This is a genomic window from Streptomyces diacarni, assembly GCF_003323715.1.
Lineage (GTDB): Bacteria > Actinomycetota > Actinomycetes > Streptomycetales > Streptomycetaceae > Streptomyces > Streptomyces diacarni.
On record NZ_QOIN01000028.1, the window covers coordinates 57672 to 288357 of the forward strand.

201 protein-coding genes, 2 tRNA genes and 2 pseudogenes (2 of these 205 only partly in view) are annotated in these 230686 nt (G+C 72.6%); 126 read left to right on the top strand and 79 right to left on the bottom strand.

Going from position 1 to position 230686, the window contains the following annotated elements; translation table 11 throughout:
- On the bottom strand, window positions 1-144 hold the 5' portion of the coding sequence (locus DTL70_RS03595) for a TetR family transcriptional regulator (protein ID WP_114020359.1). Its footprint begins 513 nt before the window's first position; 144 of the gene's 657 nt are visible here — the first part of the coding sequence; its start codon is at window positions 142-144; its stop codon lies beyond the left edge, outside the window.
- Between the two features lie 138 nt (window positions 145-282).
- Between DTL70_RS03595 and DTL70_RS03600 the strand changes: the two genes are divergently transcribed.
- The 4 genes from DTL70_RS03600 (at window position 283) to DTL70_RS03615 (ending at window position 6273) form a co-directional block, all read left to right on the top strand.
- Entirely contained in the window at window positions 283-1047 is a 765-nt protein-coding gene (locus DTL70_RS03600) for an SDR family NAD(P)-dependent oxidoreductase (RefSeq protein ID WP_114020360.1), read from the top strand.
- A 32-nt stretch (window positions 1048-1079) separates the two neighbouring features.
- A complete protein-coding gene (locus DTL70_RS03605; RefSeq protein WP_114020361.1) occupies window positions 1080-1541 on the top strand; it encodes a GNAT family N-acetyltransferase in 462 nt (153 codons plus the stop codon).
- 149 nt (window positions 1542-1690) lie between these two features.
- Window positions 1691-5233, top strand: a complete 3543-nt coding sequence (locus tag DTL70_RS03610) for a DNA polymerase III subunit alpha (protein ID WP_114020362.1) — start codon at window positions 1691-1693, stop codon at window positions 5231-5233.
- Window positions 5230-6273, top strand: a complete 1044-nt coding sequence (locus DTL70_RS03615) for a DNA polymerase Y family protein (protein WP_114020664.1) — start codon at window positions 5230-5232, stop codon at window positions 6271-6273. Before DTL70_RS03610 ends, DTL70_RS03615 begins: the two co-directional genes overlap by 4 nt.
- A 119-nt stretch (window positions 6274-6392) precedes the next feature.
- On the opposite strand, the gene DTL70_RS03620 is transcribed toward DTL70_RS03615, so the two are convergent.
- Window positions 6393-8711 carry a heavy metal translocating P-type ATPase gene (locus tag DTL70_RS03620; protein ID WP_114020363.1) on the bottom strand — a complete coding sequence of 773 codons (2319 nt, stop codon included), beginning with the start codon at window positions 8709-8711 and terminating at the stop codon, window positions 6393-6395.
- Between the two features lie 340 nt (window positions 8712-9051).
- Here DTL70_RS03620 and DTL70_RS03625 point away from each other — a divergent pair, with 340 nt between their 5' ends.
- Window positions 9052-9936 carry an esterase/lipase family protein gene (locus tag DTL70_RS03625; protein ID WP_114020364.1) on the top strand — a complete coding sequence of 295 codons (885 nt, stop codon included), beginning with the start codon at window positions 9052-9054 and terminating at the stop codon, window positions 9934-9936.
- 37 nt (window positions 9937-9973) lie between these two features.
- Here the strand turns inward: DTL70_RS03625 and DTL70_RS03630 are convergent, their stop codons facing one another.
- From DTL70_RS03630 to DTL70_RS03640, 3 genes are all read right to left on the bottom strand, one after another.
- Window positions 9974-10609: a pyridoxamine 5'-phosphate oxidase family protein gene (locus tag DTL70_RS03630; RefSeq protein ID WP_114020365.1), complete on the bottom strand. Its 636-nt coding sequence runs from the start codon at window positions 10607-10609 to the stop codon at window positions 9974-9976.
- Window positions 10610-10724: 115 nt separating this feature from the next.
- Window positions 10725-11720 (bottom strand): lytic polysaccharide monooxygenase auxiliary activity family 9 protein, encoded by a 996-nt coding sequence (locus DTL70_RS03635; RefSeq protein WP_114020366.1) that lies wholly within the window; start codon window positions 11718-11720, stop codon window positions 10725-10727.
- Between the two features lie 295 nt (window positions 11721-12015).
- Window positions 12016-12603, bottom strand: coding sequence for a DoxX family protein (locus DTL70_RS03640; RefSeq protein ID WP_114020367.1), 588 nt, complete (start codon window positions 12601-12603; stop codon window positions 12016-12018).
- Between the two features lie 303 nt (window positions 12604-12906).
- On the opposite strand from DTL70_RS03640, the gene DTL70_RS03645 reads away from it, so the two are divergent.
- Window positions 12907-14103 carry a MarP family serine protease gene (locus DTL70_RS03645; RefSeq protein WP_114020368.1) on the top strand — a complete coding sequence of 399 codons (1197 nt, stop codon included), beginning with the start codon at window positions 12907-12909 and terminating at the stop codon, window positions 14101-14103.
- A 67-nt stretch (window positions 14104-14170) separates the two neighbouring features.
- On the opposite strand, the gene DTL70_RS03650 is transcribed toward DTL70_RS03645, so the two are convergent.
- Window positions 14171-15103 carry a GNAT family N-acetyltransferase gene (locus DTL70_RS03650; RefSeq protein WP_114020369.1) on the bottom strand — a complete coding sequence of 311 codons (933 nt, stop codon included), beginning with the start codon at window positions 15101-15103 and terminating at the stop codon, window positions 14171-14173.
- A gap of 95 nt (window positions 15104-15198) precedes the next feature.
- On the opposite strand from DTL70_RS03650, the gene DTL70_RS03655 reads away from it, so the two are divergent.
- Window positions 15199-15591, top strand: a complete 393-nt coding sequence (locus tag DTL70_RS03655) for a GntR family transcriptional regulator (RefSeq protein WP_114020370.1) — start codon at window positions 15199-15201, stop codon at window positions 15589-15591.
- Window positions 15592-15659: 68 nt separating this feature from the next.
- Here the strand turns inward: DTL70_RS03655 and DTL70_RS03660 are convergent, their stop codons facing one another.
- Both DTL70_RS03660 and DTL70_RS03665 read right to left on the bottom strand, forming a co-directional pair.
- Window positions 15660-16268 (bottom strand): hypothetical protein, encoded by a 609-nt coding sequence (locus tag DTL70_RS03660; RefSeq protein ID WP_114020371.1) that lies wholly within the window; start codon window positions 16266-16268, stop codon window positions 15660-15662.
- Between the two features lie 153 nt (window positions 16269-16421).
- Window positions 16422-17549: a DUF5925 domain-containing protein gene (locus DTL70_RS03665; protein WP_114020665.1), complete on the bottom strand. Its 1128-nt coding sequence runs from the start codon at window positions 17547-17549 to the stop codon at window positions 16422-16424.
- A 296-nt stretch (window positions 17550-17845) separates the two neighbouring features.
- On the opposite strand from DTL70_RS03665, the gene DTL70_RS03670 reads away from it, so the two are divergent.
- A complete protein-coding gene (locus tag DTL70_RS03670; RefSeq protein ID WP_114013541.1) occupies window positions 17846-18112 on the top strand; it encodes a hypothetical protein in 267 nt (88 codons plus the stop codon).
- 207 nt (window positions 18113-18319) lie between these two features.
- On the opposite strand, the gene DTL70_RS03675 is transcribed toward DTL70_RS03670, so the two are convergent.
- The gene (locus DTL70_RS03675; RefSeq protein WP_114020372.1) at window positions 18320-19081 is read right to left on the bottom strand and encodes a GntR family transcriptional regulator; all 762 of its coding nucleotides are present in this window, start codon (window positions 19079-19081) and stop codon (window positions 18320-18322) included.
- Window positions 19082-19154: 73 nt separating this feature from the next.
- Window positions 19155-20507 (bottom strand): homogentisate 1,2-dioxygenase, encoded by a 1353-nt coding sequence (gene hmgA / locus DTL70_RS03680; protein ID WP_114020373.1) that lies wholly within the window; start codon window positions 20505-20507, stop codon window positions 19155-19157.
- 158 nt (window positions 20508-20665) lie between these two features.
- On the opposite strand from hmgA, the gene DTL70_RS03685 reads away from it, so the two are divergent.
- Both DTL70_RS03685 and DTL70_RS03690 read left to right on the top strand, forming a co-directional pair.
- Entirely contained in the window at window positions 20666-22084 is a 1419-nt protein-coding gene (locus tag DTL70_RS03685) for an aldehyde dehydrogenase family protein (RefSeq protein ID WP_114020374.1), read from the top strand.
- A gap of 35 nt (window positions 22085-22119) precedes the next feature.
- Window positions 22120-23205, top strand: a complete 1086-nt coding sequence (locus tag DTL70_RS03690; RefSeq protein ID WP_114020375.1) for a Zn-dependent alcohol dehydrogenase — start codon at window positions 22120-22122, stop codon at window positions 23203-23205.
- A gap of 86 nt (window positions 23206-23291) precedes the next feature.
- Here the strand turns inward: DTL70_RS03690 and DTL70_RS03695 are convergent, their stop codons facing one another.
- On the bottom strand, window positions 23292-23939 hold the full coding sequence (locus tag DTL70_RS03695; RefSeq protein WP_114020376.1) for a hypothetical protein: 648 nt from the start codon (window positions 23937-23939) through the stop codon (window positions 23292-23294).
- Window positions 23940-24056: 117 nt separating this feature from the next.
- On the opposite strand from DTL70_RS03695, the gene DTL70_RS03700 reads away from it, so the two are divergent.
- Entirely contained in the window at window positions 24057-24734 is a 678-nt protein-coding gene (locus DTL70_RS03700) for a TetR/AcrR family transcriptional regulator (RefSeq protein WP_114020377.1), read from the top strand.
- A gap of 55 nt (window positions 24735-24789) precedes the next feature.
- Here DTL70_RS03700 and DTL70_RS03705 read toward each other — a convergent pair whose 3' ends face one another.
- Both DTL70_RS03705 and DTL70_RS03710 read right to left on the bottom strand, forming a co-directional pair.
- Window positions 24790-25254 (bottom strand): MaoC family dehydratase, encoded by a 465-nt coding sequence (locus tag DTL70_RS03705; protein ID WP_114020378.1) that lies wholly within the window; start codon window positions 25252-25254, stop codon window positions 24790-24792.
- A gap of 149 nt (window positions 25255-25403) precedes the next feature.
- Complete coding sequence (locus DTL70_RS03710) at window positions 25404-25985, bottom strand: hypothetical protein (RefSeq protein ID WP_114020379.1); 582 nt, start codon at window positions 25983-25985, stop codon at window positions 25404-25406.
- A 435-nt stretch (window positions 25986-26420) separates the two neighbouring features.
- Between DTL70_RS03710 and DTL70_RS03715 the strand changes: the two genes are divergently transcribed.
- From DTL70_RS03715 to DTL70_RS03730, 4 genes are all read left to right on the top strand, one after another.
- Complete coding sequence (locus DTL70_RS03715) at window positions 26421-27320, top strand: SDR family oxidoreductase (RefSeq protein WP_114020380.1); 900 nt, start codon at window positions 26421-26423, stop codon at window positions 27318-27320.
- Window positions 27317-28987, top strand: coding sequence for an AMP-binding protein (locus tag DTL70_RS03720; RefSeq protein WP_114020381.1), 1671 nt, complete (start codon window positions 27317-27319; stop codon window positions 28985-28987). Before DTL70_RS03715 ends, DTL70_RS03720 begins: the two co-directional genes overlap by 4 nt.
- A 160-nt stretch (window positions 28988-29147) precedes the next feature.
- Window positions 29148-29693, top strand: a complete 546-nt coding sequence (locus tag DTL70_RS03725; RefSeq protein ID WP_114020666.1) for a TetR/AcrR family transcriptional regulator — start codon at window positions 29148-29150, stop codon at window positions 29691-29693.
- 44 nt (window positions 29694-29737) lie between these two features.
- Window positions 29738-30706 (top strand): NADPH:quinone oxidoreductase family protein, encoded by a 969-nt coding sequence (locus tag DTL70_RS03730; protein WP_114020382.1) that lies wholly within the window; start codon window positions 29738-29740, stop codon window positions 30704-30706.
- Between the two features lie 74 nt (window positions 30707-30780).
- Here DTL70_RS03730 and DTL70_RS03735 read toward each other — a convergent pair whose 3' ends face one another.
- Complete coding sequence (locus DTL70_RS03735) at window positions 30781-32436, bottom strand: FAD-binding dehydrogenase (protein WP_114020383.1); 1656 nt, start codon at window positions 32434-32436, stop codon at window positions 30781-30783.
- Between the two features lie 119 nt (window positions 32437-32555).
- Here DTL70_RS03735 and DTL70_RS03740 point away from each other — a divergent pair, with 119 nt between their 5' ends.
- The 10 genes and pseudogenes from DTL70_RS03740 to DTL70_RS03775 all read left to right on the top strand — a co-directional run bounded on the left by DTL70_RS03740 (window position 32556) and on the right by DTL70_RS03775 (window position 40045).
- Window positions 32556-33080 (top strand): NUDIX domain-containing protein, encoded by a 525-nt coding sequence (locus DTL70_RS03740; RefSeq protein ID WP_114020384.1) that lies wholly within the window; start codon window positions 32556-32558, stop codon window positions 33078-33080.
- Window positions 33081-33164: 84 nt separating this feature from the next.
- Window positions 33165-33563: a YidH family protein gene (locus DTL70_RS03745; RefSeq protein ID WP_114020385.1), complete on the top strand. Its 399-nt coding sequence runs from the start codon at window positions 33165-33167 to the stop codon at window positions 33561-33563.
- Window positions 33560-33904, top strand: coding sequence for a DUF202 domain-containing protein (locus tag DTL70_RS03750; protein ID WP_245978975.1), 345 nt, complete (start codon window positions 33560-33562; stop codon window positions 33902-33904). Before DTL70_RS03745 ends, DTL70_RS03750 begins: the two co-directional genes overlap by 4 nt.
- Before the next feature lie 38 nt (window positions 33905-33942).
- Window positions 33943-34428, top strand: coding sequence for a gluconokinase (locus tag DTL70_RS03755; protein ID WP_114020668.1), 486 nt, complete (start codon window positions 33943-33945; stop codon window positions 34426-34428).
- A 213-nt stretch (window positions 34429-34641) separates the two neighbouring features.
- Complete coding sequence (locus tag DTL70_RS33400) at window positions 34642-34791, top strand: hypothetical protein (protein ID WP_181860766.1); 150 nt, start codon at window positions 34642-34644, stop codon at window positions 34789-34791.
- A 167-nt stretch (window positions 34792-34958) separates the two neighbouring features.
- Window positions 34959-35981: a phosphotransferase family protein gene (locus DTL70_RS03760; RefSeq protein WP_114020669.1), complete on the top strand. Its 1023-nt coding sequence runs from the start codon at window positions 34959-34961 to the stop codon at window positions 35979-35981.
- Window positions 35982-35989: 8 nt separating this feature from the next.
- Window positions 35990-36190, top strand: a pseudogene (locus DTL70_RS35065) (acyl-CoA dehydrogenase); the annotation flags it as partial.
- Between the two features lie 78 nt (window positions 36191-36268).
- Window positions 36269-37279 (top strand): annotated as a pseudogene (locus DTL70_RS03765) (acyl-CoA dehydrogenase family protein); the annotation flags it as partial.
- A 222-nt stretch (window positions 37280-37501) separates the two neighbouring features.
- Window positions 37502-38431: a hypothetical protein gene (locus DTL70_RS03770; RefSeq protein WP_114020387.1), complete on the top strand. Its 930-nt coding sequence runs from the start codon at window positions 37502-37504 to the stop codon at window positions 38429-38431.
- A 69-nt stretch (window positions 38432-38500) separates the two neighbouring features.
- Window positions 38501-40045: an APC family permease gene (locus tag DTL70_RS03775; RefSeq protein WP_114020388.1), complete on the top strand. Its 1545-nt coding sequence runs from the start codon at window positions 38501-38503 to the stop codon at window positions 40043-40045.
- A 59-nt stretch (window positions 40046-40104) separates the two neighbouring features.
- Here DTL70_RS03775 and DTL70_RS03780 read toward each other — a convergent pair whose 3' ends face one another.
- The 4 genes from DTL70_RS03780 to DTL70_RS03795 form a co-directional block, all read right to left on the bottom strand.
- A complete protein-coding gene (locus DTL70_RS03780; RefSeq protein WP_114020389.1) occupies window positions 40105-42453 on the bottom strand; it encodes a glycoside hydrolase family 65 protein in 2349 nt (782 codons plus the stop codon).
- Window positions 42450-43265: an HAD family hydrolase gene (locus tag DTL70_RS03785; RefSeq protein ID WP_114020390.1), complete on the bottom strand. Its 816-nt coding sequence runs from the start codon at window positions 43263-43265 to the stop codon at window positions 42450-42452. The genes DTL70_RS03780 and DTL70_RS03785 overlap by 4 nt, the downstream gene beginning before the upstream one ends.
- A 110-nt stretch (window positions 43266-43375) precedes the next feature.
- Window positions 43376-45148 (bottom strand): sensor histidine kinase, encoded by a 1773-nt coding sequence (locus DTL70_RS03790; RefSeq protein ID WP_114020391.1) that lies wholly within the window; start codon window positions 45146-45148, stop codon window positions 43376-43378.
- Window positions 45149-45231: 83 nt separating this feature from the next.
- The gene (locus DTL70_RS03795; RefSeq protein ID WP_181860767.1) at window positions 45232-46692 is read right to left on the bottom strand and encodes an MFS transporter; all 1461 of its coding nucleotides are present in this window, start codon (window positions 46690-46692) and stop codon (window positions 45232-45234) included.
- A gap of 139 nt (window positions 46693-46831) precedes the next feature.
- Here DTL70_RS03795 and DTL70_RS03800 point away from each other — a divergent pair, with 139 nt between their 5' ends.
- The gene (locus tag DTL70_RS03800) at window positions 46832-47677 is read left to right on the top strand and encodes a response regulator (RefSeq protein WP_114020392.1); all 846 of its coding nucleotides are present in this window, start codon (window positions 46832-46834) and stop codon (window positions 47675-47677) included.
- A 55-nt stretch (window positions 47678-47732) separates the two neighbouring features.
- Here the strand turns inward: DTL70_RS03800 and DTL70_RS03805 are convergent, their stop codons facing one another.
- A complete protein-coding gene (locus DTL70_RS03805) occupies window positions 47733-48110 on the bottom strand; it encodes an RNA-binding S4 domain-containing protein (protein WP_114020393.1) in 378 nt (125 codons plus the stop codon).
- A gap of 265 nt (window positions 48111-48375) precedes the next feature.
- Here DTL70_RS03805 and DTL70_RS03810 point away from each other — a divergent pair, with 265 nt between their 5' ends.
- Entirely contained in the window at window positions 48376-50166 is a 1791-nt protein-coding gene (locus DTL70_RS03810) for a PP2C family protein-serine/threonine phosphatase (protein WP_114020394.1), read from the top strand.
- Window positions 50167-50172: 6 nt separating this feature from the next.
- Here the strand turns inward: DTL70_RS03810 and DTL70_RS34920 are convergent, their stop codons facing one another.
- On the bottom strand, window positions 50173-50658 hold the full coding sequence (locus DTL70_RS34920; RefSeq protein ID WP_114020395.1) for a gas vesicle protein GvpO: 486 nt from the start codon (window positions 50656-50658) through the stop codon (window positions 50173-50175).
- A gap of 116 nt (window positions 50659-50774) precedes the next feature.
- On the bottom strand, window positions 50775-50948 hold the full coding sequence (locus DTL70_RS33405) for a hypothetical protein (protein ID WP_181860768.1): 174 nt from the start codon (window positions 50946-50948) through the stop codon (window positions 50775-50777).
- 90 nt (window positions 50949-51038) lie between these two features.
- Here DTL70_RS33405 and DTL70_RS03825 point away from each other — a divergent pair, with 90 nt between their 5' ends.
- From DTL70_RS03825 to DTL70_RS03880, 12 genes are all read left to right on the top strand, one after another.
- Window positions 51039-51497, top strand: coding sequence for a hypothetical protein (locus DTL70_RS03825; protein WP_114020397.1), 459 nt, complete (start codon window positions 51039-51041; stop codon window positions 51495-51497).
- A 149-nt stretch (window positions 51498-51646) separates the two neighbouring features.
- The gene (locus tag DTL70_RS03830; RefSeq protein ID WP_114020398.1) at window positions 51647-52066 is read left to right on the top strand and encodes a gas vesicle structural protein GvpA; all 420 of its coding nucleotides are present in this window, start codon (window positions 51647-51649) and stop codon (window positions 52064-52066) included.
- The gene (locus tag DTL70_RS03835; RefSeq protein WP_114020399.1) at window positions 52063-52845 is read left to right on the top strand and encodes a GvpL/GvpF family gas vesicle protein; all 783 of its coding nucleotides are present in this window, start codon (window positions 52063-52065) and stop codon (window positions 52843-52845) included. The genes DTL70_RS03830 and DTL70_RS03835 overlap by 4 nt, the downstream gene beginning before the upstream one ends.
- A gap of 12 nt (window positions 52846-52857) precedes the next feature.
- Window positions 52858-53094 carry a gas vesicle protein GvpG gene (locus DTL70_RS03840; protein ID WP_027737327.1) on the top strand — a complete coding sequence of 79 codons (237 nt, stop codon included), beginning with the start codon at window positions 52858-52860 and terminating at the stop codon, window positions 53092-53094.
- Window positions 53091-53918: a DNA primase gene (locus tag DTL70_RS03845; RefSeq protein WP_114020400.1), complete on the top strand. Its 828-nt coding sequence runs from the start codon at window positions 53091-53093 to the stop codon at window positions 53916-53918. Before DTL70_RS03840 ends, DTL70_RS03845 begins: the two co-directional genes overlap by 4 nt.
- The gene (locus DTL70_RS03850; protein ID WP_425470309.1) at window positions 53890-55131 is read left to right on the top strand and encodes an SRPBCC family protein; all 1242 of its coding nucleotides are present in this window, start codon (window positions 53890-53892) and stop codon (window positions 55129-55131) included. Before DTL70_RS03845 ends, DTL70_RS03850 begins: the two co-directional genes overlap by 29 nt.
- An 8-nt stretch (window positions 55132-55139) precedes the next feature.
- Window positions 55140-55538 (top strand): gas vesicle protein, encoded by a 399-nt coding sequence (locus DTL70_RS03855; protein ID WP_245978976.1) that lies wholly within the window; start codon window positions 55140-55142, stop codon window positions 55536-55538.
- Complete coding sequence (locus tag DTL70_RS03860) at window positions 55528-56331, top strand: GvpL/GvpF family gas vesicle protein (RefSeq protein ID WP_114020401.1); 804 nt, start codon at window positions 55528-55530, stop codon at window positions 56329-56331. The genes DTL70_RS03855 and DTL70_RS03860 overlap by 11 nt, the downstream gene beginning before the upstream one ends.
- A gap of 52 nt (window positions 56332-56383) precedes the next feature.
- Window positions 56384-56569, top strand: a complete 186-nt coding sequence (locus DTL70_RS03865; RefSeq protein WP_242757304.1) for a gas vesicle protein — start codon at window positions 56384-56386, stop codon at window positions 56567-56569.
- Window positions 56566-56844 carry a gas vesicle protein K gene (locus DTL70_RS03870; protein ID WP_114020403.1) on the top strand — a complete coding sequence of 93 codons (279 nt, stop codon included), beginning with the start codon at window positions 56566-56568 and terminating at the stop codon, window positions 56842-56844. Before DTL70_RS03865 ends, DTL70_RS03870 begins: the two co-directional genes overlap by 4 nt.
- Before the next feature lie 19 nt (window positions 56845-56863).
- Complete coding sequence (locus tag DTL70_RS03875; RefSeq protein WP_114020404.1) at window positions 56864-57616, top strand: MgtC/SapB family protein; 753 nt, start codon at window positions 56864-56866, stop codon at window positions 57614-57616.
- Between the two features lie 120 nt (window positions 57617-57736).
- Window positions 57737-58111, top strand: coding sequence for a DUF6479 family protein (locus tag DTL70_RS03880; protein WP_114020405.1), 375 nt, complete (start codon window positions 57737-57739; stop codon window positions 58109-58111).
- Between the two features lie 135 nt (window positions 58112-58246).
- On the opposite strand, the gene DTL70_RS03885 is transcribed toward DTL70_RS03880, so the two are convergent.
- Window positions 58247-58801 (bottom strand): TetR/AcrR family transcriptional regulator, encoded by a 555-nt coding sequence (locus DTL70_RS03885; protein WP_114020406.1) that lies wholly within the window; start codon window positions 58799-58801, stop codon window positions 58247-58249.
- Between the two features lie 111 nt (window positions 58802-58912).
- Here DTL70_RS03885 and DTL70_RS03890 point away from each other — a divergent pair, with 111 nt between their 5' ends.
- Window positions 58913-60520, top strand: a complete 1608-nt coding sequence (locus tag DTL70_RS03890) for an MFS transporter (RefSeq protein WP_114020407.1) — start codon at window positions 58913-58915, stop codon at window positions 60518-60520.
- A gap of 144 nt (window positions 60521-60664) precedes the next feature.
- Here DTL70_RS03890 and DTL70_RS03895 read toward each other — a convergent pair whose 3' ends face one another.
- Window positions 60665-62389, bottom strand: a complete 1725-nt coding sequence (locus DTL70_RS03895) for an MFS transporter (RefSeq protein ID WP_114020408.1) — start codon at window positions 62387-62389, stop codon at window positions 60665-60667.
- Window positions 62390-62464: 75 nt separating this feature from the next.
- On the bottom strand, window positions 62465-62923 hold the full coding sequence (locus DTL70_RS03900; RefSeq protein ID WP_114020409.1) for a MarR family winged helix-turn-helix transcriptional regulator: 459 nt from the start codon (window positions 62921-62923) through the stop codon (window positions 62465-62467).
- Between the two features lie 226 nt (window positions 62924-63149).
- Here DTL70_RS03900 and DTL70_RS03905 point away from each other — a divergent pair, with 226 nt between their 5' ends.
- Both DTL70_RS03905 and DTL70_RS03910 read left to right on the top strand, forming a co-directional pair.
- The gene (locus tag DTL70_RS03905) at window positions 63150-64268 is read left to right on the top strand and encodes a M23 family metallopeptidase (RefSeq protein ID WP_245978977.1); all 1119 of its coding nucleotides are present in this window, start codon (window positions 63150-63152) and stop codon (window positions 64266-64268) included.
- Window positions 64269-64648: 380 nt separating this feature from the next.
- Window positions 64649-67219 carry a PA14 domain-containing protein gene (locus tag DTL70_RS03910; protein WP_114020672.1) on the top strand — a complete coding sequence of 857 codons (2571 nt, stop codon included), beginning with the start codon at window positions 64649-64651 and terminating at the stop codon, window positions 67217-67219.
- A 97-nt stretch (window positions 67220-67316) separates the two neighbouring features.
- Here DTL70_RS03910 and DTL70_RS03915 read toward each other — a convergent pair whose 3' ends face one another.
- From DTL70_RS03915 to DTL70_RS03955, 9 genes are all read right to left on the bottom strand, one after another.
- A complete protein-coding gene (locus tag DTL70_RS03915; RefSeq protein ID WP_114020410.1) occupies window positions 67317-67766 on the bottom strand; it encodes a GNAT family N-acetyltransferase in 450 nt (149 codons plus the stop codon).
- Window positions 67767-67924: 158 nt separating this feature from the next.
- Window positions 67925-69190, bottom strand: coding sequence for a glycosyltransferase (locus tag DTL70_RS03920; protein ID WP_245978978.1), 1266 nt, complete (start codon window positions 69188-69190; stop codon window positions 67925-67927).
- Window positions 69191-69296: 106 nt separating this feature from the next.
- Complete coding sequence (locus tag DTL70_RS03925) at window positions 69297-70079, bottom strand: SDR family NAD(P)-dependent oxidoreductase (protein ID WP_114020411.1); 783 nt, start codon at window positions 70077-70079, stop codon at window positions 69297-69299.
- The gene (locus DTL70_RS03930) at window positions 70076-71614 is read right to left on the bottom strand and encodes a SulP family inorganic anion transporter (protein WP_245978980.1); all 1539 of its coding nucleotides are present in this window, start codon (window positions 71612-71614) and stop codon (window positions 70076-70078) included. The genes DTL70_RS03925 and DTL70_RS03930 overlap by 4 nt, the downstream gene beginning before the upstream one ends.
- Window positions 71615-71625: 11 nt before the next feature.
- A complete protein-coding gene (locus DTL70_RS03935; protein ID WP_114020412.1) occupies window positions 71626-71946 on the bottom strand; it encodes a carbonic anhydrase in 321 nt (106 codons plus the stop codon).
- Window positions 71947-72081: 135 nt separating this feature from the next.
- Window positions 72082-72456 carry a hypothetical protein gene (locus tag DTL70_RS03940; RefSeq protein ID WP_147266723.1) on the bottom strand — a complete coding sequence of 125 codons (375 nt, stop codon included), beginning with the start codon at window positions 72454-72456 and terminating at the stop codon, window positions 72082-72084.
- 225 nt (window positions 72457-72681) lie between these two features.
- A complete protein-coding gene (locus tag DTL70_RS03945; protein ID WP_245978982.1) occupies window positions 72682-73539 on the bottom strand; it encodes a carbohydrate ABC transporter permease in 858 nt (285 codons plus the stop codon).
- On the bottom strand, window positions 73536-74477 hold the full coding sequence (locus DTL70_RS03950; RefSeq protein ID WP_114020415.1) for a carbohydrate ABC transporter permease: 942 nt from the start codon (window positions 74475-74477) through the stop codon (window positions 73536-73538). The genes DTL70_RS03945 and DTL70_RS03950 overlap by 4 nt, the downstream gene beginning before the upstream one ends.
- A complete protein-coding gene (locus DTL70_RS03955; RefSeq protein WP_114020416.1) occupies window positions 74474-75817 on the bottom strand; it encodes an ABC transporter substrate-binding protein in 1344 nt (447 codons plus the stop codon). The genes DTL70_RS03950 and DTL70_RS03955 overlap by 4 nt, the downstream gene beginning before the upstream one ends.
- Before the next feature lie 138 nt (window positions 75818-75955).
- Here DTL70_RS03955 and DTL70_RS03960 point away from each other — a divergent pair, with 138 nt between their 5' ends.
- Together DTL70_RS03960 and DTL70_RS33410 are read left to right on the top strand one after the other, a co-directional pair.
- Window positions 75956-76312 carry a PRC-barrel domain-containing protein gene (locus DTL70_RS03960; protein WP_114020417.1) on the top strand — a complete coding sequence of 119 codons (357 nt, stop codon included), beginning with the start codon at window positions 75956-75958 and terminating at the stop codon, window positions 76310-76312.
- 15 nt (window positions 76313-76327) lie between these two features.
- Complete coding sequence (locus DTL70_RS33410) at window positions 76328-76498, top strand: hypothetical protein (RefSeq protein WP_181856226.1); 171 nt, start codon at window positions 76328-76330, stop codon at window positions 76496-76498.
- 459 nt (window positions 76499-76957) lie between these two features.
- On the opposite strand, the gene DTL70_RS34735 is transcribed toward DTL70_RS33410, so the two are convergent.
- The gene (locus tag DTL70_RS34735) at window positions 76958-77086 is read right to left on the bottom strand and encodes a hypothetical protein (RefSeq protein ID WP_281278648.1); all 129 of its coding nucleotides are present in this window, start codon (window positions 77084-77086) and stop codon (window positions 76958-76960) included.
- Between the two features lie 208 nt (window positions 77087-77294).
- Between DTL70_RS34735 and DTL70_RS03965 the strand changes: the two genes are divergently transcribed.
- The 18 genes from DTL70_RS03965 (at window position 77295) to mmsB (ending at window position 98192) form a co-directional block, all read left to right on the top strand.
- Window positions 77295-78179, top strand: coding sequence for an SAM-dependent methyltransferase (locus tag DTL70_RS03965; RefSeq protein WP_425470310.1), 885 nt, complete (start codon window positions 77295-77297; stop codon window positions 78177-78179).
- Between the two features lie 268 nt (window positions 78180-78447).
- The gene (locus DTL70_RS03970) at window positions 78448-79845 is read left to right on the top strand and encodes an extracellular solute-binding protein (RefSeq protein ID WP_114020418.1); all 1398 of its coding nucleotides are present in this window, start codon (window positions 78448-78450) and stop codon (window positions 79843-79845) included.
- Window positions 79820-80887 carry a carbohydrate ABC transporter permease gene (locus tag DTL70_RS03975; protein ID WP_114020419.1) on the top strand — a complete coding sequence of 356 codons (1068 nt, stop codon included), beginning with the start codon at window positions 79820-79822 and terminating at the stop codon, window positions 80885-80887. Before DTL70_RS03970 ends, DTL70_RS03975 begins: the two co-directional genes overlap by 26 nt.
- Complete coding sequence (locus tag DTL70_RS03980; protein WP_114020420.1) at window positions 80884-81744, top strand: carbohydrate ABC transporter permease; 861 nt, start codon at window positions 80884-80886, stop codon at window positions 81742-81744. Before DTL70_RS03975 ends, DTL70_RS03980 begins: the two co-directional genes overlap by 4 nt.
- A complete protein-coding gene (locus DTL70_RS03985) occupies window positions 81744-82844 on the top strand; it encodes an ABC transporter ATP-binding protein (protein WP_114020421.1) in 1101 nt (366 codons plus the stop codon). Before DTL70_RS03980 ends, DTL70_RS03985 begins: the two co-directional genes overlap by 1 nt.
- Window positions 82841-84067 (top strand): CehA/McbA family metallohydrolase, encoded by a 1227-nt coding sequence (locus DTL70_RS03990; protein ID WP_245978984.1) that lies wholly within the window; start codon window positions 82841-82843, stop codon window positions 84065-84067. The genes DTL70_RS03985 and DTL70_RS03990 overlap by 4 nt, the downstream gene beginning before the upstream one ends.
- 93 nt (window positions 84068-84160) lie before the next feature.
- Window positions 84161-85069 (top strand): sugar phosphate isomerase/epimerase family protein, encoded by a 909-nt coding sequence (locus tag DTL70_RS03995; RefSeq protein ID WP_114020422.1) that lies wholly within the window; start codon window positions 84161-84163, stop codon window positions 85067-85069.
- Window positions 85066-86241, top strand: coding sequence for a Gfo/Idh/MocA family protein (locus tag DTL70_RS04000; RefSeq protein ID WP_114020677.1), 1176 nt, complete (start codon window positions 85066-85068; stop codon window positions 86239-86241). Before DTL70_RS03995 ends, DTL70_RS04000 begins: the two co-directional genes overlap by 4 nt.
- Window positions 86238-88988, top strand: coding sequence for a glycoside hydrolase family 38 N-terminal domain-containing protein (locus DTL70_RS04005; protein ID WP_114020423.1), 2751 nt, complete (start codon window positions 86238-86240; stop codon window positions 88986-88988). Before DTL70_RS04000 ends, DTL70_RS04005 begins: the two co-directional genes overlap by 4 nt.
- Window positions 88989-89121: 133 nt before the next feature.
- Complete coding sequence (locus tag DTL70_RS04010) at window positions 89122-89886, top strand: VOC family protein (protein ID WP_114020424.1); 765 nt, start codon at window positions 89122-89124, stop codon at window positions 89884-89886.
- 10 nt (window positions 89887-89896) lie between these two features.
- Window positions 89897-90292, top strand: coding sequence for a DUF2795 domain-containing protein (locus DTL70_RS04015; protein ID WP_114020425.1), 396 nt, complete (start codon window positions 89897-89899; stop codon window positions 90290-90292).
- Between the two features lie 132 nt (window positions 90293-90424).
- Window positions 90425-90808, top strand: a complete 384-nt coding sequence (locus DTL70_RS04020; protein WP_114020426.1) for a DUF3662 domain-containing protein — start codon at window positions 90425-90427, stop codon at window positions 90806-90808.
- A gap of 173 nt (window positions 90809-90981) precedes the next feature.
- Window positions 90982-92148, top strand: coding sequence for a mandelate racemase/muconate lactonizing enzyme family protein (locus DTL70_RS04025; protein WP_114020427.1), 1167 nt, complete (start codon window positions 90982-90984; stop codon window positions 92146-92148).
- Window positions 92145-93158 (top strand): zinc-dependent alcohol dehydrogenase, encoded by a 1014-nt coding sequence (locus DTL70_RS04030; protein ID WP_114020428.1) that lies wholly within the window; start codon window positions 92145-92147, stop codon window positions 93156-93158. Before DTL70_RS04025 ends, DTL70_RS04030 begins: the two co-directional genes overlap by 4 nt.
- A 69-nt stretch (window positions 93159-93227) precedes the next feature.
- On the top strand, window positions 93228-94238 hold the full coding sequence (locus DTL70_RS04035) for a hypothetical protein (RefSeq protein ID WP_114020429.1): 1011 nt from the start codon (window positions 93228-93230) through the stop codon (window positions 94236-94238).
- A gap of 2 nt (window positions 94239-94240) precedes the next feature.
- Window positions 94241-95359 (top strand): multiple monosaccharide ABC transporter substrate-binding protein, encoded by a 1119-nt coding sequence (gene chvE, locus DTL70_RS04040; RefSeq protein ID WP_114020430.1) that lies wholly within the window; start codon window positions 94241-94243, stop codon window positions 95357-95359.
- Entirely contained in the window at window positions 95356-96948 is a 1593-nt protein-coding gene (gene mmsA, locus DTL70_RS04045; protein WP_425470311.1) for a multiple monosaccharide ABC transporter ATP-binding protein, read from the top strand. Before chvE ends, mmsA begins: the two co-directional genes overlap by 4 nt.
- Window positions 96949-96956: 8 nt before the next feature.
- Entirely contained in the window at window positions 96957-98192 is a 1236-nt protein-coding gene (gene mmsB, locus DTL70_RS04050; protein WP_181860770.1) for a multiple monosaccharide ABC transporter permease, read from the top strand.
- Between the two features lie 181 nt (window positions 98193-98373).
- On the opposite strand, the gene DTL70_RS04055 is transcribed toward mmsB, so the two are convergent.
- Together DTL70_RS04055 and DTL70_RS04060 are read right to left on the bottom strand one after the other, a co-directional pair.
- The gene (locus tag DTL70_RS04055; protein ID WP_114020431.1) at window positions 98374-99219 is read right to left on the bottom strand and encodes an SMP-30/gluconolactonase/LRE family protein; all 846 of its coding nucleotides are present in this window, start codon (window positions 99217-99219) and stop codon (window positions 98374-98376) included.
- Complete coding sequence (locus tag DTL70_RS04060; RefSeq protein WP_114020432.1) at window positions 99219-99989, bottom strand: IclR family transcriptional regulator; 771 nt, start codon at window positions 99987-99989, stop codon at window positions 99219-99221. Before DTL70_RS04060 ends, DTL70_RS04055 begins: the two co-directional genes overlap by 1 nt.
- A gap of 199 nt (window positions 99990-100188) precedes the next feature.
- Here DTL70_RS04060 and DTL70_RS04065 point away from each other — a divergent pair, with 199 nt between their 5' ends.
- The gene (locus tag DTL70_RS04065) at window positions 100189-100422 is read left to right on the top strand and encodes a DUF6480 family protein (RefSeq protein WP_114020433.1); all 234 of its coding nucleotides are present in this window, start codon (window positions 100189-100191) and stop codon (window positions 100420-100422) included.
- A 92-nt stretch (window positions 100423-100514) separates the two neighbouring features.
- Here the strand turns inward: DTL70_RS04065 and DTL70_RS04070 are convergent, their stop codons facing one another.
- Entirely contained in the window at window positions 100515-101195 is a 681-nt protein-coding gene (locus tag DTL70_RS04070) for a VOC family protein (RefSeq protein WP_245978988.1), read from the bottom strand.
- Between the two features lie 344 nt (window positions 101196-101539).
- Here DTL70_RS04070 and DTL70_RS04075 point away from each other — a divergent pair, with 344 nt between their 5' ends.
- The 4 genes from DTL70_RS04075 to DTL70_RS04090 all read left to right on the top strand — a co-directional run bounded on the left by DTL70_RS04075 (window position 101540) and on the right by DTL70_RS04090 (window position 104964).
- Window positions 101540-102505: a SigB/SigF/SigG family RNA polymerase sigma factor gene (locus DTL70_RS04075; protein ID WP_114020435.1), complete on the top strand. Its 966-nt coding sequence runs from the start codon at window positions 101540-101542 to the stop codon at window positions 102503-102505.
- 73 nt (window positions 102506-102578) lie between these two features.
- Window positions 102579-103280 (top strand): haloacid dehalogenase type II, encoded by a 702-nt coding sequence (locus DTL70_RS04080; protein WP_114020436.1) that lies wholly within the window; start codon window positions 102579-102581, stop codon window positions 103278-103280.
- Between the two features lie 162 nt (window positions 103281-103442).
- Window positions 103443-104432 carry a LysR family transcriptional regulator gene (locus tag DTL70_RS04085; RefSeq protein WP_114020437.1) on the top strand — a complete coding sequence of 330 codons (990 nt, stop codon included), beginning with the start codon at window positions 103443-103445 and terminating at the stop codon, window positions 104430-104432.
- Window positions 104422-104964: a DapH/DapD/GlmU-related protein gene (locus tag DTL70_RS04090; RefSeq protein ID WP_114020438.1), complete on the top strand. Its 543-nt coding sequence runs from the start codon at window positions 104422-104424 to the stop codon at window positions 104962-104964. Before DTL70_RS04085 ends, DTL70_RS04090 begins: the two co-directional genes overlap by 11 nt.
- Before the next feature lie 65 nt (window positions 104965-105029).
- Here the strand turns inward: DTL70_RS04090 and DTL70_RS04095 are convergent, their stop codons facing one another.
- The gene (locus DTL70_RS04095; RefSeq protein WP_114020439.1) at window positions 105030-105452 is read right to left on the bottom strand and encodes a MarR family winged helix-turn-helix transcriptional regulator; all 423 of its coding nucleotides are present in this window, start codon (window positions 105450-105452) and stop codon (window positions 105030-105032) included.
- 179 nt (window positions 105453-105631) lie between these two features.
- On the opposite strand from DTL70_RS04095, the gene eno reads away from it, so the two are divergent.
- Window positions 105632-106933 carry a phosphopyruvate hydratase gene (eno, locus tag DTL70_RS04100; RefSeq protein WP_114020440.1) on the top strand — a complete coding sequence of 434 codons (1302 nt, stop codon included), beginning with the start codon at window positions 105632-105634 and terminating at the stop codon, window positions 106931-106933.
- A gap of 37 nt (window positions 106934-106970) precedes the next feature.
- Here the strand turns inward: eno and DTL70_RS04105 are convergent, their stop codons facing one another.
- Entirely contained in the window at window positions 106971-107711 is a 741-nt protein-coding gene (locus DTL70_RS04105) for a FadR/GntR family transcriptional regulator (protein ID WP_114020441.1), read from the bottom strand.
- A 209-nt stretch (window positions 107712-107920) separates the two neighbouring features.
- Here DTL70_RS04105 and DTL70_RS04110 point away from each other — a divergent pair, with 209 nt between their 5' ends.
- From DTL70_RS04110 to DTL70_RS04140, 7 genes are all read left to right on the top strand, one after another.
- Window positions 107921-109948: a beta-galactosidase gene (locus DTL70_RS04110; RefSeq protein ID WP_114020442.1), complete on the top strand. Its 2028-nt coding sequence runs from the start codon at window positions 107921-107923 to the stop codon at window positions 109946-109948.
- 80 nt (window positions 109949-110028) lie between these two features.
- Window positions 110029-111360: an ABC transporter substrate-binding protein gene (locus tag DTL70_RS04115; protein ID WP_114020443.1), complete on the top strand. Its 1332-nt coding sequence runs from the start codon at window positions 110029-110031 to the stop codon at window positions 111358-111360.
- Window positions 111357-112316 carry a carbohydrate ABC transporter permease gene (locus tag DTL70_RS04120; protein ID WP_114020444.1) on the top strand — a complete coding sequence of 320 codons (960 nt, stop codon included), beginning with the start codon at window positions 111357-111359 and terminating at the stop codon, window positions 112314-112316. Before DTL70_RS04115 ends, DTL70_RS04120 begins: the two co-directional genes overlap by 4 nt.
- Window positions 112313-113170, top strand: coding sequence for a carbohydrate ABC transporter permease (locus DTL70_RS04125; protein ID WP_114020445.1), 858 nt, complete (start codon window positions 112313-112315; stop codon window positions 113168-113170). Before DTL70_RS04120 ends, DTL70_RS04125 begins: the two co-directional genes overlap by 4 nt.
- A gap of 12 nt (window positions 113171-113182) precedes the next feature.
- Window positions 113183-114331 (top strand): galactonate dehydratase, encoded by a 1149-nt coding sequence (gene dgoD, locus DTL70_RS04130; RefSeq protein ID WP_114020446.1) that lies wholly within the window; start codon window positions 113183-113185, stop codon window positions 114329-114331.
- 274 nt (window positions 114332-114605) lie between these two features.
- Window positions 114606-115391 (top strand): serine/threonine protein kinase, encoded by a 786-nt coding sequence (locus DTL70_RS04135; protein ID WP_114020447.1) that lies wholly within the window; start codon window positions 114606-114608, stop codon window positions 115389-115391.
- A complete protein-coding gene (locus DTL70_RS04140) occupies window positions 115388-116989 on the top strand; it encodes a serine/threonine-protein kinase (protein ID WP_114020448.1) in 1602 nt (533 codons plus the stop codon). The genes DTL70_RS04135 and DTL70_RS04140 overlap by 4 nt, the downstream gene beginning before the upstream one ends.
- Window positions 116990-117025: 36 nt before the next feature.
- Here DTL70_RS04140 and DTL70_RS04145 read toward each other — a convergent pair whose 3' ends face one another.
- On the bottom strand, window positions 117026-118093 hold the full coding sequence (locus tag DTL70_RS04145; protein WP_114020449.1) for a beta-ketoacyl-ACP synthase III: 1068 nt from the start codon (window positions 118091-118093) through the stop codon (window positions 117026-117028).
- Between the two features lie 395 nt (window positions 118094-118488).
- On the opposite strand from DTL70_RS04145, the gene DTL70_RS04150 reads away from it, so the two are divergent.
- Complete coding sequence (locus DTL70_RS04150) at window positions 118489-119241, top strand: uracil-DNA glycosylase (RefSeq protein WP_114020450.1); 753 nt, start codon at window positions 118489-118491, stop codon at window positions 119239-119241.
- A 113-nt stretch (window positions 119242-119354) separates the two neighbouring features.
- Here DTL70_RS04150 and DTL70_RS04155 read toward each other — a convergent pair whose 3' ends face one another.
- The 5 genes from DTL70_RS04155 to tdh all read right to left on the bottom strand — a co-directional run bounded on the left by DTL70_RS04155 (window position 119355) and on the right by tdh (window position 124616).
- A complete protein-coding gene (locus tag DTL70_RS04155; protein ID WP_114020451.1) occupies window positions 119355-119579 on the bottom strand; it encodes a hypothetical protein in 225 nt (74 codons plus the stop codon).
- Window positions 119580-119672: 93 nt separating this feature from the next.
- Window positions 119673-121115 (bottom strand): sugar porter family MFS transporter, encoded by a 1443-nt coding sequence (locus DTL70_RS04160; RefSeq protein ID WP_181860771.1) that lies wholly within the window; start codon window positions 121113-121115, stop codon window positions 119673-119675.
- A 236-nt stretch (window positions 121116-121351) separates the two neighbouring features.
- On the bottom strand, window positions 121352-122281 hold the full coding sequence (locus tag DTL70_RS04165; protein WP_114020453.1) for a LysR family transcriptional regulator: 930 nt from the start codon (window positions 122279-122281) through the stop codon (window positions 121352-121354).
- 19 nt (window positions 122282-122300) lie between these two features.
- Complete coding sequence (locus DTL70_RS04170; protein WP_114020454.1) at window positions 122301-123494, bottom strand: glycine C-acetyltransferase; 1194 nt, start codon at window positions 123492-123494, stop codon at window positions 122301-122303.
- Window positions 123495-123587: 93 nt separating this feature from the next.
- Complete coding sequence (gene tdh / locus DTL70_RS04175; protein WP_114020455.1) at window positions 123588-124616, bottom strand: L-threonine 3-dehydrogenase; 1029 nt, start codon at window positions 124614-124616, stop codon at window positions 123588-123590.
- A 307-nt stretch (window positions 124617-124923) separates the two neighbouring features.
- Between tdh and DTL70_RS04180 the strand changes: the two genes are divergently transcribed.
- Together DTL70_RS04180 and DTL70_RS04185 are read left to right on the top strand one after the other, a co-directional pair.
- Window positions 124924-125919 carry an ATP-dependent DNA ligase gene (locus DTL70_RS04180; protein ID WP_245978990.1) on the top strand — a complete coding sequence of 332 codons (996 nt, stop codon included), beginning with the start codon at window positions 124924-124926 and terminating at the stop codon, window positions 125917-125919.
- Window positions 125920-126191: 272 nt separating this feature from the next.
- The gene (locus DTL70_RS04185) at window positions 126192-126434 is read left to right on the top strand and encodes a hypothetical protein (RefSeq protein WP_114020457.1); all 243 of its coding nucleotides are present in this window, start codon (window positions 126192-126194) and stop codon (window positions 126432-126434) included.
- A 78-nt stretch (window positions 126435-126512) separates the two neighbouring features.
- On the opposite strand, the gene bla is transcribed toward DTL70_RS04185, so the two are convergent.
- A complete protein-coding gene (gene bla / locus DTL70_RS04190) occupies window positions 126513-127451 on the bottom strand; it encodes a class A beta-lactamase (RefSeq protein WP_114020458.1) in 939 nt (312 codons plus the stop codon).
- Between the two features lie 139 nt (window positions 127452-127590).
- Between bla and DTL70_RS04195 the strand changes: the two genes are divergently transcribed.
- Both DTL70_RS04195 and DTL70_RS04200 read left to right on the top strand, forming a co-directional pair.
- Window positions 127591-128556, top strand: a complete 966-nt coding sequence (locus DTL70_RS04195; protein WP_114020680.1) for a helix-turn-helix domain-containing protein — start codon at window positions 127591-127593, stop codon at window positions 128554-128556.
- Between the two features lie 154 nt (window positions 128557-128710).
- The gene (locus tag DTL70_RS04200) at window positions 128711-129613 is read left to right on the top strand and encodes a serine hydrolase (protein WP_114020459.1); all 903 of its coding nucleotides are present in this window, start codon (window positions 128711-128713) and stop codon (window positions 129611-129613) included.
- Window positions 129614-129641: 28 nt separating this feature from the next.
- Here the strand turns inward: DTL70_RS04200 and DTL70_RS04205 are convergent, their stop codons facing one another.
- A complete protein-coding gene (locus tag DTL70_RS04205; protein WP_181860787.1) occupies window positions 129642-130391 on the bottom strand; it encodes a sulfite exporter TauE/SafE family protein in 750 nt (249 codons plus the stop codon).
- A gap of 411 nt (window positions 130392-130802) precedes the next feature.
- Between DTL70_RS04205 and crtI the strand changes: the two genes are divergently transcribed.
- From crtI to DTL70_RS04220, 3 genes are read left to right on the top strand one after another with little or no spacing between them, the layout of a single operon-like run.
- A complete protein-coding gene (gene crtI / locus DTL70_RS04210; RefSeq protein ID WP_114020461.1) occupies window positions 130803-132362 on the top strand; it encodes a phytoene desaturase family protein in 1560 nt (519 codons plus the stop codon).
- Complete coding sequence (locus tag DTL70_RS04215) at window positions 132349-133434, top strand: phytoene/squalene synthase family protein (protein WP_114020462.1); 1086 nt, start codon at window positions 132349-132351, stop codon at window positions 133432-133434. Before crtI ends, DTL70_RS04215 begins: the two co-directional genes overlap by 14 nt.
- Window positions 133431-134474 (top strand): Rieske (2Fe-2S) protein, encoded by a 1044-nt coding sequence (locus DTL70_RS04220; protein ID WP_114020463.1) that lies wholly within the window; start codon window positions 133431-133433, stop codon window positions 134472-134474. The genes DTL70_RS04215 and DTL70_RS04220 overlap by 4 nt, the downstream gene beginning before the upstream one ends.
- A 34-nt stretch (window positions 134475-134508) precedes the next feature.
- Here DTL70_RS04220 and DTL70_RS04225 read toward each other — a convergent pair whose 3' ends face one another.
- From DTL70_RS04225 to DTL70_RS04250, 6 genes are all read right to left on the bottom strand, one after another.
- Window positions 134509-136059, bottom strand: coding sequence for an FAD-dependent oxidoreductase (locus tag DTL70_RS04225; RefSeq protein WP_245978991.1), 1551 nt, complete (start codon window positions 136057-136059; stop codon window positions 134509-134511).
- Window positions 136056-136787, bottom strand: a complete 732-nt coding sequence (locus tag DTL70_RS04230) for a class I SAM-dependent methyltransferase (protein WP_114020465.1) — start codon at window positions 136785-136787, stop codon at window positions 136056-136058. The genes DTL70_RS04225 and DTL70_RS04230 overlap by 4 nt, the downstream gene beginning before the upstream one ends.
- A gap of 20 nt (window positions 136788-136807) precedes the next feature.
- Window positions 136808-138019 carry a lycopene cyclase family protein gene (locus tag DTL70_RS04235; RefSeq protein ID WP_114020466.1) on the bottom strand — a complete coding sequence of 404 codons (1212 nt, stop codon included), beginning with the start codon at window positions 138017-138019 and terminating at the stop codon, window positions 136808-136810.
- Window positions 138020-138146: 127 nt separating this feature from the next.
- A complete protein-coding gene (locus tag DTL70_RS04240) occupies window positions 138147-139400 on the bottom strand; it encodes an NAD(P)/FAD-dependent oxidoreductase (protein WP_114020467.1) in 1254 nt (417 codons plus the stop codon).
- Window positions 139397-139744, bottom strand: coding sequence for a DUF3140 domain-containing protein (locus DTL70_RS04245; RefSeq protein WP_281278649.1), 348 nt, complete (start codon window positions 139742-139744; stop codon window positions 139397-139399). The genes DTL70_RS04240 and DTL70_RS04245 overlap by 4 nt, the downstream gene beginning before the upstream one ends.
- 2 nt (window positions 139745-139746) lie before the next feature.
- The gene (locus tag DTL70_RS04250; protein ID WP_114020468.1) at window positions 139747-139971 is read right to left on the bottom strand and encodes a hypervirulence associated TUDOR domain-containing protein; all 225 of its coding nucleotides are present in this window, start codon (window positions 139969-139971) and stop codon (window positions 139747-139749) included.
- Window positions 139972-140233: 262 nt separating this feature from the next.
- Here DTL70_RS04250 and DTL70_RS04255 point away from each other — a divergent pair, with 262 nt between their 5' ends.
- From DTL70_RS04255 to DTL70_RS04265, 3 genes are all read left to right on the top strand, one after another.
- On the top strand, window positions 140234-143197 hold the full coding sequence (locus DTL70_RS04255; protein ID WP_114020469.1) for an ATP-binding protein: 2964 nt from the start codon (window positions 140234-140236) through the stop codon (window positions 143195-143197).
- Between the two features lie 170 nt (window positions 143198-143367).
- A complete protein-coding gene (locus DTL70_RS04260; protein WP_181860772.1) occupies window positions 143368-144588 on the top strand; it encodes a S8 family peptidase in 1221 nt (406 codons plus the stop codon).
- Between the two features lie 575 nt (window positions 144589-145163).
- Window positions 145164-146462 (top strand): amidohydrolase family protein, encoded by a 1299-nt coding sequence (locus DTL70_RS04265; protein ID WP_114020683.1) that lies wholly within the window; start codon window positions 145164-145166, stop codon window positions 146460-146462.
- A 257-nt stretch (window positions 146463-146719) separates the two neighbouring features.
- Here the strand turns inward: DTL70_RS04265 and DTL70_RS04270 are convergent, their stop codons facing one another.
- On the bottom strand, window positions 146720-147091 hold the full coding sequence (locus tag DTL70_RS04270; protein ID WP_114020470.1) for a winged helix-turn-helix transcriptional regulator: 372 nt from the start codon (window positions 147089-147091) through the stop codon (window positions 146720-146722).
- Window positions 147092-147188: 97 nt separating this feature from the next.
- Between DTL70_RS04270 and DTL70_RS04275 the strand changes: the two genes are divergently transcribed.
- The 3 genes from DTL70_RS04275 (at window position 147189) to DTL70_RS04285 (ending at window position 149297) form a co-directional block, all read left to right on the top strand.
- The gene (locus tag DTL70_RS04275; protein ID WP_114020471.1) at window positions 147189-148070 is read left to right on the top strand and encodes an NAD(P)-dependent oxidoreductase; all 882 of its coding nucleotides are present in this window, start codon (window positions 147189-147191) and stop codon (window positions 148068-148070) included.
- A gap of 121 nt (window positions 148071-148191) precedes the next feature.
- The gene (locus tag DTL70_RS04280) at window positions 148192-148476 is read left to right on the top strand and encodes a hypothetical protein (protein ID WP_114020472.1); all 285 of its coding nucleotides are present in this window, start codon (window positions 148192-148194) and stop codon (window positions 148474-148476) included.
- A gap of 272 nt (window positions 148477-148748) precedes the next feature.
- The gene (locus tag DTL70_RS04285; protein ID WP_245978993.1) at window positions 148749-149297 is read left to right on the top strand and encodes a DUF488 domain-containing protein; all 549 of its coding nucleotides are present in this window, start codon (window positions 148749-148751) and stop codon (window positions 149295-149297) included.
- Between the two features lie 104 nt (window positions 149298-149401).
- Here DTL70_RS04285 and DTL70_RS04290 read toward each other — a convergent pair whose 3' ends face one another.
- Both DTL70_RS04290 and DTL70_RS04300 read right to left on the bottom strand, forming a co-directional pair.
- On the bottom strand, window positions 149402-149851 hold the full coding sequence (locus tag DTL70_RS04290; protein WP_114020473.1) for an NUDIX hydrolase: 450 nt from the start codon (window positions 149849-149851) through the stop codon (window positions 149402-149404).
- A 407-nt stretch (window positions 149852-150258) separates the two neighbouring features.
- Complete coding sequence (locus DTL70_RS04300) at window positions 150259-151959, bottom strand: MDR family MFS transporter (protein WP_114020475.1); 1701 nt, start codon at window positions 151957-151959, stop codon at window positions 150259-150261.
- 273 nt (window positions 151960-152232) lie between these two features.
- Here DTL70_RS04300 and DTL70_RS04305 point away from each other — a divergent pair, with 273 nt between their 5' ends.
- On the top strand, window positions 152233-152757 hold the full coding sequence (locus DTL70_RS04305; protein WP_425470312.1) for a MarR family winged helix-turn-helix transcriptional regulator: 525 nt from the start codon (window positions 152233-152235) through the stop codon (window positions 152755-152757).
- A gap of 493 nt (window positions 152758-153250) precedes the next feature.
- Here the strand turns inward: DTL70_RS04305 and DTL70_RS04310 are convergent, their stop codons facing one another.
- From DTL70_RS04310 to DTL70_RS35070, 3 genes are read right to left on the bottom strand one after another with little or no spacing between them, the layout of a single operon-like run.
- On the bottom strand, window positions 153251-153634 hold the full coding sequence (locus DTL70_RS04310) for a rhodanese-like domain-containing protein (protein WP_114020476.1): 384 nt from the start codon (window positions 153632-153634) through the stop codon (window positions 153251-153253).
- On the bottom strand, window positions 153634-154242 hold the full coding sequence (locus DTL70_RS04315) for a cysteine dioxygenase (RefSeq protein ID WP_114020477.1): 609 nt from the start codon (window positions 154240-154242) through the stop codon (window positions 153634-153636). The genes DTL70_RS04310 and DTL70_RS04315 overlap by 1 nt, the downstream gene beginning before the upstream one ends.
- A gap of 39 nt (window positions 154243-154281) precedes the next feature.
- Window positions 154282-154695 (bottom strand): putative leader peptide, encoded by a 414-nt coding sequence (locus DTL70_RS35070; protein ID WP_425470313.1) that lies wholly within the window; start codon window positions 154693-154695, stop codon window positions 154282-154284.
- Here DTL70_RS35070 and DTL70_RS04320 point away from each other — a divergent pair.
- On the top strand, window positions 154621-155268 hold the full coding sequence (locus DTL70_RS04320) for a GNAT family N-acetyltransferase (RefSeq protein ID WP_342776451.1): 648 nt from the start codon (window positions 154621-154623) through the stop codon (window positions 155266-155268). The two genes, DTL70_RS35070 and DTL70_RS04320, sit on opposite strands and share 75 nt — an antisense overlap.
- Window positions 155269-155635: 367 nt before the next feature.
- Window positions 155636-155712 (top strand) — tRNA-Met (locus DTL70_RS04325).
- A 246-nt stretch (window positions 155713-155958) separates the two neighbouring features.
- Here DTL70_RS04325 and DTL70_RS04330 read toward each other — a convergent pair.
- Entirely contained in the window at window positions 155959-156903 is a 945-nt protein-coding gene (locus tag DTL70_RS04330; RefSeq protein WP_114020478.1) for a hypothetical protein, read from the bottom strand.
- A 109-nt stretch (window positions 156904-157012) separates the two neighbouring features.
- Window positions 157013-158485 (bottom strand): FG-GAP repeat domain-containing protein, encoded by a 1473-nt coding sequence (locus DTL70_RS04335; protein ID WP_147266724.1) that lies wholly within the window; start codon window positions 158483-158485, stop codon window positions 157013-157015.
- Between the two features lie 882 nt (window positions 158486-159367).
- On the opposite strand from DTL70_RS04335, the gene DTL70_RS33175 reads away from it, so the two are divergent.
- The 3 genes from DTL70_RS33175 to DTL70_RS33415 all read left to right on the top strand — a co-directional run bounded on the left by DTL70_RS33175 (window position 159368) and on the right by DTL70_RS33415 (window position 162289).
- The gene (locus DTL70_RS33175) at window positions 159368-159664 is read left to right on the top strand and encodes a hypothetical protein (RefSeq protein ID WP_147266725.1); all 297 of its coding nucleotides are present in this window, start codon (window positions 159368-159370) and stop codon (window positions 159662-159664) included.
- Window positions 159665-159981: 317 nt separating this feature from the next.
- The gene (locus DTL70_RS33180; RefSeq protein ID WP_147266726.1) at window positions 159982-161433 is read left to right on the top strand and encodes a hypothetical protein; all 1452 of its coding nucleotides are present in this window, start codon (window positions 159982-159984) and stop codon (window positions 161431-161433) included.
- 22 nt (window positions 161434-161455) lie between these two features.
- On the top strand, window positions 161456-162289 hold the full coding sequence (locus DTL70_RS33415) for a hypothetical protein (protein ID WP_181860773.1): 834 nt from the start codon (window positions 161456-161458) through the stop codon (window positions 162287-162289).
- Between the two features lie 206 nt (window positions 162290-162495).
- Here DTL70_RS33415 and DTL70_RS04350 read toward each other — a convergent pair whose 3' ends face one another.
- On the bottom strand, window positions 162496-164079 hold the full coding sequence (locus DTL70_RS04350) for a CBS domain-containing anti-phage protein (protein WP_114020481.1): 1584 nt from the start codon (window positions 164077-164079) through the stop codon (window positions 162496-162498).
- 219 nt (window positions 164080-164298) lie between these two features.
- Between DTL70_RS04350 and DTL70_RS04355 the strand changes: the two genes are divergently transcribed.
- From DTL70_RS04355 to DTL70_RS04365, 3 genes are all read left to right on the top strand, one after another.
- Window positions 164299-165708, top strand: a complete 1410-nt coding sequence (locus DTL70_RS04355) for a serine/threonine-protein kinase (protein ID WP_181860774.1) — start codon at window positions 164299-164301, stop codon at window positions 165706-165708.
- 172 nt (window positions 165709-165880) lie between these two features.
- Window positions 165881-169024, top strand: a complete 3144-nt coding sequence (locus tag DTL70_RS04360) for a DEAD/DEAH box helicase (protein WP_181860775.1) — start codon at window positions 165881-165883, stop codon at window positions 169022-169024.
- Between the two features lie 89 nt (window positions 169025-169113).
- Window positions 169114-174717 (top strand): Eco57I restriction-modification methylase domain-containing protein, encoded by a 5604-nt coding sequence (locus DTL70_RS04365; protein ID WP_114020484.1) that lies wholly within the window; start codon window positions 169114-169116, stop codon window positions 174715-174717.
- 69 nt (window positions 174718-174786) lie between these two features.
- On the opposite strand, the gene DTL70_RS04370 is transcribed toward DTL70_RS04365, so the two are convergent.
- On the bottom strand, window positions 174787-175002 hold the full coding sequence (locus tag DTL70_RS04370) for a DUF397 domain-containing protein (protein WP_114020485.1): 216 nt from the start codon (window positions 175000-175002) through the stop codon (window positions 174787-174789).
- Window positions 174999-175934, bottom strand: a complete 936-nt coding sequence (locus DTL70_RS04375) for a helix-turn-helix domain-containing protein (protein ID WP_114020486.1) — start codon at window positions 175932-175934, stop codon at window positions 174999-175001. The genes DTL70_RS04370 and DTL70_RS04375 overlap by 4 nt, the downstream gene beginning before the upstream one ends.
- A gap of 147 nt (window positions 175935-176081) precedes the next feature.
- Here DTL70_RS04375 and DTL70_RS04380 point away from each other — a divergent pair, with 147 nt between their 5' ends.
- The 6 genes from DTL70_RS04380 (at window position 176082) to DTL70_RS33185 (ending at window position 187911) form a co-directional block, all read left to right on the top strand.
- Window positions 176082-176690: an ATP-binding protein gene (locus tag DTL70_RS04380; protein WP_181860776.1), complete on the top strand. Its 609-nt coding sequence runs from the start codon at window positions 176082-176084 to the stop codon at window positions 176688-176690.
- A 122-nt stretch (window positions 176691-176812) separates the two neighbouring features.
- Entirely contained in the window at window positions 176813-183838 is a 7026-nt protein-coding gene (locus tag DTL70_RS04385; protein WP_147266727.1) for a DEAD/DEAH box helicase, read from the top strand.
- A 104-nt stretch (window positions 183839-183942) separates the two neighbouring features.
- Window positions 183943-186240 carry a UvrD-helicase domain-containing protein gene (locus DTL70_RS04390; RefSeq protein ID WP_181860777.1) on the top strand — a complete coding sequence of 766 codons (2298 nt, stop codon included), beginning with the start codon at window positions 183943-183945 and terminating at the stop codon, window positions 186238-186240.
- Between the two features lie 356 nt (window positions 186241-186596).
- Window positions 186597-186941 (top strand): hypothetical protein, encoded by a 345-nt coding sequence (locus DTL70_RS34085; protein WP_245978995.1) that lies wholly within the window; start codon window positions 186597-186599, stop codon window positions 186939-186941.
- A gap of 15 nt (window positions 186942-186956) precedes the next feature.
- Complete coding sequence (locus tag DTL70_RS34090) at window positions 186957-187334, top strand: nuclease-related domain-containing protein (RefSeq protein ID WP_281278653.1); 378 nt, start codon at window positions 186957-186959, stop codon at window positions 187332-187334.
- Between the two features lie 127 nt (window positions 187335-187461).
- Window positions 187462-187911 carry a hypothetical protein gene (locus DTL70_RS33185; RefSeq protein WP_147266728.1) on the top strand — a complete coding sequence of 150 codons (450 nt, stop codon included), beginning with the start codon at window positions 187462-187464 and terminating at the stop codon, window positions 187909-187911.
- Here the strand turns inward: DTL70_RS33185 and DTL70_RS04400 are convergent.
- Window positions 187893-187977 (bottom strand) — tRNA-Leu (locus DTL70_RS04400). The genes DTL70_RS33185 and DTL70_RS04400 overlap by 19 nt on opposite strands.
- Before the next feature lie 139 nt (window positions 187978-188116).
- Between DTL70_RS04400 and DTL70_RS04405 the strand changes: the two genes are divergently transcribed.
- The 3 genes from DTL70_RS04405 to DTL70_RS04415 all read left to right on the top strand — a co-directional run bounded on the left by DTL70_RS04405 (window position 188117) and on the right by DTL70_RS04415 (window position 191112).
- Window positions 188117-189424, top strand: coding sequence for a M20/M25/M40 family metallo-hydrolase (locus tag DTL70_RS04405; RefSeq protein ID WP_114020490.1), 1308 nt, complete (start codon window positions 188117-188119; stop codon window positions 189422-189424).
- A 241-nt stretch (window positions 189425-189665) separates the two neighbouring features.
- A complete protein-coding gene (gene chpH / locus DTL70_RS04410; RefSeq protein WP_114019289.1) occupies window positions 189666-189899 on the top strand; it encodes a chaplin ChpH in 234 nt (77 codons plus the stop codon).
- 232 nt (window positions 189900-190131) lie between these two features.
- Window positions 190132-191112: a chaplin gene (locus tag DTL70_RS04415; protein WP_114020491.1), complete on the top strand. Its 981-nt coding sequence runs from the start codon at window positions 190132-190134 to the stop codon at window positions 191110-191112.
- Window positions 191113-191534: 422 nt separating this feature from the next.
- Here the strand turns inward: DTL70_RS04415 and DTL70_RS04420 are convergent, their stop codons facing one another.
- A complete protein-coding gene (locus DTL70_RS04420) occupies window positions 191535-191723 on the bottom strand; it encodes a DUF5703 family protein (protein WP_114019287.1) in 189 nt (62 codons plus the stop codon).
- A 47-nt stretch (window positions 191724-191770) separates the two neighbouring features.
- On the opposite strand from DTL70_RS04420, the gene DTL70_RS04425 reads away from it, so the two are divergent.
- On the top strand, window positions 191771-192547 hold the full coding sequence (locus DTL70_RS04425; RefSeq protein ID WP_114020492.1) for a hypothetical protein: 777 nt from the start codon (window positions 191771-191773) through the stop codon (window positions 192545-192547).
- 602 nt (window positions 192548-193149) lie between these two features.
- Here DTL70_RS04425 and DTL70_RS04430 read toward each other — a convergent pair.
- Both DTL70_RS04430 and DTL70_RS04435 read right to left on the bottom strand, forming a co-directional pair.
- Complete coding sequence (locus tag DTL70_RS04430; RefSeq protein ID WP_114020493.1) at window positions 193150-195345, bottom strand: helix-hairpin-helix domain-containing protein; 2196 nt, start codon at window positions 195343-195345, stop codon at window positions 193150-193152.
- Window positions 195342-196397, bottom strand: coding sequence for an aldo/keto reductase (locus DTL70_RS04435; protein WP_114020494.1), 1056 nt, complete (start codon window positions 196395-196397; stop codon window positions 195342-195344). Before DTL70_RS04435 ends, DTL70_RS04430 begins: the two co-directional genes overlap by 4 nt.
- Before the next feature lie 85 nt (window positions 196398-196482).
- On the opposite strand from DTL70_RS04435, the gene DTL70_RS04440 reads away from it, so the two are divergent.
- Window positions 196483-197535 carry an LLM class F420-dependent oxidoreductase gene (locus DTL70_RS04440; protein ID WP_114020687.1) on the top strand — a complete coding sequence of 351 codons (1053 nt, stop codon included), beginning with the start codon at window positions 196483-196485 and terminating at the stop codon, window positions 197533-197535.
- Between the two features lie 398 nt (window positions 197536-197933).
- On the top strand, window positions 197934-198803 hold the full coding sequence (locus tag DTL70_RS04445; protein ID WP_245978997.1) for a ferritin-like domain-containing protein: 870 nt from the start codon (window positions 197934-197936) through the stop codon (window positions 198801-198803).
- A 64-nt stretch (window positions 198804-198867) separates the two neighbouring features.
- Here DTL70_RS04445 and corA read toward each other — a convergent pair whose 3' ends face one another.
- Window positions 198868-199860, bottom strand: coding sequence for a magnesium/cobalt transporter CorA (gene corA, locus DTL70_RS04450; protein ID WP_114020495.1), 993 nt, complete (start codon window positions 199858-199860; stop codon window positions 198868-198870).
- 67 nt (window positions 199861-199927) lie between these two features.
- On the opposite strand from corA, the gene DTL70_RS04455 reads away from it, so the two are divergent.
- The 4 genes from DTL70_RS04455 to mshC all read left to right on the top strand — a co-directional run bounded on the left by DTL70_RS04455 (window position 199928) and on the right by mshC (window position 203531).
- Complete coding sequence (locus DTL70_RS04455) at window positions 199928-200632, top strand: histidine phosphatase family protein (protein WP_114020496.1); 705 nt, start codon at window positions 199928-199930, stop codon at window positions 200630-200632.
- A 74-nt stretch (window positions 200633-200706) separates the two neighbouring features.
- Entirely contained in the window at window positions 200707-201297 is a 591-nt protein-coding gene (locus tag DTL70_RS04460; protein ID WP_114015799.1) for a DUF3090 domain-containing protein, read from the top strand.
- A complete protein-coding gene (locus tag DTL70_RS04465) occupies window positions 201261-202235 on the top strand; it encodes an SCO1664 family protein (RefSeq protein ID WP_425470314.1) in 975 nt (324 codons plus the stop codon). The genes DTL70_RS04460 and DTL70_RS04465 overlap by 37 nt, the downstream gene beginning before the upstream one ends.
- A 66-nt stretch (window positions 202236-202301) precedes the next feature.
- Window positions 202302-203531: a cysteine--1-D-myo-inosityl 2-amino-2-deoxy-alpha-D-glucopyranoside ligase gene (mshC, locus tag DTL70_RS04470; RefSeq protein WP_114020498.1), complete on the top strand. Its 1230-nt coding sequence runs from the start codon at window positions 202302-202304 to the stop codon at window positions 203529-203531.
- A gap of 109 nt (window positions 203532-203640) precedes the next feature.
- Here mshC and DTL70_RS04475 read toward each other — a convergent pair whose 3' ends face one another.
- The 7 genes from DTL70_RS04475 to DTL70_RS04505 form a co-directional block, all read right to left on the bottom strand.
- Window positions 203641-204621: a PAC2 family protein gene (locus tag DTL70_RS04475; RefSeq protein ID WP_114020499.1), complete on the bottom strand. Its 981-nt coding sequence runs from the start codon at window positions 204619-204621 to the stop codon at window positions 203641-203643.
- Window positions 204622-204851: 230 nt separating this feature from the next.
- Entirely contained in the window at window positions 204852-205523 is a 672-nt protein-coding gene (locus DTL70_RS04480) for a FadR/GntR family transcriptional regulator (RefSeq protein ID WP_114020688.1), read from the bottom strand.
- A gap of 36 nt (window positions 205524-205559) precedes the next feature.
- Entirely contained in the window at window positions 205560-206693 is a 1134-nt protein-coding gene (locus DTL70_RS04485; protein WP_114020500.1) for a glycoside hydrolase family 18 protein, read from the bottom strand.
- Window positions 206694-206774: 81 nt separating this feature from the next.
- Window positions 206775-208388, bottom strand: a complete 1614-nt coding sequence (locus tag DTL70_RS04490) for a glycerol-3-phosphate dehydrogenase/oxidase (protein ID WP_114020501.1) — start codon at window positions 208386-208388, stop codon at window positions 206775-206777.
- Between the two features lie 5 nt (window positions 208389-208393).
- On the bottom strand, window positions 208394-209938 hold the full coding sequence (gene glpK, locus DTL70_RS04495) for a glycerol kinase GlpK (protein WP_114020502.1): 1545 nt from the start codon (window positions 209936-209938) through the stop codon (window positions 208394-208396).
- 85 nt (window positions 209939-210023) lie between these two features.
- Window positions 210024-210788 carry an MIP/aquaporin family protein gene (locus DTL70_RS04500; RefSeq protein WP_114020503.1) on the bottom strand — a complete coding sequence of 255 codons (765 nt, stop codon included), beginning with the start codon at window positions 210786-210788 and terminating at the stop codon, window positions 210024-210026.
- A gap of 312 nt (window positions 210789-211100) precedes the next feature.
- On the bottom strand, window positions 211101-211865 hold the full coding sequence (locus DTL70_RS04505) for an IclR family transcriptional regulator (RefSeq protein WP_114020504.1): 765 nt from the start codon (window positions 211863-211865) through the stop codon (window positions 211101-211103).
- A gap of 219 nt (window positions 211866-212084) precedes the next feature.
- Here DTL70_RS04505 and metH point away from each other — a divergent pair, with 219 nt between their 5' ends.
- The 3 genes from metH (at window position 212085) to DTL70_RS04520 (ending at window position 218420) form a co-directional block, all read left to right on the top strand.
- Window positions 212085-215615, top strand: a complete 3531-nt coding sequence (metH, locus tag DTL70_RS04510; protein WP_114020505.1) for a methionine synthase — start codon at window positions 212085-212087, stop codon at window positions 215613-215615.
- 103 nt (window positions 215616-215718) lie between these two features.
- Entirely contained in the window at window positions 215719-216420 is a 702-nt protein-coding gene (locus DTL70_RS04515; RefSeq protein WP_114020506.1) for an HAD family hydrolase, read from the top strand.
- Between the two features lie 407 nt (window positions 216421-216827).
- Entirely contained in the window at window positions 216828-218420 is a 1593-nt protein-coding gene (locus tag DTL70_RS04520; RefSeq protein ID WP_181860778.1) for an ABC transporter substrate-binding protein, read from the top strand.
- 278 nt (window positions 218421-218698) lie between these two features.
- Here DTL70_RS04520 and DTL70_RS04525 read toward each other — a convergent pair whose 3' ends face one another.
- Both DTL70_RS04525 and DTL70_RS04530 read right to left on the bottom strand, forming a co-directional pair.
- Window positions 218699-219370 (bottom strand): response regulator, encoded by a 672-nt coding sequence (locus tag DTL70_RS04525; protein WP_114020508.1) that lies wholly within the window; start codon window positions 219368-219370, stop codon window positions 218699-218701.
- A gap of 64 nt (window positions 219371-219434) precedes the next feature.
- Window positions 219435-220307 (bottom strand): RecB family exonuclease, encoded by an 873-nt coding sequence (locus tag DTL70_RS04530; RefSeq protein ID WP_114020509.1) that lies wholly within the window; start codon window positions 220305-220307, stop codon window positions 219435-219437.
- Window positions 220308-220441: 134 nt separating this feature from the next.
- On the opposite strand from DTL70_RS04530, the gene DTL70_RS04535 reads away from it, so the two are divergent.
- From DTL70_RS04535 to prcA, 9 genes are all read left to right on the top strand, one after another.
- The gene (locus DTL70_RS04535; RefSeq protein ID WP_114020510.1) at window positions 220442-221722 is read left to right on the top strand and encodes a site-2 protease family protein; all 1281 of its coding nucleotides are present in this window, start codon (window positions 220442-220444) and stop codon (window positions 221720-221722) included.
- 166 nt (window positions 221723-221888) lie between these two features.
- Window positions 221889-222797, top strand: coding sequence for a tRNA (adenine-N1)-methyltransferase (locus DTL70_RS04540; protein ID WP_114020511.1), 909 nt, complete (start codon window positions 221889-221891; stop codon window positions 222795-222797).
- A 236-nt stretch (window positions 222798-223033) separates the two neighbouring features.
- Window positions 223034-223603, top strand: a complete 570-nt coding sequence (locus DTL70_RS04545) for a hypothetical protein (protein ID WP_114020512.1) — start codon at window positions 223034-223036, stop codon at window positions 223601-223603.
- A gap of 285 nt (window positions 223604-223888) precedes the next feature.
- A complete protein-coding gene (gene arc / locus DTL70_RS04550) occupies window positions 223889-225652 on the top strand; it encodes a proteasome ATPase (RefSeq protein ID WP_114020513.1) in 1764 nt (587 codons plus the stop codon).
- A 229-nt stretch (window positions 225653-225881) separates the two neighbouring features.
- A complete protein-coding gene (gene dop / locus DTL70_RS04555; protein WP_114020514.1) occupies window positions 225882-227393 on the top strand; it encodes a depupylase/deamidase Dop in 1512 nt (503 codons plus the stop codon).
- Between the two features lie 157 nt (window positions 227394-227550).
- Entirely contained in the window at window positions 227551-227769 is a 219-nt protein-coding gene (locus tag DTL70_RS04560; protein WP_114020515.1) for a ubiquitin-like protein Pup, read from the top strand.
- A gap of 174 nt (window positions 227770-227943) precedes the next feature.
- A complete protein-coding gene (locus DTL70_RS34095) occupies window positions 227944-228120 on the top strand; it encodes an endonuclease domain-containing protein (RefSeq protein WP_342776458.1) in 177 nt (58 codons plus the stop codon).
- Entirely contained in the window at window positions 228072-228917 is an 846-nt protein-coding gene (gene prcB / locus DTL70_RS04570) for a proteasome subunit beta (protein ID WP_114020516.1), read from the top strand. The genes DTL70_RS34095 and prcB overlap by 49 nt, the downstream gene beginning before the upstream one ends.
- Window positions 228918-228970: 53 nt before the next feature.
- Complete coding sequence (gene prcA, locus DTL70_RS04575) at window positions 228971-229708, top strand: proteasome subunit alpha (RefSeq protein ID WP_114020517.1); 738 nt, start codon at window positions 228971-228973, stop codon at window positions 229706-229708.
- A gap of 138 nt (window positions 229709-229846) precedes the next feature.
- Here the strand turns inward: prcA and DTL70_RS04580 are convergent, their stop codons facing one another.
- Window positions 229847-230686 carry the 3' portion of a LacI family DNA-binding transcriptional regulator gene (locus DTL70_RS04580; protein ID WP_114020518.1) on the bottom strand. Its footprint extends 219 nt past the window's final position, so 840 of the gene's 1059 nt are visible here — the last part of the coding sequence; the start codon falls outside the window, past its right edge; the stop codon is at window positions 229847-229849.

Below are 230686 nucleotides of genomic sequence, written 5' to 3' on the forward strand. Positions count from 1 at the left end.
CTGGGCGATGCCCTCCGCCGTGACCCTCGCCGCGCCGTGCGCGGAGAACAGTTCGGCGGCGTGCCGGGCGATCTCCCGCTCCGTCTCGGCTTTGCGGCGCTCGGTGAGGGAAGGGCGGGCGGCGCCCTCGGGGCGGGTGGTCATGGCGCGCAGCGTACGGCAGCGCGCGAGACGGGATACACGATGCGCCTGTGTGGCACGTTGTGCCACACAGGCGTACCGTGGCAGGCGGTGGGCGGAGAAGCCACTCACAACAGAAGAGCAGCGGAAGAAGGAGCAGCCATGAACCGCTTCGACGGGCGCAAGATCCTCATCACCGGCGCGGGCTCCGGCATCGGCCAGGCCACCGTGGTGCGCCTGCTGCGGGAGGGCGGCGACGTCGTCGCCGCCGACATCTCCGAGAAGGGGCTGGAGAAGACCCGCGCCCTGGCCGGGGAGGACGGCACGGACGCCCGCCTGACCCCCGTCACCGTCGACATCTCCGACGAGGAGTCCGTGCGGCAGCGGATCGGCGGCGCCATCGAGGGCCTGGGCGGGCTGGACGTGCTGGTCAACGCCGCCGGCATCCTGGACTCCCGGCACACCGAGACGATGACGCTCGAATTCTGGAACCGGATCATCGGCGTCAACCTCACCGGCACCTTCCTGATGACCCGGCAGGCGCTGCCCGCGCTGCTGGCCGGCGGCAAGGGCGTCGTCGTCAACTTCAGCTCGACCTCGGCGAGCTTCGCGCACCCCTACATGGCGGCCTACGCCGCGACCAAGGGCGGCATCCAGTCCTTCACGCACGCCATCGCCTCCGAGTACAGCAAGCGGGGGCTGCGTGCCGTCTGCGTCGCACCGGGATCCATCGCCTCCGGCATGACCCACAACCCCGGGCTGCCCGAGGACACCGACTACAGCCTGCTGGCCAAGCTGTCGCCCGCGCTCGGTGAGGGCTTCGCGGGCCCGGAGACCGTCGCCGGCGCCATCGCCATGCTGGCCTGCGACGACGGCGCCTTCATCACCGGCACCGAACTGCGCATCGACGGCGGCACCCACATGTGACCGACCGCCGGCGGGCGGGTAGGGAGGCCGGTATGAACGCCGGCCTTCCCCACACAGTCCGCACCGCACGCCCCGAGGACTACGACACCGTCATCGCCGTCGTCGACGCCTGGTGGGGCCGTCCCGCCGCGCGCGACCTCACCCGGGTGTTCGTGGACCACTTCTACGAGACGAGCCTGATCGCCGAAGAGCCCGGCGGCGCGCTCGCCGGGTTCCTGATCGGGTTCCTCTCGCCGTCGGAATCCAGCCAGGCCTACGTCCACTTCGCGGGTGTCGCTCCGCACCTGCGGCGCTCCGGGCTCGCCCGTGAGCTGTACGAGCGCTTCTTCGCCCGGGCCCGGGAGGAAGGGCGCACCGTGGTGAAGGCCCTCACCTCGCCGGTGAACGAGCGGTCGATCGCCTTCCATGCGGCGCTGGGGTTCGAGGTCTCGGAGCCGCTGCCCGACTACGACGGGCCGTCGCTGGACCGGGTGACCTTCCGCAAGCGGTTGTGAGCCGTCCCTGGGCCCCTTGTGCGGGGGTCCGCCCCTGCGGTTCCTCCAGGAGGGGGAGAGGTGCGGGACGGTATTCGAATAAAGGTTCGATGGCTGGTTTATTGTGGTAGCCGGAACCGAGGGGGTGCTGAAGCAAGGAGGTGCGCGCGATGCCGGCCTTCACGCATCTCCACACCGCCTCCGGCTTCTCCATGCGCTACGGCGCCTCCCACCCCGAGACCCTCGCCGAGCGCGCCGCCGAGCGGGGCATGGAAGCGGTCGCCCTGACCGACCGCGACACCCTCGCGGGCGCCGTCCGCTTCGCACGGGCGTGCGCACGTGCCGGGGTACGGCCCGTGTACGGCGTCGATCTGGCGGTCGCGGACGAGGCGGCGGACGGCACCGGGCAGACGACCGCGCACGCGAGGGGCCGCGCGGACGGCACGCCGGAGGACCGCGGCGCCCGCCGCACACCGGTCAGAGGCGGCCGCTTCGTCGACGAGTCGGCACGGCGAGCGGTCTTCCTCGCCCGGGACGGCGCCCACGGCTGGGCCGAGCTGTGCCGGCTGGTCACCGAGGCGCACGCCGCCGGCCACGAGCAGCCCCTGCTGCCCCGCGCGGCACTCGGGGGCGAAGCGGTCACCGTGCTGCTGGGCGCCGACTCGGACGTCGGCCACGCGCTCGGCGCCGGGCGCCCCGACCTGGCCGCCGCCCTCCTCGCCCGCTGGCGCGAGATCCACGGCGACGCGCTCCGCCTGGCCGTCACCGCCGCGGGCCCCCTCCGCCAGGCCGCCAGGACGCTGGGCCTGGCGGCGCGGGAAGGGGTCAAGCCCGTGCTGACCAACGCCGTGCGCTACGCCGACCCGGCCTCGGGCGCCGAGGTGAACGTCGCCGACGTCCTCGACGCCGCCCGCCGCCTCGTCCCCGTCGACCCGCGCCGCGGACTCGACAGCGGCGAGCGCTGGCTGAAGGGGCCCGACCTGATGGCCGAGGCGGCCGGGCGGATCGCCGAGGCCGCCGGATACGGGCCCGCCACCGCGCACCGCCTCCTCGACCTCACCGCCGAGACCGCGGCGGCCTGCCGGGTCGATCCCGAGGAGGACCTGGGCATCGGCCGGGTGCACTTTCCCGAGCCCCACCTGGCCGGCACCGGCGGGCACACCGCGGCCCGCGCCCTGCGCTCCCGCTGCGCCGCCGCGATGGTCACCCGCCGCTACGACCGGGAGCCGGAGCGCTGGCGGCGGCTGGACGAGGAGCTGGCCGTCATCGAGTCCCTCGGCTACTCCTCGTACTTCCTGACGGTCGCGCGCATCGTCGAGGACGTCCGCGAGCTGGGGGTCCGGGTCGCCGCGCGGGGTTCGGGCGCGGGGTCGTTCGTCAACCACCTGCTGGGGATCGCGCACGCCGACCCCGTCGCGCACGGGCTGCTGATGGAGCGGTTCCTCTCGCCGCGCCGGGCCGAGCTGCCCGACATCGACATCGACGTGGAGTCCGCCCGCAGGCTGGAGGTCTACCGCGCCATCTTCGAACGCTTCGGCGAGGAGCGGGTGGCCACCGTCGCCATGCCCGAGACCTACCGGGTGCGGCACGCCATCCGCGACGTGGGCGCGGCCCTGGCCATGGAACCGGCCGAGGTCGACCGGCTCGCCAAGGCGTTCCCGCACATCAGGGCGCGGGACGCGCGCTCCGCGCTGGCCGAGCTGCCGGAGCTGGGCCAGGTGGCGCGAGAGGACCACGGCGAGCACTTCTGGGACCTGGTGGAGGCGTTGGACGGGCTGCCGCGCGGCGTGGCCATGCACCCGTGCGGGGTGCTGCTCTCGGACTCCTCGCTGCGCTCCCGCACGCCCGTGGTGCCCACCAGCGGGGAGGGCTTCGCGATGGCGCAGTTCGACAAGGACGACGTGGAGGACCTGGGGCTGCTCAAGCTGGACGTGCTGGGCGTGCGCCTCCAGTCGGCGATGGCGCACGCGGTCGCCGAGGTCGAGCGCGCGGCGGGGGAGCGGATCGACCTGGACGCGCTCGGAGAGGGCGACCAGCCGACGTACGAGCTGATCCGGGCCTCCGAGACGCTGGGCTGTTTCCAGATCGAGTCGCCGGGCCAGCGCGACCTGATCGGGCGGCTCCAGCCGGAGACCTTCCACGACCTGGTCGTGGACATCTCCCTCTTCCGTCCGGGGCCGGTCGGCGCCGACATGGTCCACCCCTTCATCGAGGCCAGGCACGGGCGGCGCCGCATCGACCATCCGGACCCCGCGCTGGCCGAGCCGCTGGCCGAGACGTACGGGGTGGCGATCTTCCACGAGCAGGTCATCCGCATCCTGGCCCGGCTGACGGGCTGCGACCACGGGCGTGCGGACGAGGTCAGGCGGGTGCTCAAGGACGACGAGCAGCGGCCGGGCGCGCAGGCCTGGTTCGCGCGCGCGGCCGCGGGGCAGGGGTTCACACCCGAGGTGATCGCACACGCCTGGAAGCTGGTGGAGTCCTTCGGCTCGTACGGTTTCTGCAAGGCGCACGCGGTGGCGTTCGCCGTGCCGACGTACCAGTCGGCGTGGCTCAAGGCGCACCGGCCCGCCGCGTTCTACGCCGGGATCCTGGAGCACGACCCGGGCATGTACCCCAAGCGGCTGCTGCTGGCGGACGCGAGGCGGCGCGGGGTGCCGGTGCTGCCGCTGGACGTGAACCGGTCCTCCGTGTCCTATCGAGTCGAACTGGAGTCCGAATCTGGGCTGTGGGGGCTGCGCCTCGCCCTCGCCGAGGTGCAGGGCATCAGCGAGGCCGACGCCGCCCGCATCGAGGCCGGCGCGCCCTACGCCTCGCTCAGCGACTTCTGGCGCCGCGCCCGCCCCTCACGCCCGGTCGCCGAACGCCTCGCCCAGATCGGCGCGCTGGACGCCTTCGCGCCCGGCGGCAACCGCCGCGACCTGCTGCTGCACCTCGCCGAACTGCACCGCGCCCAGCGCGCGGCCGGAGCACGCGAGGGCCAACTCGCCCTGGGCGAGACCCCGGGACCCGGCGGCGCAGACGACACGACGCGCCAGGCCGAACCCGTCCACCTGCCCGACCTGGACAGTGGGGAGCGCCTCGGCGCCGAACTCGACGTCCTCGGCATGGACACCTCCCGCCACCTGATGGCCGACCACCTCGCCTTCCTGCGCGAACTCGGCGCCCACTCGGCCCGCACCCTGCGCACGGCACGGCACGGCGAGACCGTGCTGATCGCGGGCGCCAAGGCCGCGACCCAGACCCCGCCGCTCTCCTCCGGCAAACGCGTCATCTTCACCACCCTCGACGACGGCACAGGCCTGTCCGACCTCGCCTTCTTCGAGGACTCGCACGCCGCCTGCGCGCACACCGTCTTCCACTCCTGGCTGCTGCTGGTGCGCGGCACGGTCCAGCGGCGCGGCCCGCGCAGCTTCAGCGTCGTCGGCTCCGCCGCCTGGGACCTGGCCGAACTGGTCGAACTGCGCCGCGAGGGCGGCCTGGAGGCCGTCACCGCCCGGCTCGCGGAGCCTCCCCGCACCCCCTCCTCGGACCCGGAAGAGGTCCCCAAGACGCAAGAGGAGCAAGAGGCGTACGGCCCCGGCCGCACCGTCGAGGTCGCCCCCGGCTACCGGATGCACCCCTGGGCCGACCTCCGTCCCGCCGGAGAGACGGCGAACTCACCCAAGGCGCTGCGCAAACTGTGGCACTCCAGCCCCGGGAGCGCGGGATGACCGACGCCGTCCGGGCCGCGGAGACGACCGGCGAACCCCACATCCTCTACGTCCACTTCGGGGCAGCGCCGCACCCGGGAGCCGCACACCGCGCACCCCACGAGGGCCGCTACGAGGAACTCCTCGCGCTGCTCACCGACATCACCCCGCTCGTCCAGGCACTCCCGCCCGACGCCGCACTCGCCGACGTACGGGGCGCGCTGCGCTACTTCGGGCGGAGCGCGGCCGAACTGGCGCAGCTCGTGCGGCTGCGGGCGCTCGCCCGGCACGGAACCGACTGCACCGTCGGCGTCGCCGCGAGCCCGCTGCTGGCCAGGATGGCGGCGCAGGCGGGCGAGCCGGGACGGATCCGCCAGGTGCGCCCCGAGGAGGCCGCCGGCTTCCTCGACCGCAGGCCGGTCGCCGCCCTGCACGGAGTGGGCCCCGCGACGGCCCGCACACTGTGCGCGTACGGGCTCGACAGCGTCGGGCGGGTGGCGGCCGCACCCCCCGCCACCCTCCAGCGCATCCTCGGCGCGGCCCAGGGCAGGCGGCTGCACGAGCGGGCGCGGGGCATCGACCCCACCCCCGTCACCCCCACCGCACCCGCGCGCTCGGCCGGCGCGGAACACCGTTTCGAGCGGGACGAGCTCGATCCGGTACGGCGCCGGAGCGCCCTGCTCACCCTCGCCGACGACCTGGGGTTCAGGCTGCGCGCCGAGGAGCAGGTGGCACGCGCGCTGTCCCTGACCGTCCGCTACGCCGACCGCTCCGCCACCACCCGCACCCGCGCCCTGGCCGAACCCACCGCGCACACCCCGGCCCTGGCCGCGGCGGCCTACGCCCTGCACGACGCGCTCGGCCTGCAGCGCGCCCGCGTACGCGGGATCGCCCTGCGCGCCGAGGAGCTGACCGCCGCCGAACGCGCCTCGCGGCAGCTCTCCTTCGACGTACGCGACGAGAAGGCCCGCCGGGCGGAGGCGGCGGGCGATCGCGCCCGCCGCCGGTTCGGTACGGCCGCGGCCCGTCCGGCGGGTTCGGCTCCGCCGCGTGCCGCCTAGAGATTTCCCGCGGACCTTGCTCCGGTACGGGGGTGCCCCTTGCCGTTTCGTCGCAGGATGCGGATGGGGCGTGGCTTGTCGCGCCGTTCCCCGCGCCCCTTCCGGGGCGCGGGGGTCTTTTACCGGTCGGTGGGGCGGAAGCGGCGTAGGCGCAGGCTGTTGCCGACCACGAAGACCGAGGAGAAGGCCATCGCCGCGCCCGCGATCATCGGGTTGAGCAGGCCCGCCGCGGCCAGCGGCAGCGCCGCCACGTTGTAGGCGAAGGCCCAGAAGAGGTTGGACCTGATGGTGCCCAGCGTGCGGCGCGAGAGCCGGATGGCGTCGGCCGCCGACCGCAGGTCACCGCGGACCAGCGTGAGGTCGCCCGCCTCGATCGCCGCGTCGGTGCCGGTGCCCATCGCCAGTCCCAGGTCCGCCTGGGCGAGCGCCGCCGCGTCGTTGACACCGTCGCCGACCATGGCGACGGAACGGCCCTCGTCCTGCAGCCGCTTGACGACGCCCACCTTGTCCTCGGGCATCACCTCGGCGCTCACGTCCTCGGCGGCGATGCCGACCTCGGCGGCCACCGACTCGGCGACGGCCCGGTTGTCGCCCGTCAGCAGTACAGGGCGCAGCCCCAGGCCGCGCAGCCGCCCGATGGCCTCGGCGCTGGTGGGCTTGACCGCGTCGGCCACCTCCAGCACGGCGCGCGCCTCGCCGTCCCAGGCCACCGCGATGGCGGTGCGCCCCGCCCGCTCGGCCTCCTCCCGGGCCGCCGCCAGCTCGGCGGGCAGCTCCATCGCCCAGTCGGCGAGCAGCCGCACCCGGCCGACGAGCACCGCGTGCCCCTCGACGACGCCCTGGACGCCGAGCCCGGGGACGTTGGCGAAGTCCTCGGGCACCGGCAGCGCGCCCGTCTCGCGCTCCGCGCCCCTGGCGACGGCCTGCGCGAGGGGGTGCTCGGAGGCGTTCTCCAGGGCGCCCGCCAGGCGCAGGGTCTCCTTCTCGTCGGTCCCCTCGGCCACGTGCACCGCCAGCAGGGTCATCTCACCCGTGGTGACCGTGCCGGTCTTGTCCAGGACGACGGTGTCGGCGCGGCGGGTGGTCTCCAGCACCTCCGGGCCCTTGATCAGGATGCCGAGCTGCGCGCCGCGCCCCGTCCCCACCATCAGCGCGGTCGGGGTGGCGAGCCCCAGCGCGCAGGGGCAGGCGATGATCAGTACGGCGACGGCCGCGGTGAAGGCCGCGGTCAGTCCGGCGCCGACGGCCAGCCAGAAGCCGAGGGTGGCCAGCGCGAGGACGAGGACGACGGGCACGAAGACGGCGGAGATGCGGTCGGCGAGCCGCTGGGCCGCGGCCTTCCCGTTCTGGGCGTCTTCCACCAGCTTCGCCATCCGCGCCAGCTGGGTGTCCCCGCCGACGCGGGTGGCCTCCACCACCAGCCGCCCGCCCGCGTTGAGGGTGGCGCCTGTGACGGTGTCGCCCGCACCGACCTCCACGGGGACGGACTCGCCGGTGAGCATGGAGGCGTCCACGGCGGAGCTGCCCTCGGTCACGGTGCCGTCGGTGGCGATCTTCTCGCCGGGCCGGACGACGAACCGGTCGCCGACGGCCAGTTCCTCGGTGCGGACGCGGACCTCGCGCCCGTTCCGCAGGACGGTGACCTCCTTGGCGCCCAGCTCCAGCAGCGTGCGCAGGGCCGCACCCGCCTTCCGCTTGGAGCGGGCCTCGAACCAGCGCCCGGCGAGGATGAAGGCGGTGACCCCGGCTGCGGCCTCCAGGTAGATGTTTCCTGCGCCGTCGCTCCTGCCGATCGACAGCTCGAACGGGTGCGTCATCCCCGGTTCGCCCGCGGTGCCGAAGAACAGCGCCCACAGCGACCAGAGCATCGCGGCCGAGGTGCCGACCGAGATCAGGGTGTCCATGGTGGCCGCGCCGTGCCGCAGGTTGACCCAGGCGGCCCGGTGGAAGGGCCAGGCCCCCCACACGACGACCGGCGCGGCGAGGGTGAGGGAGAGCCACTGCCAGTACTCGAACTGCAGGGCGGGCACCATCGCCATGGCGATCACCGGTACGGCCAGCACCACCGAGCCGGTCAGCCGCTGGCGCAGGGTCCGCAGCTCGTCGTCGGCAGCGGCGTCGGGGCCGCCCGTCGCCCCTTCGCCCTGGGGTGCGCTGCCCGGTGCGGGGCGCTCCGGCTGGGGCGGGGCGGCCGTGTAGCCGGTGGCCTCGACGGTGGCGATCAGGTCGGCGACCTGGACGCCGTCGTCCATGCTGACCTTGGCCTTCTCCGTGGCGTAGTTGACGCTGGCGGTGACGCCCTCCATGCGGTTGAGCTTCTTCTCGACCCGGGCGGCGCAGGAGGCGCAGGTCATGCCGCCGATCGCGAGTTCGACACCGGTGGCCTCCTTCGGCGCCGAACCGGTGTCTCCTGCGGTGGTCTCACGGGTGGTGGTCATCGTGTCTCCTCGGCGACCCGGCCTGTGTCAGTGCGTGTCCGGCGGCGTCGAGCGCCGCCCCCTACTCTGTCATACCCGGCTGGGGTATCGGTAGCGCTGAGGTCATGTATACCCCCCGCCCGTATGCATCGCAAGTGCTTCTCCGGAGCGGCGACTACCCCTGCGGGGTATGGCGGACTGCGGGTTTCCCCGCCAGGGCGTGGGGTGAGCAGGCCCGCGGGCTCGCGCGCCGGAATTCGTCCGGTGCGGGTACTGGTCAGTTTCCTTACTCGCGCGTAAGTTATCGGCCGCTCAGCAGCTCCGCTCCCACCCTCATCCCTCACAGCACGAGGAGCAGGACATGAAGCGCAAGCCGACCGCCCCCACCGCGCGGCGCGTCCGCAGATCCACCGTCACCGCCGTGGCCACCGCGTGCGCGGTGGTGGCCCTCCCCGCCACCGCGAGCGCGGCCGCACCGGCCGACGGCGGGGCGCACAGCAGCGGCTGGAACGACTACTCCTGCAAGCCGTCCGAACGGCACCCCCGCCCCGTCGTCCTGGTCCACGGCACCTTCGGCAACTCCGTGGACAACTGGCTGGGGCTGGCCCCCTACCTGGTGAAGCGCGGCTACTGCGTCTTCTCCCTGGACTACGGACAGCTGCCGGGCAAGCCGCTCTTCCACGGGCTCGGCCCCATCGAGGACTCCGCCAAACAGCTGTCCGCCTACGTCGACAAGGTCCTCGCCGCCACCGGCACCAACGAGGTCGACCTCGTCGGCCACTCGCAGGGCGGCATGATGCCCCGCCAGTACCTCAAGTTCGGCGGCGGCGCCGAGAAGGTCAACGCCCTCGTCGGCATCGCCCCCAGCAACCACGGCACCACCCTGAGCGGGCTCGCACAGCTCGCCGACCAGTTCCCGCCGGTCGGCGACGTGGTCGAGGAGATCGGCCCCTCCCTGCTCCAGCAGAAGAAGGGGTCCGCGTTCCTGAAGAAGCTCAACGAGGGCGGCGACACGGTGCCGGGCGTCGACTACACCGTGATCGCCAGCAGGTACGACGAGGTCGTCACGCCCTACGAGACGCAGTTCCTCGACGGCCCTGACGTGCACAACGTGACGGTCCAGGACCTGTGCCCCCTCGACCTGGCCGAGCACCTGGCCATCGGACTGACCGACCGGGTGGCCTGGCACGAGACGGCGAACGCCCTCGACCCCGCGCACGCCACCCCCACCACGTGCCTGTCGTGATCCGGTAGGGGGGTGCTTGTCGCCACCCGGTAGGGGATCAGCCCTCGGCGCGGACCTTCTCGGCGTACCGCGGCCCGTAGTACGCCTCAAGGAACTCCAGGGAGTCCCCGGAACGGTCGAGGGCCTTGGCGAGCCGGGCGCGGTGCGGCAGCGCGTCCGGCCGCCAGGTCTCCGGCTCCCAGAGGCTGGAGCGCAGAGACGCCTTGGCGCAGTGGTGGAAGACCTCCCGCACCTCCACCACGAGCGCCAGCTGTGGGCGGTCGCGCCTGGCCACCATCTCCTCGAGGAACGGCGCCTCGCGCACGATCCGCGCCCGGCCGTTGACCCGGAGCGTGTCGCCGCGGCCCGGCAGGAAGAAGACCAGGCCGACGTGCGGATTGGACAGCACGTTGAGCAGCCCGTCGACGCGCTTGTTGCCCGGCCGGTCGGGGATCGCGAGCGTGCGGTCGTCGAGCACCTTGACGAAGCCGGGCGGATCGCCCTTGGGCGAGACGTCGCAACTGCCGTCCGCCGCCGAGGTGGCGACGAGGCAGAACGGTGAGTGCGCCAGCCACTCGCGGTCGAGTGCGTGCAGCGTGGTGCGCACCTTGTCCCGGGTGTGCTGTGCCGGCTCACCGACGAGGGCGCGCAACTCCTCCTCGCTGGTGACCTCCACCACGGTTCCTTGCTCCATGAGCGCTCCGCTTCGTCGCCGTCAGGGGGCCGTCGAGGCCGTGAAGGGTTAAGAGCGTACGGCGCCGCCTTCCCCGCCGGGAGGGGAAGGCGGCGCCGGTAGGGAGGGGCGTCGCTCAGCCGCGCGACCTCGCGGCGCGGCGGCGGGCGGTGGCCAGGAACACCCCCGCGCCGGCCGCCACCACGGCGGCGCCGCCGAGGGCGAGCGGGACGGCGCTCTCGTCACCGCCGGTCTGTGCGAGGTCCGCCTTCTCGGTCCCTCCGGCGGGCGCGGGCGCGTTCGCCTCGGCGGAGCCCTGCCCCTGACCGGCCTTCCCGTGGCCCGCGTCGCTGTGGGACGCGTGGCCCTGGGGGCTTGCCCCCTGGGCGTGTCCGTCGCTGCCGTGTCCGCCGTGGTCCACGGTCGACTTCTCGCCGCCCGCCTCGATCTGCTGCTCGTCGGGCGCCGCGGGGGCGTTCTCCGAGGCGGTGGCCGACCCGCCGCCGAAGGTCACATCGGAGCAGGAGTAGAACGCCTCGGGGCTGTCGGACCGCTGCCAGATGGCGTAGATCAGGTGCCGTCCCGAACGCTTGGGCACGGTGCCGTCGATCACGTAATCGCCGTCCTCCAGCGTCGGATCCGTCGCCTTGGCGAACGGCTCGGACTCCAGGTCGGACCACTTCAGCGGCTCGGCCGGGTCGTAGCCCTCTTTGGTGAGGTAGAGCTCGAAGGTGCCCTTGTGCGGGGCCGTCGCCTTGTACCGGAAGGTGTGCTCGCCGGACGTCATCGCGCCGGCCGGCCAGTCGGCGCGGGCCAGGTCCAGGCCCTTGTACTTGTCCCGGCCGGCACTGCACAGCTCGCCGTCGGGGATGATGCGGCGGTGCTCGCCCGCCGCGTCGGGGATGTTCACCTCGTTCCAGTCGTAGAACGCCTGCGGGCCGCCGGCCTCGACGGCGGCCTTGCACGCCGCCGACGTCGGACTCTCGGGCCCCTCGGCGAAGCAGGTCGCCACCCGGCTGACGGGGTCGGCCATGGAGCCGTGCGCGGCGGCGGGGCCCGCCGCCACCACGGTGAGCACCAGCGGGGCGAAACCCAGCGCGACGATTCCTGCGGTCCTGCGGCGAACGGTCATGGTGAGTGGCTCCTTGTGGGGGCGCACGAAGGACGCACGCGGAACGTGCGCAGCTGTGCGGGGACGTGGCTGCCGGGGCGGGCCACTCGCCCGCCGCCTCCCCAGCGACGGACGCGAACCCGCCCCGGCGACCAGCACGTTAGCCACTCGGGAAGTCCGAAACGCCTGCTCGAAGCCTTTACGGGCGATCTTTAGGACTCGCTTAAGGACGCGCTAAGCACGCCGACAGGCAGCGGCCCGGAGACCGCGGCGCCCGTACCGCGCCCAGGCGGCGGGGCGCGGTACGGGCGAGCGGTCAGGAGCGGACGAGCAGGACGGCGGCGGCCGCGGCCAGACCCAGGAGCAGGGCCAGGACGCCGTGGACGAGCCGGTGCTCCCGCAGGACGGGCAGCAGGCTGTCGGCGGCATACCGGCCGGGGCCGGTCAGGGCGAGCCCTCCCGCGCCCGCCGCCAGCACCACCGCGTACTCCACGCCACCTGGGGCGAAGAAGCCGTCGCCCCACGTCACGGCCGAAGCGTTGATCATTGTGCCGAGTACGGCGGCACCGGCGAGCGGGGTGCACAGGCCCAGGGCGAGACCGAGACCGCCGAACGTCTCGGTGGCCCCCGCGACCAGGGCCATCGTGTGGCCCGCCGGATAGCCGACGGAGGTGAAGAACTGCGCCGTGCCGTCGAGTCCGTTGCCGCCGAACCAGCCGAAGAGTTTCTGGCTGCCGTGCGCGGCCATCGCGAGGCCGAGGACGAGGCGCAGGACCAGCAGCCCGGTGTCGTACCCGCGCTGCCCCGAGGGGGAGGGGTGCCGCGCGCCGGGGGTTTCCGGGGCGCCGGAGGAGGTGGGGGAGAGGGGGGCGGGCCCGTCGAGTGTGCGCTGGGGGGTGGGCATGAGGTCGACTCCCTACGTCGGTTCGGACCCCCGTGGTGAGAGATGCGTCAGACGTTCGAGCTGTTCTCGACCGTAGCCATTGGTCTGGACCTGCACAACGGTCCGCGTGCGATCTGTCACACACGGAACCGGACGTCGGAGTTGTGCGTTTTTTTGGGGAACGAAGCGAGTTTGGGGAACGAAGCGAGTTTGGGGAACGAAGCGAGTGCGGAGTACGAAGCGAGTGCGGAGTAGGACGTGCTCGGGGTACATCCGTAGCCGGCCCGAGCGCCGGGGAACGAGAAGGAGAAAGGGGGCGCGGCCGTGAATCTGCTGGACCTGCTCCTGACCGTCGCCGCGCTCGCCTACGCCGGGTCGGGGTTCCGCAGGGGGCTGGTCGCCGGGGTCGTCTCCCTGGCCGGCTTCGTCGGCGGCGCCGTGGTCGGCGTCTGGCTGCTGCCGTACGTGCTCGACCTCGTCGACCGGGGGACGACCACCGCCACGGTGCTCGCCTTGCTGACCGTGCTGGCCCCCGCCCTCGGCGGGCAGGCCCTCGCCGCCCCGGTCGGCTGGCGGCTGCGCCAGGCGCTCAGCCGCACCCCGGCGCGCTGGGTGGACGGCGCGGGCGGTGCCGTCGTCAACGTGGTCGCCGTGCTCGTCGTCGGTTGGATGGCGGGCAGCGCGCTCGCCGCCTCGCCCTCGCCCGCGCTCAACCAGGCCATACGCGGCTCCGCCGTGCTGGAGGGCGTGCACGAGCGGATGCCGTCCGGTGCGGCCACCTGGTTCAACCGGGCGACCGGAGCGCTCACCACGGCCGGCTTCCCGCCGGTGTTCAACCCCTTCGAGCAGGAGCCGGGCGCCTCGGTGCCCCAGCCGTCCGGCGACTCGGTCACCAAGGCGGCGACGGCCGCGGCCCAGCGCAGCACCGTCAAGGTCGAGGGCGTCGCCGACGTGGGCGGCGGCCGGCAGGGCCAGGAGGGCAGCGGCTTCGTCTACGCGCGCGAGCACGTGATGACCAACGCCCACGTCGTCGCCGGGGTCGACGGGCCGACCGTTCGCGTCGGCGGCACCTCACGCCCGTACGCGGCGAAGGTCGTCCTCTTCGACCCGGACAAGGACATCGCCGTTCTCGACGTGCCGGGTCTCACCGCGCCCGCTCTCCGCTTCGCCGGTGACGCCACCCGCGGAGACCAGGCCGTGGTCGCCGGTTATCCCGAGAACGGCGGGCTGGACCTGCGCGCCGCGGCCGTGGCGGCCCGCACCCCCGCGCGGGGCCAGGACATCTACGGGGAGGCGGTGACCACCCGCGACATCTACGCCCTGCGCTCCCAGGTGCGGCCGGGGAACTCAGGCGGCCCCCTGCTGACGACCGGCGGACGGGTCTACGGCGTGGTCTTCGCCCGCTCCACCACCGACGCGGGCACCGGCTACGCCTTGACCGCCGACCAGGTGCGGGACGCCGCGCGGGCGGCCGCGCACGCGAGCCGCCCGGTCGACACCGGGGACCGCTCGGCCCTGTGACCTCCCCGCGGCGCGGGGACGGGCCCTCGCCGGCGACGTGGACCTCCCCGCGGCGCGGGAACGCGGCTCACAGCGCCTTGAGGTGACGCCACTCCGAGGCCACCACGCGGTAGCCGAGGCGCCGGTTGACGGCCAGCATCGGGGCGTTCGTCGCGTCGTTGCCGGTGTAGGCGTGGGCGTAACCGGCCGCGCGGGCCCGCCGCAGCGCCGCCAGCTTGGCCAGCGCGGCCAGCCCCCGTCCGCGGTAGGCGCGGCGGGTGCCCGTCATGCCCGACCAGTAGCGGTCCACGCCGTCGGTCTGGGCGACGCTGTACGCCGCGACGCGCCCGTCCACCAGCACCACGCCGCTCAGGCCCGGGTCCCAGTCGGGGCGCCCCCAGTTGAGGCGGAGCCACACCTCGTACGGTGTCGCACCGACGTCGACGTCGCCCGGCTCGTCCGCCGCGCACTCCACGTCCGCCTCGTACAGCGGGCGCAGGTCGTCGGCGAAGTCGGCCACCGAGGCGAGAGCCACCCCGGCGGGCAGCGGCGCGGGCAGTTCGGGCAGCGGTGTGCGGCGCAGGTCGAGCCCGAGGAACCGGGCCTGCCGGGAGCGCCGGTAGCCCAGCCGTTCGGCGAAGCGCCGCGCGCCGTCCTCGTCGGCCACCCAGCTGTGCACCCGCCGGACCCCCAGCCCCGCCAGATACGCCTCGCCCGCCGCCACCAGCGCGGCTCCCGCGCCGCGCCCCTCCTGCCCGGGTGGTACGGCCGTGTGCAGGAACCCGTGCCCCGGCGCCGTGCTCCCCGCCAGGAGTCCGGTGTCGGCGCAGCCCGCGACCGTGCCGTCGGAACGGGTGGCCAGCAGCCGGCGCAGCCGCTGGCTCGCCGGTGCGTGCGCCGCTTCCCAGGCCAGGGCCTCGGCCGTGCAGACGAGGTAGGGGATGGTCGCCCGGCGTGTGCGGGCGAAGGCCTCGGCGTCCGCGGGGACCCCCGCGCGCAGGGCGCGGACTGTCAGCGTCATGGCGCGGAGGGTACGGCGGTGGGCGGGTGCGGCGCCTCCCGTTTTCCCCGGTGGGGGAGAATCGCGGGGAACGACCGCTCGCCTCCGGAGGTCTCGTGCCGCACACACCGTCGAACGCCCTGAACCTGGCCGTCGACACCGAGGCGCCCGAGGCGCCCTACGAACAGGTGCGCGCACGCGTCGCCGAACTGGTCCGCGGCGGCGACCTGCCGACCGGCTACAAGCTGCCCACCGTGCGGGGGCTCGCCGAGGAGCTGGGCCTGGCGGCGAACACGGTCGCCAAGGCGTACCGGGCGCTGGAGGCCGACGGTGTCATCGAGACGCGCGGCCGCAACGGCACCTTCGTCGCGGCCTCCGGCGGCGCCTCCGCACGGGAGTTGGCCGACGCCGCCCAGACCTTCGCGGCCCGCGCCCGCCGTCTGGGCAGCACGCGGGAGACGGCGCTGGCCGCCGCCCACGAGGCCCTGCGGGCCGCATACGGCTCCTAGAGATTCCCCGGGCCTGCTGGACCAGGCAACGACCCGCCCCCCGTTCACAGGCGAGCCGCCGCCTTGGTTCACAGGCGGGCCGCCGCCTTGGTGGTCGTCATGCGGAAGGCGTCCACCGGGGCGTTTTCCAGCGTGCCCATCTCGGCCCAGCGCACGACGGTGACCTTCTTCCCCTTGCTGACCACCGCGAACAGGTTGACGCCGTGCTCCGACTCCGGCGGCGCGGTGTGCACGCCGAAGACGTGGGCGCTCTCGCCCGCTTCCACCGTGCCGTAGTCGTCCCACGACGCCGAAGCGCCCGGGTTCTCGCGCAGCCAGTCGGCCGCGCAGTTCGCCGCGCTCGCCTCCAGCCTGGAGGCGAGCGCGGCCGCCGCCTTCGGGGAGGCGGTGGTGACGGCGACCTGGACGGCGTGGGTGTCGCGGTCGGTGCCGAAGGAGCGGTGGTAGGTCGCGCCCTTGTCCGGGACGGCGCCCTCCACGCAGAAGGGCTCAGGGTCGGGCAGGCCGCGGGTGACCTCACCCGCCTGCCACGGGGACGAGGCGTGCGGGGGCAGGTCGTCCGCCTCCAGGAAGCCGGGCGCTTGGGCCGCCGTGGCGGTCGCGGTCGCCGTGGCGGTGGCCAGCAGGGCGAGGGTGGCGGCGGCGGTGGCCGCGCGGGTGAGTGTGCGGGTGCGCATGGGTGGGTCCTCCCCCGGGTGCGAGCGGTCGTGTGGTGACAGACAGCCGGGGAGGGCGGAAGGTTGTCCTCTGCGGCCCCGGTCCCCCTCCGGCACGAACTCCGGGGGGAGGGGGGCCGCTTTCGTCTCCGCGCGGGCCCGTACCCCGGGACGTCACAGGTACAGACCGGCTCCCGCCCGCTCCTGGCCGGGGACGTGGGCGGTCGGCCTGCCCTTCTTGAGGGCGTAGAGCTCGGCGAGGGTGGCGCCGTCGCGGCCGATGCCCTCGTCGGTGCCGAGCCAGGAGACGGCCTCCTCTCGGCTGAGGGAGCCGACCTCGATGCGGCTCAGGCACCGTCCGGGGCGCACCACGGCGGGGTGCAGCCGCTCCAGGTCCTCGTTGGTGGTGACGCCGACCAGGACGTTGCGCCCCTGCCCGAGCAGCCCGTCGGTGAGGTTGAGCAGCCGGGAGAGCGCCTGCCCGGCGGCGTACTTGGCCTCTCCGCGGATCAGTTCGTCGCAGTCCTCCAGCAGGAGCAGCCGCCATCGCCCGGTCTCGGGGTCGGAGTCGTCGGCGCCGATGGCGATGTCCATCAGGTAGCCGATGTTGTTGAAGAGGTGCTCGGGGTCGAGGACGCAGTCGACCTGGCACCAGTCGCTCCAGGAGCGTGCCAGTGTCCGCAGCGCCGAGGTCTTCCCTGTGCCGGGCGGTCCGTGCAGCAGCAGGAGGCGTCCCGAGATGTCCTCGGGGGTGACCTTCATCAGGTCGTCCATGGCGGTGGCGACCCGCGCGGTGTAGTTCTGCCGTACGTCGGACCACGGGCCCGCGCTGATGGTGCGCGAGGTGCGGCGCGGGCCGCGCATGGGGGAGTGGTACCAAAAGCCCATGGAGACCTGGTCCTCCTGGGGTTCGGGCTCGTCCTCCGCGCCCTCGACGGCCTGCTTCAGCTGCGCTTCGGCGAGTTCGTCGGTGACCGCGGTGACGGTGACCTCCGCGCCCCGCTGCCAGCGCGAGACGCGGACCGTCCAGCCGTCCCCCTCGGCGAGCACCGATCCCGAGTTGTCGTCCTTGGCCTCGCGCAGCACATGGGCGCCCGACGGCAGCAGGGTGCTCCCCTTCCTGACGCGGTCGACGGTGTGGCTGCGCGAGAACGGCTGCTCCCCGAGGGTGAAGCGGCCCAGGAAGAGGGCGTCGATGACGTCGCCGGTCGAGTCGCTGTCGTCGATCTGGAGCCGGGAGACCAGCGCCGCTTCGGGGGCGGTCGGTGGCGGGGCCGCGGTCTGGTTCCGGTCGGTACTCATGACGACCATGATCCGGCATGGTGGCCCGCCCCGCACATGGGTTTCGCGGCGCGCCACCCGCGCGCCGGCCCTGTGCCGTGAGCCTCCTGGGTGCGCCCGGCGCTTCCCGAACTCCGGTGCTGTGTCCGGGTTTGCGCCGTTTCGCGGGGTGTCCGCGCGAGCGGAAAACGGCGTACCGTGTTCGTCAACCGCCTTGTGGGGCAGGTGAATGCTGTGACCGGGATGCACGCATGTCGTAGTCGGGAGATAGGGTTACTCTGCCCGGGCCGGGTGCCCTCGTACGGGTGGGGAGTGACATGGAACAGATAACAGTCGGCAGCAGGGCGCGAGTGCCCGCGATCACATGCGGCACTGGCGCGACGAGTTCGCGTCTCGACCGGCACCTCTCCGTGCTCGCAGGACCCGCCGTCCCCCAGGTCGAGGCGGAGGACGCGACGACGCTGATGCGGGAGATCACGCAGCGCGACGCCGTGCGGAGCCGGGCGAGGAACCGCAGCGCGCGGGTCTCGCTCTTCGCGCCGCTGCGCAAGCTGCGCCGCTCGCTCTTCGGCGGGCGCGGCTGACGACGGCCGCCGGGCTGTTTCTCGACGACAGCGCCGGCGGCTGCTCTTTCGGCACCGACCGCCACCTTCGGGCCCGCCCGGCCCCGGCCCGATGTTCCCGGTCCCGCCCGCGCGAGCGACGCCCGCGTCGCTCGCCACGTCACGCGCTCGCCGCGCTTACCGCGTGCACCGCGTCAGGAGACACGGCGCGGTGGCTCCGCGTCCGGCTCAGTCCGCCACGTTCTCCAGCGTGACGGAGAAGGCGAAGCGGTCCCCCCTGTAGTGGATCCGCACGACGTCCACCACGCGTCCCTCCCCGTCGTAGGTCACCCCCGTGTAGTGCAGGATCGGGCTCAGCAGCGGTACGTCGAGCAGCCGTGCCGTCTGCGGGTCCGCCAGCCGGGCCTCGACCGTGTCCGTGATCCGGCTGATGCGGACCCCGACGCCGTCCCGCAGCACCTTGGTCATCGGCCGGCCGCGGCGCAGGTCCTCGGCGTCGACGCGCTCGGCCACGTCGGCACGGATCAGGTTCACCGCCCAGTTGGTGGGCTCGCCGCTCTCCCGGTCGCGGCGCAGCCTGCGGTAGGCGACCGCCTCGCGCTGCCCGGGGAAGTACTCGGCCAGCTCGACGGGCACCGGCTCGGGCCCGTGGCCGAGCAGGGTGGTGGGCTCGCCGGACTGCTGCGCGACGATGGTGTCGACGGAGCCGAGCAGCCGCACGGGGCGGGCGCGGCGTGCGTCGGGTTCGATGAAGGTGCCGCGCCTGCGGTGCCTGCTGATCAGGCCCTCCGTCTCCAGTTCCTTGAGCGCCTGGCGCATGGTCAGCACGCTGACGCCGTAGTGGCCGGCCAACTGGTCCTCGGGGGGCAGCCGGTCGGGGGCCTGGGGAGGGCGGCCCAGTATGGAGGCGCGGAGCGACTGCGTGACCTGGTACCAGAGGGGCAGTTTCCGGTTCAGCTCGACGGGTTCTGGGGTGAACAGTGGCGTCATGGGCGTGCCTCGAACGGGTGTGGGCGGCTGTCCCCCTGCCGGGCGGCGACGGCAGGGGGCGGGCCAAGCGCCGTCAGGGGGCCGGGAAGTGGCGCTCCAGACCCTGCCACACCGCGTCGTAGTCCCTCTGCAGGTGTGCGGCCTCGGCTGCCTGGCGGGTGAGGGAGAGGGGCCAGCGGGTCTCGAACATGAAGGCGAGCCCGTCGTCGATCTTCTGCGGCGCCAGCTCGGCCGCCGAGGCCCGCTCGAAGGTCTCCCGGTCAGGGCCGTGCGCCGACATCATGGTGTGCAGCGAGCCGCCGCCGGGCACGAACCCCTCGGCCTTCGCGTCGTAGGCGCCCTCGATCAGGCCCATGTACTCGCTCATCACGTTCCGGTGGAAGTACGGCGGCCTGAACGTGTCCTCGCCCACCAGCCAGCGGGGCGCGAAGACGACGAAGTCCACGCCCGCGAGCCCCGGGGTGTCCGAGGGCGAGGTGAGCACGGTGAAGAGGGAGGGGTCCGGGTGGTCGTAGCTGATGCTGCCCAGGACGTTGAAACGGTGCAGGTCGTAGACGTACGGCACGTGGGTGCCGTGCCAGGCGACCACGTCGAGCGGCGAGTGGTCGTAGACGGCGTGCCACAGGTTGCCGCAGAACTTGGTGACGACCTCGACGGGGCCCTCCGCCTCCTCGTACGCGGCCGAGGGCGCGAGGAAGTCGCGGGGGTTGGCGAGGCCGTTGGCACCGATCGGGCCCAGGTCGGGCAGGGCGAAGGGGCGGCCGTGGTTCTCGCACACGTAGCCGCGTGCGGTCTCCTCCAGCAGCTCCACCCGGAACCGCACCCCGCGCGGGATCAGCGCCACGTGCCCGGGCTCGGCGTGCAGCAGGCCGAACTCGGTACGCAGCAGCAGCCCGCCGCGCTCGGGCACGAGCAGGAGCTCCCCGTCGGCGTCGCTGAAGACCCGGTCGGTCATCGAGGCGTTGGCGGCGTACAGGTGGACGGCCATGCCGCTGCGCTCCCGCGCGTCGCCGTTGCCGCCCAGCGTCCACAGCCCTGCCAGGAAGTCGGTGCCGGGCGCTGGGTCGGGCATCGGGCCCCAGCGCAGCCTGTTGGGGTCGGGGACCGTCTCGTCGAACGGGGTGCCGCGCAGCCCGCCGTTGTCCGTGCGCACGAACCGGGGATGGGCGGCGGAGGGGCGGATGCGGTAGAGCCACGAGCGGCGGTTGTGGGCGCGCGGCTCGGTGAAGGCGGTGCCGCTCACCTGCTCCGCGTACAGGCCGAACGGGGCGCGCTGGGGCGAGTTGCGCCCCGTGGGCAGCGCGCCGGCCACGGCCTCGCTGCTGTGTTCGTTGCCGAACCCCGACAGGTAGGTGAGGGCGGCGGCCTCCTCGCGTGCCCGCTGTCGTGACCGGACTGCCGTCGTGCTGGTCGTGCCCTGGCCCATCGCCAACTCCCGCCGCAGAGAGGAATCCTGTAGGAGACCATAGGAATGCCGCCGGGTCCCGTCAACGCTCTGCCTCCGCCCGTCGCGCCGGGCCCCGGTGACCCACCGCACCCCGACGGCCTGCTGACACCGAGGTGACCCGACAGTAGGTTTGGCCCATGAAGGCACACGACGGCATGTTCATCGACGGCTCGTGGCGGCCCGCGGCAGGATCCGGCACGATCGAGGTCACCAACCCCGCCGACGGCACGCTGCTGGCCACCGTGCCCGCCGGCGGGCACGCGGACGTCGACGCGGCCGTCCGCGCGGCCCGCGCCGCGCTCCCCGGCTGGTCGGCCACGCCGCCGGCCGAGCGCGCGGCGCGGCTCGCGGCGCTCCAGCAGGTCCTCCTCGCCCGGCGCGACGAGATCGCCGAGACGGTCACGGCCGAGCTCGGCTCGCCGCTCACGCTCTCCCGGAAGGTGCACGCCGCGGCCCCGATCGCGGTCAGCGGCAGCTACGCCCAGCTCGCCGCCGAGTACCCGTTCGAGGAGCGGGTGGGCAACTCGCGGGTGCTGCGCGAGCCCGTCGGTGTGGTCGGTGCCATCACCCCGTGGAACTACCCGCTCCACCAGATCGTCGCCAAGGCCGCCCCCGCCCTCGCCGCCGGCTGCACCATGGTGCTCAAACCGGCCGAGGACACCCCGCTGGTCGCCCAGCTGTTCGCCGAGGCGGTGGACGAGGCGGGCGTCCCGGCGGGTGTCTTCAACCTCGTCACGGGGCTCGGCCAGGAAGCGGGCCAGGCGCTGGCCGAGCACGACGGCATCGATCTGCTCTCCTTCACCGGCTCCACCGCCGTCGGCCGCCAGGTGGGCGCGGCGGCGGCGCGCGGTGTCAAGCGGGTCGCCCTCGAACTCGGCGGCAAGTCCGCCAACGTGATCCTGCCCGGCGCCGACCTGGCCAAGGCCGTCAAGGTCGGCGTCGCCAACGTGATGTCCAACTCGGGGCAGACGTGCAGCGCCTGGACCCGGATGCTGGTGGACGCCGAGCGCTACGACGAGGCCGTACGGCTTGCCGCCGACGCGGTGGCCGCCTACGTCACCGGCGACCCGCTGGACGAGGCCACCCGGGTGGGCCCCGTCGTCAACGCCAAGCAGTACGAGCGCGTCACCGGCTACATCAGGCGCGGCCAGGAGGAGGGCGCCCGCATCGTCGCGGGCGGCGCGGAGCGCCCCGAGGGGCGAGAGCGCGGCCACTACGTGCGGCCCACCGTCTTCGCCGACGTCACCCCCGAGATGACCCTCGCGCAAGAGGAGATCTTCGGCCCGGTCCTGTCCGTCCTCAGCTACCAGGACACCGAGGACGCGCTGCGCATCGCCAACGGCACCGTCTACGGGCTGGCCGGCGCCGTGTGGTCAGAGGACGAGGACGAGGCCGTCGCCTTCGCCCGCCGTATGGAGACGGGCCAGGTGGACATCAACGGCGGCCGGTTCAACCCGCTCGCCCCGTTCGGCGGCTACAAGCAGTCGGGTGTCGGGCGGGAGCTGGGCCGGCACGGTCTCGAGGAGTACCTGCAGACCAAGTCCCTCCAGTTCTGACCGGTCCCGCCCCACTCACCCCCTTGGGAGCCACCATGGTCCGCGCCGCCGTCCTGCCCGCCGTCTCGGCCCCGCTGGAGATCACCTCGATCGACCTGCCTGACCCGGGACCCGGGCAGGTGCGCGTGCGGCTCGCCGCCGCGGGGGTCTGCCACTCCGACCTGTCCCTCGCGGGCGGCACGCTGCGCCAGCCCGTACCCGCCGTGCTCGGTCACGAGGGCGCGGGCACCGTCGTCGCCGTGGGCGAGGGCGTGGCCGGGCTCGCGCCGGGCGAGCGCGTGGTGTTCAACTGGGCGCCCAACTGCGGCGCGTGCCACTTCTGCGCCCGCCTGGGCGAGCCGTGGCTGTGCGTGCGGGCCAACGAGGCCACCACCGCCCCCTACGCGCGGACGGCGGGCGGCGAGCCGCTCTACCCCGGGCTGTCCGTCGCCGCTTTCGCCGAGGAGACGGTCGTCCCGCACCGGGCCGTCCTCCCGCTGCCCGACGGCGTGCCGCTCCAGGACGCGGCGCTGCTGGGCTGCGCGATGCTCACCGGGTACGGCGCGGTCCTGCACAGCGCGCGGGTGCGCCCCGGGGAGTCGGTGGCCGTGTACGGCGTGGGCGGCGTCGGGCTCGCCACCCTCCAGGCGGCACGGCTGGCGGGCGCCGGGCGGATCGTCGCGGTGGACGTCTCCGGCGAGAAGGAGGGGCTGGCGCGTGCCGCCGGGGCGACGGACTTCGTACCCGCCACGGACAGGACCGCCAAGGAGGTGCGCGCGCTGACCGAGGGCGGGTACGGCGTGGACGTCGCGCTGGAGTGCGTGGGGCGCGCCGAGACGATCCGCGCGGCCTGGGACTCCACTCGCAGGGGCGGGCGCACCACCGTCGTCGGTATCGGAGGCAAGGACGAGCGGGTGTCCTTCTCCGCGCTGGAGATCTTCCACTTCGCGCGCGCGTTGCGCGGCTGCGTCTACGGCGACTCCGATCCGGCGCGGGACGTACCGCTGCTGGCCGAGCACGTGCGGGAGGGGCGGCTGGACCTCGGGGCGCTGGTGACCGAGCGGATCGCTCTGGAGGAGGTGGGCGCCGCCTTCGACGCCCTGCGCGCCGGGCGCGGCGGGCGCACGCTGGTGGTCTTCTGAGCGGGGGCGGCCCGTGAGGCGGGGCTCTGGAAGACGAGCCCCGGAAGAGGGGCCGTGAGGCGGCGGTGGCGGCCCGGGTGGGCCGCTCACTCCTCCCGCTTCTCGCGGACGACCTTGCCCGTCTCGGTGTCGATCAGGGTGCGCACCTCTTCCGCTTCGGCGCTCGTGCCCGTCGCCGTGCTGACCTCCCACAGGTCGGTGCCCTGCGTGTTCTTCTCGGTGGCGACTTCGGTGAGCTCCTGCTCCGGCAGGCGGCGGGCCGTCTTGCGGACGGCCTGCGGCAGGGAGACGGCGAAGCCGGACAGCCTGCCGGTGGCATCGTCCGGGCGGGTGTCCTCGTGCTTGTCGGTCACCGTGCCGCCGTCGTCGGAGACCGCCACCGTCCACTCGCTGCCGCGCGCCGCGGACAGCTTGATCTCCCACTCGGGTGTGCCCTCGTGGTCGCGTACGAGGTGGTAGGGGGTGCTGTCGGGAACGGCGTCGCGCGCTGTCCGCAGGGCGGTCAGCGCGTGGCGTGCGGAGGGCGGCAGAGCCGAGGGGGACGGGGAGAAGCTCGGGCCCTTCTCGGGGGAGAAGGTGGGGGAGGCGGTCGAGGACTCCTCGCCGGGACCCGCGTACAGCGACGAGTCGGAGGCCTCGCAGGCGGTCAGGCCGCACAGTGCGGCGGCGGCGAGGACGGCGCCCGCCGCCCGCGGTCTCGGACGAACGGCGGCGCCTGTGCGCGAATGTGGCATACGGCTCTCTTTACCGCACGCCGCCGTCCGGGTCCCGCAGCCTCGCCCCCGCCGCTGGGGCGGGTCGCGGCGGCGGAAGCGCTAAGCGGCCGCTCACTGCCGGGGTAGGCTGGCCGGATGACGACGGTCGAGACCGATGAATCGTTCGGTGGCGTCACCCCGGACGCCGCCCGCAGGCTGCTGCTGGGTGCCGTGCAGGCCTTCGCCGAACGCGGGTTCCACGCCACGACGACCCGCGACATCGCCGGCCGCGCGGGCATGAGCCCGGCGGCGCTCTACATCCACTACAAGACCAAGGAAGAGCTGCTCTTCCACATCAGCAGGGTCGGCCACGAGCGCTCCGTCGCGGTGCTGACGGACGCGGCCCAGGGCGCCGAGGCCACGGAGGCCACGGAGGGGGCGGGCGGCGCCGCGCGGGGACCCGCGCCGGAAGAGGGCGCGGGTGGCAGCGCCCCGCGCCTCGCCCGCGCCGTACGGGCCTTCGTGCGCTGGCACGCCGAGCACCACACCACCGCGCGGGTGGTGCAGTACGAGCTCGCGGCGCTCGACGCGGAGCACTACGAGCACATCGTGGCGCTCCGGCGTCGCAGCGAGGAGATCCTGCGCGGCGTGCTCGAAGACGGGGTCGCGACAGGGGAGTTCGACATCCCGGACATCCGCGGTACGGCGCTGGCGGTGATGTCGCTGTGCATCGACGTCGCGCGCTGGTTCAGCCCCGGAGGCCGCCGGACACCGGACGAGATCGGCGCGCTGTACGCCGACCTGGCCCTGCGCATGGCGGGCCACACGGCCTGACCGCGGGAACCGCCCGCCGCCCCGACCGCCGTCCCCACGCCGGGCGGCCCGGCGCTCACCAGTAGTAGCGGCTGAGGCTCTCCGCGACGCACACCGGCTTGTCGGCGTCCTCGCGCTCGACCGTCACCTGCGCGGCGACCTGCACGCCGCCGTCGGACGCCTCGCTCACGTCCGTCAGCGTCACGCGGGCCCGCACGCGGGTTCCGGAGGGCACGGGCGAGGGGAAACGCACCTTGTTGACGCCGTAGTTGACGCCCATCTTCATGCCTTCGACGCGCATGATCTGCGGCACCAGGGCGGGCAGCAGGGAGAGGGTCAGGTAGCCGTGCGCGATCGTGCCGCCGAACGGGCCGCCGGCGGCGCGCTCCGGGTCCACATGGATCCACTGGTGGTCGCCCGTCGCGTCGGCGAACAGATCGATCCGCTTCTGGTCGACCTCGATCCAGTCGCTGCTGCCCAGTTCCTCGCCGACCGCTGCCCGCAGCTCGTCGGCCGAGGTGAAGACCCGTGGTTCCGCCATGGATATGTCCTCCCACGCGCGCTGTGTCATCAAGCGGGATGTGGCTAAGCGGTTGCTCAGCACTCGCGGGTCAGCATGCCAGCCCGTCCCACCGGTACGCCAGCCCCGTCCCGCGGAGCGGGTGGGACCTCGGCGCTGCAAGGGAGACCTCATCCCTGGGAGGGGAGCGGGGAACTGAAACCGAGCCGGGCGGCGGCGCTCGGGCGGTGGGCCCTGCGCGGCTCGCGCCGGCCCGTGCCCTCCGTACGGATCTCCGTGCGCGCACCGCCGGGGTCGAGGCGCAGACCGCGGCGCTGCGGCGGGATCTCGCACACGTCCATCACGGAGATCAGACGGCGCAGTACGTCGGCGAGGCGCGGCGTCGGCGGCTGCGACGGATCGCACCGCAGCAGCGATCTGCCGCCCCAGGTGAGGCGGTGCCACTCGTCCAGCGCCGTCGGTTGTCTGATCCCGTCCCGCTTCTCCCGCTTGCGGCGGGCGGCGACTTCGGACTCGTAACCGAGCCAGACCGCGCGGGCCTCCTCGAGCTCCTCCAGCGCCGCGACGAGCAGCGCGGGATCCGGCTCCCGGTCGTCGGGGTGGAACCCGGCGTTGGCGCACAGGTGCTGCCACGTGGCGCGGTGGCCGTACGGCGCGAACCGCTCCAGGCACTTGCGCAGGGCCTGCCGCCGTTGCGACGGGTCTCTGTCAGGGTCACGGACTTGTCGAGCGAGCGCTCTGAAACCGGCCAATCATCCCACCTCCGGCGGAGAGGACCCGTGTCGTCGAGGATGTGACGTACGACCCCGCGTCGCGGATCCGTCTCCGGCGATGCTTTTTTCGCGCGGGCAGCGCGCAGTTGCTTCGGCGTGGCGGATTACCCCGGAAACGGGCCGCTATTCCTGTAAGGGACGGTTTCCCGCCTCACCGGACGCAGCCGCTTCCGTGCTCTCCACCCGTCACGCGCACGCGCCGCCGCGCGCCGCGCACATCCGGGAGAACGAGCCCTGGCCCACTGTCGTTCCCGAACCTGTGTGGGACCGTCGCCCGGATTGCCGAAGCACCCCTTCCGCAACAACATACCGACTGGTTAGTCTGCCGGGCGGGCACTCCGCCGGCACGACCCGCCGCGCGGCCCGCAACGGGGCCCGAGGAGCACGAGCCCGCACAACTGGGAGGCGCAGCCGATGAAGTCTTTGCGCGACAGTGCCGTCGTCGTCACCGGGGCGGGTGGCGGCATCGGAGCGGCCCTCGCCCGCAGATTCGCCGCCGAGGGCGCCTCGGTCGCCGTGAACGACCTCGACCCCGCGGCCGCCGCGGCCGTCGCCGAGGAGACCGGCGGCACCGCGGTCCCCGGTGACGCCGCCACCGTCGCCTCGCGCGCCCGCGAAGCGCTCGGCGGAACGGTCGACATCTTCTGCGCCAACGCGGGGGTGGGACCCGAGGGCGGTCCCGACTCGCCCGACGCCCTGTGGGACGCCACCTGGGACCTCAACGTCATGGCGCACGTGCGGGCGGCGCGTGAGCTGCTGCCGGGCTGGCTGGAGCGCGGGCAGGGCCGCTTCGTCTCCACCGTCTCGGCGGCCGGCCTGCTGACGATGGTGGGCTCGGCCCCCTACAGCGTCACCAAGCACGCGGCGCTCGCGTTCGCCGAGTGGCTCTCGGTCACCTACCGGCACCGCGGGGTGGACGTCCACGCCATCTGCCCCGAGGGGGTACGCACGGACATGCTCACGACCACAGGAACGGCCGGTGACCTCGTGCTCCGGCCCGGTGCCATCGCCCCGGAAGCCGTCGCCGACGCGCTGTTCGCGGCGTTCGACGACGGCCGGTTCCTCGTCCTGCCGCACCCCACCACACACAGCCTCTACACCGCGCGCGCCGGTGACACGGACACCTGGCTGAGCGGGATGAACCGCTTGCAGCAGAAGGTCGAGCGCGCGCAGGAGCGCGTCCGAGGCGGCGCGGAGACCGAGGCCCGGCCGGCAGCCCGGCCCGAAGCCGAACCGGCAACCGGACAAGCAGCAGCCCAGCCGGCAGCCGAACCCGCAGCCGAACCGGAAGTCGCAGAGGGGGAGCGAGCATGACACCGTCCGGCCTCACCTACGAGGACAAGCCCTGGCTCGCCCAGCTCACCGCCGCACAGCGAACCCCCGTCAGCCCGCCCGAGACGCTGCTGCACGCCTTCCGCGCGGCGGTCGGCGAGGTGCCCGAACGCACCGCGCTCGCCTACTTCGACGGGCGGCTCACCTACGCCGAGACCGACACGCTTTCCGACGGTGTGGCCGCCCACCTGGCCGGGCGCGGGCTGCGGCACGGCGACAGGGTCGCCGTGATGCTGCAGAACACCCCGCACTACGTGCTCGCGCTGCTCGGCGCCTGGAAGGCCGGCGGCACCGTCGTGCCCGTCAACCCGATGTACAAGGAGCGCGAGGTCGCCCACGTGCTCGCCGACGCGGAGGTCGCCGCGCTGGTGTGCTCCGACCGGGCCTGGGAGAGCCGGCTGCGCGCCACCGCCGCGGGCACCGGCGTGCACACCGTCCTGACCGCGTGCGAACGGGACCTGCAGACCCGCGACGACGCCCGCGTACTCGACTTCGCGCGGTGCGCGCCCGCGCACGACGCCACCGACCTGCTCGCCGCCGCGCGCTCCGGCGCGCCCGCACCCGCCGCACGGGAGCTGTCCGGCGCCGACACCGCCCTCATCAGCTACACCTCCGGCACCAGCGGCGCCCCCAAGGGCGCCATGAACACGCACGCGAACATCTCCTTCAACGCGGAACGGCAGCGGGTCGGCTCGGATCTGCCCGAGGGCTCCACCGTCTTCGCGCTGGCGCCCCTGTTCCACATCACCGGCATGGTCGCCCAGCTGTCGGGCTGCCTCGCCAACAGGGGCACGCTGGCGCTCGCCTACCGGTTCGACGCGGGCGTCGTCCTCGACGCCTTCCTGGAGCACCGGCCCGCCTTCACCGTCGGCCCCTCCACCGCGTTCATGGCACTGGCCGCGCACCCGGACGTGACCCGCGCACACTTCAGCTCCTTCCGGCACATCTCCTCGGGCGGCGCACCCCTGCCGCCGGCGCTGGTGGAGAAGTTCCGCGCCGCGTTCGGCCCCTACATCGGCAACGGCTACGGGCTGACCGAGTGCACGGCCCCCTGCGCCTCGGTGCCGCCGGGCAGGGAGGCACCGGTCGACCCCGCCTCCGGCACCCTCGCGGTGGGCGTGCCGGGGCCCGACACCCTCGTACGCATCCTGGACGAGGCGGGCGCGCCGGTTCCCCTCGGAGAGCAGGGCGAGATCGCCGTGCGCGGCCCGCAGGTCGTCCCGGGCTACTGGCGGCGGCCCGAGGCGAGCGCCGCGGCCATCCCGGACGGCGAACTGCGCACCGGCGACATCGGGTTCATGGACCAGGACGGCTGGCTGTACGTCGTCGACCGCAAGAAGGACATGATCAACGCCTCCGGGTTCAAGATCTGGCCCCGTGAGGTCGAGGACGTGCTGTACGCGCACCCCGCCGTCCGCGAGGCCGCCGTCGTCGGCGTCCCGCACGCCTACCGCGGCGAGACCGTCAAGGCGTACGTCAGCCTCCGCGACGGCGGCCAGGCGGCGCCCGAGGAGCTGAGCGCCTACTGCAAGGAGCGGCTGGCCGCCTACAAGTACCCCCGCGAGGTGGAGATCCTGGCCGAGCTTCCCAAGACCACCAGTGGGAAGATCCTGCGGCGGGAGCTGCGTTCCCGTCCGGGGGACGCGTGAGCGTGCGACCGTGCCGGGCCGCGGCGGCCCCGCTCGGTGAACGACGAAGGAGAGGCAGGTGACGGCCATGGCGGCCAGGGCCGGTTCGGCAGGTCGGGACGGTGCGGCGGCGGGCGCGGACGGTTCGGGCGGCACGCCGGCGCCCGTGCCGCAGCGCCTGATGGAGGCCGCCACCCGCCTGTTCGCCCAGCAGGGCTACGACCGCACCTCCGTGCAGGAGATCGTGGAGGCGGCGGGCGTCACCAAGGGCGCCCTCTACCACTACTTCGGTTCCAAGGACGACCTGCTCCACGAGATCTACAGCCGCCTGCTCCGCCTCCAGCAGGAGCGGCTCGACCTGTTCGCCGGGCGGCAGGCCCCCGTCGAGGACCGGCTGCGGCAGGCCGCCGCCGACGTCGTGGTCACCACCATCGACAACCTCGACGACGCCATGATCTTCTTCCGCTCCATGCACCAGCTCTCGCCCGAGAAGCAGAAGCAGGTGCGCGCCGAGCGGCGGCGCTACCACGAGAGGTTCCGCGCGCTGATCGAAGAGGGCCGGCGCGGCGGGGTGTTCAGCGACGTCACCCCCGCCGACCTCGTCGTGGACTACCACTTCGGATCCGTGCACCACCTCAGCAGCTGGTACCGGCCCGGCGGCCGGCTGACCCCCCAGGAGGTGGCAGACCACCTGGCCGACCTGCTGTTGCGCTCCCTGCGTCCCTGACCCGCGGGCACTGTGCGCCCGCCCCGTCAACGAGAGGAAAGTCCGTGCGAGCCTGGCGCGTCCACACCAACGGCGAACCCCGCGACGTGATGCGGCTGGAGGAGATACCCGACCCGGATCCCGGCGAGGGCCAGTTGCTGGTACGGGTGCGGGCCGCCAACGTCAACTATCCGGACGCCCTGCTGTGCCGCGGCGAGTACCAGGTCCGTCCCCCCTTGCCGTTCACGCCCGGCGTCGAGCTGTGCGGCGAGATCGTCGGCGGGCCCCGCGCGGGCGAACGCGTACTCGGGGCGCCCGAGTTGCCCTGCGGCGCCCTCGGTGAGCTGGCCGTCATCGGCGAGGAGAGCGCCAGGCCCGCGCCCGAGGCGCTGGACGACGCGGAGGCCGCCGCCTTGCACGTCGGCTACCAGACGGGATGGTTCGGTCTGCACCGCCGTGCCCGCCTGAGCGAGGGCGAGACCCTGCTCGTGCACGCCGCCGCCGGTGGCGTCGGCAGTGCCGCCGTGCAGCTGGGCAAGGCCGCGGGGGCGCGGGTGGTGGGCGTCGTCGGCGGCGAGGCGAAGGCCGAGGTGGCCCGCGAGCTGGGCTGCGACGTCGTCGTCGACCGGCGCCGCGACGACGTCGTGCGCGCGGTCAAGGAGGCCACCGGCGGCGCGGGTGCCGACGTGGTCTACGACCCGGTGGGCGGTGACGCCTACGCCGCCTCCGCCAAGTGCGTCGCCTTCGAGGGCCGCATCGTGGTCGTCGGCTTCGCGAGCGGTGCCGTGCCCACGCCGGGGCTCAACCACGCGCTGGTCAAGAACTACTCCATCCTGGGTCTCCACTGGGGCCTGTACGCGCAGCGGGACCCCGCCGCGGTCGACAGCTGCCACCGGGAGCTGACCGCTCTCGCGGCCGAGGGCCTGATCAAGCCCCTGGTGAGCGAGCGCGTCGCTCTGGAGGGCGCCGCCGACGCGGTGCAGCGCGTCTTCGACGGCGTCACCACGGGCCGCGTCGTGGTCCTGCCGGGCTGACCGCCCGGGCGGCGTCGCGCACGCCCGCCCACGGGAGCGTCGGCCCCGTGAGCGGGCAGGCGGGATGAGCCGGATCAGCCGACGGCCCGCGCCGCGGCCCTGCCGGCTGTGCGGCCCGAGAAGAGGCAGCCGCCGAGGAAGGTGCCCTCCAGGGAGCGGTAGCCGTGGACGCCGCCGCCGCCGAAGCCCGCGGCCTCCCCGGCGGCGTAGACGCCGGGGAGGGGGTCGCCGCTCTCGGTGAGGACACGGGAGGACAGGTCGGTCTCCAGCCCGCCGAGTGTCTTGCGGGTGAGGATGTTCAGCCGGACGGCGATCAGCGGCCCGGCCGCGGGGTCGAGCAGCCGGTGCGGGGACGCGACGCGGATGAGGCGGTCGCCGAGGTAGCGGCGGGCGCCGTGGACGGCGGTGACCTGCGCGTCCTTGGCGAAGGGGTTGCGGATCTCACGGTCGCGGGCGGTGATCGTACGGCGCAGCGTGTCGGCGTCGATCAGTCCCTCGCCCGTCAGTTCGTTCATGCGGCGTGCCAGTGCGGTCACGTCGCTCTCGATGACGAAGTCGGCGCCGTGTTCCATGAACGCGCGCACGGGCCCTGGCGCGCCGTGCCGGGCCCGCCCGAGGACGTCGCGCACGGACCGCCCGGTCAGGTCGGGGTTCTGCTCGGATCCGGAGAGGGTGAACTCCTTCTCGATGATCTTCTGGCTGAGCACGAACCAGGTGTAGCCGTGCCCGGTGCGCATGATGTGGTCGAGTGTGCCGAGGGTGTCGAAGCCGGGGAAGAGCGGGACGGGCAGCCTCTCGCCCGTGGCGTCCAGCCACAGCGAGGAGGGCCCCGGCAGGATGCGGATGCCGTGCAGGGCCCAGATGGGGTTCCAGTTCTCGATGCCCTCGGTGTAGTGCCACATCCGGTCGCGGTTGATGATCCGCCCGCCCGCCTGTTCGGTGACGCCGAGCATGAGGCCGTCCACGTGCGCCGGCACCCCGGAGAGCATCTTTTCCGGCGGCGTACCCAGCCTCTCGGGCCAGTTGGCGCGCACCAGTTCGTGGTTGCCGCCGATGCCGCCGGAGGTCACGACGACGGCCTGGGCGCGGAGGGAGAAGGTGTCGGCGGTCTCGCGGCTGCTGGCGGTGCCGCGCGGCGCGGCGCTGGGCACCAGCACCTCGCCGGTGACGGTGTCGACCGCGCCGCCGGTCCGCTCCAGGCCGGTCACCCGGTGCCGGAAGCGCAGCTCGACCAGGCCGCGCGCGACACCGGCCCGCACCCGCCGTTCGAACGGTTCGACGAGCCCTGGGCCCGTGCCCCAGGTGATGTGGAAGCGGGGGACCGAGTTGCCGTGCCCGCCCGCGTCGTAGCCGCCGCGCTCGGCCCAGCCGACGACGGGGAAGATCTTCAGGCCCTGGGAGCGGAGCCAGGCGCGCTTCTCGCCGGAGGCGAAGTCGACGTAGGCCTCGGCCCAGCGGCGCGGCCAGTGGTCCTCGGGCCGGTCGAACCCCGCGGTGCCGAGCCAGTCCTGCCAGGCGAGCTCGCGGCTGTCCTTGACGCGCATCCTGCGCTGTTCGGGGGAGTCGACGAAGAAGAGGCCGCCGAAGGACCAGTGCGCCTGGCCGCCGAGCGCCTGTTCGGGTTCCTGGTCGAGCAGGATGACGCGGCGTCCCGCCTCGGCGAGTTCGGCGGTCGCGGCGAGCCCCGCGAGCCCGGCTCCGATCACGATCACATCGGCGTCGTACGCCATGCTCCCACCTCTTTGTCGACGCGTGTCCCGCACTGGTGACCGGAGAGTAACCTCCGGGTCCGCCCGCGCACACCCCTCCTGCCCCGCGCGGTACGGGGGGGCGGTGCTTGGATGGGCGTATGACGGAGCGGGCGCGCGCGGCGGACGAGCTGCTGGACATCGTGGACGAACGAGACCGGGTCGTCGGGCAGCGGCCGCGCGGTGAGGTCTACGCCGAGCGGTTGCGGCACCGCAGCACCTCCATCCGGGTGCGCGACGCGCACGGCCGGCTCTTCGTGCACCGCCGCACCCCCACCAAACTGATCTTCCCGGGGATGTACGACGTGGTGGTGGGCGGCGTCGTCGGCGCGGGCGAGGACTACGACACGGCTGCGCTGCGCGAGGCGGAGGAGGAGCTGGGCGTCGAGGGGCTGCCGATGCCCGAGCGGCGCACCACGTTCCTGTTCGAGACGCCCGAGCACTCCTGGTTCCTCGCGGTCTACGAGGTCGTGTGCACGCTGCCCGTCCGGCCGCAGGCGGAAGAGGTCGCGTGGTGGGACTTCCTCGCGGAGGAGGAGCTGGAGCGGCGGCTTGCGGGGTGGGAGCGGGACGGTCTGGTCGTGCCCGACGGGCTGGAGTGCCATCGCCGGCTCTCGGCGCTCTGAGGCGAGCCAGGCAGGATCCGCGCGCAAGGCGCGGGCAGGTGTCCCGGCGCGAGATTGCCGCAGGTCACCGCGTACGGTTGAGCCATGCGCGACCGGTTTTCGGCGTCCGTCAGGCTGTGGTTCGCCCCCCAGCGGCTCAGGGAGGAGGGCACCACGCCCGACTACCGCTTCTCGCTCGCCAACGAGCGCACCTTCCTCGCCTGGATCCGCACTTCGCTGGCCCTGGTCGCGGGCGGGATCGCGGTGGACCAGTTCCTGACGGGGCTGCGGTGGGGCGTGCGCACGACGGTGGCGATCGTGCTGCTGGCGGGCGCGGTGCTGTGCGCCTTCCGCGCCGTGAACCACTGGGTGCGCTGCGAGCGCGCCATGCGGCGCGGTGAGGACCTGCCCGCCTCCCGCTTCCCCGTGCTGCTCGCGGCGGCCACGGCCGCGGCGGCGGTGCTGGTGATCGCCGTCGTCGTGCTGGGGCTGGGGGGCCGGTGACGCCCACGCCCGGCGGGGTGCCCGCGGACGAGCGCGACGAGCCGGCGCCGCGTGACCCCGGCGCACAACCCGAGCGCACCTGGTTCGCCTGGCGCCGTACGACGCTCACGTTCGCCGTCTCCGTCGCGCTGGCGGCCCGGGTGGCCGCCGAGCAGCGGACGGGTACCGCCGTGGCGGCGGCCGCTGTCGGGGTACTCGCCTGGCTCGGCCTGCTGCTGACGGCACACCGCAGGATCGGCGCGCTCTCCGGTGCCCGCCCGTCCCCCATGGGCGCCGTCCAGGTCGTGGGGACACTGGTCTGTGTGCTGGTGCTGGTCGTGGTGGGAGGAGTGCTGCTGTGAACCGTGGAGTGAACCCGTGCGAGCCGCTCGTCGTGGTGATGGGCGTGTCAGGGTCCGGCAAGAGCACCGTGGGGGAGTGGCTGGCGGACGCGCTCGGCGTGCCGTTCGCCGACGCGGACGCCTTCCACCCCCGCCACAACATCGAGAAGATGTCCGCCGGCGTTCCGCTGGACGACGCCGACCGGGCTCCGTGGCTGGACGCGATGGCCGGCTGGCTCGCCCGGCACGGCGAGGGCGGGGCCGTGCTGGTGTGCTCCGCACTCAAGCACCGCTACCGCGACCGGCTGCGGCAGGCCTCCGCGCGGCTCTTCTTCCTCCACATGGAGGGTCCCTTCGAGTTGATCGCCGAGCGGGTGGCTCGGCGCGAGGGCCACTTCATGCCGCCGAGCCTGCTGCGCTCCCAGTTCGAGGCGCTGGAGCCGCTGGGGGACGACGAGCGGGGCGCGGCGGTCTCGGTGGCGGGTACGCCGGAGGAGACCAGGGCCGAGGCGCTGGCGGAGCTGGAGCGCGCCGGGGTCTGCTGAGGCGCGGGTCTCCGGCGCGCCCTGCGGGGTTCCGCGGCGCCGCCCCTCGTTTCCCCTCAGCCTCACCCGCCACCTCCGTCTCACCCATCCCCTCTGTCCCTCCCATCCCCTCTGTCTCTTTCGTCCCGTTCGTGTGCGGAACGGTGTGCGTTACACCGCTTTCCGCCCGAAGTCCGATGACAGGCACACGGGTGGCGCTCTAGCCTTCGTGCCATGCCCATGGGTGACAACGAGCCGCTGTTCGTACGCGACGAGCGTTCCAGGAACGGCTACGTCCTCAACCACCGCAACCCCTCGGGGCTCGCCCTGATCGTGGTGCTCACGGTCGGCGTGCTGATCCTGGCCGTGGTCGCGCTCGGCTGACGGCGGCCGCCGCCGGCGCCCCTGTGTGACGCGGCCGCGCCGCGGCGAAGAATTTCGGGACACCGGGGACGTATGGGGCGGCAGGCCGGTGCTCCGCGCCGTCCCCTCTGGACGCCATACCGACTAGTCGGCATGATCGGAGGCGACCGATGCCGAAGGAGCGCACGATGAGCGAACAGAACCCGCCCGGCCTCGATCTGGCGCGGCTGGCCGCGCACCTGGAGCGGGAGCGGCCCGGCCTCGTACGGGGCCCGCTGAGCGCCGAGGTGGTCCAGGGCGGTCGCTCGAACCTGACGTACCGGGTCACCGACGGGGTCGGCCGCTGGATCGTGCGCCGCCCCCCGCTCGGCCACGTCCTGGCCACGGCACACGACATGGCCCGCGAACACCGCGTCATCAGCGCGCTGCGCGACACCCCCGTACCCGTGCCGGGGACCGTGCTGCTGTGCGAGGACCCGGACGTGCTCGGGGCGCCCTTCTACGTCATGGAGCACGTCGAGGGCACCCCCTACCGCACGGCCGGGCAGCTCGCCCCGCTCGGCCCCGAGCGCACCCGCGAGGTCGTCCTCGCCCTGCCCGAGACGCTGGTGGCCCTGCACTCCGTGGACCCCGAAGCGGTCGGGCTCGGCGACTTCGGGCGCCCCGAGGGGTTCTTGGAGCGGCAGCTGCGCAGGTGGGGCAAGCAGCTGGAGGCGTCCCGCAGCCGGGAGCTGGCGGGCATGGACGAGCTGCGCGGCGCGCTGGGCGAGGCGCAGCCCGTCTCACCCGCGCCCACGGTCGTGCACGGCGACTTCCGCCTCGACAACGTGCTGGTGGACGCCGGCGACCAGGTGGCCGCGGTGCTCGACTGGGAGATGTCCACCCTCGGCGACCCGCTGACCGACCTGGGCCTGCTGGCCATGTACAGCGAGCGCCAGGACGTCCCCGACTCGCCCGTCAGCACGACCGGCACCGCGCCGGGGCACCCCTCGGCCGCCGAGCTGATCGAGCGCTATGCCCGGCTCTCGGGACGGGATGTGACCCGCGTCAACTGGTACACGGCGTTCGCCTACTTCAAGCTCGCCGTGATCCTGGAGGGCATCCACTACCGCTTCACGCTCGGCCAGACCGTCGGCGCCGGCTTCGACCGGATCGGGGAACTCGTCCCGGTCTTCATCGACAACGGACTCACCACACTGCGGAAGGGCTGAGCAGGCGCATGGACTTCGCATACGACGCGCGGACCGAGGAGCTTCGCGAGCGGCTGCTCGCCTTCATGGACGAACACGTGCTCCCGGCCGAAGAGGTGGCCGGCGAGCAGCGCGCCTCACTGGACTCGCCCTGGCAGACCCCGCCCGTCGTCGAGGAGCTCAAGGCCACGGCGCGACAGCTGGGCCTGTGGAACCTCTTCTTCGTAGACGAGCACAGCTTCGTAGACGAGCACAGCTTCGTAGACGAGCACAGCTTCGTGGACGAGCACAGCGCGTCGGGCGAGAAGCACGGCGCGGGCCTCACCAACCTCCAGTACGCGCCGCTGGCCGAGATCACGGGGCGCAGCCCGCAGCTCGCGCCGACCGCGCTCAACTGCGCCGCGCCCGACACCGGCAACATGGAGCTGCTGGCCCAGTTCGGCTCGGCCGAGCAGCGCGAGCGGTGGCTGGAGCCGCTGCTGGCGGGCGAGATCCGCTCCGCGTTCGCGATGACAGAACCGGAGGTGGCCTCCTCGGACGCCACCAACATCGCCACCCGTATCCGGCGGGACGGCGAGGGGGGTTACGTCATCTCCGGACGCAAGTGGTACATCTCGGGTGCCATGAACCCGGACTGCAAGGTCTTCATCGTCATGGGAAAGACCGATCCGGACGGCGAGGACGTGCGCCGCCAGCAGTCCATGGTGCTCGTCCCGCGCGACACCCCGGGCGTCGAGGTGCGCCGCGCCATGTCGGTCTACGGCTACGAGGACCACTACCACGGGGGCCACGCGGAGGTCCTCTTCCACGACGTACGGGTGCCGGCGGCCAACCTGATCGGCGAGGAGGGCGGCGGCTTCGCCATCGCGCAGGCCCGCCTGGGCCCGGGCCGCATCCACCACTGCATGCGGCTGATCGGCATGGCCGAGCGGGCGATCGAGCTGATGTGCCGGCGGGCCGTGGAGCGCTCCGCGTTCGGCAAGCCGCTGGCCCGCCAGGGCGTGGTCCACGAGTGGATCGCCGACGCGCGGGTGCAGGTCGAGCAGTTGCGGCTGCTCGTGCTCAAAACGGCCTGGCTGATGGACACGGTCGGCAACCGCGGTGCCCACACCGAGATCCAGGCCATCAAGATCGCCACCCCGCGGGCCGTGGTGCGCATCATCGACGACGCCGTACAGCTGCACGGCGCGGGCGGGGTCTCGCAGGACTTCCCCCTCGCCGAGCTGTGGGCGGCGGCGCGCACCCTGCGGCTGGCCGACGGCCCCGACGAGGTGCACCAGCGTTCGCTGGCCCGGCGGGAGCTGAAGCGCTACCTGTGACGGGCCCGGCCCGGCCCCTCGGGGGCCGGGCCGCAAGGGCTGCCTCCGGTCGGGGGAACGCCGCGTCGCCTCAACTCCCCTGCGAGTGAGCGGAGTCGACCGTATCGAACGAAGTCGACCGATGTCGCTCACCGAGGACCGGCGACTGCCCGGGCTGCGAACTCCGGTGATCACACGCTGACTTGACGTGATCGCCTGCGTCGGGTTGGGTGATCGGCGACCATGACTCCTCCACCACCGCCGCTCACTTTCCGACGTTCCCCGGACGGCAGGCGGCCCGACCCCGCACTGGACGACGCCCCGTTACGCACGGCCCGCGACGCCTTCGTCCAGGGCCACTGGGCCGAGGCCAGGACCCTCCTGCAGGAGACCGGCCACGACTGGGACCTGCGCGGCCACCGCGTCATCTGCCTGGCCCGGACACCCGCGGGCGAGGCGTGGACCCGCGAGTGGCAGCTGGCCGAGCCCGACAGCCAGGACGCCGCCCTGCTCCTCGCTTGCGCCATGGCGACGCGCGCCGCCGGGGGCAGGGGCGACGCCAACGCCGCCCGCGTGGCCCTCGACGCCGCCGCCCGCGCGGCCCCCCACGACCCCACCCCCTGGCTCGCGCTACTCCTGCTGTTCCGCGAGACCGCCACCCCGCCCGACTGCCGCCACCCCTTCGGCGAGCTGCACGCGCGCCACCCCGAGCACCACCACGGGCACCATCTGATGGCCGCCGCGCTGGCCGAGGAGGGCCGCGGCGTCTACGACTTCGCCGCCCAGGCCGCCGAACGCGCCCCCGCCGACTCGCCGCTCGCCCTGCTGCCCGTCACCGCCCACGCCCAGCGCTTCCGCGTCCTGGCCGCCCGGGGCGAGGTCCCGCCCGATCCGACCGCGGCAGGGCACTGGCACGGACGCCATCCGCGGCGCATCGTCGAGACCGCCTTCAACTGGTGGCTGGAGTGGGGCGCCGAGGACCGCAACCCGCGCCGCCTCATCGACCTCAACCACCTGGCTTACGCCAAGTTCCACGAGGGGAGGATGGCCGAGGCGGCCGCCCTCTTCCAGCGGATCGGTCCCCATCCGACGCGCGAACCGTGGGCGTTCTCGGGCCGCGAGCCCCACAAGGCGTTCCGCGCCGCGCACCGGACGGCCCTGGGAGCCGCCTGAGCGGACCGCACCACCCCCGCACGCACCCCCCACCCGAGCACCACAGGACGTCCCGGAAGGAATCCCGCCATGCTCACGGGCAGCCGGCCGAGTGGCAGCAGTCAGGAGATCAGCACCTACCGGGGCCAGGACCAGGCGTCCTTGCGGGCGGGACGGCTGGGCACGACGGGGCTGCTGCTGTCCGTCCTGGCCGCGACCGCGCCCCTGATGACCGTCGCGGGGGTGATGGCCACGACCTACGCCGTCATGGGCGTCGTGGGTCTGCCGCTGCTCTTCGTGATCCTCGGCGTCCTCATGGCGCTGTTCGGCATCGGGTACGCCGAGATGAGCCGCCACGTGCACAACGCGGGCGCCTTCTACGCCTACATCGCCCGGGGCCTTGGCGGGCTCGCCGGAGCCTGCGCCTCCTACGTGGCGCTCGTCGCCTACAGCGCGCTCCAGGTCGGGGTCTACGGCATCTTCGGCTTCGAGGTCGCCGGGCTGCTGGAGAAGTTCTTCGCGGTGAGCGTCGCCTGGTGGATCCCGTCGCTGGCCGCTCTCGTGATGACCGGGGTGCTGGGCGCGCGCAAGATCGACCTGAACGCGAAGGTCGTGGGGGTCGTACTGATCTGCGAGGTGCTGCTCGTCCTGGTCATCGACGTCGCCTACGCCGCCGACCCCGGGCCGCAGGGCCTCTCGCTGCACGCCTTCGACCCGGACACGCTCACCGGGGCCGGACTGGGCACGGCCCTGTGCTTCACCGTCGCCGCGTTCCTCGGCTTCGAACAGGCGCCCGTCTACGCGGAGGAGACCGACCGGCCGCAGACCGTCGTGCGCCGAGTGATGTTCCTGGCCGTCGGCATCATCGCCGTCTTCTACGCGGTGACGGCCTGGCTCATCAGCGTCGCCACGGGGCCCGACGGGGTGGTGGCCGCCGCGCGCCAGGAGAGCTCGGGGCTCATCTTCACCCTCGCCGAGCCCCGCCTGGGGACCGTCTTCACCGACGTGCTGCACGTCTTCTTCGTCACCGGCGCCTTCGGCTGCATGCTCGCCTTCCACAACGTGGTGGCGCGCTACGCCTTCGCCATGGGACGCGAGGGGCTGCTGCCGCGCGCGGTGGGCCGGGCCTCCGCGGGCACGGGGGCGCCCGCGCTCGGCTCGCTGCTCCAGACGCTGGTGTCCGCCGTGGTCGTCGCCGCCTTCGTCGCCGTCGACGACAAGCCGCACGGCGACCCGAGCGCACCGGTCCTCCACCTGTTCACCTGGATGGGCAACGTCGGCGCGCTCGGTGTCATCCTGCTGATGACCGTCACCTCGATCGCCGTCATCGTCTTCTTCGCCCGGCGCGGCTCCGCCGGGGCGCAGGCCGGACGGCTGGTCTGCTCGGCGCTGGCCGCCGTCGGACTCGGCTTCGTCTTCGGCTACGCCGTCAAGGACTTCGACGTACTGGTCGGTGCCGCGTCGGGTTCGGCGCTCGGCTGGGTGCTGCCCGGCATCATCGGCGCCGCGGCCGTCGTCGGCCTGACCGTCGGCCTGGTGCTGCGGGCCCGCGCCCCGCACACCTTCGCCCGCATCGGGCAGGGCAACGAGGCCTTCCGCCTGGACCAGGCCGCGGGCCGGCAGCAGGACCGGTGAACCGCGCCCGGGCAGCCGGCCGGCGGCGGGTCAGCGGCGTCGCCGGCCGGCGGCGGGGGTCAGTGGCGTCGCGCGGGCCGGCGCCCCGCCGGCTGTTCGGGGCGGGTGCGCGGCGGATGGCTGCGCAGCCGGTGGGTGCGGGGTGAGCCGGCCTTCGCGGTGAACGGTTCGCCGCAGTGCAGCAGCCGCAGCGGCTCGCCTTCCAGCAGCGTGTAGGTCACCGACGTGCTCTCGATCTCCACCCGGAGCCTGCGGCCGAGGATCTGGACCGCGAAGGTCAGCCGGCGCAGCTGGTCCGGCAGCGTGGGGGAGAAGTCGAGCGTGCCGTCGCTGTGCCGCATCCCGCCGAAGCCGGCCACCAGCGCGATCCAGGTGCCGGCGAGCGAGGCGATGTGCAGCCCGTCGCGGGTGTTGTTCTCCAGGTCCTCCAGGTCCATCAGCGCCGCCTCGCCCGTGTAGTCGTAGGCGAGTTGGAGGTGCCCGACCTCGGCGGCCATCACCGCCTGGCAGCAGGCGGACAGCGACGAGTCGCGGACCGTCATCTGCTCGTAGTAGGCGAAGTTGCGCTCCTTCTGCTCCTCGGAGAAGGCGTCACCGCGCTTGTACATGGCCAGTACCAGGTCGGCCTGTTTGATGACCTGCTTGCGGTACAGGTCGAAGTAGGGGAAGTGCAGCAGCAGCGGGTACTGCTCGGGGCGGGTGGCGCCGAAGTCCCACAGCTGGTGCCCGGTGAAGCCCGCCGACTGCTCGTGCACGCCCAGCGCCTCGTTGAACGGTATGGCCACGGCGTCGGCCGCGTCCCGCCACGCGGCGGCCTCCTCGTCGCCGACGCCGAGGGCCGCCGCCTGTGCGCCGTACCGCTCCACGGCGTCGGCCGCCGCCCGCAGGTTCGACTGGGCCATCAGGTTGGTGTAGAGGTTGTCGTCCGTGACGGCGCTGTACTCGTCGGGCCCCGTCACCCCGTCGAAGTGGAAGGTGCCGTGGTGGTCGTGGTGGCCCAGCGAGTGCCACAACCGGGCCGTCTCGACCAAGATCTCCACCCCCGTCTCCCGCTCGAAGTCGGTGTCGCCGCTGGCGGCGACGTACCGCACCACGGCCTCCGCGATGTCGGCGTTGACGTGGAAGGCCGCCGTGCCGGCCGGCCAGTACGCCGAGCACTCCGAGCCGTCGATCGTGCGCCAGGGGAACGTGGCGCCGCGCAGGCCCAGTTGCCGCGCCCGGGCGCGGGCCGCCGGCAGCGTCTCCTGGCGCCAGCGCAGGGCCTCGGCCACGGCGGACGGCGAGGTGTAGGTGAGGACGGGCAGCACGAACGACTCGCCGTCCCAGAAGGTGTGCCCGTCGTACCCCGAGCCGGTCAGCCCCTTGGAGGGGATGGCGCGCTTCTCGGCCCGCGCCCCGGCCTGGAGCACGTGGAAGAGCGCGAAGCGCACCGCCTGCTGGATCTCGGCGTCGCCGTCGACCTCCACGTCCGCGCGCGACCAGAAGGCGTCCAGGTAGGAGCGCTGCGCATCCACCAGACCCTGCCAGCCCGCGGTGCGGGCGCCGGCGAGGGCCGCGTCCACCTGGTCGCGGACGGCGGGCAGCGAACGCACCCCCGACCAGCCGTAGGAGACCAGCTTCTCGACGCGCAGCGGCTGTCCCGGGGACAGCTGCGAGGTGACGGTCAGCCGGGCGACGTTCTCACCGCTCTCGGCACCGGTGACGGTGGACTCGGGCCCGTGCACCACGTGGTCCGCCGCCGAGCCCACCCGCAGCCCGCTGGTCTGTGTACGGTGCACCAGGCGCAGCCGCATGTCGGAGGCGAAGTCCTCCTCGGGCGTGAGGACGTCCTCCAGCGCGGCCGCCACCCGCGGGTCGCCGCCGCTCTTGTGGGGGAGCTGCTCGTTGGCCACCAGCTCCGACTGGACGACGACGCGCACGTCCGACTCCAGCGGCTCCACCTCGTAGGCGACGGCCGCGATGGCGCGCTGGGTGAAGGAGACCAGCCGGGTCGAGGTCACCCGCACGGTGCACCCTGCGGGCGAGGTCCACTCGCAGACCCGGCGCAGCAGGCCGGAGCGCAGGTCGAGGGTCCGCTCGTGGGAGCGGAGCCTGCCGTAGCGCACGTCGAACGGCTCGTCGTTGACGAGCAGCCGCATCACCTTGCCGTTGGTGACGTTGATGACGGTCTGGCCCGACTCGGGATAGCCGAAGCCGGATTCCGCGTACGGCAGCGGGTGCAGCTCGTGCACCCCGTTGAGGTAGGTGCCCGGCAGCCCGTGCGGTTCGCCCTCGTCGAGGTTGCCGCGCCATCCGATGTGCCCGTTGGAGAGGGCGAAGACGGATTCGCTCTGCGGCAGGATGTCCAGGCGGAGCTCGTTCTCGTGCAGCGTCCAGGGCTGTACCGCGAAGCAGGAGTGGCTGATCACCTGGCGTCCTCCTGGTCGTCGGGGGCATCGGGGGCATCGGGGGCATCGGGGGCATCGGGGCGCGCGTTGTCCTCGGCCGCGTCCGTCAGCGCGCTCAGGTCCGGCACGACGGTGTCGGCGCCGTGGGCGCGCAGCGCGTCGGCCTGGCCCGTGCGGTCGACGCCGACGACGTACCCGAAGTGGCCCGCGCGGCCGGCGTCCATACCCGCCAGCGCGTCCTCGAAGACGGCCGAGGCGCCCGGTTCCACGGCCAGGTCGTGCGCGGCGGCGAGGAAGGTGTCGGGGCGGGGTTTGCCGGGCAGCCCGCGCTCCCTCGCCACCACGCCGTCGATCCGTACGTCGAATCGGTCCTCGATGCCGACGGAGGCGAGGACGTCCCGGCAGTTGGCGCTGGAGGAGACGACGGCGGTCGCCAGCCCCGCCGCGCGCACCGCGTGCAGATAGCGCACGGAGCCGTCGTACGCCTCCACGCCGTCCTCGCGGATCTTCTCCAGCAGCAGCGCGTTCTTTCGGTTGCCCAGTCCGGCCACGGTCTCGCGCTCGGGCGCGTCGTCGGGCGTGCCCTCGGGCAGGTCGATCCCGCGCGAGGCGAGGAAGGTGCGGACGCCGTCGGCCCTGGGGCGTCCGTCCACGTAGGCGTCGTAGTCCGCGACCGGGTCGAAGGCTGCGAAGCCGGGCCCGTCGCGCCCGCGCAGATAGGCGTCGAACATCTCCTTCCACGCGGCGGCGTGCACGACGGCGGTCTTGGTGAGGACACCGTCGAGGTCGAACAGGCATGCGCGGATGCCGTCGGGCAGACCGAGCTTCGTCATGCGTGCCGGGTCCCCTGGCCACGGGGGCGGCATGCGTGCTGGTGGGCATTGCCGCCCGGGTGGGCGCCCGCGGGCCCCGGCCATCCGGCCCCGCGCGCCCGAGGCCCCGGCTACCCGTCCTCGCGCGGCAGGGGAACCTCCCACACCAGGCGGGTGCCGGGCCCGGCTGCGGAGGCCGCACCGTCCGAGACCGTCAGAGTGCCGCCCAAAAGTGCGGCCCGTGAGCGCATGTTGTCCAGTCCTCCGGTGCGGGGCGCGTCACCGAGGCCCACACCGTCGTCGGTGACGGTCAGCGCGATCGCGGCGCCCACGGACAGCGCCACGTCCACGCGACGGGCCCGCGCGTGGCGGACGATGTTGCTCAGTGCCTCGCCCAGCACCGCGCTCACCTGCTCCGCCGCCTCGGCCGGCACGTTCGTGTCGACCGGGCCCTCCATGCGCAGCGCGGGCAGGAAACCGAGTCGGTCCGCCGCGTCGCTGACGGCCTTCGCCAGGGTGCGGCGCAGGCTGCTGGGGGCGTCCTGCGGGCCCTCGCCCGAGGTACGCAGCGCGAAGATGGTCGAGCGGATGATCTTGATCGTCTCGTCGAGGTCGTCCACGGCGCGGCTCACCCGCTCGGCCGCCTGCGGGCGGTCGATGAGCCGGCCCGCGCTCTGCAGCGTCATACCGGTCGCGAACAGCCGCTGGATGGCCAGGTCGTGCAGGTCGCGGGCGATCCGGTCGCGGTCGTGCAGCAGCGCCAGCTGCTCGGACTCGGCGCGGTGCTGCGCCATCTCCAGCGCGAGCGCCGCCTGCGCCGCGAAGTCCGACAGCAGCTCCACCTCCGTCTCCTCGAACGGCTCCCGCCCCTTCAGCCGGCTCAGCCGCAGCGCGCCCGGCGCGTGCTTCTGCGCCAGCAGCGGTACGGCCACGACGGGACCGTGCGCGCCGCGCCCGGTGGGGAAGGCGCGGGTGCGCGAGTCGGCGTCCACGTCAGCCGACACGGCCGACTCGCCGGTGCGCGCCGCCAGCCCCGAGAGCGTCTCGTCGTAGGGCACCACCACCCCGGTCTGCTCCTCGGCGAGCGCCCCGACCGCCACCACCACCCGCAGCCCGACCGCACCGTCCGCCGACCCCGCCGCGTCCGGCAGCAGCACGCACGCCGAGTCCGACTGGGCGACATCCAGCGCACGCCAGGCGATCAGCCGCAGCACCTCGCTGGAGGGGGCGCCGCTCAGCAGCAGCCGGGTGATCTCCCCGAGCGCCTCAAGACACTGTTCGCGGCGCCGGCTCTCCGCGTACAGCCGCGCGTTGTCGACGGCCACCCCCGCGGCGACGGCCAGGGTGGTGACGACGGCCTCGTCGTCGGCGTCGAACTGAGCGCCGCCCCGCTTCTCGGTCAGGTACAGGTTGCCGAAGACCTCGTCGCGCACCCGCACCGGCACCCCCAGGAACGTGCGCATCGGCGGATGGTGCGCGGGGAAGCCGTGGCTGGCCGGGTGCGCGGTCAGATCGGACAGCCGCAGCGGCTCGGGAGTGCGGATCAGCTCGCCCAGCACCCCGAGCCCCGAGGGCAGCGGCCCGATCCGCGCCGCCTCCTCCTCGCCGATGCCCACCGGCAGGAACGTCGCAAGGCGCTGCCCCTCGCCGATGACGCCCAGCGCCCCGTACCGCGCGTTCGTCAGGGCCAGCGCCGCCTCGACGATGCGGCGCAGCACCTGCGCCAGGTCCAGCTCACGGCCCACGCTCAGGACGGCTTCCAGGAGACTGTGCGTCCGGTCCTGGGTGATGCGGGCGGCATCCAGCCGGGCCTGGAGCTCGTCCAGCAACTCGTCCAGCCTCAGATGGGGCAGCCGGCCCCGGTCCGGATGGTGCTGCCCGCCGTCTTCGGCAGCCTCCGCCATGCGCGCCTCCGTGCGACGGTACGACAGCCGGGCCCCCGTGCGGCCGCGAGCCCCGAGAGGGGCAGTCTACGGGCCAACTGACCTCAGGTCGCCTGTCGTTCAGCGCCCCGGGCATCCGGCGAGGAGCGCTCACCACCGCCCCCGGGAGGGCGCTCCTCGCCGCCCGGGGACGAGTGCTCCTCCTCGCCACGGGAGGGGCGCCGCGGCGTGCCCGCCGGGACGGTCCGCTCGCCTGCGGCCTGGTCCGCCGGGGTGTGCTGTGGCGGGACGGGCGGCCCCGGGGCCCTGCGCTGCTCGTCCATCCGGCGCCACTCGGGCCGCAGCCCGGTCAGGTTGGTCGTCAGGAAGTAGGCGGCGCCGCCCGCGCACAGCACAGGGGCCAGCCCGAAGGACGCCACGGCCGCGCCGGCGAGCAGTCCGCCCAGCGGGATGCCGGCCCAGGCCAGCGAGTCGCCCAGCGCGTTGACCCGGCCCCGCAGCCCGTCGGGGACCCGCTCGAAGTTGACGGCCCCCAGTATCGGGTTGATGAAGCCCGCGCCGAACCCGCTGAGCGCGAAGACCACGGGCACCACCCACAGCGGGACGTCCACCGCCAGGATCACAAACCGTGGCGCGCCCGCGAGCAGGAACCCGGCGAAGAACACCACGCGGCGCGGCATGCGGTGCCCGATGGCCGCCGCGACGAGGCTCCCGGCGACCGCCGCGAGCCCCAGCGAGCTGTTGGCCAGTCCCATCGCCTCAGGGCCGTGGCCCGACTCGCGCGCCCAGACCGGGACCAGCAGCGAGTTGAACGCCGCGTCCAGCAGATTGGTCACGCCCACCATGACGATGACGGTGAGCAGCAGCCCGTCACCGCGCAGGAAGCGGAACCCCTCGCCCATGCGCTGCCAGTAGCCGGGCTGGGGGCCGCCCGCAACGGCGGGCGGGGCTTCCTCGTCCGCCGCCTGGCGCCGCCGGTGCGGCAGCGCCAGGACGACGACGAGGGAGCCCGACGCGAAACAGACCGCGATGGCGATGAGCGCGGTGGGCGCACCGAGCAGCGCCACCACCGTGCCGCCTGCCGCGGGGCCGACCGTGGAGGCCAGCCGTTCGGTCACCCCGGCGAGGCCCGCCGCGCGCTCCAGCGGCACCAGGCCGCGCGCCGCGGCCTGCGGGACCATGATCTCCTTGGACAGGTCGCCGGGGCCCCGTGCCGCGCCGATCACCGCGACCAGGAGCAGCAGCAGCCAGAACGAGAGCACGTCCACCAGGTGCAGCACCGCGACCGCGGTGATCGCCGCCGCGCTGACCACATCGGTGATCCACGAGACCGTGCGCGGCCCCACCAGGTCCACGAGAGGCCCGGTGAAGGCCTTGACGAGGACGTAGGGCGCCAGCTCGCAGAGCGAGACCAGACCGGTCTGCGCCGTGCTGCCCGTCGTCACGAGCACGAACCAGGGGAGCGCGATGGCCGATATCCGGGTGCCGGTCAAGGAGACCGCCATCGCCGTCAGGACACCCGCCAGCGGGCGGATGCTCCTGCTCCGCCGGGGGTGCTCCGTCATAGCCCGCACTCTAAGGGGTGCGGGCCCGCGGTCGCCGAGCCGCCCCGGGACCGCGGGAGTCCCCGCGCCCCGGGTGCCGAACGGCCCCTACTCACCGGGCGGGCCATGCCCCAGGCTGGGGGCGTTCCGAGGAGGTCAAGTGCCGGGTTCCGACAGCCGGGGCGCGAGGTCAGCGCGTCCCGCCGCCCCTGTCCGGGTGTTTCTGCTCGACGACCACGAGGTGGTGCGGCGCGGGCTGCGCGACCTCCTGGAAGCGGAGGACGACCTCAGCGTCGTCGGCGAGGCCTGCGACGCGGCGCAGGCGCTGGCCAGGGTCCCCGCGCTGAGACCCGACGTGGCCGTGCTCGACGTGCGGCTCGGCAGCGGCACGGGACCGGGCGAGAACGGCGGGACGGGACCGGGCGGGAACGGCGGCGCGGGGCCGAGGGCGGACAGCGGCGAGAGGACCGGGGAGGGCGGCGGCGACCACGGGGGCGTCGAGGTCTGCCGCGAGCTGCGGGCGCTGAGCCCCGACCTGGTCTGCCTCATGCTGACCTCGTTCGACGACGACGAGGCGCTGTTCGACGCGGTCATGGCGGGCGCCGCCGGGTACGTGCTCAAGCAGATCAGGGGCGCCGACCTGGTGAGCGCGATCCGGACGGTGGCGTCCGGCGGCTCGCTGATCGACCCGGGCACGCGGGCGCGGGTCACGGCGCGCGCCGCGGCGCCGGGGACGGGCCGTGAGGGCCGGGCCGTACCGGCCGAGCTGGCGCGGCTCACCCCGCGCGAACGCGAGGTGCTGACCCTGGTGGGGGAGGGGCTGACCAACCGGCAGATCGGTGAGCGGCTCTTCCTCGCGGAGAAGACCGTCAAGAACCGGATCTCGGCGATCCTGGGCAAGCTCGGCGTGGGGCGGCGGGTGCAGGCCGCGGTGCTCGCCGAGCGGCTCGGTCGGGAGAGCCCCGCCCCCGGTGGCGGCCCCCTGCCGGGAGACCTCACACCGTAGGGGCCCGGGCGCCGCGCGGAGCCCCCGCGCGGGCATGCCGTGCCGGCCCACCGCGTCAGCGGGTCTCGCGGAGGCGGTCGAGTTCGCGCCGGTCGCGTTTGGTGGGGCGTCCGGCGCCGCGCTCGCGGCGGGCGACGACGGGGACCTCGGTGACGGGCGGCGGAGGAGGAGAGTTGTCCACGTAGGCCTCCGCGGCCACGGGAGCCCCGACCCGCTTCCTGAGCAGGCGCTTGACGACGACGATGCGTTCCCGCCCGGCGTGCCGCACCCGCACCTCGTCCCCGGCCTTGACCGAGTGCGCCGCCTTCACCCGCTCACCGTTGACCTTGACGTGTCCGCCGCGCGCCGCGGTCGCCGCCTGGGAGCGGGTCTTCGTCAGCCGCACGGACCAGATCCAGCTGTCGACCCGCACCGGTCCTTCGTCTGCCGTCATGCTGTCCGACTCTAGGGGCTTTCGTTTGGATCTGGCTGGGTCAGGGAGCGGGTTCCGGTGCGTGCTCTCGCAAGGCGGAGGAGGGAGTCCCTGCGGAGCAGCGGCGACTGACGACAACGCCGCGAGAGTGCGTGCCGGGGCCCGCGAGCCCAGCAAGATCCAAACGAGAGGCCCTGGGGCAGTGCAGGCCGGGCGGGACCCGCTCGGCGGTACCGGCCCTCTTCCACCCGGCAGGGCGCCGCGAGCGAGCGCACAATGCCGACATATGGACGTCTCGTCTGACCGCACCACCGAGGACGCTCTCACCGAGCTGCACCGGCTCGCGCTGCGCACGGTCGCGCGGGCACGGCACCGGGCGCGCGCCCGGATCGCCGCCGAGCTGACCGACGGCCGCGCGGAAGGGCAGACGGGTCCGCGGAGCCCGTGCGTGTCCGACGGCGCCGGGCAGGCGCCGCCCAGCGACGTGGCGGTGCTGCCGGGCCTGCCGTCCTGGGTGCCGGCGGTGCTGGGCGTGCTGCGGGGCAGCTCCACGGTGCTGCGGCCCGACGTCGCGCCGGACGGGACGGTGTGCGACTTCACGGTCGTGGGGGCCAACCACTTCGAGCTGAGCGGGGTGGAACGCGGCTCGTTCGACTTCCTGGGCAAGCGCCTGTCCGAGACCAGGCCGGGGGTGCGCACCAGCGGAATCTACGACGTGTACCGCGCGGCACTGGAGAAGGGCACCCCCGTCTCCAGCGACACCGTCGACTATGTGGACGTCGTGGACGGGGTGCTCCAGCGTGCCAGGCTGCGCGGCACCGTCACCGTGCTGCCCGGACTCGGACTGCTGCTGACGAACTGGGAGCCGATGGGCGAGGCCAGGCTCAGCCGCCGCGTCCAGGAGGGCGGCCGGATGGGCTGGGCCGAATGGGATCTGATCAGCGGTCGCGTCCGCTGGTCGCACGGGCTGCGCGAACTGCTGGGGCTGCGGGCGCCGCCGCTGGACGGCGTCACGCTGGAGGACGTGCCAGGGGCGGAGGGGGCGGGGCGTACCGTCGCCTCCGCCAAGGACGTCGCAGCGGACCTGATCACCGTCGGACGGAAGGTCGACCCCGCGGACGTACCTGGGTTCGCGGCCGACATGCGGGACCTGCTGCGCGGCGTCGAGGCGCCCGACCGCGAGCTGACCGTCCGGGTGGACGGTACGCGGCGGCGGATCCGCTGGGTGGGGCACGCCCAGCCGGAGGGCGCAGAGGTACCCGAGTCCTTGCTGTTCGCCGCACGCAACATCACCGGGCAGGAGGAGGAGCTGCGCGAGGCACTCGTCGAGGCCGAGCGGCTGCGGCAGGAGGCGGCCGCCGAACGGCGGGTCTCCGAGACGTTCCGCAAGGCCCTCGTCCCGCCGCTGGAGGCGCTGACACCGCCGTGGATCTCGGTCAGCTCCGCCTACGTGCCGTCCGACTCGGGCGTGGGCGGTGACTGGTACAAGTGCCGCGAGCTCCCCGACGGCCGGGTGCTGCTTGCTGTCGGTGACGCCTCGGGGCACGGGGTCCAGGCGGCCAGCCGGGCCGTGCAGCAGCGCTCCGCCCTCGCCGGTCTCGCCTACACCGGCGGGGAGGCGGCGCAGCTGGTGTGGGCGCTGGGGGAGGTCGTCTACAACGACTACTACGGCAACCTCGACACCACCGCCACGTGCGTGGTCGGGCACCTCTTCCCCCGGGAGCGGGTCTTCCGCTGGGCCAGCGCGGGGCACCCCGCACCGATCCTGGTCAGGGACGGCGAGCCGCGGCTGCTCGAAGGCGAGCACGGCATGATGCTGGGCGTGCTGGCGGACGCGGCCTACACGACCAACACCGTCCAACTGCATGCCGGCGACCTGCTGCTCCTCTACACCGACGGCGTCGTCGAGCGCCGCGGCAGCGACCTGGAGACCGGCTCAGCGGCCCTCCTGGAGGCCGTGCGGACGTGGAAGGCCAGGGGGCGGCTCGCCGAGTCGGCGGCGGATCGCCTGGTCGCCGGCCTGCTGGGCTCCCAGGCGGAGGACGACGCGACGATCCTCGCCATCCAGGTGTCCTGAGACCCGTCAGCGGGGGTCGGCCTTGCCGCGTTCGTAGCGGCGGAGCCTGCGGTAGCCGGTCAGCTCCCCGTCGGAGTCCAGCGTCATCTCGTACGAGCCGAGCATGCTCACGCTGTCCGGGATCTTCCGCAGCTCGACGACCTCCACGTGCAGCGTCCACCCTTTGTCCTCGCCTCTGACGACCGAGGAGACCGTCTCCGCCTCCAGCCCGGTCAGCTCCGCGATGGTTTCGCGCGCGGACCGCAGCACCTGAGCGGTGCTGGGCGCCTTGGCCTCGGCGGTGGGCTGCTCGCGGCTCTCGGCGTCGGCCCCTGAGCGGGTCCCGGCGTCCGACTGCCTGCCGTCCTCGGCGGTGGGCTGCTTGCGCGCGGTGTTCTGCCGCGTCCCCGAGGCGGCGCTCCGCTGCGTGCCCGAGCGCGCCGAGTCGGACTTCTTGCGTGGGGCTGCCGCCCGGGCCGTCTTCTTGGCCGTGCCGCCCGCGCTCTCACTCATCCCGGTTCTCCTCCCTCCCCACGCCTGCGGGGAATCGGCGGACCGGGCGGGTGCCCGCTGTGCGCCGAGTGAACCGGGGCAGGCCGGGTACCGGTGAGGACCGGAGGCCGGGCGGGTCAGTCCTCGCCGCGGAAGATGTGGGACTCCGGGTCCCGGTCCCCGGACGGAGCACGCGGCCCGTAGCCCATCGGGCCGTCCGGGCGGCGCGTCGTACGGGCGAGGAGCACGGGAGCGTGACGCTGGTCCCGGGCGTCCTCGTCGTGCGTGATGCCCTGGCTTCGTTGCACCACGATCACCTCCATGTTCGACGCACACCCGGGTCCCCACGCCTCGTGGGGCGAAACGGTCACCGGGGGAGGGAAGAGGACCAAGGAGCTGAGATGGCGCACAAGCCCGAGGTGACCGAGCTGCTCGCGGACGCGTACGCCGAGACGGAGCGGCTGGTCACCGCGTACGAGGCGACACGTGACCCCGAGCGGCGCGGCGCCCTCGCCGAGGCGTTGGACGCCGGTGCCAGGCGGCACGCTCTCGCCCGGGAGCGGGAACTCGACCCGGTGCTGCGGCGGGTGCTCCCCGACGGGGACCGGGTCGCCGCCGCCGCGGCCCGGCGCGCGGCCGCGGCGTGCGCGGCGGTGCGCCGGCTGCAGGGCCTCGCGCCCGACGCCCCGGCCGCCGACCGGGAGATCGCCGCGGTGCTGGACGCGGTGCGTGCCGCGGCGCGCACCGACGAGGAAGAGGTCTTTCCGCCGTTGCGGGACCGGCTGGGCCACCGCGCACGCCGGGAGCTGGGTGCCGCCGTGGAGCGGGCTTTGGCCTGCGGCGGAGCACGCGGGGTTTGACCCTTGGCCCAAGGGCTACCCGGTCCGGCGCCGCGGCGTGGCCGCGGCCTCCGATACACATCAGGCCCGCGAAATCGCGGGCCGTGCGCGGTAGTTGACCGCGAGCTGGGCCACTAGTGACGCCAAGAAGCGAAGGAGGCTCCGTCCTCATGACTGTCGCTCCGGCACAACAACAAGGCGGCGGCACCGGCAATCTCTACGACGTACTGGAGCTCGTCCTCGACCGGGGGCTGGTGATCGACGCGTTCGTGCGGGTGTCCCTCGTCGGGATCGAGATTCTCAAGATCGACGTCCGCGTCGTGGTCGCGAGTGTCGACACGTATCTGAAGTTCGCCGAGGCCTGCAACCGGCTCGACCTGGAGGCAGGCCCCCGCAAGGACCCCGGACTGCCGGACCTGGTCGGTGAGATGACCGAGTCGGGCGCCAAGGGGAAGACCAAAGGAGCGCTGAGCGGCGCGGCGCAGACCGTCTCCGACGCCTTCCAGCAGGCGCGTGACGAGTCCCAGGACGACGGCGGCGGCACCAAGCGCCGTGCGGCCCCGGCCCGCCGGAAGGAGGAGCGGGAGTGAGTACCTACGTCTACGGGATCGCCCGGACGCCGGCCCCGCCCTTCCACGGGGATCTGACCGGGGTGGGCGACCCCCCGCGCCCGGTGCGCGTGGTCGAGCGCGAGGGGCTGGTCGCGCTGGTGAGCGACGCCCCCGACGATCTGAAGCCCAAGCGCAGGGAGCTCCTCGCCCACCAGCAGGTGCTGGCGCAGGCGAGCGCCGAGCGCCCTGTCCTGCCGATGCGGTTCGGCAGCCTCTCCGAGGACGACGACACCGTCGGTGACGTCCTGCTGGAGCGTGCCGAGCACTTCCGCGAGCGGCTCGACGCGCTGGGGGGCAAGGTCGAGTACAACGTCAAGGCGAGCCACGACGAGGAAGCGGTGCTGCACGTCGTCATGGCGGAGCAGCCCGCGCTGCGGGCCGAGAGCGAGGCCAACCGTGCGGCCGGAGGCGGGACCTACGAGCAGAAGCTCCAGCTCGGTGAGCAGGTCGCCCGTGCCGTGCAGGCGCGTGAGTCCACCGACGCCGCGTTGGTGCGGCGGGCGCTGGAACCGCTGGCCGCCGAGGTCAGCGAGGGCCCCGAGAGCGGTGGCTGGCTGACCAACCTGTCCTTCCTCGTCGACCGGGAAGGCGCCGGCGAACTGCTCGCGGCGCTGGAGGAGCTGGAGACCTCGGCGCCCCAGCTGGACCTCACGGTCAACGGCCCGCTTCCGCCCTACAGCTTCGTCGAGAAGACCGACGCCCCGGCCGGTGCCACGGGCCCAGCGGGCGCCGCGGGAACCGCTCCCGCGGCGGGCTGACAGGAGGCCGGTATGGGCCTGATCAGTGAACTGCTGCTGCTGCCCGCCGCTCCGCTGCGCGGCACCGCGTGGGTGCTGCGGCAGGTGCGGGACGAGGCGGAGCGGCAGTACCGCGATCCCGCCACCGTGCAGCGCGAGCTGCGCGAGCTGGAGCGAGCGCTGCTGGCCGGTGAGATCGACGAAGCCGAGTTCGACCGGCGCGAGGACGAACTCCTCGCGCGTCTGGAGAACAGGAACCCATGGACATGAACAGCAGAGTGACGACGGCGCTGGCCGTCGCCGGGGGTTACGTCCTCGGCCGCACCAAGAAGGCGAAGTTCGCCTTCGGCGTCGCGACGATGGTGGCCGGCAAGCGGCTCAAGCTCGACCCGCAGGCGCTGGTCGGCTTCGCCAAGGACCAGCTCGGGAACAATCCGCAGTTCAAGGAGTTGGGCGACCAACTGCGCACCGATCTGCGCGGCGCGGGCAAGGCGGCCACGGGCGCCCTGGTCAACCGCCAGGTCAACGCGTTGGCCGACCGGCTGCACGAGCGCACCCTCGACGTGCGCGACCAGCTGTCCGGCGCCTCGGACAGCGCGAAGGAGACGGCCGGGGACGCGGCCGCCACCGCCAGGGACACGGGTGAGGAGGCCGCGGGAACGGCACGAAAGGCTCTGCCGGGCGGCCGCCGTGCCCGCACCCGGGACGAGGCCGAGGAGGCCGAGGACGCGGGCGCGCGGGAGCAGGACGGCGAGGAGAGCGGTGAGCGCGCCGACGGCGAGCACGAGTCCGAGGCCCCGACGGACTCCCGCTCGTCCGGCGACGGAGCCGAGGCGGCCGGTGGCGCGCAGAAGACGGCCGGCAGGGCGAGGAAGTCCACCGGCACGGCGAAGAAGCCCGCGGCCCAGCGTCCGGCCAAGAAGCAGTCGCAGGGACGGGCGACGGGCAAGAAGGCGGCCTCGTCCTCGTCCGGCACCGCCAGGTCGGCCTCCCGCTCCTCGACCGGGAAGCGGACCGGCACCGCGTCGGCCGCCAAGCCGGCGTCGACGGGGGCGAAGGGCAGCGGTGCGAAGGGAGGCCGGAGCCGTGGCTGACACCGAGGCGAAGGACGGCGGCGGGAAGCTGCTCGGCGGGCTCGACACCGCGGCGACCGACCGGCTGAAGTCGGTGGCGAAGGAGTTCGCCATGGCCGAGGCGGAGAAGCTGCTGAGCGGGGTGGGCCGCAAGCTGGGCCAGACCACCGGCAAGCTCAACGACGTCGCCGAGGGCAACAGCCCGGGTCTGGGCAAGCTGGCGCTGGACAGCGGCCGCAAGATCATGGACGGCAAGGGCCCGCTGCGCACCGCGATGGAGGTGGGCGGCGGCCACCTCAAGGACAAGGCCGTCGAGGGCATCAAGGGCGTGTTCGGCGGCGGAGGCAAGAAGCGCAAGGGCGGCGGACAGAAGCCGGTCGTCATCCTGGAGTACGTGGACGTGGGCGTGCCGATAAGAGACGCCTACGACCAGTGGACCCAGTTGCAGGACTTCAGCTCCTTCAGCAAGGGCGTCAAGGACGTCACGGTCGCCGACGACACGACCTCCGACTGGAAGGCGAAGATCTTCTGGTCCAACCGGAGCTGGAAGGCCACGACCACGGAGCAGATCCCCGATCAGCGCATCGCCTGGACCTCCGAGGGCGCCAAGGGCAGCACGAAGGGCGTGGTGACCTTCCATGAGCTGACGGACAACCTCACGCGGGTCGTGCTGCTGATCGAGTACTACCCCAAGGGCCTGTTCGAGAAGACCGGCAACATCTGGCGCGCCCAGGGCAGGCGGGCCAGGCTCGACCTCAAGCACTACGTCCGCCACATCGCCATGAAGGGCGAGGCCGACGACGGCTGGCGCGGCGAGATCCGCGACGGCGAGGTCGTCGTCTCGCACGAGGACGCGGTCGCCGAGGAGGAGGACGAGAACGCCGAGGACGCCGGAACCGATGCCCCCGACGAGGCGGAGGGTGCCGAGGAGCCCGAGGGCCAGGCGGAGGACGCGTACGACGACGAGGAGTACGAGGACGCCGAGTCCGGAGCGGACGAGCCCGAGGACGCCGAGGAGGCCGACGACTCCGAGGAGTTCGACGAGCCGGAGGCGGCCTACGGCGAGGACGCCGAACCCGAGGACGCCGAACCCGAAGGCGAGGAGCCCGAGGACGCCGAAGGCGAGGAGGGCGAGGAGCCCGAGGGCGAGTACGACGACGCGGACGAGGAGGCGGAGGAGGCCGAGCCCGAGGACGCCGAGGGCGAGTACGCCGCGGCGGGTGAGCGCAGGTGAGCACGCCGATGCCAGGGGCGAGCAGGCTGCCCGACCGCTACGAGGGCGGCAGCAGCGCGAACCTCGCCGACATCCTCGAACGGGTCCTCGACAAGGGCGTGGTGATCGCGGGCGACATCCGCATCAACCTGCTCGACATCGAGCTGCTGACCATCAAACTCCGACTGATCGTCGCCTCCGTCGACAAGGCCAAGGAGATGGGCATCGACTGGTGGGAGACCGATCCGGCGCTCAGCTCGAACGCCCGCAGGGGCGAGCTGTCCGAGGAGAACGCGCGGCTGCGTGAGCGCGTCGCCGAGCTGGAGGGCAGGGCGCCGGGGTCCGGGGCCGAGGAAGCCGAGCACAGGGAGCTCGGGGAGACCAGGGAGACCAGGGAGCCCAGGGAGGTGGAAGGCCGTGAGCGGTGAGCTGCGGTACGTCTACGCGGTGACCGCGCCACTGGCCGGGCCGCTGCCGGCGGAGCTGCGGGGCGTCGGCGGCGCGGCCCCCTACACCGTCGAGCACGCCGGACTGGTGGCGGTGACGGGCGTCGTGCCCGAGGCCGACTTCGCCGAGGAGCCGTTGCGCGCCCACCTGGAGGACCTGCGCTGGCTGGAGGAGACGGCACGCGCCCACCAGGGCGTCGTGGCCGCGCTGACGGCGCTGACCTGTCCGCTTCCGTTGCGCCTGGCGACCGTCTACCTGGACGACGACGGTGTACGGCGCGCGCTGGAGGAGGGCCGGGAGGAGTTCGCGGCGACTCTGGAGCGGCTGGAGGGCCGCGTCGAGTGGGGCGTGAAGGTGTACGCGCGGCGCCGCGCACCGGAACCGGCCGCCGCCGGCGCCGCGCCCAGCAGCGGGCGGGACTTCCTGCGCCGCCGCAAGCAGGAGGTGACGGCCCGGGAGAACGCGCTGGAGGAGGCCGAGGAGCTCGGCCGTACGCTGCACGCGGCGCTCGCCGCGCAGGCCGAGGACGTGCGGGTCCATCCGGCGCAGAACCCGCAGCTGTCCCAGGCCCCGGGCCAGAACCTGCTCAACGCGGCCTACCTGGTGCCGCGCGAGCGCTCGGAGGAGTTCGTCGAGCGTGTCGAACAGCTGGGCGGACACGATCTGGCGGTCCGCGTCGAGCTGACCGGCCCGTGGGCGCCCTACTCCTTCGCGTCCGGTCAGGCCGGCGCCGAGGGGAACGCGGAGGGCCGCCATGACGGCGCCGTCGGCTGAACCGTCCGCGGTGCCGGGCCCGGGCCCCGTGGCCGTCGACTCCGAGCGGCCGATGGCCAGGCGCCAGGTCGCGCTGGTGGACCTGCTGGACCGGTTGCTGGGCTCGGGCGTGGTGCTCGCCGGCTCGCTCACCCTCGGGATCGCCGACGTGGACCTGGTGCGGATCGACCTGCGTGCCCTGATCAGCTCGGTCAACGAACGCGTCCCCTCGCCGTGGGAGGGAGGGAACCCCCTGTGACGACACGCCGTCTCGACTTCGACCCCGACACCGTGGAGCGCGACCTCGCGGCGCTGGTGCTGACCATCGTCGAGCTGCTGCGTCAGCTCGTGGAGCGCCAGGCGCTGCGCCGGGTGGACGTCGGCGACCTGAACGAGGACCAGGAGGAGCGCATCGGCATGACGCTCATGCTCCTGGAGGACCGCATGGAGCTGCTGCGCGAGCGCTTCGGCCTGACCCCCGAGGAGCTGAACTTGGACCTCGGCCCGCTGGGTCCCCTGCTGCCCACCGACTGACAACTGCTAGACCTCGCCTATGCACGACGCCTTCTCCTCTTCCCTGGGCCAGGGCTGGCCGCAGCTCGCCGACCTGGCCCTGGCCTTCGTCCTGACGTCGCTGATCGGTCTGGAGCGGCGGGCCAAACGCAAGAGCGCGGGGCTGCGCACCCATGCGCTGGTGGGGCTCGGCGCCGCCTTGTTCATGCTGGTGAGCAAGTACGGCTTCGCCGACCTGATGGACGCAGACAACGTCTCGTTCGACCCGTCGCGGATCGCCGCCCAGGTCGTCTCAGGCGTCGGCTTCCTGGGCGGCGGGCTGATCTTCGTGAGGCGGGACGTGGTGCGGGGGCTGACCACGGCCGCGATCGTGTGGGTCTCCGCCGCCGTGGGCATGGCGTGCGGTGCCGGACTGCCGCTGCTGGCGCTCGCCGTCGTGGCGCTGCACTTCCTCACCGTGTGGGGCTTCACCAAGCTGGGCGATCACCTTCCCGACGTGGAGCCGAGCCGGCTGCTGCTCACCTACGAGGAGGGGCGCGGGGTGCTGCGCACCGCGCTCGGCCACTGCACCGAGCGCGGTTTCGCCGTCACCGAGACACAGGTCACGCAGGACGCGCGGGACGCGCGGGCCACGCAGGACGATGTCGGCGACGACGTGGCGCGGGCGCCGCGTACCCGGCTGACGCTCGCCGTCGCGGGGGAGGGGTCGGTGCCCGAACTGGTGGCGGAGCTGATCGAGATTCCCGGAATGCTCGCCGTGAACGCCCGTCAGCCCGGGATGTCGGGCGAGTAGTCGCGGCGGGCGCAGGGCGACCGCCCGCCCGGGTGCCCGCTGATCGGCGGCCGCACGTTTCCCCTCGTCCCGTACGGAAACCCCGTCGTATGACACCCGAGCCGAAGGGGGCTTGAGCACATGAACGCGGACGTCACCCAGACGGCCATGGACCTCGCCGCCCGTGACTACCTCGTGGGCCTCGCGCCGCTGATCATCGGCTTGCTGATCGTCTGCGCGCTGATCGCGGCGGTCTGGCTGGGCATCCGGGTGAAGAACCGCGAGCCCGAGCCGCCGGAGCCCGAGGACCAGCCGCACCTGCCCGAGGAGGGGCCGACCGACGAGATCGTCGGCAACCGGGAGCCGGACGAGATGCCCAGGGACGGTGTCCGCCGGCTGCCGCACGACGGGGTCCACGACACCGGCGACCGGGAGGACCATCCCGGCGAGCCGCCGCGCCGCAAGAAGTGGGAGCCAGGACAGAGCGGGTCCTTCGGCAGCGGCGGCCCCGGCTGATCCCGACCGGCTCGGCCGGAACCTCGAAGGGGCGCGCCCCGGATCCACCGCGACGGGAGAGGATCCGGGGCGTGCCCCTTGCCGCTGCCCGTACGGCCGCCGCCGCAGCATGCGCCGGCCTGGCGTCGGGGCCCCTCAGGGGGTGAGCAGCGCCGCGAACGGGCCCGTGATGTCGGTGCGGGTGGGCGGCACCGCCGCGGCGAGGGACTGGAGGAGCAGGCCGTCGAGCACCCGGGAGAGCGCCCTGGCGGTCTGTTCGTCCGTGTGCGCGCTCAGCACCTCGCGCTCGGTCTCGGCGTACAGCAGCGCCGAGTCGCGCAGCTCGGGGCGGCGCATGGCGGCGGTGGACAGTTCGAAGGAGAGCACCAGCTCGGCACGGTTGTCGCGCAGCTGGCTGACGACGAGGTCGGCCAGCGCCTCGACCAGCTCGCCGGGGGAGACCTCGCCCAGGGTCTCGCCCCACTCGTGCAGGGCGCGCGCGTAGCGCGCGCTGAGCCTGCGGATGGCCGCGTCCAGCAGGTCGTCGAGGGTGGCGAAGTAGTAGGTGGTCGAGCCGAGGGGCACGTCCGCCTCGCGGGCGACCGTGCGGTGGCTGAGCCCCGTGATGCCGTTCTCCAGCAGGATCCGCTCGGTGGCGGCCATGATCCGCTCCCGGCGCTCCGGGTCGGCGGGACCCCGCTTGGCTCCCATGGGCGCAGTCCGCCTCCCTCCGATTCCGGCGACGATTTTGTGTACCCTAGTACAGAGTTTATGTACGGCCGTACACAAAAATCGTTTGACAGGAACGGAGACACCCCTCCCATGGCACCCGAGGCGAGTGTGAAGGCCGGACCGCGCGAATGGGCGGGGCTGGTCGTCCTCACGCTGCCCGTGCTGCTCATCGCCATCGACCTGACCGTCCTCGGCTTCGCCGTACCCGCGCTCAGCGAGGACCTCGCCCCCTCCAGTACCCAGCTGCTGTGGCTCGTGGACATCTACTCCTTCGTCCTCGCCGGGCTGCTGGTGACCATGGGCACGCTCGGGGACCGCATCGGCAGGCGCAAGCTGCTGATGGCGGGCTGCGCCGGATTCGGCGTGGCCTCCGCGCTCGCCGCCTACGCACCCAGCGCCGCGGCCCTGATCGGTGCGCGCGTCCTGCTCGGCGTCGCCGGCGCCACGCTCATGCCCTCCACGCTCTCGCTGCTGCGCAGCATGTTCCGCGACCAGCGGCAGCGCCTCGTCGCCGTCGCCGCCTGGGGCTCCGCGTTCAGCGCCGGATCAGCGCTCGGGCCCGTCGTCGGCGGCGTCCTGCTGGAGCACTTCTGGTGGGGCTCGGTCTTCCTGATCAACCTGCCGCTGGTCGTGCTCGCCCTCATCGGGCTGCCGCTGCTGGTCTCCGAGACCAAGGACCCCGCTCCGGGCCGCTTCGACCTGCCCAGCGCGGCGCTCACCCTGCTGACGGTGCTGCCCGTCGTCTACGCCATCAAGACCTTCGCGCACGGCGACGAGCTGAAGGCCCTGCCCTTCCTGGTGGTCGGACTGGCCTTCGGCGCCGTGTTCGTACGCCGCCAGCGGACCCTGGCCGACCCGCTGATCGACCTCTCGCTCTTCCGCATCCGCCACTTCTCCGCCGCCATCGTCACCAACATGCTCGTCATCTTCGTGATGGCCGGATCCCTCTTCTTCATTCCCCAGTTCCTCCAGCTCTCCGAAGGGCTCTCGCCCCTGCGCGGCGGACTGATGCTGCTGCCGGGCGCCGTCTTGTCGGTGGCCTCCGGATTCTTCGCGGCGGCCGCGGCGCGGCGCACCGGGCTGCGGCAGCTGATCAGTGCGGGGCTGGCGACGGCCGCGCTCGGATTCGCCGCCATGACCGCCGTGCCGCTGGGACACGGGGTCGCCGTGGTCGTCCTCGCCTTCTGCCTGGTGAGCCTGGGCGTGGGAACGGTCATGACGCTGACCAACGACATGGTCCTCTCCACCGTCCCGCCCGAACGGGCCGGCGCCGCCTCCGCCGTCTCCGAGACGGGCATCGAGCTGGGCGGCGCGCTGGGTATCGCCGTGCTGGGCAGCGTGCTCACCTCGGCGTACCGCATGGGCCTCGACCCGGTGGACGGGGTGCCCTCGCGCGTGCTGGAGGGCGCGCGCGAGACGCTCGGCAACGCGCTGGCGGCCGCCGCACGGCTGGGCGGTGAGCCCGGCAGGGTGCTGGCGGCGGAAGCCAAGGACGCCTTCGCCGCGGGCATCCGCTTCACCGGCATGGCCGGCGCCGCCCTGCTGGTGGTGGCCGCCGCGCTGGCCTGGGTGCTGCTGCGTCCGCGGCCCGAAGACGGCGGCCGCCACGGCGAGGCCGGCGCCACCCACGAGCAGCCGGATGCCGCGCACGGACAGCCGCACGGGCAGCCGGACACCAGGCACGCCCCCCGGGCGTGACGCCCGCCCCGCCTCCACCGGGGTGTACCGGGGAGGGGCCAGGGCCGTGTCAGGCGCGCCGGCTCTCCAGCGCTGGGCCCCCGGGGAGGTCCCCGGGGGCCCAGCCGCATTCACCTGCCGGTGGCGCTCACGCGGCGCCGCCGCTCACGCCGCTCCGCTCCGCAGCTCGGGCAGCGTGCTCGCGGTCAGCGGCCGGGGCCCGGCGTCGGGGTCGACGAGGAGCACGTCGCAGGCGGCGGCGTGGGTGAGCGCCGCGGTGAAGCTGCCGTCCGCGAACTGGGCGAGCGCGCCGCGCGGCGAGCGGCCGACCGTGACGGCGCGGGCCCCGACCTCGGCGGCGTGCCGGGCCAGCACGCGCCCCGCGGCGGCGTGGTCGCCGACGCTGTCGAGTACCTGTCCCGTCCCGGGGACGCCGCCCGCCGCGAGCCGGTCCAGGTGGGTCTGCACGGCGGCGCGGGCCCGGTCGGCGTCCTCCGTCTCGACGGCCTGTTCCTCGACGACGGCTGACTGCCTCACGTGGACCACCTCCAGGGGGCTCCCGGAGTGCTCCGCGTACCGGGCGGCGGTGTCCACGATCGCGGCGGCCCGCGCGTGGGCGCCGACGGCCACGATGACCGGGGGCGCGCCGTCTTCGGCCGCCGCGTCACCGACGGGCAGCAGGGCGGGGGTGACGGGCTCGTCCGCCTCGGGGCTCGCCTCGGCCTGGCGCAGCAGCCGGTGGCCGCTGGCCAGGACCGGGATGGCGAGCAGGAAGGTGGCGGCGCCCAGGTAGAAGGGGACGCTCAGGTCGGTCGCGTCGGCGAGCTTGCCGGCCACATAGGGGGCCAGGCCGCCGCCGATGAAGCGCAGGAAGCCGTAGGACGAGGAGGCGACGGGGCGCTCGACCGGGGCGACGAGCATGACGGCCTGGGTGGTGAGCGTGTTGTTGATGCCGATGAAGGCGCCGCTGACGATGACCGCCACGATCACCGTCGTCGGTGTGGTGACCCCCGCCGCGATGACGGCCATCACGATGCCGAGGCCGAGCAGGTTGGCGTAGAGCACCGGCGCCGTGCCCCAGCGAGCCTGCAGGCGCGGGGCGAAGAAGACGCTGAACGCGGCCACCAGCAGCCCCCAGCCGGTGAAGACGAGCCCGAGTTCGTGGGCGCTCAGCTCCATGGGGTAGGGCGCGTAGCCGAGCATGGTGAAGAAGCCCCAGTTGTAGAGCAGGGCCATGATGCCCATGGTCAGCAGGCCGCGGTGGCGCAGCGCCTTGAGCGGGGCGAGCGCGGAGGTGGGGCGTGCCGGTTTGGGGAGGTTGGGTACGAAGGCGATCGTGGCCACCAGCGCGATGGCCATGAGGACGGCGACGCCGAAGAAGGGGCCGCGCCAGCTGATGGCCCCCAGTTCGCCGCCGAGCAGGGGGCCGACGGCGATGCCGAGCCCCAGCGCCGTCTCGTACAGGATGATCGCGCCGCCGAAGCCGCCGCTGGCCGAGGCGACGATCACGGCGAGCGAGGTGGCGATGAACAGGGCGTTGCCCAGCCCCCAGCCGGCCCGGAAGCCGACGATGCCGTTGATGGACCCCGAGGCGCCGGCCAGCGCCGCGAAGACGACGATGACCGACAGGCCTATGACGAGGGTGCGTTTGGCGCCGAAGCGGCTGGAGAACCAGCCGACGATCAGCATGGCGACCGCGGTGACGATCAGGTAGCTGCTGAAGAGCAGGGAGACCTGGCTGGGGGTGGCGTCGAGGCTGTCGGCCAGTGCGGGCAGGATCGGGTCGACCAGTCCGATGCCCATGAACGAGATCACGCAGGCGAACGCGACGGCCCACACGGCTTTGGGCTGCTTGAAGGGGCTGGCGGCCTTTCCTTGCGGTGCACTCATGTGTGCTTCTCTTCCGGGACGTTGGCGGATGCGGGGACGGGGAACGGAGGGGCGAGGGGAGGACGGGGCGCGGGGTCAGGGACCGGGCCTGCGGTCCTGGATCGCGCGGGCGAGCGCGGGCAGCGCGAGGCGCACCGCGCGCTGTTCGGGCTCGCTCAGCTCACCGAGGAGCTCTTCGAGTGCCTGGGCGCGCTCGGCGCGGCGCCGGTGGAAGAGTGCGAGGCCCGCGTCGGTGACCTCCACGAGCACGCCGCGCCCGTCGCTGGTGTCCGCGGTGCGCCGGATGAGCCCGGCGCGCTCCATCCGGGTCATGAGCTGGGTCATGTTCGGCTGCGAGACGCCTTCGGCCCTGGCCAGTTCGGTCAGCCGCTGCGGGCCTTCGCGGCCGAGGCGGGCCAGCGCCTGGCCGGCCGCGGTGCTCAGGTCGCCCGCGGTGGCGCTGCGGCGTACGTAGCGGACCATCTGCTCGACGGCGACGATCAGCTTGTCCGGCTCCTCGGGGGAAGCCGACGAGTCCATAACCCGCTTATGCATGCACACATCATGCACTTCTGTGTACCGTGAAACAAGTTGTCCGCGGAGGAGGCCCGCGGGGCCGCCGGAGGTGTGCGCCGGGCGCCGGTCCTGCCCGGTCCGGCTATCAGGGCCGGCCGAAAAGCACCCGTCCCGGCGACAGCCGACTGCGTCGAACGGCCCAAGCCGCCCGCGTGCCGCGCCCGCGCGCCCCGTCCCACGGGCCGCGCCGACGCACGATCGTGCCATGACTCAGGCCGTACGAAAGAGACGGGCGGCGGCTCCACTGGCCGCGCTGCTGTGCGCCGCGGTGCTCGCCGGTGGCGCGCCCCGCGCCACGGGGGCCGCCCAGGCGAAGGGCCCCTCCGAGGCCGCGCAGCCCCTGCCCGACCGGATCGCCGCTCTCTACCGCGAGGCCACCGCCGCCTCCGCGCGGTTCGAGGCCGCCCAGCGCAAGGCGTCCGCACAGCGGGTGGCCGCCCGGCACGCCGCACGCGCCGTCCACCGTGGCGAGCGGCGACTGCGGACCCTGCACGGGCAGCTCGGCGCCGTGGCACGCCTGCAGTACCAGCAGGGCGGCTGGGCCCCCAGCACCCGCCTGCTGACGACCTCTTCACCCGAGGCCCTGCTCGGCAAGCTGCGCTCACAGCGCCAGGGCGACCACGCTTTTCGGCGGCTGCTGCACACCACCAGGGACGCTCAGCGCCGGCTCGTGCGCGACCGGGCGCACGAACGCTCCCTGCTGGGCAGGCTGAAGGCGGACGCCGCGCGGCAGCAGCGCGCCGCGCGCACCGTCGAGCGGCGGCTCGCGCAGGCCAGGGTGCGGCTGCGGCGGGAGCGCGCGGACCGGGCGGCACGCGCCGCCGGTCCTGTGACGCGCGCGGCGCTCCAGGCGGTGCCCGCCGGCTCGTCCGGAGGCTGCGCCTACAGTGCCCCGCCGGCCAAGCGGGGGCACAGCGGCGCGAAGTGGGTGAAGCCCGTGAAGAGCTACACGCTCTCCGCGGGGTTCGCCTCCGCGGGCAAGCGCTGGGCGCACAGCCACACGGGGCAGGACTTCGCCGTGGGCGTCGGCACCCCCGTGCGGGCGGTCGGCGCGGGCACCGTCGTCAAGACGGAGTGCGGCGGCCCGTTCGGCAACCACATCGTCATCCGGCACGCGAACGGCTACTACACCCAGTACGCGCACCTCTCCCGCATCCAGACCAAGAAGGGCGCCCACGTGCGCGCGGGGGAGCGGATCGGGCTGTCGGGCAACACGGGCAACTCGACGGGCCCGCACCTGCACTTCGAGGTCAGGGTCACGCCGGAGGTCGGCTCCGGCGTCGACCCGGTGCCGTGGCTGCGCAACCGGGGTGTGGACGTCTGAGGCGTCCGTTTCCCGCCGAGTGGCGCGGAGGGGCCCGGAGCCGAGGTCCGGGCCCCTCGCCGTGCGCGGTCGGGGGCGCCGTGGCGTGGGCGGGGTTCGCCGCTCTGGACAGCCTCTGACGCCACGTGCTCCCATGTGTACTGCGCGTGTTCCCACACGATCCGACAGCGCTCTACAGAATCGCACGCCAGCAGTGCACTCAAGTGCACTGCGACAACGATGTCAGTGCCTGATGTCCGGCTGATGCCCGGCTCGAAGGCCTGCTCGACTGTCCGCCGGACCCGCACGGAGCACACCACCGCACCCATCCGGAGGTACCCGTGAGACGCGCCCACTCCTGGCCTGCGGCGCTCACCGCCGCCCTCGCCCTTCTCGCCCTGATGGCGGCCGCACTCGGCTCCTCGCCGCCGGCCGCGGCCGCGGCCGACGACCCGCCCGCGGTACACGGCCTCAAGGGCGAGTACTGGACACAGAGCGCCCCCGGCGCCCACGACTTCGGCACCCTCCAGGCCACCGCCTTCGACCCCGCACTCGACTTCGACGACCTGGAGCCGCGGCTGAGCGAGCGGGCGGGCCGCAGCGACCACGCCAGCGTCCGCTGGACCGGCCGGCTCACCCCGGACAGGACGGGCGCGCACACCTTCCACGTCACCGGCGACAACGGGTTCCGCGTGTGGGTCGGCGACCAGCTCGTCATCGACCACTGGGTCGCCGACTGGGACAAGGAGATCACCTCCGAGCCCGTCGCACTGACCGCGGGGCGGGCCTACGACCTCAAGGTCGAGTACTTCGAGGAGGACGGCGGCTCCAACCTCCACGTGCGCTGGACCCCACCCGGCGGTGAGAAGGCGGCCCTACCGCGCTCCGCCCTCACCCTCCCCGACGGCTTCGACTACGACGGCCCCGCCGAGGCGCACGTCCTCGCCTCGGGGCGCACCCTCCAACTCCGCTTCCCGCAGCGCCTCGCCGCACCCCCCGCCGCTCTGCGCGACCACCTCGAAGCCGTCATCGGCGGCGCCGAGTGGCCGCTGGGACAGGCCAGGCTCGACGCCGACGATCCGTACGGGCTCCTCGTGCCGCTCACCGAACCCGTCGTCGGTCAGGGCGGAACCGCCGAGCTGCGCTACGACGGCGAGGGCGGTCTGGCCGGCGCGGACGGTGAGGCGGTCGGTGGATTCCGGGCGAGCGGCGACAACCGCTCCGAGCACCAGCTGTCCACCCGCTGGGCCGAGGACGTCGGTCCCGGCAACGCGCTGCCCGAGTACCCCAGGCCCCAGCTGAAGCGCGATCAGTGGCGCAACCTCAACGGCACCTGGCGGTTCGCGGCAGCCGAGAAGGGCCAGGCGCCGCCGGTCGGGCGCGACAAGCGGCTGGACGAGAAGATCCTGGTGCCCTACCCCGTCGAATCCCGGCTCTCCGGCGTCGAACGGCACGAGGAACGCATGTGGTACAAGCGGACGTTCATCGTGCCCAAGGGCTGGAAGGTCGGCGAAGGCCCCCGGGGCAAGCGGCTGCACCTCACCTTCGACGCCGTCGACTGGCAGGCCACCGTCTACGTCAACGGCGAGCGCGTCGCCACGCACAAGGGCGGCTACGACCGCTTCACCGCCGATGTGACCGACGCGCTCAAGCCCGGCGGACGCCAGGAACTCGTCGTCGGCGTCTACGACCCCACCGACGACGCCGAGGGCCCCAACCCGCCCGTCGGCAAGCAGCGGCTGAGCCCCGAGGGCATCTGGTACACGCCCTCTTCCGGCATCTGGCAGACCGTGTGGATGGAACCGGTCGCCGCCGACCACACGACCGACGTGCACACCGCCCCCGACCTGTCCGGCGAGCAGGTCTCGGTCACCGCGCGCGGCGTGCGCGACGGCGTGCCCGTCACCGCCGTCGTCCGCGACGGGAAGAAGGAGGTCGGCCGGGCCACCGGCAGCGGCGCCGAGCCCTTCGAGGTGCCCGTGCCCGAGCCGCGTCCGTGGTCACCCGACGACCCGCACCTCTACAGCCTCACGGTGCGGGTGGGCCAGGGGACTTCCGCCGACACCGTGGAGAGCTACTTCGGCATGCGCGAGATCTCCGTCGAGAAGGTCGACGGCGAGCGGCGCATGGTCCTCAACGGCGAGCCCGTCTTCTCCATGGCCACACTCGACCAGGGCTTCTGGCCCGAGAGCCTGCACACGGCGCCCACCGACGAGGCACTCGCGTTCGACCTGCGGCAGCACAAGAAGATGGGCTTCAACTCCGTACGCAAGCACATCAAGGTCGAGCCCGACCGCTGGTTCTACCACGCCGACCGGCTCGGCCTGCTGGTGTGGCAGGACATGCCCTCCATGCGCTCGGACCGGACCCCCGACAGCGCGGCCCGCGCCCAGTACGAGCACGAGATGCGGGAGATGATCCGGCAGCACGACAGCCACCCTTCCGTGATCATGTGGGTCACCTTCAACGAGGGCTGGGGCCAGTACGACCAGGCCCGCATCGCCGACTACGCCAAGGGGCTCGACCCGACGCGGCTGGTGAACAACATGAGCGGGCACAACTGCTGCGGAGCGGTCGACGGCGGCAACGGCGACATCTCCGACGCGCACGGCTATCCCGGCGCACAGCTGCCCGAACCCGACGGGCGGCGGGCGCTGGTGAGCGGCGAGTACGGCGGCCTGGGGCTCGCCGTGCCGGGCCACGCCTGGCCCGTGCGGCACACCTACGTGGGGGTGGAGAAGGACGCGTACACCGACGAGTACCTGGCCAAGCTGGCCGAGATCGAGCAGTTCGCCGCCTGCGAGGGCAGCAGCGGTGCCGTCTACACCCAGATCACCGACCTGGAGGGAGAGTTGAACGGCCTGCTCACCTACGACCGCCGGGTCGTCAAGCCGGACGTGGACCGACTGAGGGCGGCCCACGAGAAACTGATCGAGGGCGCCGCCGAGTCCTCCCTCACCTGCGAGCGGTAACCGCCGGGCCCGGGGCCGGTTGCCGCCCGCTGCCTTCCCCGTCGCGCGCGGCGGGGAAGGCAGCGATCCGGACGGCTGGTCGAGCCTCGCGGCCCGGTCAGACCTTGCGGTGCATGCCGATGGACCGCGGCGCCGTCTCGACGAATCCGAAGCGGCTGTAGAGGTGGTGCGCGTCGCCGTCGGCGATGAGGGAGACGTAGGCGCCCGCCGGGGCGCGCCGCTCCAGTGCACCGGTCAGCTCCGCCATGATCCGCTTGCCGAGCCCCTGGCCCTGGTGCGCGGGCAGGACGCACACGTCCGCGATCTGGAAGCAGGAGCCGCCGTCGCCGATCACCCGGCCCATGCCGACGATGTGCCGGGCGGTCTCCTCGCCGCAGCCGGGCACCGCCTCGACCACCACGCCGTACCAGGTGCCCGGCAGGCCGCGTGCCACGGCCTCGGCGGACCTCGGCCCCATCCCGCACGCGTGGCGGAGCGCGCGGAAGGTCTCGACGTCGGGGACACCGGCTCCGACCTCATAGGTGTAATGGTCCGTGCTGGTTGCCATGGCTTACACGCTAGCAGGTTACGGGCGGCCGCCCACCCGTCGCCGGGCGCCCGGCCCTCCACGGATCCGCAGCGGTCCCGAAGCGCCTCCCGCCCGGCTCAGGGCCGTACCGGCCAGGCTTCTACCGCTCCTGCCGGCTCCCGCCGCCCGTGGCCGGTTCACCGCCGCCGCTCGGCCAGTGCGCCGACGGCCGCGACCACGGCGCCCGTGCCGTCCTCCGCGCGCACGCGGGCCGCCACCCGCCGGGCGCGGTGGGCGTGGGACGGGTCGCGGACGGCGGCCACGAGCGCGGCGGCGAGCCGGTCGGCCGTCAGAGCGCGCAGCGGCACCGCGCGCGGTGCCACGCCCAGGGCGACCAGGCGCGACGCCCAGAAACCCGCGTCGAACTGGACGGGCACCGGAACGGCCGGCACCCCCGCGCGCAGCCCCGCGGCGGTCGTCCCCGCGCCGCAGTGGTGCACCACAGCGGCCACGCGGGGAAACAGCAGGGAGTGCGGCACCTCCTCGACGATCAGCACGTCGTCGGCCTCCCGGGCCCGCAGGCCGGCCCAGCCGCGCTGCACCACCCCGCGCAGCCCCGCGGCACGCAGCGCCCGTACCACCGTCGCGCCGGTGCGCTCGGGGTCGGGCACCGTGGCGCTGCCCAGGCCGACGAAGACGGGGGGTGCGCCCGCCGCGAGGAACGTCTCGATCCGGTCGGGCAGCCGCGCCCCGGGCGGGTCGTGGGGCCACCAGTAGCCGCAGACCTCCAGCCCGGGACGCCAGTCGCGCGGCCTGGGCACCACCGCGGGGCTGAACCCGTGCAGCACGGGCCACCGCTGCCGCTCCCGCGCCCGGTGGCGCGCGGCACGCGCCGCACCCGGCGCAGCGGCGGGCAGGTCGCGCAGGGTGGCCCGTACCGTCTCGGCGAAGACCCGGTCCAGCGCGAGGTTCCCCAGGTGCCCGGTCAGCAGGTTGGCCCAGGGACCGTACGAGCGCCCGCCGAGCACCGAGGGGCCGAACTCCCGGGTGGCGTGCAGCGGTTGGAGAAAAGCGCCCAGGCTGGGCACGCCCAGGCCCTCGCCCAGCGCGTGACCGAGCGGTGCCAGCGAACTGGAGCACACCAGCGCGTCGCTCTCGCGGGCGAGCGCGGCCAGGGGCGGCGCCATGTCACCGACCAGCGCCCTGGCCATGGCGAGCAGCCGCAGTATCTTGCCCGCCCCGGTGGAACTCGCGTGCAGGGCCCGGCCGCGCCCGGACTCCAACTCGGCCCGCGGGTCGACGGGCAGCGGACACAGCCCCACCCCGGCCGCCTCGACCAGCGGGCCGAAGGAGGCGTGGGTGGCCACCGTGACCTCGTGCCCGGCCGCGGCCAGGCCGTGCGCGAGGCCCGTGTAGGGAGCGATGTCGCCCCGCGAGCCCGCCGTCATCACCGCAACGCGCATGGCCCCAGTATCCGCGACGGGGGTCAGGTGGGTCGCCGTTCGCGCGTGAGGGGGGCACGCCGCGTTCCGCCGCTCCTGGAGGGTGCCCCGGCCCCCGGCGCCGCTCTCAGCCCTGGGCCATCGTGCGGTTCATCGCGAGGTTGGACACCAGCAGACCCCCGTCGACCGGCAGTGAGACGCCGGTGATCCAGGCCGCGTCCGAGGACGCCAGGAAGGCGACGGCCGCCGCGATGTCGGACGGCTCACCGACGCGGCCGAGGGGATAGTGGGCCGAGACCTCCTCAAGCATCGCGGCCCGCTCCCGCCACACGTCGGTGCGGACGGTGCCGGGCTCGACGAGGTTGACCCGCACGCCCCGCGGGGCCGACTCGACGGCGAGGGTGCGGGTCAGGGAGGCGAGCCCGGCCTTGGCGGCGCTGTAGGCGTGGTCGCCGAAGTGCGCTTCGGCGTTCACGGAACCGACGCTGACGATCGCCCCGCGGCCCGGGGCCGCGGCCAGCAGCGGCAGCGCGGCCCGGGCGCACCGGGCCGCGCCGTGCAGGGTCACCTCGAAGTCCTCGTACCACGCCGCCTCGTCCCACTCCTCGAAGCGGTCCGGGTCGCGGTGGCAGGAATAGGCGTTGTTGACCAGCACGTCCAGCGAGCCGAAGGTCTCGGCGGCGCGGGCGACGGCGGACTCGACGGCGGCCGCGTCGCGCACGTCGCAGCCGTACGCCTCGGCACTTCCGCCGTCGGCGCGGACGGCCGCCGCCACCGCGCGGGCGCGCTCCGCGTCCAGGTCGGTGACCAGGACGCGGGCGCCCTCCGCCGCGAGGCGGCGTGCGACGGCCGCTCCGATGCCCTGCCCTGCCCCGGTCACCAGCGCGGTGTACCCCTCGAATCGTGTCATCCGAGCATGCTAGAAGTGCTCTCCTCCCGAGGGACAGGCTCGATACGGCCCGCGACCCTGTTGTGCTGCTCCTCCCACTGCGCCAGCGCCAGCGCGCAGGCGTGGTCGACGTGCCGCAGTTTCTCCAGCCGCAACTCCACGCGGCGGTCGGCGGGCAGCGCCTCCAACTGGTCCTGGAGCTTGGGGAGTCGCAGGAAGGTGGCGTTGCCCAGCACCGTGACCCGCAGCGGCCGCCCCTCGCCCGGGTCCTCGGTCTCCACGTGGACGTGCGAGGTCTCCCACGCCGTCTTGACCACCGCCAGCAGCAGCCCCAGCAGCACGCCCTTGAACATGTCGGTCAGGACGATCGCCAGCGCCGTGACGGCCAGTACCACGGCCTCGGCCCGGTGCTCGCGCCACATCGGCCCCAGGTCTTTCAGGGGGATCAGCTTCCAGCCCGCGTGCAGCAGCACCCCGGCCAGCGAGCAGAGCGGGATCATGCCGAGCGCGGCGGGGAAGGCCGCGGCGAACAGCAGCAGCCAGACGCCGTGCAGCACACGCGAGGCCTTCGTCCGCGCTCCGGCCGACACGTTCGCCGAGCTGCGGACGATGACCGCGGTCATCGGCAGCGCCCCGAGCACACCGCACACGGTGTTGCCGGCGCCCTGGGCCATCAGCTCCTTGTCGTAGCGGGTGCGCGGGCCGTCGTGCAGCCGGTCGACGGCCGCGGCGCTGAACAGCGACTCGGCGGAGGCGATCAGGGTGAAGGCCAGGACGGTGCTGAGCATGCCGACGGAGGCCAGGGAGGAGAAGTCGGCGAGTCCGGGCGGCTGCAGGGAGTCGAAAAGGCCCTGGACGTCCACCCGCGCCACCGGCAGGTCGCATCCGACGGTCACGCCCGTGGCGAGCAGGACGGCGGCCAGCGGCGCGGGCAGCACCCGCGCGGCGGCCCGCCACCTGGGCCACAGCAGCAGCACCGCCACGGTGGCCGCGCCGAGGCCGACGGCGATCAGGGCCTCGTTGTCGGCTGCCGTGTCCACCAGCAGCGCGCCCAGTCCGAGCAGCTTGTCGGGGCCGCCGGCCGGCGCCTTCGCGTCGGCCAGCGCGTAGAGCTGTCCCGCGATCAGCACCAGCCCGATCCCGGCGAGCATGCCCTGGACGACGGAGACGGAGATGGCGCGGAACCAGCGGCCCAGCCGCAGCGCGCCCATCAGCAGTTGCAGCAGCCCGGCGGCGAGCACCAGCACTCCCAGGCCGCTGAGCCCATAGGTGCGTACGGCCTCGAAGACGAGCACCGTCAGCCCCGCGGCGGGGCCGCTGACCTGGAGGCTGCTGCCGGGCAGCAGCCCGGTGACCAGCCCGCCCACGATGCCGGTGACCAGCCCGAGTTCGGCCGGGACACCGGAGGCGACGGCGATGCCCACGCACAGCGGCAGAGCGACGAGGAAGACGACGAGTGAGGCGGTGAAGTCGGCGCGCAGGCTGCCGCGGCTGCGCAGGGGGTTGAGCCGGGCGGCCAGTCGGGAGCCGCGGGTGGTGTGGTTCGGGTGCGTCATGGCGGAACCCCTCAGAGCGCAAGGAACGCGTCGGTGCGCGTGTCCAGTTCGTGCACCTGGCCGGTGTGGAGCGTGTAGATCCAACTGAGAACCCCGAGCTGTCCGGCCGCCTCCCGTTCGGCCACGCACGGGCAGGTGCGCAGCCGCGACTGGAACAGCTGCCCTGGCAGTGCTTCGGTGAAGACGGCGGGCTGGACCCGCGAGTCGGAGCAGGTGAGGAAGAGGGCTTCGGGGGACTGGCCGTCCGCCGGCCGCGCGTAGCGCTCGGCTTCGTCGGCGCGGTCACGGACGCGTGCGGGGAAGGTACGGGTGGAAGGGGGCAGAGAGCGCATGCGTTTACCTTGCGTTCCGGTGAGGCTGCGGTGAGTGAGTCGGGGTCGGCAGCCCGCAGCGGGCCCCACGCCGCGCCGCCGGACGTCGCCGGCCGGAGGAGGGGGGGCACGCGTGCACGGGGGCCGTGGCCGTGCTCAGTGCCGGAACACCTGGTGCAGGACGGGGACCTCGACGGATCTGCTCCACGGAACGCCCGCGCTCCCGGTCTCGGGGAGCGCGCTGGTGTGCGTGGCGGCCAGGGAGTGGGCCGCGCGGCAGCCCGCGAACAGCGGGCGTTCACCGGGGGGCGGTGGCGAGGTGGGGGTGCGTGCGGTGCGGCGCGCCTGGCAGCCGGTGTTCTCGTGCTCGACCTCGCCGGGCGCCGAGAGCGCGGAGGACTGGGCGGCGGTGGGCGCGCGTTCGGCCGTCGCCGACGGGAGGGCGCTCGCGCCCTGGGCTGCCAGCAGTACGGCGAGGAGCAGCGCGAAGGCGTGGATCCACGCCCGTGCGGTGGTCACGCAGCGACGCATGGCCCCCCCTCCCGGTTCGCCGGTCACCTCGTCGGGTCCCCATCGTCGCCCACGCGGTGTGACGAACCACCGCGCTTTCGGTGAACAACCGGTGAACACGCCCTGGGGGAGCGGGGTCTTTCGCTCGTCCCCCCTTCTTTTCGGCCGCAACGGCCGGAAGTGACCGAAGCGCGGGCGGGTACAAACGGTCGGTACCCGCACTACTGTGTCCGCGACCGGTGCGGTTCAGCCCTTGAAGGCGCCCTGCAGCAGGCCCGCGACGAAGCTCCGCTGGAAGAGCACGTACACGATCGTGATGGGCAGCATCACCAGGATCGTGCCCGCCGCCAGCATCGGTACGTCCGTGTTGTTCTGCCCCACGAAGAAGCCGAGCCCCGCCGGTGCCGTGCGCTTGGTCGCGTCCTGGATGAGCACCAGCACCAGCAGGAACTGGTTCCACGACCACATGAACACCAGCACCCCCAGCGTCGTCAGGGCGGGACGCGCCAGCGGCAGCAGCACGCGGAAGAGCACCGTCCACGAAGAGGCCCCGTCGATCCGTGCCGCCTCCACCAGCTCCGGGGGAGTGGTGCGAAAGTGCGTCCGCATCCAGAAGACGCTGAACGGCAAAAACAGCGCGATCTCCACCAGGATGACCCCCAGGTAGGAGTCGGTCAGCCCGATGCTGCGCAGGTCGAAGTAGAGCGGGACGACGATGAGTTCCACCGGGATGGTCAGCCCGGCCACGAACAGCGCGGCCACCCCGTCGCCGCCGGGCAGCCGCATCGTCCCCAGCGCGTACCCGGCGAGCCCGGCCAGCACCAGCGAGGCGGGCACCACGCCGACGGCGATGAGCGCGCTGGAACGCATCAGCGAGGAGAAGCCCGCCACCGTCCAGGCCTGCCGGTAGTTGTCCAGGCTCCAGTGCTGCGGCCACTCCATGCCCACGACCGGCTCACCCGAGGGCTGCATGGACGCCAGGAAGACGCTGAGGAACGGGACGACGACAGCGACCGCGCCCGCCGTCAGCAGCACGTACCCGGACCAGCGCTCCGTCCGGTACGCGCCGGCCGCCTGGTTCACGCCCGCGCCCCCACGCCTCACGTCCGCTCCGTCCGCGACAGACGGTTGATGACGTAGACCAACCCGAGGATCAGCAGGCTCAGCACCACTCCCAGCGCCGAGGCCAGCCCCACCTTCCCGTCGGTGAACGCCAGCTTGTAGACCAGCAGCCCCGGCACGGTCGTCTCCTCGCCGGGACCGCCGCCGGTGGTGACGTAGACGATGTCGAAACTGGCCAGCGCCGCGACCGTGGTCACCGTCAGCGCCACGGCCAGCTCGCCGCGCAACTGCGGCAGCGTCACCGAGACGAACTCCCGCACCGGGCCCGCGCCGTCCAGCCGCGCCGCCTCGTACAGCTGCGGGTCGATCTTGTGCACGCCCGCGAGGAACAGCATCATGCACAGCCCGCTGAGCACCCAGGTGCCCACCAGTCCCACTGCGACCAGCGCCCAGTCGAAGTCGCCCAGCCACGGCCGCGCCCAGCCGCCCAGCCCGATCCCGCCCAGCGTTTCGTTGATCAGCCCGTCCTCGCCGTACAGCCACCGCCAGGTCACCCCCACCGCGACCAGCGGCACCACCTGCGGCAGCATGAACAGCAGCCGGTAGACGCCCAGGCCCCGGCGCCGGGATCCCGCACCCCCGAGCGAGGCCCGGGGGAGGGAGAGCAGCCCCGTCATCACCAGGCCCGCCAGGATCGGCAGGAGAGCGAAGAAGACGACGAGTACCAACGCGTTGAACACCGCGCCGCGCAGCGCCGGATCGGTGAACACCTCCCGGTAGTTGCGCAGCCCCGCCCACTCACCCAGCGTCACTCCGTCCCACTCGAACAGGGACAGGTAGGCGGTGTGCAGCGCGGGCAGCACCGCGAACGCCAGGTAGACGGCGGCAGCGGGCAGCACGTAGAGGTAGCCACGCCAGGCGCGGCCCGCGCGGCGCCCGCCGCGGCCGCGCCGTGCCCGCTGGCCCGCGGCCGCGGTCATCGTCCGCTCCCGTACTGCTCGTCCCACACGTCCTGGAGCGAGGCCAGGTAGGCCTCCGGCGTCGTACGGCCCGCGAGGAGCTTCTGCACGCCGGCCCGCAGCGGGTCGAGCATGCCCGGCGCGGTGAAGTCGGGGAAGTGGTTCATACCGTCGTCGTCGGTGACCCGCCGGTGGGCCCGCGCCACGTCGCCCAGCACGCCCTTCGGCGTGGGTACGGCCTCCTCGTCGACCGCCAGGAAGCCGTTCGCGGCGACGATCTTCTGTGCCTCCTTCGACGCGAGGAAGTCCAGGAAGGCGCCGGCGGCGCGCGGATGCCGGGTACGGGAGGAGATCGCGTAGGAGACGCTGAAACCCGAGGAGACGGCACGCGCACCCTCGTGCGCGGCGGGCATCAGGAAGAAGCCCGCCTTCTTCCCCATGGCCTCCGACAGCTGCCCCGCCGCCCAGTTGCCGTTGATGAGGAAGACGCCGCGGCCGCGCACGAAGGCGCCGGTCGAGTCGTTCTGCGTGGTCCCGCCCGCGGCCTCGTCGACATAGCCCTTACGGCTCCACTCCACCAGCTTGGCGGTGGCCGCCAGCGCCTCCTCGGTCTCGATGGTGGCGCCCTCGGCACCCTTGACCCAGGCGCGGTACTTCTCAGGCTCCATCGCGTTGTTGAGCAGCGCCGCCCACAGGTGCAGCCCGCCCGAGTCGAGCGCGCCGACACTCAGCGGAGTCATCCCGGCCTTCTTGACGGCGGCGAGCTGCCGGTCGAACTCGGCCAGGGTGCGCGGCGGGCGGGTGATCCCCGCCTTCCGCGCCAGCTCCTTGTTGTAGTAGATCCCCGTCATCGACAGCCCGGCAGGTACCCCGTACAGGTGATCCCCCTCGGCGGCGCGCTCACCGGAACCGGTGAGCTGGTCCAAAGCGGCCGCCGGGAACTTCTTCCGCCAGCCGTAGGCGTCCCGGTACGGACCCAGATCCAGGATGTCGCCGCGCGCGGCGATGTCGTCCATGCCGACGGCGAACTGCGCGAGATCCGGCGCCGTGTCCGAGGCCATGGTGAGCTTGATGCTCTTCACGTAGTCGGCGAACTGCGTGTACCGCGGCTCGATGGTGAGGTGCGGATGCCTCTTGTGGAACGCCGCCGCCAGCGCGTCCACCAGCGCGGGAGCGTCCGCGAAGGTGAGGGAGAGGGTGATGTCCTCCTGGGGGACGGCCGTCTGCGACGGCACCGTCCTGGGCCGGTCCGGATCGGCCGCGGTACCCGGGGTCAGCGCGCCACAGGCCGTGACCAGCACGGCGAGCAGCGCGAGGAACACGGGTGCACGTGTCCGCGCGGCGATGCCGTGCCCGTCCATACGCGCCCCCCGTCCATGCGTCCGCGGCTGCGAGCGGGTCAGGACCGTACCAGCGGCGCCCCGCACCGGCCAGACCGCCGGGTGCCGTGCGGAATCCGGTGCCACTATGGAGACAGGCCCCCCGAATGTGGAGGAAAAATGTTCGAACCGGACGACATCCGGGAGTGGCGCGGGCACGACGTGGTCGACGAGAGCGGCAGTCGGATCGGCTCGCTGGAGTCGGTGTACGTGGACACCGGCACCGACCAGCCCTCCTTCGCCACCGTGACCGTGGGCATGCCCACCCGCCACCGCCTGGTCTTCGTTCCGCTGGCCGGAGCCGCCGTCGGTCCCGGGTGCCTCAAGGTGAAGTACCCCAAGAGCCAGGTGAAGGACGCCCCGTCCCTCGGAACCGACGACGTGCTCGCCGCCGAGGACGAGCCGTCCGTCTTCGCGCACTACGAACTGGAGTACGTCCCCGGCGCGGGCGGCGAACGCCGCCTGGCGCGCCGCTGAGCAGGGGAGGGTGAGATGGCGCTGTTCCTGTTCCTGGTCCTCGTGGCGATCGCGCTGGGCATCCTCGGCGCGGTCCTCAAGGGCCTCTTCTATCTGCTGATCATCGGTATCGTCGTCGCCCTGATCGCCTTCCTGTGGGCGGCCTACCGCATCACCACCCGTACCGGCAGACGCCGCGTGCGGTGACCCGCCGGGGCCCTGCGAGGCCCACGGCGGGGGCCGCGCACCGAGCGGGCCGCGCCCCCGCCGGGCGCCCCCTGCGCACGCCCCTGAGTGCGCCTGCGCTCCTGGGCGGCGCCCCGCGTCGAAGGGGCAGGCTCCGCCCGCTCGCCCCCGGAGAGCCTTGGGCGCTCCCGGGGCGAGCGGCCCGCTGCCGAGGGCGCGCGCCGCGAGGGGCGCCCGCAGCCGCAAGGCCCCTGGGTCCACTCGTCTGGACGACCCGCCCGTGAACCGCGACCCGCTGTCGAGCAGAACCTTCTGACGTCGGGCGACGAACCGGCGGCCGACATGGTCAGCCTGCAGCCGAATGGCGGAACGTGCCACCGGCTCTCGCTGGGACGCCGGCGAGGGCCGGCCCCCTTTGTGCCGAGACCGGCCGCCGGTGTGGACCGTCCCTACGCATCCTCGGGCTGGTGCCGTCGCGGTTCACCCACCCCGCCGACCGAGGGCCGGCTGGTTGGCGCTCAGTAGGGCGGGGCCGGCCAGGCGGAGCCCCTGGCGGGCGAAGGTGCGGGCGACCGCCTCGTCGGCGTAGGCGAGGAGAACGGTGCGCACCCCGCGGTCCCGAGCGTGGGCGGGCCAGGCCTGTCGTGACGGCAGCACCCGGACCCGGCGAGCGGGGTTCCGCCCGAGTGGGGGCGGCGACCAGCGTCTCGTGGCCGCCACCCACGAAAACAGTGCGAGCGCGCGAACTCCCCACGGCGGGCAGCCATCTGGCGGCAGCGGCACCGGCACGCCAGGGTGTATCCCGACGGAACTCGACGTGATCGGAGCACTTGTGAACGACAGTCACCGGACGGACCGCAGCGGACGCGACCTCGGCCTGGGCGTGCCGCACTCCGCCCGCATGTACGACTACTACCTGGGCGGCAAGACCAACTACGAGAAGGACAGGGCGGGTGCGGAGGAGGCGCTGAAGGCCTGGCCCGCGGCCCGCAGCGCCGCCCGCGCCAACCGCGACTTCATGCATCGCGCCACCAGGGCCCTCGCCCGGCAGGGCTTCCGCCAGTTCCTCGACATCGGCACCGGCATTCCCACCAGCCCCAACCTCCATGAAGTGGCCCAGGCCGCCTGCCCCGAGGCCCGTGTCGTCTACGCGGACAACGACCCCATCGTCCTCACCCACGCCCGTGCGCTCCTCGACAGCGCTCCGGAGGGCCGTACGGAGTACGTGGAAGGGGACATCACCGCGCCCGAGTCGATCCTCGGTGACGGTGCGCTGACCCGGACGCTCGACCTCGCACAGCCGGTCGTGCTGTCCATCAACGCCGTGCTGCACTTCGTGCCCGACGACCGCGATCCGTACGGCATCGTCGCGCGGCTCCTCGCCGCGTTGCCGCCCGGCTCGGCGCTGTGCCTGACCCATGTCACCGCCGACATCGACCCCGGGGGCGTCGGGCGGCTGGTGGACATCTACAACGCCAAGGGCGTCCCGACCCAGGCCCGTACCCGTGCGGACGTCGAGAAGTTCTTCACCGGCCTCGACCTGCTCGAACCCGGTGTCCACCTCGCGCACAAGTGGCGCCCGGAGAACGCCGCGGTGCCCGCCCAGGCCGGTACCGGCGGTACCGCGGGGGTCACCCGATTCGACGCGGTGACCGACGGTCAGGTGAGCCTTTGGGCGGGCGTCGGCATCAAGCCCGCGTAGACCGGCCCCCGCACCGGCGGAAGGCGTGTGGGCGTGTGGGCGCGTGGAACGAGCGCCGGCCGCACGAGAGCCGTGCCGGCACGGAGCGCCCCCTACCAACGACCCACCGGCGCAAAGCACCGCTTGCCCACGCCCCGCTTGCGCACGCCCCGGCGGCACGAGGCGTCCGGCGTGATGAAGATGTAAGGACAACAGCTCTTTACGTCATGCGGGCCTCGTGTCAGCCTTCAACCTTCCGGCACGATCTCTGTCGCAAGGAGGGGTCCGGATGGGAGCCATCGCGCGGCGAACCGCGCTGCGAGCCGCGGTCCTTGGAGCGGGTTCCGCGGCGCTCGCAGGCTGCGGGAGCGCGCTCGATCCACGCGGCGACGCGGGCGGAGACGTGGCGCTGACCGTCGCCACCAACGCCGTCTCCGGCGGCAAGAACGCCGACGAGGCGGACTGGATCGAGAAGTGGGTCATTCCCCGCTTCGTGGCGCGCCAGAAGGCCAAGGGCGCGGACGTCCGCGTCGCGTTCCTGCCCAGCGGCGTCGACGACGAGCAGTACAAGACCAAGCTCGCCCTCGATCTCAAGGCCCAGGCGGGCCCCGACATCATGGGGCTCGACGGCATCTGGGTGGGGGAGTTCGCGCAGGCCCGGTACATCGCACCGCTGCGTGAGGTGGCCGGTGACGGCATGGCCGACTGGGAGGGCTGGCGGCAGATCAGCCCGAAGGTGCGCTCGCTGGCCCGCTTCGAGGACCGGCTGTACGGCATACCCGCGGGCACGGACGCCCGGGTCCTCTACTTCCACAAGCCCCTGTTCCGCAAGGCCGGGCTGCCCACCGACTGGCGGCCGGCGAGCTGGTGGGACGTCCTCGACGCGGCTCGCGAGCTCAAGCGGCTGGAGGGCGTCACCCCGCTCCAGATCAACGCGGGTACCGCCATGGGCGAGGCGACCACCATGCAGGGGGTGCTGCCGCTGCTGGCGGGCGCGGGCGGCTGGGTGTCCAAGGGGGACAGGTGGTACGGCGACACCCCGCAACTCCGCGCGGTGCTGGGCTTCTACCGCGACGTGTACGGGAGCGGGCTGGGCGATCCGCGGCTCCAGCAGGAGGCCAAGGGGCGCGACAAGTCCTTCGAGCGGTTCGCCGAGGGCAAGCTCGGCATCCTCGCCGAGGGGGACTACTTCTGGCGGGACGTGCTCGCTCCCGAGACGGGAACCGCCGCCATGAAACGCCGGGACAACGATGTCGGATACGCCCTGTTCCCGGCCCGCGCGCCCGGCGAAGGCCTCGGCGGCCGTGACCACGTCAGCCTCTCCGGCGGCGCCGTCCACGTCCTCAACCCGCACACCCGCCACCCCCGGGCCGCCTTCGCACTGCTGACCGCGCTGCACTCCGCGGCGGCGCTCAGGGCCAGGCTCGGCGACAGCGCCATGATCACCGAGCGCGACGACGTCAACGACGTGGTCCTCGACCAGGACCCCATGCTCCGCTTCTGCGCCGAGGCGGCGCTCCCCGTCACCGCCTACAGGCCCCCGCTCGCCGCCTACACCGCGGTCTCCCTCGCGCTCCAGGAGGCCACGGCGCAGGTCGTCGCGGGCAAGAGCCCGGGCCAGGCCGCGCGGGCCTACCGCAAGGAGCTTTCGGAGGTGCTCGGTGGCAGCGACCACGTCATCGGCTGAGACCGCCACCCGGACGGGTGAACAGAGCCCGGACGGGCACGGCGGCGAACCCGAGCGGGACGCGGCCGGGCTGGGCCGCCGCAGGGCCGCCGCCTTCGTCGCCCCGGCGCTCGTCCTGATCGCGCTCTTCCTCGTGCTGCCCGCGGTCTGGACGCTGTACCTGGGCGCCACCGACTACCGGCTCACCGGCATCCCCGCCATCGACCCCGCCTTCGTCGGCCTGGACAACGTCACCAAGGCGCTCGGCGACGACGACTTCCTGCACTCCCTGTGGCTGACCCTGCTGTTCGTCCTCGGCTCCGCCGTCATCGGCCAGGCCGGACTCGGCTTCGCCCTCGCCTGGTGGATGCGGGAGCGCACGGGCTGGCTCAAGACCACCCTCGAAGCACTCGTCATGCTGGCGTGGATCCTGCCCAGTTCGGTCGTCGCGTTCTTGTGGATCGCCTTCCTCGACCGCGACGGCGGCACCCTCAACACGCTGCTCCACACCCCGGGCGCCGCCTGGCTGCTGGACCATCCGATGCTGTCGATCATCGTCTACAACATCTGGCGCGGCAGCGCCTTCTCGATGATGCTCTACAGCGCCGCGCTCGGAAACGTGCCCGCCTCCCACCTGGAGACCGCGCGACTCGCCGGGGCGAGCGGGTGGCAGCAGTTGCGCGACGTGGTCTTCCCCCGCATCCGCGGTCACGTCCTGACGAACCTGCTGCTGATCAGCCTGTGGACGTTCAACGACTTCACCCCGTTCCTGATCACCGCCGGCGGACCCAACGGGGCGACCGAGACCCTGCCCGTGCACATCTACAAGACCGCGCTCGGCAGCGGCGAGCTCGGTTACGGCGCGGCCCTCTCCTTCCTGATGCTGCTGATCAACCTCGTCGTCGCCGTCGTCTACCTGCGCCTGCTCGGGCAGAAGAACAAGGCGCGCCGGAGCGGGAAGCGCAAAACCGCGGCGCGCGGCAGCGGGGGACCCACGGACCAGGACGCCGCCCCCGCCGCCCCGCACGCCGAAGCGCCGGCCGCGAAGGAGGAGACCGCATGAGTGCTGCGACCCCACGGCGCCCTGCGGACGGCCGCGACCCGGTCCGCGCGCTGCTGCGCGGCGTCGGCGCCTATCTGCTCGTCGCCCTGGTGCTGGCCTTCTTCGCGCTGCCGATGCTCTGGCTGGCCAGCGCGCCCTTCGACAGGCGTCCCGGCATCACCGCCTCGCTGCCCGACTTCACCCTCGCCAACTTCGCGCGGCTGTGGGACAACCCCAACGCCGTCAACTCGCTGGCCAGCTCGCTCGTCCTGGCCGTCGGCAGCGCCGTGCTCGTCGTCGCGCTCTCCGCGCTGGCCGCGTACGCGCTCAGCCGGGTCCACATCCGCGGCCGCGACGGACTGCTGTACGCGCTGCTGCTGCTCTCCTCGATCGTGACCGGCACCGCCGCGATGGTGCCGATCTTCCTGCTGGCGGCCGAACTCGACCTGGTCGACAGCTACCTGGGTGTCATCCTCGTGCTGACCGGTGGGCTGCTGCCCGCGGCGATCTTCATTCTCAAGGACTTCATGGACACCACGCCGCGCTCCTACGAGGAGTCGGCGCGGGTCTTCGGCGCCTCACCGCTGCGCGTCCTGCGGGACGTGGTCGTCCCCGTCGTACGGCCGGGCCTGGCGACGGTGGGGGTGTGGACGGTCGCCCAGGTGTGGGGCAACTTCCTGATTCCGTTCCTGCTGCTGCGATCGCCCGACAAGTCGCCCGCCGCGGTCGTCATGTACACCTTCTACACCGAGGGCGGCCAGCCCGACCTGGCACTCATCTCCACCTTCTCGCTCCTGTACTCCCTGCCGGTCGTGCTGATGTTCCTGTTCGTCAGCCGCCGCTACGGATTCCGTCTCCACGGAGGGATCAAGGCCTGATGGCAGACATCACCCTGAACCGGCTCGCCAAGGTCTACCCCGGGGGCGTGCGGGCGCTCAGCGATCTCGACCTGACCGTGCGGGACGGCGAGTTCTTCGCGCTGCTCGGCCCCTCCGGATGCGGCAAGTCGACACTGCTGCGCACCCTCGCGGGCCTTGAGGAGGCCACCGGGGGCAGTGTGCACATCGCCGGGCAGGACGTGACGGCGCTGCCGCCGGGGGACCGGGACATCGCCATGGTCTTCCAGGACTACGCCCTCTTCCCGCACATGACGGTCCACGAGAACATCGCCTACCCACTCAAGATCAAGAAGGTGGGGAAGGGCGAGCGCGCGGCCAAGGCCCGCGAGACCGCCGAGGAGCTGGGCCTGGGCCACCTGGGGGAGCGCAGGCCGGGGCAGCTCTCCGGAGGCCAGCAGCAGCGCGCCGCGCTGGCCCGCGCCATGGCCTGCCACCCGCGGGTCTTCCTCTTCGACGAGCCGCTGTCCAACCTGGACGCCCGGATGCGTCTGGAGGCGCGCACCTTCTTGAAGAAGCTCCAGCGCGAGCTGGGCGTCACCACCGTCTTCGTCACCCACGACCAGGCCGAGGCGCTGGCCATGGCCGACCGTGTCGCCGTCATGGAGAGCGGCGCACTGCGCCAGGTCGGCACGCCCACCGAGGTGTTCCGCCGCCCGGCCAGCACGTTCGTCGCCTCGTTCATCGGATCGACACCGATGAACCTGCTCGACGGTGAACTGGTGGCGGGCGGCGGCGCCGTGCGCGTCTCCGGACGCGAACTGCCGGTGCCCGACGGCGCGCGGGCGCACCTCAAGGAGGGCGACGAGGTCGTCTACGGGGTCCGCCCCGAGTACCTGCGGTGGTCCGAGCGCGCCGTCGACGCCGCGCTGAGCGGCACCGTATCCGTCGTGGAGAACCTGGGCAGCGCGCACCTGGTCACCCTGGAGTGCGACGGCGGGCTCGGCGTGCAGGTCGTCGTCCCCGAAGAACACGAGCCGGCCGTCGGCGCACGCGGCTGGGCCGTACCCCGCGAGGACCGCGCGCTGCTCTACCGCGACGGCGAACTCGTCGGCGCCACCCCCGCCGAGGTGCCCGCTTGAGCGCCCCGGTCCAAGTGCACCGCGGCACCTGGACGATGGAGGCGCGCGCCGAGAACGTCCTGCGCACACTGCCCGTCGAGGTCGGTACCGACGCCGGCGCCCTCACCGTCACCCTGGACCACCCGCGCCGTGCCGGTGTGCTCGACCTCGGACTGCTCGGCCCCGGGGGCGACTTCCGCGGCTGGTCCGGCGGCGCGCGGGACACCTTCACCGTCACCGAGACCTGGGCCACCCCCGGCTACCTGCCAGGACCCCTGACGGCCGGCACCTGGCAGGTGCTGCTGCGGCTGCACCGGGTGCCGCCCGAGGGGCTGCCGTACGAGGTGCGGGCGCGGACCGGATCGCGCGCCCCCGCAGCACCCGTGACCGCGGTGCCGCCTCCCCTCGCCGCGGGGGAGCGCAGGCCCCGGCGGAGCGTACCGGACCTGGACGGCGCCACCTGGCGCGCGGGCGACCTGCACGCCCACACCGTGCACAGCGACGGCGCCCTCACCCTCGACGAACTGGCCAGGTCCGCGGCCGCCGAGGGACTGGACTTCCTGGCCGTCACCGACCACAACACCGTCAGCCACCACCCCTGGCTGGAGGCGGCGGGCTCCCGGCACGGCGTCACCCTGCTGCCAGGGCAGGAGGTCACCACGGATCTCGGCCACGCCAACGTGTTCGGCGACACCGGCTGGATCGACTTCCGCGCCCCCGCCCACGCGTGGCTCGCGCAGGCGGAGGCGGGCGGCGGCGTGCTGTCCGTCAACCACCCGCTCGCCGACGACTGCGCGTGGGAACTCCCCTTCGTGCGGCGGCCCCGCCACGCCGAGGTGTGGCACCACACCTGGAGCGACCGGCGGCACGGCGCCCCGCTCGCCTGGGCGCGGGCCTGGCGCGACGACGTGATCCCGCTGGGCGGCAGCGACTTCCACGACCCCGCCCACGGTCGCCCCCTCGGGGCCCCCACCACCTGGGTGCTGTGCGAGGACGGCACGGCGGGCGGGGTGCTCGGCGGCCTCGCCGCAGGACGCACCGCCGTGTCCGCCGCGCCCGACGCGCCCGTCCTGCTGCGGTACGGCGACCGACTCCTGGCGCTGGACGCCGACGGCACCGTGCTCGTCCGCCCCGACGGGCGGCGCCTCGTCGTGCGGGGCGCCGCCGTGTGGCTGCCCGCGGCCGAGGAGGGCCTCCACCGGCTGGAGACGCACGTCTGCGAGGTGATCGCCCTGTGCACGTGAGCCCGGTGCCCGTGCGCCCGGCCCCGCCCCGCCGCGTTTCCGGTGGGCCGTCGTCCCCGCCCGCCAGCCGCGCCCCGGCCCCGAAAGGCACCCATGCACGTCCGCACAGCCAACGCCCCCGTCTCCTACGGGATCTACAGCACCGACACGGCCCCCCTGGCCCCGGACGAGCTGCTGGCGGCCTTCCGCACGGCCGGGTACGCGGGAACGGACAGCGGCCCCCTCGGCTACCTCGGTGAGGGCCAGGCCCTCGCGCGACGCCTGACCGCCCACGGACTGCGGCTGGCGGGCGGCTGGGCCGACCTGCGCTACGGCGGCGACCGCGACGACTTCGCCGCCGACCTGCGGGCCCTGGACCGCACGCTCGACACCTTCGCCTCGGTGCCGGTGGACGACGCGGTCTTCGCCCCGCGCCCCACCCTGGCCTGCCCCGCGCATCCGCGGCGCTTCGCGGCGCCGGGCACCCCCGTCGATCCGGCGCTGGGACTCACCGACGCGGAGTGGGAGCCGTTCGCCGCCGACGTGCAGACGGCCGCCGACCGCTGCCGGGCGCGCGGTCTGGAGCCGGTGTTCCACCCGCATCTGGGGACCGTGGTCGAGGCGCCCGACGAGACGCGCAGGCTGCTCTCCCGCACGGACGTCTCCCTCTGCCTGGACACGGGCCACTGGTGGCTGGCGGGCGGCGATCCCGCCGAGGCGGTCGCCGAGTGGGGGCCGCGCATCCGCCAGGTCCACCTCAAGGACGCCGACCGCCGGGCGCTCGCCCGGGTGCGCCGTGCGGGCGGCGACCTGTGGCGCGTGGTCGCCGAGGGCGGGTTCCGCGCGCTGGGCGAGGGGGAGATCGATCTCGCCGCCGTCGTGGCGGCGCTGCGCCGCGCCGGTTACGCGGGCTGGCTGGTCGTCGAGCAGGACACACCGCCGACCGGCCAGAACCTCGACCGCATCGCCGCACACCAGTCGGCCAACCGCCGGCTGCTCCAGGAAGAAGGGCTGTGCTCATGACCGTCTCCTCCGCACGGGACCGCCTGCGGATCGCCGTCGCCGGGCTCGGCGCCATCGCGCGCACGGCCCACCTGCCGCTGCTCGAACGCAGACGGGACCTGTTCGAGGTGACCGCGCTGTGCGATCTGTCGCCCGGCGCGCTGGCGGACGTGGGCGCGCGGTACGGCGTACCCGACAAGGACCGGCACGCGAGCACCGAGGCGCTGCTGGCCGGCGGCGGCTTCGACGCCGTGCTCCTGCTGACGTCGGGCTCGCACGGCCCCGCGGCCGAGGCGGCGCTCCGCGCCGGGTACGCCGTGCTGTGCGAGAAGCCGCTGGCGTTCACCCGCGCCGAGGCGGACCGGATCGCGGAGGCGGAGCGTGCCCAGCGGCGCGGACCGCGGCTGATGGTGGGCTACATGAAGCAGTACGACCCGGCCGCGCGGCGGCTGGCCGCGCTGCTCGGCGAGGCGGGCGGAGCCGACGCCGTCCGCTCCGCCGAGGTGTGCGTCCTGCACCCCACGGGCGGCGACCAGCTCGCCTTCGCCCGGCTGCCGGCCCCCTGCGACGACCTGGACGCCGAGGCGCTGGCGGTGCTGCGGGAGCAGGACGCCGCCTTGACGGACGCGGCGCTCGGCAGCGACGCCACCGAGGCGACGCGCTCCCTCTACCACACCGTCCTCGGCTCCATCAGCCACGACCTGTCGCTGCTGCGCATGGTGACCGGCGCGCCGACGAGCGTGGAGCTGGCCGAGACGTGGGGTGCCTCGGCGGCGGGCCCGGGCTCCGTGGAGCTGTCGGGCGGGCTGCCCGGCGGGGCGCGGTACACGATCCGCTGGCACTTCCTGCCCTCACACGCCTCCTACCGGGAGACGTTCGCGCTCCACCACGAGACCGGCAGCCTGCACCTCGCCTTCCCCTCGCCCTACCTGATGAACGCGCCGACGGTGCTGACCGAGACGGCGGCGGGCGCGGGCGAGGGCCCGCACGCCGAGCGCCGCGCCGAGTACAGATCGGTCACCGAGGCGTTCGAGGAGGAACTCGTCGCCTTCCACGCCATGGTCACCGACGGCACCCCGCCCCGCACCGGGGCGGCCGGGGCCGCTGAGGACCTGCTCACCGCGCAGCGCGCCGTGGCCGCGTACGCGGCCCGCCACCAGCTCCCCTGCGAAGGAGAGGCAGCATCCGCATGACCGACACGCCCCGGCCCGTCGACGAACTCGTCATCGTCCCGCACACCCACTGGGACCGCGAGTGGTACCTGCCCTTCCAGCGGTTCAGGCTCCAGCTCATCGGGCTGCTCGACACGGTGCTGGAGCGGATGGCGCAGGACCCGCGGCAGCGCTTCACCCTCGACGGGCAGGCCGTCGCCGTCGACGACTACCTCCAGGTGCGGCCCGAGCAGCGCGAGCGGCTGACCGGCCTGGTCAAGGAGGGACGGCTGGCCGTCGGGCCCTGGCAGATCCTGCTGGACGAGTTCCTGTGCTCGGGCGAGAGCATCGTCCGCAACCTCGAACTCGGGCTGCGCGCAAGCGCGGACATGGGCGGCGCGATGCCCGTCGGCTACCTGCCCGACATGTTCGGGCACTGCGCCCAGATGCCGCAGATCCTGCGCGGTGCGGGGCTCGAACACGCCTGCGTGTGGCGGGGCGTGCCGGCCGCCGTCGAGCGCCACGCGTTCGCCTGGACCGCACCGGACGGCACTGCGATCCGCACCGAGTACCTGGCGGCGGGCGGCTACGGCAGCGCGGCCGGGCTCTTCGACGACCCGGGGCAGGTCGCCGAGCGGGCCGGCGCCATCGCCGCCAAGCTGCGCCCCTGGCGCCCCGACGGCTCCCCGATCCTGGCCATGTACGGCTCCGACCACACGGCACCCGCCGCCGACCTGGCCGACCTGCTGGAGCGGCACAACGCGGCGGACGAGCACGTCACGCTCCGGCTGGCCACCATGTCCGAGTACTTCGCAGCGCAGCCCACCCACCTGGAGGGGCTGCGCGCCGTCCACGGGGAGCTGCGCAGCCACGCGCGGGCCAACATCCTGCCCGGCGTCCTCTCCGTCCGCGCCCCGCTCAAGCAGGCCATGGCGCGGGCCGAGCGCGCCGTCGAGCGCTACGCCGAGCCGCTGGCGGCGCTCTGGTTCGACGGCGCGGCCGAGCGCTTCCTCAAGATGGCCTGGGACCGGCTGATCGAGGTGTCCTGCCACGACTCGGTCACCGGGTGCGGCTGCGACGAGACCGCGCAGCAGGTCGCGGCCAGGATCGCCGAGGCGGAGCAACTCGGTCTCGCCGTGCGCGACATGGTGGCGGGCCCGCTGGCCGCCCGGGTGCCGCACGACGCCCACCTGCTGCTCAACCCGACGCCGGCCCACCGCACCGACCTGGTCGAGCTGGACGTGGCGGGCGAGGGCCCCGTCCACCTGATCGACGCGGACGGCACCGTCTTCCCCGCGCAGCGGCTCGCCTCCGCGCCGACGCCGCCGGCCGACGACACCGTCCCCGCCGAGCGGCTGCCCACCGTACTGGCCAGGGTGCACGGCAGCGAGCTGTACGGGCAGGAGATCACCGCCTGGCGCCTGGAGCCCGAGCGGCGGCTGCTGCACTTCACCGTGGCCCGCAGGAGCGCACTGCCCTTCGACGTCGCGGCGGTCCGCGAGGCGCTGGACCGGGCGCGGGCCGAGGGCCCCTGGCGGGTCGTGATCGAGGCCGAGCCCCGGCAGCGGGTGGCCGCGCTCGTCACGGCGCCACCGCTGGGCCACACCGCCGTGCGCGCCGTCCACGGGCCCGCGCCCGGCGGCCCCGTGCCGCACGGTGTCCGCGCCGAGGGCGGCCGGGTCCTGGACAACGGCCTGCTGCGGGTGGAGATCGCCGAGGACGGCACCTTCGCCGTGCGCGGCGCCGACGGTGTCACGCTGGCGGGTGCGGGACGCGTCGTGGACGGCGGCGACCTGGGCGACACCTACAACTACGCGCCGCCCGCGCGCGACGTCCTGGTGGAACACCCCGAGGAGGTCACCGTCCGCCCGGCCGGCGAAGGACCGCTGACCGGCGCCTTCGAGGTCGAACGCCGCTACGCCTGGCCGAGGACGGGGGACTTCGCCGCGGACGGCCGTACGCCGGACACCGAGCCGACGACCGTGACGACCCGGGTCGAGGTGCGCGCCGGGGAGCGGTTCGTGCGGCTGGCCGTCTCCTTCGACAACCGCAGCGACGACCACCGCGTCCGCATGCACGTTCCCCTGCCGCGCCGCGCCGAGGTGTCGTACGGAGAGGGGCAGTTCGCCGTCGTCGAGCGCGGGCTGAGCGCGGAGGGCGGTTTCGGCGAGGAGCCGCTGCCGACCTTCCCCGCCTCCGCCTTCGTGGCCGCCGGGGGCGCGGCGCTCCTGCTGGAACACGCCACCGAGTACGAACTCCTCGACGACGGCGCGCAGCTGGCCGTGACGCTCCTGCGGCCGACCGGGCAGATGTCCCGCAACCGGCACGTGTGGCGCGACGAGCCCGCCGGGGGCGAGTTCCCCACCCCGCAGGCCCAGTGCCGGGGGCTGCGGACGGTGACGTTCGGCCTGCTGCCGTACGCCGGGGAGTGGCACGAGGCGGGCGTCCACGCGGCGGCCGAGGCCTTCCGGCATCCGCTCATGCCCCTGCACGGCACCGGTACGGGCGCGGCAGCACTGCCCGCACCGGGCCGGGGACTGAGCGTGGCGGGCGAGGGCGTCGTCCTCTCGTCGGTCCGGGAGCGCGAGGGCGGTGCCCAGGTCCGGGTCGTCGCCCAGACGCCCCGCCCGACGGCGGCCGTCCTCTCGCTGCCAGGACTGCGGGCCGTCGAGCGGTGCGACCTGCTCGGCCGGGCCACGGCGGCGGGCGAGGCCCCGCGCCTCGACGGGGAGAGCGCCACCGTGGCGCTGCGCCCGTGGGAGATCGCCACCTTCCGGCTGGAGCGCTGAGCGCGCCCGGGAGCCCGTGCCCCGCCGACGGCACCCTGGAGGACCGGGTGCGCCATTCCGTTATGTCCAATCAGCGCCGCTATGTACCCTGAGTGGAGCACGGACGTTCCCCAGGCAGAGGGAAGGCGGATTCATGGCTGCGGTCGGCGGAGTGCCCTGTTGGGTGAGTCTGATGACCCCCGATCAACGGGCCGCCGAAGAGTTCTACGGACCCGTGCTGAGCTGGACCTTCCAGGCCTACTCCGACGGCCCCGACTCCCGGATCGCCACGGTGGACGGGCAACCGGTGGCCGGCTTCAACCAGCTGGCCGAGGGCGCCGGCCCCGAGGCCGAGCGCTGGTCGGTGTACTTCCACGTCGAGGACGCCGACGTGGTCGCCGAGCGCATCGCCGAGCGCGGCGCCACCGTCGCGGTCGGCCCGCTGCGCACGGGCGGCGGCCGCGCCGTCCTCGCGGCCGACCAGTGGGGCGCGCCGTTCGGGCTCTGGCAGGGCGACGGGCCCGCCTCGTGGGGCGTGGGCACGGGCCCGGCGCCCGCGTGGCTCCAGCTGCACACGCGCGACGCCTTCGCCGCCGCGGTCTTCTACGGGGAGATCTTCGACTGGATGGACGACCCCAGCCACGGCGTCACCTATGAGGAGCAGTACGACGAGATCGTCGTCAGGCTGGAAGGGCATCCGGTGGCCGGGCTGCGGGGCGGCGCACTGGAGTCGCCGCCGGACCCCAGGATCCGGACGCGATGGGAGCCGTACTTTCGGGTACCCGATCTTGACACGGCGGTCGATGCCGCGGAACGGGAGGGTGGCGAGGTCGTCACGCCGCCCAGGGAAGGCCCGCTGGGGCGGACTGTGACCCTCCGTGACCCCAAGGGCGCCTCCTTCTGTCTGCTCAGCACGTAAGGAGCACACCATGCAGGAGAACGACAAGAACGGCCCGATCCAGGACGACGAGGCCAAGAAGCGCCTCCAGGGCGACCTGCGTTCCAACCGCGAGGAGGGGCGCGAGATGGAGCCGTCGGCCGAGGACCAGCCCGAGGCCGACCGCGACCCCCGCGCCCTGCGCACCGGCGGCACACCCGCCGGGATGAGCGCGCGTGACGTGGAACTGCGCTCCGAGATCGCCCAGCACCTGGGCCGCCACCTGTACCCGACGGGGCGCGAGGAGGTACTGGACGCGCTCCGGGCCGAGCACGCGCCCGACCGGCTCGTTCAGCTGGCCGAGGGCCTGCCCGGCGACGCCCGGTACACCAACGTGCAGGAGCTGGTGGAGGCGCTGGGCCTGCACACCGAGGCGCACCGCAGCTGACAGCGGCCCGGGCGGCCGCCCGGGGCCGGCCCGACCGCCCGGGCCACCGCGGCCCGGGCGGTGAACCCCGCGCGGCACGTACCACCCGTTCGGGGGGACATGCCGGCCCGCTCGGGCGGGCAACGGGGAGCGATGAGCATTTTGCAGGACGTCGAGAGCAGGATGGAACGGATCTCGACCTCGCTGTGGGGGCTGCTGCGCCGCAGGAGCGGTGAGGAGCCCGTCGAGGTGATCGGGATGCTGCGCCGCGAGTGCGACAGCAACGCGGTGATCGTCGGCCGGGGCCGCACCGTGGTGCCCAACTCCTTCGTTCTGGAACTGCCCATCGACAGCTACGCCCGGCTGGAGGGCGAGGCGGGTGCCGTGGGCGAGCGGCTCGCCTCCGAGGTGCGGCGGCACGCGGCCCAGCGGCACTTCAGCTTCGCGGGGCCGGTCGCCGTCCGGCTGCGGCCACCCAGGGACGGCCACGAGCCGGTCCGCTACCGCCTCCACAGCAGCATCACGCCCCGCCCCTGACGGCGCCCCGGCGGAAAGAACGCACACATCCGAACACGGATGCACGTCCCCGCCATTGACACCCCGTGACCCCCTCCCTACTGTCACCCTCGCGATTTCGAACGACTGACGAAATATCGAACACGTCGGCGCCGCGACCTCGGTGCGGCAGCGAGTGACAGGGAGCGGCTCTCGTGCGTATCACCGGCATCAGCACCCATGTGGTCGGCACCCCGTGGCGGAACCTGACGTACGTCCAGGTCCACACCGACGAGGGGCTCACCGGCGTCGGCGAGACCCGGATGCTGGGCCACACCGACGCGCTGCTCGGCTATCTGCGCGAGGCCGAGGCCAACCACATCGCGGGCTCCGACCCGTTCCGCACCGAGGACCTGGTGCGCCGCATGAAGTACGGGGACTTCGGGCGGGCCGGCGAGATCGTGATGTCCGGCATCGCCTGCGTCGAGACGGCCTGCTGGGACATCAAGGGCAAGGCACTGGGCGTGCCCGTCTGGCAGCTGCTGGGCGGCAACGTCACCGACAGCGTGAAGGCGTACGCCAACGGCTGGTACACCACCGAACGCACCCCCGAGGCCTACCACCGCGCCGCCAAGGACGTCATGGCCCGCGGCTACCGCGCCCTGAAGATCGACCCGTTCGGCACCGGACACCTCGAACTCTCCCACCAGGACACGCGCTACGCCGTCTCGCTCATCGAGGCGGTCAGGGACGCCATCGGGCCCGAGGCCGAGCTGATGCTGGAGATGCACGGACGCTTCGCCCCCGCCACCGCCGTGCGGCTGGCCCGCGAGATGGCGCCGTTCCGGCCCGCGTGGCTGGAGGAGCCGGTGCCGCCGGAGAACCTCAAGGCGCTGGCCAAGGTCGCCGAGAAGGTCGAGACACCGGTGGCCACCGGCGAGCGCATCCACGACCGGATCGAGTTCCGCGAACTGTTCGAGAGCCAGGCCGCCGACATCCTCCAGCCCGACCTGGGCCACCTCGGCGGCATCGCCGAGACCCGCAAGCTGGCCGCCACCGCCGAGACCCACTACATGCTGCTGGCCCCGCACAACGTCGGCGGCCCGGTGCTGACCGCCGCCAGCCTCCAGGTCGGCTTCGCCACCCCCAACTTCAAGATCCTGGAACACTTCAACGACTTCGCCGACGCCGAGATCCAGCAGGTCGTCAAGGGCGCGCCCCGGGTCGATCCCGAGACCGGCTGCTTCGCCCTGAGCCACGCCCCCGGACTCGGCGTCGAGTTGGACGTCGAGGCGGCGGCCGCCTTCCCGCAGCAGCGGGCCCACTTCGACCTGTGGGCCGAGGGCTGGGAGACGCGGAACCCCACCGGCGGCACCAGGTGAGCGGGGACGCCGCCGTCGTCCTCGACGCGCCGGGCACCGTCCGCCTCACCCCGCACACACCGCGCCCGCCGGGCCCTGGCGAGGCCCTGGTGCGGGTGCGCGCGGCCGGGATCTGCGGCAGCGACCGCGAGCTGTACCTGGGCAGCCGCCCCGCACCGTACGCCCGCTACCCCGTCACACCGGGGCACGAGTGGTCGGGCATCGTCGCCGAGGTCGGCGCGGGGGTGCCCGAGGCGCTGGCGGGCCGCAAGGTGGTGGGGGAGGGGTTTCGCAACTGCCAGGTGTGCGCGCGCTGCCGCACCGGCGAGACCACGCTGTGCGCGGCCGGGTACGCCGAGACGGGCTTCACCGAGCCGGGGGCCATGGCCCCCACCCTCACGCTGCCCGCACGGCTGCTGCACCCGCTGCCGGACGAGGCGGATCTGGACGCGGCCGCGCTGCTGGAGCCGGCCGCGTGCGTGGCCGCCGCCGCGCTGCGCGCCGGGGTGCGTCCCGGCGACCGGGTGGCCGTCGTGGGGGACGGCACGCTCGGCATGCTGGCGCTGGGGCTGCTGGCGGCAGGATCGCCCGCCGAGCTGCTGCTGACCGGAGCACGGCCCGAACGCGCCGCGCTCGCCACCGCGTTCGGCGCCACCGGCTACCGGCACCACCAGGAGACCGACGGCCTCGGCGGCTACGACGTCGTCGTCGAGGCGGCGGGCGCCGCCGGGTCCGCACGGCAGGCGGCCGGGCTGCTGCGGCGCGGCGGCCGGCTCGTGCTGACCGGCCTGCCACCCGCGGCGGGCCCCGGGCTCGATCCGGCCGCGCTCGTCCTCGCGCAGACCGAGGTGCACACCGTCTTCGGGGCGCCGCCCGCCGCCTGGGCGCACGCCGTGCGCACCTTCGCCTGCGGGCTGCTCGACCCGCTGCCGCTGGTCACCCACAGGATGCCCCTGCGCGACTACGAGAAGGCCGTCGCCCTCGCCGGCGACGGCGCTCCCTCGGTCGGCAAGGTCCTGCTGCACCCCTGAACACCCTCTGAACACCCCACGGAAGCCGCCGAACGCCCCCGCCACTTCCGCCTCCTCGAAGGAGCCCGTGTGAGCACCACCGTCCGCCATCCCGGCGAACCCGCCCTCACCGCGCTCGGGCTGCCCGCGCCCGAGCCCGAACCCGCCGACACCTCCCCGCACGCCTTCCCCGACGGGGGCCTGTGGCGCACCGAGGTGCCCTCCTGCGAGGGGCCCGAGGCGCTGGCCGTCGTCCTGGAGGAGTCCGCACGCCTCGACGTGCCGCTGCACCGCATCAGCCAGGGCAGCGGCATCTGGATGCTCACCGACGCGGAGATCACCGAGATGGTCGAGGCGTGCGCCGCGCACCGGATCGAGCTGTGCCTGTTCACCGGGCCGCGCGGTACCTGGGACACGGGTGCCGCCACCCGCACCGAATCCGGCGGCGCCGGGCTGCGGGCGCGCGGGCACAGCGCGCTCGCCGGCTGCGTCGAGGACGCCGTGCGCGCCACCGAACTGGGGGTGCGCTGCCTGCTGGTGGCCGACGAGGGCGTGCTGTGGACGCTGCACCGCGCCCGCGCCACCGGTGTGCTGCCCGCCGAGGTGACACTGAAGGTCTCGGCGCTGGTCGGCCCGGTCAACCCCGCCTCGTACGCCGTCCACGAGCGGCTGGGTGCCGACTCGCTCAACGTGCCCAGCGACCTGACCCCGGGCCACCTCACGGAGATCCGCCGGGTGAGCGCGGCCCCGCTGGACCTGTACATCGAGGCGCCCGACGACCTCGGCGGCTACGTGCGGATGTACGAGCTGGCCGAGCTGATCCGGCGCGGCGCACCGCTCTACCTGAAGTTCGGTCTCGCCAAGGCGCCCGGCATCTACCCGTCGGGGCGGCATCTGCGCGAGACGGTGCTCCAGACGGCGCGCGAGCGGGTCCGCCGCGGCCGGCTCGCCCTCGACCTGCTGGCCCGGCACGGCGCCGACGGCGGTATGTCGCCGCTCGGGGCCCGGCTGCCGGGCGACCTGCACCGCTTCCCGCACGACGCGGAGCGATCCCGGCCCGGCCGGCGCACCGCGCACGCCGAGTCTTTGGAGGGGAACTGACCATGCGCACCCGCAGACGCCGCGTCGCCGCTTGTGCGGTGCTGGCCGCCGCACTCGTCGCCGGACTGACCTCCTGCGGCCAAGAGGCCCGCGGCGGCAGCCGCTACCAACCCGACAAGGGCAAGGGCGGCACCGTCGGCATCGCCATGCCCACCAAGTCCTCCGAGCGGTGGATAGCCGACGGCAAGAACATGGCCGAGCAGTTCCGCAAGGCCGGGTACAAGGCCGACCTCCAGTACGGCGACGACAAGGTCGAGAACCAGGTCGCCCAGCTCGAGAACATGATCACCAAGGGGCACCGGCTGCTGGTCGTCGCCGCCATCGACGGCTCGGCCCTCACCCACGTCCTGACGCGGGCCGCCGAGGCCCACATCCCCGTCATCTCCTACGACCGGCTCATCCTGGGCACCGAGAACGTCGACTACTACGCCTCCTTCGACAACGAGCGCGTCGGTGAACTCCAGGGCCAGTACATCCTCGACCGCCTGGGCCTGAAGAAGCCCGACGCCGACGCCGACGAGCGCCACACCATCGAGCTGTTCGCCGGGTCGCCCGACGACAACAACACCAAGTACTTCTGGAACGGCGCCATGAAGAAGCTGAAGCCGTACTTCAAGACGGGCCAGTTGGTGGTGCGCAGCAAGCAGACGAAGATGAACCAGGCCACCACCCTGCGCTGGGACGGCGGCACGGCGCAAAAACGCATGGACGACCTGCTCAGCAAGAACTACGGCAGCACCGACGTGGACGCGGTGCTCTCCCCCTACGACGGCATCTCCATCGGCATCATCTCCGCGCTCAAGAGCGCGGGCTACGGCACCAAGCGCCATCCGCTGCCCGTCGTCACCGGGCAGGACGCCGAACTGGCCTCCGTGAAGTCCATCGTGGCCGGCGAGCAGACCCAGACCGTCTTCAAGGACACCCGCAAGCTGGCCAAGCAGGCCGTCCAGATGAGCGACGCCGTCCTCACCGGAAAGAAGCCCGAGGTCAACAACACCACCGACTACGACAACGGGAAGAAGATCGTCCCCGCCTACCTCCTCAAACCCGTCTCCGTCGACAAGAAGAACACCCAGCTACTCGTCGACGAGGGCTACTTCACCAAGGAGCAGCTGCGGTGAGCCCCGCCGGCACGGGCCCCGTCCTGGAAATGCGGGGCATCACCAAGACCTTCCCCGGAGTCACCGCGCTCAGCGACGTCAACCTGACCGTGCGCCCCGGCGAGATCCACGCGGTCTGCGGCGAGAACGGCGCGGGCAAGTCGACGCTCATGAAGGTGCTCAGCGGCGTCCACCCGCACGGCAGCTACGACGGGGAGATCCGCCTGTTCGGCGAGCTGGTCGCCTTCAAGGACATCCGCGCCAGCGAGGCCCGCGGCATCGTCATCATCCACCAGGAACTCGCCCTCGTGCCCTTCCTGTCCATCGCGGAGAACATCTTCCTGGGCAACGAGCAGCGCACCGGCAGGCGCGGTGTCGTGGACTGGAACGCCACGCTCCAGCGGGCCACCCGGCTGCTTGGGCGCGTCGGACTGCGCGAGAACCCGCAGACGGCCGTCGCCGACATCGGCGTGGGCAAACAGCAGCTGGTGGAGATCGCCAAAGCGCTGTCCAAGGAGGTGAAGCTGCTGATCCTGGACGAGCCGACCGCCGCGCTCAACGACGAGGACAGCGCGAGCCTCCTCCAGCTCATCCTGGAACTGCGCGACCAGGGCATCGCCAGCATCGTCATCTCGCACAAGCTGGGCGAGATACGCCACATCGCCGACACCGTCACCATCCTGCGCGACGGCCGCACCATCGAGACCCTGACCGTGCGGGAACACCCCCAGCAGCCCGCCGAGTTGTCCGAGGACCGCATCATCCGCGGCATGGTCGGCCGCGACCTCGACCACCGCTTCCCCGACCGCACCCCCTACGAGGGCGACCACGCCACCGCGCTGGAGATCGAGGGGTGGACGGTGCGCCACCCAGTCGACCACCAGCGCAAGGTCGTCGACGACGCGTCGCTGACCGTACGGCGCGGCGAGATCGTCGGCATCGCGGGGCTGATGGGCGCAGGACGCACCGAGCTGGCCATGTCCGTCTTCGGCCGCTCCTACGGCCTGTACGAGGCGGGCACCCTGCGGGTCGCGGGCCGCCAGGTACGGGCGAAGACCGTGCCTGCGGCGATCGAGGCGGGTCTCGCCTACGTCACCGAGGACCGCAAGCGCTACGGCCTCAACCTGATCGACACCATCAACCGCAACATCTCGCTGGCGTCCCTGCCCGTCATGGTCAGGCGCGGCGTCGTCGACGAGCACCACGAGCGCTCCGTCGCCGAGCGCTACCGCGACTCCATGAACATCAAGGCGCCCACCGTGCACGAGCAGACCGGCCGGCTGTCCGGCGGCAACCAGCAGAAGGTCGTGCTCAGCAAGTGGATACACGCCGACCCCGACGTGCTGATCCTGGACGAGCCGACCCGGGGCATCGACGTGGGCGCCAAGTACGAGATCTACACCGTCATCGACGCTCTCGCAGCCCAGGGGAAGGCCGTGCTGTTCATCTCCTCCGAACTGCCCGAACTGCTGGGCATGTGCGACCGCATCTACACCATGGCGGAAGGCCGGCTGACCGCCGAGATCGCGCGGGCCGACGCCGGCCAGGAAGTCCTCATGCGCCACATGACCCGTCAGCAGCCCGCCGCCGGCGCCCGGAACAGAGACTGAGGCCCGCCATGACGACCACCACCCGCTCCCCGCACTCCGACACACCGCCCCAGCAGCCGTCCGCCGCCCGCTCGGCCGGCGCGGTGCTGATGGAGAACATGCGCGGCCACATGCGCCAGTACGGGATGCTCACGGCGCTGCTGCTCATCGTCGTGCTGTTCCAGATCTGGACCGACGGCACGCTGCTGCTGCCCAACAACGTCTCCAACCTGATCCAGCAGAACGGCTACATCCTCATCCTGGCCATGGGCATGATGATCGTCATCATCGCCGGGCACATCGACCTGTCCGTCGGCTCACTGGTGGCCTTCGTCGGCGCCATGGCGGCGGTGATGATGGTCAAGGGCGGCATGCCCTGGGGGCTCGCCCTCGCGCTCTCGCTGCTGATCGGCGCGGTCGCCGGCGCCTGGCAGGGCTTCTTCATCGCCTACGTCGGCATCCCGTCCTTCATCGTGACCCTCGCCGGCATGCTGCTCTTCCGCGGCCTGACGCAGATCGTGCTGGAAGGCCGCTCCCTGTCCCCGTTCCCCGGCGGCTTCCAGAACCTCGCCAAGGGCTTCATCCCCGAAATGGGCCCCTACACCCAGTACCACAACCCGACACTGGTGATCGGACTGGTCGCCCTCGTCCTGCTCCTACTGCGCGAACTCCGCGACCGCAAACGCCAGGTGGCGTACGAACTCGAGGTGCTGCCGACGGGGCTGTGGGTCGGCAAGTGCGTGGCCCTCGCCGCCGCCGTCATCGCCTTCACCCTGACGCTCGCCAGCTTCCACGGCGTGCCCGTCGTCATGCTGGTCATGGGCGCGCTGCTGATCGGCCTCGGCTACGTGATGCGCAACGCCGTGATCGGCCGGCACGTGTACGCGCTCGGCGGCAACAAGGCCGCGGCGAAGCTGTCCGGCGTCAAGGACCAGCGCGTCACCTTCCTCGTGTTCGTCAACATGGGTGTCCTCGCCGCGCTCGCCGGATGCGTCTACGCGGCCCGGCTCAACGCCGGCACCCCGCAGGCGGGCCTCAACTTCGAACTGGAGGCCATCGCGGCCTCCTTCATCGGCGGCGCGTCCATGAGCGGCGGCGTCGGCACGGTGATGGGCGCCGTCATCGGCGGACTCGTGCTGGGCGTGCTCAACAACGGCATGTCGCTGGTCGGCATCGGCACCGACTACCAGCAGGTCATCAAGGGCCTGGTGCTGCTCGCCGCGGTCGGCTTCGACGTCTGGAACAAGCGCAAGGCAGGACGCTGATGCCCTCAAGCGCCGGGCGGGCCGATTTCCGGCCCGCCCGGCGCCTTCAGCCGGGAGGTGCCCCAGGCGCTTGAGGACGAGCGAAGCGACACAACGGGGGGCCGGGTGGGGTCCGGGACGGCGTCCGGGGAGGAGCCCCCCGTCTCGGGAAGGGGCGGGATCGGGGAAGCCGCCGCGGACCTCAGCCCGCGAAGGGGGGTTGGGGCAGACCCCGACCCGCCTCCGGCAGGACGAAGAGCGAGCCGTCCAGCGGCGAGGGGGAGACCAACCCGGCGCGGGCCGAGGTGACGTAGAGGTCGGTGAGGCCGGCCCCGCCGAACGCGCACGCGGTGGGCCGCCGGACGGGCAGCTCGACGACCCTCTCCAGCGTCCCGTCCGGCGCGTAGCGCCGCACGGCCGCGCCGTCCCACAGCGCCACCCACACACACCCGTCCGCGTCGACGGCCAGCCCGTCGGGGAAACCCGCGCCCTCCTCGACCACCGCCAGCGGGCGGCGCCCCGTCACCAGCCCGTCCTCGCGCACGTCCCACACGTCGACGCGGCGGGTCGGGCTGTCCACGTGGTACATACGCGTGCCGTCGGGGCTCCAGCCGGTCCCGTTGGAGACGGCGACGTCCGCCAGGACGGTGGTCGCCGTGCCGTCCCCGGCGAGCCGCACCAGGGTGCCACCGCCCGGCTTCTCGTCGTAGCGCATCGTGCCCGCCCACAGTGCGCCGTCCGGGCCGACGGCGGCGTCGTTGCCGCGCCGCCCGGCGACCGGGTCGTGCAGCAGCCAGGTGAAACGCCCCTCGGTGTCGTACGCGCCGATCCCGTCCCGCAGGTTGACGACCAGCCCGCCGCCCGCGCGCGGTTTGGCGGCGCCCACGTGTGCCTCCGTCGCCAGTACGGTGCGCCGGCCGTCGGCGGGGTCGTAGGTGTGGACGCGGGCACCGAGGATGTCGACCCAGAGCAGACGTCCCCTCGCCGCGTCCCAGGTAGGTCCCTCGCCCAGCTCCGCGCGGGCCCGCAGCACCGTCGCCACACCCATCACAGCCCCCTGTGTCCCAGCCGTTCGGACAGTCGCGCGGCGCCGCTCCTGGCCAACTCCTCCAGCTCGGCGCGGCGTTCGGCGCTCCACCTGACCAACGGTACGGACACCGACAGCGCGGCCACCACCCGTCCGGAGCGATCCCGTACCGGCGCGGCCACACAGCTGACGTCCGGATTGGACTCGCTCTCCTCCACCGCCGTGCCGCGCTCGGCGATACGCCCCAACTCGGCGCGGAGCACGGCCGGGTCGGTGACGCTGTGCGGTGTCATGCCGTGCAGCTGCCCGCCCTCGGGGACACGCGCGGCCAGTGCGTCGGGCGTCAGGCACGCCAGCAGCATCTTGCCGACTGCGGTGCAGTGCGCGGGCAGCCGGCGCCCCGCGGCCGAGACCATCCGCACGGCCTGGGTGGAGTCCACCTTGGCGATGTAGATGACGTCTGCGCCCTCCAGGATCGCCACGTGCACGGTCTCCTCGCAGGTCTGCGCCACCGACCGGGCGACCTGCTGGCCCTCGGCCGCCAGGTCGAGCTGTTCGGCGTACCGGCTGCCGAGCTGGTAGGGGCGCACCCCGAGCCGGTAGTGGCCCGGCCTGCCGGGCACCGGCACCAGGTAGGAGCGGGCGGTGAGCGTGGCGACCAGCTCGTGGACGGTGGTGCGCGGCAGTTGCAGCCTGCGCACGATGTCCGGAGCGGTGAGCGTGCCGTCCCCCTCCAAGAACAGCTCGAGAATATCCAGCGCCCGGGTCACAGCGGGCACGAGCCGCCCCATGGAGGTCTCCTGTTCGTCCTGTTCGCTCTGTTCGAGATTTCAACACCGAGTCGAAGTCCCGAACAGTGTAGCGAGCGCGACGGCGCGGCACAGGGCGCGTGGCGGGGCCCGGGCGGCCGGACCCCGCGCGCCGGGGAGCGCACCCGTATACCGCGCACCCGGAGGTGTACGAAGCCGCCCCGCGGTCCACCCGGAGGGCATGAGGCACGCCAACCAGGATCCCGATCCCGACCCGGACCGCACCCCTGGACTGGAGCGCGGTGGACAGGTACCGCCAGGGGAGACCCCGCCGGCGGAAGGGAGCATGTCCGAGGCGGGTCCACTGGAGACCCACAACCCGACCAAGGGCTGGAGCAAAGGACCGCTCGTGCTGATCGCACTCGTGGTCGTCGTCTTCCTCGTCTTCTTCATCGGCTACCTCGTGGGCCTATAGCCGCAGCCGCAGCCGCAGCCGCAGCCGCAGCCGCAGGTGGCGGGCGGAACCCGTTGCGAGCCCGAGACGAGGGGCTTCCAGACGAGAGGTTTCTAGGGGCGGGCGAGGGTGCACAGGGCGCCGTGGGGGTCGCTCAGCGTGATCCGGCTCGCCCCTTCGACGTCCTCGGACGGCGCGAGGACCGTGCCGCCGTGGCGCTTCGCCGCTGCCGCCGCCTCGCCCGGATCCGCGGCGCGGAAGGTGACGACCCAGCGCGGGCGGGCACTCGGGTCGGGATCACCGGGGCTGGCGCCGGCCCGCAGACAGGCGTGCGGCCACCGCTCCGGCTCCCGCGGCCAGCCCAGCACCGCGCTGTAGAAGTCCAGCGCGGTGCCCGGGTCAGCAGTGCGCAGGCACAGTTCCGCGGGAGCCTCACCGGCACCCACGCTCCACTCCGGCGGCGCCAAGCCCTGCCACAGCCCGAACGCGGCGCCGCACGGGTCCGAGCCGAGGACCGTGCGGCCGTTGCCGAAGTCGACGGGGCCGACGGCCACCGTGCCGCCTCGCTCGCTCATCAGCTCCGCGGCCCTGTCCGCGTCCTCGACCAGGAAGAAGACCGTCCAGCGCGCGGGCAGGCCGCGCGCCGCGGCGGCCTCGTTCAGTCCCGCGACCGGCTGCCCGGCCGCGGTCGCCACACGCGCCTCGGGAGCCAGCGAGCCGCCCTCGAACGACCAGCCGAGCACCGCGCCGTAGAACTCCTCGGTGGCGTGCCGGTCGTCCGTGGTCACACTCACCCAGCAGGCGGTTCCTGATCGCTCGTTCATCTCGTCCTCCCGGCCTTCTCGCCCCACACGGCGGCGGCCGAAGCGGCCGCCGCGAGGCGGCCGGGTGCCCTGCCGCGCCGCGGACAAACGCCTGCCGCGTGGCCCTCCTCGCTCACCGTGCGTGGGTTTGCCGGCTACCCACCGCAAGCGGGCGCGACCTGCGAAGATGCCGCGCGGCGTGGTGTGTGTCACGGTGAAATGGGCCGCTGCTGATGCTGCGGCGACCGGCCCTGATCCTGTCCGGAAGCGGACTGGGGGATCGCTTCTCGCCCCTCTTGCACAGCACCCATGTGAGACGTGGGAGTGAGCAGCTCATGGACACCACACGGTTCCGCACCACCGAGGACCGCACCACGTCGGCCCAGGAGCCGTCCCGGGAGAGACAGGGGACGGACGGCGCCGAGGCAGCCACCACGCGGTCGAGGACCGCTGTCGATACCGCCGCGTCCCCTGCACCCCTGCGTACCCATCACGACGCCCCCGACACGGCAGCCGACTTCGCCGAACTCGTCCACCTGCCCGACGGGCCCGAACGCCGGCGGCTCCAGGACTGCGTGGTCACCGCCTGGCTGCCGATGGCGCACCGGCTCGCCCGCAAGTTCCGCAACCGCGGCGAGTCGCTCGAAGACCTCGAACAGGTCGCGGCGCTGGCCCTGGTCAAATCCGTCGAGCGGTACGACCCCGCCAGGGGCAACGCCTTCGAGACCTTCGCCATCCCCACCATCTACGGCGAACTCAAACGGCACTTCCGCGACAACATGTGGGAGATCCACGTCCCCCGACGCGTCCAGGACCTGCGCAACCGGGTACGCGCCAGCCTGCGCGAACTGGAGCTGACCAGCTCGGGGCGCTCGCCCACCGTGGCCGAGCTCGCCGCCCACGCCGGGCTCTCGGAAGAAGACACCCTGGCCGGCATGGAAGCCCTCCAGTGCTTCAACTCGCTCTCCCTCGACGCCCCCGTCTCCGCGGAGGCCGCCGGGGGCGGTGACGCCGCCGGCGACGGGGCCATCTGCCTCATGGACACCCTCAGCTCCGACGAGAGCGGCTACGACCACGTCGTCGACCGCGAAGCGGTGCGCTCCTGCCTGTGCCGGCTGCCCGAGCGCGAGCAGCGCCTCCTGTACCTGCGCTTCTTCGGGGAACTCACCCAGTCCCAGATCGCCCGCCGCCTCGGCGTCTCGCAGATGCACGTCTCGCGCCTGCTGACCGCGGCGTGCCGCCGCGTCCGCGAGGAGATCGAGCGGGAAGAGGCCGTCGACCCGCCCCGCGCCGCGGCCTGACAGGCCCGGGACGCGGGGCCTCGCGGGGTACCCGTACCGGCGGCCGGCCCCTACCGGACGGGAGGAGACCCGTATGCGCACCGCCCCCCGACGCCCGCAGGCCGTCGTCTTCGACGTGCTGGAGACGCTGATGCGGCTGGAGCCGCTCGGCGACCGGTTCGAGGAGATCGGGCAGCCCGCGGCCGCGCTCCAGCCGTGGTTCCTGCGCGTCCAGCGTGACTGCATGGCGCTGACGCTCAGCGGCGAGGTGGCTTGCTCCTCGACGTTCCTCGACGCCGCCCACCAGGCCCTCCGAGTGGAAAGCGGCCAGTCGGTCTCCGAGGCGGAGATCGAGCACGTGCTGAGCGGCCTCCCCCGGTTGCCGGCCCACCCCGACGCGCTGCCCGCGCTGCGCCGGCTGCGCGAGGCGGGGGTGCGGGTGGGCGCGCTGACGGTCGGCGACGCCGAGGTCACCCGCGCCTTCCTGGAGCACAACGGGCTCGCGCCGCATGTCGAGCAGGTCGTCACCGCGGCCGAGGCGGGCGCCTGGAAGCCGGCCCCCGAGGTCTACCGGGCGGCGGCGGAGCGTGTGGGGGCTCCGCCCGCGGCCACCGCGCTGGTGGCGGTGCACGCCTGGGACTGCCACGGCGCCAACCGCGCGGGCCTCCTCAGCGGCTGGTGCGCCCGCCTGGAGGGACGGCACAGCGCGATGTTCGCCGAACCCGACGTGGTGGGCGAGGACCTCGACCAGGTGGCCGAGGGCCTGTTGGGGCTTCCCACGGCTGGCACGCGGTGAGCGGCCCCGCCCGGAGGCGAACCGCCCCCGGCGCGCGGTGAGCCGACGCCTCGCCCGTCCGACTCGTGAGGGGCGAGGGCGCGCTCCAGCCTGTGCGGTGTGGTCGCACAACCGGTTGCTCGTGGGAAACAACCATCGGTTGTGCGGCTCTAGGATGCGCGGGTGGACACCGAGGCACTGCGTTCGTTCGTCCGGGCTGCCGAGCTCGGACAGTTGCAACAGGCGGCCGGCGAGCTGGGCGTGACCCAGCAGGCGGTCTCCAAGAGGATCGCCGCCCTGGAGCGCGAGCTGGAGGTCCGGCTGTTCACGCGTACCGCCCGCGGGGTCGAGCTGACGCTCGACGGGCAGGCGTTCCTGCCGCACGCGCGGGGAGTCGTCGCGGGTGTCGAGCGAGCCGTCACCGCCGTGCGGCCGGGTTTCCGGGCGCTGCGGGTCGATGTCCTCGGCCTGCGCAGCGCGCAGGCCGTCGTGCTGCACGACTACTGGCGCTCGCATCCGGAAGCCGACCTCGACGTGGTGACTCTCCGGGTCAACGACCCGCGGGTGGCGGCCGCCGCCGTCGCGGCGGGCGACGTCGACGCCTCGTTCCGCACCGTCACCGATCGGGCCGCGCTGCCGCCAGGCGTGCGCATGATCCCCGCCTTCGACTCGCCGCTGGAACTCCTCGTCGGCCCCGGACACCCGCTCGCCGCCGCGCGGACCCTCACGCCGCCGCGGCTGCGCAAGCACCGGATATGGGTGCCGGGCATCGCGCCGCGCAGCGAGTGGGCGGAGTTCTACGACCAGCTGACCACGGACTTCGACCTGCGCATCGACGCGGCAGGCCCGCACTTCGGGGACGAGGTGCTCCTCGACACCCTCGCGGACTCCCCGGACGTGGCCACGCTCGTCGGGGCACGCGACCGGTACGTCTGGCCGGTGGGCCACGACCTGCGCCGCATCCCTGTCGTGCACCCCACTTGGGCGTACCCGCTCTCGCTGCTGCTGCCCGAGACGAACCCCCACCCGGGGCTCCGCGGGCTCCTCACGCACCTTACGAGCCTGCCGGCGCTCCCCGGGGAGGTCTGGCGCCCGTCCTGGGCGACGTCGCCCGGGCTCGGCGGGCCCCGCGCCGTCACCACCGCACCGGAAGGGGCCGAACGTGTCAGGTGACCGTCTCATGCGCATCCACAGCGCCGAGTTCCGCGCCATGGCCGAGAGGGTCCTGCGGGCCACCGAACTCACCTCCCGCCTCAACGTCCTGCCGTTCGAGGACGACGCGGGCAAGGCGGACCTGTTCGAGCGGATCCTCGGATCGCCGCTCCCGGCCGGGGTGACGATCTACCCGCCGTTCTTCACGGACCACGGCCTGCGCCTCGACCTCGCCGAGCGCGTGTTCATCAACCAGAACTGCACGTTCCTGGACTACGCCGGCATCCGGCTCGGTGAGCGCGTGATGATCGGGCCCAAGGCCACGTTCATCACCGTCGGGCACCCGGTCGACCCGCAGGAGCGGCGGGGGTGGCTGAGCGGCGGGCCCATCGACGTGGCGGAGAACGTGTGGATCGGCGCCGGCGCCACGATCCTGCCCGGCGTCAGTATCGGCCGCGACGCCGTGGTTGCCGCCGGTGCGGTCGTGGCCGACGACGTACCGGCGGCGAGCCTGGTGACCGGCGGCAAGGCGAGCGTGCACAGGCGCTGGTGAGAGCCGGGCCCTGGCGTGCGAGCCGGGTCCCGGGGCGCGAGCCGGTTCCTGGAGGGAGCCGAGTCCTAGCGTGCGGCGAGCCGTTCCATCAGGGCGGCGCCGCGCGCCAGCGCCTCCCGCTCCTCGCCGGTGAGCTCGCTCTCGATGGCCTGCGCCAGCCAGCCCGCTCTGCGCCCGCGCTCCGCGTCGAGAGCGGCCCGTCCCGCGGGGGAGAGCTCGACCAGGGTCTTGCGGCCGTCCGTGGGGTGCGCCCGGCGGACGACCAGGCCCTGTTCCAGGAGCAGTCCGACGGCCCTGGCCATGGACTGGGGCCGTACGCGCTGGTCCGCCGCGAGATCGCTGGTGGTCATGGACCCGTCGCGGTCGAGGGTGCCGAGTACCGAGACCTGGCCGTGCGGGATCCGGTCCTCGTGCTTCACGCGCCGCGTGAGCTTGCCCATCGCGGTACGCAGTTCGGCGGCGACGGCGGCGGGTTCCGGGGTGGGCATTGGAGCACCTTAACCGCGGTGGTCGGCGGCGCGGCCGCACGCCCCGTTCCGACAGCCCAACTGAACAGGTGAGGTGAACAGCTTGGCTGTACAGCTTTGCTGTAGAGTCGCCGGTGTCGCGGCACGCGCCAGCGCTGTCGCAGCAGGGCCGCGGCGTGCGTCAACGCGAAGGACCTTTCATGGTTTCCCAGACAGTCGCGTCCACCGTCATCCAGTCCGTCACCGCCCGCGCGGTTCTCGACAGCCGCGGCAACCCCACCGTCGAGACCGACGTCCTCCTCGCGGACGGGTCGCTGGGCCGCGCCGCGGTCCCGTCCGGCGCCTCGACCGGTGCACGGGAAGCCGTGGAGTTGCGCGACGGGGACCCCGGGCGCTGGCACGGCAAGGGTGTCGACCGCGCGGTCGGCCACGTGAGCGGTGAGATCGCGTCCGTGGTCGTGGGGCGCGACGCCGACGACCAGGCGGGCCTCGACGCGGCACTCGCCGCGCTCGACGGTACGGCGGACAAGTCCCGCCTCGGCGCCAACGCGCTCCTCGGCGTCTCCCTCGCCGCCGCCAAGGCCGCCGCGGGGGCCCACCGCCTGCCCCTCCACCGCTACCTCGGCGGCGTCGACGCCCGGCTCCTCCCGCTGCCGATGATGAACATCGTCAACGGGGGAGCGCACGCCGACAACCCGCTGGACTTCCAGGAGTTCATGATCGCGCCGGTGGGCGCCGGGACCTTCGCGGAAGCCGTCCGCATGGGCTCCGAGGTCTTCCACACGCTCCGGCGCGACCTGCGCGCGGCCGGGCACGCCACCGGCGTCGGCGACGAGGGCGGTTTCGCGCCCGCGCTGCGCACCGCGCGAGAGGCCCTCGATTTCGTCGTGCGCGCCATCGAGCGCACCGGCTACCGGCCGGGCGAGGACATCGGGCTGGTCATGGATCCCGCCTCCTCGGAATTCTTCCGCGACGGCGTGTACGTGTACGCGGGCGAGGGTGTCCGCCGCACCCCCTCCGAGCACGCCGCACACCTGGCCGAGCTGATCGACGCGTACCCCGTCGTCTCCGTCGAGGACCCGATGGCCGAGGACGACCTGGACGGCTGGCGCGAGCTGACCGCCCGCGTCGGCGACCGCTGCCAGCTCACCGGCGACGACGTCTTCTGCACCGACGAGAAACTGCTGCGCGAGGGCATCCGCACCGGCGTCGGGAACTCCGTCCTGGTCAAGGTCAACCAGATCGGCACCCTGACCGAGGCGCTCGCCACGGTCGCCACCGCCCACCGCGCCGGCTGGACCGTCGTGATGTCGCACCGCTCCGGCGAGACGGAGGACACCACCATCGCGGACCTGGCGGTCGCGACGGGCTGCGGCCAGATCAAGACCGGCTCGCTGTCCCGGTCCGACCGTACGGCCAAGTACAACCAGCTCATCAGGATCGAGGAGGAGCTGGGGGAGTCCGCACGGTACGCGGGCGGAGCGGTACTGCGCCGCCCCTGACCCACCGCCGTGCCGCCGGGCCCCGGACACGGGTCCGTCAGCGGCCCCGGCCTTCGGGTGCGCTCTCGCGCAGCAGTGCCACGTCGCGGGCGGCCTGGGTGAGGAGCGCGCGCATCGCGGCCTCGGCGGCCTCGCCGTCCTGGTCCCGTATCGCGTCGAGGACGGCGCGATGGCTGGGGACCGGGTCGCCGGGGTGGTGGCCCGGGCCGTGGACGAGGCGGTCGCGGGCCGCCCGGGCGGTGGCGATCACCATTTCCATCCGCTCCAGCAGCTCGTTGTGGGAGGCGGCCAGCAGCGCGCGGTGGAAGGCGAGGTCGGCCTCGACGGCGCCCGGCGCGCCGTCGGGGGCCTCGCCCATGTCCCGCAGTGCCGCCTCCAGTGCGGTGAGGTCCGCCGTGGTGCGGCGCTCGGCGGCGAGCCGTACCGCCGCGGGCTCGACGATGCCGCGCACCTCGTCCAGGTCGTGCAGCAGCGGTGGCGCGGCCCGGGACGCGGCGGTGTCGGCGGACTGGAACTGCCAGCGCAGGACGTCCGCGTCCAGCAGGTTCCAGTCGGCGCGCGGGCGCACGAAGGTGCCGCGCCGCTGCCGCGCGTCGACCATGCCCTTGGCCGCCAGCACCTTGAGCGACTCGCGCAGTGCGGTGAGGCTGACCCCCAACTCCTCCTGGAGCGCCGCCAGGTCGAGGGTGGCGCCCTCGCCGAGGGCGCCACTGAGTACCCGGTGCGCCAGCGCCTCCACGGTCTGGCCGTGCACCCCCCGGCGTGCGTAGCCCGGCATGGGGCCTCCCGTCCTCTCCGCTCCCGCCTCGCACGGGTCCTGTCCCGCGCTCCACGTGTCCGCTCCCGCCTCGCACGGGTTCCGCCGCGCGACACCGAGCCTGGTCGCTGAAAAGTACCGCGTCAACAACTATTCCTAATTAACGAATTCTTGTAGCGTGCGGCGTCATCACGGTCCCCGTCACTCGACTCGTCCGAGAGGCAGCGCACATGACGGCAGCCGACACCACTCCCCGCGTCCCCTTCACCCCGGCCCGCCTCCACTTCGGCGCCGACTACAACCCCGAGCACTGGCCCGAAGAGGTCAGGGCCGAGGACATCCGGCTGATGAAGGAGGCCGGGGTCACCATGGTCACGGCCGGCATCTTCTCCTGGGGGCTGGTCGAGACCCGCCCCGGCAGCTACGACTTCACCTGGTTCGACCGCGTCATGGACGACCTGGCCGAGGCGGGGATCGCCGTCTGCCTGGCCACCATGACCGCCTCACCGCCGCCCTGGCTGAGCGAACGGCACCCGGAGATCCTGCCCGTCACGGCTGACGGCGTACGCAAGTGGCCCGGGTCCCGGCAGCACTACTGCCCCTCCAGCCCGGTCTACCGCGAGCACGCCGTGCGCCTCGTCGAAGCGCTCGCCACCCGCTACGCCGCGCACCCCGCGCTGGCGATGTGGCACATCGGCAACGAGTACGGCTGCTCCAACCCCGTCTGTTACTGCGACGTCTCGGCCGCCGACTTCCGCCGCTGGCTGCGCGAGCGCTACGGCACCGTCGAAGCCCTCAACGCGGCCTGGTCGACCACCTTCTGGGCGCAGGCCTACGGCTCCTTCGACCAGGTCATGCCGCCCCGTGCCACGCCCACCCACCCCAACCCCACCCAGCAGCTGGACTACTGGCGCTTCAGCGACGACGCGCTGCTGGGCTGCTACCTCGCGGAGAAGGCGGTGCTGCGCCGCGTCACCCCGCAGGTGCCCGTCACCACCAACCACATGCCGCACCACAAGCCGGTCGACCCCTACCGCTGGGCCCCGCACGAGGACGTGGCGGCGCTCGACCACTACCAGGAGCCCTACGATCCGCGCACCCACGTGGACGCGGCCGCCGCCTTCGACGTCGTGCGCTGCGCGGGAGCGGGCCGTCCTTGGATGCTGATGGAGCAGGCGCCCAGTGCCGTCAACTGGCGGGAGCGCAACAGCCCCAAGCCGCCCGGCGCGATGCGGCTGTGGAGCTGGCAGGCCGTCGCCCAGGGCGCGGACGCGGTGCTCTACTTCCAGTGGCGCCAGTCTCCCGGCGGCGCCGAGAAGTTCCACTCGGCCGTGGTGCCGCACGCCGGACCCGACACCCGGATCTTCCGCGAGGTGGCGGCGCTGGGCAGGGAGCTGGCAGCCCTCCCGCAGCTCGCGGGGGCCCGCAGCGCGCCCGAGGTGGCGCTGCTGGCCGACTGGAACAGCTGGTGGGCCATGGAACAGGGCTCCCACCCCTCCTCGGCCCTCAGCCACCGCGAGGCGCTGCTGCGCCACTACGCGCCGCTGTTCGACGCCGGGGTGCCCTGCGACATCGTGCCGCCCGCGAGCGACCTGTCCGGCTACCGGCTCGTCGTCGTGCCCGACCTCTATCTGATGAGCGAGGCGACCGCCGAGAAGCTGACCGCGTACGTACGGGAGGGCGGCCACCTGCTCGTGTCGTACTTCTCCGGCATCGCGGACGAGGACGACCATATCCACCTGGGCGGCTACCCCGCGCCGCTGTGCCAGGTGCTCGGGCTGCGGGTGGAGGAGTTCTGGCCGCTGCCGCAGGACGGGCGCGTGCCGCTGCACGGCGAGCTGAACGGCGCGGCGGACCTGTGGTCGGAGGCCGTCGACCTCGAAGGGGCCCGGGCGCTCGCCGTCTTCGGCGACGGCGAGCTCGCGGGGCGGCCCGCCCTGACCCGGCACGCTTTCGGCGACGGCGTCGCCTGGTATGCGGCGACCCGCCCCGATCCTGAGCTGATGCGCACGCTGATGGACCGGGTGCGGGAGGCGGCCGGCGTGGCGCCCGTCCTCGCGGGGCTGCCCGCCGGGGTGCAGGCGACCGTCCGCGAGGGCGAGGGCGGCCGCTTCCTCTTCCTGCTCAACCACGGCGCGGAAACGGTCACCGTGCCCCTCCCGTACCCGGCGCGTGACCTGCTGGCCCCCGGCTCGGAGCCCGCCGGCTGCCGCACGCTGCCGCCGCGGGGCGTGGCGGTGCTCCAGCGGGCGGACTGAACCGCCTGCGCGTACGGCATGGACGGCACGTGGTGCATGGACGCATGTACGGCATGTACGGCATTGGACGAGGAGGTCAGATGCCCACCCGACGCACACTCCTGGTCGGCGCGGCGGCCGTGGCCGCGGCGCCCGCGCTCGCCGCCTGCGGTGAGCAGGCGGGCGCGGCGCGCACCACGCGCCAGGCACCCCGCTCCCCGGGCCGCCGGGTCGACCTCGTCTTCTGGACGTGGGTGCCGCTCCAGAAGGCCGTGGCCCTGTGGAACCGGACCCACCCCGACATCCACGTCACGGTGCAGACGGTGCCCGCCAACACCTCCGGCGGCTACCAGAAGATGCACTCCTCCCTCAAGGCCGGTGACCCGCCCGACCTGGCGCAGGTCGAGTACTACGCGCTGCCCGAGTTCATGCTGGTGAGCGGACTGACCGACCTGACCGCGTACGGCGCCGACAAGCTCAAGGGCTCCTACGTCGACTGGCAGTGGCAGCAGGGCGTGTTCGCCGGCCGCACCTACGCCCTCCCGCAGGCGTCGGGCCCGATGGGCTTCTTCTACCGCGCGGACCTCTTCGAGCGGTGGGACGTGGAGGTCCCCCGCACCTGGGACGCGTTCCGGACGGCCGCCGCGCAGATCCGCAAGCGCAGCGGCGGTGCCTCCCGCATCAGCGCCTTCCCGCCCGCCAACGCCCAGTGGTTCGCCTCCTTCCCCTGGCAGCGGGGCGCCCACTGGGTCCGTACCGAAGGCGACACCTGGATCGTGGACCTGGCGAGCCCGGAATCGCTGGAGGTGGCCGACTTCTGGGACGGCCTGGTCCGTGACGGCCTGATCCTTCCCACGCAGGACGCGCAGAGCGCCTTCTTCAAGGCGCTCCAGACCGGGCAGATGGCGGGCTGGCCGGGCGCCCAGTGGTACGACGCGCTCATCCGGGGCAACGCGCCCGGCACCAAGGGCAAGTGGCGGGTGGCCGAGCTGCCCCAGTGGGAGCGGGGGGCGCACGCCTCCGCCAACTGGGGCGGCTCGGCCACCGCGATCCTCCAGGGCACCCGCCACCCGGCGGAGGCGCTGCGGTTCGCGCACTGGCTCAACACCGACCCGGACAGCATCGAACTGCTGGTCGAGGCCGGGTACGGCTGGCCCGCGGCGGAGCTGGATCTCGCGGACTCGCCGCTGGGCGAGCCCAGCGACTTCTTCGGCGGCCAGGCCTACAACGAGGTCTTCCAGATCTCCGACCGCAACGTCGACACCACCTGGCGCTTCGGCCCCACCACCACCCAGTCCTACGCGCACATCCAGGACAACATCGGCCGCGTCGTCGCGGGCCACGGCACGATCAGAGACGCACTCAAGGACGCCGAGACCAAGTTCGTCGACGACCTGAAAGCCAAAGGCCTCAAGGCGAGGAGCGCGCGATGACGACCACCACGAGCGGGGGGAAGCGGACCCCCGCCCCTCCCGCGTCCGCCGCCACCCGCCGCCGGGCCAGACCCGACCGCAAGGCCTGGAGGTTCCTGGCGCCCTTCCTGGCCGTCTACGTCTTCGCGATGATCCTGCCGATCCTCTACGCGCTCTACCAGAGCCTGCTGAGAGTGGAGCGGTCGGGGCCGCTGGGGCTGGGCGAGCCCTCGGTGGGTTTCGCCGGGCTGGACAACTACGCGCTCGCCCTCCAGCAGACCGCCTTCCTGGAGGGCTTCGGCCGGGTGCTGCTGTTCGGCGCCGTCCAGGTGCCGGTGATGCTGCTGCTGGCGCTGACGCTCGCCCTCCTGCTGGACCAGGTCTCCGACCGCTGGGCCTCACTGATGCGGGCCGCCTACTTCCTGCCGTACGGCATCCCGGGCGTCATCGCGACCCTGCTGTGGGGGTTCCTGTACGTCCCGGGGATCAGCCCGATCAACGACCTGCTCGGCGACATGGGCCTCCAGCCCGACTTCCTCGGTTACGACAACGTGCTCTGGTCCCTGGCCAACATCGTGGTGTGGGAGTTCGCCGGCTACAACATGCTGGTCATCGTCGCGCAGCTCAAGTCGATCCCGCAGGAGCTCTACGAGGCGGCCAGGATCGACGGCGCGGGACCGTGGCAGACGGCGCTGCGCATCAAGATCCCGCTGATCCGTCCGGCGCTCGTCCTCACCTGCGTCTTCTCCATCATCGGCACCCTGCAGCTGTTCGCCGAGCCGCTGGTGCTCAAGAAGCTCGCCCCCGCCGTCACCACCGACTTCACGCCGAATCTGAGCGCCTATTTCGACGCCTTCGCCAACGCCAACGTGTACCTGGCGGCGGCCAAGTCGGTCCTGCTCGCCGTCGTCGCCATGGTGCTCTCGTTCGGCTTCCTCAGCCTGGTGGGCCGGGGGCGGAAGGGCGGGGACCGATGAGAGCCGCACCCACCAGAGTGCCCCGACCGGGCCGCATCGTGCTCGTCGCGGTCCTCGTGCTGGCCGCCGTCTACTTCCTGCTTCCCGTCTACTGGCTGGCCGTCGCCGCCACCAAGTCCAACAGCAGCCTCTACGGCAGCTTCGGCCTGTGGTTCGACGACCCCCGCCTGTGGCAGAACCTCAAGGACGTCTTCACCTACAACGGGCACATATTCCCCCGGTGGGCGCTCAACTCGCTGCTGTACGCGGGCGTCGGCGCCGTCGCGGCCACCCTGCTGTCGGCGGCGGCCGGGTTCGCCCTGGCCAAGTACCGCTTCCGGGGCCGCGAAGCCGTCTTCAAGTGCGTCCTGGCCGGGGTGCTGCTGCCCTCCACGGCGCTCGCGCTGCCGCTCTACCTGATGTTCGGCAAGATCGGCCTGACCAACAGCTACTGGGGCGTGCTCATCCCCAGCGTCGTCAGCCCCTTCGGGGTCTACCTGTGCCGCATCTACGCCGAGTCCGCCGTGCCCGACACCCTCCTGGAGGCCGCCAGGGTGGACGGCGCGGGGGAGGAGCGGATCTTCTTCACGGTGGTCCTGCGCATCATGTCGCCCGCGCTGGTCACCGTCTTCCTCTTCCAGTTCGTACACATCTGGAACAACTACTTCCTGCCGCTGGTGATGCTCTCCGACGACCGCAAGTACCCGATCACTCTCGGCCTGGTCACCTGGCAGCAGGCGGCCGACCGCTTCCCCGAGCTGACGCAGTACACCGTCGGGGGCGCCTTCGTCTCCGTCATCCCCCTCGCCGTCGCGATGCTCGTCCTCCAGCGCTACTGGCGGACCGGACTGACCGAGGGCAGCGTGAAGGAATAGGAGCAGTGACACGTGCGCATCACCCGCGTCGAGACCTTCGCCGTACCGCCGCGCTGGCTCTTCTGCCGGATCGAGACCGACAGCGGCCTCGTCGGCTGGGGCGAACCGGTGATCGAGGGACGCGCGCAGACCGTCCGCACGGCCGTGGGCGAGCTGGCCGAACAGTTCCTGATCGGCGCCGATCCGCTGCGGATCGAGGACCACTGGCAGCTGATGACCAAGGGGTCCTTCTACCGCGGCGGACCCGTCCTCTCCTCCGCCGTCGCCGGACTCGACCAGGCGCTGTGGGATCTCGCGGGCAAGGCGTACGAGGCCCCCGCGCACCAGCTCCTCGGCGGGCCCGTGCGCGAGCGGGTCCGCGCCTACTGCTGGGTCGGCGGCGACGAGCCGGCCGCCGTGCGCGACCAGGCCACCGCGCAGGTCGAGGCGGGCTTCACCGCCGTCAAGATGAACGCCTCGGGACGTACCGACCGGCTGCCCACCACGGCGGCCCTCGACGCGATCGCCCGGCGCGCCGAGGCGGCCCGCGAGGCGCTCGGGCCCGAGGGCGACTTCGCTGTCGACTTCCACGGTCGGCTGACCACGGCGGGCGCCCGCCGGGCGCTCGACGTGCTGGAACCGTATGGGCCGCTCTTCGTGGAGGAGCCCGTACTGCCCGAGTACACGCACCTGATCGGGCAGGTGACCGGGTCCACCACCGTGCCCGTCGCCACCGGGGAGCGGCTCTTCTCCCGTACCCAGATGCTGCCCGCGCTCCAGGCGGGTGTCGCCGTGATCCAGCCCGACCTCAGCCACGCCGGCGGCCTGTCCGAGGCGCGGCGCATCGCCTCCCTCGCCGAGACCTTCGACGTGCTGGTCGCCCCGCACTGCCCGCTCGGCCCGCTCGCCCTGGCGGCCAGCCTGCAACTGGCCTTCTGCACCCCCAACTTCCTCATCCAGGAGCAGTCCATCGGCATCCACTACCACTCCGGCGCCGAACTCCTCGACTACGTGCTGGACCGCGAGGTCTTCCGCTTCCACGAGGGGCACCTGCTGCGGCCCACGGGCCCCGGGCTCGGAGTGACGATCGACGAGCGGGCGGTGCGCGAGGCCGACGGCACGGCAGCCGACTGGCACAACCCCACCTGGCGCCACCCGGACGGATCGTTCGCCGAGTGGTGAGCCCGCCGAGCCCGGCAGAGGCACGCTCGGCCCCGACCCCGGCCACCCGTCGAAACCGTCACCCCCCAAGGTGGTGACGAACGCGAGCACCACCCCGGGAGACCGGCGCGCCTCCCGCGGTGGTCAGCACGGACTCCCCGCTCACTCATCCAGGGGGCGGGGCCGCTGAGCTGCGGCTGAAAACCTCCCACCATCGCAGACGAGCGTCCAGCGTGATACCTGTCGGATGTCAGGGGCGCAGTGGAAGCCCGCGGCCGAAGGGGGAGGGTGAACCATGGACACGGTGATCGTCCAGCTGCCGGACCAGCAAGGAAACCTCACGGGCGACCGGGGGGACAGACCCCGTCTGCTCCACCTCGGCCCGGGCCAGAGCGCCGACTTCGGGCGCGGCGATCCCGGCCACCCGGTGCAGGTCGCCCTGCCCGACCCCGGAGTCTCCCGGCGCGCCGGGCAGATCACCGCCGCCGAGGACTACTGGCGGCTGTCCAACTACAGCGGGCACGTCACCTACGTGGTGGAGAACATGGAGGGCGCGGGCGAGCACATCAAGGTCCCGCCCGGCAGGCTGGGCGCCCCCGTGCCGTTCGAGTTCTCCCGCGTCGTCCTGCCCTCCCGCGACGGCGAGGTGCACTTCAAGGTGTTCGCGCCCGAACACATGTACCTGGACGCGGGCGGCGGAGACCGGGCCGGCGAACCCACCCAGAGCCCGTTCACGCTCGACCAGACCGCCAAGTACTTCCTCGTCCTGCTCGCCCTGTGCGAGCCGCGGCTGCGCGACCCCTCCAGCGGCGCCATCCCCGGCGTCAGCGAGGTACTGGAGCGGCTGCGCCCGGTGCCGGGCTGCCACGACCTGACCCGCTCCGCCGTCAACTACCACATCGAGTACCTCGCCTCGGTCAAACTGCGGCTGCGCGGCGACGAGGAGCGCACCGCGGGCACCAGTCGCAAGCGCGCCGAACTCGTCGCCCTCGCCCTCCGCTTCGACCTGGTGCGCGAGGAACACCTCACGCTCCTGCGTCCCGGCGCCCGGGCAGAACGCACGGGGGAGCGCGAGGGATGAGCGAGCCCGCACACTCCCGCCTCGACCTGCCCGCCGGATACCGGGTGGGGGAGTGGACCCTGACAGGGCGGATCGGAGCGGGCAGCTGGGGCGTGGTGTACGCCGCCGAGAGCGCGGACGGCACGCAGGCCGCGGTGAAGTTCCTGCCCACCCACCTGCTGCCGCCCGGCCAGCGCGCTTCCATGGAGCAACTGGTACGGCGGGAGGTCCGCTTCAGCCTGGAGACCGACCATCCGCACGTGGTCAGCACGCGCGAGGTGCTCACCGTCCGCGACCCCGGACGCCCCGAGATCGACGGCGTCACCGCACTGGTCATGGACCGGGCCGAACACAGCCTCCAGGAGCTGCTGGCCGCCCGCCGGAGCAGCGGCGAAGGCCCACCCGCGCTGCCCGAGGCGGCCCGCGTCCTGGCCGGGGCCGGCGCCGGACTCGCCCACATCCACGGGCGCGGCTGGGTGCACGGCGACCTCAAGCCGGGCAACGTCCTGCTGGCGCCCGACGGCGAGGTGTGGCTCGGCGACTTCGGCCTCACGGTCGAACTCGACGGCACCCACGCCTACGTGCCCCCGCTGGGCTCCCTCGACCACGTGCCGCCCGAGTGGTGGTCGGAGCGGGAGGGCGGCCGCAGCACGGTGCGCCCCACCGCCGACATCTGGGCCTTCGGCGTGCTGGCCCACCAGGTGCTCACCGGCGGGCTGCACCCCTTCCCCGGGTCCACCGCCCGCGCCCGCGCCCTCGGCGCGCAGGCCTACGCACGAGGCGGCGCCCCGCTGCGCCTCGACAACACGATCCCCGACGGCTGGCGTGAGCTGATCGCGGACTGCCTGCGCCCCGACCACGCCTCGCGCGCCGCCCTGGACGCCGCCGCGCTCGCCGAACGGACGCGGGAGCTGGAGAACTCGTGCGCCGCGGACGCCCGTTCCGGCAGGTACGAGGGCCCCGCCGCGGGCCGGTTCCTCGGCGCCCGCGTCCCCGCCGGGCGCAGGACGCCGGGGCGTGGGCGCCGCCGGCTCAGCATCGTGGCGGCCGCCGTCACCGTGCCGGTCGTGGCCGCCGCCGTGTCGGTGGCGCTGCTGCTCGCCGACGAGGAGGAGGGCGCCTCACCGGGCGGCGGCCCGGGCGCCGCCTCGGCGCAGTCCGGAGCCCTGCCCGCCGACTCCGACGTGCCCCGCGACCTGCGGCCCGTCATCGAGGACGCCGCGCGCCAGTGCGCCGAGGAAGAGGTCACCCCCGCCTTCCTCGCCGCGATGCTGAAGGCCGAGAGCGGCTTCGACGCCGACGCCCGACGGCCCGAGTCCAACGAGTACGGCATCGCCATGTGGACGCCGTCGGTCTTCAAGGGCTGGGCGAAGGACGGGGACAAGGACGGCGACAAGAGCTACATGTCGCCCCCCGACGCCATCGCGGCGATGTCCAACTTCGTGTGCTGGCTCGACCAGAAGTACAAGAAGGAGGGCATGGACGAGGACCTTCCCGGGCTGATGGCCGCCGGCTACCGCACCAGCTCCCGTACCGTCCTGCAGGCCGGCGGGGTGCCCGAGCGGGTCAGGCCGCACGTGCAGCGCGTCGAGCGGTATCTCGAGGAGTACACACGCTGAGCCGGCCCCGGAGGCCCCGCCGGGCACCTGAGCCCGTCAGGGCGACCGCGGCTCCGCCGGCGCCTCCGGACACAGCAGCGCGGCCGAACCCCAGGTGAGGCCGCCGCCGAACGCCGTCACCAGGACGCGTGCCCCGGGGCGCAGCCGCCCGCCTGCCTGCGCGTCGGCCAGCGCCAGCGGGATCGAGGCGGCACCGGTGTTGCCCACCTCCCGCAGGTGCAGGGCGCAGCGGTCGGCGGGGATGCCCAGGCGCTTGCCGACCGCGGTGAGGATCCGCGCGTTGGCCTGGTGCGGCACGAAGTGGTCGACCTCTTCGGGACGCCAGCCGACGCGCTCCAGCACCGCGCCGCACGAGGCGGTCATCCGCTCGATGGCGTGCTGGAAGACGGCCCCGCCCCGCATCCGGAAGTAGCGGTCGCCGGGCGCTTCCGGCTCGTCCAGCGAGCGCGCCCGCGCCCCGCCGCCCACCACGGTGATCAGGTCGTACCCCGACCCGTCGCTGCCCAGGTCGAAGCCCAGCAGCGCACCGGCGGAGTCGCTCTCCTGACCGCGTGCCACCAGCGCGGCGCCCGCCCCGTCGCCGAAGACGACGCCCGTGGAGCGGTCCTCGGGGTCGAGCCAGTGGGAGTAGATGTCGGCGCCCACCACCAGCACCCGGTCGAACAGCGCGGCGCCGACAGCGCCCTGGCACAGCGCCAGGCCGTAGACGAAGCCGCTGCACACGGCGGCGATGTCCAGGGCGGGGATGGTGCCGAGCCCCAGCCGGGCCGCCACCGCGGGAGCGGTCGCCGGGCACAGGTGGTCGGGGGTGGCCGTGGCCAGCACCAGGGCGTCCACGCGCGGGTTGCCCGCCTTCTCCAGCAGCCGCCGCGCGGCGTGCACGGCCGCGTCCCCCGTCGAGGTACCGGGGTCGGCGACGTGGCGGCGTTCGATGCCGGTGCGGGTACGCACCCATCTGTCGTCCACGCCCCACTGCCCGGGGAGTCCGGCGTTGGGCACCACGCGCGGCGGGACCCAGCCGCTGACCGCCTCCAGGACCACGGGGCGCACCGGGACGCAGGGCGCGGCCGCCGGCAGGGCGTACGGGGCCGGGCCGCTCAGCACGCGGTGCCCCGTCGCGCGTGGCGGGCGGCTGAAAGGTTCCTGCGGCGCACGAGCACTGAGCCCCCTGAACTCGACTGGTCGGACCGGACCGAGCTCCGGACCGGACGGATGGACCCACAAGAGGGGCCTTTTGTACCCCAGCTCCGGGCAGCCACACGAGCTGCCCGACCACACGCCGAGACGGGTGCGTCCCGCTCCGCGCGGCTGTGAACAGGGCGTTCGTGCCGTACGGGGGTGGAGGGCGGCGCCGTGCCCTTCCCCCGTGTGAGGGAGGGGGTGTCACAGGCGGTGTCCGTGGTGTTTCCGCCGAACGTATGAGGCACGGTGGCGGGCATCCTGGGAGGGAACGTGCACCAAGGCGGCGGACAGCAAGACCCACAGGAAGACGGAACCCCATGACCTACCCCACTCGGCAGGCACCACGAGCGGCGGACGTGCACGCCCTCGGCCGGTCGCTGAGCGAGTGCCGCGCCTGCCCGCGGCTGGTCGACTGGCGCGAGGAGACGGCACGGGTCAAACGTCCCGCCTTCCGCGACTGGGACTACTGGGCGCACCCGGTACCCGGCTTCGGCCCCGCGGACGCGCGGATGCTGCTCGTGGGGCTCGCCCCGGCCGCGCACGGCGGCAACCGCACGGGCCGCATGTTCACCGGCGACCGCGCCGGGGACGTGCTCGTGGCCGCTCTCCACGACCTCGGCCTGGCCTCGCAGCCCACCTCCACCCACAGCGGCGACGGCCTCCAGCTGTACGGGGTGCGGTTCACCTCGCCCGTCCACTGCGCGCCGCCCGCCAACAAGCCCACCCCCGCCGAACGCGACACCTGCCGCCCCTGGCTCGTCCGCGAGCTCGAACTGCTGCGCCCCACTCTGCGCACCGTGGTCGCCCTCGGCGCCTTCGGCTGGCAGGCGGTGCTGCCGGTGCTCGGCGAAGGCGGCTGGTCTCTCCCGCGGCCCCGGCCCGCCTTCGCGCACGGGGCCCGCCTCGAACTGCCGCCCACGCAGCCGGGCGCGGCGCCGCTGGCCGTCCACGGCTGCTACCACGTCACCCAGCGCAACACCTTCACAGGACGGCTGACCCCGGCCATGCTCCGCGATGTCCTGCGGACCGCGGCGCTGGAGGCCGGCCTCCCCGTCCACCCCGCGTCCTGAACGGTCCGGCGCGCCTCGAACCGTCTGCCCCACGTCCTGAACGGTCCGGCGCGCCCGATCGCCCGTTCAGGGCCGGCCGGTGACGCGGCGGGCCGCGCCGGTCACCGCGCCGGTCACTCCTCGTCGTCCTCGCCGGGATCCCAGGCGTAGGCGCCGCCGCCGCGCCACTCGATGAGCGGCCCGTCCAGGGCGATCTCGTCCGGGTCGAAACCGGCGTCGCCGAGCAGCGACAGCACGTCGTTGACGTTGGAGGCCCGGCCGAGGATGGCGCCGTCGGCCCGTACCCGGCGCGCGCCGTGCGCGTCGGGTGGATAGACGATGATCGGTGCGTCGGCCATACCCCCACCCTGCGCCCGGCCCCGCCAGGGCGCATCCCGATCTCGCAACCCGGTCACGGGCCCGCCCTTCCGCCCCGAGGGCCCGCGCCCGCCTCAGCCGGAGCGGCGGTGGGTCTCGCCCGTCATCTCCTCCAGTTCCCGCTGCTTGGTCTCCGGGAGCTTGCCGCGCACGAAGAAGAAGGAGAGCGCGGCGAAGCAGGCGAAGGCGCCGTAGAGCCAGGTCAGGCCGACCTTGCTGGTCATCGGCTCGAAGGAGAAGGTGACGATGAAGTTGAAGATCCAGTTGGAGGCGGTGCCGATGGCCAGCGCCATCGCACGCATCCGGTTGGGGAACATCTCCGCCAGCATGACCCACATGATCGGGCCCCAGGAGAGGGCGAAGAAGACGACGAAGGCGTTGGCGCCGACCAGCGCCATCGGCCCGTACGGGCCGGGCAGCGTCACGTCCGTTCCGCTGCCCCGCTGCTGGGAGAAGGCCACCGCGGTCAGCGCCAGTGCGCAGAACATGCCCACCGAGCCGATGGACAGCAGCCTGCGCCGGCCAACCCGGTCGACGAACAGCATGGAGACGACCGTCATCACCACGTTGATGCCCGCGGTGATGACGGAGGTGGTGAAGGACTGGGACTCGCTGAAGCCGACCGACTTCCACAGCGTCGTCGAGTAGTAGAAGATCGCGTTGATGCCGACGAGCTGCTGGAAGGCGGCCATGATGATGCCCGCCCACACCAGCGGGTGCAGCCCGAAGCGTGCGCCGCGGATGTCGCGGAAGCTGCTGCGGTGCTCCTTGCGGAGCGTCTCGCGGATCCTGGCGACCTTGCCCTGCGGGTCGGCCTCGCCGCTGACCCGGCCCAGTACGCCCGCCGCCTCGTCGTACTTGCCCTTGAGCACGAGGTAGCGCGGCGATTCGGGGATCAGCAGCGCCAGCACCCCGTAGACCGCGGCCGGGATGACGCCGACCAGGAACATCCAGCGCCAGGCCTGCATGCCGAACCACAGGTCCTGCGAGGCGCCGCCGGCCGCGCCGGCCAGCCCCTTGTTGGAGCTGAGGACGACCAGCTGGCCGATGGTGATGGCCAGTTGCTGGAGGGAGCCGAGCGCGCCGCGGCCCGAGGCGGGGGCCACCTCGGAGATGTAGGCGGGGGCGATCACCGAGGCGATGCCGATGCCCAGGCCGCCGATCACGCGCCACAGCAACAGGTCGGGCACCGAGAAGGCGAAGGCGGAGCCCGCCGAGCTGATGACGAACATGGCGGAGCCCAGCAGCATGACGTTGCGGCGCCCCCAGCCGTCGGCGAGGCGGCCCGCGTACCAGGCGCCGACCGCGCAGCCCAGCAGGGCGATGGAGACGACGAACCCCGACAGGAACGCGCCCATGTGGAAGTGGCCCGACAGTGCGTCGACGGCGCCGTTGATGACGGAGGAGTCGAAGCCGAAGAGGAAACCGCCGACGGCCGCGGCGATGGAAATGCCGATCGCCTTGCCGTGGGGGCCCGAGGAGGAGGGGGTCGGCGCGTTCGATGCCGTCTCAGCCATGCGATGTGCCACCTTGCCGATTCGTACATATTGGTGCATATTCGTACAGATAGATCCGTATCGTCGCGTACTCCGGCGGGGGAGGCAACATCCTCCCGACTGGAGTCGGAGATCCGCATACCACCCTGGCGGCAGGACAATCTTCGAGAGTTCCCCGAAGCCGCGCCGAGGACCCGGGACGCGTCCCGGGCCGGCCCGGGACGGCGCTTCTCCGCCTCACACGGCGGTTCTCCGCCTCACACGGCGGTTTCGGTGGGCCTGCGGGCCGCTTCCGTGAGCGCCGCCAGCACCGGGCTGATCAGCGGATGTTCCTCCGCGCCCCGCCGCACGGCGGCGAACACCCGGCGGGTGGGGGCGATGTCCTCGACCGGGTGGACCGCGACGCCCCCGCCCTGTCCCGCGTCCGTACCCAGCAGCGCGGAACGCGGCACCAGGGCGACACCGGCCCCGGCGGAAGCGAGGGCGACGACCGCGCGGAAGTCGTCGGAGAAGTGCTGCATGCGCGGCGCGAAGCCCGCGTGTTCGCAGGCGAGGACGAGCACGTCGTGGCACGGGTTGCCGGGGAAGGGGCCGATCCAGGTGTCCTTGGCCAGCTCGGCCAGCGGCACCCGATCGGCCCCGGCCAGCCGGTGCCCCTCGGGCAACACGGCGTCGAACGGCTCCGCGTACAGCGGCACCCGGGTCAGGCGCGGATCGTCCTCGCCTGGCGCGCCCCGGTACTCGACGGCCACCGCCACGTCGGTCTCCCGGTCCAGCACCATGGGCAGGCTGGCGTCGCCCTCGGTGTCCTTGACCCGCACCCGGATGCCGGGCGCCGTGCGGCCCAGCCGGGAGAGCGCGGGAGCGACGACCAGGCCGATGCCGGTGGCGAACGAGGCCAGGTCCACCTGGCCCGCGGCGCCCGAGCCGTACGCGGCCAGCTCGGCCTCGGCGCGCTCCAACTGGGCGAGGACGAGATTGGTGTGGGTCAGCAGGATCTCCCCTGCCGGGGTGAGCCGCACGCCTTTGGTGCCGCGCTCCACCAGCCGGTGCCCGGTCTCCTGTTCCAGCGCGGTCAGCTGCTGGGAGACAGCCGAGGGGGTGAGGTAGAGCGCGGCGGCAGCGGCGGTCACCGTGCGGTGGTCCGCCACCGCACGGAGGATGTGCAGCCGCCGTGCCTCGATCACGCGATCGATTCTCCCCCCGTCACTTCGCGAGCTGCGCCCGGGATGCGACGAACGCGTCGACCGCCCGGTTCACGTCCTCGGTGGAGTGCGCCGCCGACAGCTGCACCCGGATGCGGGCCTGCCCCTGCGGCACCACCGGGTAGGAGAAGCCGATCACGTACACCTCGCGCTCCAGCAGCAGCTCCGCCATCCGGCCGGCCTCGGCGGCGTCCCCGATCATGACGGGCGCGATGGCGTGCTCGCCCGGCAGCAGGGTGAAGCCCTCCTCGGCCATCCGGCGGCGGAACAGCTCGGTGTTGGCCGCCAGCTTCCTGCGCAGGTCACCGGCCGACTCCAGCAGGTCGAGCACCTTCAGCGAAGCCGCCGCGATCACCGGCGCCAGGCTGTTGGAGAACAGGTAGGGGCGCGAGCGCTGCCGCAGCAGCGCGGCGATCTCGGCGCGGGTCGCCACATAGCCGCCCGAGGCGCCGCCCAGCGCCTTGCCGAGCGTGCCGGTGACGACGTCGACCCGGTCCATGACGCCGTGCAGCTCGGGGGTGCCGCGCCCGCCCTCGCCCACGAAGCCGACCGCGTGCGAGTCGTCGACCATCACCATCGCGTCGTACCGCTCCGCCAGGTCGCAGATCTCGGGCAGCGGCGCCAGATAGCCGTCCATGGAGAAGACGCCGTCGGTGACGATGAGCCGCCGCCGCGCGTCCCGCGCCTTCTCCAGCTGCTGCTCCAGGTCGGCCATGTCGCGGTTGGCGTAGCGGAGGCGGCGGGCCTTCGAGAGCCGGATGCCGTCGATGATCGAGGCGTGGTTGAGGGCGTCGGAGATCACGGCGTCCTGCTCGCCCAGCAGCGTCTCGAACACGCCGCCGTTCGCGTCGAAGCAGGAGGAGTACAAGACGGTGTCCTCCTGGCCGAGGAAGGCCGAAAGCCGCGCCTCCAGCTCCTTGTGGACCTCCTGCGTGCCGCAGATGAAGCGGACCGAGGCCATGCCGTAGCCCCAGCGGTCCAGCGCCTGGTGGGCCGCCGCGACGACCTCGGGGTGATCGGCCAGGCCCAGGTAGTTGTTGGCGCAGAAGTTGAGGACCTCGCCAGGGCGCCCGCCGCCGGTCACCTCGACCGTCGCGGACTGCGGGGTGCCGATGACCCGCTCCGGCTTGTGCAGCCCGGCGGCGCTGATCTCCTCGAGGGTGGCGCGCAGCTCGTCGCGTACGGAGTCGAACATGGTGTCAGCTCTCCAGGGTGTGGGAGGGAACGGGGACGGAGCCCGCTCCGCCGTACCGGGCGGCGGTGGCGGGCGCGGGTCCTGGGCGGCGGCTCAGCGGGTCCAGTCCAGGACGACCTTGCCGCCGTGGCCGCCGGCCGCGTCGTCGAACGCGGCGTCGAAGTCGCGGTAGCCGTACCTGCCGGTGATCACCGGGCCGAGATCCAGGCCGCCTTCCAGCAGCACCGACATCGCGTACCAGGTCTCGAACATCTCCCGGCCGTAGATGCCCTTGATGGTGATCATCGAGGTGACGATCCGGGCCCAGTCCACGGCGAAGTCCTCGGCGGGCAGCCCGAGCATCGCGATCTTCCCGCCGTGGGTCATGTTGGCGAGCATGTCCCGCAGCGCCGCCGGGTTCCCCGACATCTCCAGCCCGACGTCGAAGCCCTCGCGCAGCCCCAGCGCCCGCTGCCCCTCGGCGATGTCCGCGCCCGAGACGTCCAGCGCGAGGGACGCACCGACCTTGCGGGCCAGCTCCAGCCGCTCCTCGCTCACGTCGGTGACCACGACGTTGCGTGCGCCCGCGTGCCTGGCCACCGCCACCGCCATCAGACCGATCGGCCCCGCGCCCGTGATCAGCACGTCCTCGCCGACCAGCGGGAAGGACAGCGCGGTGTGCACGGCGTTGCCGAACGGGTCGAAGATCGCCGCGATGTCCGGATCGACGCGGCCGCGGTGCACCCACACGTTCTGCGCGGGCAGTGCCACGTACTCGGCGAACGCGCCGTCGCGGCCCACGCCGAGCCCGATCGTGGCGCGGCACAGGTGCCGCCGACCCGCCAGGCAGTTGCGGCACTTGCCGCACACCAGGTGGCCCTCGCCGCTGACCCGGTCGCCGGGCTCGATGTCGGTCACGTCCCGGCCGGTCTCCACGACCACACCCGTGAACTCGTGCCCCACCACCAGCGGAGCGGCCACCGCCTGCTGCGCCCAGCCGTCCCAGGCGCGGATGTGCAGGTCGGTGCCGCAGATGCCGGTCCGCTCCACCTTGATCAGCACATCCCCTGGGCCTGCCTGCGGCTCGGGGACGTCGGCCAGCCACAGTCCGGGTTCGGTTTTCTGCTTGACCAGCGCCTTCACGTCACGGCTCCTGTCGTCTCGCGCGCCACGGCAGGGCGGCGCGGGGCCGCGCGACGGCGGCCTCGGCCCTGGGCCCTGCGGTGGAAAGGGGGGCGGCGGCGAGGGTGCGCCGCCGGCACGAATCTGCCGCACGGCGGGCCGCCGGGTCCATCGAGACTTTCTTAACCGCACCCGCAGCCTGCCTTCACGCCCGCCGCCCAGCCGGGCACTCCGGCGCCGCCCCACCGCGTGCCGGGGGTCGGCCGCCTCCGGCCGAGGTCCGCGGCCTGCGGTCGCACGCTCCGGCGTTCCGCGCTATATGTGGCATATGGGCGATGAACTCCTCGTCCCGCCCATCCCCCCGATGACCGCCAGGACGGTCGACGCGACGCCCCGCGCGGACGGGCTGGCGTACGAGGCCAAGTGGGACGGCTACCGGGCGCTGGTCTACGCGCGCCCCGACGCACCGCGCCTCCAGTCGCGCCGCGGCACCGACCTCGGCCCCGGCTTCCCCGACCTCCTGCGCGCCGCCGCCGCACTGGGCGAGGAGGCCGTCTTCGACGGGGAACTGGTCGTGATCGAGGAAGGAGCGGTCAGCTTCGGCAGGCTCCAGTCGCGAGCCCAGCGCACCGGAACGCGCGCCGAGGCGGCCGCGGCCGCCCACCCGGCCCACTTCATCGCCTTCGACCTGCTCCAGCTCGGCGACGAGACCACCATGCACCGCCCCTACCGGGAGCGCCGCGCCCTGCTGGAGGAGGTCTTCACCCGCGGCGATCTCCAGCCGCCCTGGGCCCTGTGCCCCATGACGACCGACCCGGCCCGCGCGCAGGAGTGGCTCGACGCCGCGTGGGCCCGCGTCGGCATCGAGGGCATGGTCGTCAAAGGCCTCGGCCAGCCCTACAGACCCGGCGAGCGCGGCTGGCGCAAGCTGCGCGCCCGCGCCACGGCTGAGGCCTTCGTCGGCGCCGTCACCGGACCTCTCGCCTCTCCTGACGTGCTCCTGCTGGGGCGTTACGACGAGGGCGGTGCACTGCGCATGGTGGCCCAGAGCGCTCCGGTGACCACCGCGCTGCGCCGGGAACTCGGCCCCCTGCTGACCCCCGCCGGGCCCGGACATCCCTGGACCGACGCCCGGTTCCGCTCCGGATGGGGCAGCCGCGATCTCCTCGCGCACCGCTGCGTCGTTCCCGAGCACGTGGTCGAGTTCGAGGCGGACGTGGCCTTCGACGAGGGCCGCTGGCGCCATCCCGTCCAGGCCCGCAGGAGACGCCCTCGGTTCGCAGCCCAGGACGTGCCCCGGTTCCCGTCGGGGCCCATGGAGTGAGCAGAGTGAGCGGAGTGAGCGGAGTGCGGCGCCGACCGGACGCGGCGGTGGCGGGGCGGTGACAGGAGACAGGGAGCGGGAGGGGGCCGGGGGCGGGCTCGGGTGACCTGTCCGGCCCACTACCGCGCGCACCGGTCCGTCACCCGGTACAGCGTGGGAACAACGTCCCCGACCAGCCGACAGCCGGTTCGCGCCGCCGAGGCGTGCGGAGCGGCAGAGCAGGCCGGAGCGACGGACACGCCGACAAGCTGACAAGACGACAAGGAGTCCCCATGCGTCGCCTTTCCCGCTCCTCCCGTATCGCGACCACCCTCGCCGCCCTGACGGTCACCGCACTCGTGCCCCTGTGCGGTGTCGCGCAGGCCGCCCCGTCCCAGGCGGCGGTGGCCCCCGCCGCCTCGGCACCCGCGCCGTCCGGCGGCGACCAGGACGGCCGCTCCTCCACCGATCAGAGACCTCTCAAGCTCGGCAACCGTGAGGGCATGCTCGGGCTGGGCGTTCTCGGTCTCCTCTGACCGGACCTGAGCGCGTGGACGGGGCTCGTGCGCCTGCCGTGGCACGAGCCCCGTTCCGCTTCCCCGGCGGCGGGCGCGTCAGGCCAGCTTGTCGGCCACGACGGAGGCGGCCTCGGCGACGAGCTTGTCGTCGTAGTCGGCGTCCTCCTTCTTGCGCTTCGACATGACCGTCACGATCAGGGGCGCCTTTCCCGGCGGGCGGACGACGGCGATGTCGTTGCGGGTGCCGTACCTGGCGGCGCCGCTCTTGTCGCCGACGCTCCACTCCTTCGGGACCCCGGCCCTGATGAGCTCGGTGCCGGTCGGGCTCTCGTCCAGCCAGTCGTCCAACTGGGCACGCTCCGGCTCGTGCAGGGCATCACCGACGGTGACGGCGCGCAGGTCCTCGGCGAAGGCGCGCGGGGTCGTGGTGTCGCGCTTGTCGCCCGGGGTGGCCTCGGTCAGCGCGGTCTCGTAGCGGTTCATCTGCGTGACGTCGTCGCCGAGGCCTTCCAGGTAGGCGTCGAGCTTCTCGGGGCCGCCCAGGTCGCGGACCAGCAGGTTGTCCGCGCCGTTGTCGCTCTGGCGGACGGCTGCCTCGCACAGCTCGCGCAGGGTCAGCTGCTCGCCGACGTGTGCGCTGGTGACGGGGGAGTGGCCGACGGGCACGTCCTTGCCGACGGTGAGCGACTTGTCGTCGAGTCCCTTCAGCGAGTACGTGTCCAGGACGGCGGCGGCCGTGAACGCCTTGTGCGTGGACGCGTACGCGAACCGCTCGTCCGCGTGGTAGGAGACCGCGCGCCCCGAGCCGGTGTCGAGGGCGTGGACACCGAGCCGCGCCCCGTACTCCGCTTCCAGCTTCTTGAACGCCGCCGCCGCGCCGCCCTTCTCCGGGGCGGAAGCGGAGGAGGACGCGGCAGTGGTCGAGGTCGCGGCGGAGGCGGTCGCGGCGCTCTCGCCGCACGCGGTCAGCGGCAGGACGAGCGCCAGCGCGCCGAGCGCCGCGAAGGAGGTGCGTCGGGTCGTGGTCGTTCGCATGGGTGTCGATGCCTCCGGAAAGGTCCGTGAGTGACGGGCCCGCCCAGCCTCACCCGGCACCGTTCATGCCGTCCAAGACGTGATCGCGCCACCTCATGCACAATCGGCATGGAAGGGGCGGCGGCATAGGGTGACGGGCGTGGATCTTGTGGGTGCGTGCCGCGCGTTCGTGCAGGTGAGCGAGCGCGGCAGCTTTACGGCAGGGGCGGCGGCCGCGCGCATGTCGCAGTCGGTCGCCAGCCGCCGCGTCGCCGCGCTCGAGCAGCACCTCGGTGAGCGGCTGTTCGAGCGCACCTCGCGCAGGGCGCGGCTGACCCCGTTCGGACGCTCCCTGCTCCCGGCGGCCCGCCGCCTGGTGCTCGCCGCGGAGGAACTGGAACACGAGGCGGCCACCGCCCACCAGCGGCCCGTGCCCCTGGCCGTGCCCGACACCTGCCCCACGCCGGAGCTGGCCCGCCTCGCCGCGGCCGCCCGCGGCCTGGGAACGGTCCTCGACCCGCGCACGGCGGCGCCCGCCGAGCGCCCGCACCTGGTCCGCTCCCAGCAGGTGCGCGCAGCGCTCGTCGCGGTGCCGCCAGACCAGGCGCGCTGGTCGGTACCGCTCGGCCTCGCCACGGTCGCCGAGCCCGCGGCCCGTCGCCTGTTCCTGGAGTCCCTCCGCCCCCGCCGCACCCGGCGCGGGCGCCCCCGGCGGGTGTGGGTCCAGCCCGAGGACGACGTACCCCACGTCCGTGACCGCCTCACGCGCCTGGGCGACTCCGTGGGGTTGCTGCCCGCGCAGGTGTCCGTCGCCACGAGCCTCACCCAGGCGGCGGCCCAGGTGCTCTCCGGCGACGACCTGCTGCTCTGCTCACCCGTGCAGGCGCGGGAGTTCGCCCTGCACTGGCGTCCCCTCGGCGAACTCGACATGGAGCGCACCTACGGTCTGCTCGCCGCGGAGGAGGGCGACGCCGAACGGCTCGGCGACCGCCTCGGTGACGCAATCGCCCACTGCCTGGGTGCGGGAGAAGAGCCCGCCGAGGCGCGAGCGGCCCACCCGCGACCGGCCGCCGACCGTACGCGGCGAGGGGGACCGCCGCACTCCCGCGGAACCCCGAGCGCGTGACGGGCCGGGCAACCGACACCGACACAGCGACAACCGACACAGCGACAACCGACACAGCGGCAACCGACACACCAACAACCCATGAAACGACAACCACCACAGCAGCAACCGACACGGCGGCAACCGAGCCGAAGGACGAAGGGACGACGCGTACATGACGGCTGAGGGACTGCTCCGCACGCTGCGCCAGGACCTGCGCGACGGCGGCCTGTTCGGCTCGTTCCTCGTGCGCGATCTGCACACCGGCGACGAGGTCGGTATCGAGCCCGACACCGAACTGCCCGTCGCCTCCCTGGTGAAGCTGCCGCTCGCGATAGCGACCCTCGAACGCGTCCGGCGCGGCGAACTGGAGGGGGACAGGGCGCTGGAGGTGAGCCCCGGGCGGATCACCCGGCCGGGGCCGACCGGGCTGACCCGGTTCCGGCACCCGGCCAGGATCGCGGTCGACGACCTGCTCTACCTGGCCACCTCCCTCAGCGACAACACCGCGGCCGACGCGCTGTTCGGCCTCACCCCGCCGGCGCGCGTGGACGCCCTGCTGGAGGAGCTGGGTCTCACCGGCATCGCCGTCCGCCACACGATGGACGAACTGACCGACACCCCCGTCGAGCGCCTGCGCACCCAGGAGGCGCACCTGGCCCACTCGCTGGCCATCGACGCGGGCACCGTCGGGCGCGGCCACCGGCTGCCGCAGCTCGACGTCACCCGCGCCAACACCGGTACGGCGCGGGCCTTCACCGATCTCCTCCAGGCCGTGTGGACCCCGTCGGCCGTGCACCCGGAGGTGACCGCGCGTCTGCGCACGCTGATGGGGGACAACGTGATGCGCCACCGGCTCGCGCCCGACTTCAGCTCCGACTCCTCGTCCTGGTCGTCCAAGACGGGCACGCTGCTCAACCTCCGCCACGAGGTGGGGGTCGTCCAGCACGCCGACGGTGCCGTCTACGCCGTCGCGGCCCTGACGGAGTCCCGTGTGCCGGCCGCCACCCAGCCGGGTGCCGAGGCCCTGATGGCGCAGGTGGCCCGCGAGCTGCGGGACCACCTGCGGCACGGCTGAGCCGCGGCGGATCCGGTGACGGCCGCGGTCAGTTCGCCCACCACTGGTCGTGGGCGAGCTTCCCCACCAGGGCGACGACCGTCACCAGGAGCACGCCGCGGACGAAGCCGCTGCCCCGCTTGAGCGCCATGTGCGCGCCGACGAACGCGCCGGCCATGTTGCACAGGGCCATGACGCAGGCGAGGCCCCACAGCACCGTGCCCTGCCAGGTGAACATGGCCAGCGCGCCGATGTTGGTGCAGACGTTGACGACCTTCGTGGTGGCCGAGGCGTGGACCATGTCCATGTTGAGGAGTGCCACCAGGGCGATCACCAGGAAGGTGCCGGTGCCGGGCCCCAGCAGCCCGTCGTAGAAGCCGATGCCGACGCCCGCGACGGCGAAGGCGCTCAGCACCCGACCCCGGGTGGCCGCGCCGCCCGGGGCGTGCCCGAAGCGGGGCCGCAGCACGACGAACGCGGCGACCGCCAGCAGCAGCACGATGATCAGCGGACGCAGTACCGCGCTGTCCACACCGGCGGCGAAGAACGCGCCGCCGAGCGAGGCGAGCGCCGCGACGAGGCCGAGACGGCCCGCGAGCCGCAGGTCGAGCGGGGTCTTGCGGGCGTACGTCACCGCTGCCGCCGAGGTACCCACCACGGCGGCCGCCTTGTTGGTGCCCAGCGCCCAGGCGGGCGGCAGATGCGGAAGCGCGATCAGCAGAGCGGGCAGCTGGAGCAGACCCCCGCCGCCGACGACGGCGTCGATCCAGCCGGCCAGGGCGGCGGCCACGCACAGCATCGCGACCGTTGTGAACGGTATGTCATACACGGAGGTGAGCAGTCCTCGTCGTCAGCGCGGCGGCCGGTGCGAGCCACGGCGGCCGCTGAACACAGTGGCTGCCCCGCGCGGCGCAAGCTCACCGGCTCGCCCGCTGTGGGGCCGCCCCAGCATCCCAGACGTCCCCCTCGCCCGTGCGTACGGCCGTTCGGGTAGCCCTCGGCTGCCGAGGTCCGCCCCCCGGAGCGGTCACGGCGCGGGCGCCCCGCCCGCGTGGTCGACTGGCTGACGGCGCCGCACCCCCCGGGTGCGACGGCGCCGCCGAGCACACGAGGGAAGGGCCGCGATGCGCCGCAGCGCGACGAAGCGCCACCCGCAGGGACGAGCCGCGCATGCGGTGGCGCGGGTGCGGTGGCGGGCCGGAGCCTGGCGGTGAGGGGCGTCGCGGGCCGCTGCGACCACGTCGTCGTGGTCGGCGCGGGACTGGCCGGTCTCTCCGCTGCGCTGCACCTGCTCGGCGCCGGACGCCGGGTGACCGTCCTGGAGAGCGCACCGGGCCCCGGAGGCCGGGCGGGACGCGTCGAACGCTCCGGGTACCGGATCGACACGGGACCCACCGTCCTGACGATGCCGGAGTTGGTCGCGGACGCCTTCGCCGCCGTCGGGGACAGCCTCACGGACCGGCTCGACCTCCTCCCCCTGCACCCCGCCTACCGTGCGCGGTTCGCCGACGGCAGCCGCCTGGACGTCCACAGCGACCCCGAGGCCATGGCGGCCGAGATCGCCCGCTTCGCCGGCGTCGAGGCCGCCGACGGCTACCTGCGGCTCCGCGACTGGCTGCGACGGCTCTACAGGATCCAGATGCGGCGCTTCATCGACGCGAACTTCGACACCCCGCTCCAGCTCCTCCATCCCGACCTCGCCCGCCTCGCCGCGCTCGGCGGCTTCGGCAGGCTGGACCCCCGCATCGCCCGCTTCCTGCCCGACGACAGGCTGCGGCGCGTCTTCACCTTCCAGGCGCTGTACGCGGGCGTCCCGCCGCAGCGGGCGCTCGCGGCCTACGCCGTCATCGCCTACATGGACACCGTCGCGGGCGTCTACTTCCCCCGCGGCGGCATGCACGCACTGCCCCGCGCCATGGCGGACGCGGCGCGCGACGCGGGAGCCGACCTGCGCTACGGGCGGCGCGTGCGGAGCCTGGAGCGGTCCGGGCAGCGGGTGAGAGCCGTGCGCACCGACGACGAGCGCGTACCCTGCGACGCCGTCGTCCTCACCCCCGACCTGCCCACCTCCTACGCCCTGCTCGGCCACCGGCCGCGCCGCCCGCTGGCCCTGCGGCACGCGCCCTCGGCGGTGGTGCTGCACCTGGGGACCGACCGCACCTGGCCGCAACTGGCCCACCACACCCTCTCGTTCGGCGCGGCCTGGCAGCGCACCTTCCGGGAACTGACCCGCCAGGGCCGCCTGATGAGCGATCCCTCGCTGCTGATCACCCGCCCGACCGCCACGGACCCCACGCTCGCTCCGCCAGGGCGGCACCTGCACTACGTCCTCGCCCCCTGCCCCAACACCGACCTCGGCCCCAGCGCCCGGCAGTGGCGCGACCTGGCCCCCGGCTACCGCGAGGCGCTGCTGGGCCATCTGGAGCGGCGGGGCCTGAGAGGCATCGCCGACTCGGTGCACGACGAGCTGATGGTGACCCCCGCCGACTGGAGCGCCCAGGGCCTGGCAGCCGGCACGCCGTTCTCCGTCGCGCACACCTTCGCCCAGACCGGCCCCTTCCGGCCCCGCAACCTCGTGCGCGGCACGGACAACGCCGTCCTGGCCGGCTGCGGCACCACGCCGGGGGTCGGCGTACCCACCGTGCTGCTCTCGGGCAAGCTCGCCGCCGCCCGCCTCACGGGCGCCCCTTCCGGAACGACCGGCCGAGCGCCACGCACCACGGCCGGGGCCCGCACCGCAGGAAGGCCCCTCGCCCATGACGGAACGTGAACTCGACGCGGCGGGCATCACCGACCCGGCCCTCCGCGACGCCTACCGGCTCAGCCGCCGGCTCAACGCCCGCCACGGCAAGACCTACTTCCTCGCCACCCGGCTGCTGCCCCTCGACCGCCGTCCGGCCGTCCACGCCCTCTACGGCTTCGCCCGCTGGGCCGACGACATCGTCGACGACCCCGGCGCCCCGGACACCCCCGCCGGAGCGGACCGCCGCGCGGCCGCCCTCGACACGATGGACGGCCACCTCGCCTCCGCCCTGCGCACCGGCACGGGTGAGGGCACAGGCACGCGGACAGGCACGGAAGCGCCGCCCGTCGTCCGGGCCCTGGCACACACCGCGGCCCGCTACGCCATCGACCACCGCCACTTCGCCGACTTCATGGCGTCCATGCGCAGCGACCTGACCGTCACCCGCTACCCCACCTACGCCGACCTGCACCGCTACATGCACGGCTCGGCCGCCGTCATCGGACTGCAGATGCTGCCGGTCCTCGGCACCGTCGCCCCCCGCGAGGAGGCCGCACCGCACGCCGCCGCCCTCGGCGTCGCCTTCCAGCTGACGAACTTCCTGCGCGACGTGGGCGAGGACCTCGACCGGGGCCGCGTCTACCTGCCCGAAGACCTGCTGGGCTCCTTCGGCGTCGACCGCGCGCTGCTGCGCTGGAGCCGCGACACCGGGCGCGCGGACCCCCGCGTCACGGCGGCCCTCGCCGCGGCGTTCGACCTCACCCGCGGCGTCTACCGCCGGGCCCGCCCCGGCCTCGACATGCTCGACCCGCGGGCCAGGCCGTGCATCAGGACCGCGTTCGTCCTCTACGGCGCGATCCTGGAGACCATCGCGGACAACGGCTTCGACGTGCTGCACCGCAGAGCCGTCGTGCCGCGCCGCCGCCGTGCCGCCCTCGCGCTGGACGGCGTGACCCGGGTCGCCGCCGGGCGGCTGCGCGCCGCGTACCGCGCCCCGCACCCCGGTGCGCGGCCCGAGGGCCGCCCCGGCCGGTACCGCCTCGCGCGCCACCATCCGGCCGCCCCCGCCCCGCACCCCCAGCTGATGGAGGCACCATGACCGACGGTGCGCCGCCCGCGCCCCCACGCACCCGCCGGACCCCGCTGGCCCTGCGCCGGCGCGCGGTCCCCTGGGAGCGCCAGCGGCCCACCTGGCGTGCGGCACGGGCAGGGCTCATCGAGGACGCGCTGCGCCGCGCGGGCAAGCGGCCCTCGGGCAACTGGTATGTGCTCGGCGCGGCGCGCGAGATGACCCGGGGCAGGCCGCTGGGCCGGACCGTCGCCGGAGTGGAGGTCGTCGCCTGGTACGACGCGCAGGGCAGGATCCGCGCGGGAGCCGGCGCCTGCCCGCACCTGGGGGCGCCGCTGAAGGACAGCCCGGTGCGCTGCGGGCAACTGGTCTGCCACTGGCACGGCATGGCCTTCGACGGGCGGCCGAGGCCCGGCTGGGAGCCGTACCCGGCCTACGACGACGGGGTATTGGCCTGGGTGCGGCTCGACGGCGCGGGCGGCGAGGAGCCCACCGACCGGCCCGTCGTGCCCACCAGGCCGCGGCCCGGGCGCTCCGTCGAGGCCGTGCACACCGCCGTCGGCCGCTGCACGCCCGACGACATCGTCGCCAACCGCCTCGACCCCTGGCACGGCGCCTGGTTCCACCCGTACTCCTTCGTCGACCTGACGGTCGTCAGCACCCCCGACGAGGCACCAGGGGACGGGGCGCCGGGCGGCGAGGTGTCGGACGGCTTCGTGGTCGACGTCTCCTTCAAGGTGGCGGGGCGGGCGGTGGTGCCGGTGCGGGCCGTGTTCACCGCACCTGAACCGCGCACCGTCGTCATGCACATCACCGCGGGGGAGGGGCGCGGCTCCGTCGTCGAGACGCACGCGACCCCCCTGGAGTCCGAGGCGTCCGGCGAGCCCCGCACCCTGGTGACCGAGGCGGTCGTGGCGCACTCGCCCCGCGCCGGGTTCGCCCTCGCCCGCGCCTGCGCGCCGGTGCTGCGGACCCTGCTGCGGACGGGAGCCAGGCGGCTGTGGCTCGACGACCTCGCCTACGCCGAACGCCGCTGGCACCTGCGCAGCACCCGCCGCTTCCCGGGGTGAGGAGCGCGCGCGAGGGGCGCGCGTGGCGGGCTTCTCAGCCCAGCCGCGCCAGTGCCCGCAGCGGCGCCGAGCGGCCGCGCCGCGGCACCGTCCACAGCGTCTGGCCGCGTACACCCCACCCGGCCAACAGCGCGTTGGCGGCGAGGAATCCGCTGGTGGCCGCGCGTTCCATCAGCGCCACGGGCAGCCCGGTACGCACCGCGTCCCCCGCGACCACCACCCGCGGGTCGCCGGTGCGGACGGTGGGCCGGTCGCGGTAGCCGCCCACCGAAAAGAGGGGACAGTCTCCACGCCACTCGTGCAGCGCGTCCACGGTCCTCGCTGTCCCCGTCTCCGGGTAGACGCGGGCCAGCTCCGCGCGCAGCCGCTCCTGGGTCCGCCCGCGCTCTGCGGCCGGGTCGAGGGCGTAGGCGTGCAGCTCCACCACGGAGCCGCCGGTGCGCGCGGCCCAGCGCGCCGCCTCGCCCTCCCAGCGCTCCAGCACGCTGACGTTGTCCAGCGGCCCGTAGCCGCTCGTGCCCAGGAAGCCGGGCCGCTCACGCGCCACGGGACGGTCCAGCCACAGCCGTGACACCAGGAAGGGCGGCGCCGTGCGCAGCCGTCCCACCCGCGCCCGCCACCCGGGATCGGCCAGCTGCCGGGAGGCGCCGGCCAGCGCGCGCAGCCCCGCGGGGTCCAGCGCCAGCACGGTCGCGTCGCAGGTCTCCTCGCCGCCGCCCGTGGCCAGCGCCAGGCCGCCGCCCCACGGGCGTACCTCGCGGATGTCCTCGCCGGTGCGCAGCTCGACGCCCAGCTTCTCCAGGTAGCGTCCCAGCGGCTCCCACAGCGCCTGCGGATAGGGCTCTCTGGGCACGTCGAAGAGCAGGCCCTCACTGGAGCCGAGAAAGTAGATGTGGAACATCAGCGCCATCTCGGCCGCCGACAGCTCGCCCGGGTCGGCGAAGAAGCTGCGGGAGAAGACCTCGAACGCCAGGTGGTGCGCCGCCTCGGGGAACCGGATGGCGGCCAGCAGGTCGCGGGCGCTGGTGCCGTCGAGGCGCTCGTACACCTCGGGCACCCGCACGTCCAGCAGGGGGAGCGCGGCGCGGGGGCGCATCCTGGCCAGGTCCCGCGCGCCGAACGTGGGGCTGAGTGCCGCGAATCCGAGCGCGCTCCAGGGCGGGGTGCGCGGGACGCGGCCGAAGCTGTCGGACAGCCCGGCGCTGTGCCGCAGCGGGTAGTCCGGCAGGCCGCGCAGCGTCGTCAGCCCCGGATCGGCCCGCCGCAGCAGCCCCCGCAGGTTGTAGTACTGGCGGAAGAAGGCGTGGAAGCCGCGGCTCATCGTCGCCCCGGAGCCGTCGCGCAGCCGCACGGTGCGGCCCGCCAGCCGTCCGCCCAGCGTCTGTTCCCGCTCGTACACCGTGACGCGCACGCCCCGCTCGGCCAGTCCTGTGGCGGCTGCGAGCCCGGCGATGCCGCCGCCGACGACGGCCACCCGGGGCGCGGGCTCCGCGCAGCGCGGCCGCCCGGGTGCGGGGTGCAGCACGCACGCGCGCCGGTCCAGGCCGCGCCGTGCCCCCGCGCCGCGTGCGCTCGGGGCGGTCACCGGGCCACCGCCGGGAGGGGCGTGGGCACCGAGCCCACGAAGGTGTGCACGATGCCCGTCTGCCATCCGGGCACCGGCAGCACCCGTACGCCGCGGAAAGACTGGCGGGCCATCCGCCCGGCGAACGCCTGCGCGGAGTCGAACGTCCGCACGGACAGCGACAGGTGCCGGTAGAGCGGTGCGTCGCCGTACAGGGCACCGAGCGGGCGGACGATCCCGTCGCACACGGCCCGCCACACCGCACGGGGGGCAGGACCGTCCCCGAGCGCGTACTCGTGCACCGCCAGCCGCCCGCCGGGCGGCAGCAGATCCCGCACCGTGCGCAGCACCGCGTCGGGATCCGTGACGTTGCGGAAGAGGTAGGCGGCGAACACCGCGTCGAAAGGTCCGGTGATCCCGGCCGCTTCGAGCTCCTCGGCACGGGCGTGGACGAAGGAGACGCCGGCGTTCCACCGCTTGGCCGCCGCCCGCTCCAGCATGCCGGACGACGCGTCCGCCGCCACGATCTCCGCCAGCGGAGCCGCCGCCGCCAGCGCCGCGGTGGAGGCGCCCGTCCCGCACCCCAGGTCCAGCAGCCGCATGCCCAGCCCGTCCCGGGGCAGCGCCAGGCGCCGGGCCGAGCGGCGCAGTTGGGCGTGGTAGCCCGGATTGGCCCCGACCAGCCGGTCGTAGGTGGGGGCCGCGTGGTCGAACGCGGCGGACAGCGCCTGGTCGCGCAAGAGCGTCATAGGGGCCTTCCGGCGGGGGGTCAGGACGGCGTGCGGCGCAGCAGCGGCAGCTCCGCGACGGTGTGCAGCATGGGGCGTACGGGGGTGTGCAGGCCGAGGGCGACCTCCTCGGCCGGGGTGCTGGCACCGTCGAGGAAGCGCAGCAGCCGCCGCGCCGGCACGGCGCCGAACAGCCCGGTGAAGAACGCGGGCCCGTCCAGCCGCCCGCTGTGCAGGGCCCGCAGCAGCACCGCGTCCATCGCCAGCGCCCGGCGCGGGTAGGCACGCGGCGGGAGCGGCGTGCGGCCGCGGGCGAGGGCTGCCGCGATGTGCCGGGTCTGGCGCTGGATCGCCGCGAAGGTGTACCCCGTGGAGGGCCTGGTCGCCCCGCCCGCCGTGCCGATCCGGAAGACGGCGGCACCCGCCCGGCGGGCGAAGTGCCCGTCCGTCATGGGGATGACGCCCTCCTCGACGCCGGTGACCTCGTACCCGCGCAGCCCCAGCACGTCCCGCGCGTATCCGGTGAGGGCCGTCTCGTATCCCGCGTCGTCCAGCACGGCGGGGGAGAACTCGGTGTACTCCACGAGGGCTTCGGTGCGGCTGCACGGCAGCAGGTAGCCGAACGAGAGACCACCCGCGGGCTGGGGCGTGCGGAAGTCCATCAGGTCGGCCACGCCCGGGTCGAAGACGGGGGCCGGGGTGCGCACCAGCAGGCCGCGGAAGTGCTGCACCAGCCGGGTCCGGGCGCGGGGCGGGCGCGGGGGCGGCCGGGAGTCGAACACCCAGCGCGCGCGGACGGCGACCTCCCGGCCGTCCTCGGCGACCCCGCGCACGAGCGCGCCACCGGGCACGTCGGCCACCTCGCCGACGTGGACGACCAGGCGCCGCAGCCCGGGGTGGCGCTCCAGACGGGGGCGCACGAACGCGGCGAAGGCGGGCGAGCGCAGCATCTTGTACCGCAGCGGCGCGGGCCGGACCGGCACGGCGCCGCCGTCGTGGGCGCGTACCCGCAGCCGCCCCCACGAGGTGGTGAGGGCGCTGTCGAACTCGCCGCCCGGCTCCTCCCAGTAGCACCAGGTGCGCTCGGGCGGCCGGGTCGGCCCCGCGGGCGCGTCGAGAAGGGTGACGTGCGGGCGTACCGCGGGCGGCAGGCCGCACAGCCGCCAGGCGAGTGACAGCCCCGCAGCGCCCGCCCCCACGATGGCGACGTCCGTCGCGCGTGCCCCTTGCCCGTGTTGCCCGTGGTCGCCCACCGTGTCCCGTCTCCGTCCCGTCGGCCCGCCCCAGTGTGCGTACCTGCGGGGGCGGCCGGGCGGCGCGTGGCAGGGCGGCGCGGCGGCGTCACCCGGATGGCCGCTCGGGGACCGGCGTGCGCCGCCGCTACCCGGGGCCGGCCCGCAGGCGGGCCGTGACGGCGTCCGCCGCCCGCTCCGCCGAGGCGAGGGTGCCCTGGAGCGAGCTGGTGGCCCGGTGGTCGCCGCACACCACGATGCCGCCGACCACGGGCGGGCGGCGGAAGCGGTGCGGCGCGGTCATGGCGGGCAGCGCGCGGGGCACGGGGTAGGTGGCCACATGGTCGAGCTCGCCGCTCCCGGTGCCGTACAGCTGTGCGAGGCGGGCGCGGACGCGGCCCTCGTCGGCCACGACGCTCCCCTCCGCGTGGACGGAGGTGGTGGCCAGCAGGGTCACCCCCGGCGGCGCGTAGGAGGGGGCGCCGGCGCTGACGGGCACGGTGTTGGTCACCGGCGAGGGGTCGGCGTCCACCAGCAGGGTCGCGTCCAGGTCAGGCCCGCCGTCCAGGCGGTGGTAGAAGGTGGTCAGGCCGCGCCAGCGCGCAGGTGCGAGCGCCGGCACCAGGCGGGCCGCGCTCGCGGCGTCCGCGGCGACGACCACGGCGCGCGCGGTGACAGGACCCTGGTCGGTCACGACCCGCCCCGGGCCGACCTCGCGCACCTCGGTGTGCAGCCGCACCGTCCCGCCGGGCAGCTGACGGGCGAGCTGCTCGGGGATCTCCTGCATGCCGGCGTCCGGCACTCCCGCCTCGCCGCGCACGAACATGCGCAGCATCAGATCGGTGAACCGGCTGGAGGTCACCTGCGCGGGGTCGCACGTCAGCCCGGTGAAGAACGGGCGCAGCACCGTCTCGGTGAGCCTGCCGCCCATCCCGCGCCGCCGCCACGCCGCCACCGAGGGCACGTCACGGCGGCGCAGCAGCATCCGGGCAGGCAGGTAGGCGACGGCGGCGGCGTGCGCGGCCAGCGCCGCCTTCGCCAGCGGTGAGCCGATCGGCGCGGCCAGCGCTTCGCGTACCGCGCGCGGGTCACGGCGCGGGTCGCCCAGCTCCACCCGGCGGCCGCCGGTGTGCACCCGCAGCGCCCTGTCGAACGCGCGAATGTCGAGCCGGCCGACGTCCAGGTGCCGGGCGAGCTGCGGGTAGGCGGTGTTGACCACCTGGAACCCGCGGTCCAGCAGGAAGCCGTCCACCGCGTCGGTGCGGACCCGCCCGCCCACCCCGTCGCCCGCCTCGAGGACCAGCACGTCCATCCCGCGCGCCCGCAGCCGCCGCGCCACCGCCAGGCCCGCGAGGCCCGCCCCCACGATCACGACGTCGCTGTGCGCGGGCAGTCCGTTCACCCGGTGCTCCCGCCGTCGCCGCACGGGTCGTGGCCCCAGTTCATCAGCGAGTAGCGCCACGGGGACTCGCGCACGTCCCCCGAGGGGCGCTGGGCGAGGTGACGGCGGACGTAGCCGACCACCTTGCGCATGTGGGCCACGTCGTCGTCGGTCAGCTCGCCCTTCTTCTTGCGCTGCAACTCGACGATGTACCGCCCCGAGGCGTGCCCGGTGCTCTCGCCGCTCCCGTCCTTCTGCCCCACCTGGCGGGACTCCTCGCGCTCCAGCCAGCGCTCCAGTTGGGCGGGGGTCATGTTCACGGCCTCGCCGAACTCAGCGATCACCGTGTCGTCCGCGACGGCCACGCCTAGTCACCGTCCCTCTTCCGCAGCGAGCGGGGCTTGTGCACGGCCCGCCGGCCGGACTTCTCGCTCTCCACCTCGTACTGCGGCTCCTCGGGTGAGGCGTCCACCGTGCGCCCCGCCGCGCGCTTCCGCCCGGTGATCTTCTTCTTCACCGTTCCGACCGCGCGGCTCCCGTGGCTCGCCCAGGACACCCGGTCGCCCTCGCGTACCTTCCGGTCCTCGCCCACACCGGCCTCCCGCCTGCGCGCCGTCCTGTCACCGTCTCGATCCGGGAGTTACCACCGCGAACAGGGTGAAACGTGCGCTTCGTGGTGCGGGGGACGGCCGGGCGGAGCGGGAGGTCACCCGGTGCGCGCAGGCCCGTGGGGCTTGTTGTCGGCGGGCAACACACGGAGGATGCTGACCGCCGATCCCTGTCCGAATCCTGAACGCCCACGCGGTCCGCGCGTTTCGTCGCTTTGGACCGATCGTGGCGGTGGAGGTGGCCCCGTGCCGTACGCGGTTCTCAGATCCCCGCAGACCTCCCGCTTCGTCGGCCGCGGGGACGAACTCGGCGCCCTGCGCGAGGCGCTCGCCACCGCACCCTCCGTGGCCTTCGTCGAGGGCGAGGCCGGGATCGGCAAGACCCGGCTCATCCACGAGGCGCTCCGCGAGGCCGCCGGACGCCCCGGTGCCCCGCGACGCCGGGTACTGGCGGGCAGCTGCCTGCCACTGCGCGAACCGTTCCCCTACGGCCCGGTCGTCGACCTGCTGCGCGGACTGGGCGAGGACCTGCCCTCCCGGCTGAACCCCGTCTGCGGCGCCCTGCGCGCCTACATGCCCGAGCTGGCCGCCGTCCTGCCGCCCGCGCCCGACCCGCCGGCCGACCACCGGGCCACCCAGCACCGGCTCTTCCGCGCCGTACGCGCGCTGCTGGAGGCGCTCGGCCACACCGTGGTCGTGGTGGAGGACGTGCACTGGGCGGACGACGGGACGCGCGACCTGCTGCGGTTCCTCGTCGACGCCCCGCCGCCGGGGCTGTCGCTGGTGCTCAGCTACCGGCGCGAGGACCTGCCCGCCGGCGGGCTGCCGTTGGGCCGGGCGCACCGCTGTCCGCCCGGCACCACCGAGATCCGCGTCCCACTGCACCCGCTGGACCCGGCGGCCGTGTCCGCGCTGGCGGCCGCCATGACCGGCGACCGCCCCCCGACCGAGGAACTGGCGGCCGAACTGCACCGCACCACGGCCGGCATCCCCTTCGTGCTGGAGGAGACGGTGCGGGTGCTCTCGGCCGGCGCCCGCGGCGGGCAGCGTCTCGACTGGGACGGGCTCGCGCACATGCGGGTCCCCGCGCTCCTCCTGGAGGCGACGGCGGACCGCATGGCGCAGCTGCCGACCGCCGCCGCCGACGCGGTGCGCGCCGCTGCGGTGGTACGCGTACCGGCCGAGGAAGACCTCATCGCGGACGTGATGGCCGCCTTCGGGCCGCAGCCGCGTACCGGCGAGCGCGCCCCCGCCGCGGGCGCCGCCCTCCGCGAGGCCCTGCAAGCGGGCATGCTCCACGAGGAGGACGGGGGACGGTACGGCTTCCGGCACACCCTCGCCCAGCAGGCGGTCTACTCCACGCTGCCGGGCCCCGACCGCCACCTGCTGCACAGGCAGGCGCTGACCGCGCTGGCCCGCAGGGACCCGCAGCCGCTCGTGCGGCTGGCCTACCACGCCCGGCTGTGCGGCGACTGGAGCGCCTGGTACCGGTACTGCGAGCAGGCCGTGGACGCCGCGCACGCGATGGGCGACACCGCGCTCGTGGTGGAGCTGCTGGAGGAACTGCTGTGCGATGACCGGCTGCCGACGCGGGAGCGCGGCCGGCTCGCCGCCCGGCTCAGCACCGAGGCCGCCGTCGGGCTCGCCCACCGCCGTGCCACCGGACTGCTGCGCCGCGTCCTGCGCGACGCAGGCCTGCCCGAGGGGCTGCGCGGCGAGATCCGGCTCAACCTCGGACTGCTGCTCAACAACCAGGCGGGCCGCTACCAGGAAGGGCGCGCCGACACCGCCACAGCAGTCGCCGAGCTGCGCGAGCGGCCCGCCCTCGCCGCCCGCGGCATGGCCGCACTGGCCATGCCCAGCTGGGGAGACGAGCCGCTCCACGTCCACCAGCGGTGGATCGAGCGGGCCGAGGAACTGGTCGCCGCCCGCACCGACGGCGCGCTGCGCATCGCCGTGCGCGGCAACCACCTCTCCCTGCGGCTGTCCACAGGATCGCCCACCGCGTGGGAGCAGGCCGAGGCGCTGCTGGGCCAGTGCAGGACCGTCGCCGAGCGCCGCGAAGTCGCCCGCGCCTGCGGCAACATCGCGGACGCGGCCACCTGCCTGGGCCACTACGAGGCCGCCCGCCGCTACCGGCTGGAGGGCCGCCGGCTCGCCGCCGAGTGCGGAGCCCCGTACCTGGAGAGCATCGTCGAGGGCACCGCGCTGCGCCTGGCCTGGTACACCGGCCACTGGGACGGGCTCGCCGAGCGGGCCCGCAACGCGCTGGGACTCGTCGGCGGGGTCTCCGGTATCGCCGCCGACGCCCATCTGGTGCTGGGGCTGCTGGCGTCGGCGCGCGGCGAGTGGGAGGAGGCCGAGGCCAGGCTGCGGGACGCGGGCCCGGCCGATCCCGCCAACGCGCCGGCCACCATACTGGCCGCCGCCTCGGCAGGCCTGGCCAGACTGCGGCTGGCGTGCGGTGACGCGGAGGCCGGCTGCGCCGAGGCACTGCGCGCGGTGGCGCGCATCCGCAAGAAGGGCATCTGGACGTGGGCGGCCGACCTGACGCCGATGGCGGTCGCCGCGCTCGTGCGCCGGGCGCGGCACGCGGAGGCGGCGGCGCTGACCGTGGAGTTCGGCGAGCGGCTCGCCGGGCGCGACGCTCCGCTGGCCGCCGCGGCGCACCGGGCCTGCCAGGGCATCCTCGCCACCGCACAAGGGCATCCCCAGGACGCCGTCGACGCGTTCACCGAGGCACGCGCCGCCTACGCCGCCCTGCCGCAGCCCTACTCCGCCGCCCGTACGGGAGAGGCCGCGGCGCGCAACCTGCTGGCCGCGGGCGAGGGTTCCGGCAGCGGCGCGCTGGCTCAGGCGGCAGCGGAGTTCGAGGCGCTCGGCGCGATCCGGGACGCCGCGCGCTGCCGCCGCGCCCTGCGCCAGAGCGGGCGGGTGGTGCCCTCGCGGCGGGGACGGCGCGGCTACGGGGGCGCACTCTCCCCGCGGGAGGCGGAGGTGGCGCGGCTGGTCGCGCTCGGCCGCACCAACCGCGAGATCGCCGAGGTGCTGTTCCTGTCCCCGCGCACCGTCGAGCAGCACGTGGCGCGGGTGCTGCGCAAGCTGAACGTGGCCTCGCGCGCGCAGGTGGCGACGGAGCGCCCGGCCTGCGAGGAGCCGCCGGAGGGCGCCGCGCGCGGCGGAGAGGGAGGAGGCGCCGCGCACCGCTGAGCGGTGCCGTGGCCTGAAAGCGCCGTTCCGCGGCGTGCGTTCACCGCGCGAATACGTACCCCTACCTATGACGTTCCGGATTGTTCTGCTCCGGTGGCGGCCGGAGGGTGTGGGCCAGACGGACGGGCGCTCCCCGCCCGTCCCGACCCCCACGACGAGGAGCAGCATCCATGGGTACTCGTACGCGCAGCAGACGCCTCACAGCCCTGGGCATCGGCGCGCTGACCGCGACGGCGCTGGGGCTGAGCGGAGCCGCCACCGCCGGCGCGTCCACCCCCGACGCGCAGCAGGGCACCATCCGCGGCGCCTCCGCGCCCGGCGCGATATCCGGCCAGTACATCGTGGCGCTCGACGGCCAGGCCTCGGTGTCCGCCACCGCGCACACCCAGGCCCGCGCCACCGCCGAACGGCTCACCGACGCCTACGGCGGCAAGGTCGGCCAGGTGTACTCGGCGGCCTTCCGCGGGTTCTCCTTCCGCGCCACCGAGGCACAGGCCGAGAAGCTCGCGGCGGCGCCGGGCGTCAAGTACGTGGAGGCCGACGGCAGGGCGCACACCACCGGGACACAGCCCAGCCCGCCCTCCTGGGGCATCGACCGGGTCGACGGCGCACTCGACAACTCCTACAGCTACCCGAACGACGGCTCGGGCGTGACCGCCTACATCGTCGACACCGGCATCGACATGACGCACACGGAGTTCGGCGGCCGGGCGAGCAGCGGCTACGACTTCATCGACAACGACAGCGACGCCAGCGACTGCCAGGGCCACGGCACCCACGTCGCCGGCACGGTCGGCAGCCGCTCCTACGGCGTGGCCAAGAACGTCGACCTGGTCGCGGTGCGGGTGCTCAACTGCCAGGGCTCGGGCCAGTGGTCGCAGGTCATCGGCGGCATCGACTGGGTGGCGCGGAACCACAGCGGCCCCTCCGTCGCCAACATGAGCCTGGGCGGCGGCGCCAGCTCGTCCGTGGACAACGCCGTCCAGGGCGCCATCGACAGCGGCGTCACCTTCGCCGTGGCAGCGGGCAACGACTCCAGCAACGCCTGCAACACCAGCCCGGCGCGGGTGCCGGCGGCCATCACGCTCGGCTCGACCGACCGCGGCGACGGCAGGTCGTACTTCTCCAACTACGGCCGCTGCCTCGACCTGTTCGCGCCGGGCGGCAGCATCACCTCCACCCGCAACGGCGGCGGTTCCACCACCATGAGCGGAACCTCCATGGCCACCCCGCACGCCGCGGGCGCCGCGGCGCTCTACCTGTCCGCGCACCAGAGCGCCTCGCCGGGCCAGGTGCGGGACGCCCTCGTCGGCAACGCGCAGACCGGCGTGGTCGGCAACCCCGGATCCGGCTCTCCCAACGCCCTGCTGAACGTCAGCCGCCTGGGCTGACCCCTCCTCCCTCCGCCCGCCCCAGACGCCGGCCCGTGTCACCGTCCCCACCGGTGCCACGGGCCGGCCCCGCGTCGGGCCGACACCCGGGTAACCCCTGTGTACCCCATGTATCCCGTATCCCGGAAGTCTTGTTCCGCACCGTGAGCTCCTCTAGGGTCGTGGCCTTCCTGGAGCAAGATCAGCCGAAGGGGTGTGCGGTGGCGGACGAGGCGATACCGGAACGGCGGACGGCGACGGACCGTGACCCGGACGCGAACGACGGACGGGACCGGGGCGCGGGCGACGAACACGCCCCGGGCGGGGGCGGCGAGCACGCCCCCGGCGCGGGTGGCGAGGCGGGCCGGGGCCCCGGCGCGGCTGAGCCGGAAACCCGGACGGGCCGGACGGGCCGGGGAGAGCATCCCGAGGGAAGGCGGGACGACCTCGCCCGCCGCAGGTTCCTCGCCGGCGCGGGGGCGACCGGCGCCGCGGGCCTGTTCGCCGGTGCGCCGGCGGCTCCGGCCCACGCCCGGGACCGCGACACGGAGGCCGGAGGCAAGAAGCTCGGCCCCAAGGCCTTCGACGCGGACACGCTGCTGCTCGTACCGGACCGGGTGCTGCTGCCCAAAGGCGTCGTCAAGGACCACGCGGTGCTTGTCAAGAAGGGCGTCTTCCGTGAGATCGGCCCCGCGGACGAGCTCACCGCCAAACACCCCCACCTCGACCCCGTCCGCCTCGGAGGCCACCTGCTCATGCCCGGGTTCGTGGACGCCCACCACCATCTGACACAGAGCTTCGGCAAGGCACAGGCGTTCGGGCAGCCGTCCGAGATCTTCAAGACCGTCTGGGAGCCGCTGGAGCACGCGCTGGACGAGGAGAGCGCCTACCTCGCGGCGAAGCTGGCGTCGCTGGAGTCGCTGCGCGGCGGCTTCACCACCGTCGCCGACGCCGGCACCCGCGCCCCCGTCGACGTGAAGGTGGTGGCCAAGGGCGCCGAAGAGGCCGGCATCCGCTGCGTGCTCAGCAAGGTCGTCTCCGACGGCAAGGGCGGCAAAGAGCACCTGGAGCGCTGGGACGGACACGAACTCATCCACCCCTCGCTGGCCATACCGGTGCCCGAGGACGCCACCGCGAAGGTGCTCAAGGCGACGGCGCGGATGTGCGAGGAGGCGGGCGCCGTCTTCCAGACCCACGTCAACGAGCACCTGGCCGCCGTCGAACGCTCCCTCAAGTCCGTGGGCCGGCGCCCCCTCGCCCACCTCCACCACGTCGGCGCCCTCGGCCCGGCCACGCTCGGCGCGCACGCCACGCTGCTCAGCCCCCACGAGATCAAGCTGCTCGCCGACACGGGCGCCGCGATCAGCTACAACCCCGTCGCCAGCGCGTGGAAGGGCAACGCCGTCGCCCAGGCCACGACGATGGCCGCCTGGAACGTGCGGTTCGGCACCGGCACCGACGGCACCCGAGGCGACGGCTTCCGCATGGTGGACGCAGCCGAAAGCGCCCAGCGCCTCACCTCCGGGCTGGCGACCGGCGACTCCGTCTGCGGCGCCGGGCGGCTCTGGATCGACCACGCCACCTCCGGCAGCGCCGACGCGGTCGGGCTGAAGAAGAAGACGGGCGAGATCGCCGTCGGCAAGGCCGCCGACTTCCTCCTCGTCGACCTCGACGTCCCCGAGCTCACCCCCTCCTGGGACCTGGAGTGGGAACTCGTGCGGCTCGCCGGCCGCGACCAGCTCACCGCCGTCGTCGTCGCGGGCCGCCTGCGCCTGTGGCGCGGCTGGCCCCCGCACTGGGACGGCCCCGCGCTGGTCGAACGCGCGGGAGAGGTCGGACGCGCGGTCGTCCGCCGCGCCGACATCGACCGCGTCGACCCGACACCGGGCGACTGAGCCGGGAAGGCCGAGCGCGGGGCCCTTTTCGTATGGGCCGAGCAGCAGCCGGCCCCCGCCCGTCATACACGGCGGGGGCCGGCGAGTGCGCTCCACGGGGCTGCTCGCCGAGGCATACGCCACGCTGCGGAATGCCTCCGCCGGGGGAGAGGCGTCCGCTGTCCTGATAGGTCACGCGGTACGACAAACCCGCCGTGCGCTACGAAGCCACCGTGCTGGTCGCGGCCCTCAACGAGTAACTGTGACGCACGTGTTCATCACAGACCCTGACCCGTCTTCTTCTCCAGCGCACGAGTGGTCGGGCGCTCGCGTCCCCAGGCGGCCAGCGGCTGGAGCGCGTCGTTGAGGCGCATGCCGTCCTCGGTCAGCGAGTACTCCACCCGAGGCGGCACCTCGTCGTAGGAGACGCGGCGCACCACGCCATCCGCTTCCAGCTCCCGCAGGTGAGAGGCCAGCACCTTCTCGGTGATCCCCGGAAGCAGTCGGCGCAGCTCCCCGAAGCGACGGCAGGGGTGCTCGTGGAGCGCCCAGAGGACCAGCACCTTCCACTTGCCGCCGATCACCTCCATCGCGGTGTCGATCCCGCAGACGTGGCCGTCCGGTGCACCCGGCCGGTTCAGCGTCGTCATACCCCACCCCTTGTGACGTGCTCGCTCACCCCGGGGTAACCACCCACTGCCAAGTGCGTACTTGATCACCTCCGGCCCTGCGACCAGCCTAATCGGCATGACACAGAACACTGCTGAGAAGACCCCCGTCACCCTGCTGGGCCTCGGCGCGATGGGCACCGCGCTGGCCCGCACCTGGCTTGCCGCCGGCCACCCGCTCACCGTCTGGAACCGCACCCCGGCCCGCGCCGCGGCACTGGCCACCGAGGGGGCGCGGATCGCGGAGAGCGCCGCTGCGGCGGTCGCGGCGAACCACCTGATCATCGTCTGCCTGCTGGACGACGCGTCGGTCGAGGAGGCGCTGGCCGGTACCGATCTGGCCGGCCGAGACCTGGTCAACCTGACCACCAGCACCCCCGCCCAGGCCCGCGCCCGCGCCGAGTGGGCCCGTCAGCGCGGCGCCCGCTACCTGGACGGCGGAATCATGGCCGTCCCGCCGATGATCGGCGTCCCGGAAGCCGGCGGCTACGTCTTCTACAGCGGCTCGCCAGAGCTGTTCGAGCGGCACCGGGAGACCCTGGCCGTCCCGGCCGGCACCACCTACGTCGGTGAGGACGCGAGCTTCGCAGCCCTGCACGACGTGGCCCTGCTCAGCGCCATGTACGGGATGTTCGCCGGTGCCGCGCACGCCTTCGCCCTGATCCGCAAGGAGGACATCGACCCCGCGGCGCTCGCCCCGCTGCTCGCCGACTGGCTCGTCGCGATGGCCCCGGCCGTTCACCAGACCGCCGACCAGCTGCGCAGCGGCGACTACACCAAGGGCGTCGTCTCCACCCTCGCCATGCAGGTGGCCGGCACGCCGACCTTCCTGAACACCGCCGAGCAGCAAGGGGTCAGCCCCGAACTGCTCACCCCGTACTTCGAGCTGATGCGCCGCCGGCTGGCCGAGGGCAGCGGCGAGGAGGACCTGACGGGCGTGATCGACCTGCTCGTGCGCTGACCGGTGTATCGCGGTGCCCGGCATGAGGTCGGCGCCCCCCGGGTCGCGTCGAGGCTCTCTGTTTTTCACGCGACGGATACCGCACCCTGACCGGTAGTCACCTATCGGCGGAGGGGGAGCCATGGTCAAGATCAGCCGGTCCACGAAGGACATGGTGGAGGGTGCGGGATTCTCTCTCGACCCGCAGACCGCCGGCGGAGAGGACCTCGTGATGGTCTTCAAAGGCAGTGTCCTACGTGGTCTTCCGGTCGGGAAGGCGATCACTGCGCTGTTGGGTCAGTGGCAAGCAATGGGCCACGAGCCGCGAGGGACCACGAAGCGTCTGGGAATGTTCCCCACCCTTGACGAGGCGCTCGTCGCTGTCATGCTCCACAGCGATTCCACGTTTGGACTCGACGACCGTTGAGCCAGTTGCACGGTGCGGGCCTTGCCCGGCCGGTGGGCCGGCTGCCCAGAACGGCCAGGAGCGAGACCGGACCGTTCGAGGCATGGGAAGCGGCTGCCAAAGGCTGTACTCGAATCCGCCGGAGGGGCCGTCAGACGCCTTGCCAAAGGCCTGGTCAAGGCGTCCCGCCCCGCATCCGAAAAGATGCGGGGCGGTCTGGCACCGGGGGCACGGGAACTCGGGGCAGGGGCCTCGTGGGGCGCCGCCCCGCCCCGGGTGCCATCCTGGGAGCCGTGGAGGACGTACCACCGCTGCTGACCCTGGGGCACGGCACCGCGGGACGCGCGGAGCTGACCCGGCTACTGCACGGTGCCGGGGTGCGGTCTCTCGTGGACGTACGCACCGCGCCCGGCAGCCGCCGCAATCCGGACGTGCACCGCGACGCGCTGAGCGACTGGCTGCCCGCCGAGGGGATCGGCTACCGCTGGGACAAGCGGCTCGGCGGCTTCCGCCGCGCCGCCCCCGACTCGCCCGACACCTTCTGGCGCAACGCGTCCTTCCGCGGCTACGCGGGCCACACCCGCGATCCCGACTTCCTCGCCGCCATGGACGACCTGCTCGACGAGGCGTCGCAGGCCACCACGGCCGTCATGTGCGGCGAGTCGGTGTGGTGGCGCTGCCACCGCCGGCTCATCGCCGACTTCGCCGTCCTGGCCCGCGGTCACCCCGTCCGCCACCTCGCTCACGACGGCCGCCTCACCGACCACCCGCCCACACCCGGCGCCCGCCTGCGCGAGGACGGCCTCCTCGTCTACGACCGCGAGGATCCCGGACCGTCCTGATCGCCGAGTGGGACCGGCTGTCCCGTGCGTCGTGGCGGTCCGTGCCGCCGGTCGCCTGCGACGGGGGCGCGGACGGCCGGCCGCGCTCGGTGTGAGCGGCGCCGCTACCAACCGTGTTCGCTCAGTGGCGACGTGCCGGACAGGTAGCCGAGCAGGCCGGCTGCTGGGTAGGCGATGAGGTCGTCCGGCAGGTCGTCGACGGCGAACCAGCGCAGGCCGAGGCATTTGTCCGGCTCGCGGTTGACCGGCTCGCCCCGGAACCGGGTCGCCTCGAAGAAGAAGCCGATCCGGTCGTTGTCCTGGCCCTCCTTGTGGTGCACGACGTGCACCATGCGCAGGTCCTCGGGGTCGACCGACAGGCCTGTCTCCTCGTACAGCTCCCGGGCGGCTCCCGCGGCGAGGAACTCGCCCCGGTCGAGTTTCCCGGAAGGCGCATGCCATCGGCCGTACCCGTAGGGGCTGCCGCGCAGGGACAGCAGCAGCTTGTTTCCGTCGCGGACGAACACGTGGGTATCGATGACGGGCGTGGCCGGTGTCGCGGGTTCAGGTGTCATGGCTACCGGTGGGGGCGTGGGCGGTCTCCGACGGTACCTGCGACAGGGAGGCGGCGTTGCCGGTCCGCGCGGCCGTGTCCAGGAGGGGGACGGTGCCGGTGACTTGGCCATGGCAAAGAGCACCCGGCGCGGCGCGGCGCGCGAGCCGGGGGCCGGGGGCCGGGGCGAAGTGCGGGTGGGACACCGCGCCACGGGGAAACGCCGCGTCCGTCCCGCCGTCGAGGGCGCGCGCCAGGCCGTCGGCGCCGCGCCCCGTCATGCACTGTGCCGGGGCCGGCTCGAGGATCTCTCGACTGACGCTGGAGTGCCTTCGGTCAGGCGGCCGCGAGCACTGCGGCCGAGGCTGGCACGGTCGGCTCGACGCCCGCTCAAGAAACCTCGCGAGCGCGGTGCGGGCCGCGCCGCGGTCAGGTCCTCGGCGGTCCTCCGGGGGCGTCGGGTTCCGCGCCGGAGCCCGTGTCGCCGCCCGCGCCCGCGGTGCCGGCCGAGCCGCCGTCGTCGGCCTCCGGACCCCTGGGGCCTCCCGCATTCCCCGGAGCTCCCGGCCGCCCGGGGCTCCCCGCACCTCCCGGCCCGCGTGCCGCCAGTCTGACGTCCTCGAGCAGCAGCGCGAGCACCAGGCCGAGCAGGAGGACGGGTACGGCGGAGAGGAAGACGGTCGACAGGGCGTTGCTGTAGACGTCGGCCACCGCGGAGGCCGTCTGCGGGGCGAGGGTGTCGATCTTCTGGGGTTCGAGGGAGCCGCCCACCACCTGGTCGGCCACGTCCGAGGGGAGCAGGTGTGCGGCTTCGCCTGCCAGGCGCGCGTTGAGCAGGGAGCCGAACACGGTGGCGCCGAAGGCGACGCCGAGGTTGCGGGCGAGGCCGACCGTGGAGGTGCTGACGCCTATGTGCGCGCGCGGCGCGGTGCTCTGGGCGACGAGTGTGGTGACCTGCGAGGAGAGGCCGACCCCGATGCCCATGACGGTCAGCAGGAGGCTGAACGTCGCGGTGCCGGTGTCCGCTGAGGTCAGCGACATCAGGCCAGCGGCGCCGGTGGCCAGCGCCGTGCTGGCGACCGGAAACCACTTGTAGCGTCCGGTCCTGCCGATCACCTGTCCTGCCACGACCGTCGCCACGGCCATGCCGATCATCGCGGGGAGGAAGAGGAGTCCGGTGCGGGTGGCGCTCACGCCCTCGACGGTCTGGAAGAGGAGGGGGACGAAGTTGACGCAGCCGAAGAAGGCGAAGCTGACGGCGAAGGCGACCACCACGCAGATGGTGAACGTCCGGTTGCGGAAGAGCCCGAGCGGGACGATGGGTTCGACTGTGCGCCGCTCGTGGCGTACCCACACCGCACCCAGCGCGACGGCGCCCGCGGCCAGGCTCCAGACGGCGGCGTGGCTCCAGCCGTAGCGTCCTGCCAGGTCCGTGACCAGGACGAGGCAGACGATGACTCCGGTCAGCAGCGCTGTGCCGGCGTGGTCGATGCGGGGCCGCGCCTTGCGGGGGGTCGTGGGCAGCAGGACCCTGATGCCCGCCATGGCGAGCAGGCCCAGCGGTACGTTGACGAGGAAGATCCACCGCCAGCCGAACTGGTCGGTCAGGAAGCCGCCGGCGAGCGGGCCGGCCAGGTTGGCGATGACCATGACGCCGGCGAACCACCCCTGGTACTTGGCCCGTTGGCGCGGTGGCATCAGGTCGCCGAGGACGGAGAACGCGCTGACCTGGAGCCCGCCGCCGCCGAGCCCCTGGAGGGCGCGGAAGACGATGAGCCAGCCCATGGAACCGGCCGCGCCGCAGGCCACCGAACCCGCGAGGAAGAGCACGAGGGCGGCCAGGTAGACCGCGCGGCGGCCGAAGAGGTCGCCGAGCTTGCCGTACACGGGCATGGCCACGCTGAAGGTCAGCATGTACGCGGTGAAGGTCCAGCTGTAGAGGTCCAGGGCGCCCAGGTCACCGGTCAGGCTGGGGCCCGCGGTGGCGACGATCGACTGGTCGAGCATCGACATCGCGCTGGTCAGCAGCAGGGCGGCGAGGAGCAGCGGGAATCTGCGCGGCAGGGGGTGCGGGGGCGGGGGCGCGGTGTCCGCGGGGCGGGGGGACCGGCCTGGTCCGGTGTCGGTCATCGGGTTCTCTCCGTCCGTCGGTGGCCGGTGGCCGGTGGCCGGTGGCCGATGGGTGCGGTGGTCGTCGCTCGGTGAGGGGGCGCAGGCAGGAGAGTGCTCCGAGCAATTTTATGCTACTAGCATGTAAGTGCTGACAGCATTGGAATGTCGAGAGAGCGGAGAGGCAAGGGGGGCGGAGCCCTCTCCAGATGCGAACTGCGCATCACTGACCAGCACACCTGGGCCGGGAACCCACCAATAAGCTCTTGGCGCGGAAGCCGGTAGCCTCGCAGCGTGACGAAGGGCGAAGGAAGTCAGGCGCATTCCTCGGCGCGGGGCGGAAGGGGTCCGGTCGAGCAGGACGTGCTGTCAGACATCGAGGCGGCGATGATCCGGATCCGCCGCCGCCAGTCCCGGCGCAGCCTCGCCCGGCCCGTGGTCAACGACCTCGACGAACCAGTGGACCTCAACACGCTCGCCGTCATCGACGCCGTCGACGAGGGCGCGGGCGACAGCGGCGGCGACGTCACGGTCGGGTTCGTCGCCGACCGGCTCGCCATCGACCCCTCACGGGCGAGCCGGATCGTCGCCGAAGCCGTCAGGTCGGGATTCGTACGCCGCGTGGCCTCGCAGAAGGACGGCCGCAGAAGCTGCCTGGAGCTGACCGCGCCGGGCGAGGAAGCAGTGGTCGCCGCCCACCGGACGCGGCAGCTCTTCTACTCCGACGTGCTGGGGGACTGGGACGCGGGCGAGCAGCGGGAGTTCGCACGCCTGCTCACCAAGTTCGTGCGCTCGCTGGACGATGCCGCCCGCGAGTGACGAGGTGGCACCCGCGCCCGCGCACGTCCACCGGCCGGGCCCCCCGCCAAGTCCTCCTCGGAGTCGGCAAGGCAGGTCCTCCTCGGAGTCGGCAAGGAGGGAGGCGTGTTGCATACCCCGGGGTGAAGGTCTCCTCGGTGGCGGGGTACGGCGGGGCGGTGGCGCCAGGCTGTGGCTCGTCTGCTGCCCTTGTGCGGACGCAGTTGCCGCCCGGATCCGGCATGAGGAACCGCCGCACGCCGTGTGGCGGGCCCACGAAGGCCTCACTCCATGGGGCACGCCCCGGCCCGCGACACCTCGCGTAAGCCGCGGGGTCGAGGGCAGCTCCGGGTGGGCCGTGTGCGAGCGGCAGCGGCGTCTGTCCGGGTCGGCCACACGTACGTGCCCGGACATGCGTGCTCTGGACATGGGCGGCCGGCCCCTCCGTGACGCTCGGCAACCTGGCCCCCGTCCCGCCGGGACGGGGGCCACGCGCGGTCGGCCACGCTGGAGCTCAGCCGACCGCCGGCGTCACCGGAAGCCCTGCCCGGCGCCACGCCTGGAAGCCACCGATCAGATCCGTCGCGCGGGACAGCCCGACCCACCGCAGAGAGGCCGCGGCGAGCGAGGAGGCGTACCCCTCGTCACACAGCACGATCCATCGTCTCGCGCGGTCCGTGGCCTCGGGGAGGGCGCCGGAACTGGCGGGGTCGAGGCGCCACTCCAGGTGGTTGCGCTCCACGATCAGCGCGCCGGGGATGGTTCCCGTCGCCCGCCGCTGGAATTCCGGGCGGGTGTCCACCAGCACCGCGCCCTCGGCCACGGCCGCCTGCGCCTCGTGTGGATGGAGTCTCTCGAGCGAGCGGCGCACGTCGGCGAGCCTGTCGTCGATGCCCATCACGCCTGCCCGTCGCCGTCACGACCGTCGGACCTGACCAGGCGGGGAGCGTCGGCGAGTGCGCCGAGATCATCGATGCTGTCGGTGCTGCTGTCGACGGTGCTCGCATGGACCAACTCGATCCCTCCCCTGCCCGGCGACTCCCGGTAGGAGGACATGGTGGCAAGCGCGGGGGAGTAGGCGTGGATGCTGACCGCCGGGCTGTCGCCGTCATTGTGCACCTGGTGAATGTGGCGCGGACCGAAGGAGCGGACACCGCCGGTGGGAAGCCGCCGTGACCCCGGCGACGCGGCCGGCGACGCGGCGGATCCGAGGGCGAAGGTCCGTTCGGTGAGCTCTCCTTGGACCACGCCGAAGGCACCGGAGGCGCCGCCGTGGTCGTGGATGTCGGTGCCCTGGCCGGGCAGCCAGGTCAGCAGCCAGACTTCGTGCGCCTCGCTGCGGGCGAGGCGGATGTAGAAGCGTTCGGGTGTGGTGAAACGCACGAGGGACGTCCACAGCGACGAGGAGGACGAGGGGGATGAGGAGGACGAGGTGAAGCGGCGTACGGTCTGTGCCAACTGAGCGGGAGTCAGCAGGCGTGCGTCGGCGCGCAGAGGCGCGGTCATGGCGATACCTCACAGGGTGTGTGTCGTGGAATCCGGTCGTCAGGCGCGGCCGGGGTGACACAACGCGCTGGCCACGCGGACCAGGTCCACATGGCGCCGTACGACAAAGCGCGTACCGGTGGGCATGGCGCCAAGATTGGCAGGAGCGGGCTGCGGGGTCAACCGGTCGAATTCGACGCTCTCACCATGGGCGATTGCTGTGCGAACGGAATGCTGCGGGTGTATATCGAACGGCCCGGCGGGTCCGAACCGTTCGTGGAAACGGACCCGTACACGTGCCCAAGCGTCGTCCTCCGGCGGTAGCGCCGGCCTGCCCGCCGCACGGTGCTTTTTCGCACCACCGGAGACCATGCCGAACGCCGGGCGGGCGAAGCCTTGGTGGTGGACAACGTCTCCGTGGCTGTCGGCGTGCTGGAAAATCGATGGACGCTCTTTGTGCGCGTCGGTGAGCATCCGAGGGTGACGGATGAAGCGGATTGCTGGGAACCGTTCGCGCGGAGCCCGAAGTGTGTGCGTTTTGTCGAGCTGTCCGGCGGGGTGATGTCCGCTTTGCTCGACGGTGACCTGTCCGAAGCCGGCAGGGTGGCCGGCGTTTCGCTGACCGAGTACTTCGTGACCGGCAGAGCACGGTGGCTGTGGCGGTACCGGCTCTCCCAGATGGCCGCGGATCCCGACCACGCGCGATGGATGGTGCGACAGGCGGTCGTCGGCGACGAAGGCCTCGTCGTCGGGCATGCCGGGTTCCACGGGCCGCCCGATGAGCTCGGCATGGTCGAGATCGGCTACTCCATCGCTCCCGACTTCCGTCGCCAGGGGTATGCGCGAGCCGCGCTGATCGAGTTGCTCCGCCGGGCGGGGGCCGCAGCCGAGGTCTCGACGGTGCGGGCGACGATAAGCCCCGACAACGTGGCATCCCTGGCCACGATCTCCGGCTTCGGTTTCGTCGAGGTCGGAGAGCAGTGGGACGAGGAGGACGGCCGCGAGGTCGTCTTCGAGGTTCCTGCCCGCCGGGTTCCCTCCGCTTGAGGGAAAGCCGAGGGAAAGGGGCGCCGATGGGCTCCTTCCACGTCTTGGCGCACCCGGCACCCACCGGGCATCGGCATCCGCCGGGCATCGGCACCCGCCGGGCACCGGCACCCGCCAGGGGCATCGGCATCCCCCGGGCACTGGCCCTCGCCGGCCACCGATACCCACCGGGCACACGTCCCTGACGAAAGAGCCACCCGCAGGCCATCCCACCGCGCCGGTGCCACACCGAGCCGTGGAGGCGAGGCGTGAGCAAGAGCGCTGGCTCACCTGCCGGAGGTGAACTGGCCGCCAGGCGTCTGTCCACTGCCCTTACCTGCCCGCTGGTCACGCCGACCTCCGCGATGCCGTAGAGTGGACAGCACGACGCGGGGTGGAGCAGCTCGGTAGCTCGCTGGGCTCATAACCCAGAGGTCGCAGGTTCAAATCCTGTCCCCGCTACCAAACCGGCCCCCTCAACGGCGTTGAGGGGGCCGGATGTGTTTCGGATGCCGGGCGACTCTCTCTCAACCACCGGCGTTGCGCGGTTCCGGCCCTCCTGGTTCCAGGAAGGCGGAGGCGAGCCGAGTAGCGCTGTCTTCCGCAGAGGGTCACCTCTGGTGCATACGGCGCGGCTCGCCAGGTCGGCAGCGGCACCGTGACGCTGCTCTTCCTGTGGTGGCAGTGCCTGCGCCGCGCCCCTTCGGCGCGTCAGTCGCCCGTGCGCTCGTAGGTGGCGACGGGCTTCGGGGGCTTGCCCAGCTCCATCAGCCGCATGTCGCTTTCCGTGGTCTTGACCTGGTAGAAGTGCTCGAACACCTCGGGCGGACAGTTCTTCGTCTCCGCCCCCTCCCTGACCGTGAAATTCCCCAACTCGACGCCGTCGGCGGACTTCTTGGTCACCACACCGCTCCCCAGGCACCGCTGGCCCTGGAGGGTCTCGATGGTCCCCGTCGCCGGCTTCCCCCCGGCCGCCTGTTGGAACGTCACCCGATGACTGCCGTCCTCTGCGCGCCAACTGCCGACGAAGCGAGCGGGTATGGGCTCATACACCGTGACTTCGTCACCGAACCCGGAGCCCTTCTTCCACGGCAGTGTGGTGGTGCTGTGCGGCCCCTTGGCCACGAACTCGGCGCGGTCACCGCCGTCATAGATCTTCGCGGGCGGCCATCCGTCGGAGCCCTTGCTCGAAGCGGTGTCCCACTCGGTCAAGTCACCCGCCCCCATGGCCGCCACGGATTCCTGTGGCGGCTCCCCGTCCGAGCAGTAGCGGCCCCAGTCGGCGGTCACAGCGACCGTGTCGCCGTGCGCCCTGGCGTCAATGCCCTGGCAGGACTCGGCCTTCGTCTTATGGATCGTCTTCGGCGACGACCAGTTGCCCCCCTCGGCCGGCCTGTGCCGTTCGACCAGCCCTTTGTCCTTCGCATACGTCAGGGACACCTGCCGCTTGTCCTTGAGCTCAATGCGTATGTGGCTGTCGTCCTTGTCGACGACGCGAGAATCGATCTTCTCCGGTGCCCGGGCCTTCTCACCCACCGACCCGTCTGCCGGACTCGCCCCGTCCTCCGTCGCGTGAACGGTCGTCACGCTCCCAGCAGCGGCTATCACCGCCAAGGCGGCGGCACTGCCGACCACTTTGGCACGCTTGAACCTCACGATTGCCTCCCTCGTCAGCGGACAGTGTCCGCGGCAGTTACCGAGTCCCCACGCGACAGCGCCGGCGCGCACCGCGGTGGACCCGTTCGTATGGGTCGTACTCGGTTCGTCAGTTGAGAAGGTCCGGGGCGGTGTAGCCCAGTTTGGTGAGGCTGCCGGACAGCCCGAAGTCCTTCGGGCTGAGGGTCACCGCCTCCTCGGTCGGCAGCTTCTCCTCCGCCCCCGGCAGCGCGTACACGGCGCCCGCGTTGTCATCCCTGCCGGGGTGACCGATGGCGAGGTCGCTCTTGCCGTCGCCGTCCTGGTCGGCCAGGCGCACCGAGAGGCCGAACGAGTCGTCGGACCCCTCTTCGGAGGAGAACGACTTCCCCCTGAAGCGTTGCGCACCCTCGCCGGTCAGACCGTTCCTGCTACCGCGCACCAGCGTGGCGCTGCCCGACTGCTCCTTGCCGGGAGAGTCCAAGTCGGCGCCGCCGAGGACGTCGGCGTGCCCGTCGCCGTCGACGTCGCCCGCGTCGAGCGCGGTGTAGTCGCAGGCGCCGCTCGCCTGGCCCGGCACGTCCGGGCTTCCCTTGGTGAGCGTCGTCCGGCGCGGGCCGGGGCCGTGGGACGTGCCGTAGACGACCGTCAGCGCACCGCAGTCCCGCTGCTCACCGCGGCGGCTGACGACGAGGTCGCCGTACCCGTCGTCGTCGACGTCGCCGACCGTGGCCGCTCCGTTGCCCGGTATATGGGACTTCGCCGGCTGGGCGAAGCCGTCCTTGCCGCCCTGAAGGTAACGGCTGGCCCACACGACGTGGTTGGTGTTGTCGTCGGTCTCGTTGCTGCTGAGGGTGACCAGGTCGTCGGTGTGGTCGCCGTTGAGGTCGCCGGCGGCTTCCAGCGACGGGTTCGGAATCTCCTCCCCCTCCTTGTCGTCGACGTGCGGCTCCGGAACGGCGCCGGTACCCGCAGCCGTTCCGTCCCGGGTGAACGGGCCCTTCAGCAGCCCCTTCGGGCCGAAGCCGGTCACCAGGTCGGCCTTCTTGTCGCCGTCGAAGTCACCGCCGACCGCCGTTGTGACCTCCCCGGCGGCGTCCTTGAGGTACGTCCCACCGTGCAGGCCCGCCTTGGACCCCCACAACACGATGACGGTGGACTTCCTGCCGACGGAGGACGTGACCGCGAGGTCGGTGTACCCGTCGCCGTCGAAGTCCCGAGCGGTGGAGTGGCCTCCGAACCCGGCGCCGCTGGAGGGCTTTCCGGGCACGCCCTCGCTGCCCTGGCCCAGCACCTGGTGGCGGCCCGCACCGGGCCTGTCCGACCCGTAGGTGACGGCGAGGTACCCGGCCTGCCTCGTACCGGACACCTCGGCGTTCGGGGAGCCGGACACCTGATCGGCGCGGCCGTCGTTGTCGAAGTCGGCCTGCGGACGGGTCCCGGCGGGGCCGGTCAGGGCGGTCCCCTTGGCGTCCGCCCGATCACCGGAACCGGACCAGAGCAGCGGCGCGGACACCGCGCCGACGGCAGCCACCGCCGCCACCCCGGCGACCCACTTTCTGCGCTTTCCTTCGAGCGTGCTCATGATGCGGTGCTGAGGCACGAACTCCTCCGTGGAACGGCCTTACTCGTACAGGGCACCCAGGAAGAGGAGCACACGGGGAGACGGGACCAGCGGGCAGCCGCCCCGTCCGGCTTCCGTTTCCCTGCGATGACTCGTTGGAGGATACGACCCCGCGGCAGGCACCGGTTCCCGTCCGACGACGAATTCTTCGCCGTGACCGGATCGACAACGGCAGGCAATCGGCCAACGACGACTGCCCCACCCGCACGATTCGGGGCTCTCGCCGCCGGCCCGGCAAAGGCAGCGCCCGATCCACGAATCGGCGGGCCTGACCCTCACATACGACAAACGGCGACAGACCGTGACTGTTACGTCACGACCCGCCGCCGCGTATGCGTGTGGTACGTGTCGGGAGGGGGAGTGGGGCTGTTTGCCCACGGGTTGCGCCGCTGACCGCGGAATTGATTCTTGCTGTTCCATAGCCATCTTGGTGAGGATTCGCCTGGACAGGAACGTGCCGACGCTGCCCCTTCACCCTGCAGATGGTTCGTCGCCCACAGATTGGACGCTCGTCTCGGATTGAGGGTCGGTCGTAATATAGCCACTGCGGTCATCTGTTTGCCGACGTCCGGAACCGCTGTCGTGTGGGCTTGCAAAGCGCTGTGCGGCACGGTCTTTCAATCAGCAACTGTGCGGAACCATCCACGTCGAGAGAAGCCTTCCCGACCCCGCGCCTGGCCGCATACGCTGGGCGGTCAGAGCCGCCGTGATCACCGCGAGTCGTGAGGCGCGGCGGGAGGAGGGGACAGCAGGGCCGGGGGAGGCCATTGCTCGTATGCAAGCACCGGGACGGCGCACTCACGCTATGCGGGAGCGTGTGCCGGAGCTGGGCAGGGCTGCGTCACCTGGCAGGTGAGGGTCATGAACCGCTGGGTCGGTATCGTGTCGCTGCGCGGCACCGCGCCGCCGACGCCCGTGCATCGCATCGCGCTCGCTATCGATGCTGCGCGGAACCGGACGTCGTACAAACTGGCTGGCCAGACCGTGCCGTACGCGCGGATGCGGTCGGCGCTGCGCACGCTTGGTCAGGAGCACGCGCGCCACCACGAATGGGGGCGGTACGCCTACTGCGTCGATCTGGCTGGCGACTTCTTCGATTGCGGCCACCCTCGACCGGACTGCCCTCCTGGCTCACCAACGAACTTCGGGACCTCCTGAGCGGCAGGTCTGACACACGGCCGACCCGTGGGAGGAGGGCGCAGGCAGCCCCTCGGCGTACTGCCCACCAACGTCCGGCATCCACCCGCCGGGTCCGGACTACATCTTCGGAAGCCGCTCGCTCGTCCCGGCCCGTGCGGACGGCCCTGCCCACAACCGGACCGCGTCCGTCGAAGGAGTTGGTCCGGCACGATTCACGCGTCGAACGTCGACTTGACGTGCACGACGTCACGTACCCGGCGCTGTGCGAGCCACCCGTCTCGTTGGTAGGCGCGCATGGGCACAAGGTCCGCGAGGCCGTGGGGAGGGCGAGGGCCGTGCGCGGATGGGACGCCGGCCCTGCAGCCACGGCCTGGCTCGGCCTGGCGGCCGAACACCGCAGTCACCTCTTCGAAAGCTGCCATGCCGACCAGGTCACACCGCACGTGCTTGGCCTGCTCGACCGGCTCGGCGCCACCGCACTCGACGTGATCCTGCTCGATGCCTACGCGCAGTGGGCGACCCCTGGCAAGGTGGGAGAGCAGGCCAGTGGGCATGCCCGGCGACGTGGAGCCGCTGATCTTGCGCTCGGCGCGTGGACGGCGGAGGAGGGGTTGGTGCGCATGGGCAAGGGCGAGGCTCAGCAGCCCGCCAGGTCTGTGTTCGAAGGAGTGGCCCGACAGATTCTCGGAGTGCTCAGTCTCTGTGGCGAGCATGAGACCGCCCGGAGGCTGGTCGCCTCCGTATGGCCCGATCTCGACCGCCCGTCGGCGGAGCCGGGGGCCGATCCCGTCACTCTGGTGCAAACGGCCTTCCACCAGGAAGGACTGACTTACGACTTCGACGAGGAGGGCCCTGACCACCGCAAGGTCTCGCGCGCTGTTGTCCGCACCGGAAGCGGCCGGAAGGCCGAGGGTACCGGCCAGTCCAAGAAGGCGGCGAGGGCGGTGGCGGCACGCGGGCTTCTCGACGCAAACCCGCAGGTGGCCCCAGCGGTGGGAGCCGGGCGAAAGAAAGCACTTGCGAATCCGTCTACTGCGTCGCCGCTGCCCTACCCGCGGCCGGGCAACCGGCACGGAGACGCTGTAAGTGACCTCGCGACCATGTTTGAACTCGGCCATCGTGGCGACGGACTCCTCGCCCAAGCCCTCACCCATGCCTCCTGGGTCTACGAGAACCGGACGCTGGCGACCGCCGCCCGCCAGCGCGACAACCAACTCCTCGCCCACCACGGTTCGCACGTGGTGAACCACCTTGTCGCACACGCCCGCGCCCGCCAGGCTCTCGGGCACGGTCTCACCCCCGACGAGAACGAGACACGCATCCTCACCACCTCCGACGACGACACCGCCCGCCTCGGTTCGATCCTTCATCTGGCGGACGGGCTGCTGACAAGCCGCGGCGAGAGCGGACAGGGCCGCACAGCGGTGTCTGACGCCACCCAGGCCGTCGTCGCTGCGGCCTGGCGCATCCACGGAACTCGGCTGCTTGGACGCCGGCCCGCTGTCCTGGACGACTGGCTCTGGGGCTTGGAACACCGGCACGACCCGGTGACCGTTCTCGCAACCATGGCCACCACATACGGAATCGACCACGAGTACACGTTCGATGTCTCGGGCCGGACCACCTGGCGAATTTCACTGCCACGATGGGGATGCGGGACGCTCGGGGCGGCTCCACCGGTGGACCGAGCGTCTGCCCGGAACCCCTGGGAAGCCGGAGGCGAAGAAGGCGACCGCCGAGGCCATCCTCGATATCCTCACCGCCCCAAACAACCGTGCAGTCGATGATCTGCCCACCGAGGAGAGGGATTTGCTCATCTTTCTCCTGCGTGCCCAGCTCGACGGCCTCGGCCGACCGACGGAACGGCAGCGCGTCCGCATGCTCGCCCGCGGGGGCCTCGGCACCGATCTCCTCAACACCGGCGACACCGAGGCGTTCCTAGCCTGGGCAGGACGCATCAGCTCCCTACTGGGGCCGGACGGCACGGTCGTACCGGACACATTGCGTGAGCTGTACCGGAATGTCCTAGGTGACACACGTACCGGGCCAGGCTCGCTCCTGCGTCGCATGGCGGCCGACCCCGGACTCGACGCCGCGAGCGTGGTCCGGCGAAATGCTGCGGACTCCGTAAGGCGGGCCCTGAGCGGCGAGCCGCAAGCCGCCTCGGTCCGTGACATCGTGCAGACCTGGTGGCGTGATCAGGCCCCGGCCATCGGCGTCACGGTCCGCGACGACATGCGTCAGGAGGTCTTCCTACCGCTGCCCGTCCACCTTGGGGCGCTGGACGAGACCCTGACGTGGTGCGGGGAAGCGGCAGAGGCGGCCGATGCCCGCATCGACGTCGAGCTGACGGTTCAGGACGGCACACTGCATGTCTGGCTCGGCATCGACAGAGTGGACGTTCGGGCAGCGTGTGACGATTTCGCCCGTCTGCCGTCCCGCACCCTTCCGTACACCGACCGCCTGGTCGGTGACGACTACGTACTGCTGCGTCTGCACGGCGATCCAGAAACGGCACCCCCTTGTCCCTTGGCTACAGCGGGCTTGGACGCCTATGTCTCTGGGCCGCTGGACCGGCGGCGGCTCGCCGAGGAAGTGGCTTACGTGCCTGCGGAAGCAGCGGACGAGCAGCCGTACTCGTGAGCCCGCTACACGGGCGGACACCACCGGCTCCCACTCCTGGAGGACACTGCGAGAGCGCGACGTATCCCCGCGACGGCTGGAGCGTGATCGGGCGCGGGTCTGCCGCGGGCGTCTTCCTACGCGCCTTTGCTGCTCTCGAAACCAGGCAACATGTCCTGATTTCACAGATGTCGAACAAGGCTGGTGCGGTAGGCGGCCGTCTCGCGTCAGACGTGCGGGTCCACTGAGCGCAGCAGTTCGAGCAGCCCCTGCGCGGGAAGCAGTTGGTCGTCAGTAACGGGGTCGGGGCTGAAGTGCATCAGGCTGTTGCGGAAGTTACGGCACTCCTCCAGCGCCTCCAGGAAGTGCTGCTGGTCGATGCCCCACTCCAGCGCAGCCCAGTTCTCGGCCTTCTTGAGTAGATGCCCGTAGGCTCCGAAGGTCAGATTGGCCGCCGAATGCACTCGGTCGGGGCGGTTACGGACGATCGCTCTGATGCGCTCGAGAGGAATGCAGCGGTCGACAACGCGGCGCAGGCGCTGCTCGATCTCTTCCACGAGCACGAAGGGGCGCACACGTGTGCCGAACTGAACGGTCAAGTCGGAGGCGGTGATCAGGCCGCAGACCTTGTGGTCGTGATCGCGCACGAGAACATAGCCGGACTGCTGGATGACCCCGATCCAATCGAGCAGGTCGTCGGATCGGTCCGCTTCCTGGCCTCTTACCGTCGCGGCCTGCAACGCGGCCTCGGGATCGGCCATGCGAGCGCGTCCGATCGACTCCCAGCTGACGACACCGCGCAGCCGTCCGTCCGCGTCGAGGACGGGAAGCTGGCTGTAACCGCGCAACACCATCACCGTCATGGCAGTACCGAGGCTGTCCCCGACCCGTACCGACTCGGGCATGCTGTTCGCTGATTCGAGGTTGCTCACACGGTAAGCGACGGCTTCGGACTCTGAGTCCTCGTCCGGTAGATGGCTGGCCGCATGCGCGGCGCTCTGGGTAGCGGGTGAGAGACCGATACTTCCAGAAAGCCTGGTCACCGCACTCGTTCCCGACTCATCCGGCTCGGCGCCGCCGGCCAGCACCGCGATCTGGCTGTCGAGTGTGCCCTCGGTGAAGGGCGGCACAGTGACCATGCCCCGTGCCTTGAGGTCGTCGTTGATCTGCTCGATCGTCGCTGGATACCGGCGCTGGACACCCCAGACGGCCAGGAAGTCACGGATGGAAAGGGTGAGCGGCTCCTCGGAGCTGCGGCGGCGCACCTCTTCGTACAGCTTCGCGGGTTCGGTCAGAGTGGCGGCGAATCCGTCGGCGTCCGGACGCCCGGGGTCCGGCTTGCCCTCGGTGAGGTCGGCCACCCGTTCCGCCGCTCCGAACCTGCTGAGCTCAAAGATCGTCAGCAGGGAGTCCATGCTGTCCAGGAGATCGGACTGGATCGCGTGCCGGTCGATGTCGGTGGCCAGCCACTCGACCCGTCGCACATGGCGCGTCCCGTCGGGAGCCTCCGCGCGGTACTCATAGGAGCCCACGATCCGTCCGATGGCCACCCGCATGGACTTCATGGGCAGGACGATGAGATCTCCGGACTGGATCTTGTGGGCGAAGCGGTAGAGCTGCCCGGTCCAGTTTCCGACTGTGTATGGGCCTTCCTCGGGGTATGCAGCGGCCACGGCCGCCTTGATGTCGTCACGAGTCGTCGCGTCGGCCAGGTTCCCCAATCCGAGCCATCCGACGACGAGAAGCCCTTCTTGCAGGGCTGTCTGCTCCCGCTCGCCGTTCTCTCCCGCGCGCACGACCCAAGCTCGCATGCGCCCACCCCCTCCGTGCTGCTTGATTGCCGGGCCGAAACCATATAGCAGTGCCGGTGAACGGACGCACGCTCTTGGGGGATTTGAATGACCCAGCGACGCTTCCGCGCAGTGCACAGAGTCGACGGTCCCGGCGGGGCCCACCCCTTAAACTGGGCGCCATCGCGTGGGTTCGGGGGCGCGGGACGTGACGACGACGTGGGGGGTTTAAGAGCACCGATGGAGCCGCTGGACACCGAGGTCGACCCACGAGTGGTGGGGCCCTTCGAACTACTCGCCCGGCTTGGCGCCGGCGGCATGGGCGTCGCCTATCTCGCGCGCGGAATCCCCCTGGACAGCCTCTCGGGTGAGGTGGCCCTGACATACAACATGATCGATCCTGACTACTCCGCCGAGAGCGACGAGTCACGACTCCTCGTGGTCAAGATGATCCAGCCGCAGCTGCTGGAGGGGGATCCGCAGGCCCGGGAGCGGTTCGGCCGGGAGATCGACGCCGTACGAGCCGTCGCCAGCGACCGGGTGCCGGCCCTGATCGCGTATGCGGAGGATCCCGAGATCGCCGAGCCGTGGTTCGCCATGGACTACATCGCGGGGCCCTCCCTTCGCACGCTGGTGAAAGAGTCCGGTCCCCTGAAGGTCGGACCGTACGCGGCGCTCGGTCTGGCACTCGTGGACGCCCTGCACGCGATCCACGACGTCAAGCTGCTGCATCGCGACCTGAAGCCGGCCAATGTCGTCCTGGGGCCGGACGGGCCCGTGGTGCTGGACTTCGGGCTGGCGGTTCTGACGGAGCGGGCATCCACCCAGGCGCTCACTCAGACCGGTGCCCAGATGGGCACCCGCCCCTACATGCCTTTGGAACAGCTCCAGGACACCAAGCACGTCGACAGGCCCGCCGATGTGTACGCCCTCGGTGCCACGCTGTTCTTCGCTCTGACGGGGAGGCCGCCGTACCCGGTGGTGCCGCTGCCGACCGCGCCGAAGTGGGACGGCATCCAGTCGGACTTCATCCCTTTGCTCGCCCAGGTTCTCGTCCCCGCTCCGGGGCAGCGCCCCGATCTCGACGCAGTGGAGATGAGCTTGTGCAGTCTGCTCGCAGGGGCCGACCTGACCCCGAAACTCGCAGCGGAGCAACTCAGGGCACTTGTGGCGGGCGCACATCTGACGCCTGAGCTGCCCCCTGGCGCTCTCACCGGCTCCGTCGCTCCGGCGGTGCGGGAGTTGGCCCAGCAGGCGATCGACGCGGACCTGCCGGAGGTCGATGCGGACTTCTACGGGATTGTGGACACGGATGAGATCGAGCGGACAGCGGGCACTGCCGACGAGGCGGGTCCGGCCGGGGGGTACACCCCGACGCTCGTCGATCCCCAGGCGCAATCCGCCGAGCCGGAACCGGGGCCACCGCCCTCGTCTGGTCCTGTGGAAGACGAGGTCCAGCCGGCTGACAGCCCCGGCCCTGCCCCAGAGTCGGGAGACGATAACTTCGCCCCCAAGGGTCATACCGCCCAATTCCCGGGCAAACCCGACAAGCCGCGACAGTCCTCCTCCCCTCTGGACACCCTTCCTGCAGGCGCCCGAAAGGTAGCCGCGAGGTTGCGCAAAACCTATGCGCACCGCGCAGAGCTGTAGCAAGGCGCCGCTACGTCACCGGACACGGGGCCCTGTCGACTGCGGCGCCACAGCGGATGAGCGGCCAGCCAGGCAGAGATCCGGCAGGCGACACCGTGTTTCCACCACCGCGGCGCTACCCTCGACGTCGCTCCAGCATGCCGCCGCACACGATCCGAAAGGACCACACTCCATGCCCGACACAGTGCCCGGCAGCAGCCCCGTGGCCGGCCCCGCCGATCCGGCCACGGCGGCTGAGGGGCCACCGCCTGCCGGCACGGTGATCGAGGTGCGGGACGAGGAGTGGATGGTCCGCAACGCCAGGCAGGTGCGGCCAGGGGAGTGCCTGATCGAGGCGGTCGGCGCCTCCGAGCTGGTGCGCGGCCAGGAAGCCCGGTTCCTCACGCCTGCGATGGACGAGTACCGCGTTCTGCGTCCCGAGAACACCCGGCTGCTGTCCGACGACTCGCCGCACTTCCGGCGCAGCCGTCTCTTCCTGGAGGCCGTGCTGCGCAAGACGCCGCTGCCACAACAGGAACAGGGGCTGGCGCTGACCGACGGGTTCCTCCTGGACCGCATGGACTACCAGCTACGACCCGCCGAGAAGGCGCTGGCGAACCCGCTGCGGCCCCGGCTGCTGATCGGCGATGTCGTCGGCCTGGGCAAAACCCTGGAGATCGGGGTGCTGCTGGGCGAGCTGATCCGGCGGGGGCGGGGCGAACGCATCCTCGTCGTCACGCCCGCCCCCGTCCTCGAACAGTTCCAGCATGAGATGTGGACGCGCTTCTCCCTGCCCCTGGTCCGCCTCGACAGTGCGGGCATCGCCCGTATCGAGCGGAAGATCCCGGCAGGCCGCAACCCCTTCACCTACTACAAGCGCGTGATCATCTCCATGGACACGCTGAAGAACCCCCGGCGCTACCGTCCGTGGCTGGAGAACATCGAATGGGACGCCGTGGTCATCGACGAGTCCCACAACCTCATCCACCAGGGAAGCGATCGCCGCGCCCTCGCCGACCTGCTCGCTGAGAAGACGGACGCTCTCATCCTGGCCAGCGCGACCCCGCACAACGGCGACATGCCCGCGTTCACCGGCCTGATCCGCCTCCTCGACCCGATGGCGGTCAAGGACCCCCGAGAACCGAAGCGGGAGGAGCTTGCGCACCTCATGCTGCGCCGTACCAAGGTCAGCACCGAGGTGGCGGACCAGCTACGGGGGCAATGGGCGCCGCGCGGCAGCTCCCACCCCGTGCGCTGCCGGGCGAACGCCCTGGAGGAGCAGGTTTTCCGGGAACTCGCCGATCACTGGCTGAAGCGGCCGGACCGGCAGGCCGGTACGGAGGACCGTCTCTTCCCGTACGTCCTGCTCAAGTCCTTTCTGTCCTCGCACCGAGCCCTGTTCGTCACGGCCCGGGAGCGGCTGACCCGGAGCGGGCATGTGCTCCCCCAGAAGCACAAGATCAGCGACGCGCCCCCCTCCGGCGTCGAGCCGCAGACCTCCGAGGCCGCATCCCTGCTCCGTCTGCTGGAGCTGGCCCGCGCCATCGAACGGGAGGCGGCCGACGAGGACGGCGGGCTGACCGCCACCTCGAAGCTCAGCGGTCTGGTCGAGGAGCTGCGCCGCATCGGTGTGCGCGCTGGCAGCCCCACGCGCGCGGTCGTCTTCTCGGAGCGCCGGGAGACTCTCGACTGGCTGGGCGAGGTGCTCCCGCCGCTGCTCGACTGGCGGACGGAAGAGGACGCCAAGGCCGCGGTCAAGGTCCTGCACAGCACGGGAGTCTCCGACCAGGTCCAGATGGAGTACGTGGACGAGTTCGCCCGCGCGGGCGGCGATGTGCGGTTGTTGCTCACCGGCGACGGCGCCTCCGAGGGCGTGAACCTGCACCGCCAGTGCCACCACCTCATCCACTGGGACCTGCCCTGGAGCCTGATCCGGGTCGAGCAGCGCAACGGCCGTATCGACCGATACGGGCAGACCGCACCGCCCGAGTTCCGCGCTCTGATCCTTCAGTCGGCGGTCGAGGGGGCCCTGGACGACACGGACATCGCCGAGAAGGTCCTCGCGCGCGAGGAGCGGGTGCACGCGGTGCTCGGCGCCGTGGAGGCGGCGGCTAAGGAGCACGATGGCGCGCAGGAGGAGAAGCGTGTCATGGAGGCGCTGCTCACGGGGGAGGGGCCCCAGCAGGCCGTCGACGACCTGCAGAGCGTCGTGCTGGACGACGAGGGCGCCGTGGGTGAGCTGCCCCTTGCCCAGCAGCTCAACGCCGAGTTCGGAACGGAGGGCGAGTCCTACGACGACTCCGGGTTCGGCTTCGACTTCGACTTCGATGACGAGGGTGACGAGGACGGCGGCGGCGACGAGCACGAGCCGGGCTTCGACTTCGACGACACCCCTGGCACCCAGAGCGCGACGCAGACCGACCTGTCCCATGGAGTCCGGCAGTCGGAGGGTGGCCACGCCCCCGTACGTGTCGCCGACGAGCTGCGCCTGTTCACCGACCGCCGGGACTACGTGCTGACCGGCCTGGCGGAACTCGACGATCTGGAGCCCTTCCGCCTCGACCCCACCGTCAGCGGCACCGATCTGAGCTTCGACACCCCGGACGACCTTGCCGACCGGCTCGACGTCCTGCCCCGCGGTTACCTGCGCGACCACGGCATCACACGGCGGATGAAGCTCACCTTCAGCAAAGACGACGCGGCCGACTCCCTGCGGCGGGCCCGGGAGGACCCCGATTCCCCGTCGCTGTGGCCCGACGCCCACTACGTGGGCGAGCTGCACCCCGTCCTGGAATGGATCACCGACAAGGTCCTCGTCCAACTGGGCCGTCAGCAGGCGCCCGTGATCCAGGTGAGTCGCAGCGCCCACGCGGCCGGGCCCGTCTTCCTCACCCAGGGCGTGTGGTCCAACCAGTACGGCCGCCCCACACTGGTGGCCTGGCTGGCCGTCGACGAACTGGACCGGCCAGGCGCTGAACCCCGGATACGGGAGCTAACCCGGCCGCTCCTGGCAGATCTCGGTCTGGACCCGGCCATGCCGGACCACTTCGCCAAGGGCGACCCCGCCGTGCTGCAGCCGTACGTGCCGGCGGCCGTCGCCGCCACCCGTGGCGAGATGGACCGCCGCCGGACCGACGCGGAGAAATACCTCGAACGCCCGCTGCACGAGTACGAGGAGAAGGTCGGCCGCTGGCGGGCGGAGCCGCTGCCCGGCTTCAGCGGTGGACGCGAAGCGCGCGACCGTGCCGCGACGAAGCTCGAACGGGCCGCGGCCCGGCTGCGTACCGTCGGCGAACCGATGATCCGGGTGCTGGCCGTGCTGGAGCCGAGAACATGACCGCACCCCGCACCCCGCACCCCGCACCCCCACCCGGCGGACGACCGCCCCCGTCCCACCTCCGACACGAGCAGGCAGGAGCAGCCAGCGTGAAGTTCGACGCTCTGATCAACGAGGGTGAGTACTTCCCGCCGTTCTACCTGGACGAGATCCTGCCGGGACAACTCAAGAACGGCCGGCTGAAGGAGTGGTCGGCCCAGGAACGGGAGGGCAGGCCCACCCCCCGGCAGGGACTGCGGGATCTGACGGCGTCCTACCTCGATGTACGGCTCACCGTGGGCGGCGAGGCCGGGAAGTTCAACCCGCTGCCCGACGCGGCAGGCATCGCGGTGCAGCAGGCGGCGGCCGAGGTGCTCAAGGCGCACGCCGGCAGCGAGGAGCCGCCCGCCTTCCAGCCCGAGACGGCCCCCCGCGCGTACGACGACAGCGCGTACGACGACAGCGCGGAGGCCGCCTGGCGAGCTCAGCTGCACGCCTGGCACGTCCGCGTCCTGAGTGCCCTCGGTTTCACTCCCCGGTCGGGCCACCTCACCGTGCGGGGTGCGGCGGGCCCCGTCGCGGTGCCCGTGGCGCACCACGAGCCCGGCATCGCTGTGCTGACCGGCGGGTTCGCGGACAACATCGCCGACGCGCGGGGCGTGGGCAGCGCCAACCGGCTGCCCGTGCCCGTCCGGGTGTCGTCCGGCAAGACGCTCACCACCGTCACGGATCTGGCCGCCTGGCTTCTGGCGGCCGACAACGCGCCGCGGTACGCGCTGCTCCTGTTCGGCGGCGTGATGGTACTGGCCGACCGGGAGAACTACGCGCGCGGCCGTCAGCTCGCGGTCAGCCTGGAGATCGCGCTGCCGCGCAAGGGCAACAAGGGCACCTCTGCCGGCGAACTCGACGTGATCGCCGCCCTGTTCGGCACGCAGTCCCTGCGGCCCCCCGAGGACGGTGGGGAGGACGACGTCGCCCGGCTGGTGTCCGAGTCCCGCGACCACTCCGTGGGCGTCACCAGCGACCTGCGCGAAGGGCTGAAGAAGTCCGTCCAGCTCATCGCCAACGAGGTGCTGGAGCTGGCCGACCGGCAGGACGTAGGGCCCGACGATCTTCCCGAGTGGCTCCCGGGCGCCCTCGCGGAGCCCGACGCGCTCGAGAAGCTGCTCACCACCGAATCGCTGCGCTACCTCTACCGCATTCTGTTCCTCCTGTACGCGGAGGCCCGTCCCGAACTCGACATCCTCCCGATGAAGAGCGAGGAGTACGTCAAGGGATACAGCGTGGCCCGGCTGCGCGAACTCGCCGTTCAAGAACGGCTCTCCGGCGGCTCCCGGGACCGCCACCACTTCCACCACTCGCTGGCCCTGCTGTTCGAGAAGGTCTTCACCGGCCACCCGGTGGCCGACACGGTCACCTCCCGCCGGGCGGTGCGGGACGCGAACGGCCCCGCGCCGCATCCCGGGCTGACCGAGCAGGTCGAGGTGCCCGCAGACGACGGCTACGAGGGCGTACGCATCGAAGCCCTGAAGTCGCGGCTGTTCGACCCGAAGTCCATACAGCTCGTCGACCAGCAGCTCACCCACCCCGACGACACCGCACCCGACGGCACCGCACCCGCCGCAGCCCGCCGCCTGGACCTTCGGCTGCGCAACAAGGTGCTGCACCAGGTGCTGCGGAACCTGACCGTCGTCGAGGGCCGCGGCCGCGGCGGGCGCGGCGGCTTCATCTCGTACGCGAACCTCAGCATCAACCACCTGGGCGCCGTGTACGAGGGCCTGATGTCGTACTCCGGCTTCATCGCCGACGAGCCGTTGTACGAGGTGGCCAAGGGCGGCGACCCCAGCGGGGGCTCGTGGCTGGTCGGCGCCAGCCAGGTCGCCTCGCACCGCTACCAGGACGGGCCGAAGGACAGCGTGTTCGTCGGGAGGGAACTGAACCCGCAGACCAACGAACTCGTCCCGGTCCCGCACAAGGTCGGCTCCTACGTCTACCGCCTGGCCGGCCGCGACCGGCAGACCAGCGCCTCCTACTACACCCCCGAATCCCTCACCCAGGCGACAGTCGAGCAGACCCTGCGCTTCCGCCTCGACGAGAACGGCGACGTCGACCCCAAGGAGCCCGAGCACGCGAGCGTCAAAGCCGCCGACGTACTGAAATGGCGCGTGTGCGAACCGGCCCTCGGCTCCGGCGCGTTCCTCAACGAGGCCATCAACCAGCTCGCCGAGCTCTACCTGCGCCTGGCCCAGCGCGAGCGCGGCGTCGACATCGACCCCGAGGAGTACCGGCGCGAGCTACAAAAGGTGAAGGCGTACATCGCCCTCCACAACGCCTACGGCGTCGACCTCAACGAGACCGCCGTCGAACTCGCCGAGATCTCCCTGTGGCTCAACACCATGTACCGGGGCATGAAGGCCCCCTGGTACGGCCTCCACCTGCACCGCGGCAACTCCCTGATCGGCGCGTCGCGGAAGGTGTACCCCGGCAACAGCCTGAGCAAGGGCGGCTGGCTGACCGCCAAGGACCCGCAGCGCCCCCGGCACCTCCCACTCGGTGAGACGCTGCCCGGCCGCGCGGTCCACCAGTTCCTGCTGCCCGCCATGGGCTGGGGCTCGATCGGCGAGAAGGTCTCCCTGCGGACCCTGAACAAGGGCACGCCGGACGAGACACAGAAAGCCGCGGTCGACGGCAAGGTCGTCGACTGGCTGGAGCCCGAACTCGTCGAGGCCCTGCGCAAGTGGCGCTCGGCGATGAGGCGCAAGCCCAAGGGGGACCCGAAGTCCACACCGAAGAAGAAGACGGCTCCCACGCCTGAGAAGCTGGCCGAGCAGGACGCCAAGGCCGGTCAGGGCGCTTTCGATCTCGGACTGGAGATCTGGGACCAGCCGTCTCTGACGCCGGTTGCCGAGCCTGCGGTCAAGCCTGCGGCGGCCGAGGCCGACGACGACAAAGAGCCCGGCGCGGGCACCCAGACCGGGCGGCTGATCAAGCTCGCCCGGCGCGTCGAGTACCTGTGGGGCCTGGTAGCGATGCGGCTGGAGCTCTCCGAGCAGGAGATCTCCCGGCACGTGGACATCTGGGGCGCGGACGTCCCGGAAGACGGCCAGGAGACGGCCGAGGGCGGGGGAAGCCGGACGGCTCCCATGGACCGGGACGCCGTCCTCGAAGCCCTCCACCACCAGGGCACCCCGTACTGGCGGCTCAAACAGCTCATGGACGCCTGGTGCGCGCTGTGGTTCTGGCCGCTGGAGGAGATCGGACTCCTTGACGGCTCCGACGAGTTCGAGTACCGCCCGCACGGAGAAGACCTCACGGCGTTGCGGAAGGGCGACCCGAGGCGCCGGGTCGCCCTGAAGTCCCTCGCCGACTGGATCGAGTTCGCCGAAGCCGTGGTCGGGCGGGTCGACGTGGACACGGGGGAGGGGCAGCAGGTCTCGCTGCTCTCCTTCGAGGGAGTCACCAGCCTCGACGAGCTGGACGAGAAGGAGCACGAACTCGACGAGAAGATGACCGAGGCCACGGCCTGGTCCAAGCCCGCCGACCTCGGCCACACCTTCCCCTGGTACGAGACGGCGACCCGCGTCGCCAAGGACCGCGGCTTCTTCCACTGGGAGCTGGACTTCGCTCACGTCTTCGCGGAGGGCGGATTCGATGTGATGGTGGGGAACCCGCCGTGGGTCAAGCAGGAGTGGAAAGAGAGCGCCGTCCTCGCCGAGTTCGAGCCGTGGTTCGAGCTGGCGGACAAGCCGAGCAACGAGGCGTGGGACGAACGCAAGGCCGATGTCATGCAGTGGCAGGGAGTCCGCTCGACGTTCCTGCGCGAGCTGTCCGGCCACGCGGCGGCGTCCGAGTTCCTGGCGTCGGTGGACACCTATCCCGAGTTGGCGGGGACGCAGCCGGACCTGTACCGGGCGTTCATGCTGATGAGCTGGCGGGCCATTGGAGAGCGGGGGACGGCGGGGCTGATTCATCCCTCGACGCATTTGACGGGGGCGAAGGAAGGGGCGCTGCGTGGCGCGGCCTACCGGCACCTGCGTTTCCACGCGGACTTCACCAACGAACTGCTCATCTTCGCCAACCCGGTCGGGAACAGCAGCCATTTCAGCGTCAACGTGTATGGCCAGGACGACGAGATCTGTTTCCAGCACATGAGTTGGCTTCTGCATCCAAGCGTGCTGGTCAAATCGGTGCGCCACGATGGCAAAGGTCCAGTACCGGGCGTGAAGGACGACGGCAAGTGGGACTTGCGCCCGCATCAGAAGCGCATCATCACCGTGAACGAGGCGCGTCTTGCCGAGTGGCGTGCATTGGCGGGCGAGGAGAATCCGCCGCCGGTCACCCGAGCCAAGCTCCTGTACCCCGTGACACAGGACGAGGAGTCCGCTGTTGCCTCGCTGGCTAGATGGCCACACCGGCTTGCGGAATTCGCTCCGCGAATTAGCCCGGGTTTCCACGAGAAGAATGACCGCACCGCTGGCTACTTCACCTGGACCCCCGGGCCTGTGAACACCTGGCACGATGTCATCCTCCAAGGTCCCTTCATCCATATCGCTACGCCGTACCACAAGCAGCCCCCCGAGGGCGGCTCCAAGAGCATGCGGGACTACGAGTCCTGGGATCACCTGGACCTTGCCTTGGACGAGGTGCCGCGTACGAATTATCGGCGCTCCACAGCCTGTTCAGCAGACGATTACTATGCGGCTCTCGCCGGACGCACCTGGATCGACACCGAACTGCTCGACGAACTGCGGAATGACGGGCAAGTGGCTGACGTACTCCAGGAGCTCGCTGAGGACGAGGCTGAACAACGGGCCATGCTCAGGAGCTGGGCCAGCCGCCCATACTCTCGCTTTTACCGTCTGGCCTGGCGCCGACAGATCGCCTCGAACACTGAGCGTAGCCTCTTCGCAGCCCTGATCCCGCCCGGACCCGCACACGTGCACATGATGCACAGCGCGGCGCTGGCCACCAGCCGAGAGACCGCGATGACGGCTGGTTTCTGGGCAGCGTTGCCGCTGGACTACTTCCTGCGCGCCACCGGTCGTGGTGACCTCCAGGTGGGGGAGGCCCAAGTGATGCCCGCCCCCACACCAGACCACCCCCTGGAAGGTGCCCTCCTCCTCCGAACCCTTCGCCTCAACTGCCAGACCAACGCCTACGCCCGCCTCTGGGAAGAGCTCTACGACCCCGCCTGGCAGCAGGACACTTGGGCTGTGTCCGTCGTCTGGCCGGATGACACGTCCACGGTCTGGCCGAAGAACACGCCGCCACTCGCCCAAGGGGTAGGCCCCACCTGGACCCGCGACACCCCCCTACGCACGGAGTTCGCCCGGCGCGCGGCCCTCGTGGAGATTGACGCCCTCGTCGCTGTCTGGCTCGGCATCAGCGCTGATGAGCTGGTGGCGATGTACAACGCCAGGTTCCCCGTGCTCCAGCAGTACGAGGAGAACATGTGGTTCGACGCGACAGGCCGCCGCATCGCGAAGGCCCACCAGCAGCACGGGTACGGCCAGCCCAAGGACGCCTGGAAGGAGCTGAGCGCACCAGTGGGGTTCCCTGAGGAGTACAAGGTCCCCACCGGCTACACCGGTCCTCTCTACCGGGCCCACCGCAGGGACGAGATGCGCGCGGCACACGCGGAGTTCACACGGCGCCTGCGCGCGGCCGGTTGGGAACCCGGCGACACGAAGCGCCCGCATACGGCCGGACGCTGACCGATCCCACGCACACGAGAGCCCTGCCGTCCGACAGGAACCGGCAGGGCTCTCGCGAGCGTACGGGCGTCAGAGGCCCCGAACCGACGAGGCCGAGCCGACGAAGCCCGCCCACGCCTCGCGTGACACCGTGAGGACGGGCCCGGCCACGTCCTTGGAGTCCCGGATGTGCACGGCGGCCGACTCGGCGGCGACCTCCACACAATCGCCTCCCTCGGCTCCGCTGTAGCTACTTTTGAACCAAGTGAGGCCAGAGGTGGCGGCCGAGGACTCAGTGTTGTTCATAGCGCTCCCAGATACCCTTCGACGAGCTCTAGCGACTCTCGCGTGGGGAGAGCCTGCGATCGGATGATCCCATAGCGCGCTGCGGCGAGAGCCGTCTGCTCCGGGTCGGTTTGAAGAGCGCCGGTTCCTTGTGCCTCTGTGTACACGAACTGCTTGCCGTCCTTACGTGTGACGATGGTGAACGGTCCGTCCAAGCCCGCGTTTTCCTCACGGTCGAGCGGCATGACTTGGATCGCCACGTTGCGCTTTTCGCCGGCCAACAGCAGGTGCTCCAACTGGCCCCGCAGCACGCCCTTCCCGCCGTAAGGTCGCCGCAACACCGACTCGTCCATCACGAAGCTCAACAAGGGCGCTGGCCAGCGGTCGAAAATCTCCTGTCGGGCCAACCGCGCCGTTACTCGCTGTTCGATGGTCTCCTGGTCCAAGACCGGACGCCGCATGGCGAGCAACGCCCTCATGTACTCCTCGGTCTGAAGTAGGCCCTTGAACACAAGGGTGTCGTACGACAGCAGCTCAATGGCCTCCTTCTCCAGCGCCGCCATCCCCTGGAAGAACACCGGGTACTGGGCCCGTTCCACCTCCTCCTTCCACGCGACGAGCAGCCCGTCCGCCCCTGCCACCTCGTCCGCCTTGTCGATGGTCCGGGGTGAGGGAATCCGCCGTCCCTGCTCGAACGACGCGACCGTCGAGGCCGAGTACCCGATGCGGCGCCCGAACTCCTCGCGGTCGAGCCCCGCCCGGATGCGCAGCGTCTTCATGTTCTTGCCGAAGGCGGCGACCACGCCCCGCCCGGCTTCGCCCTCGGGGCGCCCGGTTCCGCCTTCGTCGCTCTCCCAGCCGTCCCCGAGGTGGACGACCACTCCGCCGTCACCGCTGTCCGGAGCGGCTTGAGCCCCCGCCGTACTCGCTCGCTCTGTCGTCGATTCCGTCATCGATCCATCGCCTCCCCGGACCAACGTGCCGCGCCCGTCGACCGTCACGCCGCGCGCCTCGTACCTGTGCCCCCACCGCGCGTACAGCCGGTCGCGTCAGTGCGTCACCACTGGTCACGCTACGCCGCCAACGGGACGGTGGTCGGTATGACGAGCAACCCCGCACGCCACAGCGGCACCGTTCAACTCACGGGCACCGCGCACCGCTTGAGCACCGCTCTCGGTCCCTCCGACCCATCGTTCGCGATGCGCTTCACCTCGACACCCCGTGGCGCGCGGCTCGCCCGCCGGCTGGCAGCCGTCCGGCTGGACGCGTGGGGGATTCCATACGGGACGACGCCGCACGACGCGGTGGTGCTGATCGTCGACGAGCTGGCGACGAACGCCGTCGTCCACGGCCGGGTGCCCGGCCGCGACTTCGAGTTCCGCCTGCACCTGGCGGCGCGGGCGGTGACCGTTCGCGTCGAGGTCGGTGACACCCGTGGGGAGCGGGTCCCGCCCCGGCCGGGCGCTGTACGGTCGGCGGGCCTGGCGGAGTCCGGCCGGGGGCTCGTCCTGGTGGAGCGACTGGCCGCCCGCTGGGGCTGGCATCCACGAGCTGAAGGACCCGGGAAGACGGTCTGGGCCGAGTACGCGCTCCCGCACTGGGTCACGGAGACGCAAGAAGGCGGCACGGAACGCGCGCGGGGCACAGCCGCGCCGGCGGGCGCGGAGGCCCCCGCGGGCGCGGAGGGCGGTGCCGTTGGCGATCTGTAGGTCTCCGGGTCGCTTGTCGGTGGCCGGTCGTAGAGTGGAGCCTGATCACGTGGGGTTCCCGGGGGAAACCACATGTGACCGGACCGCAGGCCGCGACACGGGAGACGGGGACACAGCGCGTCATGAGACCCACACTGGCCGCGCAGGCGCTGCGCGACACCACGGTCGAGTATCTGACGACGACGTTCGCGCTGGCCGAGCCCGACACCCAGGACGCGCTGGAGGACTTCCTCACCGACCCGGCCGACGGGCTCTTCCGCGGGCCGTATCTGCGTATCCGTCGCCCCTTCCGGGGGGCGGGGAGGGGCTGGCAGCGGCATCTGGACTGGTGGCCGGGGGACTTCCAGCCTTACGCACACCAGGCGGAGGCGTTCACGCGGCTGACGAGCAAGGGCGGGCACCGGCCGGAGCCGACGCTGGTGACCACCGGCACCGGGTCGGGGAAGACGGAGTCGTTCCTCATCCCCATCCTCGATCACTGCCGCCGGGAGAAGGCGGCCGGGAAGCCCGGAATCAAGGCGGTTCTGCTGTATCCGATGAACGCGCTGGCCGGTGACCAGGCCGGCCGCCTCGGCGACACGCTGGAGGACAAGCGGCTGGGCGAGGTCACAGCGGGGCTGTACATCGGCGAGGCGTCGACCCGGGGCACGTCCCCGTACCAGCGGGTGATGGTGGACCGGGCGGAGATCCGCCGCAACCCGCCGGACATCCTGATCACCAACTACAAGATGCTGGATCTGCTGCTCCAGCGGCAGCAGGACGCCTCGCTGTGGCGGGACGCGGACCTGGCGTACGTCGTCATCGACGAGTTCCACACCTACGACGGCGCGCAGGGCACGGACGTGGCGATGCTGCTGCGGCGGCTCGCGGCGGTGGCGGGGGCCGCCGAGGAGGGCAGGCCGCTCGGGACGGTCTGCCCGGTGGCGACCTCGGCGACGCTGGGGTCGGGGGACGGGACGGGTGGGTCCGCAGCCATGCTGAAAGTCGCCTCCCAGGTCTTCGGTACCCGGCTGGGCGAGGACGCGGTGGTGGGGGAGGACCGGCGGGATGTCGAGGAGTTCCTCTCACCGGTCGATGACACGCTGCCGCTGCCGTCCACCGCCGAGCTGGCGAACCTCCCCGATCCGGTGCGGACGCCCGGCGGCATGGACGCCGTCGCCCGCGCGACCGTGGGCTGCGACACGGCAGACCCGCGCGAGCTCGGGCGGAGGCTGCTGGCACACCCGCTCACGCACGAGCTGCTGCGCTCGAAGGACGCGCCCCTGACGTCGGCCGAAGCACTCCATTCGTTCCCGGCCACATCCGCGTGGCGGACGGCGTCCGTGCAGGAGCCGGAAGACGCCGCGGAGGCGCTGTCACGGTTCGTGGCGCTCATCTCGATGGCCCGTGACCCCAAGGCGCCCGCCGGGGAGGACCGACCGCTGCTCGTGGTGGAGTCGCACCTGTGGCTGCGGGCGCTCTCGCGGGTGCTGCGGTTCGTCGCACCGGAGCCGGTGTTCTCCTGGCCGGACGCGAACCAGGCGGCGCTGACGACGGGGCAGGTGCGGGCGCCAGAGGGGCGACAGGACGCCGCCGAAGTCGACCAGGCGGAGCGGCGGCGTGTGCGGGGCAGCGGGCGGCTGCCCGCGGCCTACTGCCGGCACTGCGGGCGCTCCGGCTGGTCGGCGATCTGCCCGGACCGCAATCCGCAGAACCTGGTGCACGCGCCGGACGACATCTACCGCGCCAGCGCGGCCGGCGGGGCCGCCAAGGGGCGGGTGCGGGCGCTGATCGCGGCAACCCCGGCGGAGGCGGCCGAAGCAGCCCGTGCCACGCTGGCACGCCGCGCTTCCCGGCGCAGGCTCCGGGGCGCCGCGCACGACGCGACCCTGCTGGTGCTGGAGGACAACGGCAAGGCGCTGCGCAGGCTGGACCCGGACGAGGTCCTGCTGGATGAGGACCGCATCGCTCCGGCGCCGGAGAACGGCGTCTACGTGTGGGCGTGGTTCGACAACCAGGAGCAGAGCGAGTACGCCAAGCAGGACCGCTGCCCGGCGTGCGGTCAGGCGCAGGGCATCCGCTTCCTCGGCGCCGGTGTCGCCCCGCTGGCCTCCGTCGTGGTCACCCAGTTGTTCACCGGCGGTGAGCTGCCCCAGCGGGACGAGGACAAGCGGGACCGCCGCAAGACGCTGATCTTCAACGACTCGGTGCAGGACGCCGCGCACCGCGCGGGCTTCGTGGCCAGTCGCTCCTGGAAGTTCTCGCTGCGCTCCCTCATCCACGAGCAACTGACCGAGAGCTTCGGCGCCAGCCCCGAGTTCGCGGCCGACGGCGTCCCGCTGAACGAGCTGATCGCCTCCCTGGTGAGCCGCGCGGCCGTCCCCGAGGAGCGGCTGCTGGCCTCCGTGGTCCCGCCCGACCTGCACGATGTGGACCCGGTCAAGCGGCTGCTCGCGGGCAAGAAACGCATCCCGGAGTCCACCTGGCAACTGGTCGGTGAGCGCCTCGCCTTCAACACCCTGCTGGAGTTCGGCCTGCGCTCCCGCATGGGACGGACGCTGGAGCTCACCCGCACGGTGGCGGCAGAGGTGCACCTGCCACACGCCGAGGCAGCCGCCGTGGCTGCGGAGGCGCTCTTCCGCCGCCACCTGGAGAAGCTCCTGCCGTGGGCCGCGGCGGGAGCGGACGCCCGTGCGGGCGGCGCGGCGGCAGAGGCGGAGGAGCCCGGCCCGGAGATGCCGCAGGCCGCCATCCCGGCCGAAGGGCCGCAGCGGTTGCGGTACTTCGAGGGCTATGTGCGTGGGCTCCTCGAACACATCCGGCAGAACGGCGGCATCCACCACACCTGGCTGGACGCCTTCATCGACGAGGCGGGCCGCTCCCGTCACCCCTTTCTGACCACTCTCCGTGCCCCTGGCATGCCCGCGTTCGGCCGCAACTCGGAAACGCCCGCGTTCGTGCTGGTCGGCGCCCGCGGCGGACGTACCGAATTCGAACGGGTCGACACCCGGGAGAGCTGGTACGTCGACTTCACCCGGCGCTGCCTCGGCCTTGACCAGGAGACGGCGGCGGCCTACCTGGCCGACCTCTTCGAGGAGTTGGCAGGCGACCGGATCGGCGCCCTGGCCCGCCGGAGAACCGACACCGTGGACAAGAGGCGGCCCGGAAGCGGCGTGTACGGGCTGACCCCCGGCCACGTACGGGTCCGTCCCCTGGACGACGAACAGACCACACACGCCGCGCTCAGCTGCCCGGAGTGCGGCTGGACACAGACCGTGCCGCCGGAGCGCGCCTCCGCCTGGGAGGGCACGCGCTGCCCCCTCAAGCGCTGCGAGGGCGCACTCACCCGCCCCTCGCCCCAGGCGGGCGGCCGCGCGGCGCGCGACTACCGGTACGACTATTACCGGCGCCTGTACCGGGAGGCCGATCCCTACAGCGTGGTCGCGACGGAACACACCGGCGTGCTCAAGCGGAAGGAACGCGAGGAGGTGGAGAAGGGCTTCCGGCGCGGCGTGCGGCACACCGACCCGAACGTCCTCTCGTGCACACCGACCCTCGAACTCGGCATCGACATCGGCCAGTTGGAGGCGGTCATCCTGGCCTCCCTGCCGCCTTCCACGGCCGGCTACCTCCAGCGCGTCGGCCGTGCGGGGCGCGCCACCGGCAACGCCTTCACGGTGACACTGGCCGACACCAGCCCGCGGGCGCTGTACCACCTCGCCGAACCGCAGAACCTCATCGCGGGGCCCATCCTGCCGCCCGGGTGTTTTCTGTCCGCGGGCGAGCTGCTGTGCCGCCAGTACACGGCCTACCTCGTCGACCGGGCGGCCCGGGGCACGCTGGACGGCGTACCGCCGCTGCCCGAACGGGTGACGCAACTGGTCGGCCGCACAGGCTGGCTGAAGGTGTTCCGCGAGGCGACTGCCGGCCGAGTGGATATCGCCGACGAATTCCTGCGCTTGTTCCCCGACATCGACGGCATCCCCGACTCCGGCGCCTCGCGTGACGCCCGCAAGGCACTGCGGCGCTACGCGCAGCAGGGGCTCGCCGGCAAACTGGACGAGGCCGAGCGGGCCTGGGAGGCGGAGCGCGCCGAACTCGTCCGGCGACGGGCGCTGGTCAACGACGCTGCCGACTCGCTCCAGGAGGCGGTGGAGGACGAGGCACGCGAGAAGCGCAACCTGGTCCGTGAGGCCGCCGGCCTGTCCAAGCTGCTGGCCGGGATGGCCCAGACGGACGCCCAGAGCTTCCTGGTCGAACACCGGCTGCTGCCCAACTACAGCCTCGTCGAGGAAGGCGTCCGCCTGGAGGCCATGCTCAGCTACAAGGAGCCCGCACGAAAGGCACGCCCGAAAGGCGGGGACGAGCAGAAGTCCCGCTGGAGCAACGAGCCGCGCACCTACGACCGGCCCGCCGAGGCCGCGCTCACCGAACTGGCGCCCGGCAACGCCTACTACGTACGCGGCTACCGCCACGTCATCGACGGCTTCGACCTCGGCCCGAACAAGCGGGACGCGGCCGACGGCACACCTGTGGGCTTGCGGATATGGCGGGTGTGCCGGGAATGCGGCCACGTGCGCACCGGCGAGCAGGCCGAGCAGGACACCTCCCCCTGCCCCCGCTGCGGCGGTCCCGGCATCGGCGGGCGTACCGCACTGCACCGGGTAGTGGTGCCCCGCAAGGTCACGGCCCACGACAAGCGGGACGACGCACGGATTGTGGACGACCGGGACGACCGCGTACCGACCGCGTACACGACCGTCACCGCCGTGGACGTCGATCCGGCCGACATCAAGCAGACGTGGCGGCACCAGAAGGCCACCTTCGGCGTCGACCACGTCCGTGAGGCGGTCATCCGCCGCTTCAACCTCGGCAAGGTCAGGCACGGGCGGCGCAACGACACCAGCTTCGCCGGCCGGGAAGTGGCCCTCAGCCCCTTCACCGTGTGCCCGCGCTGCGGCGGCGCCACCGACCGCGAACCCGGCCGCGAACCCGTCCAGGACACGCTCAGCCAGTCCCTGCTCGGCCGGCCGGAGCTGGCTCACCACAGGCCGTGGTGCCCCACCCGGCGCCGCGACAAGCAGGCCAAGCCGGAAGACGTGCCGGTGATCACGGCCACCGAGCACCGCACGGAGGCCCTGCGCATCCTGCTGCCCGCCGCGACGCTGAACGTGCCGGAACGTCTCGCCTCCTTCTCCGCCGCGCTCCACCTCGGGCTCGCCCTGCGCTACGGCGGCGACCCTTCGCACATCCGCTCGGCGCCCGCCACCGAGCCCGACCGGGAGACCGGCCTCACCCGCAACTACCTGGTCCTCTATGACGCCCTGCCCGGCGGCACCGGCTACCTCCAGCGCCTCGTGGACCGGGAGGGCGAGGAGCTGAGGGCAGTGCTCGCAGCCGCCCAGCAGAAGCTGCGGGACTGCCCCTGTGCGGACAGCGGGCACCGCCCTGCCTGCCACCGCTGCCTGCTCGGCTACGCTCCGGAGCGCGAGTACAAGGACGTCGACCGGCAGGAAGCCCTGTGGATGCTGGACAGCCTGCTCGGCACTGACGGCAGCAGCGAATGGGATGTCCGCAAGGACGCGGCCGACGCCGGACTCCGCTTCGTCGACCAGGCGGAGAGCGACCTGGAGCGTCGCTTCATCGAATGCCTGGAGCGCTGGCTCGCCGCCCCGGACAACGAGGTATCCGCACACCATGCCTCCACGCCGACAGGCCGTGACGGCATCCAGTTCACCCTCACCCGGCCGGACGGCAGCCCGGTGCGCTGGGAAGTCGTCGCCCAGAGAGACCTGCACGGCTACCGCACCCGCCCGGACCTGCTGTTCCGGCCGGTCACCGGAGACACGACCACCGACGGCGCGCCACCGCTGCCGATCGCCGTATACCTGGACGGCTACCGGTGGCACGCCTCCTCGCACACCAACCGCATCGCCGCCGACGCTGCCAAGCGCGCACGCCTACGCGCCGACGGCACCCTCGTCTGGCAGATCACCTGGGACGACGTCGCCGCGTGGGACAGAGAACTGAAGGGGCAAGCGGCCGACCCCGACGCGCCGCCCGACCCCCTCGCCGCCGTCGTCGCGGGCTCCGATGCCGACGCGGCGTGGCCGCCGTACGACGTGACGTCCGGCGGGGGCCCCGGCGCGATGGTGCGGAAGCAGTGGCACAACGCACGCCGGGATAAGGCCGAGGTCGATCCGTCCCTGTTCGCCGGGGCGATCCCTTCCCTTCTCGCGTTCCTGCGCGACCCCAGGCTGAACAAGTGGCAGCAGCTCGTCCAGCTCGCCGTCAGCGCGCCTGCCGCCCTGCGCAGACGGGAGCTGGCGGACGCGGACCCGTCCGCCGCCGCCCGGTGGATCGAGGCCGCCGTACGGGGCGAGCTGGCACCGCCCGTCTCCGGACAAGGGCTCAAGCTGCTGTCCTACCGGGACGGGTCCGGGCTGCCGCTCGTCTTCGCCGGAGCCCGGCGCCCCGACGGCAAGCTGCGGTGGAGCGCCCTGGCCGTGCTCGACGACCGGCCGGAGGCCGTCGAGGGAGACCGGGCCGATCACCGCCGCCGCTGGAAGGCGTGGCTGTGCTGGGGCAACCTCATCCAGTTCCTCGACCCCACCGGCGCCGGCCAGGCGGACGGCCTGGCACTCGCCCGCACCACGCTCGACACCTTCGACGCCTCCCTGCTGGCCGCCACGGCGGGACCGGTCAGCGGCCTGCTGCCGGCACTGCGCGACCAAGCCGAGGGCACCGGTCTCACGCCACCCCAGACGGACGGCGACTCTCCTGCGGGAACGGACCGGCCGAGGGAGCAAGCAGTCGCCGAAGCGCCAGAGCCGACCGCCGGCATGACCGCCCTTGAGCGCTCGGTGTGGGACGCGGTACTGGGTCAGCTCTCGAAGTGGGGCGACCCGGAGGTCGCGGCACTCGCCGAACGGCTGGCCGCCCGCGAGGACGTCCCCGTCGGTGAGGCGAACTGGGACCTCGACGGCGTGCCACGCACGGTCGAACTCGCCTGGCCAGGCCCTAAGATCGGAGTGGTACTGGGCGAGGACGCCGAGGACAGCGTCTACATGGGCGGGTGTGCGGCGGCGGGCTGGGACGTGCGCCCTCCTGATGCCTGGGATGTGGAACAACTCGTCCGACTTCTGGGCGAGAAGGGGGTCGCGGGATGAACTACGGGGCGGGCCGACCGGGGGGCCGGGCCAGGACACGGGTCAAGGTGGGCCGGCAGGCGCATAGTGATCTGGAGAGCCGGGGCGGGTCCGTTCCGGACGCCGTGGGCGACTTCGTCCACCGCCTGCGTGCCGACCGCACCAACCGGGCCCTGCGCCTGACCTTCCTGCGCGCCGCCGGCAGCAACGGGGAGCTGCATCTCGGGCGGGCCGACACGCATTGCATGGTGCTCCTCCTCTCGACGGACGGCGGAGACGAGATGCAGGTCCTCGCGGTGCGTGACGGAGCGCGGGCGCGTGACGAACTCGCCCGGCTCACCGTGGAGATCAACCCGGTATCGGGTTCCGTCGAGGTGGTCGACCAGAGCGAGGTCAGCGCCAACGTCGTTGCTCTGCCCGACCGGTCCCCCAACGGCGTCCCCGCTGAGCCCGGCGGTCCTGCCCCACGGGGCACCGACACGCCCGACACCGCGTCTCCGGCCGCGTCCAGCAGCCTGCGCCACCCGCTCTTCGCCCGGTATGACGACCGAACCCTCATCGACCTTGGCGTGGTCCCCTCCCTGCTGCCCGCGCTGCGCCGGGTCACCACAGGTAAGCAGTTCGAGAAGCTGCTCACTCACAACCTTCCCGAGCTCACCCGCGATGTGCTCCTCTCTCTGCGCGACGGCACTGACCCCAAGCACGTGCAGCAGCACATCACGGACAAGTGGCGTGCCGACGAGGAAGTCAACACCGGCGACTGGTCGCGGGCGGCACGACGCACCGTCTCCGAGGCGGAGACCGACGACGCCGCCGTACTCAGCGCGCTGGGCAAGAGCTTCGACACCTGGCGGCTGTTCCTTCACCCCGAGCAGAGGCGCCTCGCCACCGGTGACTTCAAAGGCTCCGCGAAAGTGACCGGCGGCCCGGGCACCGGGAAGACGGTCGTGGCGCTGCACCGCGTGCGCTACTTGGTCGACCGGCTGCCACCCGGCCACTCCCGCCCGGTGCTGCTCGCCACGTACAACACGAATCTCGCCCTGGAGCTCAGGGACCGCTTGGGGCAGCTCGGCGGCGAGGAACTGCTGCGCCGCGTCGACGTGAGATCCGTCGACGCGCTTGCCCGCGAGGTGGTTCAGGAGTCCCGGGCGGAGCTGGGCCGGCCGCTGGACGACGAGGCGGCCATGAACCTGTGGCACACGGTACTCGCCGAGACGGGACAGCTCGGATACGACGCCGACTTCCTAGACGCCGAATTCAAACATGTGATCCTGGCCGCCGGCTGCGGCTCGTGGAACGACTACCGTCGGATCGGCCGCTCGGGACGCCCGCGCATCAGCACGGCTCAGCGGCACGAGGTGTGGCAACTGGTGCAGACGTACCTGGCTCACTTGGAAGCCCCGCCGCGGCAGACGACATACGCGCTCATCGCCGACAAGGCAGCCGGCCTGGAACAGCGCCGTATGGCCCGCGTCGAGGAGCAGGCCCGCTACAAGGACGGGCTGGGTGGCCGCGACCTCATCCACCGGGAGGCGAGCAGCGGAATGTGGCTCAGGCCGCGCTACCAGCACATCGTGGTCGACGAGGCGCAGGACCTGTCCGCCTCGCACTGGCGCATGCTGCGCGCCATGGTCCGCAAAGGCCCTAACGACATCTTCCTGACCGGAGACGCCCACCAGCGGATCTACGGCAGCCGGGTGGTCCTCAGCCACCAAGGTATCGAGATCCGGGGCCGGGCCTCACGCCGCCTGACCCTCAACTACCGCACCACACGCGAGATCCTCGGCAGTGCGAACGGGCTGCTCGCCGGAGAGTCCTTCGACGACCTCGACGCCGGAACCGACACACTCGACGGCTACCGGTCGGTGCTGACCGGGCACGACCCCCAGTTCTGGCGCGCCCCCGACCGGCTGACCGAGATGCGCGCCGTCGCCACGCTCATCACAGAGCGCCACGACCATGGCACGCCGTACTCCGCGATGGCTGTCAGCGTTCCCGACGGCAGGTCAGCGCAGGAGTTCGCGAATGTTCTGGCCCGGGAATTCGACGTACCGGCCGTGGAGCTCGGCAAGGACGGGGCACGGTCCGGCGCGGATGCCGTACGCATTGGCACCATGCACCGTTTCAAGGGGCTCGAGTTCCAGCGCGTCTTCTTGACCTCGGTGGGCGAGGGACGGGTGCCGGACCAGCGCATCGAACAGTACCGACATGCCAACCCGCAGCGCTACCGGCAGGAAGAGCAACGGGCTCGTTCACTGCTGTTCGTCGCGGCGACCCGTGCCCGTGACGAGCTGATCGTCTCGTGGAACGGCAGGGCCAGTCGCTTCCTGCCCCCTGACGTGGACAAGACTGCCTACCGCGCCACGGATCTGCTCACGAGTGACGGACCACCATCCGGATCGTCGGGATCTGCCGTCGCCTGACAGGTCCGACTCTCCGCACCGGGGCTCCCGCGAAGAGTCGGCCCTGGCACGGAGATCTACAGCGAGGCGGAGGACAACGTAGGCGGGTGTTGTCCCAAGGGCTCCGAGGCCAGGAAATCGCTGCTCATTGACCAGTAGTCGAACACTTGGCTCAAAGGTGAGAGGGGCCGGCTCACGCGATGCTCATCGATGTCACCAGCTCAGAGGCCGTTTTGCTCGCTATTTCTGACTTTGGTCACATGGTCACCGGCCTTTGATGGGATGCGAAGTGGGGGCGCGTGAGCGGTTTACAGGTCTCGGAATGGAAGCGTTACGGACATGACCGTCTTTATGTGAATCAGTAGGACGGGAAGAACGTGGCCTGGCTCGACCGCCGCACGGGGTATCTGAAGCTTCTGGTTGAGGAACACCGGAACGCGGTACTTGATGTCCTTGCGCCCTATCTCACGGCTTCTTCGCCCGTAGCGCACAAGGCGCTGGCTCCCGAGGACGACCTTGCTGCGAACCGTCCGGGAGACCCACTGCAGATGAAGGTGGACGAGCTGACACCCGGCTTCTGGCGGTGGGCGTTGGCCAGGCTGTCCGGTCGGCGTCTGGAGGCGGACAGCTGGCGCGCGGGACTGGCCGGCGAGCGCCGGGTGGGAGCAGAACTGGAGAGGTTGGCGCGACGAGGCTGGCGAGTTCTGCACTCGATACCCTAGGCCGGTGATGTCGACATCGACCATGTCCTGATTGGTCCGGGCGGAGCCTTCTGTTTCAACACGAAGTGCCACCGTGGAGCGCGCGTTTGGGTGGGTGACAACTCTGTTCGCATAGGTGGCCAGTCGTACCCCTACGTGCAAAAAAGCCGGGCCGAGGCGCAGCGGGCCTCAACTGCGCTGACGAGGGCGTGCGGCTTCCCAGTCGAGGTTCAGCCGGTGCTTGCCTTCGTTGCGGTGGCAGCGGTGCAGGTCGTGCCGTCACTTCGTGACGTGCATGTCCTGCAGGAGCCGGACATTGCGGCGTTCGAGCACCTCAGGACTGACTGGCGACCGGGCAAGATCGAGTCGGTGTACGCGGCGGCACGTGATCGTCACACGTGGGTTCACCCTTGACGGTTCGCTGGGTGCCAGTCAATTTTCAAGTATATGGCCCGTTCACGTCATTACTCGCCGGTCCCGCTTGCTGCCATCGCTTCCCTCCGCCTCCTGGAGGGTTTTTCAGACGCGACCTGGGGGATAGGTGTCCAATCACTCTGCGCTCCGTGCGAACAAGATCCGCACCACCAACAACGCTCAGCAGAAGATCGCCGACTGCGAAACCAAGCTCGCCGCCCACCGAGCCGCGCTCGAAGCAGGCGCCGACCCCGCGCTGGTCACCCAATGGATCGCTGATACTCAGGCCCGCCGCAAACAGGCCGAAGCTGAACTCCGAGCCACCACGCCGCAGCCACCGCCGCAGCACGGCACACCGCTGTCGCGGGATGAGATCGCCGCACTCGTCCGAGTAGCCGGGAACCTCACCACGGCCATCCACCAGGCTGACCCCACGGACAAAGCCGAGCTCTACAAGAAGCTGGGCATCCGTCTGCGCTATGACCCCGCGCAGCAAAAAGTCCTGGTCGAGAGCCATCTCAACCAGGACCTAGGCGGTTCCCGTGGGGTACCAGTACGTGTCGGGAGGGGGACTTGAACCCCCACGCCCTGTAAAGGGCACTAGCACCTCAAGCTAGCGCGTCTGCCATTCCGCCACCCCGACCGGGTGTGCCGCTCGGGCCGTGGCGGCCCTGGCGACGGGTTAAACCTTAGCACCCGTGGCGGACTGCGATCACCCGCCTCTTGGGGCGCCGCGGTATGAGCGGGAGTATGGGGGTCTACCTGCGAGAAGAGGAGGCAGCGTGAGTGCCGAGACCGCCGAGACCGAGGTCGTCGATCTGTGTCGTGACCTGATCAGGATCGACACCAGCAATTACGGCAACAACGAGGGGCCGGGCGAGCGGGCGGCGGCCGAGTACGTCGCGGAGAAGCTGGCCGAGGTGGGGCTGGAGCCGCAGATCTTCGAGTCCCGGCCCGGCCGCGCCTCCACCGTGGCGCGGATCGCGGGCGAAGACCCCTCGCGTCCGGCCCTGCTCATCCACGGGCACACCGACGTCGTTCCGGCCAACGCCGACGACTGGACGCACCACCCCTTCTCCGGGGAGATCGTCGACGGCTGCGTGTGGGGCCGGGGCGCCGTCGACATGAAGGACATGGACGCCATGACGCTGGCGGTGGTGCGCGACCGTCTGCGGACGGGCCGCAAGCCGCCCCGCGACGTCGTGCTGGCCTTCCTCGCGGACGAGGAGGCCGGCGGTGTGTACGGGGCGCGGCACCTGGTCGACAACCACGCCGACCTGTTCGAGGGTGTCACCGAGGCCATCGGTGAGGTCGGCGGTTTCTCCTTCACGGTCAACGAGAACCTGCGGCTCTACCTCGTCGAGACCGCCCAGAAGGGCATGCACTGGATGCGGCTGACCGTGGACGGCACCGCCGGACACGGGTCGATGACCAACAACGACAACGCCATCACCGAGCTGTGCGAGGCCGTGGCGCGGCTGGGCCGCCACAAGTTCCCCGTACGGGTGACCAAGACGGTCCGCTCCTTCCTGGATGAGCTCTCCGACGCCCTCGGCATCGAGCTCGACCCGGAGAACATGGAGGAGACTCTCACCCGGCTCGGTGGCATCGCGAAGATCATCGGCGCGACCCTGCAGAACACCGCGGCGCCCACGCAGCTCGGTGCCGGGTACAAGGTCAACGTGATTCCCGGTCAGGCGACAGCGCACGTGGACGGACGGTTCCTGCCGGGGCACGAGGAGGAGTTCCTGGCCGACCTCGACCGCCTCCTGGGCCCACGGGTCAAGCGGGAGGACGTGCACGCGGACAAGGCTCTGGAGACCACCTTCGACGGGGCGCTCGTGGACGCCATGCAGTCGTCCCTGCGCGCCGAGGACCCCATCGCCCGCGCCGTGCCGTACATGCTTTCGGGGGGCACCGACGCCAAGTCGTTCGACGACCTGGGCATCCGCTGCTTCGGCTTCGCTCCGCTGAAGCTCCCGCCCGAGCTGGACTTCGCCGGCATGTTCCACGGCGTCGACGAGCGGGTGCCGGTGGACGGCCTGCAGTTCGGAGCCCGGGTGCTGGACCGTTTCCTCGACCAGGCGTGAGGGGGCGGCCCGGGATCTGGAGCCTGGGGCCTGGGACCCGAGGTGCTTCGGGCCCGGCATGGTCCGGGCCCGGTGTGGCTTCGGGCCCGGCCCGTTCGCGGGCCCGGCCGGGAAATCGGTCACGTGTGCTCATATGACCGGGAAGAGTGAATGATCTAGTCAGTTCGTAGCCAGATTCCTCCGTCCTCGTTACAGGAGATGCGGTCCCCGGTTGGGACCGTCTTGCCAACTAGGAGGAATAATGATCAAGAAGGTCATCGCCGCTGCGGCTGCCACCAGCGGTCTGGTACTGGCTGGTGCGGGTATGGCCGTCGCCGACTCGGGTGCGCAGGGTGCCGCCGTGCACTCCCCGGGTGTTGTTTCCGGCAACGTCGTCCAGGTTCCGGTCCACATCCCGGTGAACGCCTGCGGCAACAGCGTTTCCGTGATCGGGCTGCTGAACCCCGCCTTCGGCAACACCTGCGTCAACTCCTGACGCCGAGTCTCACCCGACCCGTTCGGTGAGCACACGAACCTGAGCGGCCCCGGAGCGCGCGCCACGCGCTCCGGGGCCCTCGGGTCTTCCGAGGGCCGAGGCCCTCGACGAGGTCGAGAAAGTCCGAGGGGGGCGGGACGGCGCACACAGGCGCCTCCCCCTGGCCGGTCCACAGAAAGCCACATCAGGCAGCCACATCGGGCAGCCACCACGAGGCAGGGGAATCCACACGATGCGACAGGGCACCAGAAAGGGCCTCATCACCATGGCCGCCGCGGGCGGCCTGTTCGCGATGTCGGGGGGAACGGCGTTCGCGGACGCGGGCGCCCAGGGCGACAGCGCGAACTCGCCGGGGGTCCTCTCCGGCAACACCTTCCAGGCTCCCGTGAACATCACGGTCAACATCTGCGGCAACACCGTGAGCGTCATCGGCCTGCTCAACCCGGCGTCCGGCAACGGCTGCGCGGGCCTCGGCAGCGGTTCGGAGGGTACGGGCGGTACGGGCGGCGGCTCCGGTTCGCACGAGGGACGACCGAGCGGGCAGAGCCCCCAGGGCGGCCGCGGTGACCAGGTCACCGGAGGCGGCAGCGGCGGCAACGGCGCCCACGCGGGCGGCTCCTCGCACAGCTCGCCCGGCGTCGGCTCGGGCAACGACGTACAGGTTCCCGTCGACGTGCCGGTCAACGTCTGCGGCAACACCGTCGACGTCGGCGGGGTCCTCAACCCGGCGCACGGCAACGGCTGCGCCGACCCGGAGGCGCCCGGGCCCGTCGACCCCGGCTACCCCGAGGAGCCGGGCAAGCCCGGTGAGCCGGAGAATCCGGGGAACCCCGGTGAGCCCGAGACCCCGCACCACCCGGAGAACCCGGGAAACCCCGGAAATCCGGGCGACCCCGGAAATCCGGACGACCCCGAGCACCCCGGGCAGCCTGACGAGCCGGGTGGGCCCGACCGGCCCGGGAATCCGGACGAGCCCACGTCACCGGACTCGCCGCAGACACCCGACCAGCCCGGCAGCACCGGCGAGGTGCACGCGGCCTCCCAGCCCGTGCCCGCGGCGGAAACCCCCGACACAGCCGACGCCGAAGCCCACGGCGAGCTGGCGCACACCGGTGCCGGGTCGCAGCTCGGCGTCGCCGCGCCGCTCAGCATGGGTCTCCTCGCCGGGGGCTACGTGCTCTACCGTCGCTCCCGCGTCGCCACTCGCCGCTGACCCGGCGGGCGCCCGCGCCCGCCGGGCAGTGAGACGGCACGCGCTCCGCTGCGACGCGCTGGTGGCCGGCGAGCGACCATCCGGGCAGTGAGCAGGCCGGACCGGGGAGCGGGCCGTGCCCGGAGCGGGAAGCCGGCGGCGCCCGGAGCGGGAAGCCGGCCAGTGCCCGGACGGGCGTGGGCATCGCACAGGAACGATCGTGCCCGGGGACGGGAACGACTAGCGCCCCGGGCGACCGGAACGAGGAGCACTCAGCCGAAAGGGAACAGTGCTCGGCGAAAGGGAGCAGTGCTCAGGGCGGAACGAGCAGTGCTCAGGGCAAAAAGGGAGCGGGCCCCGGCGAGGGGCCCGCTCCTGCGCTGTCCGGCGGCGGCGCCGTCATGTCCCCGGCTCGGAGTCCGGCGCTGCGGCGTCCATGGTGATCACCAAGTGGCGCGCAGCTGACGGATGATACGGCGACGCAGTCGCACCCGGCGGCTCCCGTCGGGGTACAGCCTGGTCCTGGCGAGCTCCCAGTGCCCGTACTCGGCGTGGTCGGTGAGTAGTTGGGTCGCGGCCTTGCGGGACACACCGCGGGGGACGTACACGTCGCGAAATTCGTATTCCGGCATCCCCACCATTGTGCGCGCGGAGCCCGTCTGCCGATAGCGTCTGCACTATGTCTGATGCTGCGCAGCCCACCGCTGCCGACGTACGCGCCGCCGCCGAGGCGGTCAAAGCCGCGCTGGACCGGCACCTTGAGGCCGTCGAGCGCCGCGCGGGTGAGTCCCGGGCGTCCGCGGGGGCGGACGCCGACGCCGGTGACGGGGAGCGGAGCGAGGCGTCGGCGGAGCAGGACACCGCCGGACTCGACTCCGCCGTCTACGCCGCGTTCGACGAACTCGCCGCCGCTGGAGAGGCCTACGACGAACTGCTGTACGAGGTCTACGACGAGGTCACCCCCTTCGAGATCCCCGGCGGAGACACGCTGCCCGCCTACGCGGGGCCGGAGACGCCCAGCGCGCTGAGCGTCCTGATCCGCAGGGACTACACCATCGCCGAACCGCAGCGGATGCTCGCCCAGGCGGAGCGGGTCACCGAGCTGGACCCGGAGTCGGCGGAGGACGAGCGGGTCGAGGGTGCCTCGGCGGGTGGTGGCGTGCACGCCGCGCTGGGTGTGCTGTTCGGCGAGTACGAGCCGGACGAGATCGCGACCCGGCACAAGGAGTTCGGCCTGGAGGAGGGTGACTCCACGCTGTGGGTGACCGCGGTCGACGAGCCCGGCGAGCCGGGTGAGTGGCTCTCGGCCCCCTTCGACCAGGCGGACCCGCAGCACGTCGTCTGCCGTTTCGATGTCAGCTCCGTCTTCGACGAGGACGAGGAGGATCTGCTCGTCGAGACGGCGGACGAGCCCGGCTCGGCGGCCGGCGGCGGGGCCGGGACCCAGCGCCGGTAGCCCGGAGCCTCGCCTCCGCCTCCACCCCGACCGTCGCCCCCCCGTCTCCCTTCGGTCCCCTTCCTCCCCTACTCCGCCTACTCCGTGCTCCGTCTGCACCGCGGTCCTGCGGCCCAGGCCGGGGTTTTCCCCTCTGCGGATCCGGCCGGGGCCTTACGCCTTTGCGGGCCCCGGCCGGGGCTTCCCTCTTGGGAGGCCCGGCTCCGGGGCCTCCCTGCTCCTGTGGACCCGGGCAGCGGCATCCCGACTGGGGCGCCGACCGCCACATCCCTGTCTCCCGCCGTCACCGTCTCGGCCGTCACCGTCTCGGCCGTCACCGTCTCCGCCGTCCCGGTCTGCGCCGTCCCCGGTCTGCGGCGCGGACGGGGACGGCTCCGGGCCCCGCCGTCACCACCCGGCCCGCGCCACCGCACCGGCGCATCCAAGTGCGCACTCCAGCACGGAGCCCTGTCCTGCCCCGCCCGCTCCGGGCGGAGTGGGCCGCAGCAGGTCCGGCCCCGCGACCGGAGACTCCGTGGTCGGACCGGGCTGGACCGGGCTGGACCGGGCCACGGCCATGGAAGACGAGCGCGTGCGGCCGGTGCCGGGGGCGCGGCGCGCGCTCAGTCCGTGGAGCCCATGTCCCCCTCGCCGACCTCGTCGGCCTCCGCCGCGCGCGCCGACTCCGTGAGCAGGACGCGCAGACGCGTCACCCGTTCCGGGGCCGGGCCCGAGACGACGGCGCGGGGGAGGGCGTCACCGGCGCCGTGGACGACGGAGAGATGCTGCTCGCCGCGGCCGAACGCGGTGTAGACCCATGCGCGGGACAGCGCCTCCGTGGCGTCTCCCGGCAGCACCACGACGGCTGCCGGCCAGCGCAGGCCCGCCGCCTGGTGTGCTGTCATCGCCCAGCCGTGCCGCAGGGTCTCCGGCACCCGGTCGGGCGGGACCGTGAGCGTGCGTCCGTGGCAGCTGAGGTGGAGCCCTTCCTCGTCGGCGGAGGCCACCGTGCCGATCTCGGTGCGGCCGGGTGCGGGGGAGTGGGCGACGCGGTCCCCGGGGTCGAAGCCGGCGAACCGGCCCGGGCCCGGGTTGAGCCGTTCCTTGAGGGCGGCGTTCAGCGCGCGGGTGCCGGCGGAGCCGCCGTGTCCCGGCGTGATGACCTGGGTGTCCTCCGTGGGCACGCCGATGGCCCGGGGCACCGAGTCGGCGACGAGCTGCACCGTGCGGTGGACCGCCTCGCCTGCATCCTGCACGGGGACGATGACGACTTCCTTGCCGGGGGCCTCCACCTGCAGCAGCTCACCGACGCCGATGCCCGACACCAGCTCGCCGACGGGGCCGGGGTCGGGCGTGCGCGAGGCGACGTGCGGGCAGTACCGGGCCGCGACCAGGTCGCCGAACACCTGTCCGGGCCCTGCCGCGCCGAGCACTCCCGGATCGCCGCTGAGCACCAGCCGCGCGCCGTCCGGCAGGGATTCCAGCAGCGCCGCTGCGCCTTCCGCGTCGAGCTGCGGGGCGTCGCACACGGCCAGCAGATCCACCGCGAGCATCCCCTCGGCGTCCCGCTCGGGGCCCTCCGTCCCGGCCAGGGTCCCGGCGACCGTGGCGCAGCCGGTATCCGCGACGGTGTGGGCGCCGGACTCACCGCCCTGACCGCCCTGACCGGTCTCACCGTCCGCCTCGTCCGTCTGCGTGGCCGCGGTGGCGGCCGCTGCCGCTGCCGCCGTGCCGGCGGGGCCTGTGACCGCTTCGACGAGCCGCGTCATGCGGGCTCGTCCGTCATCCGTATGGGTGAGGGCCCAGGCGCGCAGCCCGAGCCGCCGCGCCGCGACGACGAGCGCGGCGATCTCCGCGCGGGACGCCTCGCCCCCCGAGTGGGTGACCAGCCCGCTGCCTGCCGCGGTGGCGATGAGCTCTTTCGCGGACGGGGAGGGCGCCGCCTCGGCCGCGGCGGACCAGCCCGGCGCGGCGGACTCGACCGCCGTGTCCGCCGTGTCCGCCGCTCCCCGCCCCTGGTGCGCCGTGTCGAAGGTGCTCGCGATGCGGGCGAGGGCGTCGGCGAGGCTCTCCTCCGCCAGTGCGTAGCGGTCCAGGCCGAACAGCATCCGGACGGGGCGCTGCTCTTCGCCGGCCTCTTCCTCCGCGCCCTGCCCGGAGCCCCGCCCCGGGGTGGAGGGAGTGGGGCCCGCGTCCAGTGCGTCCTCGAACACGAGGACGGCGCCCGCGTCGACGGCCTCGCGGACCGCCTCCTGGGGGTCGGGCAGTGCGTGCCGGGCCAGGCCCTCGGCGAGGGCCGCCGGTTCCTGCACCGTGTCGCCCCGCAGCGCGGCGCGCTCCAGCAGCCTGACGACGAGCGCGACCGCCCGCCGCGCGTCCCCGGGTCCGGCCTCCTCGCCGAGCAGGGCGCGGGCGAATCCGTCGGCCTGCTCGGGGTGCACCCCCGCGACCGCCAGCAGCTGCCACGGGTCGGCACGCAGTACTTCCGCGGCGCCCTCACCGAGAGCCTCGACCACGCGCGGGGCCAGGGACTCGGGTGCGCCGCCTTCCGCCAGCAGGGCCCGCACCTCCTCGGGGACCACGATCCGGCCCCCGAGGAGGCCCTCCCCGCGCGCAGGGCGCGGCGCGGCCTGCCCGGCCGGGGCGCGCCCTGCCGGTACGCCCCCGGCGTCCGCGCGGTCCTGTGCGCCGCCGGCCGCCGGCCTGCGGGCCGGGGAGGCGGGCTGCTTCCGCTCGGTGAAGAAGGTGTCGGCGGAGCGCTCGCCGTTCTCCACCGCGCGGACGGCGGCGAGGAGTTCGGCTGTCCGGTCGTTGCTCACAGCTCGCTCCAGTCCTGGTCGGGGTAGCGGTGCACGGGTGCCGAGACGTCGTCCAGCGCCGCTCGGATTTCACCAGGAAGACTAAGGCCCTCCACTGACAACGCCTCCGTGAGCTGCTGCGGCGTGCGTGCGCCGACGATCGGCGCCGTCACGCCCGGCCGGTCGCGAACCCACGCGAGCGCCACCTGGTGCGGGGGAAGTGCGAGTCCGTCGGCCGCCGTCGCCACCGCGTCCACGATCCGCCCCGCGGTCTCGTCCAGGTACGGCTCGACGAACGGCGCCAGCCGCTCGGAGGCGCCGCGCGATCCCGGGGGCGGGGGGCCTGGCTGCCGGTACTTGGCGGTGAGCACCCCGCGGCCCAGTGGTGAGGAGGGCAGCAGTCCGATGCCGAGGTCGAGTGCCGCCGGCAGCACCTCGCGTTCGATGCCGCGCTGCAACAGCGAGTACTCCATCTGGGTACTGGCCAGCCGGTGCCGTATGCCCGGCGCCGCCAGTTGCCAGGTGCCCGCCTTGGCCAGCTGCCAGCCCGAGAAGTTCGACACTCCGACGTAGCGGGCACGCCCGCTGGTCACGGCGGTGTCCAGTGCCTGGAGTGTCTCCTCCAGCGGTGTGCAGGGGTCCCACGCGTGCACCTGCCACAGGTCCACGTGGTCGGTGCCGAGCCGCTCCAGTGAGGCGTCGAGCGCGGCGAGGAGGTGGCCGCGCGAGCAGTCGAAGCGGCGGTCGGGTTCCGGGACGTTGCCGGCCTTGGTGGCGATGACCAGGTCCCGGCGCGGCACCAGGTCGCGCACCATCCGTCCCAGCAGGTACTCGGCCTCCCCGTCGCCGTACACGTCGGCGGTGTCCACGAGGGTGCCGCCTGCCTCCCAGAACGCCTTGAGCTGGTCGGCGGCGTTGCGCACGTGCTGCTCGTGGCTCTCGCCCGACTCCGTACGGCCGCTGTGCGCACCGCCGGCGCCCGAGCGCCCGCCGCTGCCCCGCGCCCAGCTGAGGGTGCCGAGACCGATCCGGGATACGCGCAGGCCAGTGCGGCCGAGGTGCCTTAGCTCCATGGGCGTTGAGCGTAGTTGTGGCGGGCGTTAGAGTCCGTGGGGTACGGGACATTACTGATCAGTAGGGAGTTGGGTGCGGATGGGGATGCGACTGGGCATCAACCTCGGCTACTGGGGCGCCGGGATGGATGCGGACAACCTGGCCGTGGCCAAGGAGGCCGACCGGCTCGGTTACGACGTGTGCTGGGCGGCCGAGGCCTACGGGTCGGACGCCGCGACCGTGCTCACCTGGGTGGCGGCCCAGACCGAGCGGATCGACGTGGCCTCCGGCATCTTCCAGATCCCGGCGCGGACCCCGGCCATGACCGCCATGACGGCCGCGACGCTCGACTCGCTCTCCGGCGGCCGCTTCCGTCTCGGCCTCGGCGTCTCAGGACCGCAGGTCTCCGAGGGCTGGTACGGGGTGAAGTTCGACAAGCCGCTCGCCCGCACCCGCGAGTACGTGGAGATCATCCGCAAGGCGATGTCCCGCGAGCGGCTGACCCACGAGGGCGAGCACTGGACGCTTCCGCTGCCCGGCGGCCCCGGCAAGCCGATCAAGCTGACCGTCCACCCCGAGCGGGAGGAGATCCCGCTCTACATCGCCGCGATCGGGCCCAGGAACCTGGAGCAGACCGGCGAGATCGCGAACGGCGCGCTGCTGGTCTTCTTCTCCCCTGAGCACGCCGAGGAGACGACGCTCCAGCACCTGCGGGCGGGCCGTGAGAAGGCCGGCAAGAGCATGGACGGCTTCGACGTGTGCCCCACCGTCCCGATGGCGCTGGGCGACGACATCGACGCGCTGGCCGATCTCTTCCGCCCCTACACCGCGCTCTACGTGGGCGGCATGGGCAGCCGCAAGCAGAACTTCTACAACAAGCTCGCCCAGCGCATGGGCTACGGCGACGAGGCCGCCGAGATCCAGGACAAGTACCTGGCAGGCGACAAGGAGGGGGCGGCCGCCGCCATCCCGCGCGACCTGATCGACTCCACCACGCTGATCGGTCCGAAGGAGCGCATCGCCGAGCGGATGCGCGCGTACGCGGACGCCGGGGTGACGACACTGTCGCTGGCCCCCGCCGGATTCACGCTGGACGAGAGGCTGGCCGCCCTCCGGGCCGGCGTCGAGGCCCGGGAGCTGGCGGGGCTGGCCTCCTAGGTCCGCCGCACGGACGCCCGGCACACCCCGCGGTCTCCTCGAACGGGCCGCACCGGATATCCCGCGCCCCGCCCGTACGGAACTCATCGTCCCGTACGGGCGGGGCGCGTCCCGTACGGGCTACGGGGCCGCACCGTGTTCGCGGTGCGGCCCCGGGGAAGGTGTTCGCGGCCGTGGTGGGGGCTCGGGGGTCTTCCCCGCCACGGCCGCCACGCAGCACAACGCCGGTCGGTCCGCGCGGTTACGCGGCGGACGCGAGGTTACGCGCCGGGTCGAGCACGCCTGATGCGTTCTGCGCAGAACGGCTCAGCATCTGTTGCCCCGAAGCGTACGTGGTATTTGACTCGTTCCTTGCGGATGTCGTGTTTTGTGGGAACTCGCGCACGGAGGTGGCGGCGATGCTCTCGGCCAGGAGCCTGTTCACGGAAATCCTCGACAACGACGAGTCCTTCCGGCTCTTCTGTTCCATCGCCGCCAGCGGCGAGGCGCAGGGCGGCTGGGAGAACGGCCGTATCGCCGCGCTCGTCCCCGAGACCCAGCGCCCCCTCGCGCCGAAGATCGCCCGGCACGGTGCGGACGAGGACAAGCACGGCCGGATCTTCATGGCGCTGCTGAGCAAGCGGGGGCTTCAGGCGGCCGAGATCCCCGACGACACCGACTACACGATGATTCTCGAAGGCCTGGGCATCGGCCTGGCCCACGAGAAACTGCGCCGCGACGAGCCGCTGACCGAGCGGGACGTGCTCGCCTACCTCGCGCACAGCCGGGTCACCGAACAGCGGGCCGCCGAGGAGATGGCCCTGTTGGCGAAGGTGGCGGGCGACCATCCCGACCTCGGCCGCGCGGTCACCATGATCGCGCGGGACGAGGACAACCACCTCGCCTACTGCCACGAGGAGCTGCTCAGGATGGCCCGCGCCGGGCACGGCCGCGCCATCCACACGCTCCTGCGGGAGAGCGCCATGGCGGAGATCACGGTCTACCGCGACGTCGGTCTCGCGGTGATGAGCCGGATGGCACGCATCCTGGGCTGGTCACGCGCCAGGTACACGCTCGTCGCGCTGGGCATCCACGGCCGGTACGTCTACGAGCGGCTGGGCGGCTGGCGGCGCCTGGTCCGCCTGCGGATGCCCGAGCGGCGCGACGCGCTGGGTACGGGCCGGGCGCAGGCGGCGGCAGCCGAGTCCGCCCGAGCCGCCGGGGCCGGACGGCCCGAGGCGGGGACCCGGTCCGGCGCCACCTCCCGCCCCGCCGGACCGGTCACCTGAAGCAGCCACCCCGAGTAGCCCCTGGTGCCGCGCCGGCGTCGGAACCAGTCCGTGCGGCGCCGGCTCAGAACCAGTCCCTGCGCTTGAAGATCCGGAACAGCACCACGCAGATGGCGGCCATCAGCAGGATCGTCGCCGGGTAGCCCCACACCCAGTGCAGCTCCGGCATGTGGTCGAAGTTCATGCCGTACACCCCGGCGATGGCCGTCGGCACGGCGAACATCGCCGCCCAGGCCGAGATCTTGCGCATGTCGTCGTTCTGGCGCACACCCATCTGCGCCAGATACGCGGACAGGATGTCCGTCAGCAGCCGGTCGATGGACTCCACCTGCTCGTTGACCCGGGAGAGGTGGTCGGCCACGTCGCGGAAGAACAGGCGCGAGTCCTTGTGCACGAACGGCAGCCCCGCGCCCGTCAGCCGGGTGACCGGGTCGGTCAGCGGCATGGTGGCCCTGCGGAACTCCAGGGCGCGGCGTTTGAACTCGTAGATGCGCCCGGCCGTGACCGCGCCGAGCGGCGCCTGACTGGCGAAGACGGCGGCCTCCAACTCGTCCAGGTCCTCGTGGAGCGCGGCGGCGACGTCGAGGTAGTGGTCGACGACGGTGTCGCTGACCGCGTACATCACCGCCGTGGGGCCGTGCCGCAGCACCTCGGGGTCCTCCTCCAGGCGCCTGCGGACCGAACCGAGCGGGTTCGCCTCGCCGTGCCGGACGGTCAGCACGAAGGAGTCGCCCACGAACACCATCAGCTCGCCCGTGCTCAGGGTGCCGGCCTCGTCGTCGTACGCGACCGGCTTGAGCACCAGGAACAGCGAGTCCGCGTAGACCTCCAGCTTCGGCCGCTGGTGGGCGTGCAGGGAGTCCTCCACCGCCAGCGGATGCAGCCCGAAATCGCGGGTGATCCGGTCGAACTCGTCCTTCGCCGGCTCGTGCAGGCCGACCCACAAGAAGGCGTCGTCGAGGGAGCGGGCCCGGCGCAGCGCCGCGGAGAAGTCCTCCGGCTGCTCGGTCCTGTGCCCGTGCCGGTAGAGCGCGCAGTCGACGATCACCTCTCGCATTGTCCCGTGCCCGGGCCGCTGGACAACCCGGCAGCCGCATCCGGGCGGACTCGCTTAGGGTTGCGGCATGCCCACGCTCATCCTCGTACGTCACGGCAGGTCGACGGCGAACACCGAGGGACTGCTGGCCGGCCGCACGCCCGGGGTCGCCCTGGACGAGCACGGCCAGCGGCAGGCCTCCGGGCTGGTGCGCCGGCTCGGCGAGCTGCCCCTGGTCGCCGCCGTCAGCAGCCCGCTTCGCCGCTGTCAGGACACCCTCGCCCCACTGGCCGAAGCCCGCCCCGGGTTGCCGCTGCACACCGAGGAGCGCGTCAACGAGTGCGACTACGGACAGTGGTCGGGGCGCAAGCTCGCCGAGCTGAACGACGAGCCCCTCATGACCACCGTGCAGCGCCACCCCTCGTCCGCCGCGTTCCCCGGCGGCGAGTCGATGCGCGCCATGCAGCACCGCGCCGTGGAGGCCGTACGCGACTGGAACGCCCGCGTGGAGGAAGAACACGGGGCGAACGCCGTCTACCTGATGTGTTCGCACGGTGACGTCATCAAGTCGATCGTCGCCGACGCGCTCGGCATGCACCTCGACCTGTTCCAGCGCATATCGGTAGGACCCTGCTCGGCCACGGCCATCGCCTACACACCGCTGCGCCCGTTCCTGCTGCGGCTGGGCGACACCGGGGAGCTCGGCTCCCTCGCGCCACCCGTCCCCACGGACGAGGAGAGCGGCCGGGAGAGGGGCGCGCAGGGCAACGCGACGGTGGGGGGCAGCGCCTGAGCATGATGATCGGTACGCACAGTAGGGTGCGGTAGTCCGAAGCCACTCAAGCTGTCGATCCAACGGAGCAGAACGTGTCCCGTCAGGTGTTCCTGTACGACCCGCCGGACCGGTTCGTCGCCGGTACCGTCGGGCTGCCTGGCCGCCGCACCTTCTTCCTCCAGGCCAGCGGGCAAGGCCGTACCACCAGCGTGGCCCTGGAGAAGGCGCAGGTCGAAGCGCTCGCCGAACGGATCGACGAGCTGCTCGACGAGGTGGTGCGGCGCTCCGGTGGCAGCGCTCCCGTCCCCGCCGTGGCGCCCTCCGAGGTCGACGACACCGCACCATTGGTCTCCCCCGTGGAGGAGGAGTTCCGCGTCGGCACCATGGCGCTGGCCTGGGACGGCGAGGGCGAGCGGATGGTCGTGGAGGCGCAGGCCGTCGTCGAGCTGGAGCCCGGCGAGGACGAGGACCTCGCCGACGCCGAGGAACGGCTGCTGCAGGACGATGAGAACGGCCCGCCGATGCTCCGGGTGCGGATCAGCGGCACCATGGCGCGGGCCTTCGCCAAGCGGGCCATGGAGGTCGTCAACGCGGGCCGTCCTCCGTGCCCTCTGTGCAGCCTGCCGCTCGACCCCGAAGGACACGTATGTCCGCGCCAGAACGGATACCGCCGGAGCGAATGAGCGGCACAGCATCCCGGAGCGTGGCGCGACCGGCGGCCGAGGCGACCCGGCGGCTGATCGCGCAGGGCACGCTCACGGTCCACGGACAGATCACCGAGGCGTCGAACGCGGTGCTGTTCGGCACGGTCGAGCACGAGGGGATCGTCCTCCCCTGCGTCTACAAGCCGGTCGCGGGTGAGCGCCCGCTGTGGGACTTCCCCGACGGCAGTCTCGCCCAGCGGGAGGTGGCCGCCTACGAGGTCTCGCGCGCCACGGGATGGGACCTGATACCGGCGACGGTGCTGCGCGACGGCCCCTACGGGACGGGCATGTGCCAGGCGTGGGTGGGGGAGCCGCCGGACGCGGGAGAGGCCGGTTCGGACCAGGGCGGAGGCGAGGCCGCCCCCGAGGACGCCGACCCGGAGGACGGCGCCCAGCCGGGCGGCGCCCAGGAGGACGGCGCCGGGGAAGGCCCCGCGCCGCTGCTCGCGCTGGTGGACGAGCAGGAGCCGGGGGAGGGCTGGAAGGCCGTCGGCTTCGCGGACGTCGGCGGCGGCAGGACAGCGCTGCTCGTCCACGCCGACGACCCCGCGCTGCGGCGGCTCGCCGTCCTGGACGCGGTGATCAACAACGGCGACCGCAAGGGGGGCCATCTGCTGCCCCGCCCCGACGGCACTCTCTACGCCATCGACCACGGGGTCACCTTCCACGTCGACGACAAGCTGCGCACCCTCCTGTGGGGCTGGGCGGGCGAGGAACTGACCGGCGAGGCGGTCGAGGCGCTGCGCGGCCTCTCCGCTGAGCTGGCGGCGGGCGCCGAGCTGGCGGCACGGCTGGCCGAACTGCTGACGGACGCCGAGGTGGAGGCCGTGCGGGGGCGGGTGGAGGCGCTGCTCAGCTCGGGAGCGCACCCCCTGCCCAGCGGCGATTGGCCCGCCATTCCCTGGCCCCCGGTCTAGACCTCGACGCCCGAACGGCGTGTATCCGCCCGGATACGGAACACCAGTCCGGGTTAGGCTCAAGGTATGCATGCCTGGCCCGCTTCCGAGGTCCCCGTCCTGCCTGGCCAGGGCCGCGACCTCGACATCCACGACACCGCGACCGGTGGTCGGGTGGCTCTCGCCCCCGGTCCTGTCGCCCGCCTCTACGTGTGTGGCATCACGCCTTATGACGCCACCCACCTGGGGCACGCGGCGACCTACAACGCGTTCGACCTCGTGCAACGCGTGTGGCTCGACACCAAGCGGCAGGTTCACTACATACAGAACGTCACCGACGTCGACGATCCACTCCTGGAGCGGGCCGTCGCCACGGGCACCGACTGGACGGCCCTGGCCGAGCGTGAAACCGCCCTGTTCCGCGAGGACATGACGGCTCTTCGGATGCTGCCGCCGAAGGACTACGTCGGCGCGGTGGAGGCCATCCCGAGGATCGTTCCGCTGGTCGAGCGGCTGCGTGACATGGGCGCCGCCTACGACCTGGAGGGCGACGTCTACTTCTCCGTGGAGTCCGACGCCCACTTCGGCGAGGTCTCCCGCTACGACGAGGAGACGATGCGGCTGCTGTCCGCCGAGCGCGGCGGCGACCCCGAGCGGCCCGGCAAGAAGAACCCGCTCGACCCGATGCTGTGGGTGGCGGCCCGCGAGGGCGAGCCCCACTGGGACGGCGGCTCCCTCGGCCCCGGGCGCCCCGGCTGGCACATCGAGTGCGTGGCCATCGCTCTGGAGCACCTGGGCATGTCCTTCGACGTGCAGGGCGGCGGTTCCGATCTGGCCTTCCCCCACCACGAGATGGGTGCCTCGCACGCGCAGGCCCTCACGGGGGAGTACCCCTTCGCCCGCACCTACGTGCACGCGGGGATGGTCGGTCTGGACGGCGAGAAGATGTCCAAGTCCAAGGGCAACCTCGTCTTCGTCTCGCAGCTGAGGCGGGACGGCGTCGACCCGGCCGCCATCCGGCTCGCCCTGCTGGCCCACCACTACCGTGCCGACTGGGAGTACACGCAGGCGGTTCTGGACGAGGCGAAGGAGCGTCTCGCGCGGTGGCGCGACGCGGTCTCGCGCCCCGACGGTCCGCCCGCCGAGGACATGCTGGAGAGCGTGCGGGTCGCCCTCGCCGACGACCTCGACAGCCCCGCGGCGCTGGCCGCGGTGGACGCCTGGGCCGAGGAGCAGGCCACCCGTGGCGGCACGGACGAATCGGCTCCCGGGCTCGTCTCCCGGACGGTGGACGCGCTGCTGGGTGTGGCGCTGTAGCGTCCCGTTCCGCCGACGGCCCGGCGGTGCCGGTGAACACGGCGCCGCCGGGCCGCCGCGCGTTCGGGAGCACGCCGCGCGGCGCGCGTGCACGCGGTCGGAGGCCGGGCTACTCCTCGCCGTCCTCGTCGTTGTCGCCCGGCCTGGGTGGTTCACCGCCGGGCTTGGGCGGCGGAGGCTGCGTTCCGGACTCCCGGCGGTAGGGGGCGGTGCCCGGCGCGGTTCCGCCGTCGGGGGTGCCGTCGCGCCGGCGCAGGTAGCGTTCGAACTCCTTCGCGATGGCCTCGCCCGAGGCCTCCGGCAGCTCGGCGGTGTCCCTGGCCTCCTCCAGGGACTGCACGTACTCGGCGACCTCGCTGTCCTCCGCGGCGAGCTGGTCGACGCCCAGCTGCCAGGCGCGCGCGTCCTCCGCGAGCTCCCCCATCGGGATGCGCACGCCCAGCATGTCCTCCAGGCGGTTGAGGAGAGCGAGCGTCGCCTTCGGGTTGGGCGGCTGGGAGACGTAGTGCGGGACGGCCGCCCACAGGCTGGCGGCGGGTACCCCCGCGTGGGTGCAGGCCTCCTGGAGGATGCCGACGATGCCCGCCGGACCCTCGTACCGCGACTCCTCCAGGTTCATGGTGCGGGCCAGGTCGGGGTCGGAGGTGACGGCGGTGACGGGGACGGGCCGGGTGTGCGGGGTGTCGCCGAGCAGCGCCCCCATCACGAGGACGAGTTCGACACCGAGTTCGTGCGCGAAGCCGAGGATCTCGTTGCAGAAGGAGCGCCACCGCATGCTGGGCTCGATGCCCCGCACCAGGACCAGGTCGCGCCGTTTGCCCTTGCCGTCGGCGTCCTCGACGCGGATCACGGACAGGCGCGTGGTGGGCCAGGTGACCTTGCGGACGCCGTCGTCCATGAAGACCTGCGGCCGGTTGACCTGGAAGTCGTAGTAGTCCTCCGCGTCGAGGGCGGCGAAGACCTCGCCCTTCCACTCCTTCTCCAGGTGCGCCAGCGCCGTGGAGGCGGCGTCCCCCGCGTCGTTCCACCCTTCGAACGCGGCCACCATGACTGGGTCGACCAGCTCGGGAACCCCCTCCAGCTCGATCACCCAGCGCCTCCTTAGCCTGCTGTCGCCTGTGCGGCGTGCCGTTCCGTCTGCCCCGCGCCGGTGGCCGCTTGTGCTGCCGCCGACGCGCTTGGTGCGGGCCCCAGCCTACGGCGTGACGGTGCCCGTGCCGCAGCCCCCGCACGGCGCCCGTGACCGGCGCGCATCCAAGGCGGGCACGCCTGTCCCGGCAGTACATCGGACCTGTGGGCGGCGGGGGTTTCCGCCGGGGTTCACAGGGTCGAGCGCAGCCACTGCTCCACACTGGCGATGTGCACCGTGGACCAGGAGCGCGCGGCCTCCGCGTCGCGGGCGCGCAGCGCGGCGAGGATCTGCCGGTGCTCGTGCAGGGTGCGGCTGACGGCGTCCTGCTGGGTGAGCCCCCGCCACACCCTGGCCCGGGTGGTCGGCCCCGACAGGCCGTCCAGCAGCGAGCACAGCACGGTGTTGCCGCTGGCCGCCACGATGCGCCGGTGGAACTCCAGGTCGGCGGCGACCAGTTCCTCCACGGACGGGTCCGTGCCCAGCGCGTCCAGCTGCCCGCCCAGCGCGTCCAGCTCCTCCTCGGCGATCCGTTGTCCGGCCATCGCCGTGGCGGCGGGCTCCAGGATGCGGCGCACGGCGAGGAACTCCAGGACGGTGTCGTCGCGGTGGAAGTCGACGACGAAGCTCATCGCCTCCAGCAGCAGTTTCGGATCGAGACTGGTCACGTAGGTGCCGTCGCCCTGGCGCACGTCCAAGACCCTGATGAGGGCCAGCGCGCGGACCGCCTCGCGCAGGGAGTTGCGCGACAGGCCCAGCTCGGTGGCCAGCTCGCTCTCCTTGGGCAACCGGTCACCTGGGCCCAGCGCTCCCGAGACGATCATGCCCTTGATCTTCTCGATCGCCTCGTCGGTAACCGCCACGCTGCCTCCCATAGACATCGGATGTCTGCTCGTCGATTATGAACCGTCCGGCGCACACCAGCCCCGCCGGTAGGCCGTCCAGTCTTTCGCTGTCGCCGCGAAATCGACATAGAGGGCGACGCCGAACCGCCCGCGCCCCGGTTCCTGGCGCCCCAGGCCCAGCCGGACCCCGCGCACCGCCGCCGCCACGGTCTCGGCCCCGGCATGGTGCCCCATGCTGTCCGTGTGGAAGAACGGCAGGCCCATCAGGACGTCCACGTCGTCCGGCGCCGCCTGGAGCGCCAGTCGGGTCTGCCGGGCCACGTAGCCGCCGTACAGGCTCTCCACCGGAAGCCAGGTGTCGTAGGACATCAGTGCGATCTGGTCCACGCGCCCGGCCACCTGCCCGAAGTACCCCTGGGACCACCACTTCCCCTCACCGGCGGTCGCCTCGCCCACCTGGTGCAGCCCGGGCAGCGGGTCGATCTGGTGCGCGGCCACCGACAGCATCCCGCCGCGCGCGTGCACGGACCGGCGCAGCCTCTCCAGCAGGCGCAGGTAGTCGCCGTCGCCCGAGCGCAGCGGCTCCAGGTCGAAGTGCACCCCGTCGAACCCCGCGGCCAGTACCTGGCGCGCGCCGGCCACGACCGCGTCCCGCGTTCCCCGGTCGGCCAGCCGGAGGCCGCCGCGCTGGTCCTTCCCGTACACCAGCCTGTCGCCCAGCCACGCCTGTACGCGCACGCCGGGCATCTCCCGTTCGACCGCGCGCAGCAGCCACCCGGCGCGGGGGTGGCGGTCCGCCGGGAGGGAACCGTCGTGGGCGAGGGGCCCGGTGTGGACGTACAGATCGCGGATGCCCGTGCCGGCCATCCGCCGCTTCAGCGCCCGCAGGTCGCCCGCGTCCCTGCGCCCGTCGACCCAGGCGTGCCCCAGCCAGATCGCGTCACGGCCGCGGGTGCGGGCTTCGGGCTGCGGATCTCCCGTGTACGCGAGCCTCAGCGCGCTCGCGGCGGCCGCCACCGGCAGCACGAGCAGGACGGTCAGGGCGAGCGCCGTCCAGGCCAGTGCCCGCCGCGCCCTGGTGCGCCCCGGCATGCGTACGCCGAGACGGCGGCGCCTTCTCTCCCGCGCCGCGGTTCCGGCCGCCTTCTCCACGCCCTCGCTCTGCCGTGCGCCCGCCCCGGTGCCCATGCCGGGGACAGTGCCACGAGAGCCCCCTCGACGCGGCGTCGAGGGGGCTCTCGTTACCAAACTGCCGAACTGGTGTACCGGTCAGCGCTGCTTGAGCAGCTCCTCGATCCGGCCGCGGACGTCGTCGGTGTCCAGGCCGCGGATCGTCAGCGTGGTGCGGCGACGCGCCACGTCGTCCACCGACTCGGCCCACTCGTGGTCGCGGGCGTAGACGACCTGCGCCCAGATCTCGGGCCCGTCCGGGTGGATGCGCTCGCCCAGCGACGGGTCCTCGTTGACCAGGCGGGCGATGTCGAAGGAGAGCGAACCGTAGTGGGTGGCCAGCTGGCGCGCCGTCAGCGGGTCCATCCGTACGCCCGGCTCGCGGTCGACCAGCAGCCGGTGCGCCACCGCGTTGGGGTTGGCGACACCGGGCAGCGGGGTGCGCCGCACCAGGTCCTTCACCGGCACCGCGTTTTCCATGGCCTCGGCGCTTCCTCCGCCGGGCAGCTTCTCCAGCTTGTCCATCACCGTGCGGCCGATGTGCCGGTAGGTCGTCCACTTGCCGCCCGCGACCGACAGCATGCCGCCCCGGCCCTCGGTGACCACCGTCTCGCGCTTGGCGGACTCCACGCCGCCGGGGCCGCCGGGCAGCACCCGCAGCCCCGCGAACGCGTACGTCATCGCGTCGCGGTCCAGGTCCGCGTCCCGCACCGAGAAGGCGGCCTCGTCCAGGATCTGCTGGATGTCGGACTCGGTCGCGGTGACGTCGGCCGGGTCGCCGGTGTACTCCTCGTCCGTGGTGCCCAGCAGCAGCTGGTCCTCCCACGGCAGCGCGAAGGTGATGCGGTACTTGTCGATCGGGGTGGCCATCGCGGCGCGCCACGGCGACTTGCGCTTGAGCACCAGGTGGGCGCCCTTGGACAGCCGGATGGAGGGCGCCGCACCGCTGTCCTCCATGGTGCGCAGGTGGTCCACCCACGGCCCTGTCGCGTTCAGCACCAGGCGCGCGTTGACGCCGAACTCCGTGCCGTCCGTGCGGTCCTTGAGCTCCGCGCCGGTCACCCGGCCACCGGTGAAACGCAGCCCGGTGACCTCCGCGTGGTTGAGCACCGCGGCGCCCGACTCGACCGCGGCGCGGACCGTCATCACGGCCATCCGCGAGTCGTTCATCTGGTGGTCGCCGTAGACCGCGACGGCCTTGAGGTTGTCGGTGCGCAGCGCGGGGTTGTCCGCCGCCGCCTTCGCCGGGGAGATGACGCGGCCGACGCCGTCGCCGAACGCGGACAGCGCCGAGTAGGCGAAGACGCCCGCGCCGAGCTTGGCCGCGCCGTGCGGACCGCCCTTGTAGACGGGCAGGTAGAAGGTGAGCGGGTTGACCAGGTGCGGGGCCACGTCCTTGGCCAGCACCCGGCGCTCGTGATGGTTCTCCGCGACGAGTTTGACCGCGCCGGTCTGCAGGTACCGCAGGCCGCCGTGGACCAGCTTCGAGGACGCGGATGAGGTGGCGCCGGCGAAGTCGCCGGCGTCCACCATCGCGACCCGCAGCCCCGACTGCGCGGCGTGCCAGGCGACCGAGGTCCCCAGGATGCCGCCGCCTATGACCAGCAGGTCGTACGTCGCGTTCGCGAGCAGCCCTCTGGTCTCTGCGCGGCCAGGATTGCTGCCGGCAGTCGGGTGCGTCCCGAGGGTGGGGACGCTCTGCAGGGTGTTCATTGCTCTCAGTTCTCCTCTTCGATCCAGCCCATGGTCCGCTCGACGGCCTTGAGCCAGTTCCGGTACTCCCGCTCGCGCGTGTCCGCGTCCATGCGGGGGGTCCATTCCGCGGCGCGCTTCCAGTTGGCCCGCAGCTCGTCGGTGTCCGACCAGAAGCCGACGGCCAGGCCGGCCGCGTACGCCGCGCCGAGACAGGTCGTCTCGGCCACCATCGGACGGACGACCGGGGCGTCCAGTACGTCCGAGATGGTCTGCATCAGAAGGTTGTTCGCGGTCATGCCGCCGTCGACCTTGAGCGAGGAGAGCTCCACCTCGGAGTCCTTCTGCATCGCGTCGACGATCTCCCGCGTCTGCCAGGCGGTGGCCTCCAGCACCGCGCGGGCCAGGTGCGCCTTGGTGACGTAGCGGGTCAGGCCCGCTATGACGCCGCGCGCGTCCGAGCGCCAGTACGGGGCGAACAGCCCGGAGAAGGCCGGGACGAAGTAGGCGCCGCCGTTGTCCTCCACGGAGCTGGCCAGCGTCTCGATCTCCGCGGCGCTGTTGATCAGCCCCATCTGGTCGCGCATCCACTGCACCAGAGAGCCGGTGACCGCGATGGAGCCCTCCAGCGCGAAGACCGGCTCCTGGTCGCCGATGCGGTAGCCGACCGTGGTGAGCAGCCCGTTGTAGGAGTTGACCGGCTCGTGCCCGGTGTTCATCAGCAGGAAGGTGCCGGTGCCGTAGGTGGACTTCGCCTCGCCCTCCTCGAAGCAGGTCTGGCCGAACAGCGCCGCCTGCTGGTCGCCGAGCGCGGAGGCCACGGGCAGCCCCGCCAGGTCACCGGTCGCCTCGCCGTACACCTCGGCCGAGGAGCGGATCTCGGGCAGCAGCGCCATCGGGATGCCGAGCGAGGAACAGATCTTCTCGTCCCAGCTCATGGTGTGCAGGTTCATCAGCATGGTGCGGGACGCGTTGGTGACGTCCGTGACGTGCCTGCCGCCGTTGGGGCCGCCGGTCAGGTTCCAGATGACCCACGAGTCCATGGTGCCGAAGAGGATCTCGCCCTTCTCGGCGCGCTCGCGCAGCCCGTCCACGTTGTCGAGCAGCCAGCGGATCTTCGGACCCGCGAAGTACGAGGCCAGCGGCAGCCCGGTCTCGCGGCGGAAGCGGTCCTGGCCGACGTTGCGGCCCAGCTCCTTGCACAGCGCGTCGGTGCGGGTGTCCTGCCAGACGATGGCGTTGTGCACCGGCTTGCCGGTGGCCTTCTCCCACAGCAGGGTCGTCTCGCGCTGGTTGGTGATGCCCAGCGCCAGCACGTCCTGCTTGGTTATCCCCGCCTTCTCCATCGCGCCGCTCACGACCTGCTGGACGTTGGTCCAGATCTCGGCCGCGTCATGCTCGACCCAGCCCGGCTTCGGCAGGATCTGCTCGTGCTCCTTCTGGTCGACCGCGACGATCCGGCCGTCCTTGTCGAAGACGATGCAGCGGCTGGAGGTGGTGCCCTGGTCGATGGCCGCGATGAAGGGCCCGCCGCCGTGTGCGGAGGCGTGGGTCTCGTGGGTGTCGCTCATGGTGTGTGTGCTCCGATGCGTCGTTGTGTCGGTCTGCCGGCCGGGGTGGCGGCCCGCCGCCTGGCGGGGCTCCCCGGGCGAGGGCTCATCCCCACGCGAGGTTGTAGACGCCCGCGGCGATCGCGGCGCCGGCCAGCGGCCCCACCACCGGGACCCAGGCGTAGCTCCAGTCGCTGCCGCCCTTGTTGGGCAGCGGCAGCACCGCGTGGATGATCCGGGGACCGAGGTCACGGACCGGGTTGATCGCGTAGCCCGTCGGGCCACCGAGCGAGAGACCGATACCGACGACGACCAGCGCGGTGATCAGGGCGCCCATCCGCCCGAGGCCGACGCTGCCGTCGGCGTCCTTGACCAGGCCCTGCGTGAGGATCGCGATGATCAGCACGAAGGTGGCGATGACCTCGGTGAGGAAGTTCAGCAGCGGCTTGCGCACCTCGGGGGAGGTGAAGAAGACGCCGTGCACCTGGCCCGGGTTCGCGTCCTTCATCTCGGCGGCGTCGGGCTCGCGGAGAGTGACCTGGAACTGACTGTAGTAGGCCAGCCAGACGAGGACCGCGCCGATCATGGCGCCGAGCAGTTCGCTGCCCATGTAGACGGGCACGTCGCCCCAGGGGGTGTCGCCCTTGATGGCGAGGGCCAGCGTCACCGCCGGGTTCAGGTGGGCGCCCGAGGACTGCGCCACGTAGGCGCCGGTGAGCACCGCGAAGCCCCAGCCGAAGGCGACGGCCACCCAGCCGGCCTCGAACGCCTTGGAGCGCTTCAGGTTGACGGCGGCGCACACGCCGCCACCGAGGAGGACCAGCAGCATCGTGCCGAGGACCTCGCTCGTGAAGATGTCGGAGCTGGACACCCGCGGACTCCTTTGTCCTGTTGTCTTTGGGGGTACCCCCGGCCGGAGGCTGGGGGAGGATAAACGGGTCGGGTCGGTAAGCCGGTCGTTTTCCCGTCCGGCGTTCGACAATGTCGACCGCTGAACGGCAACTCTTCTCCTCTACGGAGGTCGCGTCAAGGGGCTGTGACGGATCACTCCCGGGTGCCCATCGTGCGCGCCCGCGCCCCGTCCGGCACGTCGGAGCGGGCCACCGGAGCGGGCAGGGCGGCCGGCGGGGCGGGCACGGGCCGACGGGGCGCCGCACCCCGGCGCCCCGTCGGCCGCGCCCCCTCAGAAGCGCCGCGCACCCAGGTCGCGCGAGACCGCGCGCGCCGTGTCCCTGACGGCCGCGACAAGCAACGGACGCAGGTCCTCGCCCTCGCAGACCCGCTCCACGGCGCCCGTGATCCCCACCGCGCCCACCGGCATCGCGCGCCGGTCGTGGATGGGGGCCGCCACCGAGGCGAGGCCGTCCCAGGTCTCCTCCACGTCGGACGCCCAGCCGCGCCCCCTGGTCAGCTCCAGGGCCGCCTCCAGGCCGTCCTCGCCGGTCACCGTCCGCTCGGTGAAGGCCTGCCGCTCCCCGTCCAGCGCCTCGCTGAGCGCCACCGGGTCGTAGGCCGTCAGCACCTTGCCCAGCGCCGTGCTGTGCAGCGGCTGCATGGCGCCCACCTCCAGCACCTGGCGGCTGTCGTCCGGGCGGAAGACGTGGTGCACGATCAGCACGCCCTGCTGGTGCAGGACGCCCAGATAGACGCTCTCGCCGCTGGAGCGGGCCAGGTCGTCCGTCCACACCAGGGCGCGTGCCCGCAGCTCGTGGACGTCCAGGTAGCTGTTGCCCAGACGCAGCAGCTCGGCGCCCAGCTGGTAGCGCCCCGTGGCCGCGTCCTGTTCGATGAAGCCCTCCTGCTGGAGAGTGCGGATCAGACCGTGCGCGGTGCCCTTGGCGAGGTCGAGCGCGGTGGCGATCTCGGAGAGCCCGAGCCGTCGCTCACCGCCCGCGAGCAGCCGCAGTACGGCTGCCGCCCGCTCCAGCGACTGGATGGTCCGGGCCATCGGTCCTCCCTGACCTGCCGTTCCGTCATTCGACAATGCCGAACGGTATCGCTTCATGTCGACGCGCCGGTAGTCGGGATCGAGCCGTGATCGTCCCGCGGAGTGTCCGATGGTCGGAATGTCGACCTGCGCTCTTGCGCCCGCCCGCTACGCTGACCGGGTGCGCTGCCTCACGGGCGCGCAAAGCCGACAGCCGTCGCAACCCAGGGAGCCTCTTCCATGGCATCGAGTTCGAAGTCGCCGCTCAGCACGTCCGCATCCTCGGACCCCACCCGGGCAGACGCCCTTCGCCAGGCACTGGCCTCGCGGGTGGTCGTCGCCGACGGAGCGATGGGGACGATGATCCAGGCGCAGGACCCGACGCTGGAGGATTTTCAGCAGCTCGAAGGCTGCAACGAGATCCTGAACGTGACCCGCCCCGACATCATCCGATCGGTCCACGAGGAGTACTTCGCCGCAGGCGTCGACTGCGTGGAGACCAACACCTTCGGCGCCAACCACGCGGCGCTGGGGGAGTACGACATCACCGACCGCATCTTCGAGCTCTCCGAGAAGGGCGTGGCGATCGCCCGCGAGGTCGCCGAGGAGTTCGAGACGTCCGACGGCCGGATGCGCTGGGTGCTGGGCTCCATGGGCCCCGGCACCAAGCTGCCCACCCTCGGACACGCCCCGTACGCCACCCTGCGGGACGCCTACCAGTGCAACGCCGAGGGCATGATCGCCGGCGGGGCCGACGCGCTGCTGGTGGAGACCACCCAGGACCTGCTGCAGACCAAGGCGTCGGTCATCGGCGCCCGCCGGGCCATGGAGGCCACGGGCGTGAGCCTGCCCCTGCTGTGCTCGGTCACCGTCGAGACGACCGGCACCATGCTGCTCGGCTCCGAGATCGGCGCGGCCCTCACGGCGCTGGAACCGCTGGGCATCGACATGATCGGCCTGAACTGCGCCACGGGCCCGGCCGAGATGAGCGAGCACCTGCGTCACCTGGCCCAGCACGCCCGCGTCCCGCTCTCCTGCATGCCGAACGCCGGTCTGCCGGTGCTGGGCAAGGACGGCGCCAGCTACCCCCTCACGCCCCAGGAGCTGGCGGACGCGCACGACACCTTCGTCCGCGACTACGGCCTCTCCCTGGTCGGCGGCTGCTGCGGTACGACACCCGAGCACCTGCGCCAGCTCGTGGAGCGGGTCCGCGGCATGGAGCAGAGCGCGCGCGAGCCGCGGCCCGAGCCGTCGGCGGCCTCCCTCTACCAGGCGGTGCCCTTCCGCCAGGACACCTCGTACCTGGCCATCGGCGAGCGCACCAACGCCAACGGCTCCAAGAAGTTCCGCACGGCCATGCTGGACGGCCGCTGGGACGACTGCGTGGAGATCGCCCGGGAGCAGATCCGCGAGGGCGCCCACATGCTCGACCTGTGCGTCGACTACGTCGGCCGCGACGGCGTCGCCGACATGGCGGAGCTGGCCGGGCGGCTGGCCACCGCCTCCACGCTGCCGATCGTGCTGGACTCGACCGAGATCTCCGTCATCCAGGCGGGGCTGGAGAAGCTGGGCGGCCGCGCCGTCATCAACTCCGTCAACTACGAGGACGGCGCCGGAGCCGACTCCCGGTTCGCCAAGGTCACCAAGCTGGCGGCCGAGCACGGCGCGGCCCTCATCGCGCTGACCATCGACGAGGAGGGCCAGGCCCGCACCGCCGAGCACAAGGTCGCCATCGCCGAACGCCTCATCGAGGACCTGACGACCAACTACGGCATCCGCGAGTCGGACATCCTCATCGACACCCTGACCTTCACCATCTGCACGGGCCAGGAGGAGTCCCGCAAGGACGGCATCAACACCATCGAGGCCATCAGGCAGCTCAAGCGCAAGCACCCCGACGTGCAGACGGTGCTGGGCCTGTCGAACATCTCCTTCGGCCTCAACCCGGCCGCGCGCATCGTGCTCAACTCCGTCTTCCTCGACGAGTGCGTCAAGGCGGGTCTGGACTCCGCGATCGTGCACGCCAGCAAGATCCTGCCGATCGCCCGCTTCGACGACGAGCAGGTCGAGGTCGCCCGCGACCTGGTCTACGACCGGCGCAGCGAGGGCTACGACCCGCTCCAGAAGCTCATGCAGCTGTTCGAGGGCGCCACCGCGAAGTCGATGAAGGCGGGCAAGGCGGAGGAACTGGCGGCACTGCCGCTGGAGGAGCGCCTCCAGCGCCGGATCATCGACGGCGAACGCAACGGCCTGGAGGCCGACCTGGACGCCGCCCTGGAGGAGCGCCCCGCGCTCGACATCGTCAACGACACGCTGCTCGCCGGGATGAAGGTCGTCGGTGAGCTGTTCGGCTCGGGCCAGATGCAGCTGCCCTTCGTGCTCCAGTCGGCCGAGGTGATGAAGGCGGCCGTCGCCCACCTCGAACCGCACATGGAGAAGTCCGAGGACGACGCGGGCAAGGGCACGATCGTGCTGGCCACGGTCCGCGGCGACGTCCACGACATCGGCAAGAACCTGGTGGACATCATCCTGTCCAACAACGGCTACCAGGTCGTCAACCTCGGCATCAAGCAGCCGGTGGGCGCCATCCTGGACGCCGCGGCCGAGCACAAGGCCGACGTGATCGGCATGTCGGGCCTGCTGGTGAAATCCACGGTGATCATGAAGGAGAACCTGGAGGAGCTCAACCAGCGCAAGATCGCCGACGACTTCCCCGTCATCCTCGGCGGCGCGGCCCTCACCCGTGCCTACGTCGAACAGGACCTGCACGAGGTCTACGAGGGCGAGGTCCGCTACGCCAAGGACGCCTTCGAGGGGCTGAGCCTCATGGACGCCCTGATGGACGTCAAGCGCGGCGTGCCCGGGGCCAAGCTGCCCGAGCTCAAGCAGCGCCGGGTGGCCAAGCGCACCATCGACATCCCCGAACCCGAGGAGAACGACGGCTCCATCCGGTCCGACGTGGCGGTGGACACGCCCGTGCCCACCCCGCCTTTCTGGGGCACCCGCGTCATCAAGGGCATCGGCCAGCACGACTACGCCTCCTGGCTCGACGAGGGCGCGCTCTTCAAGGGCCAGTGGGGGCTCAAGGAGTCCCGCAAGGGCGACGGGCCCTCCTACGCGGAGCTGGTGGAGGCCGAGGGCAGGCCGCGGCTGCGCGGCTGGCTGGAGCGGTTGCAGACGGAGAACCTGCTGGAGGCGGCCGTCGTCTACGGCTACTTCCCCTGCTACTCCAAGGGCGACGACCTGATCCTGCTCGACGAGCAGGGCAACGAGCGCACCCGTTTCACCTTCCCCCGCCAGCGGCGCGGCCGCCGGCTGTGCCTGGCGGACTTCTTCCGCCCCGAGGACTCGGGCGAGACGGACGTCGTGGGCCTCCAGGTCGTCACCGTCGGCTCCCGGATCGGCGAGAAGACCGCCGAGCTGTTCGCGGACAACGCCTACCGCGACTACCTGGAGCTGCACGGCCTCTCGGTCCAGCTGGCCGAGGCGCTGGCCGAGTACTGGCACGCGCGGGTCCGCGGCGAGCTCGGCTACGCGGGCGATGACCCGAACGAGATGCAGGGCATGTTCGACCTGAAGTACCGGGGAGCGCGCTTCTCCCTGGGTTACGGTGCCTGCCCCAACCTGGAGGACCGGGCCAAGATCGCCGAGCTGCTGCGCCCCGAGCGGATCGGCGTCGAGCTCTCCGAGGAGTTCCAGCTCCACCCCGAACAGTCGACCGACGCCATCGTGCTGCACCACCCCGAGGCCAAGTACTTCAACGCCCGCTGAGCGTGCACGTCGTAGACTGATCGGTCCGGTACAGGCCGGTCGTCCCCTTCCACCGGTAGGGAGGGGACGACCGGCCTTGTCGTCCCTTTGGAGGTGTTCGCGGATGGCCGGTACAACCCCCGCCGTCACCACCCTTACGGGTGAAGAGCCCGCGCTGCAGGCCGTGCTGCTGGACATGGACGGCACGCTCGTCGCCACCGAGGACTACTGGTGGGACGCGGAGGTGGAGGTCTTCGCCGAGCTGGGCCACCAGCTGCTGGACGAGTGGCGGCAGATCGTGGTCGGCGGCCCCATGTCGCGCAGCGCCGGGTTCCTCATCGAGGCCACGGCGGCGGACATCGCCCTGGACGAGCTCAGCGTGCTGTTGAACGCCAAGTTCACCGAGCGCCTCGACAAGGGCGTCGAACTGATGCCCGGGGCGCGCAGGCTGCTGGCCGAGCTGGCCGCGCACCGGATCCCCGCGGCCCTCGTCTCGGCCTCCCACCGCACCGTGGTGGACCGCATGCTCACCTGGATCGGGCGGGAGAACTTCGCCCTCACCGTCGCGGGGGACGAGCTGGTGCGCACGAAGCCCCATCCGGACCCCTATCTGATCGCGGCGCGCAGGCTGGGGGTCGATCCGGCACGGTGCGCCGTTGTCGAGGACACCGCCACCGGCGTCGCCGCGGGGGAGGCCGCGGGGTGCCAGGTCGTGGCCGTCCCCTCCATCGCGCCCATCGAGCCCAAGTCGGGGCGCACCATTGTGCGTTCACTCGAAGAAGTCGATCTCGAATTGCTGCGTTCCCTGATCATGGTCGCTCGCTGAACGCCCGGCATTTCGCCGCCAGCCGCATTGCCGGGCGCCCCGGGAAACACCGTCACGGGCGGGTGGCGGGCGGATTCCGTGAGCCGTCGGAGAAGGACGAATTCCGGTGTCCGCTGCCCGGATTGGTCCAGTGACGTTCGTCACGTTCGGCCCCCTCGACAAGCGGTCGCCTGTGTGGTGCTCCTGTGACTGGTGAGGAAAATGTCCTTCCCTTGTGTCCGCATTGATGGGGCGACGCCAAATACGTCCCGACGTCCGGATAGCGGACAGGAAGCCCGTGGTTCCTGTCCGTGAAAGCTCCCTGGTGACCAGGGCTTCAAGGATTACCCGAGCGGACGATTAATGTCGGAGCACCGGCCATTCCACCTCCTGCAACAAACCCCGGCCGGGCGAGGAGATCGTCGACGATGAACCGTAAAACTCTGGTGCTGCCCGTGCTCGTCGGGCTTCTCGCGCCGGCTCTCGCCGCATGCGGGTCGGAAGAGGGCGGGAGCGCGGACGGCGAACCCATCGTCGTCGGCACCACGGACCACTTCGCGGTCAGCAAGGGCGCCCCGGCCCCGTTCGACCCCGCGGCCGCGTACGACGTCGCCGCCTGGAGCGTCATGCGCAACACCTTCCAGACGCTGCTGCGCCTGCCCCGCACCGGCACCTCGCCCGAGATGGACGCCGCGTCCAAGTGCGGCTTCACCGACGCGCAGAACGAGCAGTACCGCTGCACCGTGCGCAAGGGCCTGACATTCTCCAACGGTAACGAGCTCGACGCCAAGGACGTCGCGTTCTCCCTCCAGCGGCTCCAGCGCATCAACCACAAGGGCGGGCCCGCCGTACTCTTCAGCAACCTCGACCGCGTCGAGGCGCGAGGCAAGCGCGAGGTCGTCTTCCACCTGAAGAACCCCGACGCCACCTTCCCGTACAAGCTGACCACCCCCGCGGCCGCCATCGTCGACAGCCAGACCTACCCGGCCGACTCCCTGGTCCGCGGCTCCGAACTGACCGGCTCTGGCCCCTACGCGCTCGACCGCATCAACGCCAAGTCCGCCGTACTCACCAAGAACCCGCACTACAACGGCGACCTGGAGATGCACAACAACAAGATCGAACTGCGCTTCTTCGACACCTCGCGGTCCATGGAGAGGGCACTCAAGGCCGACAAGATCGACGTGATGGGCCGCACCATCTCGCCCGACCGGGTCAACCAGCTCGAAAACGCCCGGGACAAGGGGATCGAACTGGTCGAACAGCCCGGCCAGGAAATCCGCTACCTCGCCTTCGACACCGACGACGACACCGCGGGCAAGAAGGCCGTCCGCCAGGCCATGGCCCAGCTCGTCGACCGCAAGGAAATCACGCGCGACGCCTACGACCGCAGCGCCGAGGCCCTCTACAGCCTCGTGCCCGCCGGGCTGACCGCGCACCGCAACTCGTTCTTCAGCAAGTACGGGGAGCCCAGCAAGGAGAAGGCCGAGCGCATCCTGAGCGGCGCCGGCATCCACAAGCCCGTCGAGCTGACCCTCAGCTACACCACCGACCACTACGGCGACGCCACCGCCAAGGAGTTCGCCACCCTCAAAAAGCAGCTCAACGACAGCGGCCTGTTCAAGGTGGAGACCAAGGGCGTCGAGTGGAGCAAGTTCCGCCCCGCGGCCACCAGCGGCAAGTACCAGGTGTGGGGCTACGGCTGGTACCCGGACTTCCCCGACGCCGACAATTTCATCGCACCCTTCTTCGAGAAGGACAACTTCCTCGGCTCGCCCTACACCAACCGGAAGATCCGCGACAAGATCGTCCCGCAGACCCGCCGGCAGACCGAACGCACCTCGACCACCGAGGCCTTCGGACGCGCGCAGGACATCGTCGCCGAGGACGTGCCCGTCCTGCCGCTGTGGCAGGGCAAGCAGTACCTGGCGGCGGGCGACGACATCACCGGCGTCGAATGGGCGCTCAGCTCCTCCTCCGTGCTCCAGCTCTGGGAACTGGGCCGCGGCGAGGAAGGCTGACGGCCGGCCCCGAGGCCCGGGTGGGCGTGGCCGTCGCGACGGGGGAGGGGAAGGGACGACGGCCGCCGCCAAGGGGGAAGGCGACGCCGCCGCCCGAATGCTGAGGCGACGGCCGCCGGCCGGGACGTCGTGCCGCGAGCGGCTGCCGGCCGGCACGTCGGGCCGGGAGCCTTCCGGTGGAGACGTCGGGCCGGGAGCCGCTCCCCCTGGAGACACCGGGCTGCGGGGAGACACCGGGCCGCGAACGGCCGCCGGCCCACGCCGGCGGCCGCGAGCGGCTACGCGGAGCCCGGCCGGACCAGGCCGCTCTCGTACGCGTACACCGCCGCCTGCACCCGGTCGCGCAGCCCCAGCTTGGTCAGCACGTGGCCGACGTGGGTCTTGACCGTCGTCTCGCTCACGAACAGGTCGGCGGCGATCTCCGCGTTCGAGAGCCCGCGCGCCACCAGCTTCAACACCTCGACCTCGCGCTCGGTCAGCTGGTGCAGGGTGTCAGGCACCGGCTCCTCGCCCGAGGGCAGCTTGCCCGCGTACTTGTCCAGCAGCCGCCGCGTGATGCTGGGCGCCAGCATCGCCTCGCCCGCCGCCACCACCCGGATGGCCTGCACCAGCTCCCCGGCCGGCGCGTCCTTGAGCAGGAACCCGCTCGCGCCGGCCCGCAGCGCCTCCACCACGTACTCGTCCAGGTCGAAGGTGGTGAGCACCAGCACCTTGGCCGGGCCGTCCTTGGCCGGGCCCGTGATCCGCCGGGTGGCCTCCACCCCGTCCATCCGCGGCATCCGGATGTCCATCAGCACCACATCGGGCTGGAGCGCCCGCACCTGATCCAGCGCCTGCAGGCCGTCCCCGGCCTCACCGACCACCGCCAGGTCCTGCTCGGCCTCCAGAATCATCCGGAAGCCGGTGCGCAGCAGCGGCTGGTCGTCCACCAGCAGTACGCGGATTGCCACAGGAACTCCTTCGGCGGGGCGGCAGCGGTCGCCCCATTCTCACCCAGGCGCCGGGGCGGCCCGCTCAGTCCCCCGCTTCGGGGGCCGCCACCTCCTCGGCCGCGCGCGGCTCCGGGAGCCGCGGCTGGATCATCAGCGGATACGGCGGGGGAGTGCCCCCGAACTCCGGGCAGTGCGCCTGGTGGTCGCACCAGCCGCACAGCTTGCCCGGCTTGGGCCGCCAGTCACCCGTCTCCGTCGCCCTGCTGATCGCGTCCCACAGCGCCAGCAGCTTGCGTTCCGTGGCCCGCAGGTCGCCCTCCTGCGGGTCGTAGGTGAGCACGTCGCCGCTGCCGAGAAAGACCAGCTGCAGCCTCCGGGGCAGCACGCCGCGCAGCCGCCACAGCACCAGGGCGTAGAACTTCATCTGGAACAGCGGCCCGTCCGCGTACTCGGGGCGCGGCGCCTTGCCCGTCTTGTAGTCGACGATGCGCACCTCACCCGTCGGTGCGACATCCACCCGGTCGATGATGCCGCGCAGCCGCAGCCCCGACTCCAGCCGGGCCTCCACGAACAGCTCCCGCTCGGCGGGCTCCAGCCGGGTGGGATCCTCCAGGGTGAACCACCGCTCGACCAGCTCCTCGGCCTGCGTCAGCCACTGCGCCAGTTGGGCGCCGTCCTCGGCGAACAGCTCCGCCAGCTCCGGCCGCTTGGCCAGCAGCCGCTCCCACTCGCCGGCCACCAGGCCCCGGGCGCGGCCCGCGCTGCGCTCGGCCGCAGGCGCGTCGAAGAGTCTTTCCAGCACCGCGTGCACCACCGTGCCGCGGGTGGCGGCGGCGGAGGGTTTCTCCGGCAGTTTGTCGATCACCCGGAAGCGGTAGAGCAGCGGGCACTGCATGAAGTCCGCTGCCCGGGAGGGCGACAGCGAGGTCGGCGGTGTGGCCGCGCGGGTTTTCATGGGATAAGACCCTAAGGCCCACCACTGACAGCGGACACTTACCATCGACGGCAGACCCCTCGCACCGTACGGCAGGCCGATCCGGCAGGCGGCGCGGAGCGGCGGGACGCGAGGGAAGCAGCAGAGGGGAACCCGTGGCGGACGAGGACAACGACGGGAAGCCGCCGGCCGGTGGCTCCGGCCAGGGGACCGGCCATGGTGGGCCGTCCTCCCGCAAGCCGACCCCCGGCAGACCCGCCCGCCCGAACCCGCCTGGCGGCGGCATCCTGATGGGACGCCCGTTCGGCGTCCCGGTCTACGTCGCGCCCTCCTGGTTCCTGGTGGCCGCGCTCATCACCTGGGTCTTCGGCGGCCAGCTCGAACGGGTCCTGCCCGAGCTGGGCGGCCTGCGCTATCTGATCGCGCTGTTCTTCGCCGTGGCCTTCTACGCCTCTGTGCTGGTCCACGAGCTCGCCCACACGGTCGCCGCGCTCCGCTTCAAGCTGCCGGTGCGCCGCATCCAGCTGCAGTTCTTCGGAGGCGTCTCCGAGATCGAGAAGGAGTCGGAGACGCCGGGGCGCGAGTTCGTCCTGGCGTTCGTGGGGCCGCTCTTCTCGCTGGTGCTGGCCGGCGTGTTCTACGTCGCGATGCGCGCCGTGGAGCCGGGCACCGTCCCCGGCGTCCTGCTGGCCGGGCTGATGGTCTCCAACCTGCTCGTGGCCGTCTTCAACCTGCTGCCCGGGCTGCCGCTGGACGGCGGCAGGATGCTGCGCGCCGTCGTGTGGAAGATCAGCGGCAAGCCCATGACGGGCACGGTCGCCGCCGCCTGGGTGGGCCGGGCGCTGGCCGTGGCCGTGCTGATCGGGCTTCCGCTGGCCACCCACGCGGGCGGGCTCGCCAGGGGCGGCGTCAGCGGTATGGACTCGCTGACCGACGCGCTGCTCGCCGCGATCCTGGCGGCCATCATCTGGACCGGCGCGGGCAACAGCCTGCGGATGGCCCGGTTGCGCGAGCGCCTTCCCGAGCTGCGCGCCCGCACGCTGACCCGCCGAGCCGTGCCCGTGGAGACCGACACCCCGCTGTCCGAGGCCCTGCGCCGCGCCAACTCCGCCGGGGCCCGTGCGCTGGTCGTCGTCGACGGCAAGGGCGATCCGCTCTCCCTCGTACGGGAGGCCGCCATCGCCTCCGTCCCCGAGCACCGGCGCCCCTGGGTGGCCGTCAGTACACTCGCGCAGGATCTCAAGGAGGGCATGCGCGTTCCCGCGGAGCTGGCCGGGGAGGACCTGCTGGAGTGGCTGCGTGCCACTCCGGCGACCGAGTACCTGGTCGTGGAGGACACCGGTGAGATCTACGGGGTGCTGTCCACCGGGGACGTCGAGCGGGCGTTCGTCGCGGCCATGTCGAACCGCGCCGACCGGCGGGGCGCCCGTACCTGAGCCCGTCCGGGCCGAGGGGAACTGGTCGCCGGGGCGAGGCGCCCGAGCCCCTCGGGGCCGAGGGATGCCGGGCGGCGGCGGGCCGCCGGGGTCCCGGAGCTGGTGGCGGCCCGTGCCCGGGTGGCCCAGCGCACGGCGGCAGGCCGGGACCGGCTAGGCTGTCGGCATGTCCGAACCGACCGGTGCCGCCCGCCGTCGCGGGCCCTTCAAGGTCGGGGACCAGGTCCAGCTCACCGACCCCAAGGGCCGCCACTACACGATCACCCTCGAAGAGGGGAAGAGCTTCCACACCCACAAGGGAGCCTTCCCCCACGACGAGCTGATCGGTGTGCCCGAGGGGAGTGTCGTCCGTACCACCGGAAACGTCGCCTACCTCGCGCTGCGTCCCCTGCTCCCCGACTATGTCCTGTCCATGCCACGGGGGGCCGCCGTCGTCTACCCGAAGGACGCGGGCCAGGTGCTCGCCATGGCCGACATCTTCCCCGGCGCACGCGTCGTCGAGGCAGGCGTCGGCTCAGGCTCCCTGTCCACCTTCCTGCTCCGCGCCATCGGCGACCAGGGCATGCTCCACTCCTACGAGCGCCGCGCCGACTTCGCCGCCATCGCCCAGCAGAACGTGGAGCGCTACTTCGGCAGCCCCCACCCCGCCTGGACCCTGACCGTCGGCGACCTCCAGGACAACCTGTCCGACCCCGACGTCGACCGCGTCATCCTCGACATGCTCGCCCCCTGGGAGTGCCTGGAGGCCGTCTCCAAGGCGCTGGTGCCCGGCGGCATCCTGTGCGCCTACGTCGCCACCACGACACAGATGGCCCGCATGGTCGAGTCGGTCCGCGAGTTCGGCACGTTCAACGAGCCGCAGGCCTGGGAGACCATGGTCCGCAACTGGCACGTCGAGGGCCTCGCCGTCCGCCCCGACCACCGCATGATCGGCCACACCGGTTTCCTGCTGACCGCCCGCCGCCTCGCCGACGGCGTCGAGCCCCCGCTGCGCCGCCGCCGCCCCGCCAAGGGCGCCTACGGCGAGGACTACACGGGCCCCGGCAGCCAGTCCGGCGGCCGCGCCTCCTCCTGAAGCCCCGGCCCGGCCCACGACGGGCCTCCCACGACACGCCCACTGCCCCGCACCCGCCGCGAAACCGGGTGCGGGGCAGTCGCGTTGGGGCGCGGCAACGATCGGAAGGGGACCCGGACGTTCCGTGCGGGTGTGACCTGTGGCACCATGCGAGGCACCTCCTCCTCGCACCAGCTCCGCACTCCTCGCCGCTCCACACCGCACCCGTCGTCGCCCGCACACAGGAGTCACCCCGCGTGACGGAACTGCCGCACACCCGCTCCCGCACGGCTCACTGGCTCGCCACCGCCGCCGCCCTCGCCGCGGTCCTCGGGGCCACCGCGCTCCTCCAGCCGGCCACCGCCACCCCGGCTCCCTCCTCTTCCTCTTCCGGCGGCTCCTCCGCCCCGGCGCCCGATCCGGACCAGGCCCGCTACCCCCTCGACTGCGGGCGGGGCGGCTCGGGGACCGACGTACTCGATGCGGCGGGCGCCGACTTCGACGGGGACGGCACCGACGAGACCGTCGCCGTCGTCCGCTGCCGCGCCCACGGCGGCACCCCGCCCAGCGCCGTCTTCGTCCTCGCCCGGGCCGCCGACGGGGGCGCGCCCCGGGTCGTCGCCACCCTCGTCGAGCAGAAGGAAGGGATGTCGGTCGACGATGTGGCCGTCCGTGACGCCGGCATCTCCGCCACTCTCCTCGGCTACTCCTCCTCCGACGTGCCCCGCTGCTGTCCCGACAAGCGCCGCAAGGTCAAGTGGGAATGGCGCGAGGGGAAGTTCGTCCTGCGCGCCGCGCCGGTCGCGGGCGGCGGACTCAGCGTCTGAGCCGGCGCTCGCGGCCGCCCGCGGTCCGCGGGGCCGGCGCCGCGCCGAACCGCCCGCCGAAGGCGCCGGGTGGCGAAACAGGGCCGCCCTTGAAGGGTGTTGAACATCTCGCCGTCGCAACCGGTCGCTTTCAGATGGTTGTGGATGGGTATTCCCAGTGCTGAGGGGAGTGCGCAAGGGTGAAGATCGGACACACCCCGACCGTCTTTGTGATCTAGGGGTTTCAACCCGCACCGGTCCAGGTAGGGTCGAAGCGTCCAGCTCCCCCTGGAGGAGGTGAGGACCGTGGCAGCCCACGACGACGACACCAACCGCGGCATCCGGCCCGGTCGGGGCGACGACCCGTCCGGCCAGATCGCCTACCTTGAGCAGGAGATCGCCGTCCTGCGCCGCAAGCTCGCCGACTCTCCGCGCCACACTCGTATTCTCGAGGAGCGGATCGTCGAGCTGCAGACCAACCTGGCCGGCGTGTCCGCCCAGAACGAGCGCCTGTCGAACACGCTCCGTGAGGCGCGCGACCAGATCGTGGCCCTCAAGGAAGAGGTCGACAGGCTCGCCCAGCCGCCGTCCGGCTTCGGGGTCTTCCTGCAGGCCAACGAGGACGACACGGCCGACATCTTCACCGGCGGACGCAAGCTGCGGGTGAACGTCAGTCCGAACGTGGAGCTCAAGGAGCTCGAGCGTGGCCAGGAGGTCATGCTCAACGAAGCGCTCAACGTGGTCGAGGCCATGGAGTTCGAGCGCGCGGGAGACATCGTCACCCTCAAGGAAGTGCTGGACGACGGGGAGCGCGCGCTCGTCGTCGGCCACACGGACGAGGAGCGCGTGGTGCGGCTCGCCGAGCCGCTGCTGAGCGCCACCCTGCGGGCCGGGGACGCCCTCCTGCTGGAGAGCCGCTCGGGCTACGTCTACGAGGTCGTGCCCAAGAGCGAGGTCGAGGAGCTCGTCCTCGAAGAGGTCCCCGACATCGACTACACCAAGATCGGCGGCCTCGGCGGCCAGATCGAGCAGATCAGGGACGCCGTCGAGCTGCCCTACCTCTACCCCGACCTCTTCCGTGAGCACCAACTGCGCCCGCCCAAGGGCGTGCTGCTCTACGGCCCGCCGGGATGCGGCAAGACGCTGATCGCCAAGGCGGTGGCCAACTCGCTGGCCAAGAAGGTCGCCGAGGTGACGGGCAAGCCGCAGGGCAAGAGCTACTTCCTCAACATCAAGGGCCCCGAGCTGCTGAACAAGTACGTCGGCGAGACGGAGCGGCACATCCGCCTCGTCTTCCAGCGGGCGCGCGAGAAGGCCAGCGAGGGCACGCCCGTCATCGTCTTCTTCGACGAGATGGACTCCCTCTTCCGCACGCGCGGCTCGGGCGTCAGCTCGGACGTGGAGAACACCATCGTCCCGCAGCTGCTCTCCGAGATCGACGGCGTGGAGGGCCTGGAGAACGTCATCGTCATCGGCGCCTCGAACCGCGAGGACATGATCGACCCGGCGATCCTGCGCCCGGGACGCCTCGATGTGAAGATCAAGATCGAGCGCCCCGACGCCGAGGCCGCCAAGGACATCTTCTCCAAGTACCTGACATCCACGCTGCCGCTGCACGCGGACGACGTGGCCGAGCACGGCGGCAACCTGGACGCCGCCAGCGACGCCATGATCCAGTCGGTCGTGGAGCAGATGTACGCGGAGTCCGAGGAGAACCGCTTCCTGGAGGTCACCTACGCCAACGGTGACAAGGAAGTGCTCTACTTCAAGGACTTCAACTCCGGCGCCATGATCGAGAACATCGTCGGCCGCGCCAAGAAGATGGCCATCAAGGCCTACCTCGACCACAACCAGAAGGGTCTGCGCGTCTCCCACCTGCTGTCCGCCTGCGTGGACGAGTTCAAGGAGAACGAGGACCTGCCCAACACCACCAACCCGGACGACTGGGCCCGCATCTCCGGTAAGAAGGGCGAGCGGATCGTCTACATCCGCACCCTGGTCACCGGCAAGCAGGGAGCGGACACCGGCCGGTCCATCGACACCGTCGCCAACACCGGTCAGTACCTGTAAAGAGGACCAGTCCGGCTGCGGGTTCCCGACGGGGTACCCGCAGCCGGATCGTTTCCCGGGGCGCCAAGGAAGTCCGCCCGGTGATCTGCCGCACCCGGCCCGCGCGTCATAGGCTCGTCACCACCGCCGAGACGCGCAGCGGGCGGGAGGGGGCCGCACGCGGAAAGGACGCGCAGCGGGACTTGAACGGCGGTCCACCGGCGGACCGCCGTCAGGCAAGGAGGGCAGCATGACCGTACGGCGCGTAATGGGCATCGAGACCGAGTACGGGATCTCCGTGCCCGGGCACCCCAACGCCAATGCCATGCTCACCTCGTCCCAGGTGGTCAACGCCTACGCGGCCGCGATGCACCGGGCGCGGCGCGCCCGCTGGGACTTCGAGGAGGAGAACCCGCTGCGGGACGCCCGCGGCTTCGACCTGGCCCGTGAGTCGGCCGACGCCACCCAGCTGACCGACGAGGACATCGGTCTGGCCAACGTCATCCTCACCAACGGAGCGCGCCTCTACGTCGACCACGCCCACCCCGAGTACAGCGCCCCCGAGGTCACCAATCCGAGGGACGCCGTGCTGTGGGACAAGGCGGGGGAGCGGATCATGGCCGAGGCCGCCGAACGGGCGGCCGAGGTGCCGGGTACGAGCCCCATCCACCTCTACAAGAACAACACCGACAACAAAGGCGCCTCCTACGGCACGCACGAGAACTACCTGATGAAGCGGGAGACCCCCTTCTCGGACATCGTGCGGCACCTGACCCCGTTCTTCGTCTCCCGCCAGGTCATGTGCGGCGCGGGACGCGTGGGGCTGGGCCAGGACGGCAGCGAGCACGGGTTCCAGCTCAGCCAGCGCGCCGATTACTTCGAGGTCGAGGTCGGGCTGGAGACCACGCTCAAGCGCCCCCTCATCAACACCCGCGACGAGCCGCACGCCGACGCGGAGAAGCACCGCAGGCTGCACGTGATCATCGGGGACGCGAACCTCTCCGAGGTCTCCACCTACCTGAAGCTGGGGACCACCGCGCTGGTGCTCTCCATGATCGAGGACGGCTTCATCGCGGTGGACCTCGCCGTCGACCAGCCGGTACGCACCCTGCACCAGGTCTCGCACGATCCGACGCTCGCCCAGCTGATCACCCTGCGTGATGGACGCACTCTGACGGCGGTCCAGCTCCAGATGGAGTACTACGAGCTCGCCCGCAAGTACGTCGAGGAACGCTGGGGCGCGGACGCGGACGACCAGACGCGCGACGTGCTGGCCCGCTGGGAGGACGTGCTCGGCCGGCTGGAGCGCGACCCCATGAGCCTGTCCAGGGAGCTGGACTGGGTCGCCAAGCGCGAGCTGATGGAGGGCTACCGCCGCCGTGACCAGCTCGACTGGGACGCTCCCAGGCTCCACCTGGTGGATCTCCAGTACGCGGACGTGCGCGGCGACAAGGGCCTCTACAACCGCCTCGTCTCCCGCGGCTCGATGCAGCGCCTGCTCTCGGAGGAGGAGGTCAAGGAGGCGGCCTTCAAGCCTCCCGAGGACACCCGTGCCTACTTCCGCGGCCGCTGCCTGGAGCAGTACGCCGACGACGTGGCCGCCGCTTCCTGGGACTCGGTGATCTTCGACCTGCCGGGTCGTGACTCTCTGCAACGGGTTCCCACGCTGGAGCCGCTGCGGGGTACCCGCGAGCACGTCAAGGAGCTGCTGGACCGCTGCCGGACGGCGGAAGAGCTGGTCAAGGTGTTGTCCGGGAACTGACGCGAGGGCCGAATCATGGCTATTCGGTCCGCCGGGCGGGAATCATCGGGGTGGTTCCCGGACGTTGAAGCAACCAAGGAGCCGATGTCAGTCCCGGCTTGTAGGGTCTGATCTTGTACGTTCCGCGTGCATCACCGAACCGAGCGGGGTGAGGGAAATGGCGACCAAGGACACCGGCGGCGGACAGCAGAAGTCCACCCGCCACACCGAGGAGACCGAGGAGCAGGCGCAGGACGCGCAGGCTTCGGAAGACCTCAAGGAGCGCCAGGAGGCGCTTTCCGACGATGTGGACTCCGTCCTCGACGAAATCGATGATGTGCTCGAGGAAAACGCGGAGGACTTTGTTCGGAGTTTCGTTCAGAAGGGTGGCCAGTGATTCTCCCTTCGAAGCGAAGGGAGAGGTCCGGGTGGGCGGAGGTGCGTGCCGCCGACGGCGCCTGTCCCCGGCGGCCTTCGGGCGCCGCAGGGGCCGGGCCGGACGGCTCGCCACGGGAGCGCCGCCCGCGTGCGCGTACCCGAGCGGCAGGGCCGAAGACCGCGCCCGGAGCATGTGGATCACGATCATGAGCCGGGTAAGGTCCGGGGCGTACCGTGCTTCAGCCGCGACGGAGTGCTGGGGCACCGAGAGGATCGGTCGGACGCCCGTCGGCGCGCGGCCGCCTATGTGGAAGGAAACGTGTGGAAGCCGAAATTCGTAGCACCGGGCGTCTACCTGCTGCCTTCCTGACGCCGGGGTCGTCGTCGTTCATGGACTTCATGTCCACCCACGCGCCAGAGCAGCTGCCGGGCAACCGGTCGCTGCCGCCCGTCGAGGGCGCCGTCCAGGCGCCGCACGGGACGACGATCGTGGCCGCGACCTTCGCCGGCGGCGTCGTCCTGGCCGGGGACCGGCGGGCGACGATGGGCAACGTCATCGCGCAGCGCGACGTCGAGAAGGTCTTCCCGGCCGACGAGTACTCGGCGGTGGGCATCGCGGGCACCGCGGGCCTCGCCGTGGAGATGGTCAAGCTCTTTCAGCTGGAGCTGGAGCACTTCGAGAAGGTGGAGGGCTCCACGCTCTCCCTGGAGGGCAAGGCCAACCGCCTCTCCACGATGATCCGCAGCAATCTGGGGATGGCCCTGCAGGGGCTCGCCGTGGTCCCGATGTTCGCCGGGTACGACGTGGACAGGGACAGGGGCCGCATCTTCTCCTACGACGTGACGGGCGGCCGCTCGGAGGAGTACGGCTTCGCCGGTGTCGGCTCGGGCTCCGTCTTCGCCCGCGGCGCGCTCAAGAAGCTGTACCGGGAGGAGATGACGGAGGAGCAGGCGGCCACCGTCGTCCTCCAGGCCCTCTATGACGCCGCGGACGACGACTCGGCCACCGGCGGCCCCGACCTGACGCGCCGCATCTACCCGATCGTGGCGACGATCACCCAGGACGGTTACCGCAGGCTCGGCGAGGACGAGGTCTCCGGGCTGGCCCAGGCGGTCTACGACGGCCGCCTCCAGCAGCCCAACGGCCCGCAGGCCCCGGCCTCCTAGGCCCGGACACCCCGGACATCGCATCCATACGGACAGGAAGGGACGGATAGCCGGTGTCGACGCCGTTCTATGTGTCGCCCCAGCAGGCAATGGCCGACCGCGCGGAGTATGCCCGCAAGGGCATCGCGCGTGGCCGCAGCGTGGTCGTGTTGCAGTACGCGGACGGCATCGTCTTCGTCGCCGAGAACCCTTCTCGGGCGCTGCACAAGGTCAGCGAGATCTATGACCGCATCGCCTTCGCGGCGGTCGGCAAGTACAACGAGTTCGAGAACCTGCGCATCGGCGGCGTGCGCTACGCCGACCTGCGTGGGTACACCTACGACCGCGAGGACGTCACCGCACGCGGTCTGGCCAACGTCTACGCCCAGACGCTGGGCACCATCTTCTCCTCGAATGCCGAGAAGCCCTACGAGGTCGAGCTGATCGTCGCGGAGGTGGGCGCGGCCCCCGAGGACGACCAGATCTACCGCCTGCCGCACGACGGCTCCATCGTGGACGAGCACGGCTCGGTCGCTGTCGGCGGCAACTCGGACCAGATCGGCAGCTACATGGACCAGCGGCACCGGGAGGGAATGTCGCTGGGCGAGACGCTGAAGCTGGGCGCCGTGGCGCTGGCGCGGGACAGCAACGGCGGCGAGCGGGAGCTGTCGGCGGAGCAGTTGGAGGTTGCCGTGCTCGATCGGCAGCGCTCCCAGAAGCGCAAGTTCAAGCGTGTCCCGGCAGCGCAGGTGGCCCGTCTGCTGGAGGAGACGCCCGCCCCGGAGGCGAGGGAGGACTCCTCGGAGGAGTAACCGGCGACGGCCCGGGGCCCGGCGTTCGGCGCAGCGCTCCGGGCCGCGGGCGGCCACGCGCCGACGCCCGGCGGGTGTCGGGCTCGGGCGGCGCCGGCCGCTCACCGGATTTTCAGGTGCCCGGCGGCCGCCGGGTCGTCACAGTGTGGGGCGCGGGCCGGTCGAGCCGCGCTCCAGCAGGCGTACCGGCAGCCGGACCGGTCGGGGCGCCCGTCCTTCCACGACGGCCAGCAGCGCCTCCATGCCGGCTGCCCCCACCTGCTGGGCCGGCAGTGCCACGGTGGTGAGTTCGGGCTCCACGGCGGTGGCCAGCGTCAGGTCGTCGAACCCGGTCACCGACATCTCCTCCGGCACCCGCACGCCGAGCCGCCGCGCGGCCTTCAACGCTCCGGCGGCCAGCAGATCGTCGTCGCACACCAGCGCGGTCGGGGTGTCTGCGTCGCTCTGCGCCAGCACCCGGGTGGCCGCGTCCAGCCCGCCCGCCACGCTCAGGGGCGCCCGTTCGGTGCGCACCACGGCGCCCCCGCCCGTCCGCAGGGCGCCTGCGAGGGCGTCCGCTCGCGCGGTGAAGGTCCAGGAGTCCACGTCGGCCGCGAGGTGGGCGACGTTCCGGTGACCGAGCGCGAGCAGATGAGCCGTCACCTGCCGCATGCCGTTCGCGATGTCGACGTTGACGGTGGCGTCGCAGTCCCCCTCGTCGCTGTCCAGCATCACCAGGGGCAGGCCCTCGCCGCGCAGGGTGGCGAGGGCTTCGGGGGCCATGGAGGAGGCGATGACGCCGTCCAGGGCGGTGCGGGCCGAGGCGAAGGGGTCGGGCGCCTTCTCGATGCCCTCGGGGGAGGGGTAGAGGACGATTCCGAAGTCGTGTGAGGTGGCGACCTCGACGGCTCCTTGGTGCACGGCGGCGAAGAACTCCCCGGTGAGGGCGGGGACGACGAGCAGCGCGGTGCGGGTGCGGCCGAGGCGCAGGGTGCGGGC

Coding starts and splice junctions, on each gene's coding strand:
- DTL70_RS03970 (WP_114020418.1), top strand. CDS start 78,448: ATGGGAGCCATCGCGCGGCGAACCGCGCTGCGAGCCGCGGTCCTTGGA.
- DTL70_RS03925 (WP_114020411.1), bottom strand. CDS start 70,079: ATGACACGATTCGAGGGGTACACCGCGCTGGTGACCGGGGCAGGGCAG.
- DTL70_RS04060 (WP_114020432.1), bottom strand. CDS start 99,989: ATGGGGCGGCTCGTGCCCGCTGTGACCCGGGCGCTGGATATTCTCGAG.
- DTL70_RS03940 (WP_147266723.1), bottom strand. CDS start 72,456: ATGCGTCGCTGCGTGACCACCGCACGGGCGTGGATCCACGCCTTCGCG.
- DTL70_RS03960 (WP_114020417.1), top strand. CDS start 75,956: ATGTTCGAACCGGACGACATCCGGGAGTGGCGCGGGCACGACGTGGTC.
- DTL70_RS04005 (WP_114020423.1), top strand. CDS start 86,238: ATGACCGACACGCCCCGGCCCGTCGACGAACTCGTCATCGTCCCGCAC.
- DTL70_RS03665 (WP_114020665.1), bottom strand. CDS start 17,549: ATGAGTACCGACCGGAACCAGACCGCGGCCCCGCCACCGACCGCCCCC.
- DTL70_RS04065 (WP_114020433.1), top strand. CDS start 100,189: ATGAGGCACGCCAACCAGGATCCCGATCCCGACCCGGACCGCACCCCT.
- DTL70_RS03875 (WP_114020404.1), top strand. CDS start 56,864: ATGCACGACGCCTTCTCCTCTTCCCTGGGCCAGGGCTGGCCGCAGCTC.
- DTL70_RS03950 (WP_114020415.1), bottom strand. CDS start 74,477: ATGACCGCGGCCGCGGGCCAGCGGGCACGGCGCGGCCGCGGCGGGCGC.
- DTL70_RS03605 (WP_114020361.1), top strand. CDS start 1,080: ATGAACGCCGGCCTTCCCCACACAGTCCGCACCGCACGCCCCGAGGAC.
- DTL70_RS03725 (WP_114020666.1), top strand. CDS start 29,148: ATGGAGGCCGCCACCCGCCTGTTCGCCCAGCAGGGCTACGACCGCACC.
- DTL70_RS04095 (WP_114020439.1), bottom strand. CDS start 105,452: ATGCCCACCCCGGAACCCGCCGCCGTCGCCGCCGAACTGCGTACCGCG.
- DTL70_RS03760 (WP_114020669.1), top strand. CDS start 34,959: ATGAGCGAACAGAACCCGCCCGGCCTCGATCTGGCGCGGCTGGCCGCG.
- DTL70_RS03620 (WP_114020363.1), bottom strand. CDS start 8,711: ATGACCACCACCCGTGAGACCACCGCAGGAGACACCGGTTCGGCGCCG.
- DTL70_RS04370 (WP_114020485.1), bottom strand. CDS start 175,002: ATGAACAACACTGAGTCCTCGGCCGCCACCTCTGGCCTCACTTGGTTC.
- DTL70_RS04385 (WP_147266727.1), top strand. CDS start 176,813: ATGAGACCCACACTGGCCGCGCAGGCGCTGCGCGACACCACGGTCGAG.
- DTL70_RS04445 (WP_245978997.1), top strand. CDS start 197,934: ATGCTCTCGGCCAGGAGCCTGTTCACGGAAATCCTCGACAACGACGAG.
- DTL70_RS04435 (WP_114020494.1), bottom strand. CDS start 196,397: ATGGAGCTAAGGCACCTCGGCCGCACTGGCCTGCGCGTATCCCGGATC.
- DTL70_RS03770 (WP_114020387.1), top strand. CDS start 37,502: ATGACTCCTCCACCACCGCCGCTCACTTTCCGACGTTCCCCGGACGGC.
- DTL70_RS04420 (WP_114019287.1), bottom strand. CDS start 191,723: ATGCCGGAATACGAATTTCGCGACGTGTACGTCCCCCGCGGTGTGTCC.
- DTL70_RS33400 (WP_181860766.1), top strand. CDS start 34,642: ATGCCCATGGGTGACAACGAGCCGCTGTTCGTACGCGACGAGCGTTCC.
- DTL70_RS03905 (WP_245978977.1), top strand. CDS start 63,150: ATGACTCAGGCCGTACGAAAGAGACGGGCGGCGGCTCCACTGGCCGCG.
- DTL70_RS04020 (WP_114020426.1), top strand. CDS start 90,425: ATGAGCATTTTGCAGGACGTCGAGAGCAGGATGGAACGGATCTCGACC.
- DTL70_RS03615 (WP_114020664.1), top strand. CDS start 5,230: ATGACCGACGCCGTCCGGGCCGCGGAGACGACCGGCGAACCCCACATC.
- DTL70_RS03830 (WP_114020398.1), top strand. CDS start 51,647: ATGACTGTCGCTCCGGCACAACAACAAGGCGGCGGCACCGGCAATCTC.
- DTL70_RS03625 (WP_114020364.1), top strand. CDS start 9,052: ATGAAGCGCAAGCCGACCGCCCCCACCGCGCGGCGCGTCCGCAGATCC.
- DTL70_RS04075 (WP_114020435.1), top strand. CDS start 101,540: ATGGACACCACACGGTTCCGCACCACCGAGGACCGCACCACGTCGGCC.
- DTL70_RS03755 (WP_114020668.1), top strand. CDS start 33,943: ATGGGCGTGTCAGGGTCCGGCAAGAGCACCGTGGGGGAGTGGCTGGCG.
- DTL70_RS03880 (WP_114020405.1), top strand. CDS start 57,737: ATGAACGCGGACGTCACCCAGACGGCCATGGACCTCGCCGCCCGTGAC.
- DTL70_RS03635 (WP_114020366.1), bottom strand. CDS start 11,720: ATGACCGTTCGCCGCAGGACCGCAGGAATCGTCGCGCTGGGTTTCGCC.
- DTL70_RS04205 (WP_181860787.1), bottom strand. CDS start 130,391: ATGCTGTGCGTGGCCGCCGCCCTGGCCGGCTGGATCGACGCCGTCGTC.
- DTL70_RS03745 (WP_114020385.1), top strand. CDS start 33,165: ATGCGCGACCGGTTTTCGGCGTCCGTCAGGCTGTGGTTCGCCCCCCAG.
- DTL70_RS03705 (WP_114020378.1), bottom strand. CDS start 25,254: ATGGCGGAACCACGGGTCTTCACCTCGGCCGACGAGCTGCGGGCAGCG.
- DTL70_RS04115 (WP_114020443.1), top strand. CDS start 110,029: ATGCCCACCCGACGCACACTCCTGGTCGGCGCGGCGGCCGTGGCCGCG.
- DTL70_RS04015 (WP_114020425.1), top strand. CDS start 89,897: ATGCAGGAGAACGACAAGAACGGCCCGATCCAGGACGACGAGGCCAAG.
- DTL70_RS03685 (WP_114020374.1), top strand. CDS start 20,666: ATGAAGGCACACGACGGCATGTTCATCGACGGCTCGTGGCGGCCCGCG.
- DTL70_RS04220 (WP_114020463.1), top strand. CDS start 133,431: ATGACCGACGGTGCGCCGCCCGCGCCCCCACGCACCCGCCGGACCCCG.
- DTL70_RS04280 (WP_114020472.1), top strand. CDS start 148,192: ATGGTCAAGATCAGCCGGTCCACGAAGGACATGGTGGAGGGTGCGGGA.
- DTL70_RS03865 (WP_242757304.1), top strand. CDS start 56,384: ATGGCCAGGCGCCAGGTCGCGCTGGTGGACCTGCTGGACCGGTTGCTG.
- DTL70_RS04530 (WP_114020509.1), bottom strand. CDS start 220,307: ATGAAAACCCGCGCGGCCACACCGCCGACCTCGCTGTCGCCCTCCCGG.
- DTL70_RS04375 (WP_114020486.1), bottom strand. CDS start 175,934: ATGACGGAATCGACGACAGAGCGAGCGAGTACGGCGGGGGCTCAAGCC.
- DTL70_RS04540 (WP_114020511.1), top strand. CDS start 221,889: ATGTCCGAACCGACCGGTGCCGCCCGCCGTCGCGGGCCCTTCAAGGTC.
- DTL70_RS04000 (WP_114020677.1), top strand. CDS start 85,066: ATGACCGTCTCCTCCGCACGGGACCGCCTGCGGATCGCCGTCGCCGGG.
- DTL70_RS04215 (WP_114020462.1), top strand. CDS start 132,349: ATGACGGAACGTGAACTCGACGCGGCGGGCATCACCGACCCGGCCCTC.
- DTL70_RS04485 (WP_114020500.1), bottom strand. CDS start 206,693: ATGGGCACCGGGGCGGGCGCACGGCAGAGCGAGGGCGTGGAGAAGGCG.
- DTL70_RS04140 (WP_114020448.1), top strand. CDS start 115,388: ATGAGCGAGCCCGCACACTCCCGCCTCGACCTGCCCGCCGGATACCGG.
- DTL70_RS03785 (WP_114020390.1), bottom strand. CDS start 43,265: ATGACGAAGCTCGGTCTGCCCGACGGCATCCGCGCATGCCTGTTCGAC.
- bla (WP_114020458.1), bottom strand. CDS start 127,451: ATGCGAACGACCACGACCCGACGCACCTCCTTCGCGGCGCTCGGCGCG.
- DTL70_RS04315 (WP_114020477.1), bottom strand. CDS start 154,242: ATGACCGCGCCTCTGCGCGCCGACGCACGCCTGCTGACTCCCGCTCAG.
- DTL70_RS04505 (WP_114020504.1), bottom strand. CDS start 211,865: ATGGCCCGGACCATCCAGTCGCTGGAGCGGGCGGCAGCCGTACTGCGG.
- eno (WP_114020440.1), top strand. CDS start 105,632: ATGGTTTCCCAGACAGTCGCGTCCACCGTCATCCAGTCCGTCACCGCC.
- DTL70_RS33175 (WP_147266725.1), top strand. CDS start 159,368: ATGAACCGCTGGGTCGGTATCGTGTCGCTGCGCGGCACCGCGCCGCCG.
- corA (WP_114020495.1), bottom strand. CDS start 199,860: ATGCGAGAGGTGATCGTCGACTGCGCGCTCTACCGGCACGGGCACAGG.
- DTL70_RS03790 (WP_114020391.1), bottom strand. CDS start 45,148: ATGGCGGAGGCTGCCGAAGACGGCGGGCAGCACCATCCGGACCGGGGC.
- dop (WP_114020514.1), top strand. CDS start 225,882: ATGACCGTACGGCGCGTAATGGGCATCGAGACCGAGTACGGGATCTCC.
- DTL70_RS03895 (WP_114020408.1), bottom strand. CDS start 62,389: ATGAGTGCACCGCAAGGAAAGGCCGCCAGCCCCTTCAAGCAGCCCAAA.
- DTL70_RS03660 (WP_114020371.1), bottom strand. CDS start 16,268: ATGCGCACCCGCACACTCACCCGCGCGGCCACCGCCGCCGCCACCCTC.
- metH (WP_114020505.1), top strand. CDS start 212,085: ATGGCATCGAGTTCGAAGTCGCCGCTCAGCACGTCCGCATCCTCGGAC.
- DTL70_RS03735 (WP_114020383.1), bottom strand. CDS start 32,436: ATGGCGTACGACGCCGATGTGATCGTGATCGGAGCCGGGCTCGCGGGG.
- DTL70_RS03955 (WP_114020416.1), bottom strand. CDS start 75,817: ATGGACGGGCACGGCATCGCCGCGCGGACACGTGCACCCGTGTTCCTC.
- DTL70_RS03985 (WP_114020421.1), top strand. CDS start 81,744: ATGGCAGACATCACCCTGAACCGGCTCGCCAAGGTCTACCCCGGGGGC.
- DTL70_RS03600 (WP_114020360.1), top strand. CDS start 283: ATGAACCGCTTCGACGGGCGCAAGATCCTCATCACCGGCGCGGGCTCC.
- DTL70_RS33410 (WP_181856226.1), top strand. CDS start 76,328: ATGGCGCTGTTCCTGTTCCTGGTCCTCGTGGCGATCGCGCTGGGCATC.
- DTL70_RS04160 (WP_181860771.1), bottom strand. CDS start 121,115: ATGGCTGAGACGGCATCGAACGCGCCGACCCCCTCCTCCTCGGGCCCC.
- DTL70_RS03980 (WP_114020420.1), top strand. CDS start 80,884: ATGAGTGCTGCGACCCCACGGCGCCCTGCGGACGGCCGCGACCCGGTC.
- DTL70_RS03715 (WP_114020380.1), top strand. CDS start 26,421: ATGAAGTCTTTGCGCGACAGTGCCGTCGTCGTCACCGGGGCGGGTGGC.
- chpH (WP_114019289.1), top strand. CDS start 189,666: ATGATCAAGAAGGTCATCGCCGCTGCGGCTGCCACCAGCGGTCTGGTA.
- DTL70_RS04105 (WP_114020441.1), bottom strand. CDS start 107,711: ATGCCGGGCTACGCACGCCGGGGGGTGCACGGCCAGACCGTGGAGGCG.
- DTL70_RS04355 (WP_181860774.1), top strand. CDS start 164,299: ATGGAGCCGCTGGACACCGAGGTCGACCCACGAGTGGTGGGGCCCTTC.
- DTL70_RS04125 (WP_114020445.1), top strand. CDS start 112,313: ATGAGAGCCGCACCCACCAGAGTGCCCCGACCGGGCCGCATCGTGCTC.
- DTL70_RS04425 (WP_114020492.1), top strand. CDS start 191,771: ATGTCTGATGCTGCGCAGCCCACCGCTGCCGACGTACGCGCCGCCGCC.
- DTL70_RS04520 (WP_181860778.1), top strand. CDS start 216,828: ATGAACCGTAAAACTCTGGTGCTGCCCGTGCTCGTCGGGCTTCTCGCG.
- glpK (WP_114020502.1), bottom strand. CDS start 209,938: ATGAGCGACACCCACGAGACCCACGCCTCCGCACACGGCGGCGGGCCC.
- DTL70_RS03915 (WP_114020410.1), bottom strand. CDS start 67,766: ATGGCAACCAGCACGGACCATTACACCTATGAGGTCGGAGCCGGTGTC.
- DTL70_RS03910 (WP_114020672.1), top strand. CDS start 64,649: ATGGCGGCCGCACTCGGCTCCTCGCCGCCGGCCGCGGCCGCGGCCGAC.
- DTL70_RS03810 (WP_114020394.1), top strand. CDS start 48,376: ATGGACGTCTCGTCTGACCGCACCACCGAGGACGCTCTCACCGAGCTG.
- DTL70_RS03840 (WP_027737327.1), top strand. CDS start 52,858: ATGGGCCTGATCAGTGAACTGCTGCTGCTGCCCGCCGCTCCGCTGCGC.
- DTL70_RS03885 (WP_114020406.1), bottom strand. CDS start 58,801: ATGGGAGCCAAGCGGGGTCCCGCCGACCCGGAGCGCCGGGAGCGGATC.
- DTL70_RS03740 (WP_114020384.1), top strand. CDS start 32,556: ATGACGGAGCGGGCGCGCGCGGCGGACGAGCTGCTGGACATCGTGGAC.
- DTL70_RS04110 (WP_114020442.1), top strand. CDS start 107,921: ATGACGGCAGCCGACACCACTCCCCGCGTCCCCTTCACCCCGGCCCGC.
- DTL70_RS03650 (WP_114020369.1), bottom strand. CDS start 15,103: ATGACGCTGACAGTCCGCGCCCTGCGCGCGGGGGTCCCCGCGGACGCC.
- DTL70_RS03640 (WP_114020367.1), bottom strand. CDS start 12,603: ATGCCCACCCCCCAGCGCACACTCGACGGGCCCGCCCCCCTCTCCCCC.
- DTL70_RS04360 (WP_181860775.1), top strand. CDS start 165,881: ATGCCCGACACAGTGCCCGGCAGCAGCCCCGTGGCCGGCCCCGCCGAT.
- DTL70_RS03930 (WP_245978980.1), bottom strand. CDS start 71,614: ATGACGCACCCGAACCACACCACCCGCGGCTCCCGACTGGCCGCCCGG.
- DTL70_RS04290 (WP_114020473.1), bottom strand. CDS start 149,851: ATGACACCTGAACCCGCGACACCGGCCACGCCCGTCATCGATACCCAC.
- DTL70_RS04170 (WP_114020454.1), bottom strand. CDS start 123,494: ATGTTCGACTCCGTACGCGACGAGCTGCGCGCCACCCTCGAGGAGATC.
- DTL70_RS35070 (WP_425470313.1), bottom strand. CDS start 154,695: ATGCTCACCGACGCGCACAAAGAGCGTCCATCGATTTTCCAGCACGCC.
- DTL70_RS04120 (WP_114020444.1), top strand. CDS start 111,357: ATGACGACCACCACGAGCGGGGGGAAGCGGACCCCCGCCCCTCCCGCG.
- DTL70_RS04155 (WP_114020451.1), bottom strand. CDS start 119,579: ATGGCCGACGCACCGATCATCGTCTATCCACCCGACGCGCACGGCGCG.
- chvE (WP_114020430.1), top strand. CDS start 94,241: ATGCGCACCCGCAGACGCCGCGTCGCCGCTTGTGCGGTGCTGGCCGCC.
- DTL70_RS03795 (WP_181860767.1), bottom strand. CDS start 46,692: ATGACGGAGCACCCCCGGCGGAGCAGGAGCATCCGCCCGCTGGCGGGT.
- DTL70_RS04150 (WP_114020450.1), top strand. CDS start 118,489: ATGACCTACCCCACTCGGCAGGCACCACGAGCGGCGGACGTGCACGCC.
- DTL70_RS04185 (WP_114020457.1), top strand. CDS start 126,192: ATGCGTCGCCTTTCCCGCTCCTCCCGTATCGCGACCACCCTCGCCGCC.
- DTL70_RS03825 (WP_114020397.1), top strand. CDS start 51,039: ATGGCGCACAAGCCCGAGGTGACCGAGCTGCTCGCGGACGCGTACGCC.
- DTL70_RS04440 (WP_114020687.1), top strand. CDS start 196,483: ATGCGACTGGGCATCAACCTCGGCTACTGGGGCGCCGGGATGGATGCG.
- DTL70_RS03855 (WP_245978976.1), top strand. CDS start 55,140: ATGCCAGGGGCGAGCAGGCTGCCCGACCGCTACGAGGGCGGCAGCAGC.
- DTL70_RS04080 (WP_114020436.1), top strand. CDS start 102,579: ATGCGCACCGCCCCCCGACGCCCGCAGGCCGTCGTCTTCGACGTGCTG.
- DTL70_RS04275 (WP_114020471.1), top strand. CDS start 147,189: ATGACACAGAACACTGCTGAGAAGACCCCCGTCACCCTGCTGGGCCTC.
- DTL70_RS04490 (WP_114020501.1), bottom strand. CDS start 208,388: ATGAACACCCTGCAGAGCGTCCCCACCCTCGGGACGCACCCGACTGCC.
- DTL70_RS03805 (WP_114020393.1), bottom strand. CDS start 48,110: ATGACGGCAGACGAAGGACCGGTGCGGGTCGACAGCTGGATCTGGTCC.
- DTL70_RS03935 (WP_114020412.1), bottom strand. CDS start 71,946: ATGCGCTCTCTGCCCCCTTCCACCCGTACCTTCCCCGCACGCGTCCGT.
- DTL70_RS03700 (WP_114020377.1), top strand. CDS start 24,057: ATGACGACGGTCGAGACCGATGAATCGTTCGGTGGCGTCACCCCGGAC.
- DTL70_RS03695 (WP_114020376.1), bottom strand. CDS start 23,939: ATGCCACATTCGCGCACAGGCGCCGCCGTTCGTCCGAGACCGCGGGCG.
- DTL70_RS04010 (WP_114020424.1), top strand. CDS start 89,122: ATGGCTGCGGTCGGCGGAGTGCCCTGTTGGGTGAGTCTGATGACCCCC.
- DTL70_RS03610 (WP_114020362.1), top strand. CDS start 1,691: ATGCCGGCCTTCACGCATCTCCACACCGCCTCCGGCTTCTCCATGCGC.
- DTL70_RS03995 (WP_114020422.1), top strand. CDS start 84,161: ATGCACGTCCGCACAGCCAACGCCCCCGTCTCCTACGGGATCTACAGC.
- DTL70_RS04560 (WP_114020515.1), top strand. CDS start 227,551: ATGGCGACCAAGGACACCGGCGGCGGACAGCAGAAGTCCACCCGCCAC.
- DTL70_RS34920 (WP_114020395.1), bottom strand. CDS start 50,658: ATGAGTGAGAGCGCGGGCGGCACGGCCAAGAAGACGGCCCGGGCGGCA.
- DTL70_RS03675 (WP_114020372.1), bottom strand. CDS start 19,081: ATGACGCCACTGTTCACCCCAGAACCCGTCGAGCTGAACCGGAAACTG.
- DTL70_RS04180 (WP_245978990.1), top strand. CDS start 124,924: ATGGGCGATGAACTCCTCGTCCCGCCCATCCCCCCGATGACCGCCAGG.
- hmgA (WP_114020373.1), bottom strand. CDS start 20,507: ATGGGCCAGGGCACGACCAGCACGACGGCAGTCCGGTCACGACAGCGG.
- DTL70_RS03845 (WP_114020400.1), top strand. CDS start 53,091: ATGAACAGCAGAGTGACGACGGCGCTGGCCGTCGCCGGGGGTTACGTC.
- DTL70_RS03630 (WP_114020365.1), bottom strand. CDS start 10,609: ATGGAGCAAGGAACCGTGGTGGAGGTCACCAGCGAGGAGGAGTTGCGC.
- DTL70_RS04455 (WP_114020496.1), top strand. CDS start 199,928: ATGCCCACGCTCATCCTCGTACGTCACGGCAGGTCGACGGCGAACACC.
- DTL70_RS04465 (WP_425470314.1), top strand. CDS start 201,261: ATGTCCGCGCCAGAACGGATACCGCCGGAGCGAATGAGCGGCACAGCA.
- DTL70_RS03670 (WP_114013541.1), top strand. CDS start 17,846: ATGGAACAGATAACAGTCGGCAGCAGGGCGCGAGTGCCCGCGATCACA.
- DTL70_RS04350 (WP_114020481.1), bottom strand. CDS start 164,079: ATGCGAGCTTGGGTCGTGCGCGCGGGAGAGAACGGCGAGCGGGAGCAG.
- DTL70_RS04135 (WP_114020447.1), top strand. CDS start 114,606: ATGGACACGGTGATCGTCCAGCTGCCGGACCAGCAAGGAAACCTCACG.
- mmsB (WP_181860770.1), top strand. CDS start 96,957: ATGACGACCACCACCCGCTCCCCGCACTCCGACACACCGCCCCAGCAG.
- DTL70_RS03890 (WP_114020407.1), top strand. CDS start 58,913: ATGGCACCCGAGGCGAGTGTGAAGGCCGGACCGCGCGAATGGGCGGGG.
- DTL70_RS03720 (WP_114020381.1), top strand. CDS start 27,317: ATGACACCGTCCGGCCTCACCTACGAGGACAAGCCCTGGCTCGCCCAG.
- DTL70_RS04415 (WP_114020491.1), top strand. CDS start 190,132: ATGCGACAGGGCACCAGAAAGGGCCTCATCACCATGGCCGCCGCGGGC.
- DTL70_RS03900 (WP_114020409.1), bottom strand. CDS start 62,923: ATGCATAAGCGGGTTATGGACTCGTCGGCTTCCCCCGAGGAGCCGGAC.
- DTL70_RS04055 (WP_114020431.1), bottom strand. CDS start 99,219: ATGGGTGTGGCGACGGTGCTGCGGGCCCGCGCGGAGCTGGGCGAGGGA.
- DTL70_RS04270 (WP_114020470.1), bottom strand. CDS start 147,091: ATGACGACGCTGAACCGGCCGGGTGCACCGGACGGCCACGTCTGCGGG.
- DTL70_RS04260 (WP_181860772.1), top strand. CDS start 143,368: ATGGGTACTCGTACGCGCAGCAGACGCCTCACAGCCCTGGGCATCGGC.
- DTL70_RS04300 (WP_114020475.1), bottom strand. CDS start 151,959: ATGACCGACACCGGACCAGGCCGGTCCCCCCGCCCCGCGGACACCGCG.
- DTL70_RS04310 (WP_114020476.1), bottom strand. CDS start 153,634: ATGGGCATCGACGACAGGCTCGCCGACGTGCGCCGCTCGCTCGAGAGA.
- DTL70_RS03775 (WP_114020388.1), top strand. CDS start 38,501: ATGCTCACGGGCAGCCGGCCGAGTGGCAGCAGTCAGGAGATCAGCACC.
- mshC (WP_114020498.1), top strand. CDS start 202,302: ATGCATGCCTGGCCCGCTTCCGAGGTCCCCGTCCTGCCTGGCCAGGGC.
- DTL70_RS04200 (WP_114020459.1), top strand. CDS start 128,711: ATGACGGCTGAGGGACTGCTCCGCACGCTGCGCCAGGACCTGCGCGAC.
- DTL70_RS04230 (WP_114020465.1), bottom strand. CDS start 136,787: ATGACGCTCTTGCGCGACCAGGCGCTGTCCGCCGCGTTCGACCACGCG.
- DTL70_RS03690 (WP_114020375.1), top strand. CDS start 22,120: ATGGTCCGCGCCGCCGTCCTGCCCGCCGTCTCGGCCCCGCTGGAGATC.
- DTL70_RS03920 (WP_245978978.1), bottom strand. CDS start 69,190: ATGCGCGTTGCGGTGATGACGGCGGGCTCGCGGGGCGACATCGCTCCC.
- DTL70_RS04515 (WP_114020506.1), top strand. CDS start 215,719: ATGGCCGGTACAACCCCCGCCGTCACCACCCTTACGGGTGAAGAGCCC.
- DTL70_RS04380 (WP_181860776.1), top strand. CDS start 176,082: ATGACGAGCAACCCCGCACGCCACAGCGGCACCGTTCAACTCACGGGC.